Annotated in this window: 182 protein-coding genes, 1 tRNA gene and 4 pseudogenes; 123 read left to right on the top strand and 64 right to left on the bottom strand. The window is 56.1% G+C overall.

Annotation, left to right across the window (positions count from 1 at the left end; all coding sequences use genetic code 11):
- Window positions 1-817 (bottom strand): AraC family transcriptional regulator ligand-binding domain-containing protein (locus AC2FHW_RS12350; protein WP_496821994.1); only part of this gene is annotated, 817 nt, incomplete at its 3' end.
- A 180-nt stretch (window positions 818-997) separates the two neighbouring features.
- Between AC2FHW_RS12350 and AC2FHW_RS12355 the strand changes: the two genes are divergently transcribed.
- The 5 genes from AC2FHW_RS12355 to AC2FHW_RS12375 all read left to right on the top strand — a co-directional run bounded on the left by AC2FHW_RS12355 (window position 998) and on the right by AC2FHW_RS12375 (window position 6,706).
- On the top strand, window positions 998-2,353 hold the full coding sequence (locus AC2FHW_RS12355) for a metal-dependent hydrolase family protein (protein WP_496821996.1): 1,356 nt from the start codon (window positions 998-1,000) through the stop codon (window positions 2,351-2,353).
- Window positions 2,354-2,421: 68 nt separating this feature from the next.
- The gene (locus AC2FHW_RS12360; protein WP_271952338.1) at window positions 2,422-3,774 is read left to right on the top strand and encodes a metal-dependent hydrolase family protein; all 1,353 of its coding nucleotides are present in this window, start codon (window positions 2,422-2,424) and stop codon (window positions 3,772-3,774) included.
- Window positions 3,775-3,832: 58 nt separating this feature from the next.
- Window positions 3,833-4,231, top strand: a complete 399-nt coding sequence (locus tag AC2FHW_RS12365; RefSeq protein ID WP_271952340.1) for a GYD domain-containing protein — start codon at window positions 3,833-3,835, stop codon at window positions 4,229-4,231.
- Window positions 4,232-4,290: 59 nt separating this feature from the next.
- Entirely contained in the window at window positions 4,291-5,529 is a 1,239-nt protein-coding gene (locus tag AC2FHW_RS12370; protein WP_271952409.1) for a dipeptidase, read from the top strand.
- A 19-nt stretch (window positions 5,530-5,548) separates the two neighbouring features.
- Window positions 5,549-6,706, top strand: a complete 1,158-nt coding sequence (locus AC2FHW_RS12375; protein ID WP_271952342.1) for a HupE/UreJ family protein — start codon at window positions 5,549-5,551, stop codon at window positions 6,704-6,706.
- Between the two features lie 220 nt (window positions 6,707-6,926).
- Here AC2FHW_RS12375 and AC2FHW_RS12380 read toward each other — a convergent pair whose 3' ends face one another.
- The 6 genes from AC2FHW_RS12380 to AC2FHW_RS12405 form a co-directional block, all read right to left on the bottom strand.
- Window positions 6,927-7,559, bottom strand: coding sequence for a tyrosine-type recombinase/integrase (locus AC2FHW_RS12380; RefSeq protein WP_281974001.1), 633 nt, complete (start codon window positions 7,557-7,559; stop codon window positions 6,927-6,929).
- Between the two features lie 171 nt (window positions 7,560-7,730).
- Window positions 7,731-8,798: an L-glyceraldehyde 3-phosphate reductase gene (gene mgrA / locus AC2FHW_RS12385; protein WP_142639603.1), complete on the bottom strand. Its 1,068-nt coding sequence runs from the start codon at window positions 8,796-8,798 to the stop codon at window positions 7,731-7,733.
- A gap of 125 nt (window positions 8,799-8,923) precedes the next feature.
- Complete coding sequence (locus AC2FHW_RS12390; protein WP_246097323.1) at window positions 8,924-9,448, bottom strand: cysteine dioxygenase family protein; 525 nt, start codon at window positions 9,446-9,448, stop codon at window positions 8,924-8,926.
- Window positions 9,449-9,673: 225 nt separating this feature from the next.
- On the bottom strand, window positions 9,674-9,943 hold the full coding sequence (locus AC2FHW_RS12395) for an HlyU family transcriptional regulator (protein ID WP_281973667.1): 270 nt from the start codon (window positions 9,941-9,943) through the stop codon (window positions 9,674-9,676).
- Window positions 9,944-10,240: 297 nt separating this feature from the next.
- Complete coding sequence (locus AC2FHW_RS12400) at window positions 10,241-11,734, bottom strand: DUF1254 domain-containing protein (RefSeq protein ID WP_281973668.1); 1,494 nt, start codon at window positions 11,732-11,734, stop codon at window positions 10,241-10,243.
- Between the two features lie 32 nt (window positions 11,735-11,766).
- A complete protein-coding gene (locus AC2FHW_RS12405) occupies window positions 11,767-13,278 on the bottom strand; it encodes a DUF1214 domain-containing protein (protein ID WP_496729705.1) in 1,512 nt (503 codons plus the stop codon).
- A gap of 111 nt (window positions 13,279-13,389) precedes the next feature.
- Here AC2FHW_RS12405 and AC2FHW_RS12410 point away from each other — a divergent pair, with 111 nt between their 5' ends.
- Window positions 13,390-14,397, top strand: coding sequence for a helix-turn-helix domain-containing protein (locus AC2FHW_RS12410; RefSeq protein WP_496821999.1), 1,008 nt, complete (start codon window positions 13,390-13,392; stop codon window positions 14,395-14,397).
- 307 nt (window positions 14,398-14,704) lie between these two features.
- Window positions 14,705-15,313 (top strand): exonuclease domain-containing protein, encoded by a 609-nt coding sequence (locus AC2FHW_RS12415; RefSeq protein ID WP_142640329.1) that lies wholly within the window; start codon window positions 14,705-14,707, stop codon window positions 15,311-15,313.
- 50 nt (window positions 15,314-15,363) lie between these two features.
- On the opposite strand, the gene AC2FHW_RS12420 is transcribed toward AC2FHW_RS12415, so the two are convergent.
- On the bottom strand, window positions 15,364-15,549 hold the full coding sequence (locus AC2FHW_RS12420) for a hypothetical protein (protein WP_496822001.1): 186 nt from the start codon (window positions 15,547-15,549) through the stop codon (window positions 15,364-15,366).
- Between the two features lie 40 nt (window positions 15,550-15,589).
- On the opposite strand from AC2FHW_RS12420, the gene AC2FHW_RS12425 reads away from it, so the two are divergent.
- A complete protein-coding gene (locus AC2FHW_RS12425; protein ID WP_496708286.1) occupies window positions 15,590-16,345 on the top strand; it encodes an SDR family oxidoreductase in 756 nt (251 codons plus the stop codon).
- 584 nt (window positions 16,346-16,929) lie between these two features.
- Here the strand turns inward: AC2FHW_RS12425 and AC2FHW_RS12430 are convergent.
- Together AC2FHW_RS12430 and AC2FHW_RS12435 are read right to left on the bottom strand one after the other, a co-directional pair.
- A complete protein-coding gene (locus tag AC2FHW_RS12430; protein WP_142635985.1) occupies window positions 16,930-17,148 on the bottom strand; it encodes a GDCCVxC domain-containing (seleno)protein in 219 nt (72 codons plus the stop codon).
- A 4-nt stretch (window positions 17,149-17,152) separates the two neighbouring features.
- A complete protein-coding gene (locus AC2FHW_RS12435) occupies window positions 17,153-17,476 on the bottom strand; it encodes a hypothetical protein (RefSeq protein ID WP_271950121.1) in 324 nt (107 codons plus the stop codon).
- A 99-nt stretch (window positions 17,477-17,575) separates the two neighbouring features.
- Between AC2FHW_RS12435 and AC2FHW_RS12440 the strand changes: the two genes are divergently transcribed.
- From AC2FHW_RS12440 to AC2FHW_RS12450, 3 genes are all read left to right on the top strand, one after another.
- Window positions 17,576-17,974 carry a MerR family transcriptional regulator gene (locus AC2FHW_RS12440; protein ID WP_271950120.1) on the top strand — a complete coding sequence of 133 codons (399 nt, stop codon included), beginning with the start codon at window positions 17,576-17,578 and terminating at the stop codon, window positions 17,972-17,974.
- Between the two features lie 103 nt (window positions 17,975-18,077).
- Window positions 18,078-19,481 (top strand): sensor histidine kinase, encoded by a 1,404-nt coding sequence (locus AC2FHW_RS12445; RefSeq protein ID WP_496822003.1) that lies wholly within the window; start codon window positions 18,078-18,080, stop codon window positions 19,479-19,481.
- On the top strand, window positions 19,478-20,131 hold the full coding sequence (locus AC2FHW_RS12450; RefSeq protein ID WP_271950116.1) for a response regulator: 654 nt from the start codon (window positions 19,478-19,480) through the stop codon (window positions 20,129-20,131). The genes AC2FHW_RS12445 and AC2FHW_RS12450 overlap by 4 nt, the downstream gene beginning before the upstream one ends.
- Before the next feature lie 69 nt (window positions 20,132-20,200).
- Here the strand turns inward: AC2FHW_RS12450 and AC2FHW_RS12455 are convergent, their stop codons facing one another.
- From AC2FHW_RS12455 to AC2FHW_RS12470, 4 genes are all read right to left on the bottom strand, one after another.
- Complete coding sequence (locus AC2FHW_RS12455) at window positions 20,201-20,965, bottom strand: hypothetical protein (protein ID WP_271950114.1); 765 nt, start codon at window positions 20,963-20,965, stop codon at window positions 20,201-20,203.
- Window positions 20,966-21,112: 147 nt separating this feature from the next.
- Window positions 21,113-21,994 (bottom strand): cation diffusion facilitator family transporter, encoded by an 882-nt coding sequence (locus AC2FHW_RS12460; protein WP_142635995.1) that lies wholly within the window; start codon window positions 21,992-21,994, stop codon window positions 21,113-21,115.
- Window positions 21,995-22,158: 164 nt separating this feature from the next.
- Window positions 22,159-23,067: a cytochrome c gene (locus tag AC2FHW_RS12465; protein ID WP_142635997.1), complete on the bottom strand. Its 909-nt coding sequence runs from the start codon at window positions 23,065-23,067 to the stop codon at window positions 22,159-22,161.
- A 13-nt stretch (window positions 23,068-23,080) separates the two neighbouring features.
- On the bottom strand, window positions 23,081-23,548 hold the full coding sequence (locus tag AC2FHW_RS12470; RefSeq protein ID WP_142636000.1) for a c-type cytochrome: 468 nt from the start codon (window positions 23,546-23,548) through the stop codon (window positions 23,081-23,083).
- A gap of 86 nt (window positions 23,549-23,634) precedes the next feature.
- On the opposite strand from AC2FHW_RS12470, the gene AC2FHW_RS12475 reads away from it, so the two are divergent.
- From AC2FHW_RS12475 to AC2FHW_RS12485, 3 genes are all read left to right on the top strand, one after another.
- Window positions 23,635-24,480: a LysR family transcriptional regulator gene (locus AC2FHW_RS12475; protein WP_142636002.1), complete on the top strand. Its 846-nt coding sequence runs from the start codon at window positions 23,635-23,637 to the stop codon at window positions 24,478-24,480.
- 435 nt (window positions 24,481-24,915) lie between these two features.
- Complete coding sequence (locus AC2FHW_RS12480) at window positions 24,916-25,614, top strand: hypothetical protein (protein WP_496729434.1); 699 nt, start codon at window positions 24,916-24,918, stop codon at window positions 25,612-25,614.
- A gap of 405 nt (window positions 25,615-26,019) precedes the next feature.
- Window positions 26,020-26,361 (top strand): SDR family oxidoreductase, encoded by a 342-nt coding sequence (locus AC2FHW_RS12485; RefSeq protein ID WP_185956751.1) that lies wholly within the window; start codon window positions 26,020-26,022, stop codon window positions 26,359-26,361.
- 292 nt (window positions 26,362-26,653) lie between these two features.
- On the opposite strand, the gene AC2FHW_RS12490 is transcribed toward AC2FHW_RS12485, so the two are convergent.
- The 3 genes from AC2FHW_RS12490 to AC2FHW_RS12500 form a co-directional block, all read right to left on the bottom strand.
- Window positions 26,654-27,832, bottom strand: a complete 1,179-nt coding sequence (locus tag AC2FHW_RS12490; protein ID WP_271951644.1) for a carbohydrate porin — start codon at window positions 27,830-27,832, stop codon at window positions 26,654-26,656.
- Complete coding sequence (locus tag AC2FHW_RS12495; RefSeq protein WP_271951642.1) at window positions 27,829-28,533, bottom strand: DUF3299 domain-containing protein; 705 nt, start codon at window positions 28,531-28,533, stop codon at window positions 27,829-27,831. The genes AC2FHW_RS12490 and AC2FHW_RS12495 overlap by 4 nt, the downstream gene beginning before the upstream one ends.
- Before the next feature lie 86 nt (window positions 28,534-28,619).
- Complete coding sequence (locus tag AC2FHW_RS12500; protein ID WP_271951639.1) at window positions 28,620-30,170, bottom strand: amidohydrolase family protein; 1,551 nt, start codon at window positions 30,168-30,170, stop codon at window positions 28,620-28,622.
- Here AC2FHW_RS12500 and AC2FHW_RS12505 point away from each other — a divergent pair.
- On the top strand, window positions 30,160-31,161 hold the full coding sequence (locus AC2FHW_RS12505) for an AraC family transcriptional regulator (protein WP_271951637.1): 1,002 nt from the start codon (window positions 30,160-30,162) through the stop codon (window positions 31,159-31,161). The two genes, AC2FHW_RS12500 and AC2FHW_RS12505, sit on opposite strands and share 11 nt — an antisense overlap.
- A gap of 147 nt (window positions 31,162-31,308) precedes the next feature.
- On the opposite strand, the pseudogene AC2FHW_RS12510 reads toward AC2FHW_RS12505, so the two are convergent.
- Together AC2FHW_RS12510 and AC2FHW_RS12515 are read right to left on the bottom strand one after the other, a co-directional pair.
- A pseudogene (locus tag AC2FHW_RS12510) lies at window positions 31,309-31,530 on the bottom strand (transposase); the annotation flags it as partial.
- A gap of 237 nt (window positions 31,531-31,767) precedes the next feature.
- Window positions 31,768-33,555: a sensor domain-containing diguanylate cyclase gene (locus AC2FHW_RS12515; RefSeq protein WP_496822053.1), complete on the bottom strand. Its 1,788-nt coding sequence runs from the start codon at window positions 33,553-33,555 to the stop codon at window positions 31,768-31,770.
- Between the two features lie 181 nt (window positions 33,556-33,736).
- Between AC2FHW_RS12515 and AC2FHW_RS12520 the strand changes: the two genes are divergently transcribed.
- Complete coding sequence (locus AC2FHW_RS12520) at window positions 33,737-36,133, top strand: ATP-dependent helicase (RefSeq protein WP_496822006.1); 2,397 nt, start codon at window positions 33,737-33,739, stop codon at window positions 36,131-36,133.
- 393 nt (window positions 36,134-36,526) lie between these two features.
- Here AC2FHW_RS12520 and AC2FHW_RS12525 read toward each other — a convergent pair whose 3' ends face one another.
- Window positions 36,527-36,751, bottom strand: coding sequence for a DUF1127 domain-containing protein (locus AC2FHW_RS12525; RefSeq protein ID WP_142635057.1), 225 nt, complete (start codon window positions 36,749-36,751; stop codon window positions 36,527-36,529).
- A gap of 918 nt (window positions 36,752-37,669) precedes the next feature.
- On the opposite strand from AC2FHW_RS12525, the gene mraZ reads away from it, so the two are divergent.
- The 9 genes from mraZ to AC2FHW_RS12570 all read left to right on the top strand — a co-directional run bounded on the left by mraZ (window position 37,670) and on the right by AC2FHW_RS12570 (window position 47,312).
- Window positions 37,670-38,137: a division/cell wall cluster transcriptional repressor MraZ gene (gene mraZ / locus AC2FHW_RS12530; protein WP_496822008.1), complete on the top strand. Its 468-nt coding sequence runs from the start codon at window positions 37,670-37,672 to the stop codon at window positions 38,135-38,137.
- Between the two features lie 4 nt (window positions 38,138-38,141).
- Window positions 38,142-39,134, top strand: coding sequence for a 16S rRNA (cytosine(1402)-N(4))-methyltransferase RsmH (gene rsmH / locus AC2FHW_RS12535; protein ID WP_142635189.1), 993 nt, complete (start codon window positions 38,142-38,144; stop codon window positions 39,132-39,134).
- Window positions 39,131-39,499, top strand: a complete 369-nt coding sequence (gene ftsL / locus AC2FHW_RS12540; protein WP_142635053.1) for a cell division protein FtsL — start codon at window positions 39,131-39,133, stop codon at window positions 39,497-39,499. Before rsmH ends, ftsL begins: the two co-directional genes overlap by 4 nt.
- Window positions 39,496-41,283 (top strand): peptidoglycan D,D-transpeptidase FtsI family protein, encoded by a 1,788-nt coding sequence (locus AC2FHW_RS12545; RefSeq protein WP_142635051.1) that lies wholly within the window; start codon window positions 39,496-39,498, stop codon window positions 41,281-41,283. Before ftsL ends, AC2FHW_RS12545 begins: the two co-directional genes overlap by 4 nt.
- 21 nt (window positions 41,284-41,304) lie before the next feature.
- A complete protein-coding gene (locus tag AC2FHW_RS12550) occupies window positions 41,305-42,786 on the top strand; it encodes a UDP-N-acetylmuramoyl-L-alanyl-D-glutamate--2,6-diaminopimelate ligase (RefSeq protein ID WP_496822010.1) in 1,482 nt (493 codons plus the stop codon).
- Window positions 42,783-44,177 carry a UDP-N-acetylmuramoyl-tripeptide--D-alanyl-D-alanine ligase gene (locus tag AC2FHW_RS12555; protein ID WP_496677596.1) on the top strand — a complete coding sequence of 465 codons (1,395 nt, stop codon included), beginning with the start codon at window positions 42,783-42,785 and terminating at the stop codon, window positions 44,175-44,177. The genes AC2FHW_RS12550 and AC2FHW_RS12555 overlap by 4 nt, the downstream gene beginning before the upstream one ends.
- 24 nt (window positions 44,178-44,201) lie before the next feature.
- Complete coding sequence (mraY, locus tag AC2FHW_RS12560; protein WP_142635045.1) at window positions 44,202-45,284, top strand: phospho-N-acetylmuramoyl-pentapeptide-transferase; 1,083 nt, start codon at window positions 44,202-44,204, stop codon at window positions 45,282-45,284.
- A gap of 147 nt (window positions 45,285-45,431) precedes the next feature.
- Window positions 45,432-46,826 carry a UDP-N-acetylmuramoyl-L-alanine--D-glutamate ligase gene (gene murD / locus AC2FHW_RS12565; RefSeq protein ID WP_496822012.1) on the top strand — a complete coding sequence of 465 codons (1,395 nt, stop codon included), beginning with the start codon at window positions 45,432-45,434 and terminating at the stop codon, window positions 46,824-46,826.
- 111 nt (window positions 46,827-46,937) lie between these two features.
- Window positions 46,938-47,312, top strand: a complete 375-nt coding sequence (locus AC2FHW_RS12570) for a glycine zipper family protein (RefSeq protein WP_246097157.1) — start codon at window positions 46,938-46,940, stop codon at window positions 47,310-47,312.
- 22 nt (window positions 47,313-47,334) lie between these two features.
- Here the strand turns inward: AC2FHW_RS12570 and AC2FHW_RS12575 are convergent, their stop codons facing one another.
- On the bottom strand, window positions 47,335-48,516 hold the full coding sequence (locus AC2FHW_RS12575; RefSeq protein ID WP_496690899.1) for a BaiN/RdsA family NAD(P)/FAD-dependent oxidoreductase: 1,182 nt from the start codon (window positions 48,514-48,516) through the stop codon (window positions 47,335-47,337).
- Window positions 48,517-48,999: 483 nt separating this feature from the next.
- Between AC2FHW_RS12575 and ftsW the strand changes: the two genes are divergently transcribed.
- The 15 genes from ftsW (at window position 49,000) to AC2FHW_RS12650 (ending at window position 65,475) form a co-directional block, all read left to right on the top strand.
- On the top strand, window positions 49,000-50,163 hold the full coding sequence (gene ftsW, locus AC2FHW_RS12580) for a putative lipid II flippase FtsW (protein ID WP_142635039.1): 1,164 nt from the start codon (window positions 49,000-49,002) through the stop codon (window positions 50,161-50,163).
- Window positions 50,163-51,260: a UDP-N-acetylglucosamine--N-acetylmuramyl-(pentapeptide) pyrophosphoryl-undecaprenol N-acetylglucosamine transferase gene (locus AC2FHW_RS12585; RefSeq protein ID WP_271950286.1), complete on the top strand. Its 1,098-nt coding sequence runs from the start codon at window positions 50,163-50,165 to the stop codon at window positions 51,258-51,260. Before ftsW ends, AC2FHW_RS12585 begins: the two co-directional genes overlap by 1 nt.
- On the top strand, window positions 51,257-52,654 hold the full coding sequence (gene murC, locus AC2FHW_RS12590; protein ID WP_142635035.1) for a UDP-N-acetylmuramate--L-alanine ligase: 1,398 nt from the start codon (window positions 51,257-51,259) through the stop codon (window positions 52,652-52,654). Before AC2FHW_RS12585 ends, murC begins: the two co-directional genes overlap by 4 nt.
- 52 nt (window positions 52,655-52,706) lie before the next feature.
- A complete protein-coding gene (locus AC2FHW_RS12595) occupies window positions 52,707-52,991 on the top strand; it encodes a DUF2484 family protein (RefSeq protein ID WP_496689714.1) in 285 nt (94 codons plus the stop codon).
- Window positions 52,988-53,242, top strand: coding sequence for a DUF2484 family protein (locus tag AC2FHW_RS12600; protein WP_142635031.1), 255 nt, complete (start codon window positions 52,988-52,990; stop codon window positions 53,240-53,242). Before AC2FHW_RS12595 ends, AC2FHW_RS12600 begins: the two co-directional genes overlap by 4 nt.
- Before the next feature lie 45 nt (window positions 53,243-53,287).
- On the top strand, window positions 53,288-54,214 hold the full coding sequence (gene murB, locus AC2FHW_RS12605) for a UDP-N-acetylmuramate dehydrogenase (RefSeq protein WP_271950283.1): 927 nt from the start codon (window positions 53,288-53,290) through the stop codon (window positions 54,212-54,214).
- A gap of 146 nt (window positions 54,215-54,360) precedes the next feature.
- Window positions 54,361-55,239, top strand: a complete 879-nt coding sequence (locus AC2FHW_RS12610) for a D-alanine--D-alanine ligase (RefSeq protein ID WP_271950281.1) — start codon at window positions 54,361-54,363, stop codon at window positions 55,237-55,239.
- Window positions 55,227-56,222 carry a cell division protein FtsQ/DivIB gene (locus AC2FHW_RS12615; protein ID WP_142635027.1) on the top strand — a complete coding sequence of 332 codons (996 nt, stop codon included), beginning with the start codon at window positions 55,227-55,229 and terminating at the stop codon, window positions 56,220-56,222. The genes AC2FHW_RS12610 and AC2FHW_RS12615 overlap by 13 nt, the downstream gene beginning before the upstream one ends.
- Window positions 56,223-56,230: 8 nt before the next feature.
- A complete protein-coding gene (gene ftsA / locus AC2FHW_RS12620) occupies window positions 56,231-57,565 on the top strand; it encodes a cell division protein FtsA (protein WP_142635187.1) in 1,335 nt (444 codons plus the stop codon).
- On the top strand, window positions 57,552-57,965 hold the full coding sequence (locus AC2FHW_RS12625; RefSeq protein WP_496677587.1) for a hypothetical protein: 414 nt from the start codon (window positions 57,552-57,554) through the stop codon (window positions 57,963-57,965). The genes ftsA and AC2FHW_RS12625 overlap by 14 nt, the downstream gene beginning before the upstream one ends.
- A 348-nt stretch (window positions 57,966-58,313) precedes the next feature.
- Window positions 58,314-59,921 carry a cell division protein FtsZ gene (ftsZ, locus tag AC2FHW_RS12630; RefSeq protein WP_496677586.1) on the top strand — a complete coding sequence of 536 codons (1,608 nt, stop codon included), beginning with the start codon at window positions 58,314-58,316 and terminating at the stop codon, window positions 59,919-59,921.
- A gap of 212 nt (window positions 59,922-60,133) precedes the next feature.
- Complete coding sequence (gene lpxC / locus AC2FHW_RS12635) at window positions 60,134-61,054, top strand: UDP-3-O-acyl-N-acetylglucosamine deacetylase (RefSeq protein ID WP_185956629.1); 921 nt, start codon at window positions 60,134-60,136, stop codon at window positions 61,052-61,054.
- Between the two features lie 126 nt (window positions 61,055-61,180).
- Window positions 61,181-62,023, top strand: a complete 843-nt coding sequence (locus tag AC2FHW_RS12640) for an outer membrane protein assembly factor BamD (RefSeq protein WP_142635022.1) — start codon at window positions 61,181-61,183, stop codon at window positions 62,021-62,023.
- 35 nt (window positions 62,024-62,058) lie between these two features.
- Window positions 62,059-63,708 carry a DNA repair protein RecN gene (recN, locus tag AC2FHW_RS12645; protein ID WP_496708092.1) on the top strand — a complete coding sequence of 550 codons (1,650 nt, stop codon included), beginning with the start codon at window positions 62,059-62,061 and terminating at the stop codon, window positions 63,706-63,708.
- 81 nt (window positions 63,709-63,789) lie between these two features.
- Window positions 63,790-65,475, top strand: coding sequence for a chloride channel protein (locus AC2FHW_RS12650; protein ID WP_281972772.1), 1,686 nt, complete (start codon window positions 63,790-63,792; stop codon window positions 65,473-65,475).
- Between the two features lie 524 nt (window positions 65,476-65,999).
- Here AC2FHW_RS12650 and AC2FHW_RS12655 read toward each other — a convergent pair.
- The 8 genes and pseudogenes from AC2FHW_RS12655 to AC2FHW_RS12690 all read right to left on the bottom strand — a co-directional run bounded on the left by AC2FHW_RS12655 (window position 66,000) and on the right by AC2FHW_RS12690 (window position 74,327).
- Window positions 66,000-66,887 carry a branched-chain amino acid ABC transporter permease gene (locus AC2FHW_RS12655; protein WP_142635016.1) on the bottom strand — a complete coding sequence of 296 codons (888 nt, stop codon included), beginning with the start codon at window positions 66,885-66,887 and terminating at the stop codon, window positions 66,000-66,002.
- Between the two features lie 3 nt (window positions 66,888-66,890).
- Complete coding sequence (locus AC2FHW_RS12660; RefSeq protein WP_142635014.1) at window positions 66,891-67,604, bottom strand: ABC transporter ATP-binding protein; 714 nt, start codon at window positions 67,602-67,604, stop codon at window positions 66,891-66,893.
- Window positions 67,605-67,616: 12 nt separating this feature from the next.
- Window positions 67,617-68,768, bottom strand: a complete 1,152-nt coding sequence (locus AC2FHW_RS12665; protein ID WP_142635012.1) for an ABC transporter substrate-binding protein — start codon at window positions 68,766-68,768, stop codon at window positions 67,617-67,619.
- Window positions 68,765-70,645: a branched-chain amino acid ABC transporter ATP-binding protein/permease gene (locus AC2FHW_RS12670; protein ID WP_496822014.1), complete on the bottom strand. Its 1,881-nt coding sequence runs from the start codon at window positions 70,643-70,645 to the stop codon at window positions 68,765-68,767. The genes AC2FHW_RS12665 and AC2FHW_RS12670 overlap by 4 nt, the downstream gene beginning before the upstream one ends.
- Window positions 70,642-71,412, bottom strand: coding sequence for an N-formylglutamate amidohydrolase (locus AC2FHW_RS12675; RefSeq protein WP_185956628.1), 771 nt, complete (start codon window positions 71,410-71,412; stop codon window positions 70,642-70,644). The genes AC2FHW_RS12670 and AC2FHW_RS12675 overlap by 4 nt, the downstream gene beginning before the upstream one ends.
- A pseudogene (locus AC2FHW_RS12680) lies at window positions 71,409-72,178 on the bottom strand (Rossmann-fold NAD(P)-binding domain-containing protein). Before AC2FHW_RS12680 ends, AC2FHW_RS12675 begins: the two are co-directional and overlap by 4 nt.
- Complete coding sequence (locus AC2FHW_RS12685; RefSeq protein WP_142635006.1) at window positions 72,178-73,482, bottom strand: glutamine synthetase family protein; 1,305 nt, start codon at window positions 73,480-73,482, stop codon at window positions 72,178-72,180. Before AC2FHW_RS12685 ends, AC2FHW_RS12680 begins: the two are co-directional and overlap by 1 nt.
- Window positions 73,479-74,327, bottom strand: a complete 849-nt coding sequence (locus tag AC2FHW_RS12690) for a MurR/RpiR family transcriptional regulator (protein ID WP_142635004.1) — start codon at window positions 74,325-74,327, stop codon at window positions 73,479-73,481. The genes AC2FHW_RS12685 and AC2FHW_RS12690 overlap by 4 nt, the downstream gene beginning before the upstream one ends.
- 145 nt (window positions 74,328-74,472) lie before the next feature.
- Between AC2FHW_RS12690 and AC2FHW_RS12695 the strand changes: the two genes are divergently transcribed.
- From AC2FHW_RS12695 to AC2FHW_RS12720, 6 genes are all read left to right on the top strand, one after another.
- Window positions 74,473-75,114: a cysteine hydrolase family protein gene (locus tag AC2FHW_RS12695; RefSeq protein ID WP_496701675.1), complete on the top strand. Its 642-nt coding sequence runs from the start codon at window positions 74,473-74,475 to the stop codon at window positions 75,112-75,114.
- A 771-nt stretch (window positions 75,115-75,885) separates the two neighbouring features.
- On the top strand, window positions 75,886-76,239 hold the full coding sequence (locus tag AC2FHW_RS12700) for a hypothetical protein (RefSeq protein ID WP_142635000.1): 354 nt from the start codon (window positions 75,886-75,888) through the stop codon (window positions 76,237-76,239).
- Complete coding sequence (locus AC2FHW_RS12705) at window positions 76,229-77,068, top strand: hypothetical protein (protein ID WP_496822016.1); 840 nt, start codon at window positions 76,229-76,231, stop codon at window positions 77,066-77,068. The genes AC2FHW_RS12700 and AC2FHW_RS12705 overlap by 11 nt, the downstream gene beginning before the upstream one ends.
- Before the next feature lie 83 nt (window positions 77,069-77,151).
- Entirely contained in the window at window positions 77,152-78,351 is a 1,200-nt protein-coding gene (locus tag AC2FHW_RS12710) for an N-acetyltransferase DgcN family protein (RefSeq protein ID WP_496728855.1), read from the top strand.
- Entirely contained in the window at window positions 78,348-79,469 is a 1,122-nt protein-coding gene (locus tag AC2FHW_RS12715) for an alanine/ornithine racemase family PLP-dependent enzyme (RefSeq protein WP_271950258.1), read from the top strand. Before AC2FHW_RS12710 ends, AC2FHW_RS12715 begins: the two co-directional genes overlap by 4 nt.
- Before the next feature lie 379 nt (window positions 79,470-79,848).
- Window positions 79,849-80,130, top strand: a complete 282-nt coding sequence (locus tag AC2FHW_RS12720) for a hypothetical protein (RefSeq protein ID WP_142634991.1) — start codon at window positions 79,849-79,851, stop codon at window positions 80,128-80,130.
- Between the two features lie 340 nt (window positions 80,131-80,470).
- Here the strand turns inward: AC2FHW_RS12720 and AC2FHW_RS12725 are convergent, their stop codons facing one another.
- From AC2FHW_RS12725 to cobT, 3 genes are all read right to left on the bottom strand, one after another.
- Entirely contained in the window at window positions 80,471-80,812 is a 342-nt protein-coding gene (locus AC2FHW_RS12725) for a DUF427 domain-containing protein (RefSeq protein ID WP_142634990.1), read from the bottom strand.
- 65 nt (window positions 80,813-80,877) lie between these two features.
- Entirely contained in the window at window positions 80,878-82,659 is a 1,782-nt protein-coding gene (locus AC2FHW_RS12730) for an aminopeptidase P family protein (protein WP_142634988.1), read from the bottom strand.
- Window positions 82,660-82,712: 53 nt separating this feature from the next.
- Window positions 82,713-84,590 (bottom strand): cobaltochelatase subunit CobT, encoded by a 1,878-nt coding sequence (gene cobT, locus AC2FHW_RS12735; RefSeq protein ID WP_142634986.1) that lies wholly within the window; start codon window positions 84,588-84,590, stop codon window positions 82,713-82,715.
- Window positions 84,591-85,015: 425 nt separating this feature from the next.
- Between cobT and AC2FHW_RS12740 the strand changes: the two genes are divergently transcribed.
- Window positions 85,016-85,873 (top strand): hypothetical protein, encoded by an 858-nt coding sequence (locus AC2FHW_RS12740; RefSeq protein ID WP_496822018.1) that lies wholly within the window; start codon window positions 85,016-85,018, stop codon window positions 85,871-85,873.
- Between the two features lie 93 nt (window positions 85,874-85,966).
- On the opposite strand, the gene cobS is transcribed toward AC2FHW_RS12740, so the two are convergent.
- Window positions 85,967-86,950, bottom strand: a complete 984-nt coding sequence (cobS, locus tag AC2FHW_RS12745; RefSeq protein ID WP_271950250.1) for a cobaltochelatase subunit CobS — start codon at window positions 86,948-86,950, stop codon at window positions 85,967-85,969.
- Between the two features lie 618 nt (window positions 86,951-87,568).
- Here cobS and AC2FHW_RS12750 point away from each other — a divergent pair.
- The gene (locus tag AC2FHW_RS12750; protein WP_142634979.1) at window positions 87,569-88,471 is read left to right on the top strand and encodes a Hint domain-containing protein; all 903 of its coding nucleotides are present in this window, start codon (window positions 87,569-87,571) and stop codon (window positions 88,469-88,471) included.
- Window positions 88,472-88,476: 5 nt separating this feature from the next.
- On the opposite strand, the gene AC2FHW_RS12755 is transcribed toward AC2FHW_RS12750, so the two are convergent.
- Window positions 88,477-89,103, bottom strand: a complete 627-nt coding sequence (locus tag AC2FHW_RS12755; protein ID WP_142634977.1) for a J domain-containing protein — start codon at window positions 89,101-89,103, stop codon at window positions 88,477-88,479.
- A gap of 107 nt (window positions 89,104-89,210) precedes the next feature.
- On the opposite strand from AC2FHW_RS12755, the gene AC2FHW_RS12760 reads away from it, so the two are divergent.
- Together AC2FHW_RS12760 and AC2FHW_RS12765 are read left to right on the top strand one after the other, a co-directional pair.
- Entirely contained in the window at window positions 89,211-89,465 is a 255-nt protein-coding gene (locus tag AC2FHW_RS12760) for a BolA family protein (RefSeq protein ID WP_142634975.1), read from the top strand.
- A 262-nt stretch (window positions 89,466-89,727) separates the two neighbouring features.
- Complete coding sequence (locus AC2FHW_RS12765; RefSeq protein WP_496822020.1) at window positions 89,728-90,810, top strand: glycosyltransferase family 4 protein; 1,083 nt, start codon at window positions 89,728-89,730, stop codon at window positions 90,808-90,810.
- Window positions 90,811-90,865: 55 nt separating this feature from the next.
- Here AC2FHW_RS12765 and AC2FHW_RS12770 read toward each other — a convergent pair whose 3' ends face one another.
- The 5 genes from AC2FHW_RS12770 to pepN form a co-directional block, all read right to left on the bottom strand.
- A complete protein-coding gene (locus tag AC2FHW_RS12770) occupies window positions 90,866-91,297 on the bottom strand; it encodes a DUF4177 domain-containing protein (protein WP_281972785.1) in 432 nt (143 codons plus the stop codon).
- A 182-nt stretch (window positions 91,298-91,479) separates the two neighbouring features.
- Window positions 91,480-92,991 carry an Asp-tRNA(Asn)/Glu-tRNA(Gln) amidotransferase subunit GatB gene (gatB, locus tag AC2FHW_RS12775; protein WP_271950243.1) on the bottom strand — a complete coding sequence of 504 codons (1,512 nt, stop codon included), beginning with the start codon at window positions 92,989-92,991 and terminating at the stop codon, window positions 91,480-91,482.
- A 70-nt stretch (window positions 92,992-93,061) separates the two neighbouring features.
- The gene (locus AC2FHW_RS12780; RefSeq protein WP_246097153.1) at window positions 93,062-94,273 is read right to left on the bottom strand and encodes a hypothetical protein; all 1,212 of its coding nucleotides are present in this window, start codon (window positions 94,271-94,273) and stop codon (window positions 93,062-93,064) included.
- 177 nt (window positions 94,274-94,450) lie between these two features.
- On the bottom strand, window positions 94,451-94,879 hold the full coding sequence (locus AC2FHW_RS12785) for a hypothetical protein (RefSeq protein WP_271950240.1): 429 nt from the start codon (window positions 94,877-94,879) through the stop codon (window positions 94,451-94,453).
- Window positions 94,876-97,485, bottom strand: a complete 2,610-nt coding sequence (pepN, locus tag AC2FHW_RS12790; protein ID WP_496822022.1) for an aminopeptidase N — start codon at window positions 97,483-97,485, stop codon at window positions 94,876-94,878. The genes AC2FHW_RS12785 and pepN overlap by 4 nt, the downstream gene beginning before the upstream one ends.
- 219 nt (window positions 97,486-97,704) lie before the next feature.
- Between pepN and AC2FHW_RS12795 the strand changes: the two genes are divergently transcribed.
- From AC2FHW_RS12795 to AC2FHW_RS12805, 3 genes are all read left to right on the top strand, one after another.
- The gene (locus AC2FHW_RS12795) at window positions 97,705-99,837 is read left to right on the top strand and encodes a malate synthase G (RefSeq protein WP_496822024.1); all 2,133 of its coding nucleotides are present in this window, start codon (window positions 97,705-97,707) and stop codon (window positions 99,835-99,837) included.
- Window positions 99,838-99,862: 25 nt separating this feature from the next.
- On the top strand, window positions 99,863-100,288 hold the full coding sequence (locus AC2FHW_RS12800; RefSeq protein ID WP_271950308.1) for a GlcG/HbpS family heme-binding protein: 426 nt from the start codon (window positions 99,863-99,865) through the stop codon (window positions 100,286-100,288).
- 220 nt (window positions 100,289-100,508) lie between these two features.
- Window positions 100,509-101,288 carry a gamma-glutamyl-gamma-aminobutyrate hydrolase family protein gene (locus AC2FHW_RS12805; protein WP_142634959.1) on the top strand — a complete coding sequence of 260 codons (780 nt, stop codon included), beginning with the start codon at window positions 100,509-100,511 and terminating at the stop codon, window positions 101,286-101,288.
- Window positions 101,289-101,330: 42 nt separating this feature from the next.
- Here AC2FHW_RS12805 and AC2FHW_RS12810 read toward each other — a convergent pair whose 3' ends face one another.
- Together AC2FHW_RS12810 and AC2FHW_RS12815 are read right to left on the bottom strand one after the other, a co-directional pair.
- Window positions 101,331-103,571 carry a xanthine dehydrogenase family protein molybdopterin-binding subunit gene (locus AC2FHW_RS12810; protein WP_496822026.1) on the bottom strand — a complete coding sequence of 747 codons (2,241 nt, stop codon included), beginning with the start codon at window positions 103,569-103,571 and terminating at the stop codon, window positions 101,331-101,333.
- 3 nt (window positions 103,572-103,574) lie between these two features.
- Window positions 103,575-104,039, bottom strand: coding sequence for a (2Fe-2S)-binding protein (locus AC2FHW_RS12815; RefSeq protein ID WP_496690871.1), 465 nt, complete (start codon window positions 104,037-104,039; stop codon window positions 103,575-103,577).
- A 102-nt stretch (window positions 104,040-104,141) separates the two neighbouring features.
- On the opposite strand from AC2FHW_RS12815, the gene AC2FHW_RS12820 reads away from it, so the two are divergent.
- Complete coding sequence (locus AC2FHW_RS12820; RefSeq protein ID WP_496822027.1) at window positions 104,142-104,720, top strand: TetR/AcrR family transcriptional regulator; 579 nt, start codon at window positions 104,142-104,144, stop codon at window positions 104,718-104,720.
- Here the strand turns inward: AC2FHW_RS12820 and kynU are convergent.
- Entirely contained in the window at window positions 104,713-105,906 is a 1,194-nt protein-coding gene (gene kynU / locus AC2FHW_RS12825) for a kynureninase (RefSeq protein WP_496822028.1), read from the bottom strand. The genes AC2FHW_RS12820 and kynU overlap by 8 nt on opposite strands.
- 183 nt (window positions 105,907-106,089) lie before the next feature.
- On the opposite strand from kynU, the gene AC2FHW_RS12830 reads away from it, so the two are divergent.
- The 7 genes from AC2FHW_RS12830 to AC2FHW_RS12860 all read left to right on the top strand — a co-directional run bounded on the left by AC2FHW_RS12830 (window position 106,090) and on the right by AC2FHW_RS12860 (window position 114,009).
- Window positions 106,090-106,542 carry a methyltransferase family protein gene (locus AC2FHW_RS12830; RefSeq protein ID WP_142634949.1) on the top strand — a complete coding sequence of 151 codons (453 nt, stop codon included), beginning with the start codon at window positions 106,090-106,092 and terminating at the stop codon, window positions 106,540-106,542.
- A gap of 128 nt (window positions 106,543-106,670) precedes the next feature.
- Window positions 106,671-108,242, top strand: a complete 1,572-nt coding sequence (locus tag AC2FHW_RS12835) for a Re/Si-specific NAD(P)(+) transhydrogenase subunit alpha (RefSeq protein ID WP_142634946.1) — start codon at window positions 106,671-106,673, stop codon at window positions 108,240-108,242.
- 13 nt (window positions 108,243-108,255) lie between these two features.
- Window positions 108,256-109,710, top strand: coding sequence for an NAD(P)(+) transhydrogenase (Re/Si-specific) subunit beta (locus AC2FHW_RS12840; protein ID WP_271950227.1), 1,455 nt, complete (start codon window positions 108,256-108,258; stop codon window positions 109,708-109,710).
- Window positions 109,711-109,870: 160 nt separating this feature from the next.
- Window positions 109,871-110,227, top strand: a complete 357-nt coding sequence (locus AC2FHW_RS12845) for a VOC family protein (protein WP_271950225.1) — start codon at window positions 109,871-109,873, stop codon at window positions 110,225-110,227.
- Window positions 110,228-110,335: 108 nt separating this feature from the next.
- Window positions 110,336-111,613 (top strand): DUF3422 family protein, encoded by a 1,278-nt coding sequence (locus AC2FHW_RS12850; RefSeq protein ID WP_142634941.1) that lies wholly within the window; start codon window positions 110,336-110,338, stop codon window positions 111,611-111,613.
- A gap of 68 nt (window positions 111,614-111,681) precedes the next feature.
- Complete coding sequence (locus AC2FHW_RS12855; RefSeq protein ID WP_271950223.1) at window positions 111,682-112,830, top strand: MFS transporter; 1,149 nt, start codon at window positions 111,682-111,684, stop codon at window positions 112,828-112,830.
- Window positions 112,831-112,845: 15 nt separating this feature from the next.
- Entirely contained in the window at window positions 112,846-114,009 is a 1,164-nt protein-coding gene (locus AC2FHW_RS12860; protein WP_282021430.1) for a M20 aminoacylase family protein, read from the top strand.
- Window positions 114,010-114,037: 28 nt separating this feature from the next.
- On the opposite strand, the gene AC2FHW_RS12865 is transcribed toward AC2FHW_RS12860, so the two are convergent.
- Together AC2FHW_RS12865 and moaA are read right to left on the bottom strand one after the other, a co-directional pair.
- The gene (locus AC2FHW_RS12865; RefSeq protein ID WP_282021429.1) at window positions 114,038-115,348 is read right to left on the bottom strand and encodes a 3-deoxy-D-manno-octulosonic acid transferase; all 1,311 of its coding nucleotides are present in this window, start codon (window positions 115,346-115,348) and stop codon (window positions 114,038-114,040) included.
- Window position 115,349: 1 nt separating this feature from the next.
- Window positions 115,350-116,357 (bottom strand): GTP 3',8-cyclase MoaA, encoded by a 1,008-nt coding sequence (moaA, locus tag AC2FHW_RS12870; protein ID WP_496822030.1) that lies wholly within the window; start codon window positions 116,355-116,357, stop codon window positions 115,350-115,352.
- Between the two features lie 90 nt (window positions 116,358-116,447).
- On the opposite strand from moaA, the gene AC2FHW_RS12875 reads away from it, so the two are divergent.
- Window positions 116,448-116,864 carry a hypothetical protein gene (locus AC2FHW_RS12875; RefSeq protein WP_142634930.1) on the top strand — a complete coding sequence of 139 codons (417 nt, stop codon included), beginning with the start codon at window positions 116,448-116,450 and terminating at the stop codon, window positions 116,862-116,864.
- On the opposite strand, the gene AC2FHW_RS12880 is transcribed toward AC2FHW_RS12875, so the two are convergent.
- From AC2FHW_RS12880 to glmU, 4 genes are read right to left on the bottom strand one after another with little or no spacing between them, the layout of a single operon-like run.
- On the bottom strand, window positions 116,852-117,541 hold the full coding sequence (locus AC2FHW_RS12880) for a DNA alkylation repair protein (protein WP_496731956.1): 690 nt from the start codon (window positions 117,539-117,541) through the stop codon (window positions 116,852-116,854). The genes AC2FHW_RS12875 and AC2FHW_RS12880 overlap by 13 nt on opposite strands.
- On the bottom strand, window positions 117,538-118,083 hold the full coding sequence (locus AC2FHW_RS12885) for a pyridoxamine 5'-phosphate oxidase family protein (RefSeq protein WP_496822032.1): 546 nt from the start codon (window positions 118,081-118,083) through the stop codon (window positions 117,538-117,540). Before AC2FHW_RS12885 ends, AC2FHW_RS12880 begins: the two co-directional genes overlap by 4 nt.
- A gap of 3 nt (window positions 118,084-118,086) precedes the next feature.
- Entirely contained in the window at window positions 118,087-119,907 is a 1,821-nt protein-coding gene (gene glmS, locus AC2FHW_RS12890) for a glutamine--fructose-6-phosphate transaminase (isomerizing) (protein ID WP_142634924.1), read from the bottom strand.
- 3 nt (window positions 119,908-119,910) lie between these two features.
- Window positions 119,911-121,263 (bottom strand): bifunctional UDP-N-acetylglucosamine diphosphorylase/glucosamine-1-phosphate N-acetyltransferase GlmU, encoded by a 1,353-nt coding sequence (glmU, locus tag AC2FHW_RS12895; protein WP_496677508.1) that lies wholly within the window; start codon window positions 121,261-121,263, stop codon window positions 119,911-119,913.
- A 134-nt stretch (window positions 121,264-121,397) separates the two neighbouring features.
- On the opposite strand from glmU, the gene AC2FHW_RS12900 reads away from it, so the two are divergent.
- Together AC2FHW_RS12900 and AC2FHW_RS12905 are read left to right on the top strand one after the other, a co-directional pair.
- Complete coding sequence (locus AC2FHW_RS12900) at window positions 121,398-122,069, top strand: HAD-IA family hydrolase (protein ID WP_496813834.1); 672 nt, start codon at window positions 121,398-121,400, stop codon at window positions 122,067-122,069.
- 40 nt (window positions 122,070-122,109) lie between these two features.
- The gene (locus AC2FHW_RS12905; protein WP_281972802.1) at window positions 122,110-123,300 is read left to right on the top strand and encodes a DegT/DnrJ/EryC1/StrS family aminotransferase; all 1,191 of its coding nucleotides are present in this window, start codon (window positions 122,110-122,112) and stop codon (window positions 123,298-123,300) included.
- Here AC2FHW_RS12905 and AC2FHW_RS12910 read toward each other — a convergent pair whose 3' ends face one another.
- On the bottom strand, window positions 123,301-124,371 hold the full coding sequence (locus AC2FHW_RS12910; RefSeq protein ID WP_496822034.1) for a Hint domain-containing protein: 1,071 nt from the start codon (window positions 124,369-124,371) through the stop codon (window positions 123,301-123,303). It abuts the gene before it with no gap.
- A 176-nt stretch (window positions 124,372-124,547) separates the two neighbouring features.
- On the opposite strand from AC2FHW_RS12910, the gene AC2FHW_RS12915 reads away from it, so the two are divergent.
- A complete protein-coding gene (locus tag AC2FHW_RS12915) occupies window positions 124,548-125,711 on the top strand; it encodes an isovaleryl-CoA dehydrogenase (protein ID WP_271950212.1) in 1,164 nt (387 codons plus the stop codon).
- Window positions 125,712-125,763: 52 nt separating this feature from the next.
- Here the strand turns inward: AC2FHW_RS12915 and AC2FHW_RS12920 are convergent, their stop codons facing one another.
- Window positions 125,764-126,369 carry an OmpW/AlkL family protein gene (locus tag AC2FHW_RS12920; RefSeq protein ID WP_271950306.1) on the bottom strand — a complete coding sequence of 202 codons (606 nt, stop codon included), beginning with the start codon at window positions 126,367-126,369 and terminating at the stop codon, window positions 125,764-125,766.
- A 136-nt stretch (window positions 126,370-126,505) separates the two neighbouring features.
- Between AC2FHW_RS12920 and AC2FHW_RS12925 the strand changes: the two genes are divergently transcribed.
- From AC2FHW_RS12925 to AC2FHW_RS13090, 34 genes are all read left to right on the top strand, one after another.
- Entirely contained in the window at window positions 126,506-128,032 is a 1,527-nt protein-coding gene (locus AC2FHW_RS12925; RefSeq protein ID WP_496822036.1) for an AMP-binding protein, read from the top strand.
- Between the two features lie 5 nt (window positions 128,033-128,037).
- Window positions 128,038-128,550, top strand: coding sequence for a hypothetical protein (locus AC2FHW_RS12930; RefSeq protein WP_142634912.1), 513 nt, complete (start codon window positions 128,038-128,040; stop codon window positions 128,548-128,550).
- A complete protein-coding gene (locus tag AC2FHW_RS12935; protein WP_496690856.1) occupies window positions 128,547-130,151 on the top strand; it encodes a carboxyl transferase domain-containing protein in 1,605 nt (534 codons plus the stop codon). The genes AC2FHW_RS12930 and AC2FHW_RS12935 overlap by 4 nt, the downstream gene beginning before the upstream one ends.
- Before the next feature lies 1 nt (window position 130,152).
- Window positions 130,153-130,578 carry an ASCH domain-containing protein gene (locus AC2FHW_RS12940; RefSeq protein ID WP_142634907.1) on the top strand — a complete coding sequence of 142 codons (426 nt, stop codon included), beginning with the start codon at window positions 130,153-130,155 and terminating at the stop codon, window positions 130,576-130,578.
- Window positions 130,579-130,581: 3 nt separating this feature from the next.
- On the top strand, window positions 130,582-132,513 hold the full coding sequence (locus AC2FHW_RS12945; RefSeq protein WP_142634905.1) for an acetyl/propionyl/methylcrotonyl-CoA carboxylase subunit alpha: 1,932 nt from the start codon (window positions 130,582-130,584) through the stop codon (window positions 132,511-132,513).
- Between the two features lie 64 nt (window positions 132,514-132,577).
- A complete protein-coding gene (locus AC2FHW_RS12950) occupies window positions 132,578-133,432 on the top strand; it encodes a hydroxymethylglutaryl-CoA lyase (RefSeq protein ID WP_142634903.1) in 855 nt (284 codons plus the stop codon).
- A gap of 3 nt (window positions 133,433-133,435) precedes the next feature.
- Complete coding sequence (locus tag AC2FHW_RS12955) at window positions 133,436-134,218, top strand: crotonase/enoyl-CoA hydratase family protein (RefSeq protein WP_271950204.1); 783 nt, start codon at window positions 133,436-133,438, stop codon at window positions 134,216-134,218.
- A gap of 182 nt (window positions 134,219-134,400) precedes the next feature.
- Entirely contained in the window at window positions 134,401-134,766 is a 366-nt protein-coding gene (locus AC2FHW_RS12960; RefSeq protein WP_142634899.1) for an NADH-quinone oxidoreductase subunit A, read from the top strand.
- Window positions 134,757-135,290 (top strand): NuoB/complex I 20 kDa subunit family protein, encoded by a 534-nt coding sequence (locus AC2FHW_RS12965; RefSeq protein WP_037307875.1) that lies wholly within the window; start codon window positions 134,757-134,759, stop codon window positions 135,288-135,290. Before AC2FHW_RS12960 ends, AC2FHW_RS12965 begins: the two co-directional genes overlap by 10 nt.
- Before the next feature lie 10 nt (window positions 135,291-135,300).
- Window positions 135,301-135,906, top strand: coding sequence for an NADH-quinone oxidoreductase subunit C (locus tag AC2FHW_RS12970; RefSeq protein WP_271950203.1), 606 nt, complete (start codon window positions 135,301-135,303; stop codon window positions 135,904-135,906).
- Window positions 135,906-136,079, top strand: a complete 174-nt coding sequence (locus tag AC2FHW_RS12975) for a hypothetical protein (RefSeq protein WP_170433422.1) — start codon at window positions 135,906-135,908, stop codon at window positions 136,077-136,079. The genes AC2FHW_RS12970 and AC2FHW_RS12975 overlap by 1 nt, the downstream gene beginning before the upstream one ends.
- A 1-nt stretch (window position 136,080) precedes the next feature.
- Complete coding sequence (locus AC2FHW_RS12980) at window positions 136,081-136,212, top strand: hypothetical protein (RefSeq protein WP_281972810.1); 132 nt, start codon at window positions 136,081-136,083, stop codon at window positions 136,210-136,212.
- Window positions 136,212-137,435 (top strand): NADH-quinone oxidoreductase subunit D, encoded by a 1,224-nt coding sequence (locus tag AC2FHW_RS12985; RefSeq protein WP_271950197.1) that lies wholly within the window; start codon window positions 136,212-136,214, stop codon window positions 137,433-137,435. Before AC2FHW_RS12980 ends, AC2FHW_RS12985 begins: the two co-directional genes overlap by 1 nt.
- A complete protein-coding gene (locus tag AC2FHW_RS12990; RefSeq protein ID WP_142634892.1) occupies window positions 137,432-137,884 on the top strand; it encodes a hypothetical protein in 453 nt (150 codons plus the stop codon). The genes AC2FHW_RS12985 and AC2FHW_RS12990 overlap by 4 nt, the downstream gene beginning before the upstream one ends.
- On the top strand, window positions 137,874-138,974 hold the full coding sequence (gene nuoE, locus AC2FHW_RS12995; RefSeq protein ID WP_496822039.1) for an NADH-quinone oxidoreductase subunit NuoE: 1,101 nt from the start codon (window positions 137,874-137,876) through the stop codon (window positions 138,972-138,974). Before AC2FHW_RS12990 ends, nuoE begins: the two co-directional genes overlap by 11 nt.
- Before the next feature lie 32 nt (window positions 138,975-139,006).
- Window positions 139,007-139,228, top strand: a complete 222-nt coding sequence (locus AC2FHW_RS13000) for a DUF5337 domain-containing protein (RefSeq protein WP_142634889.1) — start codon at window positions 139,007-139,009, stop codon at window positions 139,226-139,228.
- Between the two features lie 12 nt (window positions 139,229-139,240).
- Window positions 139,241-140,539, top strand: a complete 1,299-nt coding sequence (gene nuoF / locus AC2FHW_RS13005) for an NADH-quinone oxidoreductase subunit NuoF (protein ID WP_142635179.1) — start codon at window positions 139,241-139,243, stop codon at window positions 140,537-140,539.
- A 5-nt stretch (window positions 140,540-140,544) separates the two neighbouring features.
- Window positions 140,545-140,961: an MAPEG family protein gene (locus tag AC2FHW_RS13010; protein WP_271950191.1), complete on the top strand. Its 417-nt coding sequence runs from the start codon at window positions 140,545-140,547 to the stop codon at window positions 140,959-140,961.
- Window positions 140,961-141,344 carry a hypothetical protein gene (locus AC2FHW_RS13015; protein ID WP_142634885.1) on the top strand — a complete coding sequence of 128 codons (384 nt, stop codon included), beginning with the start codon at window positions 140,961-140,963 and terminating at the stop codon, window positions 141,342-141,344. The genes AC2FHW_RS13010 and AC2FHW_RS13015 overlap by 1 nt, the downstream gene beginning before the upstream one ends.
- Before the next feature lie 98 nt (window positions 141,345-141,442).
- On the top strand, window positions 141,443-141,847 hold the full coding sequence (locus AC2FHW_RS13020; protein WP_271950189.1) for a DUF5333 domain-containing protein: 405 nt from the start codon (window positions 141,443-141,445) through the stop codon (window positions 141,845-141,847).
- A gap of 20 nt (window positions 141,848-141,867) precedes the next feature.
- The gene (locus tag AC2FHW_RS13025) at window positions 141,868-142,293 is read left to right on the top strand and encodes a DUF5333 family protein (RefSeq protein ID WP_271950187.1); all 426 of its coding nucleotides are present in this window, start codon (window positions 141,868-141,870) and stop codon (window positions 142,291-142,293) included.
- 8 nt (window positions 142,294-142,301) lie between these two features.
- Window positions 142,302-144,323, top strand: coding sequence for an NADH-quinone oxidoreductase subunit NuoG (nuoG, locus tag AC2FHW_RS13030; RefSeq protein ID WP_496822041.1), 2,022 nt, complete (start codon window positions 142,302-142,304; stop codon window positions 144,321-144,323).
- A gap of 204 nt (window positions 144,324-144,527) precedes the next feature.
- Window positions 144,528-145,565 (top strand): NADH-quinone oxidoreductase subunit NuoH, encoded by a 1,038-nt coding sequence (nuoH, locus tag AC2FHW_RS13035; protein ID WP_142634879.1) that lies wholly within the window; start codon window positions 144,528-144,530, stop codon window positions 145,563-145,565.
- Between the two features lies 1 nt (window position 145,566).
- Window positions 145,567-146,061, top strand: coding sequence for an NADH-quinone oxidoreductase subunit NuoI (nuoI, locus tag AC2FHW_RS13040; RefSeq protein ID WP_037307839.1), 495 nt, complete (start codon window positions 145,567-145,569; stop codon window positions 146,059-146,061).
- Complete coding sequence (locus tag AC2FHW_RS13045; protein WP_271950181.1) at window positions 146,058-146,468, top strand: carboxymuconolactone decarboxylase family protein; 411 nt, start codon at window positions 146,058-146,060, stop codon at window positions 146,466-146,468. Before nuoI ends, AC2FHW_RS13045 begins: the two co-directional genes overlap by 4 nt.
- Window positions 146,465-147,067, top strand: coding sequence for an NADH-quinone oxidoreductase subunit J (locus AC2FHW_RS13050; RefSeq protein WP_281972815.1), 603 nt, complete (start codon window positions 146,465-146,467; stop codon window positions 147,065-147,067). The genes AC2FHW_RS13045 and AC2FHW_RS13050 overlap by 4 nt, the downstream gene beginning before the upstream one ends.
- Window positions 147,064-147,651, top strand: a complete 588-nt coding sequence (locus AC2FHW_RS13055; protein ID WP_496702154.1) for a hypothetical protein — start codon at window positions 147,064-147,066, stop codon at window positions 147,649-147,651. The genes AC2FHW_RS13050 and AC2FHW_RS13055 overlap by 4 nt, the downstream gene beginning before the upstream one ends.
- Complete coding sequence (gene nuoK / locus AC2FHW_RS13060) at window positions 147,648-147,953, top strand: NADH-quinone oxidoreductase subunit NuoK (RefSeq protein ID WP_050602759.1); 306 nt, start codon at window positions 147,648-147,650, stop codon at window positions 147,951-147,953. The genes AC2FHW_RS13055 and nuoK overlap by 4 nt, the downstream gene beginning before the upstream one ends.
- A 6-nt stretch (window positions 147,954-147,959) precedes the next feature.
- Window positions 147,960-150,110, top strand: coding sequence for an NADH-quinone oxidoreductase subunit L (gene nuoL / locus AC2FHW_RS13065; protein WP_496813820.1), 2,151 nt, complete (start codon window positions 147,960-147,962; stop codon window positions 150,108-150,110).
- Window positions 150,110-151,654 (top strand): NADH-quinone oxidoreductase subunit M, encoded by a 1,545-nt coding sequence (locus AC2FHW_RS13070; RefSeq protein ID WP_271950170.1) that lies wholly within the window; start codon window positions 150,110-150,112, stop codon window positions 151,652-151,654. The genes nuoL and AC2FHW_RS13070 overlap by 1 nt, the downstream gene beginning before the upstream one ends.
- Before the next feature lie 15 nt (window positions 151,655-151,669).
- A complete protein-coding gene (gene nuoN, locus AC2FHW_RS13075) occupies window positions 151,670-153,112 on the top strand; it encodes an NADH-quinone oxidoreductase subunit NuoN (protein ID WP_271950168.1) in 1,443 nt (480 codons plus the stop codon).
- A 36-nt stretch (window positions 153,113-153,148) separates the two neighbouring features.
- Complete coding sequence (locus tag AC2FHW_RS13080) at window positions 153,149-153,898, top strand: biotin--[acetyl-CoA-carboxylase] ligase (RefSeq protein WP_271950167.1); 750 nt, start codon at window positions 153,149-153,151, stop codon at window positions 153,896-153,898.
- Between the two features lie 11 nt (window positions 153,899-153,909).
- Complete coding sequence (locus AC2FHW_RS13085; RefSeq protein ID WP_271950166.1) at window positions 153,910-154,689, top strand: type III pantothenate kinase; 780 nt, start codon at window positions 153,910-153,912, stop codon at window positions 154,687-154,689.
- On the top strand, window positions 154,686-156,353 hold the full coding sequence (locus AC2FHW_RS13090) for a ribonuclease J (protein ID WP_271950165.1): 1,668 nt from the start codon (window positions 154,686-154,688) through the stop codon (window positions 156,351-156,353). The genes AC2FHW_RS13085 and AC2FHW_RS13090 overlap by 4 nt, the downstream gene beginning before the upstream one ends.
- Before the next feature lie 6 nt (window positions 156,354-156,359).
- On the opposite strand, the gene AC2FHW_RS13095 is transcribed toward AC2FHW_RS13090, so the two are convergent.
- Window positions 156,360-157,064 (bottom strand): NUDIX hydrolase, encoded by a 705-nt coding sequence (locus tag AC2FHW_RS13095; protein WP_271950304.1) that lies wholly within the window; start codon window positions 157,062-157,064, stop codon window positions 156,360-156,362.
- A 25-nt stretch (window positions 157,065-157,089) separates the two neighbouring features.
- Window positions 157,090-157,488: a DUF983 domain-containing protein gene (locus AC2FHW_RS13100; protein ID WP_271950164.1), complete on the bottom strand. Its 399-nt coding sequence runs from the start codon at window positions 157,486-157,488 to the stop codon at window positions 157,090-157,092.
- A 222-nt stretch (window positions 157,489-157,710) separates the two neighbouring features.
- Here AC2FHW_RS13100 and AC2FHW_RS13105 point away from each other — a divergent pair, with 222 nt between their 5' ends.
- Genes AC2FHW_RS13105 through AC2FHW_RS13120 form a run of 4 tightly spaced genes read left to right on the top strand, consistent with a single transcriptional unit; the run spans window position 157,711 to window position 159,603 of the window.
- On the top strand, window positions 157,711-158,178 hold the full coding sequence (locus tag AC2FHW_RS13105; RefSeq protein WP_142634858.1) for an EF-hand domain-containing protein: 468 nt from the start codon (window positions 157,711-157,713) through the stop codon (window positions 158,176-158,178).
- A 6-nt stretch (window positions 158,179-158,184) separates the two neighbouring features.
- Entirely contained in the window at window positions 158,185-158,799 is a 615-nt protein-coding gene (locus tag AC2FHW_RS13110; RefSeq protein ID WP_271950161.1) for an RNA polymerase sigma factor, read from the top strand.
- Window positions 158,786-159,133, top strand: coding sequence for a hypothetical protein (locus tag AC2FHW_RS13115; RefSeq protein WP_271950159.1), 348 nt, complete (start codon window positions 158,786-158,788; stop codon window positions 159,131-159,133). The genes AC2FHW_RS13110 and AC2FHW_RS13115 overlap by 14 nt, the downstream gene beginning before the upstream one ends.
- Window positions 159,130-159,603 carry a periplasmic heavy metal sensor gene (locus AC2FHW_RS13120; RefSeq protein ID WP_496822043.1) on the top strand — a complete coding sequence of 158 codons (474 nt, stop codon included), beginning with the start codon at window positions 159,130-159,132 and terminating at the stop codon, window positions 159,601-159,603. The genes AC2FHW_RS13115 and AC2FHW_RS13120 overlap by 4 nt, the downstream gene beginning before the upstream one ends.
- A gap of 5 nt (window positions 159,604-159,608) precedes the next feature.
- On the opposite strand, the gene AC2FHW_RS13125 is transcribed toward AC2FHW_RS13120, so the two are convergent.
- On the bottom strand, window positions 159,609-161,009 hold the full coding sequence (locus AC2FHW_RS13125) for a diguanylate cyclase (protein ID WP_496822044.1): 1,401 nt from the start codon (window positions 161,007-161,009) through the stop codon (window positions 159,609-159,611).
- A gap of 87 nt (window positions 161,010-161,096) precedes the next feature.
- Between AC2FHW_RS13125 and AC2FHW_RS13130 the strand changes: the two genes are divergently transcribed.
- The 5 genes from AC2FHW_RS13130 (at window position 161,097) to AC2FHW_RS13150 (ending at window position 165,481) form a co-directional block, all read left to right on the top strand.
- On the top strand, window positions 161,097-161,381 hold the full coding sequence (locus AC2FHW_RS13130; protein WP_142634849.1) for a DUF3572 domain-containing protein: 285 nt from the start codon (window positions 161,097-161,099) through the stop codon (window positions 161,379-161,381).
- Between the two features lie 25 nt (window positions 161,382-161,406).
- Window positions 161,407-162,102, top strand: a complete 696-nt coding sequence (locus AC2FHW_RS13135; protein WP_496702173.1) for an HAD family hydrolase — start codon at window positions 161,407-161,409, stop codon at window positions 162,100-162,102.
- Window positions 162,103-162,220: 118 nt separating this feature from the next.
- Complete coding sequence (locus AC2FHW_RS13140; protein ID WP_496690834.1) at window positions 162,221-163,780, top strand: trimethylamine methyltransferase family protein; 1,560 nt, start codon at window positions 162,221-162,223, stop codon at window positions 163,778-163,780.
- A 121-nt stretch (window positions 163,781-163,901) separates the two neighbouring features.
- Window positions 163,902-164,489: a heme NO-binding domain-containing protein gene (locus tag AC2FHW_RS13145; protein WP_271950151.1), complete on the top strand. Its 588-nt coding sequence runs from the start codon at window positions 163,902-163,904 to the stop codon at window positions 164,487-164,489.
- Window positions 164,486-165,481, top strand: coding sequence for a diguanylate cyclase domain-containing protein (locus AC2FHW_RS13150; protein WP_271950149.1), 996 nt, complete (start codon window positions 164,486-164,488; stop codon window positions 165,479-165,481). The genes AC2FHW_RS13145 and AC2FHW_RS13150 overlap by 4 nt, the downstream gene beginning before the upstream one ends.
- 45 nt (window positions 165,482-165,526) lie before the next feature.
- On the opposite strand, the gene AC2FHW_RS13155 is transcribed toward AC2FHW_RS13150, so the two are convergent.
- The 8 genes from AC2FHW_RS13155 to AC2FHW_RS13190 all read right to left on the bottom strand — a co-directional run bounded on the left by AC2FHW_RS13155 (window position 165,527) and on the right by AC2FHW_RS13190 (window position 173,009).
- Entirely contained in the window at window positions 165,527-166,225 is a 699-nt protein-coding gene (locus tag AC2FHW_RS13155; RefSeq protein WP_496677453.1) for a CbiX/SirB N-terminal domain-containing protein, read from the bottom strand.
- 69 nt (window positions 166,226-166,294) lie between these two features.
- Window positions 166,295-167,227: an AEC family transporter gene (locus AC2FHW_RS13160; RefSeq protein ID WP_142634838.1), complete on the bottom strand. Its 933-nt coding sequence runs from the start codon at window positions 167,225-167,227 to the stop codon at window positions 166,295-166,297.
- A 62-nt stretch (window positions 167,228-167,289) separates the two neighbouring features.
- Window positions 167,290-168,087 (bottom strand): MBL fold metallo-hydrolase, encoded by a 798-nt coding sequence (locus tag AC2FHW_RS13165; protein WP_271950144.1) that lies wholly within the window; start codon window positions 168,085-168,087, stop codon window positions 167,290-167,292.
- Window positions 168,084-168,890 carry a TatD family hydrolase gene (locus AC2FHW_RS13170; protein WP_271950143.1) on the bottom strand — a complete coding sequence of 269 codons (807 nt, stop codon included), beginning with the start codon at window positions 168,888-168,890 and terminating at the stop codon, window positions 168,084-168,086. Before AC2FHW_RS13170 ends, AC2FHW_RS13165 begins: the two co-directional genes overlap by 4 nt.
- Window positions 168,887-170,008 (bottom strand): DNA polymerase III subunit delta', encoded by a 1,122-nt coding sequence (locus AC2FHW_RS13175; RefSeq protein WP_271950141.1) that lies wholly within the window; start codon window positions 170,006-170,008, stop codon window positions 168,887-168,889. The genes AC2FHW_RS13170 and AC2FHW_RS13175 overlap by 4 nt, the downstream gene beginning before the upstream one ends.
- Before the next feature lie 10 nt (window positions 170,009-170,018).
- A complete protein-coding gene (gene tmk / locus AC2FHW_RS13180) occupies window positions 170,019-170,642 on the bottom strand; it encodes a dTMP kinase (protein WP_271950139.1) in 624 nt (207 codons plus the stop codon).
- Entirely contained in the window at window positions 170,639-171,760 is a 1,122-nt protein-coding gene (locus tag AC2FHW_RS13185; RefSeq protein ID WP_271950137.1) for a D-alanyl-D-alanine carboxypeptidase family protein, read from the bottom strand. The genes tmk and AC2FHW_RS13185 overlap by 4 nt, the downstream gene beginning before the upstream one ends.
- Before the next feature lie 64 nt (window positions 171,761-171,824).
- A complete protein-coding gene (locus tag AC2FHW_RS13190; RefSeq protein WP_271950136.1) occupies window positions 171,825-173,009 on the bottom strand; it encodes an SPOR domain-containing protein in 1,185 nt (394 codons plus the stop codon).
- 204 nt (window positions 173,010-173,213) lie between these two features.
- On the opposite strand from AC2FHW_RS13190, the gene AC2FHW_RS13195 reads away from it, so the two are divergent.
- The 4 genes and pseudogenes from AC2FHW_RS13195 to AC2FHW_RS13210 form a co-directional block, all read left to right on the top strand.
- Window positions 173,214-173,303 (top strand) — tRNA-Ser (locus tag AC2FHW_RS13195).
- 598 nt (window positions 173,304-173,901) lie between these two features.
- A complete protein-coding gene (locus AC2FHW_RS13200; RefSeq protein ID WP_282021412.1) occupies window positions 173,902-174,609 on the top strand; it encodes an IS6 family transposase in 708 nt (235 codons plus the stop codon).
- A gap of 56 nt (window positions 174,610-174,665) precedes the next feature.
- Window positions 174,666-175,823, top strand: a complete 1,158-nt coding sequence (locus AC2FHW_RS13205; protein WP_282021411.1) for a hypothetical protein — start codon at window positions 174,666-174,668, stop codon at window positions 175,821-175,823.
- A 238-nt stretch (window positions 175,824-176,061) separates the two neighbouring features.
- Window positions 176,062-176,244: pseudogene (locus AC2FHW_RS13210) on the top strand (IS6 family transposase); the annotation flags it as partial.
- Between the two features lie 52 nt (window positions 176,245-176,296).
- On the opposite strand, the gene AC2FHW_RS13215 reads toward AC2FHW_RS13210, so the two are convergent.
- Window positions 176,297-177,286, bottom strand: coding sequence for an AraC family transcriptional regulator (locus tag AC2FHW_RS13215; protein ID WP_496822047.1), 990 nt, complete (start codon window positions 177,284-177,286; stop codon window positions 176,297-176,299).
- Between the two features lie 273 nt (window positions 177,287-177,559).
- Between AC2FHW_RS13215 and AC2FHW_RS13220 the strand changes: the two genes are divergently transcribed.
- From AC2FHW_RS13220 to AC2FHW_RS13260, 9 genes are all read left to right on the top strand, one after another.
- Window positions 177,560-179,137: an arylsulfatase gene (locus AC2FHW_RS13220; protein ID WP_416383906.1), complete on the top strand. Its 1,578-nt coding sequence runs from the start codon at window positions 177,560-177,562 to the stop codon at window positions 179,135-179,137.
- A 155-nt stretch (window positions 179,138-179,292) separates the two neighbouring features.
- A complete protein-coding gene (locus tag AC2FHW_RS13225; RefSeq protein WP_271946075.1) occupies window positions 179,293-179,802 on the top strand; it encodes a DUF1269 domain-containing protein in 510 nt (169 codons plus the stop codon).
- Window positions 179,803-179,940: 138 nt separating this feature from the next.
- Window positions 179,941-180,294: a PRC-barrel domain-containing protein gene (locus AC2FHW_RS13230; RefSeq protein ID WP_271946077.1), complete on the top strand. Its 354-nt coding sequence runs from the start codon at window positions 179,941-179,943 to the stop codon at window positions 180,292-180,294.
- A 64-nt stretch (window positions 180,295-180,358) separates the two neighbouring features.
- Window positions 180,359-180,955, top strand: coding sequence for an HdeD family acid-resistance protein (locus tag AC2FHW_RS13235; RefSeq protein ID WP_271946079.1), 597 nt, complete (start codon window positions 180,359-180,361; stop codon window positions 180,953-180,955).
- 70 nt (window positions 180,956-181,025) lie between these two features.
- The gene (locus AC2FHW_RS13240; protein ID WP_282021410.1) at window positions 181,026-182,744 is read left to right on the top strand and encodes an alkaline phosphatase family protein; all 1,719 of its coding nucleotides are present in this window, start codon (window positions 181,026-181,028) and stop codon (window positions 182,742-182,744) included.
- On the top strand, window positions 182,741-183,526 hold the full coding sequence (locus AC2FHW_RS13245; protein WP_271946083.1) for a hypothetical protein: 786 nt from the start codon (window positions 182,741-182,743) through the stop codon (window positions 183,524-183,526). The genes AC2FHW_RS13240 and AC2FHW_RS13245 overlap by 4 nt, the downstream gene beginning before the upstream one ends.
- 72 nt (window positions 183,527-183,598) lie before the next feature.
- On the top strand, window positions 183,599-184,456 hold the full coding sequence (locus AC2FHW_RS13250; RefSeq protein ID WP_271946085.1) for a DUF1269 domain-containing protein: 858 nt from the start codon (window positions 183,599-183,601) through the stop codon (window positions 184,454-184,456).
- Window positions 184,457-184,565: 109 nt separating this feature from the next.
- Window positions 184,566-184,805 (top strand): hypothetical protein, encoded by a 240-nt coding sequence (locus AC2FHW_RS13255; protein WP_271946087.1) that lies wholly within the window; start codon window positions 184,566-184,568, stop codon window positions 184,803-184,805.
- Window positions 184,806-184,827: 22 nt separating this feature from the next.
- Window positions 184,828-186,045 (top strand): AI-2E family transporter, encoded by a 1,218-nt coding sequence (locus AC2FHW_RS13260; RefSeq protein ID WP_496822049.1) that lies wholly within the window; start codon window positions 184,828-184,830, stop codon window positions 186,043-186,045.
- A gap of 35 nt (window positions 186,046-186,080) precedes the next feature.
- Here the strand turns inward: AC2FHW_RS13260 and AC2FHW_RS13265 are convergent, their stop codons facing one another.
- Window positions 186,081-186,968, bottom strand: a complete 888-nt coding sequence (locus AC2FHW_RS13265) for a mechanosensitive ion channel family protein (protein WP_496822051.1) — start codon at window positions 186,966-186,968, stop codon at window positions 186,081-186,083.
- Window positions 186,969-187,510: 542 nt separating this feature from the next.
- On the opposite strand from AC2FHW_RS13265, the gene cls reads away from it, so the two are divergent.
- Window positions 187,511-188,920, top strand: a complete 1,410-nt coding sequence (gene cls / locus AC2FHW_RS13270) for a cardiolipin synthase (RefSeq protein ID WP_271946093.1) — start codon at window positions 187,511-187,513, stop codon at window positions 188,918-188,920.
- A 3-nt stretch (window positions 188,921-188,923) separates the two neighbouring features.
- Here the strand turns inward: cls and AC2FHW_RS13275 are convergent, their stop codons facing one another.
- Window positions 188,924-189,820: a YegS/Rv2252/BmrU family lipid kinase gene (locus AC2FHW_RS13275; protein ID WP_271946095.1), complete on the bottom strand. Its 897-nt coding sequence runs from the start codon at window positions 189,818-189,820 to the stop codon at window positions 188,924-188,926.
- Between the two features lie 459 nt (window positions 189,821-190,279).
- On the opposite strand from AC2FHW_RS13275, the pseudogene AC2FHW_RS13280 reads away from it, so the two are divergent.
- A pseudogene (locus AC2FHW_RS13280) lies at window positions 190,280-190,440 on the top strand (IS6 family transposase); the annotation flags it as partial.

The raw sequence follows: 190,440 nt of genomic DNA on the forward strand, positions 1-190,440 counted from the left end.
GGTTGTTCAGTGTTTCCTGATGAAAACCGCAAAGGTCCGCAAGCTCATCCACACCAAATCCTGAATCCGCAAGATGGGCCCTGATTAGGCCTTTCAGTCCCGCAAGGAAATCCTGCGGGGCGGCCAGATCTTCATCCATAACCCTGTAGTCTGGGGGGTTTTCCAGTGCCTCTGGTCGTAGTCTGTAACTTAACCAGCTGGAGGGAAACCTGATCGAAAAACCTTGAGGATTGCACTTGATTGCCCGAACGCCGTGAAACTGACCGGGCAGCGCATCCGGGTCACTGACGCGAAGAATGACCTGGTTGGGGTCCCACCTGAAATCCAGGACACGGTGTAACAGGGATATCCAAATACTCGTCAGAAACGCATCGGTTTGGCTGGGAGAAACCGAAATTTGGAAGTTCCTTTTGGCACTGAAATACGCGTGCTCTCCTTCGACAAAGAGGGATTGCGTAACGGCATTGGATTCTTTGGAAACCGCTTGTGTGAACCTGGTAAAAAAATCTCCCAATGTAAGGGCTTCTGCCAGCATATCGCCAAGCGGGAGAAATTTGACAAGATCGACGGATTGCCCGACCCGTGCGCAAAAATCCGGTGAAGTGGCTTCTGCCACGGCCTGATAGATTTGGTAGACGGTATCGTGGCGCAGGAAATTCTTCGGGTCCATTACCTGCGCTTCGTTCAACCCCAGAGGATCCAGAACAAACGCGGGTTCGACCCCCACGCTGCGAAGCGCTGCGACAACCGGACCCGCAACTGAAGCCCTGACGAGTGGCAGCGACTGATCCGTGTTATTATCAAGTCTTCTTGTCATCTCTTCTCCAGAAATTCGCAATATTCTCGAGTGTAGGAAATTCCCACAATAAAATTATGAAATCTTGCAGTTTCCCAAAACTAATTTTCTCGAACCGGCAATCTGTCAGGCATCAAGTTATTCGAATTCTATAATGACTCCTAATTGTGCCTTTTGCGATTCTTGATGATAGGAGCCCTGATGAACGGATGTCTGATGCGCATACTTGTGCCCGCAGTACTGGCTGCGAGCTATCTATTTCCAACTCATGCCGCTTCACAGGAAGAAAGTTTCCCGGTCCTTTTCACAAATGTTCATGTCTTTGACGGGGTGAACGAGGCGCGGATCGAGAACGCAAACGTTTTGGTCGTCGATAACCTGATCGCCGAGGTTTCGACTGAGCCGCTTGCCGTCGCCAATGCGCAAATCATCGACGGCGGTGGGCGCACGCTGATGCCCGGACTGATCGATGGCCACAACCATATCATGATGCCAGCGGCCCCCAATCAGGCGGTGAACGGCTGGCACTGGGGATATCTCAGTGCTGTCGTGGGCCGCGAGGCGGAGAAAATGCTCCTGCGCGGTTTTACCACGCTGCGAGATACAGGGGGCCCAGCCTACGGCATCGCCAGAGCAGTTGACGAGGGTATTCTTTCGGGCCCGCGGATCTATCCCAGCGGTCACTTCATCAGTCAGACATCCGGCCACACGGATTTCCGGTCGTTCAACGAAAGCCATACGCGTGACAGAAGCAGCCGCAATGCCTTTGAAAGTGAGTTTGGTTTCATGGCAGACGGCCGGAGCGAAGTTCTCGCATACACCCGAGAAACGTTGCGCCGGGGGGCGACGCAGATCAAGATCAGCGTAGGTGGCGGGGTCGCCTCCGCCTTTGATCCTCTGGACACGGCGCAATTCACCTTCGATGAAATCAGAGCCGCCGTCGATGCGGCCGAGGACTGGAACACCTACGTCTTGGCGCATGCCTATACGGACCGCTCCGTTCTGCGCGCTGTGGAGGCCGGCGTTCGCAGTATCGACCATGGGACGTTGATCTCGGAACTGGACACCATGATCGCGATGCGGGACGCGGGTGTGATCTACAACCCTCAGGCCGTGGCCTTTACGCCAACTCCCGAGAGCGTGGCGTCGCTCCCGCCCGAAACCGTTGAAAAATCACGCCCGGTCGTCGAAGGGCTCGACAGGTCAATGCGTCTGGCAAAAGAAAGCGGCGTGACGATCACCTTCGGAACGGACGTCTTCGGCTCGCCCGAGGCCTTGGCCCGGCAGAACGAAGAATTTGAACTCAGAAAGCAATGGTTCACGTCGCATGAGATCCTGGTCCAGGCCACGTCAAACACCGCGAAACTGGTGGCAATGTCAGGTCCTCGAAATCCTTACACGGACGGACCGCTGGGCGTGATCGAAGCCGGTGCTTATGCAGACTTACTTCTGGTTGAAGGCAATCCGGTGGAAGATGCCGGACTACTGGTCGACTACACAAATAACATCGATCTGATCATGAAAGACGGCGTGATCTACAAGAACACACTCGACTGAGTGTCGCGTGGGGTGAAGGAACCTCGGCACCCCGCGCACAAACTAATTTGTCTAAGGGAGAGAGGAACATGATTGCATCAAAACGGTTATTGGCGGCCGCAAGTGTGGTTGCCTTCTCGGCGTCCGCCTCATTTGCGCAGGATGGACCTGTTCAAACCCTGTTCACCAACGTGCATGTCTTTGACGGAATAAATGAGGCCCGAATAGAAAACGCCAATGTTCTGGTTGTCGATAACCTGATCGCAAAAGTCTCACCCGAACCTCTTTCGGTTGCAAATGCCGAGGTCATCGACGGTGGGGGTCGCACCCTAATGCCGGGTTTGATTGATGCGCATGTGCACATGGCGATCACGGAGCCGGTTGCGGACCTCAGGGACAATTTTGATTGGATGTACTGGGGCGCCGTTTCCACGATCGAGGCGGAAAAGATGCTGTTGCGCGGCTTCACGTCCGTGCGCGATGCGGGTGGACCGGCGATTGGGCTTCAGAAAGCCATCGACCGGGGCAAGGCTGTCGGCCCGCGAATCTATCCGTCCGGCCCTGTGATCTCACAAACCTCAGGGCATGGCGAGCATCGGCACTACACGGAACCGCACCCAAACTTCGAAGGTGCCTCGCCCTCATTCTTCAACCAGCACGTCGAGTTTCTTGCTGACGGTGTTCCAGAAGTTCTGCGGGCGACGCGGGAAGCGCTGCGTCTGGGCGCATCGCAAATCAAGGTCATGGCCGGCGGAGGTGTGTCTTCCAGCGTAGACCCATTGCACACCGTTCAATTCTTACCGGAAGAACTGGAAGCTGCAGTCAAGGCTGCGGCAGATTGGGATACTTACGTTCTTGTGCACGTCTACAATGACGAGGGCATTCTGCGGTCCATCGAGGCAGGTGTGCAGAGCATCGATCATGCACAATTGATGACCGAGGTGTCGGCGCAGGCGATCAAGGACGCGGATGTTTGGGTTGTGCCATTCTTCTCGCTGCTGGGGCTGGATGCCGAAACAGTCACCAAAGCGCTTGGTCCGTTGGCAGCGCCCAAGTTCCTCGAGGTTCAGGGCGGGGCGAGAAACCAGATGCGGTTGCTGAAAGAATTCGGGATCGAAAAAGTCGCCTTTTCAACCGACATTATTGGGGATCCTGTCGCTCTCACAAAACAGAACGATGAGTTCAAGTACCGTCTCGAACAATGGTCGTCCTACGAAGTTCTTATGCAAGCAACGTCTAAAGCCGGTGAGTTGTTGGCTCTGTCAGGCAAACTCAACCCCTATCCCGAAGGCCAGCTCGGTGTGATTGCAGAAGGTGCGTATGCCGACATTCTACTGGTCGATGGCAACCCGGTCGAGGACGCGATGATCATGACCGACTACGAGAACAACTTCGATCTGATCATGAAAGACGGCGTGATCTACAAGAACACGCTGGAATGACTCTTGGACCGGCGGAGGTGCCTCCCTTTGTCGGCTGTTGAGCGAAAAGGATGAGCCTATGAAACGACTTCTATTGTCCGCATTTGCAAGTGCGCTGGTAGTCGCGACCGCTGTGAGCGCCGAAGAAACTCGCAGCCGATACTATCTGGGGATCGGAGAGCCGTCTCCCGAAGCTTGGCAGATCATGATCGAAAACCCCACCGACCGGGGCGAGGGCATGGGGGCCGCGCTCGAGGCAATGGGCGGTGAGATGATCAGCTATTTCTGGGGCATGGCCGACGGCCGGAACTACGTCACCGTGCGGGTGCCGGACGATCCTAGTATGGTGCAGGCAATGTACGCGGCCCGCCTCAGCCAGGGCGTTCTGAAGAACTACACCTTCATTGAATTGATGACGAGCGCCGACATGGTTGAGGCGCTGAAACGGGTGCCGGAGTTTATGACACCGGCGGAGTAATGTTGGCCTCTGATCATGAAAGACGGCGTGATCGATAGGAACAAGCTCGATTGAGTGTCGTGCGGCGGGAATACACCTCGCCACAAGGTAAGTCTTTAGAAAATCGAAACAATCGAAACTGGGAGAACTTCACCATGCAAAACAGACGCGCATTTTTGAAAACTGCTGGCGCAGCAGCTGCCCTGTCAGCTACCTGCGGAAAAATGACATGGGCCAGTGAATTTAGTCCAGTTTGGGTGTCCAGTGACAAGGCAGCCCAATTCCTAAGGGACATTGTTGCCATCGACTCGCTGAACGCGAACTTTGAGCAAACCGCCACACGCCCAGAAATGTGGGACGAATATTACACCAGAGCACTCGACGCAGGCATAACGGCAACGGGTGTTACAACCGCGCAAGGCATCAACGACTTTGACACTTTTGCGCGTGAAACAAGCTACAATCTACGCAAAATCGCTGCGGATGATCGATTCATGGTAGTGCGTACAGCAGGCGACATCCAGCGAGCCCAGGACGCGGGAAAGTATGGCTTTTTCTGGAACTCGCAGTCAGCGGAAATTCTTAACAATCAGCCGGACGTCTACATGCCGTTGGCAAAGTCGATGGGCCTCGGCACAATGGGCTTGGCCTACAACGAGCGTCAGCGTGCAGGAGATGGGAATTTTGTCCTGAACCCCGGACCGATCTCGGCCTATGGCATGACAGTCGTTGATGCGATGCAAAAGTATAGAGTACTCGTTGACACGTCCCATGCTAGCGAACCCACCGCGCTGAGTACCATCGAATATGCGAAAAAAATGCGCCCTGATTTGCCCGTGATTGAAACGCACTCTTCTGTGCACGCGCTTTACTCCGGATACCCTGAAGGAGAAATTCGCCTGCGGACCAGTTCCGATGAGCGGATTCAAGCGGTTGCCGATACCGGTGGTGTGGTTAGTCTTTGCATGTTGCCCTTCATCATGATCAGCCCGCAGACAGAACTTACCCGTCCTCAAGACGTTGTCGATCGAATCGACTACATGCGGGATTTGACCAGCATCGACAACGTTGGACTAAGTTCCGACGACGGCTTTGACTGGTCTAAGATTTATGAGTTTGGCAAATCAAATCCGGAACAATTCGACGATGGCGGACTTAGTGCGGCTGTAAACAAATTGGCTACAACTGGCATCGGGGAAGCCGCGAAAATCTATGCAGCCATTATCGATGAAATGTGGTTGCGAGGATATTCTGACGAGGACGTCAGGAAGGTGATGGGAGGCAACTTCACGCGCATATTCGAGCAAGTTTGGGGATAATCGATAGGCAAAGCGAGAAATGACCTTCCCTCGTTTGTTAAGGCCGGTCGGGGTAGTATTCACCCGACTGGCCTTCGCGTTTTGGCTTGTGCTTTTGACACAGTCTGCTCTGGCACACACGTTCGAATTGGGCGATGCGCAGTTGACCATCGAGGGCGACAGCTTTCGGATCGCGGTCAGCGCGGACTTGATCGAGGTTTTTGAGCGCCACTTAGCCTTAAACGGATCAGACCAATTTCTTGTTGAGCAGGTGCGTGAGCTGGATCTCGGCACAATCGAAAGCGCGCTGTCAGAAATACGCGCGGCAATCTCCGAAGAGACGCTCTTACGGTTCGACGGTGAAACGGCAGATTTGCGGGCAATGTCCTTTCCATCTCCGCGCGATATCCGGGCTATTCTCGACAGACCGCCGGAAAGCACCGAATACCGCTTAGTTTTCGTCGGTTATGGTGACGCTACGCCAGGTGCCAGCGCAGTAAGTATCAAACTGTCGCCTTTACTTGGGGATATGCGGCTTGAAGTGACGGTCCCAAGTGTCACGCTGCTGCAGGCTGGACGAACCAGCCAGACACTGAACCTTGTTGAGACCCAAGAAACAACACTGAGCTCAGCAGTGGCCGACTTCTTGTATTTCACGTGGCAGGGGATCATTCACATCGTCCCATATGGGCTGGATCACATCTTGTTCGTACTCTGCCTGTTCCTATTTGCGCAAACGGTCCGCGACCTGATCTGGCTGGTCACAGCTTTTACCGTCGCGCACTCGGTGACACTGACCCTCGGCTGGCTAGGCTTCGTTGATTTGCCAACAGGGCTCTTTGAACCTTTGATTGCCTTGTCCATTGTATATGCCGCTGTTGAAAACATATTGCGCAACAAACCAGGCGGTGCCCGCTTCACTCTAATTTTCTTCTTTGGTTTGCTCCATGGGTTCGGTTTTGCGTCAGTTCTAGAGGAGATTAGCCCATCAGGCGGCCATTGGTTGACCCGGCTAATTGGATTCAATGTAGGCGTTGAGATTGGCCAGTTGGTTGTCATAGCGGCGGCCTTTCTGGCTGTTGGACTTTGGCGCAAGGAACCGTGGTACAGATCGCTCATCGTGGTACCCGTGAGTTTTGTCATCGCTTTGGTGGGCGCCCTCTGGACTGTCGAGCGGGCTCTTGCAGCGTTGACATAATACGTGAGCATCAAGTCTATGGTTTTTGATTGTCCGCTATTTATCAGAAGCCGTCTCCGAGCCAATGCGAACCAAAGGCTGCATTGTCCGCGATGTGTGAGTTCGACAGAGCCGGGAGTTCGCACTTGCAGCGAATGACCGCAAAGCGGGCTGCGACCGCAGAATCTTGCCTGGGTGCTCATTGTCCGGAATGGGCCGTCCTTTCGAACGGCCCTTTAGTCTAGATTTCAATGGCTTCGGCAATGGCCAATGCATCCTCAAGTTCGACACCAAGGTATCGGACCGTGCTGTCCATCTTCGTGTGACCGAGTAGGAGCTGAACAGCTCGGAGGTTGCCTGTCTTCTTGTAGATCTGCGTGACTTTAGTTCTCCGCATTGAATGGGTGCCATACGCGCTCGCCTCAAGACCGATCGATGTGACCCAATCTCGGACGATCCGTGCATATTGGCGGGTCGAAATGTGCAGGCGCTCATGAAAGCGCCCGGGCCAAAGGTACTCGGAACCGACCATCAGCTCGTCCTCCATCCACTTTTCGACAGACGCGCGCGTTCCTTCGGATATCTCGAAGCGCACAGGTTTTTGCGTCTTGCTTTGAAGGACTGAGGCTCGTTCTTTGATTTGGCCTGAAGCCATGACATCGACCACTTTCATCTTCACCAGATCACAGCCGCGGAGCTTGCTGTCGATCGCCATGTTGAACAGGGCGAGATCGCGGCGGTTCTCGGCCAATTCAAGTCGAACCCGTATCGCCCAGACGTGTTTTGGTTTCAGTGGTCGCTTCTGGCCGACGATACGCCCTTTGTTCCAGGCAGGGCGAAGTGCGCGAATGGCTGGTAGGTTTGGTGTTTCCATGACTGATCCTCCGATCCGCCATGCCCTCCCAAAACGACAACCCGACGTTGACCGGAGCATTTTATCACGACACGCTGCGCTGCCTCCGAGGTCCGCTCTGAGCCCAAAGCAGAAACGCCATGCGATTAAGCAGAAGAACCTGCTAGCACCAAAAATCAGTGGTCAACAATCTTACTCAATTTCCGAGGATCGCGCCCAGAGATTGATTTCCTCTTCCGAGCTTACCTCGTCAATCTTAGCGAGTTCCGCTTCGGTAAATTCCAAATTCTGGACCGCACCTACGCAATCCACGATCTGCTCAGGTCGCGAAGCGCCAACAAGGGCTGTCGTAATCCGGTCACCTCTCAGCACCCAAGCAAGCGCCATCTGAGCTAATGATTGACCGCGTGACGCCGCTATGTCGTTTAGAGCCCTGACACTCGTCAATGAACGTTCGTTGATCATGCCGTCCAATAAAGACTTGCCTTGGGTCGCACGACTGTCTTCGGGAATGCCGTTCAGATACTTCGATGTCAAAATACCCTGGGCAAGTGGCGTGAACGCAATCGATCCCACGTTCAATTCGTCAAGCGTATCCAACAGCCCGTCCCGCTCAACCCAACGGTTGAGTAGGTTATACGACGGCTGATGAATCAGGCACGGCGTGCCAAGGTCTTTCAAGATGGCCAGCGCTTCGCGCGTTCGTTGCGAGTTGTAGCTTGAAACTCCGACGTAAAGTGCGCGCCCAGAGCGCACTATATAGTCTAAGGCCCCCATAGTTTCTTCCAGAGGGGTATCTGGATCGTAACGGTGGGAATAAAAGATATCTGCGTATTCTAACCCCATCCGCTTGAGCGACTGATCACAAGAGGCCACAAGATACTTTCGTGATCCCCACTCCCCATAGGGGCCCGGCCACATATCATACCCTGCCTTGGTAGATATGATGAGTTCGTCCCGATAGCCTGCGAAATCAGTTTTTAAAATTTCACCGAATGCTTCTTCCGCCGATCCCGGTGGTGGGCCATAGTTATTTGCTAAATCAAAGTGCGTTACACCCAAGTCAAAAGCAGTGCGGCAGAGATCGCGCTTTGTCTGGTGCGGGGTATCCCCACCAAAGTTGTGCCATAGCCCAAGGCTTATCGCGGGTAGCTTTATGCCAGACTGCCCACAACGGCGATAGACCATTTGCTCGTAGCGGTCCGGATTAGGAAGAAATGGGCGTGGCCGAGGCTTCGGGGGGCGTTGTAATTTGCTCATCTGTCCATAATCCGAGATCATCACCCCGTGTCAATTCAACGAGATAGTAATCGGCTATCAGCGAAGCCTGACGTATAGACGGAACATGCCTAAGGCATTGCCAGCGCAGATTGTCAAACTGCAAACTAGTCCTCGAATAACGCGCGAACCTTCGACATGTCATAGGCATGTTCCGTCAGGTTTTCAGGATCCCATTCGCTTCGCTCAGCTTCAAAAAAATCCCCGCCGTATACGTGGATTGCTCCGGTCAACTTGGGGATAGGGTTTGTAACCGAGTGAATGAGGTCCTTACCAAGCGGAGCATATTCACCCGTCGACAATGCTCGAGCCCCCGCCGCTTCAATGCGTCCGTTAGGGTCATCTGCTACGCGCCGCCAAAAAATGTTATCTTCTCGGCCACCATAAATACCGATCACGGCCCACATTTCGTGATTGTGGGGCATTATGGTCATTCCTGGCTTCCATACGACGTTGACGATTGTCAGATCACCTGACTTGTAAATGGGAAAGATACCGCTTTCGGTCGGCTCTCCCAAGGCTTGCGTCACGCCCGCGGGATCGCGCATCGCCCGGTCCACCACCTCAGCCACCGATTTGTGAGACGCGTCCTGATCTACTGCGGTCCGGCAGTCCGCTACAAACTGTTCCATGTTCCACATATCTTCAGCCCTCAATTGCATACGATAAATGCAACAGGGTAGCACATGCTGTAAAATAGACGAAATTGGGACCCAGATTGCAGCTGCATGTATCGGGCATCTAAGACTTCCAATGACTGCTTGGCTTGCTTAGCGTTCTTTCGCCAGATCGGGGCGGATGTCTAATTTGCGGAACCATCCGTCGATTGCATCGCATAAATTAGGCTGTCTGTTTGCTTAATCGAAAATGCGGTTGCCCTGCTCGTCGATCACCTGTTTCGCCTTTGCGATGCTGAAGCTTTCGCCCTGATCCCGGGTCTCAAAAACATCCGCCCGGATCACTGTATGGGTCTTGCGATTTCCGCCGATGGTCTTTTCGATACGGGCTAGAAGGCGGTACTTGCCACCTTCGGGCATCAGGTCCGGAAAGATTTCGAACCCTCTGTAAGAGACTGGCTCCGGCTCCGACTTTTCACCACCACCGAAGAGTTTAGAGAAGAGGGACATTGGGCGGCTCCTTTCAGCGTTGCTATGACGGGAGACTAGCGCCGCTTAGGACAGGCGCGAAGCATGTCGTGCTATCACAACATTTGCCTTCGATCCGTTGGCACGCTCCTTGCGTTGCCTAGTACGTCCAGATCCGCGGTAGAAGTCCATTCCCCACACCACGCTCCCTTGTAAGACTGTCCAGACCGCCATTCTGACACGCCGCCGCCGACGACCGCTTTGAGCCCTAAACCGACACCGAAGAAAATGCAAGACGACGCCAAAAAGTAGCGTCGCCCGATAGTCGCGGCTGTCGCTTTATTCTACCAGTTCCAGATCACCAGGACGCCAGGTCTTGTCGAACCAAGGCTCGAGCGGTCCGTAGAGGCGCATCATCACGTTGAAGCTTTGCCCGGGCATGGTTTGCGTCCAGTTGTTCTCCCAACCTTCTGGGGCTTCCGGGCCAAAATAGATGCTGGTACTCCCATCCTCATTCGGCTTTATCCCCAGTCGATTAGAGTCGATACCACCGGATTCCAGGTCAGTTTCAAGGATCGACCGTGTCTGTCCGCTATACAACATAAACGACGCAAAGTTTTTCGCGGGAACGGGTGCCGGGAGAGTTACCTTGTAGGTTTTTGAGCCATCCAGGTACTGTCCGTTGTTGTCTCGCGCCGTCATCGCATAGACAGACCCCGTACCGACCGGTGGCGAGGTCATCGCAGGCGTTATGCCCGTCGCCATATAGAAAAAGTATGAACGGTCATCGAGTATGCGTGCACCGTCCTCAAGAAACAGATAGCTCTGACGTTGAAACGGTGAGTTCCATTGCCGGTCTTCATAAAAGAAAACTCCCGGATCGCGCGAGGCATACGTAATCGCTCGCGCCGTGGCGTTTGCTATCGCTGCCGCCTCCTTGAAAATGGCCTGCATACGGGCATCGGGTTCGAAGGGCTCGCCCTTCCTGATCCCTATGGAAGCAAACGTTCCTACAATTTCCGGACTGAACGCACCAATTGGATTGTTTTCGAGCGCGACGTGGATCTCTTCAAAAAAGTCTTCGTTGTTCGCGTGAACGGTGTTGTGTTGGACGCCTGAGATATTCAGGAAAGTTTCCGCGGGTGGATTATCTGCTTCACTAAGCGGATATACATTCAGACCCGCCTTGATCTCGGCAACGGGCCCAGCTGTATCTCCGTCTGCGTCCGGTGAGCGTCTCAGCAACAACCAGTGCTCGTTTGTCTTGGTGCGAAGCTCGAAGAACCCGTCGGGCACCGGCGTTTTATCATCGTTGTGCAAGAGTAGGTATTTGCCGCCTTCTCCCTTATCCGCGCCGAGCGCCCCGATATCCGTCACGTAGTCAAATGCGGCATCATCCAGCAACCCAAGCAGACCTGCCGGAACCTCAATCACCATCGGGCCATCAGAGATATCGACATTCGAACCAATGTAGATTGTGGTGGTATTGGGCGTCAGCCAGATGGATCGCGCGTCCAGCAGGTCTTCTGCAATCACGACGTCATTAGGATTGACGCCTAAGTCCTCGTACCCCTGAAACATAGCCCGAAGCGAAGCGATTTTCATACCATCTAAGAACGCCGTCGTAGCCCTAATCAGATCAAGGTTATCGAAGACCTTCTCCACCGTCTCGGGCGATGGCATACCATCGAAGAATTCAAGATCACCAAGCGTCTGGGTCTCGACTCGGTCTGGAGTTAGAATATTGTCAGGCACGTCGGCTTTGAACTCTTGGGCTGTAGATTGCGATCCGACTACTAGTGCGAACAGCAAGGCAACTGACTTTGCTTTCACTATTACCTCCATTGGTTTTTTTGGTTTTGTGGTCAGTTTACTTTTTCGAGATCTCCCAACATCCAGCCACTTTCCAACCAACCGTCTTGCGGCCCGTAAAGGCGGAATAACAGGAAGTACGGCTCTGTGGTTGGTATCCAGTTGCTTTCCTTTCCGTCCGGAGCCTCTGGGCCAAAATAAATGTCGTAGGAGCCGTCTTCATTAGCCTGCATCGCATCAGTGTCGCGCTCGGACAAACCGACAGGATCAACGTTCCGAATGAAGCTCTTGGTCTCCATCGAATAAACAATCACGGACCAAAAATCGTCGGCAGGTGTGTCCGCTGGGACGTTCAGTCTATAGGTCTGATTGTGATCGTACATTTCTCCGTCGCTGTCGCGCAGACCTGTCAGATAAAATGTACCTCCGCCCAGTTGTTTCGGCAGGTATGTAATCCAGAAATAACTGCCGCCCGCACGCGCATCCACAAGGACTTCGGTCTCTGTCTCATACGGGAAACCAGCCTCCGGTTGACCTTCGGCGAAGTCCCAAATCAGCCACTGGCTCCTCATCTCGCCGCTATCGTCGACCCAAAGTGGGATCATGGCTTTCCCAGGCGTCACAAAGTAATTCTGCATCGAGGCATATGCGAGCAGCAAGCCCTCGTTCATTGCCTGCATCTGAAGTTCACTTGGCTCGAAAGGCTTTCCCTTTTCGATCCCGAGATCTTTCAAAAAATTCACCATAACCTTGTCTTGTGGACGTATCGGGTTGTTTTGAACGTAATCGTTCAAGTCCTGAAAGAAGGTCTCGTTGTAGTAAGGAAGCGAGTCGTACGGGACTTCGGACGCTTCGAAATAGTTGTTTGGCGGTGGATTGTCGGCCTCAGACAAATAGTAGACCTTTATTGTCTGAGCGTAGTCGGCCGCATCGGCGTCCGTTCCGCCATTCGTCAGTTTTGGCCGGAACGAAAAACCATACTCGTAGGTATCTGTTTCAAAGGGAAGGTATCCCGCCTCAGTTAATTCCTCTAGGGACATATCCCCTTCGTAGCCTGGGGGTAGCATGAGGTACTTGCCGCCGGCACCTTCATCGAAACCATCGGGACCAACGTCCACGATAGGAACATCCCAAGCATTCACGATTGTACCGAAGTAGTTCACCTTGTCGGTAGCTGCGGGCACTTCAATGACAAGGGGACCGGGTTCGGAGGTCATTGAAGCCCAAGCATAGGCCGTAACATCGTTAGCCGTAAGAAACCCATGTTTGGAATCGAACGGCTTGTTGAGATAAATGATGTCGTTGTAGTCGCCACCGAGGTCGCGGCGAATACCCTTCAGAAAATCGATCATACCAGCGGCGGGCATTCCCCAGATGGCCGTCTGAGTGGCGCGCTGCACCAAGATCTTGTACTCGATGTCCTCGACCTCGGCTGATCGTGCAAGGATGTCGCCCGTGTCGTTGAAGGACTGGGAGAAAACTGGTGAAGCAGAAATCCCTGCGCCGAGCACCATTCCCAAAAAATGCATCGAAAAACCGCCGTGTAATGGCCGAAGTATTTTCATATTGCAATGCTCCCTGCTGTTTAGGGAAAGCTTGCACATCCGTTCAGCCGATGCGTATCATTTCACGACACGCGGGCGAACAAGCGGGTTGACGGATTGAACCTACCACCGATGATTTCGGCCAAGGCCTTGGGCGCGATGCCCCAGTTTGTGCTTGAGGCCGCAGGGGAAAGGCGCCTGTTGCGTGCTTTTGACTCGGCCGATCTTCCTGTTCACTTCATTGAGGAAAGAGGCGGTTACATCTCGGAGCATGCCTTGGCGACCTTTGTGCACGAAGCCGCACGATCCGCGGGACAACAAAACATCGGATTGTTGTGGTCACCGTATCTCACCGTCGCTGATTACGGCGCCTGGGGGAGCTACGTTCTTTCTGCTCCAATGCTGGGGGCAGCGCTAATACGAGCTTCTGCCGTCATGCCATTTCATTCGTCCGCGGATCGCGCGTGGCTTGAAACTTCGGGCACTAGCGCGCGTTACTGTTATCGTTTTGGACTTCGCTCGCATTTCGCGTATCCGGACATCGGTTTCTCGGCCGTTGGGGTTTTTCTGAGCATATTCCGCGCGTATTTAGGAAACGACTGGAAGCCATCGGCCGTGCTCTTGGACTTCCCGAAGGTTCCTGGATTTGTCGAGGCAGAAGACACCTACGCTTGTCCTGTAATCTGGAACGCCACCCGGCTTGGGGTTGAGTTTGATGCATCGACTTTGCGAGCCGAAGCCACGCCCAAAAAACTTAGCGGCGGCTCGACAACTGTCGGAGATATTTCTCGTGAACGATTGGGCGGCCCCCCCCAAACACTTCGAGGACAAGTCGAAGAGGTGGTTTGGCAACAACTTCATCGGGAGGAAATGTCGATTGATGCCACCGCGCGTTCGCTCGATCTTGGCGTTCGCACACTACAACGGAAGTTAGCAAGCGAAGGGGTTCGTTTTCGCGAAATCGTCAACGATGTTAGGGTAGCAAGGGCCGAGGAACTCCTAACGGATACGCGCGAGGCAGTCTCCAGTATCTCCTCCATGCTAGGATATGAAACCGCAAACAATTTCAGCCGTGCATTTAGGAAGTTGACGGGACTGGCGCCCTCTGACTATCGCAAGATGAACTCCGACCATAGTTGACTTGTGGGTCGCGAGACCAGTCTTCGAATTCCTGCTTTGTCCGCACTCCCGAAGTCGGGTCACGCTACAATCTCGTGGGCGCAGCGAATGGCCGGTTCGGTGAAGCTGCACTGCGGCGTAGTCTGACACGATAAATGTCTGGTATGGGCCGTTTCGTGAAGTGTCATATAGTCATACTGCACTCCTTGAGAGCGAGAACGACTTGCCAAGACCCATTCGACCCGCAAAAACTAGGTTGCGTAGGTGTCGACCTGGCAGCAAGGGCTGAGAAAATCCGACAGATGTAGGGCGCCGAGAGTTGGACACGTTGAACAGATTTGGGCATCTTAATGTGCCGCCGAACGGCCCTTTTCGCTTTATTGCGTTGGATGTCGAAACGGCGGGAAAGACTATTAGTAGCATCTGCCAGATCGGACTTTGTTTCGTCAGCGACGCTGGTTTTATTCAAACCTATTCTGTCCTGATTGACCCCGAGGGACCGTTTGAAGCTTTCAATACTGAGCTCCACGGGATTTCCGCCGAAACCGTGATTGGGGCTGGAACATTCCCAACGGTCTATGCGTCCTTGTTTGAAGTCCTGAACACGCACAACCTTGTGCAACACAGTACGTTTGATGAGAAGGCGATGACGGCTGCTTGCGCCCGGTATGGCCTGCCAATGATCACGTCGCATTGGACGAATAGCGTCACGATTGCCCGCCAAGCATGGCCTTCATTGAAGGGCGCCGGTGGGCACGGGCTGGCAAATCTTAAAAAACATCTCGGTCTTGAGTTTCACCACCATGACGCTGGAGAGGACGCCCGTGCCTCGGCTTCTGTGATTCTAAAGGCGGAAGAGGTTTTAGGGGCGCCGCTGTCCTATCTCACGACCAACCGCCAGTTGACCTTCCCGTTCATAAATCGATCTGAGAGATAAGGGTTGGCGAAGCTGCGTTGCGACGGGTGAGGACATCGGCAAGGTCCGGATCACATAGGCTCAATCGTTAGATATTGCACTTGCAACAGCGTTGGTACTGATCCCAATAAAGTGATTTCGCTACCGCGAACGAACGGCGGCTCCCGTTTGAGGTCAACCAATTGATCCGTTTCTTGCGCTTTCACCTCAAGTAGCTCAACACCCGCAAGAACCGGGTCGCGATTCACTCGCATCATTCCTTAGGTGATTGGCATGTAATTTCAAAAAGGCATGACCATGGAACTTAAAGACAAAACCATCATCATTACCGGCGCGAGCAGCGGAATCGGTGCTGCAGCAGCGCTTCTGTTTGCCTCGGAAGGGGCGAATGTTGTGTTAGGTGCCCGCCGGGAAGCTCAGCTAAACACACTCGTCGGGCAGATTACCCAAAGCAACGGGCGCGCCGTTTACCTTGCGGGCGACGTGACGGACGAAACATATTCCAGGGATCTTGTTGATCTGGCGAAACGGCAGTTTGGCGGCCTTGATGGCGCATTTAACAATGCGGGCATTATGGGCGAGATGGGTCCAATTCCCGAAATGGAGTCCGGCAACTGGCAGTCGGTTCTTGCTACAAACCTCAACAGTGCATTTTTTGCGGCCAAAGCGCAGATTCCGGCAATAGAGGAACGCGGTGGCGGGTCTATTGTATTCACCGGAACTTTTGTTGGTGTCAGCAATGGGGGAATGCCCGGCATGGGGGCTTATGCCGCATCAAAGGCTGGACTGATTGGGCTCGTACAGTCTTTGGCATCTGATCATGCGGCCAAGAGGGTCCGTATCAACACTATTTTGCCAGGTGGTACTAAAACCGACATGGCCGGCGATGATCCTGCGACGCACGACTTTATTGCCAACTTGCATCCCCTGAAACGCATGGCGGAGCCAAAGGAGATTGCCCAATCTGCATTGTTCCTTCTGTCAGACCGGGCAAGCTTCGTGACGGGTTCTCCGGTCGCCGTTGACGGTGGTATGGCGACCCGCCTGCTTTAGATATCTGCCGTTGGTTGCTTCGTAACCAACGGCGGTCTCCATCCAGACAAGATAGCTCGCCCAAAAATCCATATCGTGGTGAACGCCATCTTTGACGACTTTCGCCAGGGTATCGTCACCGCAGACTGAATATTCGGATTGGACTTTCGCTGCTCGCCGCCTTTTTGATCAGGTAGATGGGCTTTGTTGCGCAAATCGGAGTTTGAGCGCAGTTCCCCCTTCCCCGGACAGACTTATCCTATATCTGCGGCTCAACTGAGGATGATGCCGCGCTGCCTCCGAGGTCCGCTCTGAGCCCAATCTGTGAATTTGATTTTCTCGCTGCGCGCGCTCGCAGCATAGATTTTGCTGAGCGGGCATCATCTTGAACACGGCAGTGCGGCGTAAAGAGCGGCTATTGGTGCCGGGCGCAGCGAGGTTTTGTCAGGCAATTCGCGAGACGCGGACTTTGCTACCGTTAGCCATGGCGCAGAGTTGTGCGAGTTTGATGGTCGCGAAGCGCAGAAACCAGACTTTGCAAACTTTGGCGGACGAGCCAATGCGGACACTCAACATCTCTCTGGTATGCTGCGGTTGCGACCCGCTTATCCACAACAGCAGTCACCTAGCTGAATTGGCGGGCACGGGACAGTTGCGTAAGAACAAAAAACACAGCAATCGCCTTCCAATGGCTTCAAAACGACATTGCATGATTTGCATTCATAAAACCACTGGCACGAGTCAGTTGGCATTTTCTCGGTTTCAACGTGCCCACACCGAGGGCAGGTCAAAGTGCTATCCAGCACCACAGTTTGTTTTGTCATTGTCTCACATCTGCATGATTAGATAATCGTTGATTTGAGCCTCATTGAACACGATGACCCATGCCAACGCGGTAGTCGCCGTGTTTCCGACAAGCCACCATTTCAGATTTGCCAACGTCCCGTTTCGATGCGCTACGAACCACGAAACCGCGACCAGCACTGTTGAGATGGCGAGAACATAGTAGCTTGCTGCCGCTATTTTTCCGAATATCGCCAACCAACTGCCACCCAAGCCGAGCAACATCATGGCCATTGGAAGAACACAGCATGTCGCGACCCCCAGAGCGGAAACCGATCCCAGGTAGCTGAGGGTCACATATTTTTTCATCTTTCGCTCCCTGGATAGGCGATTTGATTGTGTTGAGGCACCGGCATTCAATGCGTATAACTCCTGTAGTAACTACAGGATCAAGTGGAGGCACTTCACATGATTGCGATAGGCGAGGCTTCCCGGCAATGCGGGGTCGGCATAGAAACTATCCGCTATTACGAACGCGAAGGTATCGTACCAAGACCCGCACGAGCTCTGAACAATCGTCGCCTCTATTCGGCAAGCGATGTTGGAAGACTTCGATTTTTGAAGAAGTGCCGTGACCTGGGGTTTCCTCTATCTGACGCAAAGGCGCTTTTGGAGCTGTCAGAAGGAAGTGCCGAAGACTGCCGATCAGTGAAAGAACTGGCCGAGGCACACATTGCCAGCGTTCAAAGCAAGATTAGTGAGCTCAGACGCCTAGAGTACGCCTTGAGTGAGCTTACGGCCAATTGTGATAGCGGAAACGTTCAATGCCCGATGCTGCAAAGACTGAGAACGATGGACGATATCTGACTCTGGCCACTGGACGGAAGCGCAGGATCTGAGATTTAGCCAGATCAGGTCAGACCAAGGTCTGTGGTGCGATAACAGATTGTAGTTCATAGTCGATTTCACGATGAGAGCGAAAGTAACTGACCTGACGATTGGCAATTGGTCGCTGTCGCGAGTCTTTCTTGCGGCCAGCATTTTCGTGATGGGTACTGCTACCGCAATCGTCGGGGTCTGGGTGTCAAATCGAATCCAGAACGCAGTCGTGCAAAACTCCGCCAATTCCGCTGCGCTATATATGGAAAGCGTAGTATCCCCGCTCAGCCAGGAATTGGCACATGGCAACCATCTTTCTGAGCAGGCGAGCCTGGCGCTGGACGAGATTTTCATGACCCAGCCAATGCGTGACCGCATTGTCTCCTACAAATTCTGGAAGCAAGGCGGTGTGATTGTACATGCCTCTGATACAGACATCATTGGAAACCGTTTCAATCCAACGGATGACTTAAGGCGGGCGTGGAGCGGTGATATCTCCGGCTCTTTCGAAGAGCTTGATCATGCCGAGAGCGCCGCCGAGGCGGCATTGGGGATACCACTACTTGAAGTTTACAGTCCCATCCGCGAACTCTGGTCCGGCGAAATCATCGCAGTTGCGGAGTTCTACGAAAGAGCTGATCAGCTTGAGTTAGACTTAGCCAAGGCCAGGCGAACAAGTTGGTTGCTTGTCGGTTCCGCATTTCTGACAAGTACTATTGTTCTGTATTCCATTGTCGCAATTGGCGACAAAACTATTCGACGACAGGGGGCTCTTCTTAAACAGCGCCTGACAGAAAGTGAGAGGATGGCCGAGCAGAATGCCCGGCTGCGGTCGCGTGTAGTAGATGCGTCAGAAAGATATGCCACGCAAACAGATCGGTTCCTCAAAAATCTCGGTGCCGAGCTACATGATGGTCCTGCGCAATACCTGTCGCTCGCCGCCCTTAGACTGGAGGCGGCGTTTTCCAAAGAGTCCGAAAGTTCTAAAGAGGCAGAGGAAATTCAGCAGTCTTTGCAAAAATCTCTGGCTGAAATTCGTGCAATATCGCGAGGGCTTTCTGCGCCAGATATCGACAGCTTGTCACTCGTCGATGTTGTGAAGAGAGCCGTAGAGGATCACGTCGAACACAGCCCGTTGCGACCGGATATTTCACTTTTGGGTAGCCAGGCCCCAGAGTTGTCATTGTCCGACAAGCTGTGCGTTTTTCGGTTCCTTCAGGAGACGCTTTCCAATGCCGCGAGATATGCTCCAGCTTCCAAGTGCACCGTTAGTTCTGAGGCGCAGAACGACCGCATAGTTATAAAGGTCAAAGACGACGGACCTGGTTTTGACAGGTCAGAAGAAACCGCGTTGCGAGACGATGGTGGCCAGGGGCTTATGGGCTTGCGGGATCGGGTCGAGAGTATTGGCGGCAGGTTCGAAGTCGCATCGAGACCGGGTGAGGGCACCACCGTTTCTATGACACTCTTTCCCAGAAAGTTAGGCACATCATGACTACATCTGTCGTAATAGCTGATGATCACCCGATATTCAGGGATGGTTTGCAACGCACGCTGGATGAAGCTGATGGTTTTGAAGTTTTGGCTGCCGGGTCCAGCGCTGAAGAGGCAGTATCGCTGGTCGGCACGCATCAGCCGGACATAGCCATTCTTGACCTCTCGATGCCCGGTGGCGGGATAAGCGCAACACGTCAAATTGCAGCGATGGCAAATCCGCCCTTCATTGCAATCTTGACAGTCTCAGAGAACAGCAGCGATGTCGCGGACGCCTTGGAGGCGGGCGCAGTTGGGTACATTGTGAAGGGAGTAACCGCGAGCGAACTAACCGCTTCCTTACGCAGCATCGCCGCAGGTGAAGGGTTCGTTTCTCCGGGCTTGGCCTCGCGGGTATTGCTTCAAATCAACGCTGACACCGGCATGTCTGTTAACAGCAGTATGCTCGATGACCTTACGCATCGTGAGGAGGAAATACTGAGACGTGTGGCCAAAGGACTGAGTAATCGTGAAATAGCCGACGAGCTAGACCTTCAGGAAAAAACCGTGAAGCACTACATGACGGCAATCCTGTCAAAGCTTCATGCGCGAAATCGGGTAGAGGCAGCACTCATTGCCCATGATGTTTGGAATAAGGGAGACTACCTATAGTCTCTTTGACTACGATGGCGGCCCTCCACAGAGAGAAGCCGCCAACGGATCATCGACTGGAGTTGCGGTTCAGTTGGCAACCGACTGTAACCTCCGGCGATCAGAGGCCGTTGCGTTTCTTTCAACAACAGTCCGATTGTACGGGTCTTTCAACTCGTAGCGCCCAAACTCGATCTCCTCTTTCCAACCATTGGCATAGTTTACTTCGATATTGTTGCCTTGGCGCTCGATTTTCGTGGGCCGATTTCTAGCAGTGCCGCCTTGCCCAGAAGAACGCACGTTGTCGATTGAGATACCATTCGCCAATGACCGAAGCCTTGAGACGTCAGCACCGGTCGCAGGGCGCTCCTCAACAGTTCGGTTCTGAGCATTCTTTCTCTCATACCGCCCGTTTTCGATCTCCTCCTTGGTTCCGTCGGCGTAACGCACTTCAATGCCGTTAGCGTTTGTTTCGACCTTTGTTACACCGGCCGAACCCAAGGGTTTACCACCTGCTTGAGACCGATCCTTCTTTCCGCTGCCCTTATTGGAGCGTTTGGAGTCGTCATCGTCATCATCATCGTCGCGACCACCTTTGCCTGATCCCGAATTGTCGTCACGATCATCATCCCGGTCGTCGTCGCGGTCATCATCTCTGTCGTCATCCCGATCATCATCGCGACCATCCCCGTCGCTTCCCCTGCCGCTCTTGGCAAAGGCATATGATGGTTCAAAATGTAGGCGACCATCGGCATCAAACGCTGGCACATAAGGTGTTGCCGCGATCAACGAAGCCAACGCCGCGGTACTAAGAAGTTGACCCAGCTTTCTTTGAATTTTCATTTTCGCCTCCAATTTTGAGCATCACGCTTCGTGACGTTGGAGGCAGGTTACTTCTGGTTCGGCTTCCCCACATCGGGCTTAGGTCTGACGAATTTCAAGCCGAACGTCTTAGTCAGATCAGTCAAACCAATAGAGTTTTTGCTGAGCCATGTGACCAGTTTAGCGGGAACTAACCCGGTCACCCTTCAGCTCGTCATCAGGTTCGAGGTGAATGACAAAGACAGAACCCGGATACAAACGATCCAATTCTTCCTCGATGTCATTGCAAATATCATGCGCCGCGCTGACTGGCATTGTGCCGTCCACAACAAGATGAAACTCCACAAAGATGACATTCGCGGATCTGCGCCCTTTGAGGTCGTGGTACTCTAAGGCGGCGCCGAGATTTGCTTCGATTGCGTTGGAAACAGTCTGCAAATCATGGTCCGAAAGTGTCACATCCATGAGGCCATCGACGGACGACCGAATAACTTTCCAGCCCTCCCACAAGATGTTCAGTGCAACAAGAATTGCCAGGATCGGATCGAGGATCAGCCAGCCGGTGACAAGCGCCAGTATCAGACCTGCGATGACACCAACTGAAGTCATGACATCTGTAAAAATGTGCCGGGAGCTTGCCTCCAATGCAGGCGAATCCTCGCGCCGGCCGATTTTGAGCAATAGGTAGGCCCATGCGCCATTCACACCCGTTGCAATGACATTGACGGCAATTCCAAGCAGCGGCGCATCCTCAAGATGCGGGTTAGGGAGCGCCAGTACAGCTTCTCTGATGATCAAGAACGCCGCCAGCACAATCAGTACGCCCTCGGCGACGGCAGAAAGATACTCGGCTTTTTTGTGACCAAAGGGGTGGTTTTCGTCAGGGGGTATGTTGGCAATCCGAACCGCAAAATACGCCAGCAGTGCCGCAACGACATTCACGGTGGATTCCATCGCGTCCGACAATAACGCCACCGAGCCTGTCAGCCACCAAGCCAACAGTTTTAGGGCCAGTACCGCAATGGATATCGGAATGGACCAAAGAGCGATTTTTTGTGTCATTTGGCCGCGACCCTCAGTCAATCATGAACAGAAACTCGGGTGATTGGTGAGCTCCGATGTTCAAAACGTAAAACAGGTGTTGGTGAAAAGGGAATAGGCCTCACAGCTTCCTACTGGCGACCGGCAACAGCATCTGGTCCCCGCAGCATGGCGCCGAACGACTGTTACTCGGATGGAAGCCCCGTCGACGAAACAGGAACAGCTTTGAGATAGGCGGCAATTGCCAAACGGTCATCATCCGTGAGGCGTGATGTGTTCTCAATGACGTCCACCATCTCACCACCTGCGCTGTCATAGTCCGGCGTGAAGCCGGATTTCAGGTACTCGGCGATGTCAGCCTCGGACCAATCAAGCTGGTCTGAGGTAAGGCCGGGGATGCGACCTTTCCCGTTTGGATTTGGTGCACCTGTCAACCAAAGGTCTCGTTTCAGACCACCTAAGCCATTTCGCGGCGTATGGCATTCGGCGCAGTGACCCAACGCCTCCACCAGATACCGGCCTTGCCTTTGTTGGTTGGTCAGATCACCTTCGACTACCCAGCCTGGCGACATGAACAAAAGCTTCCATCCCCCCAGTCCGCGTCGAATGTTGAAGGGAAAGCGAACCTCCTGCACCTCGCTTTCGGTTGCGACCGCTGGCAGCGTGCCGAGGAATGCATGAAGCGAAACAACGTCTTCGACTGACATGTTGGCATAAGACGTATAGGGAAACGCAGGAAAATAGTGTTGCCCTTCGGGCCCGGTTCCATGGATTAGGGCATTGGCCAGATCCAATACAGACCAGGACCCGATGCCAACCTCGGGGTCACTGGATATGTTCGGGGCAATGAACGTGCCGAAATCCGTCTCGAACCTACGACCACCGGAGAGCATGAGCTTGTCCTCACCAACCGCGCCCTGCGCTGAATGACAGGATGCGCATCCTGCGGCGTAGAAAATGGTCTCACCTCTGGCGAGATCGGGAGTAACGCCTTCGAGAAGAGCTTGATCCACTCTTTGTGGTCGGGTCAGCACCAAACCGGCCAACCCAACCGAAAGTGCAACGAAAGCGGTGAAAAGGAAAAACCGTTTCACAGCTATCTACCAATTAGTCATTCGGTGCTCTGTACGCTTTGTGACATGCCGAACAGCTTCCACCCAGATCGCCCATAGCCGCTTTCAGGGCATCAACATCTTGGCCAGCCGCAGCCTGCATCGCAACAGCGGCATCTGCCATGGCCTGCCCTTTCGCACCAACGTCAGGGAAGTTTTCCCAGATTGTCGGCAGTGCACGGGTGGACGGATCGGATACGTTGTCTGATCCTGCGGGCCACATCGCGGATTGATCGATCTGCGTCAGAACCACCAGGTTGTTCGCGGCCCGTGTTGCTGCTTCGGCGTCATATTCCACCTCGCCCTTGGCCATACCGCCCAGAGTTCCAAGATTGAAGGAATAGAGCTGCATGATTGAAGTCCGAGCTTTCACAGCCGGATTTTCGCTTTCATGGGCGATGGCTGCGCCAATGGCCGCTACAGACAAAATGCCTGCCGCCAAAATTGAGAACTTCTTCATCATGATGTCTCTCCCTGTTCAATACTTCGAATGTTAGCTTGAACGAATTTACTTGTAATTGTTTGTTATTCGCCGCCTCCTGTTAATTTATGAACAACGATAATTGGGATGACATTCGATATGTGCTTGCCGTTGATGGATACGGTTCGCTGAACGCGGCGGCGGAAGCTTTGGGGGTAACGCATGCGACAGTCCTGCGCAGAGTGGTTGCCTTTGAACAGAGAAGTGGCTGTGCGATTTTTCGGAAGAGCCCTTCTGGATATTCCACGCTGCCTGAGGCCAGAACAATTCTCTCGGCTATGGAAAACGTTGAAGATGCGGTGCTTTCAGTAGAGAGGGCAATCGTAGGCGCGAACCGCTCTCCTGTTGGTCACGTTCGCATCACGTCCACTGACAGTCTTTGCCAGATGGTATTGCCTCAGATTTTGAATGAAATTTCCAAAGAGTACCCAGGGTTGGAACTGACTTTGTTGAGTAGCAACAGCCACCGTGATCTATCCCGGCTGACTGCGGATATCGCTGTGCGCCCATCGATTAAACTTGAGGACGGCCTGGTTGGAGAACGATCAGGCACATTGTCGTTTGGGGTCTATGATGATGGTTCCCCAAATCGTAAATGGATGAGGCTTGACGGCGCGTTGAGCCGCTCTCTGCCTGCCAAGTGGCTAGCAGAAAACGCGAATACCGAACAAACTACCAACGGAGCAGACAGTTTTTTGGTGCTTCAGCAGATGGCCGTTTCCGGAGCGGGCAAGACATTTTTACCTGAATTCATCGGCGACGCTGACCCCCGCCTTCATAGATCGCCCGGCATGAATCCCCAAATCGAAGTTCCGCTCTGGGTCGCGACATTAGAGGAAATCGCGCAGACACCAAGGTTTGCTGTCGTGCAACGGGCCTTGGTTGAACGCATAGCCAAAGCTCTAGCCAACTGAAATCACCTAAATACAGTTGTAAGCAGTCGCATTATTTGCAGAGCAGCATTACGAGTTCAGTGTTTCAAAGGCCGACATTCCGATGCAAGGCATTCAGCGCAATAGCGGCTTTAGGCTGACTACGGATGTTGCCGCGGTCAAGTCGGAAAGCTGTTTTGTCCAGCATCTGACGCAATTGATCACAGCACGGTGGTGGAGTACGTCTGTCAGACCGGGCGTTCGTAATACTCGCGGCGAAAGTTTCGTGCGAACCCCATTTTGGGTTTGCCGCAATGGTGACGAAAGTCGGCCATAACGTCTGTGCCGACCAATAATCCGTCAAGATATGTTTCGAAGGCTGAACTGTCATGTTCTCTAATCCCTGTGCGCTAATCGTGGACCCAAGCAATGCATACGGCTAGCATCGGAGATCACACAGCAAGAAGGGAGAATCACATGTCGAAGTTCACCAACAGAACAGCTGTCCATGGGGTTGCTGCACTCGTAATCTGCTGTTTCGCGGCAATCGCTCAGGCACAATCGGCAGGCGAGGAGATGTCGTTCTTCATCACTAGTGTAGGCAAAGGAGACGGTGCCAATCTAGGCGGCCTCGACGGCGCCGATGCTCATTGTAATGCACTTGCTTCTGCGGTCAGTTCTTCCAAAACTTTTTCGGCCTATCTGAGCACGTCAATGTCCATTGATCGCAGCACCGACCCGATGACAATAACCAACGGCATTTCGGCACGCGACCGAATCGGGGCGGGTCCATGGTACAATGCCAAGGGAGAACTCATCGCCAACAATGTAGAAGACCTGCACAGCGACAGCGTGAACATTAGTATTCTGACCGCACTCGATGAAAACGGTAACCCTGTAAATGGGCGTGGTAGTCAGCCGAACAAACATGACATTTTGACCGGCTCCGATTCTGCCGGACATTTCTCGACGGCAGGTGGCGATACGACATGCAGCAACTGGACTTCGAATAGTGAAGACGGGTCCGCGATTGTCGGACATCATGACCGTGTAGGTCTCAATGATGCGCGAAACATGGTGTCCTGGAACTCGTCGCACGGCTCGCGTGGTTGTGGAGAAGAACATCTGCCACGTTCTGGCGGGGCGGGTCTGTTTTATTGCTTCTCAACGGACTGATCAGACAGCGCTGGTGCGTGTGCCACCCGCATTGCCGCTAGTATTCACCAGGTCAATTTTTCGGGGCGCATTCTGGAAGCGCTCGTTGTCGCCATCGTAAGCAATGAGCGCTGTTTCATGCGTCCAGATTTTCCAATCTGGATGCACCGAAAGCTCCGTTTGAAATTCGGACTATGACCTCGCCTTGAATGGCCGGTTTGACGAATAAAGTTGCACCGCAGCGATGCGCGTGCAGCAGCTGCGAACCGATGCTGCGTCAGCAATAGCAGCGGTTGCATAAGGCTGCTTTGTCCGCGTCTTTCCAGTTCGGGCTTGGCGCGGTGAAGGGTCGGTTACGTACCAACCTTTTCAGAAATCTCCTTACCGCCCTATTTTGCACTCAGCCTGAATCGACCCCACAAGCTGATGGGCCAGATCAACCTTGTCCGCGTTGGACAGAGACATATCAGCGATGCTGGATCGTTCACGCTCACTGCCGGCATACTGTCACGAGAACCGATGCAGGGCTCGGTGGTGATCAGCATCGCCAATGGGGCGCTGGAATCCTTTGCCAAGGCAGCAGCACTCGAACTTGATCGCGAACTACGGGTGAACACCGTCAGCCCGGTCTTCGTCAAGGAAACGATGGAGATGATGGGCATGGATTCAAGCACGGGCTTATCGGCGGCAGACACTGCAAAGGCCTACGTCGCTGCCGTCGAAGGGAACATGAACGGTGAAACGTTGGACGCGCCTGACTATGCATAACGCTATGAGCTAATCAAACTTGCTTGGAAAAAACCTGCCGTTCAGACCGCGAGGCCGAATGGCAGATTTGTCCCGCGTCTTGCCAGTTCGTGCGCCGCGCCGCGAAAGGCGCTCCATCGCGAAACGGTCGTTCATGGATCTCGCGGCGAAGGTGCCGGGAGAGCCCAAAGCTACCGGGTGCTGCAGTCCGCGCTAACGGTGGCAACGCGCAGAAAGCGGGCTTTGCTAAGTCCTGTTGATCTCACCTAGTCGCCCTTTGGCACTGCCACTTACCTATTGCATTCACCCCGCATTAGAAAACGATCCGGGTTCTTAGACCGAACAGGGTAATCCGGTCCTGATCGGGATTTAGAAGCGGGTCGGAAATGAATTGTACCGATGGCGTGATCTGCAGTCCGGGTGCGATTGAAAAACGGTAGAATGCTTCGAGTGTGAACTGATCGCCATCTATGCCTCTTGCCTCGGCCCAGTTCAGGCCCAACCCGGCCAAATCGGTATTGCGACCGTAGTAGCCAATACCCGCAGAAACGGACCGATCATAGAGTGCTGCTGCCCCTTTTGAGGCCCCTGCCCGGAAGAACGGCATCCACTTATTGTCAATAAACCATGCTGCTGAGAACGCGGCACCGTAATCTTCTGGACGGCTACCATCGTCAGCCGCATCCGCATGCCAGAGGGTCAGATGGATATTGTCGAAGTAAATGCGATCAAAGCCAGAGGTGTAACCAAGTTCGAGTGATTTGAAGAGATTGCCGTCGCTAAACACATCAAAGTTTGGATCAGACGGGTCGGCGTTTGCGTCTGAGACGCTCGCAACGGCGTAGAGGTTCTTGCTCAGCTTTATCCCGCCCGCAATGCCAAGGCCTTGGTTGGGTGCGTTGATTGTCGGGTTGGTATTGAAAGACAGGTTTTGGAAACCACTGTATGGGCTTACCAACCCATAAATGTCCACAAAGTCCGTTACATCAATCTGGCCGACTTGCAGCGTCCACGAACCGTTCTCGGCCCTTTGGGTCCAGAACAGGTTGGTCAATAGCAAACCATTATCGTTGAAGGCTGTTCCCGTGATCGAAAGGGCTCCACCATCCAGACCAAGAAACTGTGGGGCAACATCGGTATAGTTGTGCCGGTCTTCGATCTTGAATGTCAAAGACCCCTGTTCAGTCGCCTGCCAACTGCCATAGAACCGCGCATTTCCGCTGGCAGCTTCGCCCTCCCCCAGATCCGCGTTCGTGGTTTGGCCCAATGCCAAGTAATCAATGTTGAACCGAAACCCATTCTCCGCCAGTCGGTCTTTCCACTGAAACCAACCCGGTGCGGTATTGCGCGGAAAATCGGAACGATATTGTGGATCGGTCAGTCCATCTCCGGGCTCAAGATCAGCTTCGACCGAAGAGGGCCCGGACAGACCTTGAGCCGACGCCGCGCCGGCAAAGACAATACTCAGTACGACAACGAGAAGTCTTATCATTCAGACGCTTTTGCCCCGCCGGTCTTGCGATTGCCCGCCGCTCGGATACGATCAGCGGCACGCTGCTTCCATTCCAGCCTGTCTGCTTCGGTTTCCAGAGTTTCGACACGTTCCGTCTCCAACTGGAATGTCGCACTCATAGGCATGAGGCCGTCCACAACCATCATATTCTGAACAGTGGGATCGATAGTCAGCGTGCCCGTCAGCCGAACGGGTTCGTGGAAATAGCTGGGCGTCCAGTCGCCATTCAACCGCACGCGAATCATTTGATTGGGTTGGGGCGGGGGCATGTGGCTACACATTCCTCGTTCTGGCACTAGATACGCCACAGATCGCCCGTCTGGATCGCTCGGGCCCGGGATGGCAAAGCCCGCGATTGTTATTGTTTGACCGTCGAATTGCGGATTTCCGTTTGTTCCTGCCTTTCTTCGCCGTTCTTTCACAAGCTCTCTTTGATCGAGCAGCCAATCGACATCAACGCCAACTCCCGCCAAGGCATCCTCGGTCTCGGTCAGAAGCTCCTGCCAATTCAGTCTTTCTTCCGCGCTGCCAGTGTCTTGCTGCAGCCTGCCACGCATCCGCACAACGAATAGGACGTCGTCGAACTGTTCGGGGCTGAGCACCCGATAGGGATCCTCAAAGACCTGCACAGATGGGTCCGGGAGGTCTGCCCAGTCCAGCGCTGCTCCTGGCGTTGCCATGGCGGAATGACCGTAACAGACCAAACCCGCGAGCAAGACGGAACGAAACCAAAGGAACATGAATACTCTCCAGTCGAGTTTTGGGGTCAATTCAGTGTATTTTTGTATATCACACCGTCCTTCATGATAAGCCGGATCGTTTCAGGGCTTTCCGGCCTCGGATCGGCACCAAACCACTGATCACCCGTGCCAACGACCGAGAAGTCTTCGAGGGGGTTACCATCGATCAGCAGGATGTCTGCATAGGCGCCTTCCTCGATCACACCCAGTTTTCCTGCGGTATAAGGGTTCATAAAGTCTCCTGATAGAGCGACTACCTCGCCACCCGTCGATGTCAACGTGACCATTGACGTGTAGGGGCCGAAAAAATCATTGTTTAAGTGTTTTTCGTAGGCAATCTGGATATTGCACGCCTCTACCGAACCAACACAGTCTGTCTGGAAACCCCGCTTCACCGGGCATTCTTTCATATTGTCGATATAGCCTGCAAATGTGGCCGAGGCAGACTTTGCCTTGGCAAGGCTCGCCGGAACATTCGCCACAGCTGGAATGTCGAGAAGGCCGGGGTCAAATGCCGTTAGGTTTGTTGTAATGTACGCACCCTTCTCGTTCATGACTTCGGCAATTTCGCAGTCAAAAGAAAAACCATGTTCGATTGACATAACACCTGCGTCGAGCGCACTCAGGATAGCTTCCTTACGATAGGAATGCGCCATGACATAGCTGCCATATTCATTCGCGACCTGCACGGCGGCTCTGATTTCTTCGGGCGACCCGGCCAGCAATTGCCAAGGGTCGAATGCCGACACGACACCACCGGATTGCATGAATTTCAATTGCGTCGCGCCCATACGAAAGTTGTTACGTGCGAATTTATAGACGTCATCAACACCACTGACCTCCTGAGCCATGTTCAGCCGACCCATGTTTGTCTCCGAACCAGGTGGTGCTGTGAAATTCGCGAAGTCAGCGTGACCACCGCGTGTTCCGATAAACGCCCCAGATGGATAGTAACGAGGGCCCTCGATTTGCCCCGAGTCAATCGCCCTACGTAGTCCGCCATTAGCGCCACCAGCATCCCGGACAGTGGTGAAACCCTGCATCAAATACATCTCGGCCATCCGCGCACCGTGTATGGCAAAGTCCTCCCAGGTCGTGTTGGCCTCCATCGCAGGCAAGGTCGGCCCCATCAGCATGAGATGTGCGTGTAGTTCAATAAACCCGGGTGTCAGTGTCCGCCCCTCTCCGTCAATGACTGTAGCATTGGGGGCATCGATCGCATCGGTCGATACGGACTTAATCAGGTTGCCCTCGACCAATACGCTGGCATTCTCGATACGCTGTTCATTCACGCCATCGAAGATATGCACGTTGGTAAACAACGTTTGGGGTTCTTCTTGATCCTGAGCCTGCGCGGATGCTGAAAAAGAAAGACCTGCAGCGACAATTACGGTCGAGCAAAGCGACATTCGTAGACCGGACATAAGTACTCCCTTCATATTCATGTTTTGCCAACTGTAGTCCGGAAAACTTTTCCTCGGTTGCCACTTTTGAATTAGCATGTTCGAATGTGTTCGTAAAAATGGCCACTGAATACAAATACTAATCATCACAAGGGTGACGAGCTTGCCTTTCAACTCCGCCTCTCAAGAGCATAGCGAGGGCTTTATTCGCCTCTCCTTAGCCGCTCCGTTTTTGCAATATCTCACCGAACGCAAGATCAATCCGCAACCAGCATTGGACCAGGTCGGATTGAAAGCCGAACTGTTGTCTGACCCATCCGTGTTCGTTCACTCAGAGCTGGTCTACGGATTGGTGAATGCCTTCTCAGAAGTATCAGGAGATCGATACCTAGGACTGAATGTAGGGGAGGCGTTTGACCTACAAGGATGGCCGCCCTTCGCTCAAGCCTTGCAATCTACGAAAACGTTATTCGAGTTTTTTACCCGCTTTGTTGGGCTCGTACCGCAGGAGTCCAATTCTGTGCGGCACAGCCTTGTGATTGAAGCAGACAAGGCGACTTATCGTATCGAGAGGCAACAGGAACCAACTGTCCCACCCATTCAGGTGACCGGTTTTGGTGCCGCAATCTATGTACGCCTATTGCAGACCGTCGTCGGAGATTCTTGGGATTCTTCGCGTGTGCGATGGGAAAGCAGATACATCAATGGGCTGCCTATCGACTACAAAGGGATCGAGGTTGGCCTTGGGACTGATCCCGGAATGCAAATTAGTTTTCCTGTGGGATGGTTGTTTTTGCACCATGTCTCTGAGGGCTCTGCCAAGCCCATAGCTTCACCTCAACAAGAGGAAGAAGTAACCGTGGTGGCAGCTTTGCGCTCTGTCTTACGCGACAAACTAGATGAAACCGATTTGGGACCTGAGATGGTGGCTGGAATGCTGGGAATACAACCGGAACGGTTTCTGAAAGCGCTTCAGCGACAAGGCACAACGCTACCCCGTGAAATCAAACGGCTGCGTGTCGATGTCGCCAAAGAGCACCTCAAAGAAGACCAGATGACAATTGCGGAGATTGGTCTGATGCTCGGCTATTCCGACAAGTCCCATTTCACTCGCTTTTTCCGAGGTCAAACCGGAATGACACCGACTAAGTTCCGAAGCAAGTAAATGTGGTCGAGCCAAAAGAAAACTTGGTTGGGAACGTACGACTAGGCTCCAGACTCATTGATTTACAGCCAGAATAGGACTGTAGCAGCGAGAGCGATGGCCGAGAGGAATACCTTTGGGCATCTGTCATATCGGGTGGCGACGTGCCGCCAACACACCCATATCGCTCCATCGTTTCCAGCGATTGTACAGTGTCTTTGGCGACCCATATTCGCGCGGCGCATCGGACCAACGTAACCCATTGCGATTGATGAAGATAATTCAACTCAAAACGCGCCGATCATCAACCCTCGGCTTACCATGGCTCTTTGGAAAGTAAGGCTGAAGCCGCGCCATCTGCTCGTCAGTCAACCAGAATAGATTGCTCATGTTATACCCCTGAAACTCACGGGTATGAATCACGCAGGCGGGATGACGGCAACCAAATTAATAGGTCCAGAACCTAGGGATTGTGCCACTCAAAGGCGATAGGGCTGGCTAGGACGGTTGGCAAGATCGCGATGTGGCCAAGATCTTGGAGAAAGCTAACAAGTATAGAAGTGGCTACCTTGCCCGCGCAATCAGGCGCCGGGTAAGTGAAGTTTTTGCTAAGTATTAGCTAGAGCTTCACGCCGCCGCGACTGGGCCTGAAGTCCGAACCTTTTGGCCGTTGCTATCAGCGGACCCGGTTTCGGTTGGCGTTCCCTTGGCGACTTGCACCTGATTGCGCCCTTTGTCTTTTGCCATATACAGCGCGTCATCGGCGGCGCGCATCAAATCTTGCGGCATGGTGCCATGCGCCGGGTAATGCGATACACCAACCGAAATCGTTATTCGCGGCAGCGACTTGTCACCGTATCGGACCGAAACCGCTTCGACCGACTGCCGTAATTTCTCGGCACGGCTCACCGCGTCATCCGGGGTGTTGTCCGGCAAGATCAGCATGAATTCCTCACCACCAATACGGCAGGCAACCTCGTCCCGGTCACAGCCCTGTTCCAAGGCAGCTCCGACTGCGCGCAGCACCATGTCGCCTGCATCATGGCCATGAGTGTCGTTGAACTTCTTGAATTGATCGACATCAACGGCGATCAAGCTCAGCGGTACACCGGTCTGTTGACTGCGTGAAATAGACTTGCGCAGGGTTTCCGTCATATGACGACGGTTGAACAGTCCGGTCAAAGGATCACGCACGGACTGGTCGTGCAGCTGATCGCGCATCCTCACATTTGCGATGGCCATGCTGATCTGTTCAGCGCAGAGCTGCGCCAGTTTCCTGCTAACGTGAAACTCTTCATCGCAGTTTTCATGTGCCCGAAGATGCAACAATCCAACCGTCTCGCCATGAGCCAGAATCGGAAAGCAGAAATATTGGCGCCCGTCATGCGGTTCAGCATGCTCGCAGATGAAATCAATCTCGGAGGCGCCGAATTCATAGGTACGCCCCCGGCGCAGACCCCAGCAACCCTCGGGGTGGATATGTGCCTTATGGGTGCCGCCGTTCCAACTGGCACAGCCATCAAGCACATCGCGCGAGTTCGAGTAGACGTAAACGCTGCCCTCTGCTTCGGGCAGGATATGGGTCATAAAGCGCGAAACCATATCGAACAGTTCATCCAGCGAACGGCTGGATTGCAGCCATTCGTTTAGCTCTCCCAGCAGCCGCACCTCACGCGCCAGCCGCAACTGGTCAGCCATCAGATCACGCTCTTTCTCGGATTGTTTGTGCAAAGAGCGCAGTTGCGCCCGGTTGGTCCTGTAGGTCACCAATGACACCATCGCCAGCGCCAACAGGGCCACACCGCTTAGAACGATCAGCGAAATTCTCAGCCGGGTTATGAAGGTCGCCCGCAAATCCGAGATATCGGTAAAAAACTCTATCGCACCGATGAAGCGACCGTTTTTGGTAACCGGCATAAAGACTTTGACTATGTGATGCGCACTGGAGTTCTGAATGTTGCCTGTGTGCAAGTCCAGGCCGTCAATCTCGGATAGGGGCACAACTTCTCGTAAATAGTACACCATTCCCCGGGCAACATCGGCGCGAAAGAACGCGCTGTCTTCGCGCAGGCCGACCTCACCTTGACGAGTGGACCAGACCACGCGTCCACTCGTGTCGAACAACCTGAACCGGTAGACATCCGATGCTTCGGGCATCGAGGTCAGAAACTCTGCGTCATGCCCATCTATATGGCCGGTTCGCAGCGTTGTTTCGGGGTCTTCAAGATGCAAAACAACGCGGCGTTTCCACAATTCTGACTGTTTGAGGATATCTGTCCGCAGCATCCGTTCCACCAAGGGCGCAGGAAGCCTATAGACACCCCAGCCCGCTCCAATGGCGAGGCTGATCAGCAATAGGGTGATCCCGGTCCATTTGAGTCGATGATTGATCGTCCCCCGCTCAGCCAATGCCATATCCATATGCTCCCAAACCTTTGGGCCAAGCATCTGACCTAAGGCTTTACAGAGAGTTAATGGCATCAGTCGAACACCGCTTCATTTGGTTAGAATTGAACGCGAGGAAAATCTTAAAAGCTTGTGAACAAGCCGTGAACAAAGCCTTTCCCTTTGCGCCCATCCGGCGTAGTTTAAGCGTATGAGCAGTTTTGACGAAATGGACGCCTTCGAGGGCGCATCGCTGTCGGCGCGGGCGATGCCTGCGGTGGCTGCCGACTATTTGAACGACCTCAACCCGGCACAGCGCGAAGCGGTCGAGCGGCTGGACGGTCCGGTTTTGATGCTGGCAGGTGCCGGCACGGGCAAGACCAAGGCACTGACCGCGCGGATCACCCATCTGCTCAGATCGCATCGGGTACGCGAGAACGAGATTTTGGCCGTGACCTTCACCAACAAGGCCGCGCGCGAGATGAAAGAACGGGTTGGGCGCATGCTGGGCCGACCTGCCGAAGGGATGCCGTGGCTGGGAACGTTCCACGCGATCTGCGTCAAACTGTTGCGCCGCCATGCCGAACTGGCGGGCCTCAAGTCGAATTTTACCATTTTGGATACGGATGACCAAAAGCGCTTGCTCAAGCAACTGACTCAGGCAGCCAATATCGACGACAAACGCTGGCCTGCGCGGATGCTGGCCGGGATCATTGATGACTGGAAAAACCGCGCGCTAACACCAGATAGAGTGCCTGCTGCGGATGCCGGAGCTTATAATAACAAAGGCATTGAGCTTTATGCCCAATACCAGACCCGCCTGCGTGAGCTGAATGCGGTGGATTTCGGCGATCTGCTGTTGCACGTGGTGACGATCTTTCAAACCCACCCGGATGTGCTGGAGCAATACCAACGCTGGTTCCGCTACATCCTTGTCGACGAGTATCAGGATACCAATGTCGCCCAATATCTCTGGCTGCGTCTGCTGGCCGGGGGGCATAAGAATATCTGCTGTGTTGGCGATGACGATCAGTCGATCTATGGCTGGCGCGGGGCTGAGGTGGGTAACATCCTGCGGTTTGAAAAGGATTTCCCCGGCGCTTTCGTGGTGCGGTTGGAGCAGAACTATCGCTCGACCCCGCATATTCTGGCCGCCGCCTCGAATGTGATCCGTGGCAATGAAAAACGACTGGGTAAAGAGCTTTGGACCGACCGGGAAGAGGGCGAAAAGGTTCGCCTGATCGGCCATTGGGATGGTGAGGAAGAGGCGCGTTGGATCGGAGAAGAGATCGACGCGATGCAGGTCGGGACGCGTGGCGTGCGCCCGATGAACTTGGACGAAATAGCCATCCTCGTGCGTGCGTCGCACCAGATGCGCGCGTTTGAGGATCGGTTCCTGACTATCGGGATGCCCTATAAGGTGATCGGCGGGCCACGGTTTTATGAGCGGATGGAGATTCGCGATGCCATGGCCTATTTCCGGTTGGTGGTCAGCCCCGAGGATGATCTGGCGTTCGAGAGGATCGTGAACACGCCCAAGCGCGGCCTTGGGGACAAGGCGCAGCAGACCATTCAGGTGATGGCGCGTGAAAACGGGGTGTCCCTGGTCGAAGGCGCGCGGATCGTGGTCGAGCAGGGGTTGATCAAGGGCAAGGGCGGCAAGGCGCTGCGCGAGTTGATCGACGGGCTGGCTCGGTGGAATGCGATGACACGCGGACCACGTATCGAAGTGGATGATGACACCGTCATTGATGACGGGGTGTCTCCGATCCGCTATGGCGCGCCCGAGCACACGCATATCGAACTGGCGCAGATCGTGCTGGATGAATCCGGCTATACCGCCCATTGGCAGAATGAGAAAACGCCCGAGGCGCCGGGGCGGCTGGAAAACCTCAAGGAACTGGTCAACCAGCTGGACAATTTCGAGAACCTGCAAGGGTTCTTGGAACATGTCAGCCTGGTCATGGACAATGAAAAGGAAACGGATGGGGCAAAGGTCTCGATCATGACTCTGCATGCGGCCAAGGGGCTGGAGTTTCCCGCCGTGTTTCTACCGGGTTGGGAGGACGGGTTGTTCCCGTCGCAGCGGTCGATGGACGAGACCGGAATCAAGGGGCTCGAAGAGGAACGGCGCCTGGCCTATGTGGGCATCACCCGTGCCGAAGAGGTCTGTACGATTTCCTTTGCCGCCAACCGCCGGGTGTTCGGGCAATGGCAGAATTCGATGCCATCACGGTTTATTGACGAACTGCCCGAGGAGCATGTCGAGGTTCTGACGCCTCCGGGACTCTATGGCGGGGGGCAGCCCTCGGCCGGGATCGAAACCCGTGCGGCTGAGGCAAATGTCTATAACTCACCCGGCTGGAAACGGCTGCAGGCGCGGCAGGGACAATATGGCATGTCGCAACCGCGCGAAACCCGCAACACGGTGATCGACGCAACCGCGGTGGCAAGTTTCACACTGGGTGAACGGGTGTTTCACAAGAAATTCGGCTATGGCGCAGTGGAGGGCATCGAGGGCGACAAGGTTGAGGTCGCGTTCGACAAGGCGGGCACCAAGAAGGTTGTTGCCCAGTATCTTTTTCCGAAGGACGACGTTCCGTTTTAACCAAAAGGAATGCGCCTGACGGCGCATGCTCAATGTTTTGAAAGGCGCCTGGGTGGGCGCCTTTTTCTTTGGGAGAAACGAAAAACGGCGGTTCCCAGGGAGGAGGAAGGAAACCGCCGTTCTTTTCAACACCAAGGCAGGGAGGAGGAGAGCCCCGATGTATCAGAACCCGGGTTTGATCCCGGTATGAGGAAGACGCGGCGACGTCAGGGAGGAGGAGAGACGTCGCCGCGTACTTTCAACATCAGGGCAGGGAGGAGGAGAGCCCCGATGTATCTGCTTCCGGCGTTCAGGGCCGGTATAAAAGGCGGCAACGTCAGGGAGGAGGAGAGACGTTGCCGCAGATTACAGACCCAAGGGAGGAGTAGGGTCTGATCTCTGTATGCTGTGCGCTTAACGCGCGAATTGTTCTTCTGCGGCCTGCATTGCCAGCCGACGGATCATTGAGCGGTGCAGGCCCAGGTCGGCCAACTCGCGATCGGACAGCTCGGACAGTTCGTTAACCGTCTGGCGGTAGGCCCGATAGCGTGCAAACCGGGTCTTTGCGGTTTCGATCATCGAAGCCAGGCCGAATGCCGGAGCGCTTCTCAGAGCGGTTTGTTGTGTTGCTACACCCATCTGCGTAACCCGTTTCGTATGTTGGTGCCGAAGTGTTTCGGCGTTTGCTTGAGGATGAAAATAAGCAAATGCTGCGATTGCACAATAGTTGACGTCGTCAATGCTGCTATGCAGCAAATGCATGGATATCAAAGAGTTGAATGTTGGCAATCGAATATGCCTTAAAAATATGGGTTTGAGTTGCGCCAAGGGTGTCGCTTCTAATGCGGTTCCACTGAAAACCATAGGATCGTGACGTAAGGTCCGATTGCTTCGGTACGGTTATCGAAGAAGCCGAATGGCTGTGGTCGTGCGTATATGGGAAATCGTGGGTTCAGGTGGTTTTTAGTAACTTGGGAATGCGTGGGAACCGAGCCACCTTTGTTGATTCGTAGTTTGGAATGGAGGATTTGCTGGCTCTATCTACGGGGAATCGATGAAAGTGAAAAAATGTTGGGAATTCATGGGACGTTCATAATCTCTCTGACTTGTCTATATATGGTTGCTTTGAGGTGGTAGTATTCTAATTCTGGTGTATAAATAGAGTTTCCATTCATTTTCTTATCGATTACATTGTGAGTTGAGACGTGAGTGTGAGAAATTTTCTATTGATTTCCATGAATTCCCATGCCATCCCTTAGTTATCCGATGAGGACGAGGCACATGGGGCGCTAAATGACCCCGAACCAATAAAATCAGGTTTCATACAGGCATCTCGCTTTCATCAATCAAGAGATCCGGCGCGCGGGCGAGCAGACATCCCCCCAGGTGGCGCGCGCAGCTGGACATCCCGCAAAGCGGGTCAATGCGGCGGGTTGATCAGTGGCAGCAGATCAACCCGCCGTTTTAATTCTGGGGGGAGTGAGAATTTCAAGTGGGGCGCAAGCGAAAGGGACAGTCGTCTTGGCGCGCAGGTTTAGAGGTGAAAGCCACCATAAGGTGGACACGAAGGGCAGGGTCTCGATCCCGGCCTCGTTTCGCCGTGTGCTTGAAGCTTCTGATCCCAACTGGCAGTCCGGTGACAATCCCGAACTTGTAATTGTTTATGGCGACCACCGGCGCAAATTCCTTGAATGCTATACTATGCAGGCGATTGACGAAGTTGACGCCAAGATTGATGCGCTTCCACGGGGTTCAATGCAGCGGAAGACATTGCAGCGCATGTTCCACGGACAATCCTTTCCGACAAACGTGGATGAGACCGGGCGTCTGGTCCTGCCTGCCAAGCTGCGCAGCAAGATTGACCTAGAGGGCGAAGCCTTCTTTATTGCCGCTGGCGACACTTTCCAGATCTGGAAGCCTGAAACCTACGAGTCTGATGAATTGGCGGCCGCCGAGGAATGGCTGGATGATCAACCCGAGGATTTCGATCCTTTGGTGTTCCTAGATGGCGTCGGGGACGCGTGACGGCATGGCCGGTGCGCAAACCTCTTCTGACAAACCACATATTCCGGTATTATTGCGCCCTTTGCTGGCTGCGGTCTCTCCGGTGTCGGGCGTTTGGTTGGACGGAACCTTTGGTGCCGGAGGATATACCCGTGGCCTGCTCGAGGCAGGCGCGGACAAGGTCGTCGGCGTTGATCGTGATCCGCTGGCCTTTGAAATGGCTGCGGACTGGGCCAAGGGCTATAGTGATCGGCTGGTGATGCAGCCCGGCGTCTTTTCGCGTCTGGACGAATACGCTCAGAACTTGGACGGGGTGGTGCTGGACCTTGGGGTTTCCTCGATGCAGCTGGATTTGGCCGAGCGTGGCTTTTCCTTTATGAAGGACGGCCCGCTGGACATGCGCATGAGCCAGGACGGCGAAAGCGCGGCTGATCTGGTCAACACCGCAAGCGAAGCGCAGCTGGCCGACATCCTGTTTCACTATGGTGAAGAACGCGCCAGCAGGCGAATTGCCAGGGCTATCGTCAAGGCGCGGGCGGAAGAGCCGATCACAACCACCTTGCGGTTGGTGGGGCTTATCGAATCCTGTCTGCCCAGGCCCAAACCCGGTCAATCGCATCCCGCGACACGCAGCTTTCAGGGGCTGCGCATCGCGGTGAATGCAGAATATGAAGAATTGTTCCAGGGCCTGATGGCCGCTGAGCGCGCGCTGAAACCTGGCGGGCAGCTGGCTGTTGTGACGTTTCATTCGATCGAAGACCGCATGGTCAAGCGGTTCTTTCAGTCGCGGGCGGGCAAAACAGGCCGGGCAAATCGCTATGCGCCCGAAATTGCGCAGGACCAGCCGCAATTTACGCTCAAAACCCGTAAGGCAGTGGGGCCGGACGAGCAGGAATTACAAGAAAATCCGCGTTCGCGCTCAGCCAAGCTGCGTGTTGCTGTGCGCACTGAGGCTCCGGCGGGGGAAATTGAAGCCCGCGCCATTGGGATGCCACAACTAGGGGGAAGGGCAAAATGAAGAGTGTATTGTATGTGTTGACTGCCTTGGCCGTGTTCGGGGTGGCCCTTTGGGCGTATCAAGAGAACTACCGCACCCAGCAAGTTGTGAAAGAAACGCAAACACTGCAACGAGAGATCGGCGTGGCGCAGGTCCGACTGGCCGTTCTGAATGCGGAATGGGCTTATTTGAACCGTCCTGATCGTCTTCGAGAGCTGGCGGATCTGAATTTTGAACGTCTCGGCCTGCTGCCCTTGCGAGCAGAGCAGTTTGGGCGCGCGGATCAGGTTGCCTATGCCGAGGATCCAGATCTTCCGATTGTCGATCCCATCGAATTGCAGGCGATAACCAACATTAAGGCGTTGGGAGAGGTGCAGTTCCCATGACGCGCACGCCCCTCCGCCCTCTGGCCCGTGTCCTGGATGCGCGTGCACGCGGTGAAAATCCCAAGGTTATCGAGCGCGAAAACATCCAGAAGCGCCATGAAGATATGAAGGACAGGGCCCGTGCTCGGGCCGAGGGCCGTTTGCTGGTGCTGGGACTTTTCTTCTTTTGCGCCTTCTCGGTGGTTGGTGTTCGGATGGGGATGCTTGCGACGTCCGAGGCGCAAGAACCCTTGGCCAACGCCCCCGGTGCCACAATCGCGATGCAGCGCGCCAATATTGTTGACCGCGAAGGGCGCATTCTGGCCACCAACCTGGACACCTATTCCGTCTATGCCCAGCCGCCGTTGATGATCGATCCGATTGCCGCCGCGGATCAACTGGTGGCAATCTTCCCGGATTTGGAAAAAGACCGTCTGATCAAGGATTTCACCGGCAACCGCAAGTTCCTGTGGATCAAAAAGCGCATCTCGCCCGAGCAGAAGCAAGCCGTGCATGACATCGGTGATCCAGGTATTCTGTTCGGCCCGCGCGAAATGCGCCTTTACCCGAATGGCAAGCTGGCAGCACATATCCTTGGCGGGTCAGGTTTTGGGCGTGAAGGCGTCAGTGCTGCCGAGGTGATCGGCGTGGCCGGGATTGAAAAGCAATTCGACGATTATCTGCGGGACCCTGCCAACGGAAACAAGCCGCTGCAACTCTCGCTGGATCTGACTGTACAGGCCGCTGTCGAACAGGTGCTTTTTGGTGGCATGAAGATCATGAACGCCAAAGGCGCCTCAGCCGTTTTGATGGATGCGCATACGGGCGAGGTCATCTCGGCGGCGTCGCTGCCATCCTTTGATCCCAATGATCGCCCGCGCCCCCCGACGTCGGGGTTCGATCCATCGGACAGCCCCTTGTTCAACCGCTATGTGCAGGGCGTGTACGAGTTGGGATCGGTGTTCAAGATATTCACCGCTGCGCAGGCAATTCAGCTTGGTCTGGTGAATTCTGAAACGATCATCGACACCTCGGGTCCGATGAAAATCGGTCGTTTTCCGATTGGTGAGTTCAACGGCAAGAATTACGGCAAGATCAGCGTGGCGGATGTGATCGTCCACAGCTCGAACCGGGGTACTGGGCGTCTGGCGCTGCAAATTGGCGCGCAGCGGCAACAGGAATTCCTGCGTTCGCTGGGCATGTTCGAACCGACCCCGTTCGAGATTGTCGAAGCAAAAGGTGGCGAGCCGCTCAAGCCCAAGAAATGGGGTGAGCTGAGCACAGTGACCATTTCTTATGGCCATGGCTTGTCGACCAGCCCGATGCATCTGGCGGCGGGATATGCGGCGATTGCCAATGGCGGGTATTATGTCAGCCCAACGATTCTGCGCAGGAGCGGGTCACAATATGGCCCGCGCGTGATGTCTCTGGGCGCTGCGACGCAGGCGCAGAAGATGCTGCGCAAGGTTGTCACCGACGGCACAGCGAGCTTTGGCGATGTCGCCGGCTATGACGTGGCAGGTAAAACCGGTACGGCAGACAAACCGAAGCCGCGCGGTGGGTACTATGATGACAAAGTCATCGCCACTTTTGCGACGATCTTCCCGGCCTATGATCCGAAGTACGTACTTATCGTCACTCTGGATGAACCTTCCATCGTGGCCTATGGCGAAAAACGCCGTACAGCAGGGTGGACAGCCGTACCTGTGGCTGCGGAGCTGATCGGGCGTGTCGCGCCCTTGTTGGGATTGCGCCCCCGGCTTGAGCCTGAGGCGCGCGCTGCTATAACGCTGACCTCGAATTAGGCGTCCGGCGAAAGGTGGGTCATGGGCACTAGGACTAAGAAACTCAGCCAACTGGCCCTGACCGCACGTGCGGGTGCAAACCCTGAGATTACCGGGTTGGCCGTTGATAGCCGCGAGGTCAAAGACGGTTATCTGTTTGCGGCAGTTCCGGGAACGCGCGTCCATGGCGCAGAGTTCATTCAATATGCTCTGCGCATGGGGGCCGCCGCAATCCTCACCGATGCCGAAGGGGCCGAGGTCGCAGCGGGCGTGCTTGCGGGGTCGGATGCCGCGCTGGTGGTGGTTGAAGACCCAAGGCAGGCGCTGGCAGGATGCGCAGCACTGTGGTTCGGAAAGCAGCCTCAGACCATCGTGGCTGTGACGGGGACCAATGGTAAAACCTCTGTCGCGACCTTTGTCCGCCAAATCTGGATGGAACTGGGTCATGCGGCCGTCAACCTGGGGACAACCGGGGTCGAGGGCGCATGGACTACCCCTTTGGCGCATACAACGCCCGAACCGATCACCCTGCATCGGTGTTTGGCCGACGCGGCTGAGAACGGTGTGACACATGCCGCGATGGAAGCATCCTCGCATGGTCTCGAGCAGCGCCGCCTGGACGGGGTACAGTTGGCGGCAGCGGGTTTCTCGAATTTCACCCAGGATCATCTGGATTATCACGAAACCTTCGAGGCGTATTTTGCCGCCAAAGCAGGACTTTTCGACCGCGTGTTGCCTCAGGACGGCACGGTTGTGGTCAACATGAGCGATCCAAAGGGTGGGCAGGTTCGTCGTATCGCTGAAACCCGTGGGCAAAATGTGCTGACCGTTGGATTGGGTGATGCAGATCTGTGTCTGCTCAATCAGCGCTTTGATGCAACCGGGCAGGATCTGCGGTTTTCGTGGCAGGGTAAGGTATATCAGACCCGATTGAACCTGATCGGTGGGTTCCAGGCTGAAAACATCCTGCTGGCATGTGGGCTGGTGATCGCTGGTGGCGAAGATCCCACGCGTGTTTTCGAGACCCTGCCGCATCTGACGACGGTCCGGGGACGGATGCAACTGGCTGCGACGCGTGAAAACGGAGCTGCTGTGTTTGTCGATTACGCCCATACGCCAGATGCTGTGGCCACGGCACTCAAGGCTTTGCGCCCTCATGTTATGGGCCGGCTGATTGCCGTCATCGGTGCCGGCGGAGATCGTGATGCGACCAAGCGACCGCTGATGGGCAAGGCTGCGGCCAATAACGCTGATGTGGTATTTGTTACCGACGACAATCCCCGCACCGAAGACCCAGCTACCATTCGTACTGCGGTGATGCTGGGCGCGCCCGAGGCAACCGAAGTGGGTGATCGTGCCGAAGCCATCCTGCGCGGCATAGATGCCCTGCAACCGGGTGATGCGCTGCTGATCGCCGGTAAAGGGCACGAGACAGGCCAGATCGTGGGCGATCAGGTTTTACCTTTCGACGACGTAGAACAGGCCAGCATCAGCGTGGCCGCCCTCGACGGGAGGGTAGCATGACGCTCTGGACTGCGGCCGAGGCTGTTGCGGCCACTGGCGGGCGTGCCACCGCCGATTGGCAGGTCAATGGCGTATCCATCGACACCCGCACATTGCAGCCCGGAGATCTATTTGTTGCGCTGAAGGCGGCGCGCGATGGTCACGACTTTGTGACGCAAGCGCTTGAGAAGGGCGCAGGCGCCGCGCTGGTCTCGCAGATACCCGAAGGCGTTTCCCCGGACGCGCCGTTACTGATCGTCGAGGACGTGCAGACCGGGCTTGAGGCGCTGGGACAGGCGGCTCGTGCCCGGACAGAGGCGCGCGTGGTCGGTGTAACCGGCAGCGTCGGCAAGACATCGACCAAGGAAATGCTAGCCAATATTCTGGAAACGCAGGGGAAAACTCATGCCAGCGTTGCCAGCTACAACAACCATTGGGGTGTGCCGCTGACGCTGGCGCGGATGCCGCGCGATACCGAATTCGCTGTGATCGAGATCGGGATGAATCATCCCGGAGAGATTGCTCCGCTGGCGCGTCAGGCCCGTCCACACGTGGGAATGGTCACCACAGTTGCGGCAGTCCATCTGGAAGCATTCGAGTCGGTTGCAGGTATAGCGAAAGAGAAAGCCGCGATATTCGAAGGGTTGGTCCCGGGCGGTGCGGCCATCGTGAATGCGGATATCGAACACGCCGACATCCTGCGCCAATACGCAGATGAGGCCGGAGCAGGGATCGTCGATTTTGGGCGCGCTGCGTCAGATTACGTGCTGACCGGAGTTTTGCAAAAACCTGACTCGGTCCATGCAACGGCCGGCGTCGACGGAAAAGACATCTCTTTTGATGTGCAATCAGCAGGCACTCATTTCGCCATGAATGCGCTTGGGGCATTGGCCGCCTGCGTTGAACTTGGTGTTGACCTGAACGACGCCATCACCGGCCTGCGCAACTGGTCGCCGGTAAAAGGTCGCGGCGTTCGCGAGCAGATTTCGCTGGCCGGTGGTGGTCAGATCGAATTGCTGGACGACAGCTATAACGCCAATCCAACTTCGATGGAGGCTGCCTTGGAAGTTTTGGCCGCCTCACAGGGCATGCGCCGGATCGCGTTTCTGGGTGATATGAAAGAGCTGGGCGCGCAAGAGATCCCCATGCATGCAGCGATGGCGAATGTCGCGGCTATGACGCAGATGGATCAGGTTCACTGCATTGGCCCGCTTATGAAAGCGCTTTACGATGCGTTGCCAGCGGAAAAGCGCGGACTTTGGTTTGAGACCAGCGTTGAGATGGCTGAACGGCTGCCAGAGCTGATCTGCGCAGGCGACACTGTTCTTGCCAAAGGATCACTCAGCATGGCGCTGGCGCGAATTGTTGACGGTTTGCGGGAAATGGGGCAAGGGGACGCGCTTGAGCCATGATCGCCGCACGGGAAAGGTATTGATATGCTCTATTGGTTGACCGGCCTGTCGGACGGAGGGGATTTTTTCAATCTCTTCCGGTACATCACGTTCCGGGCGGGCGGTGCCTTTATGACAGCGCTGATTTTCGGGTTTATCTTTGGCAAACCGCTGATCAATGTTCTGCGCCGCAAGCAGGGCAAAGGGCAACCGATCCGCGATGATGGCCCCGAGGGGCACTTCTCCAAAGCGGGCACGCCGACCATGGGCGGCTTGCTGATCGTGGGCGCGCTGGTCACATCCACACTGGTCTGGGCGCGCTGGGACAACCCCTATGTCTGGATGGTCTTATTCGTGACGCTGGCCTATGCCGCCATCGGGTTTGCAGATGACTATGCCAAAGTATCCAAGCAAAACACCAAAGGTGTTTCGGGGAAAATGCGGTTAGGACTTGGTGTGATTATCGCAGTTCTGGCCTCAATTTGGGCCACGATGCACCACCCTGAGGCGCTGCAGAATCAGCTTGCTGTGCCGGTATTCAAAGACACGCTGCTCAATCTGGGGATATTCTACATTCCCTTCGCGATCGTCGTGATCGTTGGGTCAGCAAATGCGGTGAACCTGACCGACGGGCTGGACGGCCTGGCGATCATGCCCGCAATGATCGCCGCATCGACCCTGGGGATTATCGCCTATGCAGTGGGCCGGGTCGACTTTACCGAGTATCTGGATGTGCATTACGTGCCCGGAACCGGCGAGATCTTTATTTTCACCTCGGCCCTGTTCGGCGCTGGCCTTGGGTTTCTATGGTACAACGCGCCGCCTGCGGCCGTGTTCATGGGGGACACCGGATCGCTTGCCTTGGGCGGCGCTTTGGGAGCGATTGCGGTGGCCACCAAACACGAATTGGTGTTGGCTGTCGTCGGAGGTCTGTTCGTGGTCGAAGCGCTGAGCGTGATCATCCAAGTGCTGTATTTCAAACGCACAGGTCGTCGCGTGTTTCTGATGGCCCCGATCCATCATCACTATGAGAAAAAGGGGTGGGCAGAACCCACCATCGTGATCCGGTTCTGGATCATTTCTTTAATCCTGGCGATGATTGGGCTTGCGACGCTGAAGGTCCGGTAGGCTCCCGGCAGGTTCGGAGGACAGCCGGCCCGCCGCCTCCTGTTGGGCCGGGCTCGCGCTGCGCACGAACCTGCTGTCGATCTTGCCAATGGCAGGTTCATCTGTGCAGTGTGTCGGCGCATTTGAAGTCGAAAGAAGGTGGGAAATATGATCCCGGTCAAAGGGTTTTCAGGACAGAAAGTTGCGGTTCTGGGGCTGGGTCGGTCTGGCCTGACCACGGCGCGCGCCTTGCGGGCCGGTAATGCCGAACCCGTCTGCTGGGATGATAATCCGGCTGCACGCGCGGCGGCCGAAGCCGAAGGGTTCACATGCTGCGATCTAGGCCGTCACGGGGCGTTTGATGAGGTTGCCTGTCTGATTGTCTCGCCCGGGATACCGCATCTCTACCCATCGCCGAACCCTGTGGTGGCCGCAGCGCTTGAGGCCGGGGTGCCGGTGGATAACGATATCGGTTTGTTCTTCCGCTCGTTTGCCGGGCCGGAATGGGACAATCTGGATACTCCGCCCCGCGTGGTTGCGGTGACCGGGTCGAACGGGAAATCAACCACCGCCGCCCTTATCCATCATATCCTGACCGAAGCTGGCCGTGAGGCGCAGCTGGCGGGGAATATCGGCCGAGGCGTCTTGGACATTGATCCAGGCGGCAATGGCTCGGTCGTGGTGTTGGAGTTGTCGAGTTATCAGACAGAGCTTGCGCGGTCGCTGACACCTGATGTGGCCGTTTTCACCAATCTGTCACCGGATCATCTGGATCGTCACGGCGGCACGGGGGGCTATTTCGCCGCCAAGCGCCGTCTGTTTGCCGAAGGTGGCCCTGACCGTGCCGTGATCGGAGTGGATGAGGACGAAGGCGCCTTTCTGGCCGGTCAGCTGGCCGAAGCGCCAACGGATGACCGGGTGATCCGTATCTCGGTTGCCCGCAAGTTGACCGGACCCGGATGGCAGGTATTTGCGCGCAAAGGGTTCCTGTCGGAGTATCGCAAGGGGCGACAGGCAGGGTCGATTGACCTGCGCGAGATCAAAGGTCTGCCCGGTGCACACAATCACCAGAATGCCTGTGCCGCCTACGCCGCGTGCCGCGCGTTGGGGTTGGCCCCTCGGATCATTCAGGATGCGTTGCACAGCTATCCGGGCCTGCCGCATCGCAGTCAGATCATCGCCGAAGCGGATGGGGTCACCTATGTAAACGATTCAAAGGCGACCAATGTCGACAGCGCAGTAAAGGCGTTGAACGCGTTCAAGAAGGTCCGCTGGATCTGTGGCGGGCTTGAGAAAGAGGGCGGGTTGTCTGCACTCAACTCAGCCAGTGAACATGTGCTCAAGGCTTATGTGATCGGGCGCGAAGCTGCCGGATTTGCAATGCAGTTACATGCAGATACCCTGGTTTGCACCACAATGGCAGAAGCCGTTGAACAGGCAATGAACGACGCGCAGTCGGGCGAGACGATTTTGCTGGCCCCTGCCGCAGCCAGTTTTGATCAATATGACAATTTCGAACAACGCGGTGAGGATTTTGCAGAACAGGTTCGTAAACGGCTTTAGGACACGCCATTTGCAATAGATCGCCGGTTGGGCCAAGCTGAGATGCTATCAGCTTGACGCGCCATATTTTTTGGTTTTGCTACCCGTCAAATTCAACACGAGGTTATGACTATGCCATATCGTAAGTTTTCCCTGATCCTGCCTGCCATTCTGATTGCGGGTGCCTGCACCAACACTGGCGCAAACTACCAGCCGATCATCGATGGTCCGGTTGGCCCTAATTACAACGTTGATCTGCAGCAGTGCCAACAGCTTGCGGCATCGCAGGCATCTGTTGATGGCACCACGGCCGGGAATGCAGCCATCGGCGCCGTTGGCGCAGCCGCAGTGACCGGGATAGTACAGGACAGCAGCGATAATCTGGGCCGTGCTGCAGTTGCAGGTGCGTTGGTTGGCGCCGGTGCGGATGTGATCAACAAGAACCAGAACAAAGAAGTGTTGGTGCGTAACTGCATGCGTGGCCGTGGGTACAACGTCGTCGGCTAGTGCCGCGCAAATACCGTGTCGGCTAACCACGACTGGCGATTGCAGTTCCAGCGGCATGGCCTGAGGACCATGCCCATTGGAAATTGTACCCGCCCAGCCAACCGGTGACATCCACCGCTTCACCTATCGCATAGAGGCCGGGGACATCCCTGGCCTCCATCGTTTTTGACGACAGATCATCGGTGTCGATGCCGCCCAGCGTGACCTCGGCGGTGCGATAGCCTTCGGTCCCGGACGGGGTCAGATGCCAGTTCGACAGGGCCTCGACCAGGTCCGAAAGGGCGGTGTCCGATTGGTCGGCCAAATTGCCTTGCATGGGAATGTGTTGGCTCAGGAAATCGACCAATCGCGCGGGTAACTGCCGGGAAAGTTCAGTAGTCAGGGCTTTGCGTCCGCTGTTTTGGCGCTGATCTCGCAGCAGGTCGAACAGTGGCATATCCTGGATCAGGTTGACCCGGATCGCCTCACCCTCGCGCCAGTATGAGGATAGTTGCAGCGCAGCTGGTCCGCTGAGGCCGCGATGGGTGAAAAGCAAAGCCTCGTCAAAGCTGGTCCGGTCGTTCGACAGCCGCGTCGGCAGCGAGACACCGGACAGGTCCTTGAATCTGCCGTCGGTAAAGGTGAACGGCACCAGAGCCGCGCGTGTCTCGGTCATCCGCAATCCAAACTGGTGTGCGATGTCATAAGCCAGACCCGTCGCCCCCATTTTAGGGATCGACTTGCCACCCGTGGCCAGAACCAGATTGGTGCAGGTCAGGGCATGACGCTGTCCCTCGCGTTCAACCGTCAGCGCGAAACCAGTGTCGGTTTTGCACAGGTCCTTCATCTCGGTCCTTACCCACAGCTCGGCCCCGGCGCGCTCTATTTCATCCAGCAACATTTGGATGATCTGTTTCGAGGAACCGTCGCAGAACAGCTGTCCCAGTGTTTTCTCGTGCCAAGCGATGTCATGACGCCCGACCATTTCAATGAAATCCCACTGCGTGTAGCGCGCCAATGCGGACTTACAGAAATGCGGGTTCTGAGACAGGAAGTTGCCCGGCCCCGCGTACATATTGGTGAAATTACACCGCCCGCCGCCCGAGATGCGGATTTTCTCACCCGGCGCCTTCGCGTGGTCGATCACCAGAACGCGCCCAACGCAATGGGCGGCACACATCAAGCCAGCAGCACCGGCGCCCAGGATGATCGTATCATAAGTCATGCGCGGGGGATGGCGTGGAATGGCTGGGATGGCAAGGGGGAGACGTAAACACGCGCTGCAATCGTCCGTCCGTGACTGTGGATCCGTCCTCTGATTGGTTTGGGAAAATGGAATGAAATTGGCAGTTGGAACATTTGTGATATTGGCCGGAATACCATGTGCCAGAATACGCCCGACAAGGAAGCTCAATATGACGCACTGCACAGGAGGGCGGTTCAGTGATCACGCGCATTTCCCAAGTCACAGTTCAACTGGGAAAAAAGGCTGAATTGGTCGAATCCAGGAGGATAAAGCACTACGATCTTGTTCCCTAGGTGTTCCGAACGCCCGGGACGGGAAGCCCTGAAGCGGATCACTGGCTTGAAGGCGCCAATTTCCCTCTGTTGCGGCGTCATTCCACTAGCCCAAACACTAAAACCCCTGTAGACTCGCTCGTAGACCCCGAAAACGGGGCGTTGACGAGGCAGATAGTGGCGGTATCTCATGACTGAGATGGTGTATGGCGCGGTTCAGGACCAGCGCGGAGAACCGATTCTACCAAAGTGGTGGCGGACGATTGATCGTTGGACGATGTCCTGCGTACTGATCCTGTTTGTCATCGGGCTGTTGCTGGGGCTGGCCTCATCGCCGCCGCTGGCTGGTCGCAACGGGTTCGACCCGTTCCATTACGTCGAACGCCAGGCGCTGTTCGGCGGATTGGCGCTTGTTGCGATGCTGCTGACCTCGATGATGTCGCCCACACTGGTTCGACGTCTGGCGGTGTTGGGGTTTCTTGCTGCTTTTGTCGCGCTGGTCTTCCTTCCCGTCTTTGGCACAGATTTTGGCAAAGGTGCGGTGCGCTGGTATTCGCTTGGCTTTGCCTCGCTGCAGCCGTCTGAATTTCTGAAACCCGGGTTTATCGTTGTGGCGGCCTGGTTGCTGGCCGCATCACAACAGATCAACGGCCCGCCCGGTCGGCTATGGTCTTTTGCGCTGTGCATGGCGATTGTCGCCATGTTGGTTATGCAGCCCGATTTTGGTCAGGCCTGCCTGATCCTGTTTGGCTGGGGCGTGATGTATTTCGTTGCCGGTGCGCCGATGTTGTTGCTGGTTGGTATGGCGGGGTTTGTCGTGCTAGGCGGTATGTTCGCCTATTCCAACTCGGAACATTTCGCCCGACGTATTGACGGATTTCTGAACCAAGAGGTCGATCCGACCACCCAGCTGGGCTATGCCACCAATGCGATCCGCGAGGGCGGGCTTTTCGGTGTCGGCGTGGGTGAAGGGCAGGTGAAATGGTCGCTGCCCGATGCCCATACGGATTTCATCATCGCTGTCGCGGCCGAGGAATATGGCCTGATCCTGGTGCTGATCATCATCGCGCTGTATTCCCTGATCGTCGTGCGGTCATTGCTGCGGCTGATGCGCGAGCGCGACATGTTCATCCGCCTGGCGGGCACCGGTCTGGCCTGCATGTTCGGGGTTCAGGCGATGATCAATATGGGCGTCGCCGTGCGCCTTTTGCCTGCCAAAGGCATGACTTTGCCGTTCGTTAGCTATGGTGGGTCCTCGCTGATTGCAGGTGGTATTGCAATCGGCATGCTTCTGGCGTTTACCCGCACCCGCCCACAGGGCGAACTTGGTGATATTCTACGCGGACGAGGCTGATGGGCAAACCCTACCTTCTGATTGCGGCTGGCGGGACCGGGGGCCACATGTTCCCGGCTCAGGCGCTAGCCGAGGCGATGCTGCACAGGGGCTGGCGTGTGCGCTTGTCCACCGATACGCGCGGCGCACGATATACGGGTGGCTTTCCGCATTCGACTGAAATTGTCGAGGCGTCCTCGGCAACCTTCGCTCGTGGCGGACTGGCCGCCAAACTGATGGTCGGTCCCAAGATCGCAGGTGGTGTCGCCGGTATGGCGTTTCAGATGCTGCGCGACCGACCGGACGTCGTGGTCGGCTTTGGCGGTTACCCCTCGATCCCAGCGCTGGGCGCTGCGACGATGTTGAAGATCCCGCGCATGATCCATGAGCAGAACGGCGTTTTGGGCCGCGTGAATCAGCTGTTTGCGACCCGCGTGGCGCAGGTGGCTTGTGGTGTCTGGCCGACTGATCTGCCGGACGGTGCAAAGGGCATACATACCGGCAACCCGGTTCGGGCCGCCGTGCTGGACCGGGCTGCGGCGGGCTATATCCCACCGGGCGATTACCCGATGTCGATCCTGGTGATGGGTGGCTCGCAAGGTGCGCGCATCCTAAGTCAGATTGTGCCCGAAGCGATTGCCGCGCTGCCTGATGAGATGCGCCGACATATTCGTGTCGCACATCAGGCCCGTGACGAAGACGGCGCCCGTGTTTCCGCGTTATATGACGACCACGGTATCCGTGCCGAAGTGAAACCGTTCTTTCAGGATGTGCCCCGTCGCATGTCTGATGCGCAGCTGGTGATATCACGCTCAGGCGCGTCAAGTGTGGCGGATATATCCGTCATCGGGCGGCCCTCGATCCTGATCCCGTATGCCGCCGCAGCGGGCGATCATCAGACCGCCAATGCACGCGGGCTGGTTCAGGCCGGAGGGGCAATCATGATCCCAGAGAACCTGCTTGACGTTCCTTCGCTGACACAGCAAATCACCGCAGTTCTGACAAACCCCGAAGCCGCGCAAAAGATGGCCCATGCCGCCTTATCGACCGGCGCACCGGACGCGACCGAGCGTTTGGTCGCCCAGGTCGAACAGTTGGCGCAGAAGGAGACCGCATGACCCCAGCAACCAAACTGCCGCAGGATGTCGGGCCGATCCATTTCGTGGGTATCGGCGGGATCGGGATGTCGGGCATTGCCGAGGTGCTTTTAAATCTGGGCTATCGGGTTCAAGGCTCGGACCTGAAGGCGTCGAAGATCACCGACCGTTTGGCGGGTCTGGGGGCCGAGATCTTTGTCGGTCAAAGTGCTGAAAACCTTGAGAACGCCGCCGTGGTTGTGGTGTCGACCGCGATCAAACCGGGCAACCCGGAGCTGGACGGCGCCCGTGCGCGCGGCCTGCCAGTGGTGCGCCGGGCCGATATGCTGGCCGAGCTGATGCGCCTGAAATCCAACATCGCCATTGCCGGAACCCATGGCAAAACCACCACCACCACGATGATGGCGGAACTGATGGTGGCGGGGGAGTTTGACCCGACCGTGATCAATGGCGGCATCATTCACGCTTATGGCTCGAACGCGCGGATGGGGCAGGGCGAATGGATGGTGGTCGAGGCGGACGAATCCGACGGCTCGTTCAACCGTCTGCCTGCGACCATTGCCATTGTCACCAATATCGACCCCGAGCACATGGAGCATTGGGGCGATTTCGACCAGCTGCGCGACGGGTTCTATGAATTTGTCTCGAACCTGCCGTTTTACGGGCTTGCCGTCTGCTGCACCGACCACGCCGAAGTGCAAACACTGGTGGGTCGCATCACAGACCGGCGCGTGCGGACTTATGGTTTCAACGCGCAGGCGGATGTGCGGGCCGAGAACCTGACCTATAAGGGCGGCGTCGCACATTTCGACATTCACCTGCAATACGAAGACAAGAGGATCGAGGGTTGCACCCTGCCGATGCCCGGCGACCACAACGTCTCGAACGCATTGTCGGCCGTCGCTGTTGCCCGCCATCTGGGCATGAAAGCCGCCGAAATCCGCGAAGCGTTGGCTCATTTCGGTGGCGTCAATCGTCGCTTTACCAAAGTGGGTGAGGTCGATGGCGTCACGATCATCGACGATTACGGTCACCACCCGGTTGAAATCGCAGCGGTTCTGAAAGCCGCACGCCAGGCCACCGAAGGCCGAGTGATAGCGGTCCATCAACCCCACAGGTATTCGCGTTTGTCTAATCTGTTCGATGATTTCTGTACCTGTTTCAATGACGCCGACGTTGTTGCCATCGCCGATATTTTCGCTGCCGGAGAGGACCCGATCGAAGGGGCGTCCCGCGATGACCTGGTTCAGGGGCTGATCCGGCATGGGCATCGACATGCCCGCGCTTTGATGGACGAATCCGATCTTGAACGCCTGGTTCGTGAACAGGCCCGCCCCGGAGACATGGTTGTCTGCCTTGGTGCCGGTACGATCAGCGCCTGGGCCAATGGCCTGCCTTCGCGCTTGCAGAAATAACAGGCGATGTGACGTAATGGACTCTTTTGTGGTGCAACCCTAAAGAGTGATCGTGCAACCGCAGAAAAAGCGGTCTCGGAGGCAAGATTTGGCGTATTCGGTATTATTTGCAGGGTTGTGGGTCATAGCATCGACTATCGTGGCCATGCTACCGATGCGCCTGCAATTTCCACCGGGGATTGTGTTGGTTATCGTTGCGCCGGCGCTGATTGTCTGGCTGGGTTACGATTTCGGCTGGTTCTTTTCGGTCCTGGGCTTTGCGGCTTTTGCATCCATGTTCCGAAACCCAATTCGCCACTATTGGCAACGTTGGACAGGCCGAGGGGACGACGAATGAATTGGTCCATTGCCCTTGCCGCCCTGTGGGGAGTTGTTGCGAATGTCCTGGCGATGATCCCCAGCAAGGATAATCACTGGACCCGCGCCTATTTCTTGATTGCTGCGGGTATTCCTATCGTTGGCTATGTCACGCTGCAGAACGGTCCGTGGATCGGGTTGATTGTTCTGGTTGCTGGGATCTCGGTACTGCGTTGGCCCGTGATTTATCTGGGCCGGTGGTTGCGTCGGATCCTGGGTGCCGCGCAATAGCGGATACAGCTTGCTTTGGCGGTTCGAATCCGCGAATTAGCGGCCATGACTTCTGTTCCCTCGCCACGCGGCAAGCTCACCCAGAACCGCCCGCTGAATGATCTGACCTGGTTGCGGGTCGGAGGACCGGCGGATTACCTCTTTCAACCCGCCGACCAGGAAGACCTGCAGCAGTTTCTGCGCGACTTGCCTGACGATATCACGGTTTTCCCGATGGGCGTCGGCTCAAACCTGATCGTCCGGGACGGTGGGCTGCGCGCCGTAGTGATCCGGTTGGGCCGGGGATTTAATGGCATCTCGATTGAGGGCAACATTGTCACCGCAGGCGCGGCAGCGCTGGATGCGCATGTGGCGCGCAAGGCAGCTGATGCGGGCGTGGACCTGACGTTTTTGCGAACCATTCCGGGGTCGATTGGCGGCGCTGTGCGGATGAATGCGGGATGTTATGGCAGCTATACGGCGGATGTTCTGTGCAAGGCGACGATCATTACGCGGCAAGGGCAGGTCGTCGATCTGACGCCCGAAGAACTGAATTTTCGCTATCGTCAGTCGGATCTGCCTGAGGGTGCGGTGCTGATCTCGGCCACGTTCGAAGGCCCCCTAGGTGATCCTGATGAACTGCATGCCCGCATGGACTCGCAGTTGAAAAAGCGGGATGAGACCCAGCCGACCAAAGATCGCAGCGCGGGCTCGACCTTTCGCAATCCGGCGGGATTTTCCTCAACCGGTCGCGCGGATGATGTGCATGACCTCAAGGCCTGGAAGGTGATCGACGACGCGGGAATGCGGGGCGTGATGCGGGGCGGGGCGCAGATGAGCCCCAAGCATTCCAATTTTCTGATCAACACCGGCTCTGCCACCGCTGCCGACCTCGAAGGGTTGGGCGAAGATGTGCGAAAAAAGGTTTACGAAACAAGCGGCATCACGCTAGAGTGGGAAATCATGCGGGTCGGTGATCCGCTGACAGATTAAAGCCCCGACCGTCAGACCCAAAACAGGCAAAATAGGGCGACGGATCAAAGGCATAAAGCAGGACGGACCACCACATAAGGTCCGCAGGATTTGAGGCGCACGACGTGGGTAGTTCGAGCAGGACAAACCCCAAAGTGGCGGTATTGATGGGTGGACCCTCGGCGGAACGTGAGGTGTCTCTCAGCTCTGGGCGCGAATGCGCGGCCGCCCTAAGGGGAGAAGGCTTTGAAGTGGTCGAACTGGACGCGGGTCCGGACCTCTATGTGCGCCTTTTGGATATCAAGCCGGATGTGGTCTTCAACGCTCTGCATGGTCGCTGGGGCGAGGATGGCTGCGTGCAGGGTCTGCTGGAGTGGTTGCGTATTCCCTATACTCATTCCGGTGTGCTGGCATCGGCGTTGGCCATGGACAAGCAGCGCAGCAAAGCGGCGTTCCGTATCGCGGGTCTGCCAGTCGCCGAAAGTGTGATCGAGGCCAAATCCGAAGTTGCCGCGCGTCACATGATGGAACCGCCCTATGTGGTAAAGCCCAACAACGAGGGTTCCAGCGTCGGGATTTATCTGGTGCATGAAGGCGCCAACACTCCACCGAAACTGGCAGACGACATGCCCGAACTGGTAATGGTCGAACAATATGTGGCTGGCCGCGAGTTGACCGTCACAGTCATGGGCGACCGCGCTTTGACCGTGACAGAAATCATGACGGATGGCTGGTACGATTACGATGCCAAGTACAAGCCGGGTGGGTCGTGGCATGTGCTGCCTGCTGAAATCCCGCAGGACATTTTTGACCTTTGTATGGGCTTTGCCAAACAGGCGCATGATCTGTTGGGTTGCAAAGGCGTCAGCCGCACAGATTTTCGGTGGGATGACAGCAAGGGCGCAGAGGGCTTGTTCCTGCTGGAAACCAACACCCAGCCAGGAATGACGCCGACGTCACTGGCTCCGGAACAGGGCGCGCATTGCGGGATAACCTTCGGCCTGTTTTGCGCATGGATGGTGGAGGACGCATCATGCGACCGCTGACAGCCACCCGTGCGCCGGTTATCCACCGGTCAAAGCCACTTGCTGGTCCGGATGCCGATTTCGCTTCGGGGGACCGCAACAATGTAGAACCCAAGTTCCGCCTGCGGCGGCTTTGGGGGCGTAAGTCATCGGCGTTTGATCCGGCGCCGTCCCGCCTAAGCTATCGGTTGCAGCGCTGGATGTTGACGCCTGGTGTTCGCCGTGGCCTGAAATACGGGCTGCCGGTCTTCGCTGTGTGTGCTGCGCTTGGCGGGTATTTCAGCTCTCAGGACCGGCGCGAAGCGATTGTGGCTCATGTCCATGATGTGAAAATCTCGATCCAGCAGCGACCAGAATTCATGGTCAACCTGATGGCGATTGATGGGGCGGGAACCAACCTTTCGGAAGACATTCGTGAAGTGGTGCCGCTGGACTTCCCAATCAGTTCCTGGGACCTGGATGTCGAACAGATGCGCGAAACGATCACAGGGCTGGATCCGGTTAAATCCGCCTCTGTGCGCATCCGTCCCGGAGGTATCCTGCAGGTGGATGTTGTCGAACGGCAGCCCGCCATTGTCTGGCGTACCCGTCGAGGGGTCGAATTGCTGGATGAAACCGGCGCGCATGTTGAAATCATCGCATCGCGGCAGGATCACTCCAATCTGCCACTGATCGCGGGTGAGGGCGCGGATTCCTATGTACCCGAAGCGCTGCAACTGACGGCCACAGCCAGCAGTCTTGGCAATCGGGTGCGCGGTCTGGTGCGAATTGGCGAACGTCGCTGGGATCTGGTTCTGGATCGCGGTCAGCGCATCATGTTGCCGACGGAACGGCCAGTGCGCGCATTAGAACGCGTGTTGGCCGTGAACGAGGTTCAGGATCTTCTGGAACGCGATGTGGCCGTGGTGGATATGCGCCTGGGTCAGCGACCAACAATCCGAATGACCAAAGCCGCCAGCGAAGACTGGTGGAATACAAAAGTAGATGTGAGTAGCGGGCAGTAACGACAATGATGACCGATCTTTATCAGTCCCAACGGGCCATGCGGCAAATGCGCAGGCAGGCGATGCAACGCGGCGTTGTCGCTATTCTGGATGTCGGGAGCTCTAAGATTTCCTGCCTTGTGCTGCGGTTCGACGGCGCCGGACGTTTGCACGAGGACAGTGGCATCGGGTCTTTGGCCGGACAATCCGGGTTTCGGGTGATCGGTGCCGCGACCACGCGTTCCCGTGGTGTGCAATTTGGCGAAGTCACTGCGATGCAGGAGACCGAGCGCGCCATTCGAACCGCGCTTCAAGCCGCGCAGAAAATGGCAGATATCCGTGTCGACCATGTGATCGCCTGTTTCTCAGGGGCAAACCCGCGGTCCTATGGTTTGGATGCCCAGGTGGATCTGGAAGGTCAGCTGGTAACCGAGGCCGAAGTCGGCCGGGTTCTGAATGCCTGTGACGTGCCCGACTATGGTGTGGGTCGCGAAGTCCTACATGCTCAGCCGGTGAATTTTGCGCTGGATAACCGATCGGGCCTGATCGACCCAAGGGGTCAGATGGGGCAATCGCTGGCCGTCGATATGCACATGCTGACCGTGGACGCGGTTGCAATCCAGAATATCGTGCGCTGTATCAAGCGTTGCGATCTCGAATTGGCCGGTATCGCGAATTCGGCCTATGTCTCGGGTATTTCGGCGCTGGTTGAGGATGAACAGGAACTGGGTGCGGCCTGTATCGACATGGGCGGTGGCACCACCAGCGTGTCAATATTCATGAAGAAACACATGATCTATGCCGATTGCGTGCGCATGGGTGGGGATCATGTGACCAGTGACATCTCGATGGGGCTGGGCGTTCCGGCCTCTGTTGCCGAACGGATCAAGACATTCAATGGCGGCGTTCACGCGACCGGCGCGGATGACCGCGACCTGATCGACATTGGCGGTGATACCGGCGATTGGGAACATGACCGCCGTACTGTCAGCCGGGCAGAGTTGATAGGTATCATGCGTCCACGTGTCGAAGAAATCCTGGAGGAAGTGCGTGTACGGCTGGATGCGGCTGGCTTTGAGCACATGCCCAGTCAGCAGATCGTCCTGACCGGAGGCGGCAGCCAAATCATGGGGCTGGACGGGTTGGCCTCTCGTATTCTGGGGCAGCGTGTTCGCCTTGGTCGCCCGCTGCGGGTCCATGGGTTGCCGCAATCGGCCACAGGGCCGGGGTTCTCTTCGGTTGTGGGGCTAAGCCTGTTTGCAGCCAACCCACAGGATGAATGGTGGGATTTTGAAATCCCCGTAGACACCTATTCCGCACGCCCGTTCAAGCGCGCTGTGCGGTGGTTCCGTGACAACTGGTAAAGCCGCGATCGCGGCGCTGGTCATGGCTGTGCCGTCAGCGATAGAGGCTCAGACCCGTATCACACCCGAAGCCTTCCTGGGGGCCGTTCAAGGAAAGACCGTAAAGTTTCACGTCTATGACAGCGGTATACTGGTCGGCACCGAAGAGTTCCTGAGCCCGACTCTCTCGGTCTGGCGTATGGAGGGCAAGGGTTGTGTGTACGGGAAAATTACAACTCCTAATGGGCAGATTTGCTTTCTGTACGACGATGACGAGGATGGTCTGCCAGTTTGCTGGTGGCCGTTTTTGTATGAAGACCAGTTGATGGTGCGAATGGTCGGTTTCTCCAGGACAGAAATTCAAGAGGTCAGGGACATTTCTGAGAAAGGTCTTAACTGCCCAAGTGCCCCAATTAGCTAAAGAAATATCTTGCAGGGGCTGTCAAAATCCCGCAAGATATCCACAGGGCCCGTCAGAGGCCTTGCGAGAGGGCTTGAGCAGTTTTCCGCAGACAGAATGTGAATGAATTGCAAGTGACGCGCCCGTCAACAGTGGCGCGAGCGTCGCATGTTTTGTGGTGCTTTGAGATAATTCCGCAACATCTGGCAATCTCTGCCAAATACTGTTTCCAGGTGCCTTATTTCCTCCATATTTTGTGGATTTTCGCGATTTTTGGCGTGACGTTTGCCGTTTGGATCGGTAGGATTGTTAGTGGATAGGTAAGAAAAACACCGCGTTGGCGGGTTATATAAACAGGCGGACAGAAGCATGACATTGAATCTTTCGATGCCCGGGCACGACGAGCTGAAGCCTCGGATTACAGTTTTTGGCGTTGGCGGAGCGGGCGGTAACGCCGTCAACAACATGATTGAAAAACAGTTGGACGGTGTCGATTTTGTCGTTGCCAACACCGATGCCCAGGCGCTGCAGCAAAGCCAGTCTTCGTCACGAGTTCAACTGGGCGTGAAAGTCACCGAAGGTCTGGGTGCGGGCGCGCGTCCGACAGTGGGTGCGGCAGCTGCCGAAGAAAGCATCGAGCAGATTGTAGACCATCTGGCAGGCGCGCATATGTGCTTCATCACGGCCGGTATGGGCGGTGGCACCGGCACGGGTGCCGCACCGATCATCGCGCAGGCAGCGCGTGAATTGGGTGTTTTGACCGTCGGTGTTGTGACCAAGCCTTTCCAGTTCGAAGGCGCCAAGCGGATGCGTCAGGCCGAAGACGGTGTTGAAGCCTTGCAGCGCGTAGTCGACACGCTGATCATCATTCCAAACCAGAACCTGTTCCGTCTGGCCAACGAAAAGACCACGTTTACCGAGGCGTTTTCGATGGCGGATGACGTTCTGTATCAGGGTGTCAAAGGCGTGACCGACCTGATGGTGCGTCCGGGCCTGATCAACCTCGACTTCGCGGATGTTCGCGCCGTTATGGACGAGATGGGCAAGGCGATGATGGGCACGGGCGAAGCCACCGGCGAAGATCGCGCCGTACAGGCCGCCGAGAAGGCCATCGCGAACCCGCTGTTGGATGAAATCAGCCTCAAGGGCGCCAAGGGCGTTCTGATCAACATCACCGGCAGCCACGACCTGACCCTGTTCGAACTGGACGAAGCCGCAAACCGTATCCGTGAGGAAGTGGATCCTGAGGCGAATATCATCGTCGGCTCCACGCTGGACACCGCAATGGAAGGCGGCATGCGCGTTTCGGTTGTGGCAACAGGTATCGACGCCAGCGAAAAGCAGGATGATGTGCCTGTCGCGCGTCGTTCGATGTCGGCACCGCTGACCCGTTCGGTTTCTGCAGAGGAAGCGGCCCTGGAAGAAATGTCAGTGGCGGCAAGCGCCGAACCTGAACCTCAGCCCGAACCAACGCGTGAACCTTCGCTGTTTGAGGCAACTGAAGAGCCGATGGAACCGCAGTTCCAACCGCGCGCAGAACAGGATGATGACGGCCTGCCACCCCCGGCTTATCAGCCGCGCGTGGCCGAATTCGAGCCGACTCCCGAGCCGGTCGAATACGCCCCAGAAAGCTTTGTCGCACCTCAGCCGCAAGCACCCGCAGGATCGCCATCACCCGAAGCTCTGAGGCGCTTGCAGGCAGCCGTCCAGAATGTACCTCCGGCTGAAAGAGGTCATCCTGCGCCTCGGCCACAGGAGGTCTCCGATAATCATGGGGATGCCGACCGCCCGCGATTTGGTTTTAACCGCCTGATTGATCGCATGACCGGCCACGCAGCCGATACTCCGGCGCAGCAACCGGCCCGCCAGCAGCCGGTATTGCGCCAATCTGACGCTACGGCACCTGCACATGTCGAGGACGACCCGGAGCAGGATCGGATCGAAATACCGGCCTTCCTTCGCCGTCAAGCCAACTGATCGCGGTAACAATATACTAAAGAGGGGCTGCCATTTAGCGGCCCTTTCTTATTTTAAAACAGTGCATTATCCCTATGTGAGCAGGGTTTTGCCGACCTGTCACATTCATGTTTCATTCGGTTGCAAAGAGTGAGTTGAGCCTTTTGACCTGCTTCCTTAGTTGAATGCCAACACGGCCATCACAGGTCGGACGCCACTCACCGAGGTCACACTTGCAACATACGCTCAAATCTCCGATCACGTTTACAGGCCTCGGGCTGCACAGCGGTAAGCCTGCGACGATGATCCTGAAGCCGGCTGCTGCTGGCCACGGCATCTGGTTCAAACGGACGGATATCGAGCTGGGCAATGCGTTGATCCCTGCAATCTACGATGTGGTCGATCGTACCCCGCTTTGTACCCGACTGGTCAATGAAGCGGGCGTTACGGTTTCCACCGTCGAGCATATCATGGCAGCTTTGGCTGGATGCGGTGTCCACAATGCGCTGATCGAGATTGATGGCCCCGAGGTGCCGATCATGGACGGGTCTTCGATTGAATTCGTTCGTGGCATCATGTTGAAAGGCGTGCGTCGTCAGGCAAGCCCGGTCCTGGCCTATGAGGTTCTTAAACCTGTGACCGCAACCCGTGAGGGTGCCAGTGCTTCGATTGCGCCTGCGGACGGTTTGATTATCGATTTTCATATCGATTTTGAAGACAGCGCCATTGGTCGTCAGACTAAGACGCTGGATATGTGCAATGGCTCTTTTGCACGCGAGCTTAGTGATTGCCGGACATTCTGCCGTCGTACCGACGTCGAAGCAATGCGCGAGAACGGCTTGGCTCTTGGCGGCACGCTTGAAAATGCTGTGGTCGTTCAGGGCGACGAAGTTCTGACCCCGGGTGGCCTTCGCCACGCAGACGAGGCAGTGCGTCACAAGATGCTAGATGCTCTGGGTGATTTGTATTTGGCGGGTGGACCGATTCTGGGTCATTTCACCGGCGACAAGTCTGGTCATGCGATGACAAACACGCTGCTGCGCAAGCTGTTTGAAACGCCCGGTGCTGTGCGTCCGATCCTGTGTACCCCCGAACAGGCCGCGCGTCTGCCCGGACAGGGTCTGGTCTGGGACGAAATCCCCGAAGTCGCCTGATTGGTTCCACTCTGCTGACAAATCCGCCAAAGGGCCTACTAAGGCGTTTTGCACTGGAATTTTATGTGCTAGACCAAGGCCCAAACCGGGGTATTCCCATTAAGCAAGACGACAAGGATTGGCGGAATGATAGGCACCAAAGCGGCGGTCAGATTCGCAGGGGCGGTACTTCTGACAGCAGTTTTGACAGCGTGCAACAGCGGGGGCGCTGACCGCAATCAGAACCTAGAAGGGTTCACCCCCGAACAGATTTTCACGCGTGGGGAATTTGAGCTGTCGGAGAATCGTTCCGACGATGCGGCGTGGTACTTCTCCGAGGTTGAACGTCTTTACCCTTACTCTGACTGGGCAAAGCGCGCGCTGATCATGCAGGCGTTTTCGTACCATGCAGATGAGAATTACGAAGAAAGCCGTGCAGCAGCACAGCGCTATATAGATTTCTATCCAACCGACGAAGATGCGGCCTATGCCCAATATCTGTTGGCACTCAGCTATTACGACCAGATTGACGAGGTGGGCCGCGATCAGGGCCTGACGTTCCAGGCGCTTCAGTCATTGCGCACGGTGATCGAGGTCTATCCGGACAGCGAATATGCCACCTCCGCCGTGCTGAAATTCGATCTGGCCTTTGACCATCTGGCTGGCAAAGAAATGGAGATCGGACGTTATTATCTGCGTCAGGATCACTATACTGCCGCGATCAACCGGTTCCGCGTTGTGGTAGAGGATTTTCAGACAACTTCGCACACCGCCGAAGCGCTCTATCGCCTGATCGAGGCATATCTCTCGCTGGGTCTGGTGGATGAGGCGCAATCGGCCGGTGCAATTCTGGGTTACAACTACCAATCCTCGGAATGGTATGACGCTGGCTATAAGCTGCTGACCTCTCGCGGGCTGAAACTCAAAAGCCGCGGCAACAACTGGCTCAGCACGATTTATCGCCAGACCGTCAAAGGTCAGTGGTTGTAATCGTCATGGCAAAAGGCGTGGGACGCTGAGACCCGATGCTGCGCGCCCTTGATATCCGCGATATGCTGATCATCGACCGGTTGGAACTGACGTTCCAGCCGGGATTGAACGCGTTGACCGGCGAGACCGGCGCGGGCAAGTCGATCCTACTGGATTCGCTTGGGTTCGTTCTGGGCTGGCGCGGGCGGGCAGAGCTGGTGCGTCAGGGGGCCGCTCAGGGCGAAGTTGTGGCCGAGTTCGAGCTGCACGAAAAACACCCCGCACATGCGATTTTGGCCGAAGCCGGATTGCCCGGAGGCGAAGAGCTGATCCTGCGCCGCGTGAACACAGCCGAGGGCCGGAAAACCGCATGGGTCAATGACCGGCGTTGCTCGGGCGAGGTGCTGCGGGCCTTGTCGGAAACCCTGGTGGAACTGCATGGCCAGCACGATGATCGCGGCCTGCTGAACCCACGTGGCCACCGCGCGATGCTGGATGATTTTGCCGGGGCAGGGGGGCAACTGGCCACTGTGCGCTCTGCATGGTCCGAGATGTCGCGTGCGCGCAAGCTTTTGTCTGAGGTCGAATCTGCCTTGGCTGCCATGCGGGCAGAGGAAGAATTTCTGCGCCATGCGGTCACTGAGCTTGATAAGCTTGATCCGCAGCCCGGCGAGGATGCCGAACTGGATGCAAGGCGCCGCATGATGCAGGGGGCAGAGCGGATTCGCGATGACGTCGCCCGTGCCTATGACTTGCTTGGCAGTGATGGGGCCGAGGGCGCGATGTCTGATGCTCTGCGCTGGCTGGAAGGCGTGTCCGATAATGCAGGCGGGCAGTTGGAAGAGCCTGTTGCCGCACTGGGGCGTGCACTTGTCGAATTGGGCGAGGCGCAAGATGGCGTTAATGCCAGTCTTCAGGCGCTGGACTTCAATCCAGCTGAATTGGAGGCAGTCGAGGAACGGCTTTTCGCCATTCGTGCGTTGGCCCGCAAGCATGACGTTGCCCCGGACGACTTGGGCGGGTTCGCGGAGACCTTGCGTGAGCGGCTGAACCGTTTGGATGCTGGTGACGCTGATCTGGCCGACAGGCGCGTTGCGGTTGAGACTGCGCAGGCAGTTTATCACAAGGCTGCGGAGGCACTCAGCAGCCTGCGCCAACGGGCAGCGGGTGAACTTGACACCGCTGTGATGGCCGAGCTTGCACCGCTGAAAATGGAACGCGCTGTGTTCCAGACCGAGATCACCCCGTCCGATCCCGGCCCCGAAGGTGCGGATGCTGTGGCGTTCACCGTTGCCACCAACCCCGGTGCACCGTCTGGACCGTTAAACAAAATCGCCTCGGGCGGTGAACTGAGCCGCTTCTTGCTGGCGCTCAAGGTCTGTCTGACCGGCGATGACAGCGTGCGCACGATGATCTTTGATGAGATCGACAGGGGTGTTGGCGGCGCGACTGCGGACGCCGTCGGCAGGCGTCTGGCATCGCTGGCACAGGGCGGGCAGGTATTGGTCGTGACGCATTCCCCGCAGGTCGCCGCACGTGCCGCCTATCACTGGCGTGTTCAGAAACATGTGACCGATGGGCAAACTCTGTCGACCGTGGTGCCTTTGGCCCAGGCCGACCGGGTGGACGAGATCGCCAGGATGGTCGCCGGAGACACGATCACGGACGAAGCGCGCGCCGCTGCCCGTGCTCTTCTGGACGCATAGGCCCTCACAGACGCGCGATCCGGCTTTTAACCGTGCCCTCCGTGGCTTAGTAAGGGGTGTATTCTGATCCCCCGAGGGCAAATGACCCAGTCAACCCGCACCGTTCTGCGCAACCAGCTCAATCAGGCTCTGGCCGCGATGAAGGACGCGTGGCGGGTGATGCGCAGGCGCGGGCCCAGCCAAATTCAGTTCTGGTTCATCGCGCTGGCGATTGGGATTGCCGCAGGCTTTATGGCATTGGGATTTCGTAAGGCAATTCAGGCATTGCAGGCCTATGTCTACGACACCGGGGATATCTCGTTACTGCACAGCCATGTGGAAAAGCTACCCTGGTTCCTGATCCTGATCACACCGATCATCGGCGGTCTTATCGTTGGCATCATCCTGCACCGGTATACCGATGACGGGCGCGTGCGTTCAGTTGCCGATGTAATCGAAGGCGCTGCCCTCACCGATGGTCGGGTCGAAGGCAAGGCGGGTATCGCGTCTTTTTTCTCCTCGCTGATTACGCTCAGCACAGGTGGATCTACGGGTCGAGAAGGGCCGGTTGTGCATATGGCAGGCGTGATCTCGACCTGGGTCAGTAATCGTATCCATGCCGACGGAATTACCGGGCGTGATTTGCTGGGATGTGCAGTGGCGGCGGCGGTTTCGGCCAGTTTCAACTCACCCATTGCCGGTGCTCTGTTCGCGCTTGAGGTGGTGCTGCGCCATTTCGCGGTGCATGCTTTTGCGCCCATCGTTATCGCTTCGGTCGCCGGGACGGTGATTAACCGGCTGGAATACGGCGACGTGACCGAATTCACGCTGGATACGCCCGGATCCCTGCAATTCTATGTCGAGCTGCCCGCGTTTCTGATCCTTGGGTTGATCTGCGGGTTGGTGGCCTTGCTTCTGATGCGGTCGATCTTCTTTGCAGAAGATATTGGCAATCACATTCAAAGCCGGCTGTCCTTGCCCGGATGGCTGCGTCCTGCTGTATCAGGCGCAATGTTGGGACTGATCGCGATCTGGTTTCCCCACATCATCGGCGTTGGATACGAAACCACGATCCGGGCTCTGGCCGGAGATTTGGTTCTGACAACCGCCATCCTGTTCGCAATCATCAAAACTGTGGCTGTTGCGATCACGATGGGGGGACGTATGGGTGGCGGTGTGTTTTCACCCTCGCTGATGATAGGTGCGTTAACCGGGTTGGCATTCGGGTTGATTGCAACGGGTTTGCTGCCCGATGTATCGGGTACCCATACCCTTTATGCATTTGCCGGGATGGGCGCGGTGGCCGCTGCCGTGCTTGGTGCCCCGATTTCGACCACGATGATTGTCTTTGAACTGACCGGAGATTGGCAGATCGGTCTGGCGGTGATGGTGTCGGTTTCAATGTCCACGGCGCTGGCTTCGCGCCTCGTGGATCGATCCTTCTTCCTGACCCAACTGGAACGGCGCAATGTGCATCTGGCCGCGGGGCCACAGGCCTATCTTCTGGCGATGTTGCGCGCAGGCGCAGTGATGCGACCGCTTGGCGATGCACGTTCAATCACCCGGGAAGAAGCACAGGTTTTGATTGATCAGGGTCTTTTTGTTCAAGCAAGCGCTACGCTTGAGGCGGCGATGCCGTTCTTCGACCGAGACGAAATCCTCTGCATACCGGTGGTGGTGAGCGGTGATGACGGAGCTGAGACGCCAGTCGGTACGCTCTACCATATTGATGCGCTAAAGGCCTATAACCGCGCGTTGGCAGCCACGGCTGCAGAAGAACATTCATAACAGGGGCCCCTGGAACATTGGTCCTTGTCAATCTTGTTCCTTGAAACAGGCGAGGCATTAACGCGATACGATCTTTGGATCTGCACTTGCCGGGCGTGGCCAGTCGAAATCCAGAGGCTCATATGTTCGATCTGACAAGCTGTGCAGAACTGAGCTTTCTAGCTGAAAAACATCAGGCCTTGGAGTGCTGGTGAAGGACTAACTTTACCTCACTGACGCTCTGGAATTTGTGGAACGACGCGCAACTTTGAGCCGTCGACAGCTTCCCAGAATCTTTTCGAGCTAGCGGGTCATGCAATATTGGCCGTAACATCGAGGAATTCTGATCTATTGCGGACTCTTGTCGGTATCTGGCCAAAAAACGGCTGTGCGGCGTAGCCCAGTTCCGCTGCGGCTGCACCAATGTCTGATTTTGAAAGTTAGATTCAATTTCCGCAGAATCCGATTTGCACACTCTTTGTCTGTCATCGCGCTCTGAGGGCAACAATCCGAGCGAGTGATGAACTATGCGCCAACACCGCTCCTTACGATCTGTTGGCATTCGCCGCTGGAAGGAGGCCATCCGGGCGTAACAGCAACAACAAGATGACTGAGGCCAGAACCATTGCATCCCGGTATGGGGCCAGACTGTCTGGCAGGAAAGCCTGTAGCAGAACCTCCAGCCCGCCGACGATGAACCCACCAAGGACAGCGCCGCCCAAGCTGCCCAAACCCCCAAGTACGGTCGCAATGAAGGCCTTGAGAACGGGGAAAAATCCCATCAGTGGATCCACTGACCCGCGTTGTGCCGTCCAGATGACAGCGGCAATACCCGCAAGTAGCCCTGACAGGGCAAAAGCCACAGCAACGACCCGGTTGGCCTTGATACCCAGCAGTTTGAGCATCTCGATATCTTCGGCAGCGGCGCGCATGGCCATGCCAATCGTTGTGCGCCGCAACACGAATGTCAGGCCTGCAAGGGCTGAAAATGTTACGATGATTGATACGGTCGGGATAATGCCAAATGTCGTCTGGCCGATATGATAGGTGCCAGACCATGACGCTGGAAAAGAGATCGGGACGGGTCTGGCGGAAATTCCGTTCTGGAACAGAACTTTGAGGATCTCGGATACCGCGAAAGATGTGATCAAAAGTGCAACGACATCCGCGCCGCGCATGGCGCGAAACGCTGTACGCTCCATTGCCATGGCCATGAACACAGAAGCGCCAAGCCCGACAACAAGAGCGGCGATCGGCGGCAGGCCAAAGCTCATGGCCAGAAAGATGCCATAGCCCCCGAACGTCATGATTTCGCCATGCGCGAAATTGATCAATCGCACAATAGAGAACACAATCGCCAGCCCCAGGGCCAGCATCGCATAAATTCCCCCAAGGCTAAGCGCGTTGATCATTTGTTGAAGAAGAACTTCCATCGCTCAAGCCGCCAGATATGCGGATTGCAAGACCGCGTCATTTGCTAGTTCCGACGGTGCACCGGCAGCGGCAACAGCGCCATTCGCCAGCACGACAGCATGATCGGCAATGTCCAGGGCAAGAGCCGCGTTTTGCTCGACCAGAAGCACTGAAATACCGTCGGCTTTCAATTCTTCTACGATGTCGAAAATCTGATCCACGACCTGCGGCGCAAGACCAAGCGACGGTTCGTCCAGCAACAGCAAGCGCGGTCCGCTCATCAAGGCACGTCCCACCGCCAGCATCTGTTGTTCGCCCCCCGACAAAAGCCCCGCCATCTGACGGCGGCGTTCGCCCAGGATCGGGAAACGCTCTTTCATCTCGGCCAAACGTTTGGCGCTGAGCTTCTCGTCGCCCAGAATTGATCCGGCCAGCAAAAGATTTTCTTCGACCGTCAGCTGCGCAAACACGCGGCGTCCTTCCGGTGAGATGGCCACACCCGCCCGCACAATGGCGTCGGGTTTGGCCCCTGTCATATCCTTGCCAAAAAGGGAAACAGCGCCCGATACCACGGGCAAAGCACCTGCGATGGCCATGACCGTCGTTGTCTTGCCTGCGCCATTGGCCCCTAAAAGCGCCGTTATGCCGCCTTTGGGGACGATCAGGTCAATGCCCTGAACCGCGCGGATTGGGCCATAGCGGACGTGCAAGCCTTGGATATCGAGTGCTGTTTCCATTGGGTTCAGACCTTACGGCTGTGGCAGGATTGCGGGATCAGCTGAGGTGCGCAGGACAAACTCTTTTTCGCCTGCATCGGTAATCCGCGCGACCACAACATCACGCAGAGGCATCCGGTCGGTCCCCGCGAAAGTGAAGTTGGACATGATACCCTCACCATTCTCAATGCCGGCCATTGCGGCAGTCACGGCAGCAGGGTCTGTCGTGCCAGCCGCTGCGACAGCATCCTCGATCATATGCGCAATATCGCAGCCATTGACGTAGTAATTGTTGTCAGGCGTGATCCCCTTTGCAGCAGAGAATCGAGCGATGAAATCGGCATAGGCAGAGCCTTCGTCTGGGAAGCCACCAGATGTATGCGCTACGCCTGTGACGACATCACCAAGGCCGCGTACGGTTGGTGAATCGAGTACGTCACCTCCCATCACCTGGGTATCAACCCCGGCACCGCGCAGCGCACGGATGAAGGCCGGGAAATCAGGCTCCCAAGCCCATGTGACGATCACATCCGGGGTGGTATCCGCATTCTTGATGGTCGTCACGATGGCAGAAAAGTCCGGCTGGTTCAGCGAATAGTTGCTTTCCCCGACAACGGCACCACCAAGCGATGTGAAGGCCTCGCCAAAGTACTCGGGCCCACCCAATGTGTAGGCACTGTCTGGGGATTTCACGAGCCAGACACGTTCGAACCCTTGCTCGCGTGCGTGGCCTGCCAGTACGGCGGCCTGTTGGTTGTCCGCAGGGTAACTGCCAAAGACATGTTCACCGACTTGCGTCAGAACCGGGGCTGTTCCGGCAAAGGTCATTGTTGGGATGCTGTCAGCCGCTGTGATCTGGGCCGCGGCGATTGTCGGATCGGCATCGGCTGACGCCACGATGAACTGCGCGCCGTCATCGATCATTTCCTGTACGACTTTAACGCCTTCGGCGATGTCAGACCGGGTGTCGCGCACGATCAGCTCAACCGGTGTTGTGCCGTTCAGGCCCCCCTTGGCGTTCATTTCGTCAATGCAGAACTGGAACCCGGCATAGGCGGGTCCATCATAGGGGGCCAGATAGCCCGATTGCGCGGACATTACGCCGATTTTATAACTCTCAGCCATCGCTGTTCCAGCCAGGCCGGTGATAACTGCTGTTGAAAGAAGAAGGGCATTACGTATCATTTTATTGCTACCTCTGTTGGTTGACTTCGGTTGGTTTCGCTAATTTCTGCTTTTTGGGCTGTGCGCCCTTTGCCGATGTAAGCCTCGATGACTTTGGGATTTGCGCGCACGTCTTCAGGCGTGCCTTGCGCGATGACGCCACCTTGGTGCATCACCACGATCCAGTCCGACAGGCGGTTCACGAACCTCAGGTCATGATCGATCAGAAGGACACCGATGCCGCGTGTTTTGCCGACCTTAATCAGCCGATCAGCCAGGTCATCTGTTTCGCCGGGATTCATGCCAGCGGCCGGTTCATCCAGTAAAAGAATCTTCGGGTCTTGTGCCAAAGCGCGGGCGATTTCCAGGCGCTTGCGGGCACCATATGGCAGGCTGTCGGCGCGATACCCGGCGACTTCCCCAAGATCAAAGGCATCCAGTTCACGCAGCGTGATAGCCGCGGCAGTCTTGCGGTCGTGACCTGCGGCCAAAGCGGCAACAAGAACATTTTCGTAGGCTGTCAGACCGCTGAACAGGCGCAAGTTTTGGAAGCTACGCGAGACACCAAAGCCTGGCACTTTGTGATGCGAGACACGGGTCAAATCAACCTCGCCCATATGCGCAGAACCGGTGTCCGCCTGATAGGCGCGTGTCAGCAAGTTAACAAGCGTGGACTTGCCAGCACCGTTGGGGCCAATCAGGCCAGTGATGCGCCCAGTCGGAGCTTCGAAACTGACGTCTCTTACGGCTTTGACGCCTGCGAAACTTTTTGACAGGTTTGATGCTTTCAGCGTGGCTGGGACGACGGACTCGGGCGTGCGCGCAGGAGTTACTCGGGGCTTCAGGCGCCCGAGCAGATTTGCATCGGCGCCAGGGCCAAGTTCAAAGCCTCCGACCAGACCCTGAGGTCGCGCCCAGATCACCAGCAGGATGGCAAGCCCCAGGACAATCGTCGTCAGGCCAAAGACCTCGGGCAAGGTGATGCCAAGCACAGTTGAGCCGCCTTCGAACTGGCGCACAGTGTCCTGCAGCAGCGTCACCGCGATCACCCCGACCACTGCGCCGCCAACCGATGACATTCCACCGACAATCATCATGACCACTTGCGCAAAGACGAGCCCAAGGTAGAAGGATGCGGGTGAAAATGCCCCCAGCATATGCCCATAAAGTGCACCCGCGACTGTCGCCATGGTACCAGAGGCACACCAAGCAATGAATCTTGTGCGTCGGGCATTGATGCCAAGTGCTGTTGCGGCATCCTCATCGTCACGGGCCGCGCGGGAAAACAGACCCAAACGGCTTTCGCGATACCAACGGGCCAGCAGGATTGCACCCGTGGCCGCGCCGAGGGCCAGAACCAGGTCTGTCACCCTTGGCACACCGTAAAACGTCTGGCTGCCGCGTGTGATCTCGCGTGCGGCGATGGCCACGCCATGGGCGATGATCAGCAGGCCAAGCGTGGCAATCGTGGCAGACGCACCCACAAGCCGAGCGATGGCGCTTCCGGTTAGGGCTGCAAAGGCAAGTCCCGCAAGGGCGACCACCGGCAGCGACACCCAGATCGTTACTTCATGGCCTGCCAGAAATGACGGAAGATCCGGCAGGGCAGAACGTTGAAGAGCAGCAGGCATGGTGAGAATGCCTGACAGATAAGCGCCTAGCGCCAAAAACGCGCCATGCCCGAAAGACACAATGCCCGTGTTGCCGCAATAAACCGCAAGGGCCACTACAGCGACCACATTGACACACATCTGTACAGCAATCCGCTCGCCAGTGCGTCCAAAAATCAACGTCAGCCCAAGCACCACAGCCAGCAGCACAGCAACCGCCGCCGCCGTCCGGAGAAAGTTGGACGCCCGCAAGCGTCCGGGATGTGTATGAAGGGGGACGATGCTCATGAGGGAATGTCCCCTACTGCTGTAAGGATTGCGTCTGCCAGCAGATCCGCCCACAGCCCGACTTGCGATTGTTCGCGGATTTGATCGTTTCGAATTTCAATCAGGCAATGCACGAGCTCACGGGGTTCTGCATGCGCTGGAATAAACCAATCGCCCTCAGTTTCGATCTGATAGGGCTTGTTCAACGCAAAGGCCATGTCAGGGCGGCGCTGCGCGATATGTGCCATCAATGCTTTGGCAGCACCGCCTGTTCCGCGGCTTAAAAAGCCTGCCTGCCAAGGCCGGTCCTTGCCATCGAGATGCGGTGTAAAGGAATGGATCGAAAACGCGGCACGACGCGGACGGTTGGCAAAGAGCCGATTCAACTCTGCATCCATAGGTCGAAAGATTTCATCGACACGCATGGCCCGGCTCAATTCGGTGATCGCGCTGTTACCCGGCACCTCAACCTGGTCGCTGATCGCAGGGACCGCCAAGGGGCTGTCAGGGGGACGGTTACAGTCAAATACCAGCCGTGAGTAATTTTGGACGACGAGAGGCGCGTTCAACTGTTCAGCCAACTGGCGCGCTACATCCTGAGCACCAATGTCCCAGCCGCGGTGGCTTTCAATGACGTCGCGGGAGACTCCCAAATCTCCAAGCATCTCGGGGACTGCATTGCCTGCATGCTCACACAGCAGCACGATCTCCGACGTGCTATCTGCATTAACGACGTCAATCGGCGCAGGATCGTTCGGCCCCAATAAGGTATGAGTACACAAATTCATGCAGCTTGGACCGCACGGTGTGTGCATCGTCTTATCATACCGAGCAGATCCTTGGGGTCGTGCGGGTCGGCAACCAGATCCAGCATTTCGCTTGGGGCGCCGTCAGTCGCTTTTTGGTGCAGCCAGCGCGTGGCCGAGAAATCCTCGACCACAAAGCCAACACCATCAAAAACCGTGATCTGATCTTCGGAGGTTCGTCCCTTTTTAGAACCGGTTAGAACCTGCCACAGTTCGTTGACCGCGTGATCCGGGTCGAGTTGCTGGATATCGCCCTTGATGCGCGTCTGTTTTGGGTACTCTACAGAAATGTCATTGCGCATCAGAATATCCCGTTGCCGATACTCGCATCGGTTTTAGCTGATTTGGGGGCCAGTATACGCGTCACCATCGCCGATGTTGCCACCGTGCGAAGCGCCGTCAGAAGGGTCATTTCAGAAAAGGGCTGTGGATAGACGGTATCAACAGAGGCCAGCACACCAACGGCGGTTAGGGTTTGCAGGCCGACCTTGGTGTTCGATCGGTGCCCGTTCGCGGACTTGAAGGTGTGATCCACACCATCAGAGGTTGGCATCAGTTCAATCACACCCGCCTTAGAATGGGACGCAACGCGCGGTGTTTTGTCAAATACCGGCCAGCGTTTGAAATCGGCTTCGATCATATTGGCCAATCCTGCAAGGCAGTCCCGTAGGCCATGCTTATGGACCAGGGCCCGCATGTTTTCGACGCTGACAAATGGAACCAATGCTCTGTCAGAGGGCGCGCTCATCAGTATGTTCCTTCATACGCGGCGCATTTTTGTGCTGTGTCCATGTCTTTTACCGCGTCGATTTCTGCAGCCTTATGGGCGGCGTAGACGCTCGCGAAATCTGGTCCGAACCAACCGGTGACTGTCGTATCCGCCTGAAACGCCTCAAGGGCGGCCTCAAGCGTTTCGGGCAGGCGCACAAAACCACGCGCCGTGAGATCGTCCGCTGACAGAAGTGACAGGTCTTCCTCGGTCGGCGCAGGCGCTTTCAGCCCATCTTCGATCCCCTGAACACCAGCATGTACAACAGCGGCCAAAGCCAGGTAAGGCGACGCCGCTGCATCCGCCGCGCGGTATTCAATGTTGAATTGTCTGGCGATTGAAGCGGGGTCCTTTGCCGTCACAGGGCAGACCCTTAACGAGGCCTCGCGGTCTCGGAACCCGAGATTGTTATACGCAGCCGACCACCGGTGCGGAGTAAGGCGTTCGTATGACACGACAGACGGTGCTGTCAGCGCTAAAATGTTAGGAAGGTATTTTAGCACGCCAGCAGCGAACCCATCAGTAAGTCTGGACATCCCGCAGGGGCCGCTTGCATCAAATGTGACCGGCTCACCGGCATCGTCGACAAAGCTCATGTGGATATGAACGCCATTGCCGACGCTCGCCACATCGCGGATTGGCGTAAAGGTTGCAGCCTCACCCAGGTGACGCGCTGCCGAGCGAGTAAGCTCGCGCAGGATTACTGCCGCATCTGCCGAGCGCACACCTTTGGCAGGGCCGATAACGACCTCGTATTGATTGGGGCCGAATTCCTTCATGATACTGTCTGGCTCGAGCCCGTTTTCGGCGAGTGTCGCCATCAGCACTTCGCAAAGCTTCCGCTGAATCTCGAACCCTTCGCGTCCGTATCCCTGGTTTTCCACCGCCGGTGGGCTTTTCAGTTGAAACTCGTGCTCGAACGCCGAGATCAGATGAACGCCCGCCACATCATGCAGGCGCTTCAGCGCGGATTTGAGGATAGCGCGCGTACAAAAGGCCCAAGGATCCCCGTCAAGCGTGACGACATCGCCCATCAGGAAATGCTCGGTCACATCTCCAAATGTCGCCCGGGCCTCTGCGTTTGCATCGGGAATCAAAAGCAAATCACCTAGTGCGCCGAACGGGCTGTCAGCGATTATGTCGAAACAGGTGATCTGCACATTGGTAGGGGTCCAGCCGACCCCCCGCACCAGCCGTTTTTCCAACTGATCAGCGGGAAAGGCTTTGCCGCGCACCTTTCCGGCAACATCGGATATGGCAGCAAAAATTAGCGGCAGGGTCATTTTTCATTTTCCTCTTGAGTAAAGCGCAAAGCATCCCAGGCCTTGATGCGGTCTCGGGTCTGTTCCCAGTTGTCCTCGGCAATCCGCGTCACGATGGCCTCGGTCACCGAGAGTGCCGCCGAGTAAGTATCCCACAAGGTGCCGCTATCAATTGGCACCGGCATGACCTCATGGGCGTGTTTGGCAATCGGTGAAATCCATTTGTCCGTCATCAGGATCACACGGGCATTCCGATCGCGTGAGGCAACAAGCGACAGCTGCTCCAGCGCCGGTTGGTAGCGGCGAAAATCAACAGCATAAAGGATATCCCCGGGCCGCATCCGCAACAGATATTCTGGCCAGCCTTCAGGCGTATCAGGCAGATGAAACACATCCTTGCGGATCTGACGCAGGTGGAACGAAAGATGCTTGGCGATCGTATCGCTGATCCGGCCACCCAGCACGTAAACGCTGCGTTTCGGGTCGGTCAGAAGGGCGCAGATCTGGTTAAACTGATCTTCGGTGATCGCATCAGCCGCCATGGCCATCTGGCTGGCCGATTTGGAAATAAAGTCCTTCAGATATCCCCCATGAACGGGCCGTTCCGCCTGGTGGAGTTGAACCGGCGAGCGGTGCCCTTCTTTCAATTCCGCGATAAGATCACGTTGGAAATCCTGATATCCATCAAGTCCAATCTTGGTAACAAACCGTGAGATTGAAGGCGGTGACACCTCGGCGTGTTTTGCCAGCTCCTGGATCGAGGAAAGGCCAGCAAATGGGTAATCCGACAGGATAGCTGCAGCAAGTTTGCGCTCTCCGCTGGTTAGCATATCGGCTGCGTTTTCGATGCGGTCTCTGATCAACATGCGCTATATGGTGGTGGAAAAATATTTTCTGTCAATCTAAATTGAATTGACTTTGGAATTTTATTTTCTTTTAGTATGGACGTCATGATCCCCCTCATTCATAAAATTAGACCTCTTGGGCATACATTTGAAAGCAGAGACAGACATGGAATTGACCCGCGATCTTCCACTAGAACATGACCAATCGGGATTGCTGTTTATTGACGTGCAGAACTTTGCAGCCCACAGGGATGGTGCCGAATTCGAAGGGCTGACAAATGCCGAGTTTGACGCAAAGTTTGGCTGGTTTTTTGAGCAGCTGAAATCCCGTATCGTACCTAATATGCAAGCCTTGCAAAAGGGATTTCGCGCGGCGGGAATCGAGGTTCTTTACACAACGATTGAAAGTCTGACCAAAGACGGGCGCGACAGATCTCTGGATTACAAAATCACGGGCTTCAACGTGCCCAAAGGATCCTGGGACGGCAAGGTGATCGACGAACTGGCACCAGCCGATGATGAGATCGTGTTTCCAAAATCTTCGTCCTCAGTCTTTGTCTCGACCCACATAGATTACGTGCTGCGCAATCTCGGCATAAAGCAATTGGTGCTGGCAGGGATCGTGACCGATCAATGCGTCGAAAGCGCAATTCGCGATGCTTGTGATCTGGGCTATCTGGTCACCCAAGTGACGGATGCCTGCATGACCTACACGCAAGAGCGTCACGACAATTCCCTGCAAACGATCAAAGGCTACTGCCGTCAGGTGACGACAGCCGAATTGCTTGACGAAATCGGTCGTGGCTAGGTCGGTGAGGCGCCCAGCCGATCCGTTTGGCGGCGCGTCTCAGGCGTTACCCACGCCCGTTTTCTCGCCAAATTCCGATTTTTCCCTGCGCGTCAGTCCAACCTGTCATCATCCAAAAAATCGCTCAGAAATGTTTGGCGAGGCACACTCAAAACAGCATGTGAGATCAGAGACAAACCCACACTTTTCGGTAAAACGTCCAAGCATTATCTGCCCTCACCGCATGTTTTCCTTGATGCAGCGAATGCCAGTTTCAGAGTGACATAGTAAAAAGGCTACATAAGTGGTCACGGATTTGCCGATACACAAAGCAAATGCCAGGTTGAAACCATTTTTTGATCGGTATCGGGGCCTTGGGAACAGCGGTAGGGCCACGAGCGTTGTAATTGCGGCTCCAAGTGGTTACATAGGGAACACTAAAGTTCTGGTTTTCTGCAGCCCAGGCGTATCGCCTGCTAGAGTGAACTAAGTTCTTCCATCATGAAAATTCAGCTGTCACGTCCTCTACTTGGATTTGATGTTTGGGAAAGTTGCCGATGTTATCGCGCACGACCACATCGCTTGTGATGTTAGTTGATCCGTTTGTGGTGATCAGACGCACCGATGGCTTGCCAATAAACCACAACGCAACCGTTGATCAAATGAGCTTCCGATAGGCAAGAACTGCGCCTATCGACCATCGCGTCCTGAGAATGGCCTGGGCGCAAGATTAAGATTGCGCAGAAAGACATAAAACAGCGAGGCGGCGCTTTCTCCGCCAGAGGAACTAAAATGACATTTCCAGAATGGACGAAACCAGGCATCTACGGTGCTTTGTGTGGTGCGGTTGCGGTCTCAATCCTTGGCTTTACGTGGGGCGGATGGACAACCAGCGGCAGCGCTCAAGAATTGGCGAAAGACCATGCAAGCGAAGAAGTAACGCTTGCGATGGTGCCGGTCTGCCTGAACAGGTCAACCGCTGACCCCAAGCGCGAAGAAATAATCGAAACACTGCAAGAGGCCTCTGGCTTTAACCGCCGCAAGGCCATGATGGATACAGGTTGGGCAACACTGCCGGGGTCAGATTCGCCAAGCCGCGACCTCGCAGATGCCTGTATCGCGGGGCTTGAGCTGGATGGATCATAAGGCAAAGGCAATGCCGCAACTCTTTCGGACGACTTGGCGCGCAAATCTGTCACTAGGCATTCAGATGAGTGCGGTGCTGATTGGGTTTACACTCTGTGCTTTGCTTTTATTTTCGATGCCTGCATTCGCTCAATCTACATCGCAATCGGTGCCAGAAAATGCCACTGCAACAAGTTACGGTGACGGTTGGAAATGCAACGCCGGGTATAGGTTGAGTGGCGACGTCTGCGCAGCTGTCGTAGTGCCAGAAAATGCCTATCCGACCAACCGTACCTATGGTTTAGGTTGGGAATGTCTTCATGGTTTTCGCGAGAACGATGAAGCGACCTGTGTTGCGGTGATTGTACCCGATGGCGGATTCCTTGATTCATCAGGTGAACGCTGGCATTGCTCGCGCGGTTTTCTCAAAATCGACGATACGTGCCAAGAAATTGTCGTACCCGCAAACGCTTATCTGGCTGATACGACCTATGGACCCGCGTGGGAATGCAAACGTGGGTTCGAAGCATTGGACGACCGTTGCGTCGCCATTGTGGTCCCGGCCAACGCGTATTTGAATTCATCAGGATACGGCCAACCCTGGACATGTGAACGTGGATATTTTGTACAGGATGGCACGTGCGCGGCCGTCATGATCCCTGAACATGCCTACTTGGACGATGCAACGTACGGCACGGGATGGAAGTGCGAGCGGGGATACGCGACCTCAGGTGTGAATTGCGAAACAATAGAGCTTCCTGCGAATGCCCATCTTGACAGGTCCGGAAACCGTTGGAACTGCAACAAGAATTTCAAGTCATCTAAAGGTCTGTGCGTTCTCGATAACTGAGCGCGCGGCGCGACTATTTCGACTTTGGTATCCGATGGTGACGACCGTGTTGCCTTGGGTGTCGACCACACAAAGGAAACATCATGAAAACCGACTTTAACGTGGCAAACACGATCCGTCGTCCTGTTAGCGGGGCGCAGGCGCCGCCATTTGCCAGCGACGAACCCATAAGATCAACTTCTGCCACTCAGATCATCTTGCCGCCAACTGCGATTGTCTATTGCCAAGGTAACTTTGCCAAGGCGGATGGCAAAACTGCAAATGGCCTCGTTCGCCATTCAGAGGCCTACAGGATCCTGTCTGTCATCGATAGCGATCACGACGGCAAAGACAGCGGGTTGGTTCTTGACGATACTGTAAACCACATTCCGGTCTTCAGAAGTCTGGACGCTGCTGTTGTCCATGAAGCTGTAATCCCAGAAACCCTCATTTACGGGATGGCACCATCTACGGGCAGGCTCTCATCGACAGATCGTGACGTTGTTCTCGACGCGATTTCACTTGGTATGAACATCGTCAGTGGATTGCATGAATATCTGGGCGATGATCCAGAAATCGCCTCTTTTGCGGTCGAACGCAAAGTCACCATCCGAGATATTCGCAAACCCAAACCCAGCAAGGATATGCGCCTGTTCGATGGAAGTATTGCAGGTGTGAAAGCACTGCGCATAGCTGTTCTTGGGACCGACTGCGCCATCGGAAAGCGGACAACAGCGACTGTTTTAGCCCGTGCCTTGAACGCAAGGGGCATCAAGACTGTCCTTGTTGGTACGGGCCAGACAGGTTTGATGCAGGGTGCAAAATATGGGGTGGCAATGGATGCCGTACCGCCGCAGTTCTGTTGCGGCGAACTTGAAGGCGCGATCGTTGACGCTTCCGAGTCTGAACGACCCGATGTCATATTGATCGAAGGTCAAGGCGCGTTGAGCCATCCGGCATTCTGCACATCCGCCTTTATCCTGCGGGGCAGCCAGCCGGACGCCGTAATCCTCCAGCACGCTCCAAAGCGCGCGCATCGCTGTGACTTTCCCAATATGCCGATGCCCAAGCCTGCAAGTGAGATTGCACTTATCGAAGCATTTGCTGACACAAAGGTCATTGGTGTCACGCTCAATCATGAGGGGATGTCCGAGGCCGAGGTAACCGACACGATCGCTGCACAGTCACAAATACTCGGGCTGCCGGTAACGGATGTACTCAGCCGGCCGGCTTCGCATTTGCTTGCAATGGTTGTTGCCGCTTACCCTGGGTTACATCACTCGACACCCGTGGCTGCGATATGAGTACCCCTCGCATTGAGGTGCATCTGAGCAAGATACGTCACAATGCGAAGACTGTTGTCGAGCGCCTCAAGACACGCGGCATCGGTGTCACCGGTGTGACCAAGGCAGTGTGCGGGCATCCAGCCATCGCTCAGGCAATGCTCGACGGCGGCGCTGTGGGGCTTGCGGAAGCGCGGCTTAGTAACGTGCGAAGGTTACGCAACGCGGGCATGACATGCCCGATCACATTGATCCGTACACCAACGCTGAGCCAGGTCGATCAGGTCATCCAATACTGTGAGGCGAGCTACAATACAGAAATCCTCGTGATTACCGCTCTGGCCGCCGCCGCGATCCGGAAAGACTGCATTCACGGCATTATCCTGATGGTTGAGATGGGCGATCTGCGCGAAGGGATCATGCCAAAGGACCTCGGCTCGGTTGCACAGCAAGTGGTGGACATGCCCGGCGTTACGCTGAAAGGCATCGGAGCGAACTTTGCATGTCTGGGGGGAATTGCCCCGAATGCTGCAGATATGGAGGCCCTATCTGACCTGGCGAATGAAACAGAGGGGCAGTATGGTCCCTTCCTTCACACGGTATCTGGCGGAAACTCGGCCAACCTTCCTTGGGCCCTCGGCGGACACCCAGCTTGTCGCATCAACGATCTAAGGCTGGGGGAAGCAATACTTCTGGGCGTTGATCCGGTTTCCGGAGATCAAATAGGCGGGATGTATACGGATGCCTTCATACTTATCGCTGAGGTAATTGAAACAGGGTCCAAACCTGCATCTCACCCTCAGAGCATCTGCGATCCGGTATTCAAAAGACTTCACCTCGTCCCGAAAAGCGGACAGAGCACACAAATAATTCTGGCCGTTGGTCAGCAAGATACGGACATTTTGGGGCTTTCGATGCCCCCTGGATACAGGCTTATTGGTGCAACAAGCGATCATCTTGTCGTTGGCACTTACCATTCGACGCAAAGCGTAGGATCGGAAATGAAGTTCCAAATGAACTATAGTGCGTTGATGAATGCTATGTCCGCTCCCGACGTTAAGACAAAGTTGCTCCGTGGCAGTCATTCACGACACGCGCATGTCTCTCAAGGATCAGGCACCCACCTAGCATCGATTTGATCACTCAACTGATAAATGCACCGTTGAAAACGGTTAGGAGAATAACCATTGGCAAAGCTGACAAAAAAACTGTCTTCAATGCACACGTTCCCAAGGCGGAAACACCGATGGACAAAACAACGCGGATCGTTAGAGAAATGGTCAACGAAGAAGCAGAGCAAAGACAGATCAAGAATGCCCGGCTCCGCAAAACTCGGCTCGAAAGGGATGCGAATATATTATCTGAAGCCTGTCCGCCGAAGCCCGTCAAAAAGCGGTGACAGGATTGTCGCCCCTTCTTTTTGCGCGACTGGAATGATCGAACCACGAACAAAGCGGCTAGCGAACATTGTTTTTCCCATGCATCAATCGCACCCATACTCATTTTACGGATACTGCCATGACAATCTCAGATGAGAGCTCAGAAAAAATTCACTATATCTGCCAGACATATGTGGAAAATAAGCCCGGTCGCGGAGGGCAAGGAAACTTGAAAATTGGCAAGCAATTTGAATACTCCACGGCGGCGGAAGCACAAAACAGAGCAGAAAGGGAAGCGCTATCCGACGATTGCGCTGGCGCCGATGCCTACATGGTCAGTGAGGACCCGAACAGTGGCGAGGTCGGGGCGCCGAGCTTTATCATTAGGCTTGGAAATGTTCCGGAATTTGATGAGTTTTAGATCTTGAGCAGGCTTCAGTTTAACTCTCTAAACTCACCTTGTTTGCGGCATTAGATCGACCAAAAACAAATCTATTTGGTGCCAGAAAAACAGACCATTTTGGGCGTGGGTTTTGCCAAGAAACTGCGCCATGAATACCGGAAAAAAGCAGTTTTTAGTGTAGGCGCAGCGAGAAATCCCAAGGTGCAGGTCGGGCTCGTTTGATACTTTCGTGGTATCCAGCGTAAAGGATCGTTCTCTTACTTCGAGCCAGATTTTGACGTGAAGGCCAAAGCGATCTGGCCTTTCATATTGTGCAACAACTCGATTGAGTAGAGGTATTGCGCATCTGGGACATACGTCAGATTTGTTCGACCTTCACGGAATCAAGCGGGTAGAAGGCGACATGGCCTTTGATGTCTAAGGCAGAATGGATCGGGTCTTCATAGCTCCAAGCAGCGTTTTCAGTGACCGAGGATTTGTTGACGATCGAAAAATGCGTGGCTTGGCCCTTGTGTTTGCACTGCGTGACCTTGTCGGTAACATCCAGAAATGCCATCGCGATATCGGTACGAGGGAAATAGATGACCGGATCAAGATCGCCCTCGAGCAATTCCAGAGCATTTGTGGTTTCACCCAGAATGGCGCCTCCTGAACGGACGCTCCATTTGCCTGGTGTCTTGCGAATGGTGATCTCGGTCATCTTTGCTCTTTCCTCTGGTCCGGTTTCCCGCTTGTCCACTGCCCGGTATATGTAACGATGCGGTGTCAGATCGGTGCGGTTGCGGCATCCAACCACAGTTGGGCGTCATCTCCCAGCCTTGGTCGAACTTTTTCGGCAACTTCGCGGTGATATGCGTTGAGCCAGTCGCGTTCGACTGCCGTCAGCATATCGGTCAGAACCAAGCGTCGGTCGATAGGGACATAGGTCAATGTGCGCCATTCCAACATGGGACGTTCCGCGTCACCACTGGGCAGGGTAGGGGCAGATTGCACCACCAAAAGGTTTTCAATCCTGATTCCAAACGCACCTTCGCGGTAGTAACCCGGCTCATTCGACAAGATCATGCCCGGCAGCAAGGGCTCATGGCTGGCTTTGGACAGACGCTGAGGGCCCTCATGCACACTCAGATAGGCACCGACGCCGTGCCCGACACCGTGATTAAAGTCCTGACCCGCTGCCCATAGGGGAATACGCGCCACGGATTCGATATCACGTCCAGCCAACCCGGCAGGCCAGCGCAGCATAGACATGGCGATCATGCCTTTCAGCACGCGAGTAAAGCAGGCTTTTTCTTCTTCACCCACATTGCCGATAGCAATGGTCCGGGTAATATCAGTCGTGCCATCCAAATATTGTCCGCCGCTGTCCAGCACCAGGATATGACCGTCTTGCAGCAGGCTGTCGGTTTCCTCGGTCACCCGGTAATGCATGATCGCGCCATTGGGTCCTGTCCCTGCAATCGTATCGAACGAGATATCCTGCAGGGCATTATCCTTGCGCCGGTTCTCCTCAAGCCGAGTGACCACCTGCGTTTCCGTAACATCGCCAGCGGCTTGCGCATCCAGCCAGCACAGCGTTTCGATCACAGCGACAGCATCGCGCAGATGTGCCTCGGCACTGCCTGCGATTTCGGCAGGGTTCTTGCAGGCTTTGGGCAGCGCACAAGGGTCGCCGCCATCGACCATCTGCCCTTCTAGCACATCGGCCACTGCCTGTGGCAGCGTACCAAGATCAACCTGAACCTTACCGTCAAGCGCTGCGACAGCCGTCAAAAACGTGTCCGGCGCATGAACTGTGACTGAATCGGCCATCGCCACGTTCAGCTTTTGGTGCGCCATGAACAGATCCACGCGGCCATCCGCATGCAGTATAGCAAACCCATGCGCCACCGGGTTGTACCCGATATCGGAGCCCCGAATGTTCAACAACCACATGATCGAGTCGGGCAGGGTAATCACCGCTGCGCCACAGCCCGTGTCCTGCAGGGACTGCGCCAGACGCGCGATTTTGCTGTCTGCGCTTTCGCCCGCGAATTCGATCGGGTGCAGCTTTACCGGGTTCATTGGTGGATCGGGTTGATCCCACCAAACCCGGTCCACCAGATTGTCGCTGCGCACCAGTGTAATATCTCGGCCTTCAAGGTCGGTCTGCGTTTTCGCGATCTGACCCGCCGAATGTAGCCACGGATCAAAGCCAACCCGACCACCCTGCGGGAGTTGTTCCGTTAGCCACGCGGCAAGGCTGACCTCGGGCCATGGAACAGGTGTGTAATCGGCGGCGACCTGCGCTTTGACCTGCGTACGATAACGTCCGTCAATGAAGACGCCGGCCTTATCTGCCAAAACCACGCAGAACCCGGCCGAACCTGTGAACCCGGTCAGCCAGGCAAGCCGTTCGTCGCGCGGGGCCACATACTCGCCTTGATGCACATCTGCGCGCGGGACCAAGAAACCGTCCAACCCGTCGCGTGCCAATTCGGTCCGCAGATCGGCCAGCCGAGGCGGGCCCTGTTCCGGCCGTGCGGTCACGGCGAAGGACTGAAACATGTCATACCTCTATCAGTTTGGAGCGCGCGACGCCATGTTATGGAAAAGGCGATTCAGCCTACTCTCTTCATTCCCATCACCCGCGCTCGTGCGCGCGGATCACTGTCAAACAGAGCGGCCAGTTGCTCGGTCATGGCTCCGGCCAGTTGCTCGACATCCGTGATGGTCACGGCGCGGTCGTAATACCGGGTCACGTCATGGCCGATGCCGATGGCAAGCAATTCCACCATCTTGCGCTTTTCGACCATCCCGATCACATCGCGCAGGTGCTTTTCCAGATAGTTTGCTGGGTTCACGCTGAGCGTTGAATCATCGACCGGCGCCCCGTCCGAGATTACCATCAAAATCTTGCGCTGCTCGCGCCGTGCCGTCATCCGGCGATGCGCCCATTCCAGCGCCTCGCCGTCGATATTTTCCTTCAGCAGACCTTCTTTCATCATCAGCCCCAGATTGGGTCGGGCGCGTCGCCACGGGGCATCCGCGCCTTTGTAGATGATATGGCGCAGATCGTTCAGACGACCGGGCTGCTGTGGGCGGCCATCGTTCAGCCAGGCCTCGCGCGCCAGCCCGCCTTTCCACGCTCGCGTGGTAAAGCCCAGAATCTCGACCTTGACGTTGCAGCGTTCCAGCGTGCGTGCCAGAACATCCGCGCAGATCGCCGCGATCGAAATAGGTCGCCCGCGCATCGAGCCCGAATTATCCAACAGCAGCGTCACCACCGTATCGCGGAACTCAGTATCCTTCTCGACCTTAAAGCTCAGCGGTGTGGTTGGGCTTGCAACAACACGCGCCAGACGGCCCGCGTCCAGAATGCCTTCTTCGCGGTCGAACTCCCAGCTGCGGTTCTGTTGCGCCTGCAACCGGCGCTGCAATTTGTTGGCCAAACGGCTGACGGCACCTTTCAGCGGTTCTAGCTGTTGATCCAGATAGGCCCGAAGGCGTTCCAGCTCAGCGGGCTCCGCCAGATCCTCGGCGGCGATCTCTTCGTCATGGGTGCTCAGGTAGACCTTATAGTCGGGATCAGCATCGGATGCAGGCGGAGGGGCAGGCGGCTCCAGCGGGGCCTCGCCCTCGGGCATCTCGGCCTCTTCTCCCATTTCATCCTCGGCCATCTCATCCATGGAGACTTGAGCCTGAGACTGATCCTGCTGTTCTTCCTGTGACTGCTCAGGGGTCGCATCCGCGTCCTGTTCGTCCTGATCATCCTGACCAGTGCTGTCGGGGTCGGGCTGTTCTTCGGCGTCGTCTTCGGCCTGATCTTCCTGATCTTCGTCCAGCTCATCCGGGTCATCGCCCAGCTGATCGCCATAGCCCAGATCCTTGATCATCTGGCGTGCAAACTTGGCGAATTCGGCCTGGTCCGAAAGTACCTCGTCAAGGTTCTCCAGTACGCCCCCTGCCTGATCTTCGATAAACCCGCGCCACAGGTTCATGACATTGTCAGCCGCAGGCGGCAGGTCGCGACCAGTGGCCAGATGCCGGATCAGATAGCCGGCGGCCACCGAAAGAGGCGCGTCAGCTGGCTGTTTGCATTGATCATACCCACGCCGGATCGCTTCGTGCCCGATCTTGACGTCGATGTTGGACGCAGTGCCTGGCATGTCCCGCGCACCCATCGCTTCGCACCGGGCAACCTCCATCGCCTCGTACAGATCGCGGGCCATGTCACCTGGAGGCGCATAGCGATTATGAGTAGCATCATCGTGATAGCGTCGCTGCAAAGCCAAAGCATCCGCGGTCCCGCGCGCCAACAGAACCTCTTCCCGCGTCATGCGCCGCGAGACCTGAGGCAACCGCATCGACTCACCCGACAGGCCCGACGGGTCGACCGTATAGCTCACCGTAAGTTCCGGATCGTCGGCCATCACTTTGGTGGCTTCGGCCAGAGCTTTCTTGAACGGATCAGCGGGGTTGTCTTTGGGTTTGCTCATCGGTGGCAGGTCCGGTCTTGTTCTACTCGGGCAACCTAGAGCCAATCATAGGTCTTGACCATAGGGTCGGCCTTGTTTTCCGGGTAATCAGCGGCACGCCCGAATTGCAAAAACGCCAGACCTGTAGAAAAGAGGCAACGCCCGGCTTCTGCGTGGCCTGTGATTCTAACTGGGGGTGACTTTTCCGTCAGTACAATGCAAAACGAACGGTACACGAACGCGTGATATAGTTATTTGTTTGGGACGGTTTAATGGGACTCAGAAGACAATTTCGAAAATTGTTCGGGATCAAAAGACAGACCATAGAATTACAGCCCTCGGGCTGGTTAGCCGAGAATGTTTTCTGTCAGTCACCCTCAACGCCGCTGAGTGAGATAGTTCACGTTTTCGATCCCAAATACAAAGATCCTGACCCAATCAACCTAGTGCATATCGTCAATTTCTTTTCTGTCGACGGAGCGATGAATGATGTCCAGCGCGCTACGTTGGATAGCATGGTGACTGCCAAATCAGATCCGTTGGCTGGTGAAGGTGAAACAACTTTGGTGCAGGTTCCGGTGCATGGGGACGAAGATCTGATTCAAGCCCATTACGGCCTGCAAGTTGCGACAAAACTGGAACGCACGGTTCTGGATGTCGGAACGTTTCGAATTCCTCGGCCTTTGCCACTTTTGTTTGATGTTCTGGAAAAGGGTGCATCCGTTGCTAAACCCGGAGATTTTGTAATCTACACTAATGCAGATATTTGTCTTCAGCCCTATTTTTATGGCGCGGTACGTCAGCTTATTGCGGGTGGTTTCGATGCCATCACGATCAATCGTCGGACATTTGGCGATGCGCATGGGTTTTCCCATGACCCCCTGTCTATGGGCGAGGTTGGTATGCAGCATCCGGGTTTCGACTGCTTTGTTTTTTCCAAAGAAGTTTTCGATCAATTTGTTCGCACAGATTCCTGCCTCGGGATGTCTGGGGTCATACAGCCAATGCTATTCAATCTCGCTGCGCACTCGAAACGAATGCTGATGCTCAAGAATGTCAGTCTGACGTTTCATTTCGGCGATGATCGGCCGTGGAAAACCCAGGACTTTGATGATTATGCCATGCATAACTTCACAGAGGCGGCGGATAGTTTAACCAAATTGGCGGAAGACGTCAGTAAACGCGGTCATCTTCGCGAGTTCTGTGACAATCACATTGGAATCTGGAAACTTGACGACGATGGATTGTTGGCTCCAGATGCGGCTCAAGAAGTTGCACAGGCACATTTGGCCAATAATGCATAAAAGCTAACTTTCATAGCTTTTGATGATGTGGCCCTGCAAGAGCTTCCGAAAGCCTGTGCCACGCACAAGCCCCCGGAAATTCCGTATATTTTGTTATCCCAAGCTGGTGCTTGCAGCGCTTTCCGGGAGTTCCTCGTCAAAACACCGCTGATAGAACTCGGCCACTGTCTGGCGCTCCAGCTCGTCGCATTTGTTCAGAAAGGATAGGCGGAAAGCATAGCCGACATTGCGGAAAATCTCGGCGTTTTGGGCCCAGTTGATTACCGTTCGGGGGCTCATCACGGTCGAAAGATCACCGTTCATGAACGCGGTCCGAGTCAGATCGGCAACGGTGACCATCTGAGCGACGATCTTGCGGCCCTCGGCAGTGTTGTAATGCGGCGCTTTGGACAGAACGATCATCGTTTCTGCGTCATGGCTAAGGTAGTTCAGCGTCGCGACCAGAGACCAACGGTCCATCTGGGCTTGGTTGATCTGTTGTGTGCCGTGATACAGGCCGGTCGTGTCACCCAGGCCAACAGTATTGGCGGTGGCAAACAGGCGGAAATATTTGTGCGGGGTCAGAATCTCGTTCTGGTCCAGCAGAGTCAGGCTGCCATTGGTTTCCAGAACGCGCTGGATCACAAACATCACGTCTGCGCGCCCGGCATCGTATTCGTCAAAGACGATAGCAACAGGGTTACGCAGAGCCCAGGGCAGAATTCCTTCGTGGAAATCCGTGACCTGTTTGCCATCACGCAGCTTGATCGCATCCTTGCCGATGAGGTCGATCCGGCTGATATGGCTGTCCAGATTGACGCGCACGGCCGGCCAGTTCAGTCGCGCAGCGACCTGCTCGATATGGGTCGATTTACCGGTGCCGTGATAACCCTGAATCATCACGCGGCGGTTATGGGTAAACCCTGCGAGGATTGCCAGCGTCGTATCTGGGTCGAACTTATATGTCGGGTCGATCTCGGGAACCCGTTCTGTCTGTTCGTAAAAGCGTTTGACCTGCATGTCAGAATTGATGCCGAACACATCTCGGACCGAAATCTCTTCTGTTGGTTTTGCGTTTGCGTCAATCGGCCAATCCATGCCTGTCGTCCTTATCCTGATACCGCGGCCCCCGCGCGGGCTTCTGAACCCGTGTGTGGTGCAACATATTGCAGATAAGGGCAAGGGAAAGCGGCCCCCTTGGAAAGGTGAGCAGGTTTTTCTTTCAAACTGGCCCTATTGACGCGCGGGCGATCCTTGGTCGCGACGCGTACCAGGTGCAGGTCAAGCCGCGTTTGTCAACAAAGGCACTGCGGCCTGTTCGGACGCACATGCCGATCCATGTGTCGGAAATGCTGTATGCAGGTAAGTATTCAATAATCCAAATGTTGAAAATGACCTTATCAGACATATGAAAAATGGTCTCATGGGGCTTTTTGCAAGTTGCTCAAGTACACAGCAGATTTCTTTGCTAGTCGCGAGCCAGAACTGTCAGTTGGCAATACCAGACGTCGAGATGGCAGTTTCTGGATTCAGCGTCATCCTAAGGACGTGTAGAAACTAGGCAGGGCAACACTTTCGGCGAACGGGAAAGTGACCTCGGGCAAATGCCACAAGAAATCGTCACAACTTGCGGCTCGTCACGTGCAGATATTGAAATGTGTTGTGGAGGTGGTACACTATTTTGGACTTAGTTTAAGTAATAAGTAAAAGGTTGCCATGGCTTTAGTAATTACCGGTCCAACGAGGATTTTCTTTCCTCCGAACACGGACACATTTTCTGTGGACTACAACTCCAGCAAGCCAGCGTCTTGGTTTGTATCTGTAACAGATGACGGACTTCTTTCCCCTTCAGATTACTCGGTTACGATTTCCAGTGCTGGTTTACTAACAGTGGACCTGCAGCCGGGGGTTATTGTTCCCCCAAATACAACTCTGAGTTTGATCGTCAGAGCCTCCAGCGGGCCTGGAAATGGCAACAATGCCTCGATTGGGGTAACCGTTAGGTTGCCCGCTGGAACGGTGCCGTGTTTCGTGAAAGGGACATTGATTGAAACTGAAAGTGGCTGTCGCGCTGTTGAGGAACTCGCTGTTGGTGACAAAGTGCGTGCTTCCAGTGGTGAACTGCTACGCATCGAGTGGATCGGAGAGAAGACCCTGCAGGCAGAAGCTTTGAAGCGAAACCCCCAGTTACGTCCGGTTTGCATTCAGAAAGGTGCATTCGGAAAAGGACTGCCTGACCGAGATTTGTACGTTTCTCCACAACATAGGATTGTCGTGGAGGGTTGGCGCGCAGAGTTGCTGTTTGGAGAGCCAAAAGTTTTCGCCGCGGCAGTTCATCTCGTTAACGATCATACAATTCGCCAAGTAAATACTTATGATCCCGTTACATACTACCATATTGCTTGCTGTCGCCACGCGATACTGTTGTCGAATGGTTTGCCAACTGAAAGTTTGTTTTTAGGTGAAATGGCGGTGATGTCCTTCGATCGGGAAGATGCCGAGGAACTCCGTGAGCTATTTCCCGAACTGCGAAACGCGGCACCCGCTTTTGAGCAAACGCGCGTACGTTGCCTAAAACGCCCCGAAGCTGCTGCGTTACGCGATACGTTCGCGCACTGAACCCACTACCTAAAATTCCGGCTGTCCTTGATCTGATCCCACGCCCAGACAACCTCTTGCAACTGCTCTTCCTGAGAACGGTCGCCGCCGTTCATATCGGGGTGCAACACCTTGATCAGCTTTTTATAGGTCTTTCGGATTTCGGCCTTGGACCAGCTGTCATTGGCTTCCAGAATCTCGATAGCGCGACGTTCGGTTGGGGGCAGGCGGCGGCCGCCTCCGCCTGTAGTGCGCCCTTTGTTCTGGGTACTGTTCGCGCCCAGCACCTGGTGCGGGTCTTCGATTCCCAAACGGGCCCAGGCACGTGCCTCGGGATCGCCCATGGGTTTGGTTTCACGCTCCCAGACTTTGTCCTTAGACTGTTGAGCATTCATTTCGGCCTCGGTCGTGCCGTCGAAGAAATTCCATTTCTGGTTATACTCGCGCACATGCTGCTGGCAGAACCAGAAGAAATCATCCAAAACATCCGGTGCTTTCGGGGCCCGAAATTTACCAGGCTCTTCACAGCCCTCATGGTCACAGATTCGCACCGAAGTTTCAGACGCGCCAGACATACCACGCCGTCCACGCGGGTTTTTTTTCTTCGCGCTGGAGACGGACATATCGAATCCAAATGGGTCTGATTTCGTCATGCTATGATCCTTAAGAACGCATCTTCTCGACTCGGAGGCAGCAGTTTAGTCTAAGCAGCCGAAAGTAGAAGAGGGGGGCGGTAATATTTTTGCCGCTGAGCGTAAAAATGACCGTGACCGAAGAAATGCGAAGCCGCCTGCAATCGGCGTTTGATCCACATGAGCTTGAAATCGTTGACGACAGCGAAAGCCACCGCGGGCATGCCGGATTCCAAGAAGGTGGTGAAAGCCATTTCAACATCCGAATCCGCGCGGCTGCATTCGAGGGGCAATCTCGCGTTGCCCGCCACCGCGCAGTGCACAAAGCGCTTGGAGATATCGTGCCGCGGATCCATGCTTTGGCATTGGATATCGGTGTTTAGGCAGGCTTTTGTAACGCGGCCCGGAACGGTCGCACCCCTGCAGCGAAGACAATTCGCGGGTTTTGCCGTGATCGTTCAGAGATTGGCACAGGGTCGCGGGTTGGATAGGTGAAAGCCGGCCGGTAATTTTTCGGTGTTTTGGTGATTTCGACCGGTTTCTTGCAGTGATGGCAACAAATCAGGAAATTCAGTCTGAATGTGAAAACATTCCATGCATAACAGTTGCTCGAACGCGGGCCCTAATCTACCCTCAATTGACGGGATGTTTTTCAGGTATTTGGTTTTGAGAGTTCTTTTTGTGCAGGCTGGATTTGGGCCTGGGGGGGCAGAGAAAGTAATAGCCATGCTTTCAGGGCATTTTGCCCGGCGCGGTTGTGCTGTTCACGTTACCGGTTTTCAGATGCCGACCGATGGTCCCTATTTCCCGATGCATCTCGATGTTGAACTCAGCGTTGCAGAAAAGGCGACGGGACAGGCGTCACGTATTACGCATATCCGCTCTGTCATAAAGAAATTCCGACCGGACGTTGTAATCTCATTCCTGACCAAGGTGAATGTTCAGACTCTTCTGGCAAGCGTTGGAACCGGGATTCCCGTTATCATTTCTGAACGCAACAATCCGCTGCGACAGGACGCACATCCCCTTTGGGCACCGCTTCAGGGGATTGCGGGGATAAAGGCAGCAAAGGTTGTCGGGCTGACACATCGCGGATTGGCGGATCTTCCCTTCACTTTGCGCAAGAAGGGGATGGTTATTCCGAACCCGATCCTCCCCTTTGAGCGAGTTGAATCCTCTGGCACGAGGCGGGGTGTGCAACTGGTCGCGGTTGGCCGCCTCGTTCGGCAAAAGGGGTTCGACATGCTGCTGCAGGCGATGCAGCGCATTCATTCCCAAGCTCCAGATACCAGGTTGATTATCTATGGTGAGGGCAGCGAGCGGGAAAATCTGCAGAAACTGCGCGATGATCTGGGGCTACAGTCGGTTGCTCGGCTGCCCGGCAATACGATCGAGGTCGGGGAATGGGCGCAGCGTGCGGACATTCTGGTAGCCACTTCGCGGTTCGAAGGGTTTCACAATGTCGTCGCTGAGGCGGCGGTCAGCGGGATACCGGTCGTGTCTTTCGATTGCGATTACGGTCCGTCAGAGTTCATTCAAAACGGACGGAACGGATATCTGGTTCCCGTCAACGATGTCAGTGGTTTGGAACAGGCAGTGCTGAAGCTGATCCATGAACCCGACCTCAGGGCGCAGATGTCCAAGGTGTCACCTACGCTAAAGGCCGATCTGTCCCCAGATCAGGTCTTTGCCCAATGGGACACGCTAATTCGCGACGTCACGAGCTGAGATTCAAAACGCTACTCCTGACAGCCGTTTTTTTTGACAGGCCCGGTTAGGGCAATCAGGTTTTTTGACCTTCAGTCTCTGCAGTTTCGTCTTCCGATTTTTCTGTTTCAGCACCTTTCAGCGACAAAGGCGGCTCTTTGGCCTGTTCTGCAATGGGGGCCGGGGCCTGAACGGTATCGGGACCAGGAACAGGTTGAGCAAGAGCAACGCCATCCTTCGTTTCGGTCGGGCCAGGTGTCGGGGCAACAGGCACATCAATTTCACGGCGGAATATCAGCACATTGCGCCAGTTCACGGTGCTGCCGGTCAGGCCGGAGCGTTCCTCGCTGGGCAACAACTCGGCGCGTTGATATTCCCAGCCATCCTGCCCCATCTGGTTTAGCACTTGTTCAATAGAAGCAGCGAAACGTCCCTCGGCTGACTTTTCACCCTTGGTCTTGGCAGACTTTTGGGGGGAAGGGACAACTTTGTATTCGTAGCGGGGCATCGGAATTCCTACCTGTAAGTTCCGGGTAATCTAGCAGGTTGATCACAATGGGAAAGTCATCATAGCGCGGCGGGCGAATTCCGGCACATCTGCTGGTGCGGGCCTGGTGCCACAAATGACAAGCGGCGGGACTTTGCGCAAAGGCTAAAGTCCCGCCGCCGAAATCAGTAAAACCGAAAGATCTACGATCCCAGTTTCTTGGCAATCAGCTCGTTGACGGCCTTGGGATTGGCCTTGCCACCAGTCGCCTTCATCACCTGACCAACGAACCAGCCGGCCAGTTTCGGGTTTACCTTGGCCTTCTCGACCTGTGCCGGATTGGCGGCTATGATCTCGTCCAAAGCGGCCTCGATCGCGCCCGTGTCCGTCACCTGCTTCATGCCGCGGTCTTCGACGATCTGCGCCGGATCTCCGCCTTCGGTATAGACGATTTCGAACAGGTCCTTGGCGATCTTGCCCGAGATCGCGTCCGAGGAAATCAGGTCGATGATGCCGCCAAGCTGTGCAGGTGAAACCGGCGAGTCGGTGATCTCGTGATCTTCCTTTTTCAGGCGGCCAAACAGTTCGTTAATGACCCAGTTTGCAGCCAGTTTGCCATTGCGACCCTGCGCGACCTCTTCGAAATAGGCAGCCGATTCAACATCAGCAGTCAGCACCGATGCGTCATAGTCCGTCAGTCCGAACGTGCTGATAAAACGCGCTTTTTTATCGTCAGGCAGCTCGGGCAGGTTGGCGGCGATGTCGTCAACCCAGGCCTGCTCGATCTCTAGCGGCAGCAGGTCAGGGTCAGGGAAGTAGCGATAGTCATGCGCTTCTTCCTTGGACCGCATCGAACGCGTCTCGCCCTTGTCCGGGTCATACAGGCGGGTTTCCTGATCGACCTTGCCACCACCTTCGACGATGGCGATCTGGCGACGGGCCTCGACCTCAATGGCTTGCTGGATGAAGCGCATCGAGTTCATGTTCTTGATCTCACAACGGGTGCCCAGATGCGAGAAATCCTGTGTTTCCTGATACTTTTCATAGGCCCCTGGCAAACAGATCGAGACGTTCACGTCTGCCCGCAAATTGCCGTTCTGCATGTTGCCATCACAGGTGCCCAGATAGCGCAGGATCTGACGCAACTTGGCGATATAGGCGGCGGCCTCTTCGGGTCCGCGAATGTCGGGGCGGCTGACGATCTCCATCAGGCAAACACCGGTTCGGTTCAGGTCGACGAAGGACATATGCGGGTCCATGTCGTGGATTGATTTGCCCGCGTCCTGTTCCATATGGATGCGTTCGATCCGCACCATGCGCGCGGTGCCGTCGCCCATCTCGACCAAAACTTCACCTTCGCCGACAATGGGCTGATAAAGCTGGGAAATCTGATAACCCTGCGGAAGGTCGGGGTAGAAATAATTCTTGCGGTCAAAAGCCGATTTCAGGTTGATATCGGCTTTCAGGCCCAACCCGGTGCGCACGGCCTGTTCGACGCAATATTCGTTGATCACCGGCAGCATCCCCGGCATTGCCGCGTCCACGAAGGCCACGTTCGAGTTCGGCTCGGCCCCGAATTGGGTCGATGCGCCCGAGAACAACTTGGCATTGGACGAGACCTGCGCATGCACCTCCATCCCGATTACCAGTTCCCAATCGTGCTTGGCCCCGGCAATGGTTTTGGGCTTAGGCATTTCGTATGTCAGGTCGAGCATGGCGCGCCTCATTTCCGCAGAAGTCTAAGCCTGCGTATTAGGCCCGGCGCGCCAAAGGGGCAAGGGGGAATCAGTGTCCGGACAGGTGCAACCCTGTCGGAGTAAAGGTCACATCCATGCCGCTGCGCAGTTCCTCACGAAACAGGTCACCGATTGCCCGCAACGCATCGCGGTGCCCGCGGGCTGCAAACCGTTCGGGCGAGTTGATGCGGACCGAGTTATTGAACCCTTGTGCCGCATGGGCCCAGATCAGCGGATGCAGTTCGGTCAGGTGATCACGGATCAGCCAGTTGGCCGCGTCGTGGATCTGAGCGCGCACCGCGTCGGCCTTTTCATTCCCCCCAAGGCCGTTCTGGATGGTTATCGCACAATAGGCAGCCAGCATATTGACCATCTGCTGGTCGGGGCGGTTGCGCAGTATATCGTGCAAACCCTGCAGGAAATATTCGATATCCAGTCGTGCGCAGGCTTCGTCGTCTAGGGCGATGGCATCAAACTGGACCCAAGTGTAGCCACCGGCGCCCCAAAGGTCATGGGTACGGGCTGCATTGCGCAGGGCCTGAACCTCAAGCTCTTCATAGCTGCCGAACCAGCGTGGCAGCAGATGAGTGCCCATTGCACGCATATGGCGTTGGTTATGCGGGTCCAACGTAATCAACTGTTCATACTGATCAGCCACGCGCAGATTGGACTTGCGCTGACCTGCCAGCAGAGCACAGCCAACAGCCGCAACCAGCGCATTGTTGGGCGCGGCTTCGCGGCATTTTGGCAGGATATCGGCCGCGCGGTCGAAATGGGCGGTGCAGCGAGACCGGTGCAAGGGGGGAAGAACTGCGTTTGTCGCAGTGCCGCGCCACGCCCAGGCCAGGTCAATATGCGCCATAGCCACAACAAGGGCGATCATCGGATCATCCTCATGCGCCCGCATTTCATCCTCAAGCTCAGAAATTCCGCCAAGAAGATCATAGTCTGACAATGCCCGATAATCGGACAGAGCGTGTTCGACCGCCAGCACTACATCGGACCGAGCGCCGAATGCCAGCAAATCCGCGATTGGCATCCCATCGGGCGCAGTTTCGCGCGCGTCATCGGCGGCACGCATCTTTGCAGAAAGGTCTGCCCACCGATCCTGGCGGGCCAGATCGCGGCCAAGTTCGATGACGTCCTGACCGATCAGTTCATCGGCCGAGACATTTGCGACGGGGATATTTACCGAACCCTGATCTGGCAGAGCAGCGGCCAGCACTGCATCGGCGGCGTCGAAATCTGACGCAATTTTCAAGGATGGATGTGGAACGCGGGCCTTTTGGGCCATCAGAAACCGGAACATGCTTACACTCGAAACAAAAAAAATCGTAACCTAGCTTTAGAGACTGGCCTCTATTTGGCTCAAATTCAAGCTACAACCGTCTTATTGTCGCTTTGTTCCGGTCAATGCGCCCTGAGACTCGGGATCGTTTCAAAATGGGCCGAAATGATGCCGTTCAACCTTTAGGCCAGCCTCTTTCAGGCGGGACTCGAGTTCCTTATGCGGAGGGGTCGACTCATCAGGCAGGCGAATCCGCTTTTCCGAGGTCAGCACCAGCGACATGCGCACCGAGAAATCCCAGCGTGTATCCAGGCGCACATGGTCGATTTCGCTCAATCTTACGCCAGCCTCGCGCCGCCCCGAGAACCACCGCAGCCCATCCTGATCCAGCCGGAGCCCCGAACGGGTGTTTTGTGCAAAGTCCCATAATGCGGGTAGGGTGAACAGGGCCAGCAGGCCAATCAGCCACCAGACGGCATCAAAGGCGATGACCAACACAGCCAGCGCGGCATAGACCGACAGTAGAATTGCGATGACCTGCGGTGACCTGTTATGCCGTGTATAGGAATAGGGGGTCATGCGTTCAGGATGCGCGTCACCATTTCGGTCGTGTCCCGTGAAAGGTCTGGCGTTTCGGCGATGCGGGTCAGCTGGTTGCGGATAAGGGCCTGGCGATCTGCGTCATACCGCTTCCACGTCTGGAATGCCGAACACATCCGCGCCGTGGTCTGCGGATTGACCGGATCCAGTTTGATCAGCCAGTCCGCCAGCAGAGAATAACCAGCTCCATCAGCACGGTGGAAACCGGCGTGATTCGTCGCCAATGCCCCTAGAACAGCCCGGAAACGGTTCGGGTTCTTCCAGTTGAAATCCGGATGCCCGGTCAGGTGGCTTACGATATCTGCAGTCTCTGCCGGGGCTGACATCGCCACCTGCAGGCCGAACCATTTGTCCATCACCAGCCGGTCATCTTGCCACCGGTCATAAAACGCGTTCAGTTCCTGTTCCCCTTTGCCCGCACGCAACAGGCAGGACAAAGCCGAAAGCTGAAGGGTCATGTTATCGGCGCGCTGATAATCCTCGGCCGCTTTTGCACCCCCGTCCAGCCGTGAGGTCAACGCCAGTGCGGCCCCACCCAGAGCCCGCTGGCCAGCTTGTTCTGCGTCCGGGCTAAAGGGGGCTTCGATGCTGGTTTCGCTGTGCAGGCGGGGCAGCAGATCCTGAACGTGCTGGGCCGTTACCTGCCGCAGCGTTTCAACAGCCGTCCAAATGGCCATCGGGTCGGGCGTGACACCCTGTTCATGCATCATCGCAGCAAGTTCAGATTGGGACGGCAACTCCAGCATCAAGGCGCGATAAGACGGGTCAAGATCGCTGTCGCGCAATACGGCGAGGATGCCATCGAGATAATCCGTTTCCGGTGCCGCATCCGTCAAGATCATCTTGATCAGCGTGTCTTCGGCTAAAGATCGCCCTGCTTGCCAGCGGTTGAACGGGTCGCTGTCATGAGCCAGCAAAAAAGCTCGCTCAGCGCTGCTCTGGTCATGTTCCAGAATCACGGGGGCCGAGAAATCGCGCAGGATTGAGGCCGTGGGTTTGGGCGGATTGGCACCGGCCACGCGTTCCGGTCCTTCGCAACCCTGCAAGCGCCAGCCTTCTACTGTGTATTCGAAAGCAAAGCTTTGGGTTTCCTGAGTGAACTCCAGAATGGTTGTGGGCATGGTTTCATCCCCGTTCGCGCCGATCAGCCCGACCGCAACGGGGATAACCTGCGGCAGTTTTTCTGACTGTCCGGGGGTCGGGTCGGTGCGCTGTCTCAGCGTCAAGGTGTAGATGCCATCAGTCCATTCTTCGGTCACCGATACGCGCGGGGTGCCAGACTGGCTGTACCAGCGTTTGAACTGGGTCAGGTCGCGACCTGTGGTGTCTTCAAACACCTTGATCCAGTCCTCGATGGTGCAGGCCTGACCGTCATGCCGATCAAAATACAGCTCCAGCGCCTGCGCATAGGCCTCGTCACCTACCAGACGTTTCAGCATGCCGATCACCTCGGCGCCTTTTTCGTAGACCGTCGCGGTGTAGAAGTTGTTGATCTCCTGAAAGCTCTCTGGCCTTACCGGATGTGAAAGCGGGCCGTTATCCTCGGCGAATTGGCGCGCCCGCAGGTCGATGGCATCGTGGATACGTTTGACCGGGGCCGAGCGCATGTCCGAGGTGAACTGCGCATCGCGGTACACCGTCAGACCTTCTTTCAAGCACAGCTGAAACCAGTCGCGGCAGGTGATGCGGTTGCCAGTCCAGTTGTGGAAATACTCATGCGCGATGATCGCCTCGATCCGTTCGAAATTCATATCGGTGGATGTCTCAGGGCTGGCCAGCACGGCGGACGAGTTGAAAATGTTCAGACCCTTGTTTTCCATCGCCCCCATGTTGAAATCATCGACGGCGACGATGTTAAAGACATCCAGGTCGTATTCGCGGCCATAGACGTCCTCGTCCCATTTCATCGACTTCTTCAGCGCCTCCATACCGAAGGCGCATTTTCCCTCATCGCCCGGGCGCACCCACAGGTTCAGTTCAACCTCGCGGCCCGATTTGGTTGTGAACTGACCGGGATGTGTAATCAGGTCGCCTGCGACAAGGGCGAACAGATAGGCGGGTTTGGGCCAGGGGTCATTCCATTCGGCCCAGCCATCCCCCTTGCCGGTCGGGTTGCCGTTCGACAGCAGAACCGGCAACGCGCCATTAATGCGTACGGTGAAGATCGACATCACGTCGGGCCGGTCGGGATAGAAGGTGATCTTGCGAAACCCCTCGGCCTCGCATTGGGTGCAATACATGCCGTTCGAAATGTAGAGCCCCTCAAGTGCAGTGTTGTTGCCTGGGTCGATTTCGACCTCGGCTTCCCAGACAAATGCCGCGTCGGGGACAACCGCTGTCAGGCCGGTCTCTGTAACGTCTGGAGTGATCTCAACCCCGTCAACAGTAGCACGGATCAGTTTCAGTTGCTCACCATGCAGGAAAAACTGACGGTCTAAGGCATCAGGATTGGGCCGGAAGGCGATGCGCGAAGTCACTCGGGTCGCATTTGGGGCCAGATCAAAGGTCAGATGTACGCTGTCCACCAGATAACCAAACGGAGTGTAGTCTTTCAGATAGATCGTCGTGGGGGCTGCGTCGCGCATCGGTGGCCTCGAATGGGTTGGTATCAGGCGCGACGTTATGGGTTGCTGCGATGGGCTGCAAGCGGTGCAAGTAAGCTTGCTCAATAGGCGATAAGTATCTGTCGATGTCGAAGTGGCCTGACGACCAAAGACCCAAACTGACCAAGACATGTTGCCTATCGGAAATATCCGCCCTAATTGGGGCCTGTATACAACGGCGTACATACGAGGGAATGTGGCATGAGCAGCAGACAGATGCGGAGCGGACTCAAGGTCGACGGGATTCTGACTGAATTCATAGAAGGGCGTGCTTTGTCTGGAACAGGCGTTGCGGCTGACACCTTCTGGAACGGGCTTGCGCAGATGGTTCACGAGTTGGGTCCAAAGAACCGTACACTTTTGGCAAAGCGGGCCGATATCCAGGGGCGCGTCGATGCCTGGCATTTGGAAAACAATGGCCAGCCGCATAATGCTGCCGCCTATCAGGATTTCCTGCGCGAGATCGGCTATTTGGTGGCTGAAGGCGGGGATTTTCAGATCGAAACCGACAATGTCGATCCCGAGATCGCGTTGATTCCCGGTCCTCAGCTGGTGGTTCCTATTACCAATGCGCGTTTTGCACTGAACGCTGCGAATGCGCGCTGGGGCAGCTTGTATGACTCGCTTTATGGCACCGATGCGATGGGCGATCTTCCCGTCGGTGGTGGTTATGATAATGCGCGCGGAGCACGCGTGATTGCTTGGGCCAAAGCGTTTCTGGACGATGCCGCCCCGCTGGCCAGCGGATCTTGGGCTGAAATGTCAGAACTGCGCGTTGAAAATGGGGTTCTGGTGCCTGCGCTGGCAGATGCAGCGCAGTTTGTGGGTTTTGGCGGTGCCGCTGAAAACCCGGACTTTGTTCTGCTGAAGAACAACGGTCTGCATGTCAAAGTCGTGATTGACACCTCTAGCACCATTGGCGCCACCGACCCGGCCGGTATTGCTGACGTGCATCTTGAATCGGCGCTGTCGACGATCATGGACTGCGAAGATTCAGTCGCCTGTGTGGATGCCGAGGACAAGGTGGTTGCCTATGGCAACTGGCTGGGCCTGATGAAGGGTGATCTGACCGAAGAGGTCTGCAAAGGCGGCACGACTTTTACACGCAAACTGTCCGATGATCTGACTTTTACCGCGGCGGACGGTGGCGCTGGTGTTCTTAAGGGCCGGTCGCTGATGCTGGTCCGCAATGTGGGGCACCTGATGACCAACCCCGCCGTTCTGGATGCCGAAGGGCGCGAGATCGGCGAAGGTCTGATGGACGCGCTGTGCACCACTCTGATTGCGATGCACGACCTGCAGCGCGATGGGGGCAACTCGGTCACTGGTTCGGTCTACGTGGTAAAGCCCAAGATGCACGGCCCCGAAGAGGTCGCCTTTGCCGTCGAAATTTTCGATATGGTTGAAGACATCCTTGGCCTGCCGCGGAATACCGTTAAGCTCGGTATTATGGATGAAGAGCGCCGCACCTCGGCGAACCTTAAGGAATGTATCCGCGCCGCCAAATCGCGCGTGGCCTTCATCAACACCGGCTTTCTGGACCGGACCGGGGATGAGATCCACACCTCGATGGAGGCAGGACCAATGCTGCCCAAGGGAGACATAAAGAACACGCCGTGGATTGCGTCTTATGAAGATCGCAATGTTGATATCGGTCTGGCATGTGGCTTGAAGGGCAAGGCACAGATAGGCAAAGGCATGTGGGCGATGCCCGACCGTATGGGTGACATGCTGGACGCCAAGATCGGTCACCCGAAATCGGGCGCAACTTGCGCCTGGGTGCCGTCGCCGACTGCCGCGACTCTGCATGCAACACATTATCATAAGGTCAACGTCCTAGAGCGCCAGGACGAATTGGCTGCCGGTGGCGCACGTGGTACGCTGGATGATCTGCTGACCGTGCCTTTGCTGGGCGGCCGCAACCTCAGCGATGATGAGATTGCGCGTGAGATCGAAAACAACGCGCAAGGCATCCTGGGCTATGTGGTTCGCTGGGTCGATCAAGGCGTTGGCTGTTCGAAAGTGCCGGACATCAATGATGTTGGCCTGATGGAAGACCGTGCCACCTGCCGGATTTCGTCTCAGGCCTTGGCCAACTGGCTGCATCATGGCACTGTCGATGAGGCGCAAGTCATGGCCGCGATGCGGAAAATGGCCGTGGTGGTCGATCGGCAGAATGATAGCGATCCGGCGTATCGCCCAATGGCTCCCGGTTTCGACGGGATCGCCTTCCAGGCGGCCTGTGATTTGGTTTTCAAAGGCCGTGTTCAGCCTTCGGGTTATACCGAACCTGTCCTGCACGCCCGCCGACTGGAGATGAAAGCCAGCCTTTAACCCAACAGAAATGACTGGATCGAATATGGTAATTTCTTTGCGCAAAGCCCGTACCCTTATCCGCAAAGCCCTTGAAAAAGGGCGCGAGTTGGGGCTGAAACCCCTCTCGGTCATCGTTCTTGATGCTGGTGGCCACGTCATCGCGTTTGAGCGTGAAGACGGTGCTGCCCCTGGTCGTTTTGCGATTGCGCAGGGCAAGGCCTATGGCTCGGTCATGCTGGGGATGGCGGGCACAGCCCAGATGCAACGCGCCGAGGCGCAGGCCTATTTCATGGCCGCCGTAAACGGTGTTTATGGCGGTCAGGTCGTGCCGGTTCCGGGTGGTGTTCTGCTACGTGACCGAAAAGGTGCCGTAATCGGCGCAGTCGGTGTGACCGGCGACACGTCGGATAACGACGCCATCGCTGCCATGGCCGGGATCGAAGCGGCCGGGCTGACTGGCGAAGTTTGACCTTTGGTGAACTCGGAGAGCTGGCAAAGGCTCTCCGATCTTTACGAGGCACAAGCGGCGCGCAAAGCGAATAGGGCCAATTCGGCGGTGGTCCGATCAGGCCCCTTGTTGTGCAGGGGTGAACAGAGACTTGCGCTGACACACAGGCTATGTGCTATTGCGCGCCTGTGACCCTGTCGATACCTTTCCCGGAACGTACGGAAAGAACTAGGAAAGAATAATGGCTCGACCTGTCGTCGGTATCATCGGCAATTCATATTTGATGAACGATCAATATCCGACTCATGCCGGCGGCACGATGAACTCGGACGCCGTGGCCAATGTCTCGGGTTGCTTGCCGATGCTGATCCCTGCCGACCCGCGGTATGTCTGTGTCGAGGAACTGCTTGAGGTCTGTGATGGTTTCCTGCTGACAGGGGGGCGTCCCAATGTTCACCCCGAGGAATATGGCGAACCTGCGACCGACGCGCATGGCGATTTCGACCGGGCGCGCGATGCGATCACGTTACCCTTGGTGCGGGCCTGTGTCGAAAGAGGGCAGCCCTTTTTCGGCATCTGCCGCGGCTTTCAGGAGGTCAACGTGGCCATGGGCGGAACGCTTTATCCAGAAATCCGCGATCTGCCGGGGCGCATGAACCATCGGATGCCCCCCGACGGCACCTTGGAAGAGAAATTTGCCCTACGCCATGTGGTCAACCTGACCGAGGGGGGCGTGTTTCATCGGTTGATGGGCGCTGCCGAGGTGATGACCAACACGCTGCACGGGCAGGGGATCAAAACTGTTGGACATCGCATTGTGATTGACGGCGCTGCACCAGACGGCACGCCCGAGGCGATTTATGTGCAGGACGCGCCCGGTTTCACGCTGTCGGTGCAATGGCACCCGGAATGGGACGCGGTCAATGACCCTGTCTCGCGGCCGCTCTTTGAGGCGTTTGGCGATGCGGCACGCGACTGGTCCGCAGGAGTGCGATCGGGATTGGTTAAACAAACCGCCTGAGTCCCTGCGCCGGCCCTGATTGAAGGGACCGGCGCTTTGCTATCAAACCAGCAGATCGAATTGGTTGATCAACGGCAAGCTGCGGGCGCGCTTGCCGGTAAGGTCGAACAGGGCGTTGCCAAGTGCTGGCATCGACGGAGGCGTCCCCGGCTCGCCCACACCACCCAGATGGCGATTGGTTTCCAGAATGCGGACCTCGGTCACCGGGGCGTTATGCATTCGCAGCGCGTCATAGTCGGGGAAGTTAAATTGCTCGACCTCACCGTTGGCGAAGGTGATCTCACCCATCACGGCTGCTGACAGGCCATAGATCATGCCACCGAACATCTGCGCTTCGACCGTTCCCGGATCCAAAGCAAGACCCACATCGCAGGCAATCCACGCCTTTGCGATGCGAATGGTGCCGTCCTCATCGACCACCTCGATCACCTGCGCCACCGGGGTGCCAAAGCTGTAGGTCATTGCCACGCCACGACCAACACCGGCGGGCGTTTCACCCGTCCAACCTGACATTTCCTTGACGGCTTGCAGGACACCTGCCGACGGCGCGTGCTCGGTTTGGGCCAGTTCAAGACGGAATTCCAGCGGGTCGCGACCGGCGACCAGGGCCAGCTCGTCCATGAATGTCTCGTGGAAGAACCCGTTATGGCTATTGCCGACCGAGCGCCAGAACCCCACAGGTACATCCAGATCGGCGATGTGGCCGCTGACGCAGTAGTTCGGCACGGCATAGGGCTGGTTAAAAAGACCTTCGACCAGGACCTTGTCGGGGCCAGCGCCGGGCAGGCCCGATATGCGTTCCACGGCCTGCTGTGTGCAGGATTGCGATGCAACCTTGGCGTCGATCAGAACTGCCTTGCCGTCTTTGACCGCGCCGCGCATCCGCGCCAGCGCGCCGGGGCGGTAGAAATCGTGGCGCATGTCCTCTTCACGGCTCCAGGTGGTCTGGACCGGAGTATTGGGCATGGCCATGGCGACCTTGGTTGCGATTTCGATGAAATCCAGCTCTCCGCGACGACCAAATCCGCCACCAAGATAGGTGGTGTGAATCTCGACCACTTCTTTATCCAGATTCGCCGTGTTTGCAGCGCGGGTCAGAAGGAAGGTCGGCGCCTGGTTGCCACACCACAGCTCGAGCCTGGAACCGGTGAACAGCGCGGTGGCGTTCATCGGTTCCATCGTGGAATGTGCCAGATAGGGTACCTGATATTCAGCGGTAATTTCGGTGGCCCCGTCGGGCAGGGTGTCTACATCCCCATCATCGCGCATGGTCGAATTTGGCGAGTCGTCAAACGCCTCGGCAATCTTGGCGAAAATACCGTCGGTATCCGGCGGGTAGGGGGCGTCGGCCCAATCGACCTCTATGGCCTCAACCGCTTGAATGGCCAGCCAGGTGTTATTGGCAATAACGGCCACGCCGTTGCCCAGATCGACCACCCTTTCCACGCCGGGCATGGATTCCGCGGTGCTGGCGTCAAAGCCGTTCATCGCACCGCCCAGTTTCGGGTTCATCCGAACCGAGGCGAATTTCAGACCCTCGGGGCGCACGTCGATGCCGAACTCAGCCGTGCCCGTGGATTTGCCAACCATGTCGACTCGTGGCAGGTTCTGTCCCAGCAAACGCCAATCTGAGGGATCGCGCAGCTCGACCTGCATGGGCTCGATCTGTCCGGCGGCCTCAGCCAGTTCGGTATAGGGAATGCGCGTCCCGTCCGGCGCGATCACGGCGCCGTTTTCGGTCTTCAACTGGTCACGCTCCAGGCCCAGACGATCAGCCGCTGCTTGTTTCAGCGTTTCCCGGGCTGTGGCCCCGGCTTCGCGCATGCGTTCGAACCCATCGCGCATCGAGGTCGAGCCGCCTGTGACCTGCAGACTGACAACCTTGCCCAGAACGCCCAACGACTGTGCCAGATTGTGCTGGAAATTCGAGATGTCATATCCCTTGTTCGGCAGGCTCTCACCCAAAATGGCCGAGTTGTAATAGGCGGCTGCCGCAGGCCCGTGAAGGACCCGGATATCGTCCAATTCGACGTCCAGTTCTTCGGCAATCAGGGCTGCCCAAGTGGTCATTACGCCCTGTCCCATCTCGGCACGTGGCGCGAACAGGGTAACGCCCTGCTGATCAATCAGGATGAACGGGCTAAGCGCGGTTTCCCCGTCGCCGGGCTTCAACGGGTTGGCTACGGGGCGGCTGACATAATAGGCGCCAAACGCGACACCGCCCACAATTGCGGCTGAGCCGATCAGAAACGTGCGGCGCAGAATTTTCCCTACGGATGCCATCGCTTATGCCTCCTTCAGTCTGGAGGCCGCGTCATGGATCGCGGCACGGATACGGGGATAGGTGCCGCAGCGGCACAGATTACCCTGCATCGCATCGTCTATGTCCTGATCCGTGGGGCTGGGGTTCTCGGCCAATAGCGCGGCGGCTTGCATGACCTGACCCGATTGGCAATACCCGCATTGCGCAACCTGATGGTCAACCCAGGCCTGCTGTATCTTGGCCATTGCGTCCGGGCTGCCCAGACCTTCGATTGTGGTGACGTCACCCCAGACATCGGACAAGGCAACCTGGCAAGAGCGCACGGCTTCTCCGTCTATATGAACGGTACAGGCGCCGCATGCCGCAACCCCGCAGCCAAACTTGGTGCCGGTCAGTCCGATCTCGTCGCGCAGAACCCATAAAAGGGGGACATCCTCGGGTAGATCGACCTCATATGACGTCCCATTTATCTTTAAGCTGGCCGTCATAGCTGCGTCTCCCTCTTGGCATTTAGTGACGTTCTGACATAAATGGGTGTGAGTGTCAGAGTGTCAACTGACAAATTGAGTGAAAAGTGTCAAAAGGTTCAGATGAGAGATTTCGTGCTAGACGCAAAGTGCCTTGCCATACTGGATTCGGCGCGTAAGGCATTCGCGGCTTACGGCTTTAAAAAGACGTCGATGGATGAAATCGCAAAGGGCGTGGGGATCTCGCGCCCGGCATTGTATCTGTATTTCGACAACAAAGAGGCGATCCTGCGCAGACTCACCGAGTTGCACTATGAGGAGAAGATCGAAGCCGTTGCGAAAGCCCTGCAGGCAGACGGCTCGGTTTCGCAGATTATCGGCCAGGCAATCCACGTGCAGACCGATGGTATGGCTCAGATCATGTCCTCTCCACACGGGATGGAACTGTTGGATGCAGGAAAGTCGCTGGCCTCGGATATCATCACGCAGGGCGAGGCCCGGCTGCAATCTTTATATACAGGGTGGCTACAGAAAGAAGCGTCGAATGATCGTGTCCGTTTGTTTGATGGCGCAAGAGGGACTGCGGAGACCATTGCCTCTGCGCTGCGGGGAAACAAAATCAGCGCGACGGATTTCCAAGAATTTGACCGGATGAACTCGAACCTTGCCGCCATGATTGGTGCAGCGTTGGAAATCAGGTAACCCGCTGTCTGACTTTGTATTCCGGTGCGTCCCATAACCGGTTGGTCATGATGTCGGCCAGAATGTCCACCGCGCCTTTTACATCCTGCTCATCGATATAAAGCGGGGTGAACCCAAAGCGCACGATGTCCGGGGCGCGGAAATCACCGATCACGCCGCGCGCGATCAAGGCCTGCATTGCGGCATAGCCATCGGCGAAACGGAATGAGACCTGACTGCCACGCTGCGCAGGGTCGCGGGGGCTGGCCAGTTTCAGGTTAGGGCAGGTGGCCTCGACGCCCGAAATAAACAGCTCGGTCAGTTCGATTGACTTGGCGCGCACGTCTTTGATGTTGGCCATGTCCCAGATGTCCATCGCCGCAGACAGCGCGGTCATCTGGATGATCGGAGGTGTGCCGACACGCATCCGCTCGATACCCTGTCCGGGGCGGTAATCCAGATCGAACGTGAACGGGGCTTCATGGCCCAGCCACCCGGATAATGCAGGGCGCACGCGATCCGCATGGCGGGGCGCCACATAGATGAACGCCGGCGCGCCGGGGCCTCCGTTCAGATACTTATAGCTGCAGCCAACGGCAAAATCCGCTTTGCAACTGGACAGCTCAACCGGGATCGCCCCTGCGGAATGGGCCAAATCCCAAACGGTTATTGTGCCGTTCGCATGAGCCTGTTCCGTCAGCGCCTTCATGTCATGGATCCGGCCAGACCGGTAATCGACCTCGGTCAGCATCAGAACCGCGACGTCTTTGGTGATGTTTTCGGCAACATCCTCGGGTGCGACCACCCGTAATTCGTATTCCGATCCGAGTGAACGCAGCAGACCGTCGACCATATAAAGGTCCGAAGGGAAATTGCCGTTATCAGACAGCACAACCTTGCGGTCGGGGCAAAGCTCCAGCGCCGAGGCAACAGCCTGATAGACCTTGATCGACAGGGTATCGCCGGTCACGATGGTACCCGGTTCCGCACCGATCAACCGTCCGATACGGTCGCCAAGCCCGGTCGGAAGCCCCATCCACCCGGCCTTGTTCCAACCGGTGATCAGCATTTGACCCCATTCGTGTGTCATCATTCCACTCACCCGCTCGGCGGCAGCACGTGGCAATGGGCCAAGCGAGTTGCCGTCCAGATAAATGGTTCCATTCGGCAGATCGAACATGGCTTTGGTTGCAGCGAAATCAGTCATGGAGGTCCTGTGCAGAATTCTGACAAATGTCTGACTAAAGGGCTATCTGATCAGTTCTGCCGTGTCTACGCGTTCGGCCGAAAATGCACAGATGCGACCAACTGTGGTTTTGCTTTCGTGGATGCAAAGCGGTACATACCCCGACAAATGCGACATCCATACCGCAGGATCAGAGGAACAAGCATGAAGCGCAAACTCGACATTCCGCCCGCTTGGTTGGTGGCCTTTGCTGTTCTCGCCTGGCTGCAGGCGAACTATGCGTCCTTCGGCCTGTCGCTGGCCAGCGGGTTTACCGACCTGCTCAGCGGCCTTCTGATCGGGGGCGGCGTCGTTCTTGTCGTGCTGGCGATTGCCGAGTTTCGTCGACATCGAACAACTGTCCTGCCGCATGAAACTCCATCGAGTCTGGTTCAAACAGGTATCTTCAAGCGCAGCCGCAATCCGATCTACGTTGGCGATGTACTTATTCTGGCCGGCTTGATTCTGCGTTTCGACGCGGTGCTGTCCTTGGTGTTGATGCCTGTTTTTGTCTGGATTTTGGAACGCAGGTTTATTGTGCCGGAAGAAAACCGTATGCGCCGTGCCTTTCGCACGGATTTCGCCAGATATGAAAGGCAAACCCGCCGCTGGATCTGATGTGGACGGGATTTTACACGACGTAACAATGCTGCGCTTGCGAAATAATCTTGCGCAGTTAAAACTGGTTCTTCAGATAGAATGCCAACTATCCTTGCGAACTGACCGAAAATTAGGGGGACGCGCCGTTGAAGATTGGAACGCCAAAGGAAACATTTGACGGTGAGAACCGGGTCGCGATGACTCCGGATTCAGCCCGTCAACTGCAAAAGCTCGGGTATGAGTGCCTGATCGAGAAAGGGGCCGGCGCTGCGGCCGGGTTCTCGGACGCCACATATAAAGAGGCGGGTGTCGAGGTTATCGGAACCGCGGCGGCGCTGTGGAAAGCCGCCGACATCGTCGCCAAGGTACGTCAGCCAAATGAAACCGAGCTGAAGCGTCTTGCCAAGGGCAAGACATTGATCTCGTTCTTCAACCCCGCAGGGAATGAAAAGGGCATGGAGGCCGCCAAGTCCAAGGGCGCCAACGTGATCGCCATGGAAATGGTGCCGCGTATCAGTCGTGCCCAGAAGATGGACGCTCTGTCGTCGATGGCCAACATAGCGGGCTACCGCGCGGTGATCGAAGCGGGTAACAACTTTGGCCGGTTCTTCACCGGTCAGGTGACGGCTGCTGGTAAAGTACCGCCTGCCAAGGTTCTGATCGTAGGTGCCGGTGTGGCCGGTCTGGCCGCCATTGGCACCTCGACCTCTCTGGGTGCGATCACCTATGCGTTCGACGTACGCCCCGAAGTGGCGGAGCAGGTTGAATCCATGGGCGCCGAATTCGTCTATCTGGACTTCGAAGAAGACCAGCAGGACGGCGCGGCAACCGGCGGTTACGCGAGTGTTCAGTCCGATGAATTCCGCGAGGCACAGCTGGCCAAGTTCCGCGAACTTGCTCCGGAAATGGACATCGTGATCACCACCGCGTTGATCCCCAACCGCGAAGCGCCCGAGCTTTGGACCAAGGACATGGTCGAAGCGATGAAACCGGGTTCGGTGATCGTGGACCTTGCGGCGGAAAAAGGCGGCAACTGCAAGCTGACCGTTGCTGACGAGAAGATCGTGACCGATAATGGCGTGACCATCATCGGCTATACCGATTTCCCAAGCCGGATGGCGGCACAGTCTTCGTCGCTTTACGCAACCAACATCCGTCACATGATGACAGACCTGACGCCTGAAAAGGACGGTCAGATCAACCATGACATGGAAGACGACGTGATCCGCGGCGCAACCGTGACGCATGAAGGTGAAATCACCTTCCCGCCACCGCCGCCGAAAGTTCAGGCGATTGCCGCTCAGAAAAAGCCTGAGGTCAGGGAGCTGACCCCGGAGGAGAAAAAGGCGCAGGAAGTTGCGGCCTTCAAGGCGCAAACCAAACAGCAGTTCACCTTGCTGGGTATCGGCGGTGCGCTAATGCTGTTGATCGGTCTGATTGCTCCGGCCAGCTTCATGCAGCACTTCATCGTCTTTGTGCTGGCGATCTTCGTGGGATTCCAGGTGATCTGGGGCGTCGCGCACAGCCTGCACACACCGCTTATGGCGATTACCAACGCGATCTCGTCGATCATCATCGTTGGCGCAGTGATGCAGATCGGATCCGGGTCGTTTCTGGTTATTCTGCTGGCGGCTCTGTCCGTTTTCATGGCCGGGATCAACATCTTCGGTGGCTTCCTCGTAACTCGGCGCATGCTTGCCATGTTCCAGAAATCTTAAGGAGGCCGGGCACATGGATTATGGCTTCACCACTGCCGCCTACGTTGTTGCGGCTGTTCTGTTCATCCTCTCGCTTGGCGGCCTGTCGAACCAGGAAAGCGCCAAGCGCGCTGTCTGGTATGGCATCGTCGGTATGGCGCTGGCGGTTTTCGCTACGCTGGTCGGCCCCGGTTCGGGCTTGTGGCTGCTGTCATTGCTGCTGATCATAGGTGGTGGTCTGATCGGTCAATATGTGGCGCAGCGCGTCCAGATGACCGAGATGCCACAGCTTGTGGCTGCGATGCATTCGCTGGTTGGTTTGGCGGCTGTGTTCGTGGGTTTCAACGCGCATTTTGAAATCAAGAATGTCGCCGAAGTTTTTGCGGTTGTTGATGCCGCCAAAGACGTCGACCTTTCCGACCTGGGCGCGTTTGCCAAGCTGATCGCCAAGAAGACAGCGGCAGAGCTGGCAATCCTGCACGTGGAACTGTTCCTGGGCATCTTTATCGGCGCGATCACCTTTACCGGTTCGGTCGTGGCTTATGGCAAGCTGGCTGGCAAGGTTACATCGACGGCAACCAAACTGCCCGGTGGTCACGCGCTGAATGCGTCTGCGGCGGGGCTCTCGCTGATCTGTCTGGTTTGGTACACGTCCACGGGCGGATTCCTGCCCCTGTTCCTGATGACGCTGGCCGCCTTGTTTATTGGTTATCACCTGATCATGGGCATCGGCGGTGCCGACATGCCGGTGGTTGTGTCGATGCTGAACAGCTATTCAGGCTGGGCGGCTGCGGCCATCGGCTTTTCGCTGGGCAACGACCTGCTGATCGTGGTCGGTGCGCTTGTGGGCTCGTCCGGTGCGATTCTCTCCTACATCATGTGTAAGGCGATGAACCGGCACTTTGTCAGTGTGATCCTGGGTGGCTTTGGTGGTCCGCAAGGTGAGCAGATGGCTGTCGAAGGCGAGCAGATTGCAATCGAGGCCGACGGTGTTGCCGCAGCCCTGAATGACGCCGACAGCGTGGTGATCATTCCGGGCTATGGCATGGCGGTGGCGCAGGCGCAGCAATCGGTTTCCGAGCTGGTGCGCAAGCTGCGCGCGCAAGGCAAGAACGTACGCTTTGCGATCCACCCCGTTGCCGGTCGTCTGCCGGGTCATATGAACGTGCTGCTGGCGGAAGCCAAAGTGCCCTATGACATCGTTCTGGAAATGGATGAGATCAACGACGACTTCCCGGATACGGATGTTGCCATTGTGATCGGCTCCAACGACATCGTGAACCCTGCGGCGCAAGAAGATCCCAACAGCCCCATTGCCGGCATGCCGGTTCTGGAATGCTGGAAGGCCAAGCAGGTGTTTGTATCCAAGCGTGGTCAGGGCACCGGCTATTCGGGCATCGAAAACCCGCTGTTCTTCAAAGAGAACACCCGCATGTTCTATGGCGACGCGAAACAATCGCTGGACAAGCTGCTGCCAATGATCGATTGATCTAAAGCCTTAACCAAAATGCAAAGGGCGCCTTCGGGCGCCCTTTTCTTGTTTGTCATGTTGGGGGCTTTGCCTCCAAGCCCCCAAGATTTTTCTGGCCAGATGAGGCGGGCGGAATGTGGTATCCTTGGGCTATTATAGAGAGACAAGGAGGTGCCCTATGGAAAAGGTCAACGGCATAGGTGGTGTGTTTTTTCGCGCCAGAGATCCGGAAGCGCAGCGGCATTGGTACGAGACCCATCTTGGCGTTCATCATTACGATCCCGTCCCCTGGAAACAGCGCGAAGGCTATACGGTCTTTGCCCCGTTTGCGCAGGACACCGATTATTTTGGCCGCGCCGAGCAGCAGTGGATGATCAATTTTCGGGTTGATGATCTGTCTGCCATGACGACCCAGTTGCAAGCCGCAGGCATTGCCGTCGAGACCAATCCGGAATGGGATAGCGAGGTTGGAAAATTCGCACGTATTCACGACCCTGAGGGCAACCCAATCGAACTGTGGCAGCCAAATCAATGACATAAGGGGTTTGTATACCGTAGTATCCATGTAAGCTATTGAAATAAAAAGATAATTGATGTATTTTTGAACTGTCGTATAGTGCGCCGGACAACGCCGGAGCATTCAATGACGCCGATCGACGATCATCCATTGCGCTATTCGCTGGCCAACGAGCTGCATGCGCGCCCGTTTCCCGTGGCCTCGACGCCATGCACCGTTGCGTTTTTGGCCATCAAGAAACCCGTGGCGGCGGTTGCGCGGGACCGGAGCGAAGACATTGCCCATCTGGTCAATCTTCTGGACCGTCACGGTGCGCAGCACCCGCAGCCGGACGCGACGCATTACGCGGGTCAGATCGGGCGTCACTGGCTCAAGTGGGAGCAGCACACGGAATTTGTGACCTATACGGCGATCACCCGGAATGTCAGTGACCGGGCCTTCAACCCCGCTGATTTTGAGGCTTTCCCACCTGATTGGCTGATGGCCAGCCCGGGCCAGAGGATAACCTCGGCCATGGTTCGGGTGACCGAAAGACCAGATGATGAGGCGGTAAAAGCCGCGCTGGCCGAATGGTTCGAACCCGAAAGCCTTGCGGTTGCGCGCGTGCTGGATGATGCTGCGATTTGTGCCAGTGACTTTCGGATTGATCCGGCTGGGCATATGCGGTTCGCGCTCTTCGTGACCAAGGGAACAGGACAGCGCCGAACCGGACGCATCATCCAGCGCCTGTGCGAGATCGAAACCTACAAGGCCATGTCCATGTTGGGCTTTGCTCGCATCAAGCAACTGATGCCGAAAATCGGAGAGCTGGATGGAAAGCTGACCCGGCTTATGGGGCAGATGACAGATAACTCGGCGCATCCTGACGAACTACTGCCGGATCTGCTGTCTACATCCATCGAATTGGAAACGCTTTCTGCCCGATGCGCATTTCGCTTTGGGGCTACCGGGGCCTATGAGGCCATCGTGAACCAACGGATCGAGGTATTGCGCGAGGAAAGGTTCGAGGGCCGTCAGTCCTTTGCCGATTTCATGATGCGCAGGTATGAGCCCGCAATTCGGACTGTGAAAGCCACGGAAAGTCGGCTGCAGACCTTGTCCGACCGGGCGATCCGGGGGGGTGAGTTGCTGCGGACCCGGGTAGATGTGGAACGCAGCGCCCAGAATCAGGCATTGCTGGAAAGTATGGACCGCCGTGCTGATCTGGCCCTGAGGTTGCAGCACACAGTCGAGGGGCTTTCCGTGGTGGCGATTAGCTATTATGCGGTCTCACTGGCCAGCTATCTGTTGTACCCGTTGACCGCCACCGGGATCAGCAAGGGGATGCTGACCGCGGCGGCAACCTTGCCGGTTGTCCTGTGTGTCTGGCTGGGTATCAGGCATATACGAAAGCGGTTGGCCTAATCCGCGTTTGCTAAACCTTCCCAAGGCTGTAGAACTGACAGGGGCGGGCGCGGAGCAAAGGAAAATACGTGATCGGAATTATGGCCGCTTGGCGGGCCGTGGCGGCCATGTTCATTTTGAACGGCGCTTTGTTCGGGATCTGGGCCTCGCGTATTCCCGCAGTCAGGGATCACCTGGACCTGTCGCACGAAGCGCTTGGCTACGGCTTGCTGTTCATGGCGGCTGGGGCTGTGTGTTCGTTCCCGGTTACCGGACGTCTGACAGATCGGTTCGGGGCTGTGGTGATCACACGGATCATCGCCATTCTTTATACCGCATCCCTTATCTTGCTGGCCTTTGCCGGAAGCTTTTGGGCATTGGCGTTTTTCCTGTTCGTATTCGGGGCCTTCCACGGCTCGATGGATGTGGCGATGAACGCCTGGGCAGCAGAGGTTGAGCGCGCTTATGACAGGCCCGTTATGTCGTCTTTTCACGCGATGTGGAGCCTGGGGGCCGGTCTGGGAGCGATGAGCGGATTTGGTGCGATACAGATGGGCCTGACGGTGTCACAGCACTTTTTGCTGGCCGGTGGCATCGTAGTTGGGCTGACACTGGCTCTGTCCCGTGTGCAGTGGAATTCGCACCGTGTTGTGGCCGCGGGCGGGGCGATATTTGCACTTCCGTCGGGTGCGTTGATACTTGTCGGATTTATTGCCCTGTGCGGGGCATTGGGTGAAGGGGCCGTCGCGGACTGGAGCGCGATTTTCCTGCGGGATGTGACCGGTGCACCCGAAAGCGTCGCGGCGCTGGGATATGCCGTCTTTTCGGTGACAATGGTCGCGTTCCGTCTGGTGGGTGGTGTCGTGATCGCGCGGTTCGGACCAACCGCGACGGCCCGTTTCGGAGGGGTATGCGCCGCTTTGGGGGTGCTGGCTGTGGTATCGGCCTATGATGCCGGGATTGCTCTGGTTGGGTTTGGACTGATGGGGCTTGGATATGCAGTGATCATGCCGCTTGCGTTCAGCAGGGCGGCAAATGATCCGCATGTCCCGCCTGGTCAAGCCATCGCCAGCGTGGCCACATTAGGGTATGGCGGGTTGTTGATTGGCCCGCCCCTTATTGGGTTTCTGGCAGAGATGCTTACATTGCGTCTTGCATTCATGGCCTTGCTGCCGCTGGCTGTTTTCATTGTCCTGTTATCCGGCGCGTTGCGCCCCGGTGACAGCGACGAACGATGATTTTGGGAGATACACATGCCGATCAAAAACCGGTTCGCAGAACTGCAGAGTGAAATCACGGAATGGCGGCGTGATATCCACCAAAATCCAGAGATCCTGTTTGAAACCCATCGCACCAGTGCGCTGGTGGCGGAAAAGCTGAAAGAGTTCGGCTGCGATGAGGTGGTCACCGGAATTGGCCGAACGGGCGTGGTTGGTGTGATCAAGGGCAAGGCGGACACGGGCGGCAAGGTTATCGGTTTGCGTGCCGATATGGATGCGCTGCCGATCCGTGAGGCGACCGGATTGGACTATGCCTCGAATACCGATGGGGCGATGCACGCCTGCGGCCATGATGGTCATACTGCGATGTTGTTGGGGGCGGCGAAATACCTTTCGGAAACGCGGAATTTTGACGGGACAGTGGTGGTCATTTTCCAACCTGCCGAAGAAGGTGGCGGCGGTGGTCGTGAGATGTGTGAAGACGGGATGATGGATCGCTGGGGCATTCAGGAAGTCTACGGAATGCATAACTGGCCCGGCCGTCCGGTGGGCAGTTTCGCCATCCGTCCTGGCGCGTTTTTCGCAGCTACTGATCAGTTCGACATCGTTTTCGAAGGCAAAGGCGGCCACGCAGCCAAGCCGCATGAAACCGTGGATACAACTGTGATGGCGGCGCAGGCGGTTCTGGCGCTCCAGACCATCGCGGCGCGAAACGCTGACCCGGTGGATCAGGTGGTTGTTTCGGTGACCTCGTTCGAAACCTCTTCAACTGCATTCAACGTGATCCCTCAGACTGTAAAGCTGCGCGGTACGGTCCGTACAATGAGCCGGGACATGCGGGATATGGCCGAAAAGCGCGTGACCGAGATCTGCTCCGGAGTGGCCGCCACATTCGGAGGAGCGGTTGAGGTGACCTATTACCGGGGCTACCCGGTGATGGTGAACAGTGATGATCAAACCGATTTCGCAGCGCGGGTGGCGCGGTCCGTCTCAGGCGATTGTGACCAGGCACCGCTGATCATGGGCGGCGAGGATTTCGCCTTTATGCTCGAAGAGCGTCCGGGCGCCTATATTTTGGTGGGTAATGGGGACACCGCAGCAGTTCACCATCCCGAATATAACTTCAACGATGAGGCTATCCCTGCAGGATGCAGCTGGTGGGCCGAAATCGTGGAGCAAAGGATGCCAGCGGCGTGATCCCAAGGGGCAGGCAGGTGCTCTGCCCCTAAACGCCGGTGGTCTTCAGGCCAAGCCGGTCGCACAGGGTCTCGACAATGGAATCGAGCGCGGATTTCTGCGTGTTGACGCAGGATTTTGCGGCATCGCGCGCTGTATCCAGCGCGTCCTGATCGCTGAGCCAAACCGCGACCGCGTCTGCCAGGGCCTGCGCCGAGTTCACCTCAACCGCGCCACCGGTTTCGATGAGCGGCGCAAAGGTCTCGGCAAAGTTGAAGTATCCGGGACCGGTTACTACTGCCGCCCCGGCCTGAGCGGGTTCGAACGGGTTATGGCCGCCGATCTCATGCAGTGATCCGCCCAGAAACACGATCGGGCAAAGCGCGTACCAGGTGCCGGTCTCGCCCAAAGTGTCGGCGACATAGACCTGTGTTTCGGTGTCGATCCGCCCATTCGATGTTCGGAACACGGCGGATTGCCCGGCCTGTTTCAACAGCGCGGCCACATCCTGCCTGCGTTCGGGGTGGCGCGGGATCAACAGCAGCAGCAGGTCGGGCCAGCGCTCCAGCAATTTCGCATGGGCGGCCAGAACAATCTCTTCTTCTCCGGCATGGGTTGAGCTAGCGATCCACACAGGGCGTCCGGCAATCTCGGTCTGGATGTCTTCCAGCACAGAATTATCGACCGGAAGCGGGTCGGACATCGCCTTGAGGTTGGTTCCCGGTTGCACGCGGTCCGCCACAGCCCCCATGTCCACCAGATTAGCGGCGGTTTTGCCATTCTGGGTCAGGAACAGGCTGAAATTGTCCAAAATGAATCGTGCGGTTTGTGGACGTTTTTTCCAACCTTCGACGGATTTCTCTGACAGGCGCGCATTCAACAGGGCCAGAGGGATTCCCCGTCCAGCCGCGTCAACGATCAGGCGTGGCCAGATTTCGCTTTCGACAAATACTCCGGCTTCGGGGCGCCAGTGATCCAGAAATCGCCTGACCGGCCCTGCGGTGTCCAGCGGCGGATACTGGTGTCGCGTACGGGGTGGCATCCGTTTTTCGATCAGCGCCGCCGAAGTTGGGGTGCCCGAGGTCACCAGGAACTGGGCATCCGGCAGGCGTTCACCCAGCCGTTTGATCAGGCTGATGACCGACAGGGTTTCCCCCACACTTGCAGCGTGGAACCAGATCAATCGGCCCTTGGGGCGTGGTAGGCTGGCATGGCCGAGCCTTTCATGCTGGCGAATTGTCGGGACATCTGCCGCCAGGAGTTTCTTGCGCACGGTGCGCCAAGCCAAAGGTGCAGCAACGGCGGTCAGGCTGCAATACAAACGGTAAAGCAGCGTCGGCTGGCCAGAGGGGGCGGTCATGTCAGCCGCCCGTATGGCTCATGTGGCGGCTCATCTTGCCGTCGACCGCCTGGCGGGAATAGTCGAAGTCGTGGCCTTTGGGCTTAAGATTTATCGCCGCGCGGATGGCCTGTTCCAGCGGCGCCTCGGTATCGAGATGATCTCGCAGGAGGGCACGCAGATCGGCCATATCCTCTTGCCCCAGACACATATACAGCTCACCCGTACAGGTCAGGCGGACACGATTGCAACTTTCGCAGAAATTGTGCGACAGCGGTGTGATAAAGCCGATCTTCTGGCCCGTTTCTTCAAGCCGCGCATATCGCGCCGGGCCACCGGTGCGTTCTGCCAGATCGGAGACGGTATAGTGGCTTTCATATTCTTTGCGGACATCCTTGAGCGACCAGTACTGATCCAGACGGTTCTCGTTCCCGATATCGCCCATCGGCATCACCTCGATCCAGGTCAGATCCATGTCGCGCTCAGCGCACCATTGGGTGATTGTTGGAAGCTCGGCCTCGTTGAAGCCTTTCAGGGCCACGGCGTTGATCTTGACCCGCAGGCCAGCCTTTTGGGCCGTGTCAATTCCGTTCAGAACCTGTTTCAACCGGCCCCAACGGGTGATCTGGCTGAATTTCTCATCATCCAACGTGTCCAGCGACACATTCACCCGGCGCACGCCCGCCGCATAGAGATCGTCAGCAAAGCGGTGCAGTTGCGAGCCATTGGTTGTCAGCGTCAGCTCTTTCAACGCGCCGCTGTCCAGATGCCGGGTCATGGCATTGAAGAATGACATGATGTTTCGGCGGACCAGCGGCTCGCCCCCGGTGATGCGCAGCTTTTCCACGCCCATCTTCACGAAGGTCGTGCACATACGGTCCAGCTCTTCCAGCGTCAGCAGATCCTTTTTCGGCAGGAACTTCATTTCTTCGGACATGCAGTAAACACAGCGAAAATCACAGCGATCCGTAACGGAGACGCGGAGATATGTGATGGCACGTGCGAACGGGTCGATAAGCGGAGCTGTCATGAGTCATACGTAAAGCGGCGACTGGCCTGCGACAAGCCTGAACTGTGCTTTGTGCTGGCACAGTCCTGTGAGGGGGGCTAAGTTCAGGCCATGAAATACACTCTGCTGACCATTTGTATCCTTGTTGCGGGCTGTGACACTGTCCGCTCGACAACTGATCGGGTTTTCGGTCGCGACAAACCTGCGGCTGAACCAGAGGTCGCCGCGGAAGCTGACGTCACCGAATCCGTTCCGGTCCCCGCAACCGCCGCTGGTTGGGTTGGCGCCAAGACCACCATTGCCAGCTTGGGTGATCCGACAACGCCGGGACGCTGGATGGAAACGCCTTTGGTCGAGACAGAGTTCACAGGACGTGTTGTTGTGCCCAGAACAGGGGCGCAGGCCTATATCACGCTGGTCCCGGCCCGTGGGCCCGAAAGCGGCGGCAGCAGGCTGTCGCTGGATGCAATGCGGGCGCTGCTTTTGCCTTATGACGAACTTGTCGAGCTGGAAGTTTATTCCAACTGACCTTTCAGATATTTGCCAGCTTCACGCCGGGCAAAGGGCTTCATGGCCGAACTATGGTTGCGCAGAAAGTTAACCACTCGGTCCGCGTCATGTTTCGACAGCTCGCGCAGCCACCATGCGATTGCTTTCTGGATGAACCAGTCACGGTCGGGCACATAGCCCGCTGCCCAGCCAAGAATACGGTCGCGCCGGTTCAGGTCTTCTGGCTTGGGGTGGTTCTGCTTGGTCCAGGGCAGGGTGGCCACCAGCGCGGCGCGCCGTGTCCACATGTGGTCTGACGCTGTCCAGCTTTCGACCTGATCCAACCGCGCCGGGTCCGCAGATAAGCGTTTCTGCATCGCCATACAGGCGTGATCTGCCACCGCCCAGGCATCGAAATCTGGCAACCAGCTTTGCTGCAGGTCCCAAGCAGCCTCATCGGGGCGGATACGGGCTTGGGTCAGCAACTTGGCTGCGGCAAGACGGCCCTCGTGGATATCGGTCTGCCAGAGTGCGTCAGCCAGATCCACCCGCGCAGCAACGTCCAGTTCCTGTCGCCATAGTTTGCTCAGGTCGTTCAGAACCGGATTTGCAACACCCAGATAGAGGCGTTCGACCTTGTGATAAGCCGCCATCTGCACGGCGCGTTCTGGGTCGGCATGGGCGCGGATCTGGTCAAGATAGGTGACGGGCGTCATAGGTCCGCAGCGCGTGTTGGCCTGCCGTCGATCGTCTGATGGTTCCGCTCAACCCAATAATCGCGGATATCGTCATCGGACTTACCGTCTACCCATTTCTGCATCGTGTCCCGTTCGGACTGGTATTCCATGAACGGTACGGCATATCCGCAAGAGGTCTGAACCATGTCAATCGCAAGGTCATAGATCTGGCGGGCGCTGCGGTGGTCGGGAAACTGCCCGGCCAACGCGTCCCAGCCCTCATCCCCGGCATGCAATGTACGCGCGGTGCCATAGGTGCGCAGGATCAGCGGGCGTGTGGTGAAGGAACACCACATCAGGGTCATGCGATTGACCTCAAGCAAATGCCCGGCGGTTTCGTTGCCACTGCCGGTCAGGTTCATCCAGATAATCCGATTGGGCCCCAGTACCCGCAGCGAGTCCATCCCTTTGGGAGAGATGTTGACCCGTCCTTCAGGTCCGGCGGTGCCGACGAAGAACAGATGCTGATCCTCGATAAACTTGCGATGGGCGTTATCCAGCGCCGGAAATTGCTTGGACATGCGTCACTCCACCGTTACGGATTTCGCCAGATTGCGCGGCTGGTCCACATCCGTGCCCTTGGCCACCGCCGTATGATAGGCCAGCAGCTGAGCGGGCACCGAATAGAGGATCGGCGCAAGGCTGGGGTGCACATGCGGCATGCGGATCGTGCTCCAGACCCCGTCTTCCGCCTCGGCGATGCCGTCATCATCGGACACCAGGATGACTTTACCCTTGCGTGCCATGACCTCTTGCATATTCGACACGGTTTTGTCGAACACCGTGTCTCGCGGGGCCAGAACCACCACGGGCATGTGTTTGTCGATCAGGGCAATGGGGCCGTGCTTTAGCTCACCCGAAGCATAACCTTCGGCATGGATATAGCTGATTTCCTTGAGTTTCAGCGCCCCTTCCATCGCCAGCGGGTACATCAGGCCGCGTCCCAGAAACAGAACATCGCGCGCCTCGGACAAGCGCTGGGCGGATTTCCTGATGGCCCGGTTCTGATCCAACGCGGTGTTCAGCACCGAAGGCAGCCCGCGCAACGCGGCGGCGTGATCGGCAAGTTCCTCGTCGCTCAACGTGCCACGGTCCGCGGCAGCCTTGAGCGCCAGCATCAGCAACACGCTCAGCTGACAGGTGAAGGCTTTGGTCGAGGCGACGCCTATCTCAACCCCGGCATGGATCGGCAGGGCGATGTCGCTTTCACGTGCGATCGAGCTTTCTGGAACATTGACGACTGAGACGACCTTGTCCGCTTTGCCGTCGCAATACCGCAGGGCGGCCAGCGTGTCGGCGGTTTCACCCGATTGGCTAACAAACAGCGCCATAGTGCGTTCCGGGATCGGAGGTTCACGATAGCGAAATTCGCTGGCGATATCGACTTCGACCGGTATTCTGGCAAGTTGCTCGAACCAGTATTTGGCGGTCAAACAGGCGTAGAAAGCAGTCCCGCAAGCGACCATCGTCAGACGGTCCAGCTTGGTGAAATCCAGATCCCCCGGCAGAACGACCTGATCCCCGGCAGAGGGCAGGTAGGACCGGATCGCCTCGGCAACCACAATCGGCTGTTCCGCGATTTCCTTGGCCATGAAATGCTTGTGCCCGGCCTTGTCGGCGCGGCTGTGATCCACTTTGATCTTGCGGGTTTCGCGATTGGCAAGCTCACCTGCTTCGTTGCGGATTTCCAGCGATGTGCGGGTCACAACCGCACGGTCACCTTCTTCCAGATAGGTGATGCGATCCGTCAGCGGCGCTAGCGCGATGGCGTCCGAGCCGACAAACATCTCTCCGTCCCCGTGCCCGATTGCCAGTGGCGAGCCTTTGCGCGCGGCCACGATCAGGTCATCTTCGCCGTCAAACAGAAAGGCCAAGGCAAATGCGCCGACCAGCCGGTCGATGGTTTTATAGGCGGCTTCAACCGGGGGCAGCCCTGATTTGAGGTAATGTTCAGCCATCAGGGCGACGGTTTCCGTATCGGTTTCGGTTTCGAACCCGATCCCGTGTTCCGCCAGCTCTGTCCGCAGCTCTCGATAGTTTTCAACGATGCCGTTGTGAACAACGGCAACCGGCCCGGCCCGGTGGGGATGCGCATTCGAAACTGTCGGCGCGCCATGGGTGGCCCAGCGGGTATGGCCGATACCGGATTTACCGGGAAGCGGGTCATGCACCAGCAGGTCGCTGAGGTTTACCAGCTTGCCTACAGCCCGACGCCGACCCAGGGATCCGCCATTGACCGTAGCAATGCCTGCACTGTCATACCCCCTGTATTCCAGCCGTTTTAGGGCCTCGACCAGGATGGGGGCAGCTTCGTGCTTGCCCAATACGCCTACAATCCCACACATCTGTCAGGCTCCTTTGTCGCGACGAGCCTTCTTCGCCGTCAACATGTCAAACAATTTACGCGCATAACCGGGCTTGTTGTCCTGCTTGGCGCGCGCAACGGCCAAAGCATCCGCTTCCACATCGCGCGTCACCACGGTTCCGGTGGCCGTCATCGCGCCGTCACCAATGGTGACAGGTGCCACCAACATGGTGTTCGATCCGACAAAGACGTTCTGACCGATGGTTGTTTGGTGCTTCATTACGCCATCGTAATTGCAAGTGATCGTACCCGCGCCGATATTCGTCGCCGCCCCAACCGTTGCGTCCCCGATATAGCTGAGATGGTTGACCTTCGCGCCTTCGGCGATCTCAGCATTCTTGATCTCGACAAAATTGCCGACGCGGGTGTTTTCTGCCAGCTCAGCGCCGGGGCGCAGGCGGGCATAGGGGCCGACGATGGCGCCGCGGCTGACATGGCAGCCCTCAAGATGAGAAAATGCCCGGATCGTCGCGCCGCTTTCCACCGTGACACCGGGGCCAAAGACCACATTGGGTTCTATCACTGTGTCGCGGCCAATGACGGTGTCGGCGGCCAGATAAACGGTTTCCGGCGCCATCAGCGTGACCCCCAGATCCAGCAGATCGGCGCGGGCACGGGCCTGAAAAACCGCATCCGCAGCGGCCAGGTCAACGCGCGAGTTCACACCCAACGTTTGTGCCTCGTCACAGGCGACTGCGGTGACATTCAGGCCACGGGATCGGGCGATTGCCACGACATCCGGCAGGTAGTATTCACCGGCGGCATTGTCATTGCCGACGTCGTCGATCAGCGAAAACAGCAATTCAGCGTCACAGGCCAAAAGGCCAGAATTACAAAGTGTTATATCGCGCTCATTATCCGAGGCGTCTTTGTATTCGACGATGCGTTCAAGGGCCTGTCCGTTCATGACCAACCGGCCATAGCGTGCAGGATCTGCGGCCTCAAAACCCAGAATAACCAGATCGTTCTTGGCCCGCGCTTCGATCATACGTTCCAACGTATCGGGTTGCAAAAAGGGCGTGTCCCCGTACAGAACAACCACGTCGCCGTTGAAACCCTGCAGCGCTTCGCGCGCCTGTGCGACAGCATGGGCGGTGCCCAGCTGTTCGGCCTGAATGGCGATTTGTGCGGTCTCGTCCTCGGCCAGGGTTGCTTTGGCAACGGCTTCGGACCCGTGCCCGGTGACAATGACGGTCCGCTCGGGCGACAGAACAGCACCAGCGCGCATGGCATGGACCAGCATAGGCGCCTGAGCAATCGGGTGCAGGACTTTCGGGATATCCGAATTCATCCTGGTGCCTTTACCGGCAGCAAGGATGACAAGGGCGATACTCATGAAATCGTTTTCTCTTTGTGTTTTGTTGCAGTCCGTTTTATCCGCTGAGGGTAAAGTCGCAAGCGGTTCAGCCATCAAACTAGATTGCCGTTTGCAACAAGACGTGGCGAAAACCCGCCGAGGCAGGAGGCGTAATGCGAACAGTCATCTTTGATCTGGACGGGACACTGGCGGATACTTCCGGGGATTTGCTGGAGGCCGCAAACCATTGTTTTCGCGATATGGGGCACGGCGATGTGCTGGTCCACGGGCAGGATGCTGGCATCGCTTTGCGTGGTGGGCGGATGATGCTGACCCACGGTTTGAAGCGGGTTGGGGCCTTTGACGAGCAGGCTGTTCACGCTTATTACCCGATGCTTTTAGAGGCGTACTCGGAGGCGATTGACACCCATACCCGGTTTTATCCAGGCGCTCTGGACGCGGTTGGAAAGTTGAAAGAGGCCGGCTATGGCGTTGGTATCTGCACTAATAAACCCGAGGCTCTGGCACATCAGCTGCTGACCCAAATGGGTGTGCGCGACCGGTTCGGCTCACTCGTCGGTGCGGATACTTTGCCGGTTCGCAAACCCGATCCGGAGCCCCTGCGTGAAGCTGCCCGCCGGGCAGGTGGGCACCCGGATCTGTGCGTTCTGATCGGGGATTCCGACACCGACCGGAATACGGCGCGTGCTGCAGGTGTACCTTCGGTGCTTGTAACATTCGGGCCATCTGGCGACGAAATGGCTGCGCTGAAACCCGAAGCGCTGTTACATCATTTTGATGACCTGCCGAAACTTGTTTTTGATTTGGTCGGAGCTGCAGCCTGACCCCTTGACCCCGGCCCATCGCGGCCTCAAGAGCGAAAAGATGACTGAGAAGTTTACTGGCAATTTCACCCAGCAGGAACCAATCCCGGATGAGGCGATCGAGGCGGCTCTGGCCGTTTTGCGTCATGGCCGGCTGCACAGATATAACGTGTCGCCCGGCGAACTGGCCGAGACCGCCCTGTTAGAACAGGAATTTGCCGCGCAGACCGGTGCAAAATACTGTCTGGCGGTCTCCTCGGGCGGCTATGCACTGGCGACAGCATTGCGCGCGATAGGGGTGCAGCCCGGAGATACGGTTCTGACCAACGCTTTCACCCTGGCGCCGGTGCCGGGGGCGATTGCCTCGATCGGAGCCAAGCCGGTATTTGTCGGTGTGACCGAAGCGCTGACGATTGATCTGGATGATCTCGAAAGCAAACTGGATCAGTCTGATGTGTTGATGCTCAGCCATATGCGTGGGCATCTGTGCGACATGGATCGGTTGATGCAAATCTGCGATGCCGCCGGTGTGGCCGTGATCGAAGATTGCGCGCACACGATGGGCGCCGCATGGCGCGGGCAAAAATCCGGACGGCAGGGCGTTATCGGGTGTTATTCCTGCCAGACCTACAAGCACATAAATTCCGGTGAAGGCGGGTTGTTGATTACCGATGACGAGGAACTGGCTGCCAAGGCGACGGTCCTTTCAGGATCCTACATGCTGTATGAGCGCCACCTTGCAGCGCCGGGCCCAGAGGTGTTCGAGCGGATCAAGTACACCACGCCCAATGTCTCAGGGCGCATGGACAATTTGAGGGCCGCGATCCTTAGGCCGCAGCTTCGCAATCTGGAACAACAGATTGACCGGTGGAATGAGCGCTATGTCGAGATCGAAAAAGGGCTGCGCGGCACGCCGGGACTTACCATTGTCGAACGGCCCGAGGCGGAAACTTATGTGGGCTCGTCGATTCAGTTCTTGCTGCTGGACTGGTCACCCGAACGGATTGCTCTTGTGATGCAGCGCTGCGCGGCGCGTGGTGTGGATCTGAAATGGTTCGGCGGAGCAGAGCCCACCGGGTTTACTTCGCGCTATGACAGTTGGCGATATGTGGAAAGCGCGCCTCTGCCTGCGAGTGACCGCATTTTGAGCGGGATCATGGATATGCGGGTGCCATTGACTTTTTCACTGGATGATTGCCGGTTGATCGCACGGATCATTCGCTCCGAGGTCGGCGCGGTGTTCCAATCCTGATCACATTACCTGTGATTCGAGCGGGGATTTTTGGTTCTTCCGCAGCCGCTCGACCAGTCGTTTTTGCAGCCGATTTTCAGGGATCGGATAAGACGGCACTGTATTCTGGGCTTCCAGCAGATTTGGAAGGATCATTTGGATTTCTTCGCGGGCCAGCGCCGTAACGGATGCCAGCGACGTGTCGGTGAGCAACAGGCTTTCGCTCGGGGCGCCATTTGCAAAAACGATTTCGTGATTGTCGAACAGCAGGTGGTAATACACAACCTGATCAAGGCTGTTGTCTATCTCGATTCCCGGCAATTCCGACAGCTTGATGGCCGCGACCAGCACATCCGGCGATCCGAACATGCGCTGCGCCACCGCCAAAGAGATTTGCATTCTGTGCTGCCGGGAAACCAGAAGATCCTGTTTCGGCAAACCGTCCCCTAATGCGGATTTCGCGATTCGAACCGGTTTCAGGTTTGGATTGATTGCCAGATCGGTTGCCGAAAGATGCCGCTGTCCGATCCATCTGACAGGTTTCAGCCCCGATCTGGTCAGCACAAGATCACCTTCACGCAAGGTTTCAACGGGACGTTCCCCGAGTTCCGTCTCGATCAGGGTGCCCTGACAAAAACACACCAGTAACTCGATGTTATCGACAATGGCGCCAAGGCTATCATTAAGGCCAAGTTCGGTAAGGCGCAGGGTATAGTCACCGGCGGAAGGGAAATCGACCTGCATGGTGAATGTGGAAAAGCTGTTCGCAGTCGGCAGAACGGTCATCGAGGCGATAACGACGCCGTTGCTGTCCAGAATCTCGACTGTAAATCCTTCGCTGCCTGCATTTGAGTTAGATGCCGTCCTAAGTGCGGAATCCAGGCTAAGCTCGCCGGATTTGGGGTCATCCAGCGTAAACGTTTGCTCCATCACCGTGACTTGGCTTGCGTTGCCATCCATTTCGGCCACACGATTCGATGAACCATTCCCGAGATAGGCACCCTCAGTGTGGTCAGCTTCGATATCCGTACCAGACCAATTTGCGGAACCGCTATTAAAAGTACCATTTACGATGACATTGGTTGGGGCCATTCGCAGAATCCTTGAAGCAAAAAAACTTAACGGCTTAGGCGATCTAATCGTCGAGTATGGTGAATTTGTGACGCTCCGGATCGGCTCGCGGGTGAACCTTTTTCGGTCAGCGCTTGACCCGGGTTCATGGTCATGGCAGATTATTTGAACAATCGTTCATTTACTGGGAGAGTTCGATGTTCACGGCGGCCATGCAATTCGATCTGGGTGAAGATGTGAACGCACTGCGTGAAATGGTGCATCGCTGGGCGCAAGAGCGGGTGAAGCCGATGGCCGCGAAGGTCGATGCCTCGAACGCGTTTCCCAATGAACTTTGGCGCGAGATGGGTGAGTTGGGCCTGCTAGGAATTACAGTGCCCGAGGAATATGGTGGCGCGGCCATGTCCTATCTGGCCCATACCGTCGCGGTTGAAGAAGTGGCGCGGGCCTCTGCCTCAATCTCATTGTCATACGGGGCGCATTCAAACCTGTGCGTCAATCAGATCAAGCTGAACGGCAGCCCCGAGCAAAAGGCGAAATATCTGCCTCGGTTGATTTCCGGCGAACATGTGGGCGCGCTGGCCATGTCTGAGGCGTCCGCCGGATCAGACGTCGTTTCGATGAAGCTGAAGGCGGAAAAGCGCAATGATCACTACCGGCTGAACGGAAGCAAATACTGGATCACGAACGGGCCGGACGCGGATACTCTGGTCGTTTACGCCAAGACGGATCCTGATGCTGGATCCAAAGGGATCACCGCCTTTCTGGTCGAAAAAGAGATGACGGGCTTTTCGACCTCGCCCCATTTCGACAAGCTGGGCATGCGCGGATCAAACACGGCGGAATTGATTTTTGATGACGTCGAGGTGCCCTTTGAAAATGTTCTGGGCGAAGAGGGTAAGGGTGTCGCGGTTCTGATGTCAGGGCTGGATTACGAACGCGTTGTGCTCGCCGGGATCGGAACTGGAATCATGGCCGCCTGTCTGGACGAAGTCATGCCGTATTTGGCCGAGCGCAAGCAGTTCGGCAAACCGATTGGCAGCTTTCAGCTGATGCAAGGCAAGATTGCTGACATGTACACGGCCATGAATTCAGCCCGGGCTTATGTCTACGAGGTCGCCAAGGCCTGTGACCGCGGGGATGTGACCCGGCAAGATGCGGCAGCGTGCTGTCTGTATGCTTCGGAACAGGCCATGACGCAGGCCCATCAGGCAGTTCAGGCTATGGGCGGCGCGGGGTTCCTGTCGGATTCGCCGGTCAGCCGCATATTCCGTGACGCCAAGCTGATGGAAATCGGCGCCGGTACCAGCGAAATCCGCCGGATGCTGATCGGACGGGAACTGATGAACGAAATGCTCTGAGCAAAAAAACGCCCCGCCGACGAGGTAACGGCAGGGCGTTCTGTGTAAAGGATCAGAAGCGGTGAACGTAGGATACGCCGACCAGCCAAGGATCGATTTCAGCGGTGCCGATATCGGTGCCGTTCAGTTTGACGTCCGAGTCGATATCGAACCAGCGAACGTTCAGACGAACAGCGCCTTTTTCGGTGACCATATAGTCCAGACCGGCCTGCAGTGCGAGGCCGACCGAGTTGTCGAGCTCGAGATCACCCAGGGCCGATTTTTCGTCGAAGAAGATGGTATAATTGATACCCGCACCGACATAGGGTTTCCAGACCGAGTTGGTCGGGAAGTGATAGTTCAGCGACAGTGTGGGCGGCAGGTGTTTGACGGTCCCTGCGTCGAGGCTGCCACCCAGTGTGACCTCATGGCTGAACGGTGTGGCGGCCAGCAGCTCGATACCCAGATTATCCCGAACGAAATACTCGGCAGTAAAGATCGGGCGTGTGTCGGAATCGACATCTGCATCCAGCCCGGCGAGGGATCCATTGTCGGATTTCGGGTCGAGATAGCCGACACCGACACCAACGGTCCAGTCGCCCTGATTTTGGGCGAAAACGGGCGCAGCAAACGCGACGAGCGCGGTCGAAAGGGTCAAAGCGGCGAGTTTCTTGGTCATTTTACGGCCTTTGGATTTGTTGATGACCGGGTTTTGCATGAAGCAAAGCCCGCCGACTCTGATCTGCATCAAATTCCCGTGACCGTCTTTGGTGGCTCGATTCAGGAAAAACCCAGAAAAACAAAGGGTTTCGGTAATGTGTCCCGCTGAAGGCATACCTGGTTTGCATCAGGGTGGGGGCTGGGATCTGCCGGACCGGTTGAACATGGCGCGGCAATGCTTGGAACAGCCCCCAGAGCAGACGGCGATCATCGACCTGACCGGGGGTGAGGGCAAGGTCGTCTCGTTTGCACAACTCGGACGCTTGGCCGATGACATCGCACTCGCCTTGCTCGATCGGGTGCGGCCTGGGGATCGCGTTGGAGTACTGCTCAGCCAGTCACCCGGCTGCGCGGCGGCGCATCTTGCGATCTGGAAGATCGGCGCGATTTCGGTGCCTTTGTTTAAATTGTTCAAACATGATGCGCTGGCCTCGCGTGTCGCGGATGCAGGGGCGCAACTGGTGTTGACAGACGCAGAGGGTGCTGCACTGCTGGGGGATTTGGCCGTACCGGTTCGGGTCGATCAGATAGCTCCGTCTGATGATCCGGTGCCCTTTGCGGATACCGGCCCCGAGGATCCGGCAGTTCTGATCTATACTTCCGGCACCACGGGCAGCCCCAAAGGCGCGCTGCATGGGCATCGGGTTTTGACCGGCCATTTGCCGGGGGTCTCGATCAGCCACAACCATCTGCGCGAAGGTGACTTTCTGTGGACGCCCGCCGACTGGGCATGGATTGGCGGGTTGTTCGATGTGTTGATGCCAGGGCTGGCGCTGGGCATTCCGGTGGTCGCGGCCCGGCTCGAGAAATTCACCCCCGAGGCCTGTGCGGATGTGATCGCACGTGGCGGGGTACGGAACGTGTTCTTTCCGCCTACCGCATTGCGGATGCTCAAGGCCACGGATCAGGCGATCCCCGGTCTGCGCTCGGTCGCTTCCGGAGGGGAGCCGCTGGGTGCCGAGATGTTGGAATGGGGGAAGCAGGCGTTCGGCCTGACGATCAACGAATTCTACGGTCAGACCGAATGCAACATGGTCGTGTCTTCCTGCGCTGAGGATTTTCCGGTGCGCCCGGGTTGCATCGGTAAACCGGTTCCTGGGCATGAAGTTGCAGTGATCGACCAGGATGGCCAGCCCACAGATCAAGAGGGCGACGTGGCCATCCGCCGAGGCTCGGCCTCGATGCTGCTGGAATACTGGAACCGACCTGAGGCCACGGCCGAGAAGTTCCGCGGCGATTGGCTGATCACCGGAGATCGCGGCATGTGGGAGGGTGAGTACTTACGCTTTGTTGGCCGCGATGACGATGTGATCACTTCCGCCGGGTATCGCATCGGCCCTGCTGAGATCGAGGATTGCCTGTTGACCCATCCGGCGGTGGCGACAGTTGGTGTGGTCGGTAAACCTGATCCTTTGCGGACTGAGATTGTGAAGGCCTATGTCGTGTTGAAACCGGGAGCCACGGTTGCGGAGCGAGAGTTGCAGGATTGGGTCAAGGATCGTCTGGCGCAGTATTCCTATCCGCGCGAAGTGGCGTTTCTGGAAGAATTGCCGATGACGGTGACGGGGAAGGTGATCCGGAAGGATTTGAAGGCGCGTGCGGTGGGTGAGGTAAGGCAATGAGTCGAATGTTAGTCAGCATCGCATTTTTCTTTGCAACATTTCCGTCTTTCGTTGCAGCTGGAGATTTTCGCCTTGCTGATGCGTTGATGAAATCATGCCTTCAAACCTTTTCGGAGGTCCTAATTGAGACACTGGAAAAAGTGACCGATGAAAGCACATTGATTGACGTTCGTGGTGCAGCGTCTCAGGATGTGGCGCTTTGTGCGGGGCTCGCAATCGATGTTTGTTCTGTTGGTATTCTGGAAAGTCAGGACCAGTGCTTTTCTAAACTCGAAATGAGTATCGACGAAATTCGACAAAAAACGATCACGAATCTTCCCGAGACCATCTCTGGCACATTTCGATCCCGAAGTTACCGATTCGCATTTGCCCGCGCAAAAGAACCGGCAATACGCCTTGATCCAAGCCCTACGGTTCCACCGCAACTGACCAGTGTGCTGTCCGAGGCGATGCGCCTCGCAGACGCGCGTACGGCGCAGCGACTCCAGATTTACGCTCAAAGAGAGGTTCAGGAATGAAACTCACATCCAAATCCATGCCCGCCTCCGAGGGTTTCAAAGCAAACCGCGCGGCCCATCTCGACGCGCTGGCGCAAATCTCTGCCGCTGCGGAAGCGGCCCGTCTGGGCGGGGGTGAAAAATCCCGCGCGCGGCATGAATCCCGTGGCAAGATGCTCCCCAGGCGCCGGGTTGCGAACCTGCTGGACCCAGGGTCCCCGTTTCTGGAAATCGGCGCGACGGCGGCGCATGGGATGTATGGCGATGCCGCGCCAAGCGCTGGTGTGATTGCGGGCATTGGCCGGGTGCAGGGGCGCGAGGTCATGGTGGTTTGCAACGACGCCACCGTGAAGGGCGGCACTTATTATCCGATGTCGGTCAAGAAACACCTGCGCGCGCAGGAGATTGCCGAGGAAAGCCAACTCCCCTGTATCTATCTGGTCGACAGCGGCGGGGCGAACCTGCCCAACCAGGATGAGGTCTTTCCCGACCGCGACCACTTTGGCCGCATCTTCTATAATCAGGCCCGGATGAGCGCGAAGGGTATCCCTCAGATCGCGGTGGTCATGGGTTCGTGTACGGCGGGCGGGGCCTATGTGCCCGCGATGTCGGATGTGACGATCATCGTCAAAGATCAGGGCACGATCTTTCTGGCAGGTCCGCCTTTGGTCAAGGCCGCGACCGGGGAGGTTGTCAGCGCCGAGGATCTGGGCGGTGGCGACGTCCATACCCGTCTGTCCGGCGTGGCCGATTACCTGGCTGAGGACGACGCCCACGCGCTGGCCTTGGCGCGGCAGGCGGTGCGTTCTCTGAATCTGCGCAAACCGCAGACCGTGGATTGGGCCAGCCCCGAAGACCCGGCTTATGACCCCGAGGAAATTCTGGGCGTTGTTCCCGCCGACCTGCGCACGCCCTATGATATCCGCGAGGTGATCGCGCGGCTCGTCGATGGCTCTCGGTTCGATGAATTCAAACCGCGCTTTGGTGAGACGCTTGTGACTGGGTTTGCCCATGTCAAAGGCTGCCCCGTTGGGATCATCGCCAACAACGGCGTGCTGTTCTCGGAGGCGGCCCAAAAGGGCGCGCATTTTGTTGAGCTGTGTTCGCAACGCAAAATCCCGCTGGTCTTCCTGCAAAATATCACCGGCTTTATGGTGGGCCGCAAATACGAAAACGAAGGCATTGCGCGGCACGGGGCAAAGATGGTGACAGCCGTTGCTACGACTTCGGTACCCAAGATCACCATGCTTGTCGGGGGCTCGTTCGGGGCCGGGAACTATGGCATGGCGGGGCGGGCCTATCAGCCCAGGTTCCTGTGGACTTGGCCGAACTCGCGTATTTCCGTAATGGGGGGCGAGCAAGCGGCGGGCGTGCTGGCCACCGTCAAACGAGACGGGATCGAGCGGCAGGGTGGCAGCTGGTCGGCTGAGGAAGAGATCGAATTCAAGCGCCCAACATTGGATATGTTCGAGGAACAATCTCACCCACTCTATGCCTCGGCGCGCCTATGGGATGATGGCATCATCGACCCGCGCAAAAGTCGCGATGTTCTGGCCTTGTCGCTGAGTGCCGCCCTGAATGCCCCGATTGAGGAGACACGTTTCGGCGTGTTCAGGATGTAAGATGAACGTTTCTTTGAATGATGTCATGGCCCGCTATCCGGGTGCTCAGACTTTCAAGTTTGGTGACAACGCAACGTTGAGCGCAGAACTTTTGGCCTTAGTGCGTGCAGGAAGGAAAACAGCGACCTGCGGTGCTTTGCGAGACTATCCCGAAGGCAGTGCGGATACTCCGGTCGTTGGGCGGCGCGATATCGCTTTGGACTGGGATGGTCGTCCCGCGCTGGTGATCGAAACGAATGAGGTAACGACCTGCCGATATTGCGATGTGACCGAGGATTTCGCGCTGGCCGAGGGCGAGAATGAGGCGCTTGAAGGATGGCGCGAAGATCACCGCCGGTATTTCGAGCGAAACGGCGGGTTTGATCCCGAAATGGAATTGCTCTGCGAGCGGTTCCGACTTGTCGAAGATCTCGGGGTTGAGGGATAAGCCATGTTCAATAAAATCCTGATTGCTAACCGAGGCGAGATTGCCTGTCGGGTGATGGAAACGGCTCAGAAAATGGGTGTGTCCTGTGTTGCAGTGTACTCGGACGCAGACGCCTCGGCCAAGCATGTGCAAATGGCGGATGAGGCGGTGCATATCGGTGGCGCGGCCCCGGCGGACAGCTATTTAAAGGGTGATGTGATCATTCAGGCAGCGCTGGATACGGGCGCGCAGGCGATTCATCCGGGCTATGGGTTTCTGTCTGAAAACCCCGGTTTCGTTGACGCGGTTGAGGCTGCGGGTCTGATCTTTATCGGGCCCTCGGCGGATGCGATCCGCAAGATGGGCCTCAAAGACGCGGCAAAAGTGTTGATGGAGCTGGCGGGCGTGCCCGTGGTTCCGGGTTATCACGGCGATAACCAAGACCCTGATCATCTGGCGGGCGCGGCCCAGACCATCGGCTATCCAGTGCTGATCAAGGCCGTTGCTGGGGGCGGCGGCAAGGGGATGCGGCTGGTAGAGCACCCCGAAGACTTTACTGAGGCTCTAGACAGTGCGCGGGGAGAGGCGAAAACCGCCTTTGGCAACGATGCCGTTCTGGTCGAAAAATTCGTTTCCAAGCCTCGGCATATCGAGGTGCAGGTGTTCGGCGATGGCACCCAAGCGGTACATTTGTTCGAACGCGATTGTTCGCTGCAACGGCGGCACCAGAAAGTGATCGAAGAGGCCCCGGCTCCTGGAATGACAACTGAAATGCGCGAGGCCATGGGGCAGGCGGGCGTGCGGGCCGCCGAGGCGATTGGCTACAAAGGCGCAGGTACGGTTGAGTTCATCGTTGATGCATCGGACGGGCTGCGCCCGGATCGGTTCTGGTTCATGGAGATGAACACGCGCTTGCAGGTGGAACACCCCGTGACCGAGGCGATTACCGGCGTTGATCTGGTCGAATGGCAGTTGCGAGTCGCTTCGGGTGAGGCGTTGCCAAAAACGCAGGATGACCTGACGATCAACGGGCATGCGTTCGAAGCCCGGCTTTACGCCGAGGACGTGCCCAAAGGGTTTCTGCCCGCAACAGGTACGCTGACACATCTGCGCTTTCCTGCGGAATGCCGCGCCGATAGCGGAGTGCGGTCCGGCGATACAATCAGCCCCTGGTACGATCCGATGATTGCCAAGGTCGTGGTGCATGGCCCGACGCGTGCGGTGGCGCTGGAAAACCTGCACCGGGTTCTGCGGCGGACCGAGGTTGCCGGGACGGTCACGAATCTCTCGTTTCTTGGCGCGCTGACCCGGCACCCTGGATTTGCGGCGGGCGATGTCGATACCGGGCTGATCGGTCGGGATATCGACGGGCTGGTCCGAACTTCTGATGCGGGCGCGCGCTTGATTGTTGCAGCAGCCATGACGGCGCTTGATCTGGTCGAGACCGGGCCCGACACGGGTTTCAGCCTGTGGGCGCCGCTGCACCGGGCCGTCCAGTTGAAGTGCGATAGCGAGGTCATTGATCTAGACGTACAGGTCGAAGGACCTGACCGGCAGGTCTGGCAGATCAAGGACACAACGGTTCTGGCGCAACGGCGCAATGGAGGCTGGTACATTGATGACCGCCCGATGCCGCCCGTGGCACTGGCTGGTGCGACAATCACAGTATTCGATGACTATGGGCAAGTGTTTGAGCATGTCGATCCGCTCGATCGCGATGCAAGCGCCTTGGGCGATACGAATGTGGTCGAGGCGCCGATGCCCGGTCTGGTCAAGGCCATGTTCGCCACCGTTGGGCAAGCCGTTTCAGAAGGTGATCGACTGGCCATTCTGGAAGCGATGAAAATGGAACATTCCTTGCTGGCTGCCCGTGATGGCGTGATCGCCGAGGTGCTGGCCGAAACGGGCGCTCAGGTCGAGGCCGGCGCGGCGCTGGTCCGGCTGGAGGAGGAATGATCTGTCCCGCTGCGCCGCAACGTGGCACAGTCGGGACAACACGGCATAACGGGAGGCGAAAGCTATGGGTGAACGGGTCGACATTTTTGAAGTAGGGCCACGTGATGGGCTGCAGAACGAACAGCGGGAAATTCCTGTTGCCGAGAAGGTCGCTCTGATCGATTGCCTGAGCAAGGCGGGCTTCAATCGGATCGAAGTTGCCAGTTTTGTGTCTCCGAAATGGGTGCCCCAGATGGCTGGCAGTGCCGATGTTCTGGCCGGGATCCAGCGGGTTGGTAAGGTGCGCTATGCGGCGCTGACGCCAAATATGCGCGGGTACGAGGACGCCTTGTCTGCCAAAGCGGATGAGATTGCCGTATTCGCATCTGCCTCGGAAGGGTTCTCGAAGGCCAATCTCAACGCGACCATCGCCGAATCCATTGAGAGGTTCAAACCGATCCTAGAGGCTGCGCGCCATATTGACCTGCCAGTGCGCGGTTACGTGTCCTGCGTGACCGACTGCCCCTATGATGGTCCGACCCCACCCGAGAAGGTGGCCGAGATTGCGGACACACTATTTGCGCTGGGTTGCTATGAGGTATCGCTGGGAGATACGATCGGGCAGGGAACACCGGACACTATCGCCCATATGCTTCTGGCGGTGCGTGAGACGGTGCCTGTTACCCGCTTGGCGGGACATTTCCACGACACCAATGGTCGGGCCATCGACAATATCGACGCTGCATTGGCGCTGGGCGTGCGGACATTTGACTCAGCAGTCGGGGGGCTGGGCGGTTGCCCCTATGCACCCGGCGCCGCAGGGAACGTGGCCACCGAAGCCGTGGTCGCGCATCTAGAGCGTCTTGGATACGAAACGGGACTTGATCTGGGGATCGTGGAACAAGCGGCACAAATGGCACTGGCCATGAGGGCGGAGTAGGCGATGTTAGAAACGATCTCGGTCACGGTTGATCCACGTGGCGTTGCAACCCTGACGCTGAACCGCCCGGAGAAGCATAATGCGATGTCCGCGCAGATGATCCGGGAACTGACACAAGCGGCGGTGCAGTTGGGCAGCGATGGCACTGTGCGCGTAGTCGTTCTGACCGGAGCAGGCAAAAGCTTTTGTGCCGGTGGGGATCTGGGCTGGATGCAGGACCAGATGGCAGCGGATCCTCAGACACGCTTTGTCGAAGCACGCAAACTGGCCGAGATGTTGCAGGCGTTGAATGTGATGCCCAAACCGCTGATCGGAGCGTTACAGGGCAACGCCTTTGGTGGCGGTGTGGGCCTTGCCGCCGTCTGCGACGTGGCAATAGGTGTCGAGACCCTAAAAATGGGCCTGACCGAGACGCGACTGGGTCTGATCCCGGCTACCATCGGCCCCTATGTTGTCGCTCGGATGGGGGCGGCACGTGCGCGGCGGGTCTTTATGTCGGCCCGATTGTTTGACGCGGCCGAGGCCGTCGATTTGGGCCTATTGGCAAAAACGGTATCAGCAGAAGATATGGCGGACGCTGTCGAGGCCGAGGTTGAACCCTATTTGTCATGTGCGCCTGGTGCGGTGGCCTCGGCCAAGGCCTTGGTCCATAGTCTGGGGCCGCGTGTTGACGATCCCGTTATCGACCAAACGATCCGGGCGCTGGTTGCGCGCTGGGAAACTGACGAGGCGCATGAGGGAATCAGCGCATTCTTCGACAAGCGAAAACCTGTATGGAATAGTTAGGTTTACGTTCTGTCGGTTTGGGCGTTTCACGGATCGAAGTTCGGCTGGAATGAAACGGAATATTAGGGTGCCATGCGGTTGTGTTTGGTTGACCCTCTGACCCCGCGCGGATAGAGAATGTCCAGTCAACACGCTAATTGACGGCGCTCCCCTACTGGGCACGCGCAGGAAAGGAGCTATTCGTGGAAGACCTGCTGCGGGAGTACCTCCCGATCCTGGTGTTTCTGGTCGTCGCTGCGGGCCTTGGAATCGTCCTGATTCTTGCCGCTGTGGTGCTGGCCGTCCGCAATCCCGACCCGGAAAAGGTCAGCGCATACGAGTGCGGGTTCAACGCCTTCGACGATGCGCGCATGAAATTCGACGTCCGGTTTTACCTGGTTTCGATTCTCTTCATCATCTTCGATCTGGAAATCGCGTTCCTGTTTCCCTGGGCCGTCGGTTTCAAGGACATCAGCGATGTGGGCTTCTGGTCCATGATAGTATTCCTGGGCGTTCTGACCATCGGCTTTGCCTATGAATGGAAGAAAGGGGCCCTGGAATGGGAGTGATGACGGGTGCAAACACCGCCGGCGTCGACAAAGAAGTCGCCACCCAGGCCCTGAATGCCGAGCTGCAGGACAAAGGCTTTCTGCTGACCTCGACGGAGGATATCATCAACTGGGCCCGAACCGGGTCGTTGCACTGGATGACCTTCGGGCTGGCCTGTTGCGCAGTTGAGATGATGCACACCTCGATGCCGCGTTATGATGCAGAACGGTTCGGTATCGCGCCACGCGCGTCCCCACGTCAGTCAGACGTTATGATTGTGGCCGGAACGCTGACCAACAAAATGGCGCCTGCGCTGCGTAAGGTCTATGACCAGATGCCCGAGCCGCGCTATGTGATCTCGATGGGATCCTGCGCCAACGGCGGCGGGTATTACCATTATTCCTATTCTGTTGTGCGCGGCTGTGACCGCATTGTGCCGGTCGATATCTACGTGCCCGGTTGCCCTCCGACGGCTGAGGCGCTGTTGTATGGTCTGATGCAGCTGCAGCGCAAAATCCGCCGCACTGGCACCATTGTACGCTGAGGAGAGGGCAATGAGCGAAGCACTCAAAGAACTTGGCGCGCAGCTGGAACTCAAACGGACCGATTGCGTTCTGTCCTGGGATGTCACCCATGATGAGTTGAACGTGGACGTGGCCCCGTCGAACCTTGTGGAATTTATCGAATTTCTGAAGGGCGATGCCAGTTGCAAGTTCTCGACCCTGGTGGACATCACAGCCGTTGACTATCCCGAGCGGGCCAAGCGGTTCGATGTGGTCTATCACTTCCTGTCGATGTACCAGAACCAGCGTATCCGCCTGCGCGTGTCGATCCGTGAGGATGACATGGTGCCGTCGATTGTCGACGTTCACCCCTCGGCCAACTGGTTCGAGCGCGAGGTGTTCGATATGTTCGGCATCCTTTTCTCGGGCCATCCTGATCTGCGGCGAATCCTGACCGACTATGGCTTTCGTGGCTATCCGCTGCGCAAGGATTTCCCGACCACCGGCTATACCGAGGTCCGTTATGACGAGGCGCAAAAGCGTGTGGTCTATGAGCCGGTCAATCTGGTGCAGGAATACCGTCAGTTTGATTTCATGTCTCCGTGGGAGGGTGCGAATTACATCCTGCCCGGCGATGAGAAACAGGAGAGCGAATAATGGGTGGCATTTGGTGGCTGATCCTATCTGCACTGACCATCATCCCGATGGTGAAGATTTTGCCGTTCTTCGGGATTAACAAATACTGGTGCCTGCTCTGTCTGATCCCTTTTGGCACGATCGCGTTGCTGTGGTGGGTCGGGCTGAAACTGCAAGAGCTGGAGCGCCGCTGAGATGATGATGCTGGGGGAACTGATCGTGCTGGGTGCGCTGGGGGTCCTTCTGGCGGGGGCTGCAGCCAAGGCGGCCGAGGCCGAAAAGGTCCGGGTTCGGGCCGAAGCGAAAAAGAATAGGCGGGGGCGTTGATGGACGGCTCAAGATATGATGACGGCAGCACGGACGCGCTGAGCGGAGAACAGAAGATCCGCAATTTCAACATTAACTTTGGCCCGCAACACCCTGCGGCGCACGGGGTTTTGCGGCTTGTGCTTGAGCTGGATGGCGAGATTGTCGAACGTTGCGATCCGCATATCGGCCTGCTGCACCGTGGCACCGAAAAGCTGATGGAAAGCCGGACGTATCTGCAGAACCTGCCGTATTTCGATCGTCTCGACTACGTTGCGCCGATGAACCAGGAACATGCCTGGTGTCTGGCCATTGAAAAGCTGACCGGAGTTGAGGTGCCGCGCCGAGGTTCTTTGATCCGGGTGCTGTATTCCGAGATCGGGCGCATTCTGAACCACTTGCTGAACGTGACCACCCAGGCGATGGATGTGGGCGCGTTGACCCCGCCGCTCTGGGGCTTTGAAGAGCGCGAAAAGCTGATGGTGTTCTATGAACGCGCCTGTGGTGCCCGCCTGCACGCGGCCTATTTCCGCCCCGGCGGCGTACATCAGGACCTGCCGCCGGAACTGCTGGACGATATCGAGGCGTGGAGCCACGAATTCCCCACCATTCTCGACGATATTGACGGTCTGCTGACCGAGAACCGCATCTTCAAACAGCGCAACGCCGATATTGGCGTGGTGACCGAGGATGACATCCAGAAATACGGTTTCTCGGGTGTCATGGTACGCGGATCGGGGCTGGCCTGGGATTTGCGCCGCGCGCAGCCCTATGAATGCTATGACGAATTCGAGTTCCAGATTCCGGTCGGCAAGAACGGCGACTGCTATGACCGCTATCTCTGCCGCATGGAAGAGATGCGCCAGTCCTTGCTGATCATCCGTCAGGCCATCGCCAAAATCCGCGAATGCCCCGGAGATGTGCTGGCCCGCGGCAAGATCACCCCGCCGAAACGCTCGGATATGAAAACCTCGATGGAAAGCCTGATCCATCACTTCAAGCTGTATACCGAAGGCTTCCACGTGCCCGCGGGCGAGGTCTATGCCGCCGTCGAGGCCCCGAAGGGTGAGTTCGGCGTCTATCTGGTCGCCGATGGCACCAACAAGCCTTACAGGGCCAAACTGCGCGCGCCGGGCTTCCTGCACCTGCAAGCCATGGATCACATCGCCGGAGGCCACCAACTGGCCGACGTCGCCGCGATTATTGGGACCATGGATGTCGTGTTCGGGGAGATTGACCGGTGAAGAAAGCGCATCTTGTTGGATCAGGAGCATTAGTTGTCGTGCTTGCATTCGCGATGCCAGTTCTTCGTGGTCCGACTGAGCACTTTGAACGTTCAATGATTTGTAACTTCAAAAAAGACGCATTGGCCGAACCTAACGCCCGAAGCGGTTGGGGCAATTCCGACTGCTATATAAAAGAGCAGGTGGACAACTGGTACTACATCGTTGGGGAGTATGGCTGGTCTTTAGGTTCCACTAATCATTCAGAAGCGATAGATGCACCGACTTTGCTCGTCAAAATTCGATCGGGGGAAACATCGATGAGCCGAGAATATGCGAATTTCTGCGAAGGAATTTTCATTTCGACACTGAACAACAACCGAGCTGAATTAGTTGGTATCATGGAAATCGATACTGCTGGTGGATTCTCGCTCTCCTGTCCTGCGGAGGAATCGTCGAATGCTGCGTAGGCTTCACCCCGAACAACCCGAGAACTTCACCTTCACTGCTGCCAACCGGCAATGGGCCGAAGCGCAGATCACCAAATACCCCGAAGGCCGTCAGGCCAGCGCGGTGATCCCTCTGCTGTGGCGCGCGCAAGAACAAGAGGGCTGGCTGAGCCGTCCGGCGATTGAATCCGTCGCTGACATGCTGGGCATGGCCTATATCCGCGTGCTCGAAGTCGCCTCGTTCTATTTCATGTTCCAGCTGCAGCCGGTTGGCTCGGTGGCGCATATTCAGGTGTGCGGGACCACGTCCTGCATGATCTGCGGGGCCGAGGATTTAATTGCGGTCTGCAAGGACAAGATCGCCGCCAAGCCGCATGCTTTGTCCGCCGATGGCAAGCTCAGCTGGGAAGAGGTCGAATGCCTGGGCTCTTGCACCAACGCGCCGATGGCGCAGATCGGCAAGGACTATTACGAAGACCTGACCGCCGAGGGTTTTGGCAAGATCATCGACGATCTGGCCGCTGGCAAGGTGCCGACGCCGGGCCCTCAGAACGGGCGCTATGCGGCAGAGCCTCTGAAGGGGCTGACCAGCCTGTCCGAATATGACAGCGGCCGAACCCAGTATAATGCCAGCGTTCAGTTGGCGACTGATCTGGGGGATACCGTCAAACGCATCGACGGGACCGAGGTTCCGATCCTTACGCCATGGCTGGGCAAGGATGGCAAGGCAGCGGCGACAAAGGCTGCTCCGAAACCTCCCAAGGCCCCCGCACCTGCCAAACCTGCGGTGAAACAAGCGGCTGAAGCGAAGGCGGTCAAAGAAGACCAGCCCGATACGCTTTCGGGTGCGCGGGACGGCAAGTCGGACGATCTGAAGCTGCTTAAAGGTGTCGGGCCTAAGCTTGAGAAGACGCTGAACGAGCTGGGCTTCTATCATTATGATCAGATCGCCAAATGGACGCCTGAGCAGGTTGCCTGGGTTGATGCGCGGCTGAAGTTCAAAGGCCGGATCGAGAGAGACGGCTGGATTGATCAGGCCACCAAGCTGGCGGCGGGTGAAGAAACCGAGTTCGCCAAGCGGGCCAAGGACGACGGTACATACGAAGACTAGGATGTGTGCCCGCTCTGGGCATTTAGGACAAGATGGACAAGGACAAGGAACAGGCCATGGCCCGCAAGGGTCGACATATCGGAGTGGTCATCGCCGTGACCATGCTGGTCTGGCTTGCCATGACCATGTTCATTGGCCCTGCGATGGAACTGCCGGGACGCTATGCGCTGCTGTTTGATTTTGCCGCGCTGGCCGGGTTCATCTATGCGGGCGTCAACATTTTTCAACTCTGGCGCATGCGTCAGGACAGCTGAAGGTAACACATGATGCTGAAGGATCAGGACAGGATCTTTACCAACATCTACGGGATGCATGAGCGTACATTGCGCGGTGCACAGGCCCGGGGGCATTGGGACGGCACCGCTGGCCTGATCGGCAACGGGCGCGACTGGATCATCCAGACGATGAAGGATTCAGGGCTGCGCGGCCGGGGCGGTGCGGGTTTTCCAACCGGTCTGAAGTGGTCCTTCATGCCCAAGGAAAGTGACGGTCGCCCGTCCTATCTGGTGGTGAACGCGGATGAATCCGAGCCTGGCACCTGCAAAGACCGTGAAATCATGCGCCACGATCCGCATACGCTGATCGAAGGCTGCCTGATAGCCTCTTTCGCGATGAATGCGCATACTTGCTATATCTACCTGCGCGGTGAATACATCCGCGAGCGTGAGGCGCTGCAGGCCGCGATTGACGAAGCCTATGACGCCGGTTTGTTGGGCAAGAATGCCGCTGGGTCAGGCTGGGATTTCGACTTGTTTCTGCATCACGGGGCGGGCGCCTATATCTGTGGTGAAGAAACTGCCCTGATCGAAAGCCTTGAGGGCAAAAAGGGCATGCCGCGGATGAAGCCACCGTTCCCGGCGGGCGCAGGTCTGTATGGGTGCCCGACCACGGTGAACAATGTGGAATCCATTGCGGTAGTGCCGACGATCTTGCGTCGCGGGGCCGACTGGTTCGCAGGCTTTGGCCGTCAGAACAATGCAGGCACCAAGCTGTTTGCGATCTCGGGCCATGTGAACAACCCTTGTGTGGTCGAAGAGGCGATGTCGATCCCGTTTGAACAGCTGATCGAAACCCATTGCGGCGGCATTCGCGGCGGCTGGGACAATTTGCTGGCGGTTATTCCGGGTGGTTCGTCGGTGCCCTGTGTGCGCGGTGAGAATATGCGCGACGCGATCATGGACTTTGACCACCTGCGCAACGATCTGGGCTCGGGCCTGGGTACGGCTGCCGTGATCGTGATGGATAAATCCACCGATATAATCAAAGCGATCTGGCGATTGTCGAAGTTTTACAAACATGAAAGCTGCGGTCAGTGCACGCCGTGTCGCGAAGGCACCGGATGGATGATGCGCGTCATGGACCGCCTTGTGCGCGGTGAGGCCGAGTTGGAAGAGATCGACATGCTGTTTGACGTAACCAAACAGGTGGAAGGCCACACGATCTGTGCCCTCGGTGATGCGGCAGCTTGGCCAATCCAGGGCCTGATCCGCAATTTCCGGGAAGAAATCGAAGACCGCATCAAGGCCCAGAAATCGGGCCGCACGGGTGCGATGGCAGCGGAGTGATTCAAATGGAAGTATTCTTGGACTATGGCCATGCACTTGCATCGGTGATGATCTTCACCCTAGTCGTCCTGTTCCTAGCCCCATTTTCGGCAATGGCCAAACAGGGTAAGGGGCTGGCGCCAGGCGCCACGCCCGAGCAAGATTATTCAGACAGGGCTTATCGCCTGAACCGTGCCTATCTGAACGGCACTGAAACGCTTCCTGCTTTTGCGGCGGTGACGATCGCGGCAATTTTGGTGGGGGTCAGCCCGTTTTGGGTAAACTTGCTCGCCTCGGTGGCACTGGTTTCGCGTCTGGCAATGCTGTTTGTTCATCTGCGTGGACTGGGTAAACCGAACTCTGGCTTGCGTTCGGTTCTTTACGTGGTTGCCTGGCTTTGCATGTTCGTGATGGGGATCATGGCATTGGTGGCGGCGTTTTAATGATTGAACGAACTGTTGATCTTGTGACCAGAACCAAGAATGTTTCCCTCATCGGCGCAGTTTTACTGCTGGTGGCGGTTTCGGCCTGCGGGCTGATTAAGCCTTCGGAAGATCGTATTCTATTCGATGGCAAGTCGTTCAGAGCCAAAGCAAAGCACATCAACAAAAAAGCGTCTCCTTCGGATTTCACCGTTGTGATCAAAGGAGTATCTGCCTCATTGGATGGTGCACGCGAGGCCGGCCGTTATGAGGGCACCAAGTTTTGCATCGCGAATTTCGGATCCTCCAGGATCGACTGGAAGGTCGGGCCGGATACCGAACCACAAAACCTTCAGATCAACGATGACAGACTAACCTTTGCCGGGAGCTGCCGCCGTCCATGAAGCGGGTTTTTGCATATCACGCCGTGACAGGCCCATTGCTATTGCATAGCAATGCTGGCCTCCGTCGTCTTGGTCTTTCCAAGACGAAAGGATTTGTCATGTCTGGTATCAAAATGCTTGCCGTTGCAACGGCGCTGACACTGCCCGCGGTTGCTTTGGCTAAACCTCCCTTGCGCGAAGTCAAAGAGATCGACAACGAACTCTATTACATCGCAATCGCGAACGAAATTTCGGAATACTGCCCCTCCATCAGCGGACGGCGTATGAAGGCGATTGGTGTGATGTGGGGCTTGCGGTCGAAGGCGAACCAGTTGGGCTATTCCGACAGTGAAATCCGCTCCTATGTCGATTCGGATGCAGAAAAAGACCGGATGCGCGCCAAGGGCGAGGCCTATCTGGCCCAAAATGGCGTGTCGTATGACCGGCCGAATTCCTTCTGTACGCTTGGTCGTGCGGAAATTGAAAGAAACAGCGCCATCGGCGTGTATTTGAGGGCGAATTGAGTATGGGTTTCAGAGCTTTGATGACGGGCTTTGCTGGTGTTTTGCTTTTGGTCTTAGCTGGATGCGAGTCAACATCCAGCCAAGCTTTGGACGCTGACACATCTCGCGCTCAGTTTCGTACACAGGTTCCGCAGAGCCTCTATGATGTGGCCTTTGCCAACGCTATGGCAGAGCAGATTGCAGGCGGTTGTCCGAATTTGTCGCTCAATCGATCGCAGATCAGGCAAAGCATGAAAACGGTAGCTGACGACCTAGAAGCCAAGGGGTATCGGGAAAGTGATTTTGTCTATCTCGAAAGAAATTTGCCGCGGAAGCGGATACAGGACGACGCTATTCGTTATATCCAAGGAAACGGCATCGTGATTGGCGTTCCAGATACGATGTGCTCGGCAGGGCGAAGCGAAATCGCCAAAAAATCTGCTATCGGCACATTCCTGAAAGGGTAGTTTAAATCATGTCTGACCTCCGCAAAGTTAACATCGACGGACAGGAAATCGAAGTCGATGGTGCGATGACCCTGATTCAGGCCTGCGAACAGGCCGGGGTCGAAGTGCCGCGCTTTTGCTATCACGAGCGTCTGTCGATTGCCGGGAACTGCCGGATGTGTCTGGTCGAAGTTGTTGGGGGGCCGCCCAAACCTGCGGCCTCTTGTGCCATGCAGGTGCGCGATCTTCGTCCAGGGCCGGAAGGGCAGGCACCGGTGGTCAAAACCAACTCGCCCATGGTCAAGAAGGCCCGCGAAGGAGTGATGGAGTTCTTGCTGATCAACCATCCACTGGATTGCCCGATCTGCGATCAGGGTGGCGAGTGCGATCTGCAGGATCAGGCGATGGCTTATGGGATGTCGGGCACGCGGTTTAAGGAAGCCAAGCGCGCGGTCGATGATCTGGATCTGGGTCCGCTGGTTGGTACCGCGATGACCCGCTGCATCAGTTGCACCCGCTGCGTGCGCTTTACAACCGAAGTGGCCGGGATCACTCAGATGGGTCAAACCGGACGGGGCGAAGACGCCGAGATCACGTCATATCTGAACCAGACGCTGGATTCGAATCTGCAAGGTAATATCATCGACTTGTGCCCCGTCGGGGCGCTGACCTCGAAACCCTATGCTTTTACCGCGCGCCCTTGGGAACTGACCAAGACCGAAAGCATCGACGTGATGGATGCATTGGGTTCGAACATTCGTGTGGATACCAAAGGGCGCGAAGTCATGCGCTTTTTGCCGCGCAATCATGATGGCGTGAACGAAGAATGGATCAGCGATAAGACGCGGTTTGTGTGGGACGGCCTGCGTCGTCAGCGGCTGGACAAGCCATACTTGCGTGAAAACGGTAAGCTGCGCCCGGCGACTTGGCCCGAGGCGTTGACCAAAGCGGCCGAGGCGTTGAAAGGGGCTGAAAAGCCCGCCGGTATCGTGGGCGACTTGGCCCCGGTCGAGGCTACGTTTGCTCTGAAGCAGATGATTGAAGGGCAGGGCGGGGTTGTCGAATGCCGTACCGATGGCGCCAAGTTGCCAACGGGCAACCGCGCGGCCTATGCCGGGACCGCTGCGATCGAAGATATCGACAGCGCCGAGCGCATTCTGCTGATCGGAACCAACCCGCGTGATGAGGCGCCGGTGCTGAACGCGCGCATTCGCAAAGCCTGGGCGCATGGGGCCGAGATTGCTGTGGTCGGCCCAGCAGTCGATCTGACCTATGATTACCACCATGTCGGCGATGATCGTGCGGCATTTCAGCAGGTGGTGGATATGGGCGGAGATGATGAGGTCAAGGGCAAACGCTCGTTGGTCATCATTGGTCAGGGTGCATTGCAGGAAGCGGATGGCGCTGCGGTTTTGGCCGCTGCGCAAACCATTGCGGCGAATACCGAAAGCGGTTTGATTGTCCTGCACACAGCCGCCTCACGTGTTGGTTCTATGGATGTCGATGCCACCAACGAAGGTGGCATGGATACAATCAGCGCGGCGGATGTGATCTATAATCTCGGTGCCGATGAAGTTGAAATCGGCGACGGCGCCTTTGTCATCTATCAGGGCAGCCATGGCGATCGAGGTGCACACCGCGCCGACGTGATCCTGCCGGGCGCAGCCTATACCGAGGAAAACGGCTTGTTCGTGAACACCGAAGGCCGCCCGCAACTGGCGATGCGTGCCGGGTTTGCACCAGGTGAGGCGAAGGAAAACTGGGCGATCCTGCGCGCTTTGTCTGCCGAACTGGGTGCAACGCTGCCTTATGACTCGCTGGCGCAACTGCGCACCGCGCTGATCGAGGCGGTGCCGCATCTGGCCAGTATCGACGAGGTGATCGAAAACGAGGTTCAGGCGCTGAAGCTCGGCCCTCTGGGCAAGGCGAGCTTCCGTCACACCGTCAAGGACTTCTACCTGAGCAACCCGATTGCACGGGCCTCGCAGTTGATGGCTGAGCTATCGGCGCAGACGCAGGCACGCAAAGGCGAAAAGATCGCGGCGGAATGAACCGAAACTCTGTCATATCGCATTTCGACCCTGTGCTCGTCGGACAGGGGCTCGCCCCTGTTTTGCCTATGAAACGGAATAAAAAGGGTGGCGTAGAGGCTGCAGATGCTGTTTACACCAACGCGCCGACCCAGACGCACTTTGCGCAGGCACATGGCCTTAGCATTTCGTGCGGAAAACGGAATACCCACGGTGTGAGGACCAATGGCTGAATTCTTTAACACCCCAGGCGGAATAGCCCTCATCATTCTGGCACAAGTGCTTGCCGTTGTGGCCTTTGTGATGATTTCGCTGTTGTTCCTTGTCTATGGAGACCGCAAGATCTGGGCGGCGGTTCAGATGCGCCGTGGCCCCAATGTGGTGGGCGTCTATGGCCTGCTGCAATCGGTGGCCGACGCGCTGAAATATGTGGTTAAAGAGGTGGTTATCCCAGCGGGTGCAGACCGCACCGTCTTTATCCTCGCGCCGTTGACCTCATTTGTTCTGGCGATGATCGCCTGGGCCGTGATTCCGTTCAACGACGGCTGGGTGCTGTCGGATATAAATGTCGCCATCCTGTATGTCTTCGCCGTGTCCTCGTTGGAGGTTTATGGCGTGATCATGGGGGGGTGGGCGTCGAACTCAAAGTACCCTTTCCTTGGCTCATTGCGCTCTGCCGCTCAGATGATTTCCTACGAGGTCTCGATTGGTCTGATCATCATCGGTGTGATCCTGTCGACCGGGTCGATGAACTTCGGTGACATCGTGCATGCGCAAGACGGGCGCTTTGGGTTCTTCAGCTGGTACTGGTTGCCGCATTTCCCTATGGTCTTCCTGTTCTTTATCTCGGCGCTGGCCGAAACCAACCGCCCACCGTTTGACCTGCCAGAGGCGGAATCCGAACTGGTAGCGGGCTATCAGGTCGAATACTCGGCCACGCCTTTCCTGTTGTTCATGGCTGGTGAATATATCGCCATTTTCCTGATGTGCGCGCTGACCACGCTGCTGTTTTTCGGCGGCTGGCTGTCCCCGATCCCGGGCCTGCCCGACGGCGTGTTGTGGATGGTCGCGAAGATGGCGTTCTTCTTCTTCCTCTTCGCAATGGTCAAGGCGATCACGCCGCGCTACCGCTATGACCAGCTGATGCGGCTGGGTTGGAAAGTGTTCCTGCCCTTCTCGCTGGCTTGGGTAGTCTTCGTGGCCTTTGCGGCGAAATTCGACTGGTTCTGGGGTGCATTCGCCCGCTGGAGCGTAGGAGGCTGACATGACCCAAATCGACTACACCCGCGCCGCCAAGTACTTCCTGCTACAGGACTTCTGGGTCGGCATGAAGCTGGGACTGAAGTACTTCTTCGCACCGAAGGCCACCCTGAACTACCCGCATGAAAAGGGTCCTCTGTCTCCGCGTTTTCGCGGTGAACACGCCCTGCGTCGCTATCCCAACGGTGAAGAACGCTGTATTGCCTGCAAACTCTGCGAGGCGATCTGCCCTGCACAGGCCATTACAATCGACGCCGAACCGCGCGAAGATGGCAGCCGCCGTACCACGCGCTATGACATCGACATGACCAAGTGCATCTATTGCGGTTTCTGCCAAGAGGCCTGCCCGGTCGATGCCATCGTCGAAGGTCCTAATTTCGAATTCGCCACGGAAACCCGCGAAGAGTTGTTCTACGACAAGGAAAAACTGCTCGACAACGGCGAGCGCTGGGAAGCCGAGATCGCCCGCAATCTGGAAATGGACGCGCCGTACCGATGACTGACGCCCCGACAAATCCGTTTGAGCTGATGATGAAGCAGGCGCAGGACATGGCCAAGGCGATGAACCCTGCGATGGAGAGCTTCTCGCCCAAAGGGTTCGAAACTCTATGGCCGACCATGCCAAAAGAAGTCATGGAGATGATGTTCGGCAACACCGTCAACAAGGACGGGTTGGATGCCAAGACCCGCCTGTTGCTGACACTGGCCGGGCTGACCTGTCAGGGCGCGCAAGCGGATGCGGCGGTGCGTCAGACCGTGCGCCACGCTGTGGAAGCCGGTGCCAAGAAACAAGAGATCGTGGAAACGATCGGTCAGATGTCGGTCTTTGCCGGCATCCCGGCCATGACCCGCGCGCTGGATCTGGCGCAAGAGGTCATGGGCGATAACGAGGATGAGGATCAATGACCGTCTTTGCCTTCTATCTGTTCGCCATCAGCGCCATCACCGGCGGGCTGTTCACGGTGATCAGCCGCCAGCCGGTGCATTCCGTGCTGTGGTTGATCCTGTCCTTCCTGTCCGCGGCAGGATTGTTTGTGCTGCTGGGGGCTGAGTTCGTGGCGATGCTGCTGATCATCGTCTATGTCGGGGCGGTCGCGGTTTTGTTCCTGTTCGTCGTGATGATGCTGGACGTGGATTTTGCTGAGCTCAAGGCCGAGATGGCACGCTATATGCCGCTGGCCCTGCTGATCGGTCTGGTTATCCTGATGCAGTTTGTCATGGCCTTTGGGGCTTGGGACAGCGCGCAGGGTGCTTCCGCCAATCTGGCACAGCCGGTTCCAGTGGATCGTCACAATACCGAGGCACTGGGTGTCATCCTTTACGACCAATACTTCCTTCTTTTCCAACTGGCGGGCCTGATCCTGCTGGTGGCCATGATCGGTGCCATCGTGCTGACGCTGCGCCACCGTCAGGACATCAAGCGTCAGGACATCATCGGCCAGATGATGCGCGACCCGGCCAAGGCGATGGAGTTGAAGGACGTGAAACCGGGGCAGGGGTTGTGAACCGCGCTTTGCAAATAGTCGCAGCGCTAGCGCCAATGCTGTGGTCGGTGGGTCCAGCTTTGGCGGAGGATTGCAACGTTATTGTTTGTGAAATGGCCTCCAAACCTTTTTGGCATGTCGATAAGAGGATTCGTGTTTCGACAGACTGTTCGTTCAAGAACGCTGGTGATGAATGGGGACACTTCTTGGAGGCTAGCTCTGCTGTCGACATAGGAGGCGGTCGGGTTGGTCAGCGTTGGATATCAAGCGGTTGTGGTACTTACGAAAGTGTAGTCATTACCGACTGTAATTCGAAAGAGGTCGTCGAAGTCAGTGGAGTATGTCCGGCAAACAAAAACAATCACCCTGGCATCGATCTTAAAGGAAAATCGACGTCGGCAGATTTGTTGTTTCCTCCATACGGAAATCTAAAATTGACCTCCAAGTCTACGATTCCTGAAATCCAAGAATTGGCAAACAAAAACGGATACGGGATTTCGACCAACCGGCTGGAGCTAATAGGTAGCATGAAAAAGCGAAATCAGATGGACGCTTTTTGCGGCTGCAAACTCTACTACCCCGACTCGCCAGGAGCGAAGCTATGATCGGACTTGAACACTATCTTACGGTCGCGGCGACGCTGTTCGTCATCGGCATCTTCGGTCTCTTCCTGAACCGCAAGAACGTCATCATCCTGCTGATGAGCATCGAACTGATGCTGCTAGCGGTGAATATCAACCTTGTGGCGTTTTCCAGCTTCCTGGGCGATCTGGTCGGGCAGGTGTTTACGCTGTTCGTGTTGACCGTGGCGGCGGCCGAGGCGGCGATCGGACTGGCCATTCTGGTCTGTTTCTTCCGCAACCGCGGCTCGATCGCGGTTGAAGACGTCAATATGATGAAGGGGTAAGGGCACATGGAAACCACCATCCTCTTTGCCCCGCTGGTGGGCGCGCTGCTCTGCGGGTTCGGCTGGAAATTCATTGGCGAGAAAGCCGCCATGTGGACCGCCACGGGTCTGTTGTTTCTGGCCTGTCTGTTGTCGTGGATCGTCTTCCTGACGTTCGACGGCCACACCCAGCAGATCGAGATCATGCGCTGGATCGAGAGCGGATCATTGTCGACAAGCTGGGCCATTCGTCTGGACCGGCTGACCGCGATTATGTTGATCGTGGTGACGACCGTCTCGGCGCTGGTGCACCTGTATTCCTTTGGCTACATGGATCACGATCCGCAATGGCGCGAAGGCGAAAGCTATAAGCCACGCTTCTTTGCCTATCTGTCCTTCTTTACCTTTGCCATGCTAATGCTGGTGACCGCGGATAATCTGGTGCAGATGTTCTTTGGCTGGGAAGGTGTGGGCGTCGCGTCTTATCTGCTGATCGGGTTCTATTACCGCAAGCCAAGCGCCAATGCGGCGGCGATGAAGGCGTTTATCGTCAACCGGGTTGGGGACTTTGGCTTTGCGCTTGGCATCTTTGCGCTATTCCTGCTGACCGACAGCATCAATTTCTCGGACATCTTCGCCTCTGCCCCGGCATTGGCCGAAGAGAAGCTGCACTTCCTGTGGGGTGAATGGACCGCGATCGAGGTGATCTGCGTTCTGCTGTTCATCGGTGCGATGGGCAAATCGGCACAGTTGTTCCTGCACACCTGGTTGCCGGATGCGATGGAAGGTCCGACGCCTGTATCAGCCCTGATCCACGCCGCGACCATGGTGACTGCGGGTGTATTCCTGATCTGCCGCATGTCTCCGCTGATGGAGTTCGCGCCGGGGGCGACCGGGTTCATCACCTTCCTTGGTGCGTCGACGGCGTTCTTTGCCGCGACCGTGGGTTTGGTGCAGACCGATATCAAACGCGTTATCGCCTATTCGACCTGCTCGCAGCTGGGTTACATGTTCGTTGCCGCGGGCGTTGGTATGTACTCGGCTGCCATGTTCCACCTGTTGACGCACGCGTTCTTCAAGGCGCTGCTGTTCCTTGGCGCTGGTTCCGTGATCCACGCGATGCATCACGAGCAAGAGATGACGGAATATGGCGGGTTGCGGAAGAAAATCCCCTATACGTTTTGGGCGATGATGATCGGTACGCTGGCTATTACTGGGGTTGGCATTCCTCTGACCACATTTGGCTTTGCCGGGTTCCTGTCGAAAGACGCGATCATCGAAAGCGCCTTTGCGGGCGGTACGGGCTATGCGTTCTGGATGCTGGTGATTGCGGCGGTATTTACGTCATTCTACAGCTGGCGTCTGATTTTCCTGACCTTCTATGGCGAGCCGCGCGGGGACAAACACACGCACGACCATGCGCATGAAAGCCCGTTGGTCATGCTGGTTCCGCTGGGCGTTCTGTCGCTGGGTGCGGTTTTCGCCGGGATGATCTGGTATGGCAACTTTTTTGGCCACACCGACAAGGTCGGCCAGTTCTATGGCATTCCGGTTGCAGAGGCTTCGGTGGATGGCCACGCGGCAGAGGGCGCGCATGGGGACGATACCCATGCCGAAGATGATCACGGCGACGATACGCATGCGGATGCCGGTCACGCGGAGGACAGCCATGGTGTGAAGGACGCGCAGGGCGGCGATCACCATTATGCCTTTGTTGGGACGCCCGGAGAAGGCGCGCTCTACATCGCACCGGACAATCATGTGCTGGACGATGCGCATGCTGTTCCGAAATGGGTCAAGGTCTCACCCTTCGTTGCGATGCTGCTTGGTTTCATCGTGGCCTATTGGTTCTATATCGTGAATACGACGTTGCCCGCGCGCTTGGCAGCAAACCAGCGTCCGCTTTATCTGTTCCTGCTGAACAAATGGTACTTTGATGAGATCTATGACGCGATCTTCGTCAAACCTGCCTTGGCACTTGGGCGGTTCCTGTGGAAACGCGGAGACGGCAACACGATTGACGGTTTCCTGAACGGGGTAGCGATGGGCATAGTGCCATTCTTCACCCGCCTCGCAGGCAAGGCGCAGACTGGTTACATATTTACCTATGCCTTCTGGATGGTCCTGGGAATTGCTGCCCTGGTCACCTGGATGTCGATCGGCGGAGGCGCACACTAATGGACAATATCCTCTCGATCGTCACCTTCATCCCCGCAGCGGCGGCCGCCATACTGGCGCTGTTTCTGCAGGGCGACGACGCAGCCGCGCAACGCAATGCCAAATGGGTGGCCATGGTTGCGACGACGGTGACCTTCCTGGTCTCGATTGGCATCTATACTGGCTTTGATCCTGAAAACACCGGCTTCCAGATGGTGGAAGAGGGCCAGTGGCTGATGGGTCTGAAATACAAGATGGGTGTGGATGGCATCAGCGTCCTGTTCGTGTTGCTGACCACTTTCATTATGCCGCTGACAATTCTGGCCAGCTGGAATGTGACAGACCGCGTCAAGGAATACATGATTGCTTTCCTGCTGCTGGAAACGCTGATGCTTGGCGTGTTCATGGCGCTGGACCTGGTGCTGTTCTACCTGTTCTTCGAAGCGGGTCTGATCCCGATGTTCCTGATCATCGGCATCTGGGGTGGTAAAGAGCGCATCTATGCCAGCTTCAAGTTCTTCCTCTACACGTTCCTTGGCTCTGTGCTGATGCTGGTGGCTATGGTTGCGATGTATGCGGATGCAGGCACGACGGATATCGAAGCGCTGATGGCGCATCATTTCTCGTCCGACAGCTTTACCGTTCTGGGCATCCATATCGTAGGCGGTATGCAGACGCTGATGTTCCTGGCGTTCTTTGCCTCATTTGCGGTGAAGATGCCGATGTGGCCGGTCCACACCTGGCTGCCGGATGCACACGTGCAGGCGCCGACCGCAGGGTCGGTCGTGCTGGCGGCGATCCTGTTGAAGATGGGTGGCTATGGCTTCCTGCGGTTCAGCCTGCCGATGTTCCCGGTGGGGTCGGCGGTGATGACAGATCTGGTGCTGTGGATGTCGGCCATCGCTGTGGTTTACACATCGCTGGTTGCTCTGGTGCAGGAGGACATGAAAAAGCTGATTGCTTATTCCTCGGTCGCGCATATGGGCTTTGTCACCATGGGCATCTTTGCGGCAAACCAGCAGGGTGTCGACGGAGCCATCTTCCAGATGCTCAGCCACGGGTTCATCTCGGCGGCGCTCTTCCTGTGTGTCGGCGTGATCTATGACCGGATGCACACCCGCGATATCGAGGCCTATGGCGGTCTGGTAATCCGGATGCCGGCCTACGCGCTGGTCTTCATGCTGTTCACCATGGCCAATGTTGGCCTGCCGGGCACCAGTGGGTTCATCGGAGAGTTCCTGACCCTGATGGGCGCATTCCAGGTCAATACCTGGGTGACTGCTGTGGCCGCGACTGGTGTTATCTTCTCGGCGGGATATGCTTTGTGGCTGTATCGTCGGGTTGTATTTGGGGATCTTATCAAAGAAAGCCTCAAGGCGATGACTGATATGAGCTCGCGCGAGCGGTTGATATTTGCCCCCCTGATCGTCATGACGATCCTGCTGGGTGTGTATCCATCGCTGGTAACAGATGTGATTGGCAACTCGACTGCCGCGCTGATTTCGAACTATGATACGGCTCTGGCCGCGGCTGAGACCGCGACCCAGACAGCCGCCTCGCATTAAGGAGGCTTTGGAGACATGATCCAGGCTGATCTGACAATTATCCTGCCAGAGATCGTTTTGGCACTATATGCGATGGCGGCATTGCTTGCGGCTGTTTACACCACCAAGGACGGGCTTGCGCCGACATTGGTCTGGGTGACAGCAGGGCTGATGGCGCTGCTGGCGTTCTGGATCGCAACAAATGGCGACGGAACAAACATCGCGTTTAACGGCATGTTTGTTGATGACGGGTTCTCGCGCTTTGCCAAAGTGGCGATCCTGCTATCTGCCGCAGCCGTTTTGATGATGAGCCAGGACTATATGACCCGCCGCGGGTTGTTGCGTTTCGAATACCCTTTGCTGGTGGCGCTTGCCGCTGTCGGCATGATGATGATGGTCAGCGCGGGTGACCTGATGTCTCTGTATATGGGTCTCGAGCTGCAATCGCTGGCACTCTACGTTGTGGCTGCGCTGCGTCGTGACAGCGCCAAATCCACCGAGGCTGGCCTGAAATATTTCGTTCTGGGCGCGCTTAGCTCGGGTTTGCTGCTGTATGGGGCTTCGCTTGTCTACGGCTTTACGGGTACCACGCTGTTCTCGGGCATCATTCAAACAGTTCACCACGGCGATGTGACCCTTGGGTTGCTGTTCGGGATGATCTTCCTGATCTCGGGGCTTGCGTTCAAGGTATCGGCCGTTCCGTTCCACATGTGGACACCCGATGTCTATGAAGGATCGCCCACACCAGTCACTGCCTTCTTCGCCACGGCGCCCAAAGTGGCCGCCATGGCCCTGTTTGCGCGCGTGTTGCACGACGCATTTGGAGGTGTCGTAAAGGACTGGCAGCAGGTGATCGTACTCTTGTCTGTTCTGTCTATGCTGCTGGGGGCCGTGGCTGCCATCGGACAACGCGACATTAAACGGCTGATGGCGTTTTCGTCGATTGCCCATATGGGGTATGCGCTGATCGGACTGGCGGCTGGGACCGAGCTGGGTATCAAGGCGATGCTGATGTATCTGGCGATTTACGTGACCATGAATGTCGGAACTTTCGCCTTTATCCTGATGATGGAACGGGACGGTAAACCTGTTACCGACATTGACGCCTTGCGCCAGTATTCCAAACGCGATCCGGGTAAGGCTCTGGCCGTGCTGATCCTGATGTTCAGCCTTGCCGGTGTTCCACCGATGCTTGGGTTCTTTGCGAAATTCGGCGTCTGGCAAGCGGGTATTGAGGCTGGCCTGACCGGTCTGGTTATCATGTCTGCCATCGCCTCGGTGATCGGTGCATTCTATTACCTACGGATCGTATACTATATGTATTTCGGTGCCGAGAATGACGACCCGATCGACGCAAATTCGTCTCCGGTTCTGTGGGTTGCTCTGATGGGGTCAGCTGCATTGATGTTGGTTGGCGTATTCTATCAGTTTGGGATTGAGGGCGCAGCGGCAGCTGCAGCGGCGACGCTTGTTAACTGATTTCGACCATTGCCCGCGGCCTAATGTTCTTGTGACATGAGCGATTGGCCGGATGGATATGGCCTGCATGTATTGCAAGAGGTCGATAGCACTCTGAACGAAGCCGCCCGGATCGCGCCGATGGCTCAGGGTCCGGTCTGGATCCTAGCGCACAGCCAGACACAGGCGCGCGGTCGGCGCGGACGGGTCTGGACCAACCCCGAGGGAAATCTTGCCGCAACGCTGCTGATGCGGCCCGCAGGACGCCCGGAACAGGCCGCTCTGCGCAGTTTTGTCGCCGCCTTGGCCCTGTTTGATGCATGTGTGGCGGTTACCGGGCGCATATCGGGTTTGTCGCTAAAATGGCCCAATGATGTGTTGCTGAACGGTGGCAAGCTTGCGGGGATACTGCTGGAAAGTACCGGGCAGGGGCGGGACGTCTCGCATTTGGCAATCGGCATCGGCGTCAATCTCGCGCAGGCACCGACTGCAGATAAAGTCGAACCAGGTGCGCTAAGGCCGGTTTCGCTGTTGTCCGAGACAGGGGCAGATGTCACCACCGAAGATTTTTTGACCGAGCTTGCATCGGCCTATGCGCGTTTTGAGGCCCAGTTTGTAACCTACGGGTTCGAACCCATCCGCTCTGCTTGGTTGTCCCGCGCAGCTAAGCTGGGTGAGGTCATCACCGCGCGTACTGTCACCACTGAGACCGTCGGGACCTTCGAAACGGTGGACGCACGGGGTAACCTTGTCCTAAACACCGCGAAGGGCCGCGTCAGCATACCTGCGGCAGACGTATTTTTCTGAAAGGGGCACCAATGCTTCTAGCCATCGACTGCGGCAACACCAATACCGTTTTCTCGATCTGGGACGGTGAGGAATTCGTCTGCACGCTGCGCACATCTACGCACCATGCCCGTACGGCGGATGCCTATTTCACCTGGTACTCTACGCTGGTCAAACATTATGAGATCCAAGCTGATATCACCGATGTGATTATCGCCTCGACCGTGCCGCGTGTGGTTTTCAATCTGCGCGTCTTTGCGGACCGGTTCTTTGGCTGTCGCCCATTGGTCGTGGGCAAGCCGGAGTGTCTGCTGCCTGTCAGCCCGCGCATTGATGAGGGTACGGTCCCTGGCCCGGATCGCCTGGCCAATGCTGCCGGGGCGTTTGAACGGCATGGCGGGGATGTGGTTGTTGTCGATTTTGGAACGGCCACCAACTTTGACGTGGTGTCTTCGGATGGAGCATATGTCGGCGGCATCATCGCTCCAGGTGTAAACCTGAGCCTTGAGGCGTTGCACCAGGGGGCCGCCGCGTTGCCGCATATCGACATCACACGTCCCGAAAAAGTGATTGGAACAAATACGGTTGGCTGCATTCAATCTGGCGTGTATTGGGGCTATTCCGGTCTGATCGAAGGGCTGATTGCCCGGATAAAGGCGGAATATGGCATGCCGATGAAAGTCGTGGGGACTGGGGGGCTTGCGCCTCTGTTCGATCAGGCAGATGTTGGGTTTGACGCTATAGAAGACGATTTGACGATGCACGGACTGACCGTGATCCATCGCTATAACAAGGAAAATGGCTCAACATGAGCAGTGAACGACTGATCTATCTGCCCCTGGGCGGGGCGGGCGAAATTGGGATGAATGCCTATGTCTATGGCTATGGCAAGCCGGGAAAGGAGAAGCTGATCCTTGTCGATCTTGGTGTAACCTTCCCAGATATGGACACAACACCCGGTGTCGACCTGATCCATGCCGATATCAACTGGCTAAAAGAACGTGCCGACCGGCTTGAGGCGGTATTCGTCACCCATGCCCACGAAGATCATGTCGGCGCTGTGGCGCATTGCTATGACGATTTAGGCGCCCCGATCTATGCACGCGCTTTCACCGCAAATCTCGCGCGTCGCAAGATGGAAGAGAAAGCCCATCCGACAGACGCGGTTCAGACCCTGTCAGCCTGGCCTGAACAGGTGACGGTTGGCCCGTTTACAGTCGGGTTTTTGCCGGTATCGCACTCTATCCCCGAAAGTGCGGCGCTTGTCATAGACTCGCCTGCGGGGCGGATCGTGCATACAGGGGATTTCAAGCTGGATGCCAACCCTGTGGTAGGTGAACCGTTTGATCAGGACCTTTGGGCAGAGATTTCAAAGGACGGTGTGAAAGCATTGGTCTGCGACAGCACGAACGTGTTTTCAACGCATGCAGGCCGCTCGGAATCCGAGGTCGGGCCTGAGATCACCAAATTGGTCGAAAATGCCAAATCAATGGTGGTTGCGACGACTTTTGCCTCGAATGTCGCACGGGTGAAGACGCTGGCCGAGGCTGGGCAGCGCGCGGGACGCTCGGTCGTTCTGTTAGGTCGTGCGATGCGGCGGATGATTGAGGCCGCGACGGAAACCGGTATTCTCACGGATTTTCCCAAGGTTATCAGCGCCGAAGAGGCCGTAGATATCCCGCGCCAGAACCTGATGCTGATCGTAACCGGCAGCCAGGGTGAACGCCGTGCGGCCAGTGCCCAGCTTGCACGCGGTAAATACCGCGGGATCGAGTTGAAGGAAGGCGATCTGTTCCTGTTCTCGTCGAAGACGATACCGGGCAATGAGAAGGGCGTAATCTTCATCATGAACCAGCTCAGCGAAAAGGGCGTTGATGTGGTGGATGACAGCTCGGGTCTGTATCACGTCTCTGGCCATGCCAACCGGCCTGATCTGGAAAAAGTGCACGCCATAGTCAACCCACAGATGGTTATTCCCATGCATGGTGAACACCGACATCTGCGCGAACATGCTAAACTGGCCGAAGCGGGTGGTCGTACCGGGGTTGTGGCAGTCAATGGCACGATGCTGGATCTCAGCGGCAATGCCCCCAAGGTCGTCGACTACGTCGAGACAGGCCGAACTTATCTGGATGGAACCGTAAAGGTCGGAGCCTTGGATGGAGTTGTCCGCGACCGCATTCGCATGGCCTTGAACGGGCATGTGACCGTGACGGTTATTTTAGACGAAGAAGACGAACCGTTGGGTGAACCTTGGTGCGATACGATGGGCTTGGCCGAGACCGGAACATCGCGCGCAGCACTGGTTGAAGTTCTGGAAGAGGACCTGAACCAATTCCTCATGCGGGCGGATGCCAAAACACGGCGCGACGATGACAAGCTGGAAGAGGCACTGCGCCGGATCGTGCGTCAGACAGCAAAGACCGAGATCGGCAAAAAGCCCGAGGTGACCACGGTGATCAGCCGAATGAAGTAGGTTCGGCTAGAAGTCCTGTTCGGACATTGGATAGCCTTTGATCTGTAAGAACAGGCTTTGTTCTTCTTGATTGAGGAAGAACGGAACGCTTTGGGGTGGTTCGGGTCGTGTGACCCGGGCTGCGACTTCGGCCAGAACAACTTCGGTTATGAAGGGAAGATCAAGCTCGCGCGCCTTGTTCAACGGAACCCATTGCAGGTGAGACAACTCATCCGAAGCGCGGCCAAAGTCATCCAGATCGCCTTGCAGGGCGTCTGCATCTACCAAAAAGAATCGTGCATCGAACCGGCGCGTACGGCCGGGCGGGGTGACGGCGCGAAAAACAAACTGCAATGCCTGTGCAGAGGGCAGAAATCCTGCCTCTGCATAGCTTTGCCAGTCAATCGGCACCTCACCTGTCCAAGCGCCGGGAACTCCAAGCACCAGGCCAGTTTCCTCCCAGAGCTCGCGGATTGCGGCGGCCGCCAAAGCATTCTGCAGCCCGGGCGGAGACTGTTCAGCAAGCCGATCGCGGCAGAGCTGGGACATGTCAGCCGATAGCGGGACCAGGGCGTCCTCTGCGTCTACCGCGCCACCCGGAAACACGAATTTGTTCGGCATAAAAACGGCTTTTGCGCCCCTTTGACCCATCAAAATGGAAGGGTTCGTCATCCGGTCCCGCAACACGATAACTGTTGCAGCGTTCCGTATAGCCGTTTTGTCCGTACTCATCTCAGGGCCGACCCAATCATTCCGGTCATCGGTCCGTTTCGAATCCATGCATCCGTCGTGCCCACTGATAGGCGACAACGGCCCCTTTAAGTCGCGGTAGCAGGAACAGTGTCAAGGCTGTACATCCGAATGCAAAAATCAGGAACATGTTCAGCGGGTCAGGGCGCCACTGGACATAAGAGATGTGCAAAGCGGGCGCCAGCAGGTGACCGACCAACAGGATCGTCAGATAGGCTGGACCGTCATCCGCACGGTGATGAAACAGTTCCTGACCACAGCTGCTGCAGCTGTCATTCACTTTCAGGTAGCTGTGCAACAGCTTGCCTTCACCGCATTTTGGGCAGCGGCAGCGGAAGCCTTTGATTAGGGCAGGCCGGGTTGGACGGTCGTTCTCGGATATTGTGTCGATCGTTTGATCTGTCATTTTGAAACTCGCGCATTCAGATTGCCCTGATATTGCGCTTGTTTTGCCCCACAGAAAAGGGGGGTGCGTCGCTTTGTGCCGCGATGAGATGTCCGGAAATTATGTGGTCGATGGCAGTGAGCAACAGAAAAAATTCAAATTGGGCGACGGAAACCGAAAACTGCACCGTTTTAACCTATGTGAGCAGCGACAAACCGGTCGCGAGAAACAAAGGAAAACGATATGAAAAGCGCGAAACTTATCCCGGCCATTCTGGTATCGGCCATTGCATTGACAGGCACAACCGCCTTGGCTGTCGGTCCGAAAGGCCGAGAGGACGTGACCTTTCAAGAGCTGGACCTGAACAATGATGGTCAGGTCACGCAGGAAGAAATGCAAACCTATAGGCAACAGCGTTTCACCAATGCTGACACCAATGGCGACGGCATGTTGAGCGTCGACGAGATGCAAGCGGCTAGCCAGAAGAAGGCGAATGAGCGTGTGAATCAAATGTTCGAAAAGCACGATGCCAATCAAGATGGCCTCTTGTCCGATGATGAGTTGCCCAAGCCGCGCCGTGCTGGCAAGATGTTTGACCGCATCGACGCGGACAAAAATGGCACGATCTCGGAACAGGAATTTGCCGATGCGAAAAACCGGATGGGCTGGCACCACAAAAAACGTGACAAGGCTGGCACCGACGACAGCTAATGGAGGATGCGGGACCTGAGTACCTCATCAACGGGGGCTCGCAGCCAAAGTCAGGCTGCGGGCGACCCCGGAGACGATGCATTGTTGCGGCGGTTCGCCGAGGGTGACGCTGATGCGGCACGCATTTTGACCGATCGGCTTGGGCCGCGCAGTTTTTCGGTGGCGCTCAGGCTGTTGAACGACCGGGCCGAAGCCGAAGATGTCACACAGGAAGCCATGATGCGCCTATGGAAGATGGCGCCGGATTGGGTTGCTGGACAGGCAAAGGTGTCGACTTGGCTTTACCGGGTCACTCTGAACCTGTGTGTCGATATTCGGCGGAAGAAATCGGCGGACAGTCTTTCTGATGTTGCCGAACCTGAAAGCGATGCGATCAGTGCAACCGAACACCTTCAGGATGCCGCCAGGTTGGACGCACTGCAGTTCGCGTTGGCGCAACTTCCGGACCGGCAACGTCAGGCTGTTGTCTTGCGCCACATCGAAGAGTTGCCCAATCCCGAAATCGCGGGAATCATGGATGTTTCCGTCGAAGCTGTAGAGAGTCTGACAGCTCGGGGAAAGCGGGCACTGGCACAGCAGTTAGCCACAAGAAGAGACGAGTTGGGATATGCCGATGGATGAAAATAGCGACCTGAATCACCTGTTTTTACGTGCTCGTCAAGAAGATGAGCCGTTACCCGATGCTCTCGCCCGTCGTATTCTGGCCGATGCGGAAACCGTTCGTTTGCAAAGGCTTCAGAAATCACCCCAAGGGTTCTGGGCACAGGCATTGGATAGTTTCTTTGGCTGGCAGGGGATGGGAGGTTTGGCGGCCGCGGGCATTGCTGGCATCTGGATTGGATTGACTGCCCCGGCCTTTTTGCCTGATCCGGCGACGTTGCTTTATTCGCAATCCTCTGGCTTTGAGGTTGCGGATATGGATCTGAATACAATCTTCCTGGAGGAAGGCGAATGAGCGAACAGTCAAAACCTAAACGCCGGTGGATGCCTGTCCTGCTGATCGTGTCCCTTGCTATCAATCTGCTAGTCGTCGGTGCGGTTGTTGGCACGGCGCTGCGCGTCAGAAACAATGACCACGTAAAAACCCCTCCGGGATTTGGATCGGCGCTTTATCGCGCGCTTCCCAAGCATGAACGCCAGGCGATGCGGGCCGAGCTTTCGGGCCTGCACCGCCAAGGTGTCGATCATCGGGCGGCGGATTTTCAAGCCCTTGGCGACGCACTTCGCGCCGAACCCTTTGCGGCTGACGCTGTAGAGGCTTTGTTGGGTCAGCAGGCGCAGGTGATGTCAGAGATGCAGTCTGCTTTGCAGGAACAGTGGCTGATCCGTGTGTCAGCCATGAGCCCGAAAGAACGCGTCGAATACGCTGATCGTCTGGAAGATGTGGTGCACCGAAAATCGAAAGCGGGCAGAAAACGCGACTGACCGGATCAGGCTGCGTGATTCTGGACCATGACCTGATTGCGTCCCGCCTTTTTCGCAGCATACAGGGCCGTATCCGCAGATTTTATCATGTTGTCCAATGGTGCGGGTGGGATACCCTGGCGAATCGTGTTGTCATCGGCTGTAATGAGGCCGATGCTGATTGTCACTGCGATTGGTTCGGCGGCCTCGGATAGGTCAAATGGACACTGACAGATGTCGTCGCAGACGGTTCGTGCGATCCCCAATGCCCGCGGCCCCGTAGTTTCAGGCAGACCGATCAAGAATTCTTCGCCCCCAATCCGTGCCACAAAGCCGTCAGAACCAATGGAATTGCGCATGCGCTTGGCTGTTTCGATCAAGACCTGATCGCCTCCGGCATGGCCAAACTTGTCGTTGATTGATTTGAAATGGTCCAGATCGGCCACCATCACGGTAAAACCGCGCCCGGTCTGCGCAGACTGCCGGGCGATTTGCTTCAATGCTCGCATTGCATAGCGGCGGTTATGCAGGCCGGTCAGTGGATCCACCCAGGATTCCGCGACGCCACGCCGCAAAGAATCCCGCATCTGGTCAATTCGGCTTTTGCGGGCAAGCTGGTTATCAAGCCGCAACAGAGTTTCACGGGGGCAGAACCCCGCCATACAGATGGCATCCGCGCCACGATCCAGCGCTTCGGCAGCCAGAGACGCGTCATCCTTTCTCAAGATGCCGATCAGCACTGTGTGCCGTGTTGCCCCGCGCGATTTCAAATCCGCCAGAACACTCAGGCCTGAAGATTCGCCATCAATTTCGACAATAACCGCGTCCGGGATGGGGCCGGAAAGCAGGCGGTGAAGGTTCGATATCGTGTGAATTGACAAACTGTGATGCGTATGTTCGGACAGCGCCTTCTGCCAAAGCGCCCCGGTTTTAGCGGATTGCGTCAGTAGGGCGGCGCGCGCAGCTTTGGGTGGCGTGGCAAAGGTGCTTGTCGCTTCGGCAAATCCCAAACATGGCGATCCGCTATTATCTTGCAATTCCTGCGTATCGGCGCGTGCCCGTAACAAGCTGCGAACCCGAGCTAGCAACAACGTGTCCTTGAACGGGTGCGCCAATACATCGTCCAACCCATCTGACAATGCCCTCAACCTTGCGGATTTGTCGTTTTGCGGCGCGATAGCGACAATGGGAATATCCGCCAGATCCGGGTCGGCCATTACCACTTTCTTGACATCAGCCGCCGTTCCATCCGGCAATGACTGCGCGGTTAAGATCAAATCGGGGCGCACACGTTTCAACAGCCCATCAAGACCCCGCAGATTTTCCCCCTGTGCGACGTGATACCAGGCCGCAGTAAGCTGTACCTTCAGCATAATTCGATTGGTTGAGGTCCCGTCCAGGACAAGGATCGTTCCTTGCACCGACATATCAGTCACCGTTGATTGCATGCGTTGCTAAAGTGTTTATGACTCTGGTTAACAAACCCTTTCCAATATCAGATCAGGGGCTTCTTTATGCCAATTTCCGCTCAATCCGCCGAAACGCTGGCGCTGAATGCCCTTGCCTGGCTTGTCGGCAATGATGACCTGCTGCCTGTATTTCTGGGTTCGACGGGGGCTTCGGTGCAGGACATCAAAGACAGGGCGGCAGAGCCGGAGTTTCTGGGCTCTGTTCTGGATTTTCTAATGCTTGACGATTCGTGGGTAGTCGAGTTTTGTGACGTCAATTCTGTGCCGTATGATCAGCCGGGCCAGGCCCGCGCCTTGTTGTCCGGCGGCGCGGAAGTTCATTGGACCTGAAAGCCTACCGGGCAGGAGTTTCACAATGCCAATCCAAGCCATCCTGTTCGACAAAGACGGTACCTTGTTTGATTTCGCGGAAACCTGGGGCACGTTCGGGCGCAATTTTTTACTGCGAGTGACGAACGGAGATCATGCCCGTGCGGCCGAGCTTGGGCAGGTGATCGGCTTTGACCTCGAACAGGTTGCCTATTCTGAGGACAGTGTTGTCATCGCGGGCACCGTCGAAGAAATCGCCGAGGTTCTAGAGCCGCACCTCCCGGAAATGCCGCGCGAAGAGTTGGTGGATCTGTTGAATGCCGAGTCGGCCTCATCTCCGCAAGCCCAGGCCGTTCCGCTTATCCCTTTCCTTGAGGGGCTGCGTGAGGCAGGGCTGAAACTGGGTGTTGCGACCAATGACGGAGAAATGCCCGCATCCGAGCATCTTTCGTCCGCAGGAATCCGCGAACATTTCGATTTTGTCGCCGGTTATGACAGTGGGCACGGATTCAAGCCAGGCCCGGGTCAACTCTTCGCCTTTGCGCAGCATGTGGGGGTTAACCCAGAAAACATAGCAATGGTGGGCGACAGCCTGCATGATCTGCAGGCCGGACGGGCAGCAGGTATGAAGACGATCGGGGTTCTGACGGGTATGGCGCGTGCAGAAACGCTCGAAGCGATGGCGGATGTCGTCTTGCCAAACATCGGACATATACCTGCTTGGTTGTACGAAAAGGCGTGATCGGGCTGTGAATTCGGCGGTTCAGACGTCGAAACCGACATAGCCTGTCGCAGACAGAGCGGCCAACAGTACGCGTTCGGGGCTTGCTTCTAGAAAGCCAAGTTCCGAGGAGTGTCCAATGGCCGACAAGAAAGCACGCAGAGGTCGCAGCGGAGGACGGGCCGGTGCCGCCGAGAGACGGGGCGCAGCGGTTATTGATCAGATGCCGTGGAGCCCTCCGATCAACACCGACAAACCAACCGAACCGTTGGACGAGATTGGCGTCGCGGCGATCCACGAGGGCGCAATGCGGATTCTCGAAGAGATCGGGATCGAGTTCTACAACGAAGAGGCAATCGGAATCCTGCGTGAGGCCGGATGTACGATCAACGGCGACAACGTTCGAATGGGCCGGGACTTTGTCATGGAAATGGTGCGTAAAGCCCCATCCACCTTTACCATCACACCGCGTAATCCCGACCGCGCAATCGAGATCGGGGGCAAAAACCTGCTGTTCGGAAATGTGTCGTCCCCGCCGAACTACTGGGATATGGAGATTGGCACCAAGGTACCGGGAAATCGCGAGATGTGCCGGAACCTGTTGAAGTTGACGCAGTATTTCAACTGTATCCATTTTGCCGGTGGATACCCGGTCGAGCCAGTGGATATACATGCCAGCGTCCGGCATCTGGATGTTCTCTACGACAAGCTGACTCTGACCGATAAGGCGATGCATGCCTATTCGCTGGGCAAGGAACGCGTCGAAGACGTCATGGAAATGGTGCGGATCGCAGGGGGTCTGAGCCATGAAGAATTCGAAGCCAAGCCGAGGATGTATACCAACATCAACTCGACCTCGCCGTTGAAGCACGATCAGCCCATGATCGACGGTTGCCTGAGGTTGGCGCGGCGCGGGCAGGCGATTGTTGTGACGCCGTTCACCTTGGCCGGGGCGATGGCCCCCGTCACAATGGCCGGTGCAGTAGCGCAATCCCTGGCTGAGGCGCTGTGCGCGATTGCATTGTTCCAATATGTGCGACCAGGGATTCCTTGTGTCATCGGTACGTTCACCTCGAATGTGGATATGAAATCTGGTGCTCCGGCTTTTGGAACGCCGGAATACATGCGGGCGACACAGATGACCGGCCAGATGGCCCGATTTTATGACCTGCCCCTGCGGTCTTCGGGTGTCTGCGCGGCAAACGTTCCGGATGGCCAATCTGTGTGGGAGACCTCGAACTCATTATGGGCGGCGGTGCAATCGGGCACCAACATGGTCTATCACGCTGCAGGTTGGCTTGAGGGTGGCCTGATCGCAAGCCCTGAAAAGTTCATTATGGATTGCGAGATATTGCAGCAAATTCAGCGGTATATGCAGCCGGAATTGACGGCAACCGGCCCCGACGAGATTGCTCTGGATGCGATCCGGTCAGTCGGCAATGACGGGCATTTCTTTGGCATTCAGCACACTCAGGATCGCTATACCACCGCGTTTTATCAGCCGTTTCTGAGTGACTGGAAGAATTATGAGGGTTGGGAAGTCGCAGGAGGCGTCTGGACCGCTGAGCGCGCGCATCACATGTTCAAGGAAATCATCACCAGCTTTGAAGCTCCGGCAATGGATGAGGGCATCCGGGAAGAGCTTGCCGACTTTGTCGCACGACGCAAAACCGAAGGCGGAGCGCCGACAGATTTCTAGCGTAATCTCAGTCACTTCCACTTCGATACTTGCGTGAATTCTATGTGGTGACGCCCGCGTGTTGGGTGTTTGTTAACAAATTTCAGAGCACACTGCGTGAGAAACCAATTTGAGGTCTCTTATGCATGGTCTGATCAACCGGGCGATTCAATCCTTTGTTGCGGTGACCTACGGGCAGCCGTGCTGGATGCGCGTGATGGATTCAGCCGAACTGGGCTTTGCCGAGTTCGAGGCCATGCTTGTTTACGACGATGATATTACCGAGCAGGTATTGGATAAGGTATGCACGGTCCTGAAACGTTCACGAAGTGACGTTCTTGAAGACCTGGGAACGTACCTTGTGTCTCATCCCAACATGGAAGACCTGCGCCGTCTGTTGCGATTTGGCGGTGTCAGCTATCTGGAATTTCTCCATTCGCTTGATGATCTGTCAGACCGGGTCAGATTGGCCGTATCGGATCTAAATCTTCCGGCACTTGAATTGCACGAGCTTTCACCGACGGAATACAGATTGTCCTGCCATCCAGGCCTGCCTGGCTTTTCAAGCGTCATGGTTGGTGTATTGCGCGCGATGGCTGATGATTACGGGGCTCTGGCTATGCTATCGCATGAGGGCCAGCAGGGTGAGATTGAGTTTATCTCAATCGTTCTGGTAGAAAGCGCTTTTTCAGAAGGCCGGCATTTTGATTTAGGGGCGCGAAAAGCATGATGAACACGAATAATCTGGCAGAGCTTTTACAAACCCTGTGCCCAATGTTTTTGCTGGTGAACGAGGATGGGAAAGTGACCCGCGTCGGATCAACCTTGCAAAAGCTGCGCCCTGAAAAGCCGATGGAAGGTCAGAGCTTTCTGGATATCTTTGAGCTGCTTCGCCCTAGGGCGGTTACCACAGTTTCAGGCTTGATGTCCCAGGCCGGCACCAAGTTACAGCTCAGGTTCCATGACGCCCCGCGCACAGCATTGAAGGGCCTTATCGCTCCGCTGCCCGAAGGTAAGGGGGCGGTCATCAATCTGTCTTTCGGAATATCGATTTTGGATGCGGTCCGGGACTATGCCCTGACCAGTGCGGATTTCTCGGGCACTGATCTGGCGATCGAATTATTGTATCTGGTCGAGGCGAAATCGGCAGCGATGGAGGCGTCCAGATCTCTGAACCTGCGCCTTCAAGGGGCGATGCTTGCCGCCGAGGAAAAGGCATTTACAGATACACTGACGGGGCTGAAAAATCGCCGGGCGATGGATGTTCTATTGGATCACATGATCTCGTCCAAATCTCCATTCGCGCTGATGCATCTGGATCTTGATTTTTTCAAATCGGTCAATGACCAATTCGGGCATGCCGCGGGCGACTATGTGTTGCAACAAGCGGCGCGGATCATGGGTGAGGAAACCCGCGGAGACGATACAGTGGCGCGTGTCGGCGGGGACGAATTTGTAATTATATACAAAGGATTGACGGACGAGGGTGTTCTCTCTGCAATCGCCAGCAGGCTGATCGAACGGCTGCGGGAACCGATGATGTTCGACAACGTGTCGTGCCAGGTTTCAGCCAGTATAGGCACGGCGCTTTCGACCCAGTTTCCATCGCTTAAACCGGCTGAGATTTTGCATGCGGCAGACCTTGCCCTGTATGCGGCCAAACGAAATGGCCGGTCTCGCCACTGTCTATATTCGCAGCTTGTGGATCACTCACACAGATAGGTTTTCCCCTAAAGGAACCGGCAAAGTGTATGTGGTCAGACGACTCTATTTCGATGAAGAAAAAGCTTTGAGAACGGACGCTATGTGTTGCTGCACCAGTGGCAGTTCACCCACAACCGGTAAAACCTGTCCCTTGAACTTGGCCTTGCTTAATTCTTGCGGCACATCCTCAAGAACATGGCCACCCGTGCAGGCAAAAAATGGCAAACACAGGGTTTGGGCGCCGGTTCCTGCGGCGGCCACAGAAATCGAAGGGGCCTCTTCGACAAACCCAAGGCGCAGGGATCCAAGTGGTATCAGTTGCAACAAAGCGTCGCCGAATGCCGTTGCAACGGCGGAAGGGTTTCTGCTGCGGCCCGATCCATGCGCAGCGATCACAAGGTCCGTTTCTTGTGACCGCCAGTCTTTGTCCTGCAGCGTTCCCTCAAGGGTTTGCGCGATCAACTGGGGCAATTTCGGGTCCGCGCCCAAAGGATCCAGAATAGGGTTTCGGCGGTCACCAATACGTTTCGGCAGCACATCTGTGACAAACCACCCTTTGGCCATGAACAGGGGATAGATGACGGCGTTGCCGGGAATCTTGTCCAGTGCGCTGTCAAGTGCCCCAGGGGCTGCCAGCGTTGCAGAATGAACCGAAACACCGGCACACAGGGCATTTACATCGGCCGCATAAGCCGCCAAGGCCGCTTCGGCTGGTTCTGGGTCAGAAGGTTGGCCATGGGTAACGATAAGGGCGTGTGTCATAAATCTGTCCTGTCCACTTTAGCGATAGGTGCGCCGCGTCGTGTAAAAGTCAATCCGCCTGCCGCACCGTCAGCCCAATAGGGTCAGCCAAAACCAGACGCTCAGGATAGATACTGCCGTCCCCAACAGAACAGAGGATGCCGCAACCCGTTTGGCGCGGCCATAGATGTTTGCAAAGATATAGGCGTTGAAACCAGGGGCCATGGCGGCTGTCATCACTCCGGACCGGAATAGATCCTGTGGCAGTCCAAGGGTGGATCCGAAAAGCCAGAAAAGGCTCGGGTGCAGCAGCAGAGAAACGCCGCAGACAAAGGCGATCGCCCTTAGGTCACCTTCGGGTCTGTATTTAACCAGAACGCCCCCAAGCGCGAATAGCGCGCCGGGAAGGGCCGCGCGGGTCACCAGGCCAAGGGCATCATCCACAACGGCTGGCACGCCGAGCCCGGACAGATTTACGATGAAACCCAGTGAGATCCCGACAATCAGAGCGTTGCGAAACATCGCGGTCAGGACCGAGCGAACCATTCGCGATCCTCCGTGGCCTCGGTTCCGGATCACCTCCATTACCGTGATGCCTAGGCCGTAACAAAACGGCGAGTGAAAGGCGATGACGGCATAATTGCCCGTAAGGCTTTCAGGGCCATAAGCCCGTTCAGTAATCGGCAATCCCAGCAGGACGGAATTGGAGAACAGGCAGCAAAAACCGATTGCGACGCAATCTTCCCATTCGCGGTTGAAGATCAGTCGCGCGCCGAACAGGCCGGCACAAAAGCAAAGCGCAGCAGCAGAGTAAAAGCTGATCAACAGCTTGGGATCAAAACTGACACTGAGGTCGAGATGTGAAATCGCAAGAAACAGAAGGCAGGGGATTGCAAAACCCTGAGTGAACTTCATCAGGCCATCAATGTGGTTTTCCTTGAAGTATCCAAGAAGAGTGGAGACGTAACCGGCTCCAATAACAAGAAAAACTGGAAGGATGACTTCAATGAGATTTTGCAGCATGTCAGCGTTCCGCAACAGTTATTCGCGCGGGAAAGGATATCTGCATGATCTCGGCCAGGGCTCTACAGAGCCTGATGTATCACCATGCCGTCATAAGCAGGGGTGATGTTGTCTGCGGTTTCTGCGTCGACCGTGGCATAGTCAAGATCGATATGCATGTTGGTCAGAACCGCGGTTTTTGGTTGCAACAGGTCGATCCAGCCAAGGGTCTTTTCCAGATGCGCATGGGTCGGGTGCGGGGACCGGCGCAGCGCGTCGATCACCAGACAGTCCAGACCCTCTAATGTGGTCCAGGCATCGTCATATATCTCTGCCACGTCCGGCAGGTAGGCCAGATTGCCCATTTTGAAACCAAGCGCGTCGATTGATCCGTGGTTCACCTTGAAGGGGTGAAATGGGATAGGGCCTCCGGGGCCAGTGATCTCGAACGGGCCGTCGATTGTCTTGAGGTTGAGGATCGGCGGGTAGGGTGAGTTTTCGGGTTGGATGAAGGCATAGCCAAATCGGCCCAAAAGATCATTCTGGGTGTCACCATCAGCCCAGACCGGCACCCGTTCGCGCATGTTGAAGACGATCATGCGCAAGTCGTCAATGCCATGGACGTGGTCGGCATGGGAATGGGTATAGACCACCCCGTCCAACCGCCCTGTGCCGGTGTCCAGCAGCTGGCTGCGCATGTCAGGCGTTGTGTCGATCAGAACCGAGGTGGTGCCTTCGGGCCCGTCACGTTCGACCAGCATCGAGCAGCGGCGGCGGATGTTCCTGGGGTTTTCGGGGTCGCAGTCGCCCCAGTGACCGCCAAGACGTGGCACTCCACCTGACGAGCCGCAGCCCAAAATGGTGCAGCGCAGCGTGGTCATGCCGCCGCCTTGTAAGAGGCGACCTTGGTGAAAAGTCTTTCGAAATTGGCCTGCGTCTGCGCCGCGAAATCGGCATAGCCCATGCCAAAGACCTCGGCGCCTTTGCGGGCGGTGTGGGCGGTATAGGCCGGTTCATTCCGTTTACCGCGATACGGGGGGGGCGCCAGATAAGGTGCATCGGTTTCAACCAGGATGCGGTCTACTGGCGCATTTGCGAAAATATCGCGCAATTCCTGGCTTTTGGGAAAAGCGGCGATGCCCGACATGGACAGGTAAAACCCAAGATCCAGGGCGGACTGTGCCAGCTCGGCCGAAGACGAAAAACAATGCATCACACATGAATAGGGGGCATTGCCGTATTCTTCGGCCAGAATGCGGGCCATGTCTTCGTCCGCCGCGCGCGCATGAATGATCAAAGGCAGTCCGGTACGCTGAGCGGCCTCGATATGAACGCGCAGGGATTGCTGCTGAACCTGCGCACTGTCGGCGGTATAGTGATAATCCAGCCCGGTTTCACCGATACCAACAAACTTGGGGTGCTGTGACAGTGCCACCAGCTCGTCCACAGTTGCCATCGGTTCATCGGCTGCACTCATCGGGTGCGTGCCTGCCGCGTAGAATACCGGCGCGTGAGCCTCAGCTATGGCGCGCACAGTGGGTTCGTTCCTCAACCTGGTGCAGATCGTCACCATCCGGATCACGCCGGCTTCGGCCGCATTTGCGACGATCAGGTCCAACTGTCCTTCAAAATCGGGGAAGTCCAGATGGCAATGGCTGTCGGTGATTTGGGGGGTGTCGCTCATCTGTTCTGACCGGCGGTTTCCTGTATCTTGAACACCGTATCTAGGACCAGAGCGGCAGGGTCAAGGTTCACCGCCTGCCCGTGGCGGGCGCGGGCGGTGATCTGGGCTGCGGTTTCCGCCCAAAGGCGTGCCTGCTCCGGCGATCTGGACAAACGGGACAGGATATCACCTTCGTTTGGCGCGGCCTCTGGCGATGGCGGAGCACCAGTCGCACCGGTCACAGCAAGACGTGACAAGGCAATGTCGATCAGCGTCAACAGCAACTCGAACCGTTCGGCTGCTCCGCGCTGTGCGGCGGCCTCGGCCAGAGCCAGAGCGCGTAGTCTGTCCAGCCGGGGCAGGGTGCCCAGGATCGCGATGAGCTCGGCATATATTTCGAGTCCGCTCAGGTTTATCAGGCGGACGGCGTCCCCAACGGACCCGCTGGCCAGAGCGGCCAGATGGTCGGGGTTTCCAGTCAGCTCAACCCCGGTCTGGGTCAGTGCGGCGTTCATATCTTCGGCGTTCAGCGGCGAAAGGCGCAAGGTACGGCACCGGGATCGGATCGTCGGCAAAAGGCGGGACGGTTGATGCGATATCAACAGCAGCGTTGTCCGCGCAGGCGGTTCTTCTAGCATTTTCAGCAATGCGTTGGCGGCGCTGATGTTCATTTCATCCGCAGAATCTACGATGACGACACGGCGGCCCCCATCGGCCGAGGACAGGCCGAAGAACTTCCCAAGTTTGCGAATGTCGTCCACAACGATTTCATTTCGCAACCTGCCCTGATCGTTCACGGATCGTTTGATGGCGGCCAGGCCAGGCTCGGCACCAGCCAGAATACGATGAACAACCGGGTGATCTGGTGGAACCTCAAGCGTTTCAGGGGGAGGTGGCGCGCCAAACAGCCCGTCCTCTTCGACAGCCGGGGTCGCCAGCAGAAACCGCGCGATCCGCCAGGCCAGCGTCGCCTTGCCCACACCTCGGGGGCCGGTCAGCAGCCAGCCATGGTGCAGGCGATCAGAAGCATAAGCGCTAAGAAAGGCCTGCTCGGCCTCTGCCTGCCCAAACAGATGTGGCGTTTCGCGCGGATGAAGGGCACCGGGTGCCTGGTCCGGGATCGGGATGTCGTTGTTCATCAATCGTCTGTCACAAGGCTTGCATGACGATATCTGTCACATCGCGGGCAACGCTGTCCATGTCCCTATTGCCATCGACCAGGCGAAACCGGTCGGAAAATTCATCCGCCAGTTCCAAAAAACCGGCCCGCATCTTCTGTTGCAGGTGAATGCCGAAATCCTCGAACCGTTCTTCAGTGCCCTGCCGGCCCTTGGCCCGAGAGAGGCCGGTTTCAGGATCCATGTCGATCAACACGGTCAGATCCGGTTCACGTTTGATCATCAGCTTATGCAACTGATCGACCAAACCACGCAGGTCGCCGCGTGATAGGCCCTGATACATGCGGGTGCTATCGGCGAAACGGTCGCATATGACGATCTTGCCCGCTGCCAAAGCGGGTTCAATGGTGCGTTCCAGATGGTCGCGCCGCGCAGCAGTGAACAGCAGGATTTCCGTCTCAGCTGACCAGCGATCGGGATCGCCTTCAAGAACCAGTCTGCGGATTTCCTCGGCCCCGTCAGAGCCGCCAGGTTCACGCGTCAGAACGACATCATGCCCGAGCTCGCGCAAATGCTCGGCCAGCATACGCGCTTGCGAGGATTTGCCTGATCCGTCGATGCCTTCGAAGGTCAGAAATAACCCGCCTGCCGTCACATCGCGCCCAACGGGTTGCCAATGACATCTTTCGCGACAATGCCGCCAACTGTCATAATCCGCACGAAGAAACCGCCCTTTTCGACGCTTTCCGCTGCAACCAGAGGCCTACGGATCTCGGGCAGGCCATCGGGTTTGATGACAAGCTCAGCGATTTCCTGTCCTTTGGCGATGGGGGCCTCAAGCGGACCGTCATAGACTATTTCTGCCTCAACATTCTTATCCCCGAGAACAGGCAGCAGCAGTGTCAAATCCTCATGCGGGACAAGATCAACCGTTTTCGCGGTGCCCATCCAGATATCGGCTTGTCCTATCGGTTTTTCTGCTTCGGCAAGCTGCCTCTCGACAAAATTGCGAAACGACCAGTTAACGACGGCCTCAGCCTCCTCTGCGCGGCGGGCGACGCTGTCGAGCCCCGACAAAACGAAAATGACCCTGCGATCCCCCTGCTGTGCCGATCCTACAAGGCCATAGCCCGCTTCTTGCGTGTGGCCAGTCTTTAGCCCATCCGCACCAATCCCAAGTTTCAGTAAGGGATTCCGGTTACGCGAATTTGACGGCACCCGGTTGTCGAATTCGAACTCTTCCTCGGCGAACAGAGGGTAATATTCGGGAAAGTCGCTAATCAGATGGTCGGCCAGAATGGCGAGGTCATGCACAGACATCATGTGGCCTGCGGCTGGCCATCCGTTCGAATTCGCAAAGTTCGAATTATTCATGCCCAGCTGTTGCGCGCGTTGGGTCATGAACCGGGCAAACCCAGCTTCGGTTCCGTCCGGGCTGAGGGCTTCGGCGATAACAACACATGCGTCATTTCCTGACAGGACTATGATCCCGCGCAGCAGGTCTTCGACCCGGACACGGTCCTGCGTGTTCAAGAACATACTTGAGCCCTTATAGCTGGTCGCATGTTCGGAAACCGGAAGTTCCTCATTCAGTTCCAGGCGACCGTCCCGCAGCGCTTCGAATGCTACAAACAGGGTCATGAGTTTGGACATGGAGGCGGGCGGCAACGGCTGGTCTGCGTCTTTGGACAAAAGAACGGTTCCTGTCGTTTGGTCCATGACATAGGCAGCACGGGCTTGCGTATCGAAAGCTTGTGCGGGCAGGGCAAACATAGCCAAACTGAGGGTCAGTACAGATGATCGAAATGAGGACAGCACGAGGGGGACCTCCTTTTGCTTAATTCTTCACGGTATAGGCGTCAGAAAAGCCCAGATCTTTGACGTCGCTTTGCATTGCGTTTCGTTCCGCCCGCGTCAAAGCAGGACCAACGATCACCCTCCAAACGGTTTTGCCATTGGCTTCGAGTTTTTGAACTTTCGCAGGCAACCCGTTTCGCCGAATTTTCTCGGCAGCACCTTCGGCATTTTCTTCAACTGTGAAAGTGCCCACCTGAATAAACGGTTTTGAAAGCGATGAAACGGAGGCAGCCTCAGTGCTGGCTGCGGTTGCTGCCGGTGTAGGGGCGGCCTCTTCGATGGCCGCTGCAGCGCCCTCTATCGGGTCCAGAGGTGTTTCGGTGATTTCGTCGGCAGGCTTCTTTTGCCACCATTTACGCTTCGGTGCTGCCTCGGTTGGCGGCGTGACAGTGGGATCGGTCAGATTTGCGGTTGGTGCTGGCTCAGGCGCCGCCTCGATAATCTCTGTTGCCGCCTCATCGGTCTTTTCTGCGGTTTCAGCCACGGCTGCAGCTGTCGCAGCACCAGCTGCGGCAACTGGAGCCTTCTTTTGCCACCATTTACGCTTGGCTGGTTTATCAACGTCTTCGGACACATCTGCCGTGGTCTGGCTATCGGTTTTCTTGTCCTGAGGTTCAACCGCCTCAGCCGTTGGGGTCTCTTCGGGTTCAGCGACCCCTTCGGGCTCAGGAGCTTTTTCTTCTACTTTCTCGGCAGGCTTGCGTCGCAGGGCAACAACTTCAACCCGAGTCGGTGCGCCTGCGAGGATACCCAGTTTCGCGGCGGCAGTCGAAGACAGTTGCAGCGCAGGGCCCGGCAAGTTGCGTTCGCGGCGGAAAAGTGCGCCGGTTACGGATTTGTTGTTCTTTGTATTCGTTATCCGAACACGTTCAGGCTGTGTAACGTCCGGGTGCGCGACCCAGATTCCGCCCAACGAGGGGCGCCCATCCCACAAACCGGCTTCGGTGACCTTGAAGACATCAGGAGCTTCAACATCATCACGCGCGTTCCCTGTCGTTTTGGGAAACAGCTCTAATTTGCCATCGTCCTGCACGCTTTCGTCCGCCTGCTCGGTGGATGTTCCACCCGATGTCAGGGCCTCGTCGCACCCTGACAGAGCAGCAACTGTTATTACCAGAACCGCCAGTGCCCGCGGTTTTGCGCGTGTCGTGGTCGCTCGATCCATATTTGCAATCCCTTGCCTGTAAGGGGCCTCTTTCATCGTACCCCGCCGCCGATCGCTGGTTCTGAGCTGCCAGCCTGTCACGGTCTTTCACGCAAAGCATAGCCTGCACGTTCGGCCATGGAAAGTCTGCTGCACAGGCTTCGGCAAGATTTCCCTATTTGGTCTTGCCACCGTTTAAAGATAGCCTTAGACCCGGCCCCACGCGGGGAGGTGGCAGAGTGGTCGAATGCGGCGGTCTTGAAAACCGTTGGGCGTGAGAGCGTCCCCAGGGTTCGAATCCCTGTCTCCCCGCCACTCATACCTGTCTCACTTGAATTGTTTTTTCTGATCCTGAATTGTGCCGCAATTCCCGCGAGTTGGCGCATGCGCTTTCAATCAGAGACGGAGCAGGCCGTACACTCAGAGCGCAATTCAGGCCTCAGTCTCAGTGGCGCATTTTGGCGGGGTCGCTTTGGGCTGGGTTTCCCTGATAACCTGCGATTTACAGGGAATTTTCGTGAGATGGCTTCGATTTCAGACATTATGCATGTCAAAATTGTATTTTTTCAGAGGTTTATGTTGCAAATTCCCTAAAAGGTGGAACAGGGAATTTTCTTGAGCGAACAGGGAATTATTCCGACGGATCAGGGAGGGCGAACCCTGTATCAGGGAGGCCGGTTCTTGAGGTGTCAAAAGTCGAACAGACATTCCTGTTCGGCCCAATCAAGTGGGTGGGTCACGCTGACCAGGCGCTTGAGTGTGAGTTCGGGCGGCTGGGTGCCGTAGAGAATCGCGGCCTGAATCTTCGGTGAGAGAAAGGCGAGCTGAGCACGGGTACGGATGAAAGCGCCGGGAACGGCACTGTCAGAAGAAACTTATTGAGGCGGGCAGGGCGAGCACTTAGCGTCGCAGGATGACAAGACGCAGCCCTTTTCGCTACTTCAAGACGAGCCCCGAGATCATCCGTCTGGCCGTCATGATGTATGTTCGGTTTCCGCTTTCGCTTCGCAATGTTGAAGATCTTTTGCACGAGCGCGGCATCGAGATCAGCCACGAAACTGTGCGTTATTGGTGGAACAGATTTGGCCCGATGTTCGCGGCAGAGATCCGCAGAAACAGGGTCAATCGGATGCGATCTTATTCGAACTGGCAGTGGCATCTGGACGAGGTCTTCGTGAAGATCAATGGCGAGACGCACTACCTATGGCGGGCTGTGGATCACGAAGGCGAGGTGCTGGAAAGTTATGTGACCAAGCGCCGTGACCGCAAAGCTGCGTTGAAATTCCTCAGAAAATCAATGAAACGCTACGGTCAACCTGAATCCATCGTGACAGACAAACTGCGGTCTTATGGCGCGGCGATGAGAGTTGTCGGGAACGGTAGTCGGCAAGAGACCGGCCGCTGGCTGAACAATCGGGCCGAGAATTCCCATCTGCCATTTCGACGACGAGAACGTGCGATGCTCCGCTTCAGGCAAATGCGGTGTTTGCAGAAGTTCGCCGCAGTTCATTCTTCCGTCCACAACCATTTCAATCAGGAACGCGCCCTCTACAGCAGAGACAATTTCAAGCTCAACCGCGCCGCTGCTCTCTCCGAGTGGCGCCAACTTTGTTCAGCATAAGTTACGGCATTTAGGGGTAAACAGAGACTGCTTCGAATTGGTCTGACAGCACCGTCTTGCCGTTCGAAGACTTCCAGATCACCGATATCAATTCCGAGACGTTGCGTGCCGCGATTGCCGAAGCGATCACAACCGATCTAGCGCTTCAGCCAGAGCTGACTGTTATCTCGCGGGCGTCCAGTTTTCAGTTGTCGCCGAACGCACCTCTCACCTCGGTCTTCGCCAGACTGCAGGCGAACTTTGTCGTGACGGGCTCTTTGCGTTCCGACGGCAACAATGCAACGGCGACGATCAATCTCATTGAGGCAAAAGACGAGAGCTGCGTCTGGGTTGGCACCATTGATTTCCACATTCGGGAAGTGCTCTCTATGACCCGTGCGATAAGTCGCCGCGTCGCCAACTTGGTTGGTGCAAAGGCTATTGATCTGGCCCAAAACCGGATCGACCTCGGAGAGGTTAGCGCCGTTCTGATCGAAAATGCCGCCCGAAGTCGGATGATGCATTTTCAATCCAAGGACGCATGGCTGGTAAACCTCTATGAGCAGGATATCGCCCTGGAGCGCTATAGCGACTCTGCTTGGGGACATTTCGGTCAGGCTCTGGCCCTGCGCGTTGGGCTCGACGAGGGCTGGATTTTGGAAGGCCGTGCCGCTGCGGCGGCGAAAGCCGAGCAGTTCGTCGCGACGGCGCTTAAGTTGGTCCCCGACAACTACCTGACCCAGTACGCCCTTGCTCGAACGCTTGCCGGCAAGGGGGAAATGATCGCTGCGAAGGAGGTTTTTGAAAAAGCTGCACGGCTAAACCCCGCTTCAACGCTGGTTCTGTCGGGCCTGATCGGCCAACACCTTTACCTTGGCGAAACCGGTATGGCCCTGAAGATAATTGAGGATTCCGAGCGCATTAATCCATTGCACAACTATGATCTCAGTCACAAGAAAGCTTGGGCCTACTGGCTTTCGGGGGACGTCGACGCTGCCCGCGACGTCCTGATGACATGTCCGGCCTTGAATGAAGGGCAATCCAAACTCCATGCAGCAGTGCTTATGGATCTCGGCGAAAAGGACAAAGCCAGACAGGTCCTAAAACCGTTTCTTGAAGAAAACCCCGACTGGACCACGGGCATGGAAGAACAACTTCAGTCTGAGTTGTGGGCACCGGGAGAGGCGAGGCCAAGATGGCTATCCAGACTGTCTGGAGCGGGCATGCCCAGTTGACCAAGTCGTACTGCAGATACGGTGCAGCATCTGCGTGCAAGGAATTGCTTGAACACTGAAACCGGCCCAAGGACGATACCGCTCGCGCGGTACTGGCGCTTAATGCTAGCGTTCTTCCACCCACCAGATTTGGGCTCATTTTGGGAAGTGAGCATCCCCCCTGACGATTTAGGTTTCTGAATCGAACAGGGGGCTTCCATGACACGACCGAAGATGAGCCCGCTGCGCGGGCGGATGATGGCGGAAACGAGAACGCGCAATTCAGCGTTTCAAGCGGATGCAAAGTTTGCAGAAGTTCGCCGCTGTCCATTCCTCTGTCTACAACCACTTCAACCAGAAAAGATCGCTCACCAGCCGAGACACATTCAAGCTGACACGCACCGCTGCTCTCGCCGAGTGGCGCGAACTCGGTGCGGCATAAAAGGCAGCAATACTGGCCTAGCTGAGACTGGTTCGAATTCGTCTGACAGTACCTAAACCCTACTTGTGAAGGCCGACGGAGAAAGGCCTTCCCACCTTGAGAATGCCTCTGAAAAACTCTGCCGATGCTCGAAGCCAAGTATTTCGGCAGTTTCAACTATGTCTTTTCCAGCCACTAGGAGGCGCTTTGATGCAAGGTGCCGCTCAGTCTGAACGATTTCACTAAAAGAAGTTCCTTCAGACTTCAAACGAAGTTGAAGCGTCCGCTCGTGTAATTGCAGTGCTCCACAGGTGTTGACTAGAGACCATGGCGCAACTCCGAATGAAGCACGAACTAGGCCTGCGACAATGTCCTTCGTCAGTGGTTTTTCGCAAGCCTTTATGGATTCATCGGCCAAATAGCGCGAAAACACTTCGGCTCTCAGTGCATCCATTTTGGACATCTGCGACTTGAGTGCTCCTTCGTCGAACGAAATGTACCCTTGGGTGGAAGCCCTAACGCGACTGATAGCGGAGTTGAACAGAACGTGCGTCGAACAGCCATTAGGGTAGGAAACATCAATGTCCGGATCGGTGCGATTGTTTGCAAGGCAGACAACGTTGGCCAATAGAGTTATTGTGTATTGAACATCTTTGGCGCCTTCAAAAGCTTCAAAAGGATTGAAATACCAGATATGGCAACGCTTTTTGTAGGTTCTGATTACTAACTCTGAATCGCTCTGATAATACAACAGCGCAGACTTGGCGATCTGCAAAGCGTCCCACAAGGTATCAGCGGAAACGATTGCGCGACCAAAAACGCCCAAATCTTCCACTTTCTGAACATAGCCTGCTCGGGCAAAGAAATCATCATCGCCAGCGAACCGAGTTATTTCCTCCATGCCCTTTAGGTAGTTGGAAACGTCAACAATCTCCTCTGGCTCCGTTGGCAGGTTGAAAGAATGCAGCGTTTTTTGAAACATCCGAGCGTTGTCAGTAAGCAAGGAGATTGGACCATGGAATGAGCCCGCTCTAATCGTGAATTCGTTGACCTTTTCACTCATACACTGTGCTCGGACAGTGATTCATTATGTGCTTCGGCGTGTTTAGCGAATCTCTTCATATAACTTCTTATATATGAATGCTTCCCGTCGTTGGCAGGCTAACACACGTTTTTCGTGAATATGAATGTTGCTTTTGCAGCCTTGATTCGTATTTGCCGACAGATTGTAGGGCAAACACCGCTAAACAATGGGGTCATCGTGGGAATGAACTTTGATCGCGATGTCACCAGTCTGTCGATTGATGCGTTGGTTTCGAATTTTTCAGGAGAGCACATGAAACATAATTTGGGCATAACAAAGTCAGCGATATTGGGTGCTTTGTCGGTCGCTGTCCTCGTGGTTGGCACACCAGTTTCTGCACAAGACAAACCAAACATTCTAGTGATTTGGGGAGACGATATTGGGCAATCCAACATATCCGCTTACACTAGGGGATTAATGGGCTACGAAACGCCCAATATCGACCGGGTTGCTGATGAAGGCATGATGTTCACCGACTACTATGGGGAGCAGTCCTGTACAGCTGGTCGGGCTTCTTACATTATGGGACAGTCTGTCTATAGAACCGGCTTGTCCAAGGTAGGCCTCCCGGGCGCAGACTTGGGTATGAAGGAAGAAGATCCCACGATTGCTGGCCTTCTGAAGCCTTTAGGATACATGACCGGTCAGTTTGGGAAAAATCACCTTGGTGATCAGGACAGCATGCTTCCCACAAACCACGGTTTTGATGAGTTTTTCGGAAACCTGTACCATTTGAATGCGGAAGAAGAGCCAGAAAATCGCGACTATCCCGGCGACGCGGTTTTGGCGGACGGCCAGACCTTCCGTGAGGCATTTGGCCCTCGTGGCGTTATCAAGTCTTCGGCTGATGGGCATGTTGAAGACACGGGACCGTTGACCAAAAAACGGATGGAGACAGTCGACGATGAAACCGTTGCAGCTGCCGTCGACTTTATCAAAAATGCGCACGAACAAGGCAAACCTTTCTACGTTTGGTGGAACGGCACACGGATGCACTTCCGTACACATGTGAAAGACGAATTGTTCGGGATCTCGGGGCAAGATGAGTATGGCGATGGCATGGTGGAACATGACATGCATGTCGGTCAGCTATTGGATGTGCTTGACGAACTGGGCATTGCTGACAACACTATTGTTCATTATTCGACTGACAATGGCCCCCACAAGAATACATGGCCAGATGCTGGCACCAACCCGTTCTACAGTGAAAAGAACACCAACTGGGAAGGTGGATGGCGCGTGCCCTCGCTCGTGCGTTGGCCTGGGAAAATAGAACCTGACTCTGTCTCAAACGAAATCATGCACCACATGGATTGGTTGCCGACGTTGTTGGCAGCAGCGGGGAATGAGACCATCAAGGAAGATTTGAAAGCAGGTGGTGTTCAAGCCATTGGTCGCGAATATAAAGTGCATCTGGATGGCTACAACTTCTTGCCCGTTCTTACTGGTGAAACAAAAGACGGCCCGCGACATGAGATTTTCTATTTCGCGGATACCGGAGAATTAACAGCCTTGCGCTATGACGATTGGAAACTGATTTTCCTTGAGCAAAAAGCTGTTTCGACATTGCGTGCGTGGATCGAACCTTGGACCCCACTTCGCGTCCCTTTGATCACCAACCTTCGGCGTGATCCATTCGAACAGGCGCATCTAACATCCAATACTTACTACGACTGGATGATTGATCGGATCTATTTCCTGGTGCCCGCACAAAAGTATGTAGGCCAGTTCCTGGCTACATTCCAGGAGTTCCCACCGCGTCAGAAGCCAGCCAGCTTTTCAATTGATCAGGTCATGGAACTGATGGCGGCAAATAACGGAAGTAAGTAGTTTCGAGCTTGCTAAACTTAATTCATGCGCGGTGTTGGGAGAGAACCGCGCATGGAGTTCAGAGATGAAACATCGTCACGGGATAGCGTCAGGACGTACATTCTTTTGTGTGTCACTGCGCTGCAAAAAACAATTTTCAACTAGGGAGAGAAACGATGAGTGATTTGGTCATTATTGTCTTCGAGGGCCGTCATACAGCAGACGAAGCACTTTTGCGTCTGCAAAAAATGAGCCTGGATTGGGAAGTCGATCTCGACGAGGTCGTGGTAATGACCCGCGATAAGAACGGCGTAGTGCGGACCCGGAATTCCGATACTCTTACAGCAACGGGTTTCGTCGGAGGCACGTCTCTTGGAGCACTGACCGGCACTTTGATCGGTGCCATGGTCGGTAACCCTGCTGCCGGGTTTATTGCAGGTTCGGCTGTTGGTGCTGGCTCTGGGACACTTGCAGGAATGCTGGATCAAGCAGACGAAGAGGATGCATTGGCAGCTCGCGTCGGCTCAAAGATGGGCCCTGACTCATCGGCTCTGGCCGTTATCGGGTGGTCAAACCGACCTACGAAGTTGTTGGGCGAATTGGAGGGCATGAAGGGCGAGGTTATCGAGACATCATTGTCTGTCAGTGATGAAAAAGAGCTTCGTGCCGCTTTGTCCGGAAACTGACCAGTTTGTTTTGGGGGCGGGCTGCTTGATCACCCGGCGACCTGAATTCAATTTTCACATTGTCGAGACGGGATCAGTAATATGAAAAAAGTTCTGAGAACAACGGCTCTCTTGTGTGCTTTCGCAATTGGAGACCCAATGTATGCGCTCGCACAGTCCACACCTCATGTGGCTGGCGGTGTTGTTGTCGAGTACAACAATCTTGATGTCGCCTTAGTCGCTTCCGGTTGGAGCGTAGTCGAGCTTTTACGCGGTGATGTTTACAATGCTGGTGGCGACTTTGTGGGATATGTCCATGATGCGCTCGTCTTGCCGGATGGTGATACGACCTTTGTGATCGTCAACGTCGCCGGCTTCCTGAACATCGGTGAAAAGTTGATCGCGCTGCCAGCGGTCGCCTTCGAGATCAACGCGGATGGCGATCTGGTTTTGCCCAATGCGACCAAGGAAAATCTGAAAAGCCTGCCGCGCTTTCACTACGCTCGAAACTAACGGAAGGTCGCACTCGACAGGCTTTGACCTGCTTGAGGGCGCCTAAACGCAAAAGCAGTCGCCAGTGTTTGAAAATGCAATCGACCAAGGGAAAGATACAATGAGTATGGGAAACTCAGACAACGATCTGCAAAAATACTGGGGCTGGTTTCTTGGACTCGGGATTGTGTTGGCTATCGGGGGTGTATTCGCATTTTTTGCACCTTTTTTGGTATCATTGGCCATTGAATTTGCTGTGGGATTTGTTTTCGCTGTAGGTGGCTTCGTGGTGCTAGTGCAGGTTTTCACAACCAAAGATGGCTGGAATGCAAGGCTCATCTATTCCATCTTGGGGGGCTTCAATCTGATTGCCGGGTTGTTGCTGATATTTCGCCCTCTTGAAGGGCTCATGGCGCTTACATTGGTCTTGATTGTTGCAATTTTTGTGAATGGCTTGATGCGGATTGCAGTGGGCGTGATGGCGCGACCGGATCAAGGTTCTGGCTGGGTCATTTCCGTTGGTTGTGTGTCCGTACTGGCATCGGGATATGTGTTAGCGAAGTACCCCGAGGTGAGCGTGATGCTGTTGGGGATCGTTGCACGCGTATCGCTGATCGGTGAGGGCGCAGGATATATCCGCTTTGCCAATGGCCTAAGGAACGACGTGTCGGTCGCGGTCTGAAAAAACGACCCAAAACTGCGGCAAACGTTGGGTAAACACAAATTCTACTGTTATAAAAAGGACGAAATACGTGATCGAACCGAGAACTTTTCCCCTGCTAATCAGATGGTTGGTTGTTGGAGGCAGCTTGGTCGTTCCGTCTGTCTCAAGCGCTCAAGGCAAGCCTCGACTGGTTCTTCAAATAACTGTTGATCAGTTGCGTGGAGACCTAATCGACAGATTCAGTATCCACATAGGAGAGGGCGGCTTTCGCTATTTGTTGGATCATGGCGTCAATTTTACAAATGCTCATCACCGCCATGCCAACACTGAAACAATTGTCGGGCACACGACGCTCGCGACCGGCACGGACCCTGCTATCCATGGTATGGTAGCCAACCTGTGGTTTGATCGAAAAACTGGCAAGCCTTTCTATAACGTGCAGGATCCGGACTTTCCTTTGGTCGGGGCTACCGGAGTCGATGCGGAGAACGAAATCGATCCGACCCAACGAGCAGCCACAACTGACGGTCGGTCTCCCCGCAATATCATCAGTTCAACTATCTCCGATGAAATTGGCCTGCACTTTGGGCCGACTTCAAAAGTGTTTGGTGTGTCGGTCAAGGATCGCGGTGCAATTGCAATGGCAGGTCACGCTGGTGACGCTTACTGGTTCTCAAAGTCAGAAGGCCGGTTTGTTACAAGCACGTTCTATCGCGACGCCTATCCCGGTTGGATTGAGGATTGGAACTCAAAAGGCCTTGTCGCATCATATGCCAATCGATCTTGGACTCTTCTGGGAGACGTTGGGAAGTATGCCTTTGCAGACCGCGACGACCAACCGTGGGAAACCGATATACAGGGGTTTGGCCGGACATTTCCGCATAACTGGGGAGCGGCAGAAGGGAAATACTTCACAACGCTCTTAACCCTCAGCCCGGCTGGGGATGAAATAACAGTAGATTTTGCCAAAGCCCTGTTGGATGCAGAACAACTGGGGCAAGATGACGTTACTGATTATCTGTCGGTCAGCTTGTCATCTACAGACTATGTCGGCCATATGTTCGGCCCTTCAAGCCTAGAAGCCGAAGACAATTTCGCGCATCTCGACAGGCAAATCGCTGACCTTTTAACACATGTGGATGCCGTAGTTGGTCTGGAAAACACATTGATCGTTTTGTCGGCAGATCACGGCGCACCGGAACACCCGGATTTTCTGGCGACTCTAGGCATTGAAGCTGGTTTGTTCAGCTTTGAACGCGTCGATACAGAACCAGGATTTGTGCGTCTTCAAATTGATTTTGGTGAATCCGCTGATCTGGTTCAGAACTTTTCCAACCCCTACGTCTATTTGAACCAAGATCTTATTTCCAAACGTTCTTTAGATCCTTTGGTCGTCGAACGAGCTGTTGCTGAGGAACTTCAAAAGCTCCCCGGCATTGCCTATGCGGTTGGGAGTTCAGATTTGCGACGCGGGTCGTTTGCAAAAACCAAGATTAGCGATGCCGTCTTGGCTAACTTTAATCCAGATAGGTCGGGAGATATCTATGTGGTGTTCGAACCGCATTGGTTTGTGGCTGATTTTGACGGGTTGCACGTTGCGTCTGCTCATGGCTCTCCCTGGACATACGACACACACGTTCCCCTAATTTTTACAGGTTCAAATATTGTTCCACAAACCGTCGCACGACGCGTCGAAACTGTGGATGTCGCGCCTACGATTGCGTCTCTTCTGGGCACTAAGCCCCCTTCCGGAGCGGTGGGTGCACCTTTGCCAGAAGCGATGCCCGAGACAAAGGCAGCCCCATGAAATCCTTCTTTATGCGCTTAGCCCAACTTTCCATTCTGTGCGTCGCCAGCACTCCGGCCTATGCGCAATCTGATGCAGCGCAAGCCAACAATCCGCTGGCTGATATCACAGCGTTCAATATCCAAAACTACTATATCGGTGACTTTACAGGACCAGGTAATGCGACCGGAAATCAATTTGTTCTGCGCTATGCAAAGCCGGTCACTTTAGGCAGCTCAAATTGGCTGATCCGAGCCTCGTTGCCATTTAACTCGTTACCGGTGGGAACAGATGGCCAAACTTTGAGTGGCGTCGGAGATTTTGATGTTTTTGCGGCCTATCAGTTTACTACGGGTAACCCCGGAATTAGTTTTGCGCTTGGTCCGCAAGTGGTCGTGCCAACAGCCTCCGACGACCGCTTGGGAGCCGATCAATGGCAGCTTGGGTTAGCCAACGTTTATTTCAATGCAACTTCGCCTGTCTTTCAGTATGGATATCTTCTGACATGGCGTGGAGGCGTTGGGGATACAAATGGGCGCCCACGCGCCAATTTGGGTGCCTTTCAACCCTTTGTTTTTTACCAACTGGGCAATGGGTACTACACGGGCGGCGCCCCGATCTGGACCTACAATTTTGTTAATGACAGCTATTCTGTCCCATTGGGCATTCGCCTAGGCAAGGTCACCAAACGCGGCAATACCGTTTACAACTTTTTTGTCGAACCGCAGTACTCGGTTTTCGACAAAGGAATCGGTCTGCCCAAATGGCAAATTTACGCGGCACTTAACATGCAGTTTCAATGAGCATTTAGTGTTTAGAAAAGTTCCTGTCCACTAAGAAATTCCCGCCTAAAATCAACCATCAGGAGTACTAACATGGAAAAGTTTATTGCCGTCGTTTTCGAGGATGATGCTGCTGCATTCAAGGGTGAAACCGCACTGCGCGCGCTACATTCCCAAGGAGATCTCGCGGTGTATGCCGCTGCAGTCATTGGGAAAGATCTCGAAGGCAAAGTTGAAGTTAAGAAGGTGGAAGATGAAGGGCCGTTGGGAACGGCACTGGGCCTCGTTCTCGGCGGAATGGTTGGTGTTTTGGCCGGCCCGGTGGCAGTCGCATCCGGAGCTGCAGTCGCCGGATCTGCGGCTGCAGCATCAGTGGCCGCCTCAGGAATGGCTGTCGGATCGATGACAGGTGGATTGTTTGGTGTCTACAGAGATCTTTGGGTTGCGGGAATAGATTCTACGATGCTTGACGAAATCAGCATCGAACTTATTCCTGGTAAATCTTGCTTGGTGGCCTCGGTTGACGAAGTTTGGACATCGCCATTGGATGTCAAAATGAGCGAGGCTGGAGGAGTGGTTTTCCGCAAGCCACGCGCCGATGCAATCGATGAACAATACGCTGCTGAAATGGCGGAACTTAATCGGGAAATTGCAGAGCTAAAAGACGAGTGGAAGCAATCTAACGAAGAAACCAAACAAGCAATCCACGACAAAATCGACGCAACCAAGGCAAAGGCAAGTATAGCCAAAGAAAAAATCTCGCAACGTATCACCGAACTGAACAGCCAAACAGCTGCAAGGCTCGAGGCGATTGAAGAGCAAATTGCGGTGGCCAAAGAAAATACAAGGAACAAGTTTGAAAAGCGTAAAGCTGAAATTCAGGCAGACTACAAAGAACGAAAGGCCAAGCTAGATGCGTCAATGTCACTGGCCAAAGAAGCATTGACCTAATTCTTTTTAGTAAGATGTTTAAACATCCAACCAGCACCGTTTAAATTGGCAGTGCAGATAAACCCGAGAGCCGTCTCGCGGCAATTACGTGTTACAAAAGGTGAAAGAAATGCCCGATCTGAAGGCCATGATGGCCGAGCTACAACAAAAGAGAGATGAAATTAAACTTCAGTTGAACCTTGGAACAATGGAGGCGGAAGACGAGTGGGATTCACTTGTTTCGGAGTGGGATAGGTTCCTGTCTACATCACAATTTAATCAGTCGGCGGATGAAGTCGGCGAAGCTGCGCGGGAACTTGGTTTGAAAATGAAAGCCGTATATGACAAGGTTCGGAAATCCGTAGGGTAATAGACAGGAAGTAGCCCAGCCGGTGCCAGATCAACAGCAAACACACGTTTTTAGTCTGGCGTTTTGGCACCGGGTTGTCGTGATCGCCTTTTTTACTATCGCAGGACTGGTCCTGGCGGCTGATGTTCTAGTTCCATTGTCGATTGCTTCCTTGATTTTCATTCTTCTGACTTCCGCAGTCGACAGGTTATGTCAGGTTGAAATTCTCGGGACACGGATCCCCAGATGGTTGGCCCATGTCATTAGCGCTGCTCTTTTAGTGTTGGGATTGCTCGGATTACTGTCAATTCTGACCAGTCAAGCGGGCGCGGTTGCCGATGCGTTGCCTAGATATGAAGCAAGGTTCTCTGAAATCTTGGCCCGAGTGGTCACTCTTGTTGGAGACAAGAACTATCAGGCAGCGCAACAAGCGATCTTAGAGATGGACTTCACCGGCTTCGCTGGCGGAGCAATCGGTTCAGCCGGAAGCTTTTTGAGCGCCTTCTTTCTGATCCTTCTTTATATTCCTTTCATGATGCTGGAACAGGGGCCCATGAGGTTGAAAGTCGCACTGGCAGCGCCAGATGCGGAATCCGCACAAAACTTACACCGCGTGCTGACGCGCATTTCAGAAAGCGTGCAGCGATATGTAGGAATCAAAACACTCGTTAGTTTCCTAACGGGTGTCGGTAGCTACGCGATCATGAAGCCCGTGGGATTGGATTTTGCCGAAACCTGGGCCATCCTGGCATTCGTACTGAACTTCATTCCAACGATTGGTTCAATCATCGGGGTAGCGTTGCCCTCGCTCGTTGCTCTTGTGCAGTTTGATACTAACACGCCTTTTCTAATTATTTTGGTGGGCTGTGGGGCGGTTCAGTTCATCATCGGGAATATTCTGGAACCATCGCTAACCGGAAAATCACTAAACTTGTCGCCTTTGATGGTTATCCTCGCACTGACGTTCTGGACCGCAATCTGGGGTATCCCCGGGGCTCTACTAAGCGTGCCGATTACCGTCTGTACTATGATCGTGTTAGCCAACATCCCATCGACGAATTCACTCGCAATATTGATGTCGGGCGATGGTAACTTGTCCGACGGTAGTCAAAAAGACAATCCAGTAAGGGAAGTAGCACAGGGCGAAGCCTCTGAAGCTGCACGTCGAAAATCTAAGCTGACGGTATCCAAATCCGAACTAGATACCGAAACAGAAGCAATCCGTCAGGAATTTGAGCAAAACTTAGACAACCGGAGCTAGACGCTTGGGAAATACTGATCGGTATCATCAGGAGGTCACGGAATGGCTGACCCGCGCAGATTGATCGATTGTGTTGGATAGGCCAGTTCTGTTCCTGCCGCGCGCACTGTCTCAAGGATTTTGAGCGAAAGACTTTCATTCACACGGAGGAAATTGTCGTATTCAGGGGTAGTCGTCCACGCGTAAAAAATGATGGTTACGGCGCATTCTGACAACCCTTCGACATAGACATGTTTCGGTGCCTCTTCAGACAATTCGAAATCTCCACAGGCCGACAAATGTTCCCGCAACGTATCACGCACCTGAAGGACCTGAGCCTCGGTACTGTCTAGAAGCAACGGTATGCTAAGCATGACCCTTCGATGTCGGCGGTGTGAATAGTTTAGGACAACTGCGTTGGATAACTCGGAGTTCGGAACATGCCGTGGGATCTGATCGAACCCACGGATTAGGGTGGAGCGCAGGTCAATGGATTCGACTGTCCCGACAAACGAACCGTCGATTTGAATCGAGTCCCCAATAGCGAAGCGCTTTTCACTCATGTTATTCATGCCTGCCACAAGATTGCGGATCAGGTCCTGCGTCGCGATAGCCAATCCTGCGCCCAGTACTCCAACACCGGTCAGCGCACCGCTGATGTCGACCCTCCAGACTTCTAGCAGTGACGTAATGGCAAACAGCAAGATGCCAAAACGGGCAACGCGCTCCATCCATCCGGCCTCCATCCTGACTTCTCCAAACCGGTCGCTCTGAAGAAGGGATACAAAAGACCCGCTCAGGTTGTACCACCCTGAGAATACTGCGATCACAGCGATTGAGGCCATAATGCGCCTAAAAATGTCACCAGGCATGTTTGGAACATTCAATGTTTCCAGAACCACAAAAACAGCAAAGGTCACAATCAAAACTGATGTGGTCCGCATCAGTTCGTCAGCTACCTTTTCCGAAAGTTCAATGGACAAGCGTCTGAGAAGTGCCCGAAACATTGCCATAAGCCATCGTGCAAGTGGCCGCCTGCCGATGACAACGGCCAAGAGAAAGATCAAAGAGAGAATTACGCTGCTTTGATTTAGTTCGGCCTGCCAGTGGCTGAAACGTTCCTGCATTTCGACAACTGCGCTCATCGACGGAGATTGAGTTTCTTCCAATTGCTGAACTGGCCTCTCTTTTGGATCATGTAGGTCGTAAACTTCTCAAACGACACCCGAAGTTTGCAGGAGGACAGCATCGGAAACTCTGGGAGAATCTTCCAGCTTTTTCTGGAGTATCGGGATAAATTGCTCCTAATTTGTCAAAGCGGCATACGAATGAAAATTCTCTATCGAATTGCAACCCGAGCTCAACAAGAACTGCGTTTCTACGCGCTTGCCCTAGGCGATCCTTTCCTGCGAGTATCGGTTAATCTGGTGGATCTCCACCGGGTGTTGGAACGCCCTTTCAGCAACCGTGAACCAAAGAGGCCCACATGGTGTCCACAATTCTGGTCTTGCTCCTGATCGCCCTCGAAGCCACTGCCATTTGGTTTGCATGGAGAGCGATCTCATCGGCGCGAACCTCTCAGGGTGCAGTGGGTTGGGTCGTTTTTTTGATTACTGCCCCGTATCTTGGCGTTCCGCTTTACCTTTTTTTGGGGCATCACAAGTTCGACCGATACTTAACTGCGCGCCGCGATAGCGAGGAGGTAATTGACGGAATCAAGACGTTTCGCGAGGTCAATGCCCCCGACGTGCCTACAGAGTTTCCGTCCGAAGCGTTGGAAAGGATATCTGAACTCCCTGTAGTCCGGGGCAACAACATGCGAATCCTATTAAACGGGCAGGAAACGTTCGATGCAATCTTTGCCGCTATTGACGCAGCCCAAGATTACATTCTGGTGCAGTTTTATATTGTTCATGATGATGATCTGGGTCGGAAACTGCAGGACCATCTGATCACCGCAGCAAAACGTGCAGTTGCAGTTCGGTTCATGTGCGATCCAGTTGGGAGCGTTAAACTTCCAAACTCCTATCTTAATGATCTCCGTTCAGCCGGTGTGCAAGTAGTTGAACCCGCGCAGATGCGCGGAGCTAAAAACCGATTTCAACTCAATTTACGCAATCACCGCAAGACGGTGATCGTCGACGGAACGGTCGGCTTTACCGGCGGATTGAATGTTGGAGACGAATATATGGGGCGCGACCCAAAATTCGGTGATTGGCGCGACACACATGTCGAAATCCGTGGCCCGATCGCCTCGCAGTTGCAACTGGTGTTTGTAGAGGATTGGCATTGGGCAACTGAAGAAATCCTGATTTCGGAGATGAACTGGGAGGCTGGTCACATGGAAGAGAACATGTCCGGGTTAATCGTCCCAACCGGTCCCGGGGACGAAATGGAAACCGGTGCCTTGTTCTTTTTCACGGCAATCGCGAATGCCAAACGTCGGATTTGGATCGCTTCGCCGTACTTCGTACCCGATACCGATGTGCTCACAGCTTTAAAACACGCTGCGTTGCAAGGAGTAGATGTCCGCATCCTGGTTCCGGACGTCATTGACCATAAGATTCCTTGGCTTGCCGCTTTTGCCTTTTTTGATGAAATCCGCGAGGCCGGAGTACAGGTCTTGAGATATAGTTCCGGTTTCATGCATCAAAAAGTATTGGTTGTTGATGATACTTTGGCCGCGATAGGGACAACGAACATGGATAACCGCTCATTCCGGCTGAATTTTGAAGCAATGGCCGTTTTCTTCGATACACGCGCCGCCGGGGCTACAGCCGCGATGCTGGAAAAGGATTTCGAACGGTCGTTTAGGCTAGACAAATTGCTTGCTGAACAGCCCCCGCATATCCGGATTGGCGCCCCGATTGCCCGCCTGTTCGCTCCAATTCTTTAGAGATCAAGACCCAGTAGAAGGTAGCGCAAAGCTTAGTCTACCCGGTAGAACCGAAATTTCGAACCTCGTGTCCACCATCGGTTCACCGTCAAGGTTTAAGTGGAACGGTGTTTCTGTTTCCAACACCGCATGTTTGAAACGGCTACGTTTTACGAGCCCCGCAATCGGGTCACTCAGGTCGGGGAAATTTCCAAAAGACAGGTTTGCAGGTGGCCACTCGTCCGTGGTCAAAACACCCAGATCGAGCAACCCGTCGAACATGTCAGCCTCTGGAGTTACTTCGAACCCACCACCGGCAAAGCGGTTGTTGCCAATTACCAGCGCAGAAACCGACGCCCAGTTATGCTCTGACCCATCCAAAGCAATCATGGCCTGCGTTGGTTTCAGCTCAGAAACTCGCGCCAATCCGGTAAGGGTGTAGGCTAACCCTCCTAGCCGCCTCTTAACTTCTTTGGGAGTTGTCGCGGTAATCATGGCCCCAAAACCGCCACTGGCGACATTCACGAATGGGCGACCGTTGATGGAACCAATATCTATCGACCGGGCTCTTCCGGTTGCGGCCTGCACCAATGATGCAGAAAGATCCGATCCGTCATCACCATAAGACCTGGCAAAGTCGTTAGCAGTGCCCAAAGGCATAAGCCCCAAAACAATGGTTGGTCCCGCATCGCATCGCAATAGGGCGCTGGTAACCGCGTTGAGTGTCCCGTCACCACCTCCTGCAACAAAGCGCGTCACCCCCTTGGCCAAGTGCTTGTGTATCGTTTTTCGCAACTGTTTACCTGACCATGGGATAGCAATCTCCAGACCAAGCTCCTTTTCCAGAGGTCTGACAGCCGAACGTACGTCAGGTCGGGCCGCAGATTTTCGATTGAGGATGAGGAGTGTTTTACAATCCATGAAGCCGGCCTTTTCCTCTCATTTATTCAGGTTCTTGATCACTGCCTTGGCAACCGTCGTGGCCAACCCAGGGTCAAACGCACCTAAAGGATCACGCGCCATTTTCTTTAGTGCGTCCGTGGCAGCTCTGGCTTATGCCGCTGCCATACAAAATTCGGCTTTGGTTGCCATTGTTTTTAGCCCTCCAAATCTGACCAAACATGTGATCGACGGTATGTTTTGCCATCCCACTAGGCCAATATTACTCAAGTAATTCACATTGGCCCTGAGCGGTGTCTACGCGGTGCTTCCTGAGAGCAAAAAAACTCAATGCCAAATTATGCCCCGAATTCAATAAGATTGCTACTCCCGTAGCACCGCGCAAATAAAACCAGTGGATTTCACTCCACAGAAACCGTGTTGGGTCTTGTCAGAAGAACTTTGCTTGAGAGGGGTAGGGCGGTTGCGTAGCTTTTGTTCATGACCAGACCTGCCTCATTCAAATACTTCAAAACCAGCCCTGAGATTATCCGCCTTGCGGTGATGCTGTATATTCGGTTTCCACTCTCGCTTCGGAATGTCGAAGATCTGCTGCATGAACGAGGCATCGACGTGAGCCACGAAACTGTCCGGTATTGGTG

Source organism: Ruegeria sp. YTSA108 (genome assembly GCF_059610185.1).

Coding starts and splice junctions, on each gene's coding strand:
- AC2FHW_RS13160 (WP_142634838.1), bottom strand. CDS start 167,227: ATGCTGCAAAATCTCATTGAAGTCATCCTTCCAGTTTTTCTTGTTATT.
- AC2FHW_RS13200 (WP_282021412.1), top strand. CDS start 173,902: ATGACAAGACGCAGCCCTTTTCGCTACTTCAAGACGAGCCCCGAGATC.
- AC2FHW_RS12375 (WP_271952342.1), top strand. CDS start 5,549: ATGACCTTCCCTCGTTTGTTAAGGCCGGTCGGGGTAGTATTCACCCGA.
- AC2FHW_RS12950 (WP_142634903.1), top strand. CDS start 132,578: ATGGGTGAACGGGTCGACATTTTTGAAGTAGGGCCACGTGATGGGCTG.
- AC2FHW_RS12525 (WP_142635057.1), bottom strand. CDS start 36,751: ATGGGTGTAGCAACACAACAAACCGCTCTGAGAAGCGCTCCGGCATTC.
- glmS (WP_142634924.1), bottom strand. CDS start 119,907: ATGTGTGGGATTGTAGGCGTATTGGGCAAGCACGAAGCTGCCCCCATC.
- AC2FHW_RS13090 (WP_271950165.1), top strand. CDS start 154,686: ATGAGCAGTGAACGACTGATCTATCTGCCCCTGGGCGGGGCGGGCGAA.
- AC2FHW_RS12480 (WP_496729434.1), top strand. CDS start 24,916: ATGTCGAAGTTCACCAACAGAACAGCTGTCCATGGGGTTGCTGCACTC.
- AC2FHW_RS12980 (WP_281972810.1), top strand. CDS start 136,081: ATGATGATGCTGGGGGAACTGATCGTGCTGGGTGCGCTGGGGGTCCTT.
- AC2FHW_RS13120 (WP_496822043.1), top strand. CDS start 159,130: ATGAGCGAACAGTCAAAACCTAAACGCCGGTGGATGCCTGTCCTGCTG.
- AC2FHW_RS13175 (WP_271950141.1), bottom strand. CDS start 170,008: ATGAACAACGACATCCCGATCCCGGACCAGGCACCCGGTGCCCTTCAT.
- AC2FHW_RS13125 (WP_496822044.1), bottom strand. CDS start 161,009: ATGTCGGTGCAAGGAACGATCCTTGTCCTGGACGGGACCTCAACCAAT.
- ftsZ (WP_496677586.1), top strand. CDS start 58,314: ATGACATTGAATCTTTCGATGCCCGGGCACGACGAGCTGAAGCCTCGG.
- murC (WP_142635035.1), top strand. CDS start 51,257: ATGACCCCAGCAACCAAACTGCCGCAGGATGTCGGGCCGATCCATTTC.
- AC2FHW_RS12940 (WP_142634907.1), top strand. CDS start 130,153: ATGAACGTTTCTTTGAATGATGTCATGGCCCGCTATCCGGGTGCTCAG.
- murB (WP_271950283.1), top strand. CDS start 53,288: ATGACTTCTGTTCCCTCGCCACGCGGCAAGCTCACCCAGAACCGCCCG.
- AC2FHW_RS13095 (WP_271950304.1), bottom strand. CDS start 157,064: ATGAGTACGGACAAAACGGCTATACGGAACGCTGCAACAGTTATCGTG.
- AC2FHW_RS12795 (WP_496822024.1), top strand. CDS start 97,705: ATGAGCAGCAGACAGATGCGGAGCGGACTCAAGGTCGACGGGATTCTG.
- AC2FHW_RS12665 (WP_142635012.1), bottom strand. CDS start 68,768: ATGATACGTAATGCCCTTCTTCTTTCAACAGCAGTTATCACCGGCCTG.
- AC2FHW_RS13185 (WP_271950137.1), bottom strand. CDS start 171,760: ATGTTTGCCCTGCCCGCACAAGCTTTCGATACGCAAGCCCGTGCTGCC.
- AC2FHW_RS13080 (WP_271950167.1), top strand. CDS start 153,149: ATGAGCGATTGGCCGGATGGATATGGCCTGCATGTATTGCAAGAGGTC.
- AC2FHW_RS12840 (WP_271950227.1), top strand. CDS start 108,256: ATGGATTATGGCTTCACCACTGCCGCCTACGTTGTTGCGGCTGTTCTG.
- AC2FHW_RS12685 (WP_142635006.1), bottom strand. CDS start 73,482: ATGACCCTGCCGCTAATTTTTGCTGCCATATCCGATGTTGCCGGAAAG.
- AC2FHW_RS12905 (WP_281972802.1), top strand. CDS start 122,110: ATGACTGAGAAGTTTACTGGCAATTTCACCCAGCAGGAACCAATCCCG.
- AC2FHW_RS12555 (WP_496677596.1), top strand. CDS start 42,783: ATGACGCTCTGGACTGCGGCCGAGGCTGTTGCGGCCACTGGCGGGCGT.
- AC2FHW_RS12440 (WP_271950120.1), top strand. CDS start 17,576: ATGATTGCGATAGGCGAGGCTTCCCGGCAATGCGGGGTCGGCATAGAA.
- AC2FHW_RS13170 (WP_271950143.1), bottom strand. CDS start 168,890: ATGAGCGACACCCCCCAAATCACCGACAGCCATTGCCATCTGGACTTC.
- ftsL (WP_142635053.1), top strand. CDS start 39,131: ATGAAGAGTGTATTGTATGTGTTGACTGCCTTGGCCGTGTTCGGGGTG.
- AC2FHW_RS12820 (WP_496822027.1), top strand. CDS start 104,142: ATGAGAGATTTCGTGCTAGACGCAAAGTGCCTTGCCATACTGGATTCG.
- nuoF (WP_142635179.1), top strand. CDS start 139,241: ATGCTGAAGGATCAGGACAGGATCTTTACCAACATCTACGGGATGCAT.
- AC2FHW_RS13250 (WP_271946085.1), top strand. CDS start 183,599: ATGGAAAAGTTTATTGCCGTCGTTTTCGAGGATGATGCTGCTGCATTC.
- AC2FHW_RS12495 (WP_271951642.1), bottom strand. CDS start 28,533: ATGGCAACGCCAGGAGCAGCGCTGGACTGGGCAGACCTCCCGGACCCA.
- AC2FHW_RS12755 (WP_142634977.1), bottom strand. CDS start 89,103: ATGACGAAATCAGACCCATTTGGATTCGATATGTCCGTCTCCAGCGCG.
- AC2FHW_RS13015 (WP_142634885.1), top strand. CDS start 140,961: ATGATTGAACGAACTGTTGATCTTGTGACCAGAACCAAGAATGTTTCC.
- AC2FHW_RS13135 (WP_496702173.1), top strand. CDS start 161,407: ATGCCAATCCAAGCCATCCTGTTCGACAAAGACGGTACCTTGTTTGAT.
- AC2FHW_RS12865 (WP_282021429.1), bottom strand. CDS start 115,348: ATGACCGCCCCCTCTGGCCAGCCGACGCTGCTTTACCGTTTGTATTGC.
- nuoG (WP_496822041.1), top strand. CDS start 142,302: ATGTCTGACCTCCGCAAAGTTAACATCGACGGACAGGAAATCGAAGTC.
- AC2FHW_RS13000 (WP_142634889.1), top strand. CDS start 139,007: ATGGACAAGGACAAGGAACAGGCCATGGCCCGCAAGGGTCGACATATC.
- AC2FHW_RS12460 (WP_142635995.1), bottom strand. CDS start 21,994: ATGACACAAAAAATCGCTCTTTGGTCCATTCCGATATCCATTGCGGTA.
- moaA (WP_496822030.1), bottom strand. CDS start 116,357: ATGACAGCTCCGCTTATCGACCCGTTCGCACGTGCCATCACATATCTC.
- AC2FHW_RS12770 (WP_281972785.1), bottom strand. CDS start 91,297: ATGCCCCGCTACGAATACAAAGTTGTCCCTTCCCCCCAAAAGTCTGCC.
- nuoK (WP_050602759.1), top strand. CDS start 147,648: ATGATCGGACTTGAACACTATCTTACGGTCGCGGCGACGCTGTTCGTC.
- AC2FHW_RS13110 (WP_271950161.1), top strand. CDS start 158,185: ATGCGGGACCTGAGTACCTCATCAACGGGGGCTCGCAGCCAAAGTCAG.
- AC2FHW_RS12830 (WP_142634949.1), top strand. CDS start 106,090: ATGAAGCGCAAACTCGACATTCCGCCCGCTTGGTTGGTGGCCTTTGCT.
- AC2FHW_RS12900 (WP_496813834.1), top strand. CDS start 121,398: ATGCGAACAGTCATCTTTGATCTGGACGGGACACTGGCGGATACTTCC.
- AC2FHW_RS12640 (WP_142635022.1), top strand. CDS start 61,181: ATGATAGGCACCAAAGCGGCGGTCAGATTCGCAGGGGCGGTACTTCTG.
- AC2FHW_RS12545 (WP_142635051.1), top strand. CDS start 39,496: ATGACGCGCACGCCCCTCCGCCCTCTGGCCCGTGTCCTGGATGCGCGT.
- AC2FHW_RS12730 (WP_142634988.1), bottom strand. CDS start 82,659: ATGTTTCAGTCCTTCGCCGTGACCGCACGGCCGGAACAGGGCCCGCCT.
- AC2FHW_RS12390 (WP_246097323.1), bottom strand. CDS start 9,448: ATGGAACAGTTTGTAGCGGACTGCCGGACCGCAGTAGATCAGGACGCG.
- AC2FHW_RS12860 (WP_282021430.1), top strand. CDS start 112,846: ATGCCGATCAAAAACCGGTTCGCAGAACTGCAGAGTGAAATCACGGAA.
- AC2FHW_RS13025 (WP_271950187.1), top strand. CDS start 141,868: ATGACGGGCTTTGCTGGTGTTTTGCTTTTGGTCTTAGCTGGATGCGAG.
- AC2FHW_RS13275 (WP_271946095.1), bottom strand. CDS start 189,820: ATGGATTGTAAAACACTCCTCATCCTCAATCGAAAATCTGCGGCCCGA.
- AC2FHW_RS13245 (WP_271946083.1), top strand. CDS start 182,741: ATGAAATCCTTCTTTATGCGCTTAGCCCAACTTTCCATTCTGTGCGTC.
- cobS (WP_271950250.1), bottom strand. CDS start 86,950: ATGGATTGGCCGATTGACGCAAACGCAAAACCAACAGAAGAGATTTCG.
- AC2FHW_RS13165 (WP_271950144.1), bottom strand. CDS start 168,087: ATGACCACGCTGCGCTGCACCATTTTGGGCTGCGGCTCGTCAGGTGGA.
- AC2FHW_RS12650 (WP_281972772.1), top strand. CDS start 63,790: ATGACCCAGTCAACCCGCACCGTTCTGCGCAACCAGCTCAATCAGGCT.
- AC2FHW_RS12695 (WP_496701675.1), top strand. CDS start 74,473: ATGGAATTGACCCGCGATCTTCCACTAGAACATGACCAATCGGGATTG.
- AC2FHW_RS12410 (WP_496821999.1), top strand. CDS start 13,390: ATGATTTCGGCCAAGGCCTTGGGCGCGATGCCCCAGTTTGTGCTTGAG.
- AC2FHW_RS12435 (WP_271950121.1), bottom strand. CDS start 17,476: ATGAAAAAATATGTGACCCTCAGCTACCTGGGATCGGTTTCCGCTCTG.
- AC2FHW_RS12715 (WP_271950258.1), top strand. CDS start 78,348: ATGAGTACCCCTCGCATTGAGGTGCATCTGAGCAAGATACGTCACAAT.
- AC2FHW_RS12970 (WP_271950203.1), top strand. CDS start 135,301: ATGAGCGAAGCACTCAAAGAACTTGGCGCGCAGCTGGAACTCAAACGG.
- AC2FHW_RS12360 (WP_271952338.1), top strand. CDS start 2,422: ATGATTGCATCAAAACGGTTATTGGCGGCCGCAAGTGTGGTTGCCTTC.
- AC2FHW_RS12670 (WP_496822014.1), bottom strand. CDS start 70,645: ATGAGCATCGTCCCCCTTCATACACATCCCGGACGCTTGCGGGCGTCC.
- AC2FHW_RS12575 (WP_496690899.1), bottom strand. CDS start 48,516: ATGACTTATGATACGATCATCCTGGGCGCCGGTGCTGCTGGCTTGATG.
- AC2FHW_RS12935 (WP_496690856.1), top strand. CDS start 128,547: ATGAAACTCACATCCAAATCCATGCCCGCCTCCGAGGGTTTCAAAGCA.
- AC2FHW_RS12785 (WP_271950240.1), bottom strand. CDS start 94,879: ATGACCCCCTATTCCTATACACGGCATAACAGGTCACCGCAGGTCATC.
- pepN (WP_496822022.1), bottom strand. CDS start 97,485: ATGCGCGACGCAGCCCCCACGACGATCTATCTGAAAGACTACACTCCG.
- rsmH (WP_142635189.1), top strand. CDS start 38,142: ATGGCCGGTGCGCAAACCTCTTCTGACAAACCACATATTCCGGTATTA.
- AC2FHW_RS12430 (WP_142635985.1), bottom strand. CDS start 17,148: ATGACAAAACAAACTGTGGTGCTGGATAGCACTTTGACCTGCCCTCGG.
- nuoL (WP_496813820.1), top strand. CDS start 147,960: ATGGAAACCACCATCCTCTTTGCCCCGCTGGTGGGCGCGCTGCTCTGC.
- AC2FHW_RS12955 (WP_271950204.1), top strand. CDS start 133,436: ATGTTAGAAACGATCTCGGTCACGGTTGATCCACGTGGCGTTGCAACC.
- AC2FHW_RS12975 (WP_170433422.1), top strand. CDS start 135,906: ATGGGTGGCATTTGGTGGCTGATCCTATCTGCACTGACCATCATCCCG.
- AC2FHW_RS13215 (WP_496822047.1), bottom strand. CDS start 177,286: ATGAGTGAAAAGGTCAACGAATTCACGATTAGAGCGGGCTCATTCCAT.
- ftsW (WP_142635039.1), top strand. CDS start 49,000: ATGACTGAGATGGTGTATGGCGCGGTTCAGGACCAGCGCGGAGAACCG.
- AC2FHW_RS12985 (WP_271950197.1), top strand. CDS start 136,212: ATGGACGGCTCAAGATATGATGACGGCAGCACGGACGCGCTGAGCGGA.
- AC2FHW_RS12570 (WP_246097157.1), top strand. CDS start 46,938: ATGCCATATCGTAAGTTTTCCCTGATCCTGCCTGCCATTCTGATTGCG.
- AC2FHW_RS12365 (WP_271952340.1), top strand. CDS start 3,833: ATGAAACGACTTCTATTGTCCGCATTTGCAAGTGCGCTGGTAGTCGCG.
- kynU (WP_496822028.1), bottom strand. CDS start 105,906: ATGACTGATTTCGCTGCAACCAAAGCCATGTTCGATCTGCCGAATGGA.
- nuoE (WP_496822039.1), top strand. CDS start 137,874: ATGCTGCGTAGGCTTCACCCCGAACAACCCGAGAACTTCACCTTCACT.
- cobT (WP_142634986.1), bottom strand. CDS start 84,590: ATGAGCAAACCCAAAGACAACCCCGCTGATCCGTTCAAGAAAGCTCTG.
- AC2FHW_RS12880 (WP_496731956.1), bottom strand. CDS start 117,541: ATGACGCCCGTCACCTATCTTGACCAGATCCGCGCCCATGCCGACCCA.
- ftsA (WP_142635187.1), top strand. CDS start 56,231: ATGACCGATCTTTATCAGTCCCAACGGGCCATGCGGCAAATGCGCAGG.
- AC2FHW_RS12675 (WP_185956628.1), bottom strand. CDS start 71,412: ATGAATTTGTGTACTCATACCTTATTGGGGCCGAACGATCCTGCGCCG.
- AC2FHW_RS13010 (WP_271950191.1), top strand. CDS start 140,545: ATGGAAGTATTCTTGGACTATGGCCATGCACTTGCATCGGTGATGATC.
- AC2FHW_RS12485 (WP_185956751.1), top strand. CDS start 26,020: ATGGGCCAGATCAACCTTGTCCGCGTTGGACAGAGACATATCAGCGAT.
- AC2FHW_RS12805 (WP_142634959.1), top strand. CDS start 100,509: ATGGCTCGACCTGTCGTCGGTATCATCGGCAATTCATATTTGATGAAC.
- AC2FHW_RS12705 (WP_496822016.1), top strand. CDS start 76,229: ATGGATCATAAGGCAAAGGCAATGCCGCAACTCTTTCGGACGACTTGG.
- AC2FHW_RS13070 (WP_271950170.1), top strand. CDS start 150,110: ATGGACAATATCCTCTCGATCGTCACCTTCATCCCCGCAGCGGCGGCC.
- AC2FHW_RS13050 (WP_281972815.1), top strand. CDS start 146,465: ATGACCGTCTTTGCCTTCTATCTGTTCGCCATCAGCGCCATCACCGGC.
- AC2FHW_RS12945 (WP_142634905.1), top strand. CDS start 130,582: ATGTTCAATAAAATCCTGATTGCTAACCGAGGCGAGATTGCCTGTCGG.
- AC2FHW_RS13190 (WP_271950136.1), bottom strand. CDS start 173,009: ATGGATCGAGCGACCACGACACGCGCAAAACCGCGGGCACTGGCGGTT.
- AC2FHW_RS12885 (WP_496822032.1), bottom strand. CDS start 118,083: ATGTCCAAGCAATTTCCGGCGCTGGATAACGCCCATCGCAAGTTTATC.
- AC2FHW_RS12470 (WP_142636000.1), bottom strand. CDS start 23,548: ATGATGAAGAAGTTCTCAATTTTGGCGGCAGGCATTTTGTCTGTAGCG.
- AC2FHW_RS12475 (WP_142636002.1), top strand. CDS start 23,635: ATGAACAACGATAATTGGGATGACATTCGATATGTGCTTGCCGTTGAT.
- AC2FHW_RS13145 (WP_271950151.1), top strand. CDS start 163,902: ATGCATGGTCTGATCAACCGGGCGATTCAATCCTTTGTTGCGGTGACC.
- AC2FHW_RS12450 (WP_271950116.1), top strand. CDS start 19,478: ATGACTACATCTGTCGTAATAGCTGATGATCACCCGATATTCAGGGAT.
- AC2FHW_RS13255 (WP_271946087.1), top strand. CDS start 184,566: ATGCCCGATCTGAAGGCCATGATGGCCGAGCTACAACAAAAGAGAGAT.
- AC2FHW_RS13140 (WP_496690834.1), top strand. CDS start 162,221: ATGGCCGACAAGAAAGCACGCAGAGGTCGCAGCGGAGGACGGGCCGGT.
- AC2FHW_RS13130 (WP_142634849.1), top strand. CDS start 161,097: ATGCCAATTTCCGCTCAATCCGCCGAAACGCTGGCGCTGAATGCCCTT.
- AC2FHW_RS12815 (WP_496690871.1), bottom strand. CDS start 104,039: ATGACGGCCAGCTTAAAGATAAATGGGACGTCATATGAGGTCGATCTA.
- AC2FHW_RS12930 (WP_142634912.1), top strand. CDS start 128,038: ATGTTAGTCAGCATCGCATTTTTCTTTGCAACATTTCCGTCTTTCGTT.
- AC2FHW_RS13225 (WP_271946075.1), top strand. CDS start 179,293: ATGAGTGATTTGGTCATTATTGTCTTCGAGGGCCGTCATACAGCAGAC.
- AC2FHW_RS12920 (WP_271950306.1), bottom strand. CDS start 126,369: ATGACCAAGAAACTCGCCGCTTTGACCCTTTCGACCGCGCTCGTCGCG.
- AC2FHW_RS12850 (WP_142634941.1), top strand. CDS start 110,336: ATGACGCCGATCGACGATCATCCATTGCGCTATTCGCTGGCCAACGAG.
- nuoN (WP_271950168.1), top strand. CDS start 151,670: ATGATCCAGGCTGATCTGACAATTATCCTGCCAGAGATCGTTTTGGCA.
- AC2FHW_RS12720 (WP_142634991.1), top strand. CDS start 79,849: ATGACAATCTCAGATGAGAGCTCAGAAAAAATTCACTATATCTGCCAG.
- AC2FHW_RS12965 (WP_037307875.1), top strand. CDS start 134,757: ATGGGAGTGATGACGGGTGCAAACACCGCCGGCGTCGACAAAGAAGTC.
- AC2FHW_RS12445 (WP_496822003.1), top strand. CDS start 18,078: ATGAGAGCGAAAGTAACTGACCTGACGATTGGCAATTGGTCGCTGTCG.
- AC2FHW_RS13020 (WP_271950189.1), top strand. CDS start 141,443: ATGTCTGGTATCAAAATGCTTGCCGTTGCAACGGCGCTGACACTGCCC.
- glmU (WP_496677508.1), bottom strand. CDS start 121,263: ATGAGTATCGCCCTTGTCATCCTTGCTGCCGGTAAAGGCACCAGGATG.
- AC2FHW_RS13230 (WP_271946077.1), top strand. CDS start 179,941: ATGTATGCGCTCGCACAGTCCACACCTCATGTGGCTGGCGGTGTTGTT.
- AC2FHW_RS13150 (WP_271950149.1), top strand. CDS start 164,486: ATGATGAACACGAATAATCTGGCAGAGCTTTTACAAACCCTGTGCCCA.
- recN (WP_496708092.1), top strand. CDS start 62,059: ATGCTGCGCGCCCTTGATATCCGCGATATGCTGATCATCGACCGGTTG.
- AC2FHW_RS12760 (WP_142634975.1), top strand. CDS start 89,211: ATGACCGTGACCGAAGAAATGCGAAGCCGCCTGCAATCGGCGTTTGAT.
- AC2FHW_RS12355 (WP_496821996.1), top strand. CDS start 998: ATGAACGGATGTCTGATGCGCATACTTGTGCCCGCAGTACTGGCTGCG.
- AC2FHW_RS13045 (WP_271950181.1), top strand. CDS start 146,058: ATGACTGACGCCCCGACAAATCCGTTTGAGCTGATGATGAAGCAGGCG.
- nuoI (WP_037307839.1), top strand. CDS start 145,567: ATGACCCAAATCGACTACACCCGCGCCGCCAAGTACTTCCTGCTACAG.
- AC2FHW_RS12395 (WP_281973667.1), bottom strand. CDS start 9,943: ATGTCCCTCTTCTCTAAACTCTTCGGTGGTGGTGAAAAGTCGGAGCCG.
- AC2FHW_RS12700 (WP_142635000.1), top strand. CDS start 75,886: ATGACATTTCCAGAATGGACGAAACCAGGCATCTACGGTGCTTTGTGT.
- murD (WP_496822012.1), top strand. CDS start 45,432: ATGATCCCGGTCAAAGGGTTTTCAGGACAGAAAGTTGCGGTTCTGGGG.
- AC2FHW_RS12660 (WP_142635014.1), bottom strand. CDS start 67,604: ATGGAAACAGCACTCGATATCCAAGGCTTGCACGTCCGCTATGGCCCA.
- AC2FHW_RS13220 (WP_416383906.1), top strand. CDS start 177,560: ATGAAACATAATTTGGGCATAACAAAGTCAGCGATATTGGGTGCTTTG.
- AC2FHW_RS13265 (WP_496822051.1), bottom strand. CDS start 186,968: ATGCGGACCACATCAGTTTTGATTGTGACCTTTGCTGTTTTTGTGGTT.
- AC2FHW_RS12520 (WP_496822006.1), top strand. CDS start 33,737: ATGAGCAGTTTTGACGAAATGGACGCCTTCGAGGGCGCATCGCTGTCG.
- AC2FHW_RS12425 (WP_496708286.1), top strand. CDS start 15,590: ATGGAACTTAAAGACAAAACCATCATCATTACCGGCGCGAGCAGCGGA.
- mgrA (WP_142639603.1), bottom strand. CDS start 8,798: ATGAGCAAATTACAACGCCCCCCGAAGCCTCGGCCACGCCCATTTCTT.
- AC2FHW_RS13115 (WP_271950159.1), top strand. CDS start 158,786: ATGCCGATGGATGAAAATAGCGACCTGAATCACCTGTTTTTACGTGCT.
- AC2FHW_RS12725 (WP_142634990.1), bottom strand. CDS start 80,812: ATGACCGAGATCACCATTCGCAAGACACCAGGCAAATGGAGCGTCCGT.
- AC2FHW_RS12515 (WP_496822053.1), bottom strand. CDS start 33,555: ATGGCATTGGCTGAGCGGGGGACGATCAATCATCGACTCAAATGGACC.
- cls (WP_271946093.1), top strand. CDS start 187,511: ATGGTGTCCACAATTCTGGTCTTGCTCCTGATCGCCCTCGAAGCCACT.
- AC2FHW_RS12600 (WP_142635031.1), top strand. CDS start 52,988: ATGAATTGGTCCATTGCCCTTGCCGCCCTGTGGGGAGTTGTTGCGAAT.
- AC2FHW_RS12910 (WP_496822034.1), bottom strand. CDS start 124,371: ATGGCCCCAACCAATGTCATCGTAAATGGTACTTTTAATAGCGGTTCC.
- AC2FHW_RS12750 (WP_142634979.1), top strand. CDS start 87,569: ATGGCTTTAGTAATTACCGGTCCAACGAGGATTTTCTTTCCTCCGAAC.
- AC2FHW_RS12845 (WP_271950225.1), top strand. CDS start 109,871: ATGGAAAAGGTCAACGGCATAGGTGGTGTGTTTTTTCGCGCCAGAGAT.
- AC2FHW_RS12610 (WP_271950281.1), top strand. CDS start 54,361: ATGGGTGGACCCTCGGCGGAACGTGAGGTGTCTCTCAGCTCTGGGCGC.
- AC2FHW_RS12915 (WP_271950212.1), top strand. CDS start 124,548: ATGTTCACGGCGGCCATGCAATTCGATCTGGGTGAAGATGTGAACGCA.
- mraY (WP_142635045.1), top strand. CDS start 44,202: ATGCTCTATTGGTTGACCGGCCTGTCGGACGGAGGGGATTTTTTCAAT.
- AC2FHW_RS12405 (WP_496729705.1), bottom strand. CDS start 13,278: ATGAAAATACTTCGGCCATTACACGGCGGTTTTTCGATGCATTTTTTG.
- nuoH (WP_142634879.1), top strand. CDS start 144,528: ATGGCTGAATTCTTTAACACCCCAGGCGGAATAGCCCTCATCATTCTG.
- AC2FHW_RS12490 (WP_271951644.1), bottom strand. CDS start 27,832: ATGATAAGACTTCTCGTTGTCGTACTGAGTATTGTCTTTGCCGGCGCG.
- AC2FHW_RS13155 (WP_496677453.1), bottom strand. CDS start 166,225: ATGACACACGCCCTTATCGTTACCCATGGCCAACCTTCTGACCCAGAA.
- AC2FHW_RS12690 (WP_142635004.1), bottom strand. CDS start 74,327: ATGTTGATCAGAGACCGCATCGAAAACGCAGCCGATATGCTAACCAGC.
- AC2FHW_RS12655 (WP_142635016.1), bottom strand. CDS start 66,887: ATGGAAGTTCTTCTTCAACAAATGATCAACGCGCTTAGCCTTGGGGGA.
- AC2FHW_RS13105 (WP_142634858.1), top strand. CDS start 157,711: ATGAAAAGCGCGAAACTTATCCCGGCCATTCTGGTATCGGCCATTGCA.
- AC2FHW_RS12380 (WP_281974001.1), bottom strand. CDS start 7,559: ATGGAAACACCAAACCTACCAGCCATTCGCGCACTTCGCCCTGCCTGG.
- AC2FHW_RS12585 (WP_271950286.1), top strand. CDS start 50,163: ATGGGCAAACCCTACCTTCTGATTGCGGCTGGCGGGACCGGGGGCCAC.
- AC2FHW_RS12810 (WP_496822026.1), bottom strand. CDS start 103,571: ATGGCATCCGTAGGGAAAATTCTGCGCCGCACGTTTCTGATCGGCTCA.
- AC2FHW_RS12800 (WP_271950308.1), top strand. CDS start 99,863: ATGGTAATTTCTTTGCGCAAAGCCCGTACCCTTATCCGCAAAGCCCTT.
- AC2FHW_RS13100 (WP_271950164.1), bottom strand. CDS start 157,488: ATGACAGATCAAACGATCGACACAATATCCGAGAACGACCGTCCAACC.
- AC2FHW_RS13085 (WP_271950166.1), top strand. CDS start 153,910: ATGCTTCTAGCCATCGACTGCGGCAACACCAATACCGTTTTCTCGATC.
- AC2FHW_RS12420 (WP_496822001.1), bottom strand. CDS start 15,549: ATGATGCGAGTGAATCGCGACCCGGTTCTTGCGGGTGTTGAGCTACTT.
- AC2FHW_RS12875 (WP_142634930.1), top strand. CDS start 116,448: ATGAAATACACTCTGCTGACCATTTGTATCCTTGTTGCGGGCTGTGAC.
- AC2FHW_RS12925 (WP_496822036.1), top strand. CDS start 126,506: ATGTGTCCCGCTGAAGGCATACCTGGTTTGCATCAGGGTGGGGGCTGG.
- AC2FHW_RS12710 (WP_496728855.1), top strand. CDS start 77,152: ATGAAAACCGACTTTAACGTGGCAAACACGATCCGTCGTCCTGTTAGC.
- gatB (WP_271950243.1), bottom strand. CDS start 92,991: ATGCTCGACCTGACATACGAAATGCCTAAGCCCAAAACCATTGCCGGG.
- AC2FHW_RS12550 (WP_496822010.1), top strand. CDS start 41,305: ATGGGCACTAGGACTAAGAAACTCAGCCAACTGGCCCTGACCGCACGT.
- AC2FHW_RS12615 (WP_142635027.1), top strand. CDS start 55,227: ATGCGACCGCTGACAGCCACCCGTGCGCCGGTTATCCACCGGTCAAAG.
- AC2FHW_RS12765 (WP_496822020.1), top strand. CDS start 89,728: ATGTTTTTCAGGTATTTGGTTTTGAGAGTTCTTTTTGTGCAGGCTGGA.